205 protein-coding genes, 1 tRNA gene and 2 pseudogenes (1 of these 208 cut by a window edge) are annotated in these 224,255 nt (G+C 72.0%); 77 read left to right on the plus strand and 131 right to left on the minus strand.

The window, feature by feature from the left end:
• Window positions 1-189: 189 nt before the first annotated feature.
• Window positions 190-387 carry a hypothetical protein gene (locus tag ACFYW3_RS17180; protein WP_389386664.1) on the minus strand — a complete coding sequence of 66 codons (198 nt, stop codon included), beginning with the start codon at window positions 385-387 and terminating at the stop codon, window positions 190-192.
• A 204-nt stretch (window positions 388-591) separates the two neighbouring features.
• Between ACFYW3_RS17180 and ACFYW3_RS17185 the strand changes: the two genes are divergently transcribed.
• Window positions 592-960 carry a hypothetical protein gene (locus ACFYW3_RS17185; RefSeq protein WP_351760842.1) on the plus strand — a complete coding sequence of 123 codons (369 nt, stop codon included), beginning with the start codon at window positions 592-594 and terminating at the stop codon, window positions 958-960.
• A gap of 1 nt (window position 961) precedes the next feature.
• Window positions 962-1,393 (plus strand): hypothetical protein, encoded by a 432-nt coding sequence (locus ACFYW3_RS17190; RefSeq protein WP_351760839.1) that lies wholly within the window; start codon window positions 962-964, stop codon window positions 1,391-1,393.
• Window positions 1,394-1,465: 72 nt separating this feature from the next.
• On the opposite strand, the gene ACFYW3_RS17195 is transcribed toward ACFYW3_RS17190, so the two are convergent.
• The 3 genes from ACFYW3_RS17195 to ACFYW3_RS17205 form a co-directional block, all read right to left on the minus strand.
• The gene (locus ACFYW3_RS17195; RefSeq protein ID WP_389386665.1) at window positions 1,466-1,972 is read right to left on the minus strand and encodes a GNAT family N-acetyltransferase; all 507 of its coding nucleotides are present in this window, start codon (window positions 1,970-1,972) and stop codon (window positions 1,466-1,468) included.
• Window positions 1,973-2,009: 37 nt separating this feature from the next.
• Window positions 2,010-2,531, minus strand: a complete 522-nt coding sequence (locus tag ACFYW3_RS17200; protein WP_389386666.1) for a sigma-70 family RNA polymerase sigma factor — start codon at window positions 2,529-2,531, stop codon at window positions 2,010-2,012.
• Window positions 2,532-2,652: 121 nt separating this feature from the next.
• On the minus strand, window positions 2,653-3,813 hold the full coding sequence (locus tag ACFYW3_RS17205) for a glycerophosphodiester phosphodiesterase (RefSeq protein WP_389386667.1): 1,161 nt from the start codon (window positions 3,811-3,813) through the stop codon (window positions 2,653-2,655).
• A gap of 309 nt (window positions 3,814-4,122) precedes the next feature.
• Between ACFYW3_RS17205 and ACFYW3_RS17210 the strand changes: the two genes are divergently transcribed.
• Entirely contained in the window at window positions 4,123-4,752 is a 630-nt protein-coding gene (locus ACFYW3_RS17210; protein ID WP_351763380.1) for a lysophospholipid acyltransferase family protein, read from the plus strand.
• Between the two features lie 17 nt (window positions 4,753-4,769).
• Here ACFYW3_RS17210 and ACFYW3_RS17215 read toward each other — a convergent pair whose 3' ends face one another.
• The 3 genes from ACFYW3_RS17215 to ACFYW3_RS17225 form a co-directional block, all read right to left on the minus strand.
• On the minus strand, window positions 4,770-6,254 hold the full coding sequence (locus tag ACFYW3_RS17215; RefSeq protein WP_351763374.1) for a membrane-associated oxidoreductase: 1,485 nt from the start codon (window positions 6,252-6,254) through the stop codon (window positions 4,770-4,772).
• A gap of 81 nt (window positions 6,255-6,335) precedes the next feature.
• Window positions 6,336-7,880, minus strand: a complete 1,545-nt coding sequence (locus ACFYW3_RS17220) for an MFS transporter (RefSeq protein WP_351763372.1) — start codon at window positions 7,878-7,880, stop codon at window positions 6,336-6,338.
• A complete protein-coding gene (locus ACFYW3_RS17225; RefSeq protein WP_351763370.1) occupies window positions 7,877-8,428 on the minus strand; it encodes a helix-turn-helix domain-containing protein in 552 nt (183 codons plus the stop codon). The genes ACFYW3_RS17220 and ACFYW3_RS17225 overlap by 4 nt, the downstream gene beginning before the upstream one ends.
• 92 nt (window positions 8,429-8,520) lie before the next feature.
• On the opposite strand from ACFYW3_RS17225, the gene ACFYW3_RS17230 reads away from it, so the two are divergent.
• The gene (locus tag ACFYW3_RS17230; protein WP_389386668.1) at window positions 8,521-9,042 is read left to right on the plus strand and encodes an HAD domain-containing protein; all 522 of its coding nucleotides are present in this window, start codon (window positions 8,521-8,523) and stop codon (window positions 9,040-9,042) included.
• Window positions 9,043-9,262: 220 nt separating this feature from the next.
• Here ACFYW3_RS17230 and argH read toward each other — a convergent pair whose 3' ends face one another.
• Window positions 9,263-10,693: an argininosuccinate lyase gene (gene argH, locus ACFYW3_RS17235; RefSeq protein ID WP_389386669.1), complete on the minus strand. Its 1,431-nt coding sequence runs from the start codon at window positions 10,691-10,693 to the stop codon at window positions 9,263-9,265.
• Between the two features lie 185 nt (window positions 10,694-10,878).
• Window positions 10,879-11,049, minus strand: a pseudogene (locus ACFYW3_RS17240) (argininosuccinate synthase domain-containing protein); the annotation flags it as partial.
• A 256-nt stretch (window positions 11,050-11,305) separates the two neighbouring features.
• Here ACFYW3_RS17240 and ACFYW3_RS17245 point away from each other — a divergent pair.
• The gene (locus ACFYW3_RS17245; RefSeq protein ID WP_351763364.1) at window positions 11,306-11,887 is read left to right on the plus strand and encodes a pyridoxamine 5'-phosphate oxidase family protein; all 582 of its coding nucleotides are present in this window, start codon (window positions 11,306-11,308) and stop codon (window positions 11,885-11,887) included.
• A 3-nt stretch (window positions 11,888-11,890) separates the two neighbouring features.
• Window positions 11,891-12,586: a L,D-transpeptidase gene (locus tag ACFYW3_RS17250; RefSeq protein WP_389386670.1), complete on the plus strand. Its 696-nt coding sequence runs from the start codon at window positions 11,891-11,893 to the stop codon at window positions 12,584-12,586.
• Here ACFYW3_RS17250 and ACFYW3_RS17255 read toward each other — a convergent pair.
• From ACFYW3_RS17255 to argC, 6 genes are all read right to left on the minus strand, one after another.
• Complete coding sequence (locus tag ACFYW3_RS17255) at window positions 12,583-13,542, minus strand: hypothetical protein (RefSeq protein ID WP_389386671.1); 960 nt, start codon at window positions 13,540-13,542, stop codon at window positions 12,583-12,585. The two genes, ACFYW3_RS17250 and ACFYW3_RS17255, sit on opposite strands and share 4 nt — an antisense overlap.
• 241 nt (window positions 13,543-13,783) lie before the next feature.
• Window positions 13,784-14,320, minus strand: coding sequence for an arginine repressor (locus tag ACFYW3_RS17260; protein WP_053681932.1), 537 nt, complete (start codon window positions 14,318-14,320; stop codon window positions 13,784-13,786).
• 7 nt (window positions 14,321-14,327) lie between these two features.
• Complete coding sequence (locus ACFYW3_RS17265; RefSeq protein WP_389386672.1) at window positions 14,328-15,554, minus strand: acetylornithine transaminase; 1,227 nt, start codon at window positions 15,552-15,554, stop codon at window positions 14,328-14,330.
• Window positions 15,551-16,459: an acetylglutamate kinase gene (gene argB, locus ACFYW3_RS17270; RefSeq protein ID WP_267797522.1), complete on the minus strand. Its 909-nt coding sequence runs from the start codon at window positions 16,457-16,459 to the stop codon at window positions 15,551-15,553. The genes ACFYW3_RS17265 and argB overlap by 4 nt, the downstream gene beginning before the upstream one ends.
• Window positions 16,456-17,613, minus strand: a complete 1,158-nt coding sequence (gene argJ, locus ACFYW3_RS17275) for a bifunctional glutamate N-acetyltransferase/amino-acid acetyltransferase ArgJ (RefSeq protein ID WP_389386673.1) — start codon at window positions 17,611-17,613, stop codon at window positions 16,456-16,458. Before argJ ends, argB begins: the two co-directional genes overlap by 4 nt.
• Entirely contained in the window at window positions 17,610-18,638 is a 1,029-nt protein-coding gene (argC, locus tag ACFYW3_RS17280; RefSeq protein WP_351763222.1) for an N-acetyl-gamma-glutamyl-phosphate reductase, read from the minus strand. Before argC ends, argJ begins: the two co-directional genes overlap by 4 nt.
• A 200-nt stretch (window positions 18,639-18,838) precedes the next feature.
• Between argC and ACFYW3_RS17285 the strand changes: the two genes are divergently transcribed.
• Window positions 18,839-19,264, plus strand: a complete 426-nt coding sequence (locus ACFYW3_RS17285) for a VOC family protein (protein WP_351763224.1) — start codon at window positions 18,839-18,841, stop codon at window positions 19,262-19,264.
• 69 nt (window positions 19,265-19,333) lie between these two features.
• Here the strand turns inward: ACFYW3_RS17285 and ACFYW3_RS17290 are convergent, their stop codons facing one another.
• Together ACFYW3_RS17290 and ACFYW3_RS17295 are read right to left on the minus strand one after the other, a co-directional pair.
• On the minus strand, window positions 19,334-20,086 hold the full coding sequence (locus ACFYW3_RS17290) for an N-acetyltransferase (protein WP_389386674.1): 753 nt from the start codon (window positions 20,084-20,086) through the stop codon (window positions 19,334-19,336).
• Window positions 20,087-20,139: 53 nt separating this feature from the next.
• Window positions 20,140-21,573, minus strand: coding sequence for a PLP-dependent aminotransferase family protein (locus ACFYW3_RS17295; RefSeq protein ID WP_389386675.1), 1,434 nt, complete (start codon window positions 21,571-21,573; stop codon window positions 20,140-20,142).
• On the opposite strand from ACFYW3_RS17295, the gene ACFYW3_RS17300 reads away from it, so the two are divergent.
• Both ACFYW3_RS17300 and ACFYW3_RS17305 read left to right on the plus strand, forming a co-directional pair.
• Window positions 21,572-22,477 carry a DMT family transporter gene (locus ACFYW3_RS17300; protein WP_351375457.1) on the plus strand — a complete coding sequence of 302 codons (906 nt, stop codon included), beginning with the start codon at window positions 21,572-21,574 and terminating at the stop codon, window positions 22,475-22,477. The two genes, ACFYW3_RS17295 and ACFYW3_RS17300, sit on opposite strands and share 2 nt — an antisense overlap.
• Before the next feature lie 59 nt (window positions 22,478-22,536).
• Complete coding sequence (locus ACFYW3_RS17305; RefSeq protein WP_053681924.1) at window positions 22,537-22,734, plus strand: DUF1918 domain-containing protein; 198 nt, start codon at window positions 22,537-22,539, stop codon at window positions 22,732-22,734.
• Window positions 22,735-22,825: 91 nt separating this feature from the next.
• Here ACFYW3_RS17305 and ACFYW3_RS17310 read toward each other — a convergent pair whose 3' ends face one another.
• Window positions 22,826-24,085, minus strand: a complete 1,260-nt coding sequence (locus ACFYW3_RS17310) for a glycoside hydrolase family 10 protein (RefSeq protein WP_389386676.1) — start codon at window positions 24,083-24,085, stop codon at window positions 22,826-22,828.
• A gap of 154 nt (window positions 24,086-24,239) precedes the next feature.
• Between ACFYW3_RS17310 and ACFYW3_RS17315 the strand changes: the two genes are divergently transcribed.
• Window positions 24,240-25,142: a 3-hydroxybutyryl-CoA dehydrogenase gene (locus ACFYW3_RS17315; RefSeq protein WP_266972306.1), complete on the plus strand. Its 903-nt coding sequence runs from the start codon at window positions 24,240-24,242 to the stop codon at window positions 25,140-25,142.
• A 29-nt stretch (window positions 25,143-25,171) separates the two neighbouring features.
• On the opposite strand, the gene ACFYW3_RS17320 is transcribed toward ACFYW3_RS17315, so the two are convergent.
• The 9 genes from ACFYW3_RS17320 to infC all read right to left on the minus strand — a co-directional run bounded on the left by ACFYW3_RS17320 (window position 25,172) and on the right by infC (window position 35,200).
• Window positions 25,172-25,693, minus strand: coding sequence for an NUDIX hydrolase (locus ACFYW3_RS17320; protein WP_384615821.1), 522 nt, complete (start codon window positions 25,691-25,693; stop codon window positions 25,172-25,174).
• Between the two features lie 61 nt (window positions 25,694-25,754).
• A complete protein-coding gene (locus ACFYW3_RS17325; protein WP_351763234.1) occupies window positions 25,755-27,092 on the minus strand; it encodes a transcriptional regulator in 1,338 nt (445 codons plus the stop codon).
• A 437-nt stretch (window positions 27,093-27,529) separates the two neighbouring features.
• Window positions 27,530-30,058 (minus strand): phenylalanine--tRNA ligase subunit beta, encoded by a 2,529-nt coding sequence (pheT, locus tag ACFYW3_RS17330; RefSeq protein ID WP_351762663.1) that lies wholly within the window; start codon window positions 30,056-30,058, stop codon window positions 27,530-27,532.
• On the minus strand, window positions 30,058-31,185 hold the full coding sequence (gene pheS / locus ACFYW3_RS17335; RefSeq protein WP_053681918.1) for a phenylalanine--tRNA ligase subunit alpha: 1,128 nt from the start codon (window positions 31,183-31,185) through the stop codon (window positions 30,058-30,060). The genes pheT and pheS overlap by 1 nt, the downstream gene beginning before the upstream one ends.
• A 164-nt stretch (window positions 31,186-31,349) precedes the next feature.
• Window positions 31,350-32,567, minus strand: a complete 1,218-nt coding sequence (locus tag ACFYW3_RS17340; protein WP_351762660.1) for an ATP-binding protein — start codon at window positions 32,565-32,567, stop codon at window positions 31,350-31,352.
• A 56-nt stretch (window positions 32,568-32,623) separates the two neighbouring features.
• The gene (locus tag ACFYW3_RS17345; RefSeq protein WP_329446480.1) at window positions 32,624-33,481 is read right to left on the minus strand and encodes an RNA methyltransferase; all 858 of its coding nucleotides are present in this window, start codon (window positions 33,479-33,481) and stop codon (window positions 32,624-32,626) included.
• A gap of 199 nt (window positions 33,482-33,680) precedes the next feature.
• Complete coding sequence (rplT, locus tag ACFYW3_RS17350) at window positions 33,681-34,067, minus strand: 50S ribosomal protein L20 (RefSeq protein WP_007263143.1); 387 nt, start codon at window positions 34,065-34,067, stop codon at window positions 33,681-33,683.
• 101 nt (window positions 34,068-34,168) lie between these two features.
• On the minus strand, window positions 34,169-34,363 hold the full coding sequence (gene rpmI / locus ACFYW3_RS17355; protein WP_030387121.1) for a 50S ribosomal protein L35: 195 nt from the start codon (window positions 34,361-34,363) through the stop codon (window positions 34,169-34,171).
• Window positions 34,364-34,468: 105 nt separating this feature from the next.
• Window positions 34,469-35,200 (minus strand): translation initiation factor IF-3, encoded by a 732-nt coding sequence (gene infC / locus ACFYW3_RS17360; RefSeq protein ID WP_351375476.1) that lies wholly within the window; start codon window positions 35,198-35,200, stop codon window positions 34,469-34,471.
• 350 nt (window positions 35,201-35,550) lie between these two features.
• Here infC and ACFYW3_RS17365 point away from each other — a divergent pair, with 350 nt between their 5' ends.
• A complete protein-coding gene (locus ACFYW3_RS17365) occupies window positions 35,551-35,928 on the plus strand; it encodes a DUF1844 domain-containing protein (protein ID WP_351762656.1) in 378 nt (125 codons plus the stop codon).
• A gap of 85 nt (window positions 35,929-36,013) precedes the next feature.
• On the opposite strand, the gene ACFYW3_RS17370 is transcribed toward ACFYW3_RS17365, so the two are convergent.
• The 3 genes from ACFYW3_RS17370 to ACFYW3_RS17380 are packed head-to-tail and all read right to left on the minus strand — an operon-like array spanning window position 36,014 to window position 38,741.
• Window positions 36,014-36,754, minus strand: a complete 741-nt coding sequence (locus tag ACFYW3_RS17370) for an SseB family protein (RefSeq protein WP_389386677.1) — start codon at window positions 36,752-36,754, stop codon at window positions 36,014-36,016.
• Window positions 36,755-36,756: 2 nt separating this feature from the next.
• Entirely contained in the window at window positions 36,757-37,965 is a 1,209-nt protein-coding gene (gene mycP / locus ACFYW3_RS17375; protein ID WP_351762650.1) for a type VII secretion-associated serine protease mycosin, read from the minus strand.
• Window positions 37,962-38,741, minus strand: a complete 780-nt coding sequence (locus tag ACFYW3_RS17380) for a hypothetical protein (RefSeq protein ID WP_351762647.1) — start codon at window positions 38,739-38,741, stop codon at window positions 37,962-37,964. The genes mycP and ACFYW3_RS17380 overlap by 4 nt, the downstream gene beginning before the upstream one ends.
• Before the next feature lie 210 nt (window positions 38,742-38,951).
• Here ACFYW3_RS17380 and ACFYW3_RS17385 point away from each other — a divergent pair, with 210 nt between their 5' ends.
• Window positions 38,952-40,145 (plus strand): amino acid deaminase/aldolase, encoded by a 1,194-nt coding sequence (locus ACFYW3_RS17385; protein WP_351762644.1) that lies wholly within the window; start codon window positions 38,952-38,954, stop codon window positions 40,143-40,145.
• A 29-nt stretch (window positions 40,146-40,174) separates the two neighbouring features.
• On the opposite strand, the gene ACFYW3_RS17390 is transcribed toward ACFYW3_RS17385, so the two are convergent.
• The 4 genes from ACFYW3_RS17390 to ACFYW3_RS17405 form a co-directional block, all read right to left on the minus strand.
• Window positions 40,175-41,476, minus strand: coding sequence for a haloacid dehalogenase-like hydrolase (locus ACFYW3_RS17390; RefSeq protein WP_389386678.1), 1,302 nt, complete (start codon window positions 41,474-41,476; stop codon window positions 40,175-40,177).
• A gap of 131 nt (window positions 41,477-41,607) precedes the next feature.
• Window positions 41,608-42,399, minus strand: a complete 792-nt coding sequence (locus ACFYW3_RS17395; protein WP_053681911.1) for a 3-oxoacyl-ACP reductase — start codon at window positions 42,397-42,399, stop codon at window positions 41,608-41,610.
• Window positions 42,400-42,406: 7 nt separating this feature from the next.
• Window positions 42,407-43,786 (minus strand): aldehyde dehydrogenase family protein, encoded by a 1,380-nt coding sequence (locus tag ACFYW3_RS17400; RefSeq protein ID WP_351762639.1) that lies wholly within the window; start codon window positions 43,784-43,786, stop codon window positions 42,407-42,409.
• 48 nt (window positions 43,787-43,834) lie between these two features.
• Complete coding sequence (locus ACFYW3_RS17405) at window positions 43,835-45,205, minus strand: glutamine synthetase family protein (RefSeq protein ID WP_351762637.1); 1,371 nt, start codon at window positions 45,203-45,205, stop codon at window positions 43,835-43,837.
• Between the two features lie 77 nt (window positions 45,206-45,282).
• On the opposite strand from ACFYW3_RS17405, the gene ACFYW3_RS17410 reads away from it, so the two are divergent.
• The 3 genes from ACFYW3_RS17410 to ACFYW3_RS17420 all read left to right on the plus strand — a co-directional run bounded on the left by ACFYW3_RS17410 (window position 45,283) and on the right by ACFYW3_RS17420 (window position 48,434).
• Complete coding sequence (locus ACFYW3_RS17410; protein WP_351762634.1) at window positions 45,283-46,029, plus strand: FCD domain-containing protein; 747 nt, start codon at window positions 45,283-45,285, stop codon at window positions 46,027-46,029.
• A 140-nt stretch (window positions 46,030-46,169) separates the two neighbouring features.
• Window positions 46,170-47,639: an ethanolamine permease gene (eat, locus tag ACFYW3_RS17415; protein ID WP_389386679.1), complete on the plus strand. Its 1,470-nt coding sequence runs from the start codon at window positions 46,170-46,172 to the stop codon at window positions 47,637-47,639.
• A gap of 75 nt (window positions 47,640-47,714) precedes the next feature.
• Window positions 47,715-48,434, plus strand: coding sequence for a gamma-glutamyl-gamma-aminobutyrate hydrolase family protein (locus ACFYW3_RS17420; RefSeq protein WP_389386680.1), 720 nt, complete (start codon window positions 47,715-47,717; stop codon window positions 48,432-48,434).
• 268 nt (window positions 48,435-48,702) lie between these two features.
• Here ACFYW3_RS17420 and ACFYW3_RS17425 read toward each other — a convergent pair whose 3' ends face one another.
• Window positions 48,703-49,620, minus strand: a complete 918-nt coding sequence (locus tag ACFYW3_RS17425) for a LysR family transcriptional regulator (RefSeq protein ID WP_351375503.1) — start codon at window positions 49,618-49,620, stop codon at window positions 48,703-48,705.
• 70 nt (window positions 49,621-49,690) lie between these two features.
• On the opposite strand from ACFYW3_RS17425, the gene ACFYW3_RS17430 reads away from it, so the two are divergent.
• Window positions 49,691-50,815: a TDT family transporter gene (locus ACFYW3_RS17430; RefSeq protein ID WP_389386681.1), complete on the plus strand. Its 1,125-nt coding sequence runs from the start codon at window positions 49,691-49,693 to the stop codon at window positions 50,813-50,815.
• 76 nt (window positions 50,816-50,891) lie between these two features.
• Here the strand turns inward: ACFYW3_RS17430 and ACFYW3_RS17435 are convergent, their stop codons facing one another.
• Window positions 50,892-51,629 carry a helical backbone metal receptor gene (locus tag ACFYW3_RS17435; protein WP_389386682.1) on the minus strand — a complete coding sequence of 246 codons (738 nt, stop codon included), beginning with the start codon at window positions 51,627-51,629 and terminating at the stop codon, window positions 50,892-50,894.
• A gap of 11 nt (window positions 51,630-51,640) precedes the next feature.
• The gene (locus ACFYW3_RS17440; RefSeq protein WP_389386683.1) at window positions 51,641-52,282 is read right to left on the minus strand and encodes a helix-turn-helix domain-containing protein; all 642 of its coding nucleotides are present in this window, start codon (window positions 52,280-52,282) and stop codon (window positions 51,641-51,643) included.
• A 161-nt stretch (window positions 52,283-52,443) separates the two neighbouring features.
• Between ACFYW3_RS17440 and ACFYW3_RS17445 the strand changes: the two genes are divergently transcribed.
• From ACFYW3_RS17445 to ACFYW3_RS17460, 4 genes are all read left to right on the plus strand, one after another.
• Window positions 52,444-53,349, plus strand: a complete 906-nt coding sequence (locus tag ACFYW3_RS17445) for a 5'-3' exonuclease H3TH domain-containing protein (RefSeq protein WP_389386759.1) — start codon at window positions 52,444-52,446, stop codon at window positions 53,347-53,349.
• A 49-nt stretch (window positions 53,350-53,398) separates the two neighbouring features.
• Complete coding sequence (locus ACFYW3_RS17450; protein WP_389386684.1) at window positions 53,399-54,244, plus strand: siderophore-interacting protein; 846 nt, start codon at window positions 53,399-53,401, stop codon at window positions 54,242-54,244.
• A gap of 510 nt (window positions 54,245-54,754) precedes the next feature.
• Window positions 54,755-56,308 carry a serine hydrolase gene (locus ACFYW3_RS17455; protein ID WP_389386685.1) on the plus strand — a complete coding sequence of 518 codons (1,554 nt, stop codon included), beginning with the start codon at window positions 54,755-54,757 and terminating at the stop codon, window positions 56,306-56,308.
• 30 nt (window positions 56,309-56,338) lie between these two features.
• Window positions 56,339-57,304, plus strand: a complete 966-nt coding sequence (locus tag ACFYW3_RS17460) for a pseudouridine synthase (protein WP_389386686.1) — start codon at window positions 56,339-56,341, stop codon at window positions 57,302-57,304.
• A gap of 101 nt (window positions 57,305-57,405) precedes the next feature.
• On the opposite strand, the gene ACFYW3_RS17465 is transcribed toward ACFYW3_RS17460, so the two are convergent.
• From ACFYW3_RS17465 to ACFYW3_RS17525, 13 genes and pseudogenes are all read right to left on the minus strand, one after another.
• A complete protein-coding gene (locus tag ACFYW3_RS17465) occupies window positions 57,406-58,056 on the minus strand; it encodes a helix-turn-helix domain-containing protein (RefSeq protein ID WP_389386687.1) in 651 nt (216 codons plus the stop codon).
• 91 nt (window positions 58,057-58,147) lie between these two features.
• Entirely contained in the window at window positions 58,148-60,985 is a 2,838-nt protein-coding gene (locus tag ACFYW3_RS17470) for a DEAD/DEAH box helicase (protein ID WP_351752037.1), read from the minus strand.
• Between the two features lie 99 nt (window positions 60,986-61,084).
• Window positions 61,085-61,972 (minus strand): diacylglycerol kinase, encoded by an 888-nt coding sequence (locus ACFYW3_RS17475; protein ID WP_351752035.1) that lies wholly within the window; start codon window positions 61,970-61,972, stop codon window positions 61,085-61,087.
• A 165-nt stretch (window positions 61,973-62,137) separates the two neighbouring features.
• Window positions 62,138-63,094: a twin-arginine translocase subunit TatC gene (gene tatC / locus ACFYW3_RS17480; protein ID WP_351752033.1), complete on the minus strand. Its 957-nt coding sequence runs from the start codon at window positions 63,092-63,094 to the stop codon at window positions 62,138-62,140.
• 56 nt (window positions 63,095-63,150) lie between these two features.
• On the minus strand, window positions 63,151-63,447 hold the full coding sequence (gene tatA / locus ACFYW3_RS17485) for a Sec-independent protein translocase subunit TatA (protein WP_351752032.1): 297 nt from the start codon (window positions 63,445-63,447) through the stop codon (window positions 63,151-63,153).
• Window positions 63,448-63,644: 197 nt separating this feature from the next.
• On the minus strand, window positions 63,645-63,845 hold the full coding sequence (locus ACFYW3_RS17490) for a hypothetical protein (RefSeq protein WP_266972279.1): 201 nt from the start codon (window positions 63,843-63,845) through the stop codon (window positions 63,645-63,647).
• Between the two features lie 25 nt (window positions 63,846-63,870).
• A complete protein-coding gene (locus tag ACFYW3_RS17495; RefSeq protein ID WP_078998915.1) occupies window positions 63,871-64,143 on the minus strand; it encodes a hypothetical protein in 273 nt (90 codons plus the stop codon).
• Between the two features lie 15 nt (window positions 64,144-64,158).
• Window positions 64,159-65,127, minus strand: a complete 969-nt coding sequence (locus tag ACFYW3_RS17500; protein WP_053678736.1) for a YafY family protein — start codon at window positions 65,125-65,127, stop codon at window positions 64,159-64,161.
• 45 nt (window positions 65,128-65,172) lie between these two features.
• Window positions 65,173-66,132, minus strand: coding sequence for a WYL domain-containing protein (locus tag ACFYW3_RS17505; RefSeq protein ID WP_351752029.1), 960 nt, complete (start codon window positions 66,130-66,132; stop codon window positions 65,173-65,175).
• A gap of 150 nt (window positions 66,133-66,282) precedes the next feature.
• Window positions 66,283-66,663 carry an FKBP-type peptidyl-prolyl cis-trans isomerase gene (locus tag ACFYW3_RS17510; protein ID WP_351375537.1) on the minus strand — a complete coding sequence of 127 codons (381 nt, stop codon included), beginning with the start codon at window positions 66,661-66,663 and terminating at the stop codon, window positions 66,283-66,285.
• A 69-nt stretch (window positions 66,664-66,732) separates the two neighbouring features.
• The gene (locus ACFYW3_RS17515; protein ID WP_351375540.1) at window positions 66,733-67,737 is read right to left on the minus strand and encodes an FKBP-type peptidyl-prolyl cis-trans isomerase; all 1,005 of its coding nucleotides are present in this window, start codon (window positions 67,735-67,737) and stop codon (window positions 66,733-66,735) included.
• A 129-nt stretch (window positions 67,738-67,866) separates the two neighbouring features.
• Window positions 67,867-69,228, minus strand: a complete 1,362-nt coding sequence (gene pafA, locus ACFYW3_RS17520) for a Pup--protein ligase (RefSeq protein ID WP_053678744.1) — start codon at window positions 69,226-69,228, stop codon at window positions 67,867-67,869.
• A gap of 9 nt (window positions 69,229-69,237) precedes the next feature.
• Window positions 69,238-70,549: pseudogene (locus tag ACFYW3_RS17525) on the minus strand (MFS transporter).
• A gap of 137 nt (window positions 70,550-70,686) precedes the next feature.
• Between ACFYW3_RS17525 and ACFYW3_RS17530 the strand changes: the two are divergent.
• On the plus strand, window positions 70,687-71,682 hold the full coding sequence (locus ACFYW3_RS17530) for a LacI family DNA-binding transcriptional regulator (protein ID WP_351752028.1): 996 nt from the start codon (window positions 70,687-70,689) through the stop codon (window positions 71,680-71,682).
• Between the two features lie 59 nt (window positions 71,683-71,741).
• On the opposite strand, the gene prcA is transcribed toward ACFYW3_RS17530, so the two are convergent.
• The 6 genes from prcA to arc all read right to left on the minus strand — a co-directional run bounded on the left by prcA (window position 71,742) and on the right by arc (window position 77,775).
• The gene (prcA, locus tag ACFYW3_RS17535; protein ID WP_078998917.1) at window positions 71,742-72,506 is read right to left on the minus strand and encodes a proteasome subunit alpha; all 765 of its coding nucleotides are present in this window, start codon (window positions 72,504-72,506) and stop codon (window positions 71,742-71,744) included.
• A 46-nt stretch (window positions 72,507-72,552) separates the two neighbouring features.
• Window positions 72,553-73,392, minus strand: a complete 840-nt coding sequence (gene prcB / locus ACFYW3_RS17540; protein WP_351752026.1) for a proteasome subunit beta — start codon at window positions 73,390-73,392, stop codon at window positions 72,553-72,555.
• Complete coding sequence (locus ACFYW3_RS17545) at window positions 73,344-73,763, minus strand: endonuclease VII domain-containing protein (protein ID WP_389386688.1); 420 nt, start codon at window positions 73,761-73,763, stop codon at window positions 73,344-73,346. The genes prcB and ACFYW3_RS17545 overlap by 49 nt, the downstream gene beginning before the upstream one ends.
• 76 nt (window positions 73,764-73,839) lie before the next feature.
• Window positions 73,840-74,052, minus strand: coding sequence for a ubiquitin-like protein Pup (locus tag ACFYW3_RS17550; RefSeq protein ID WP_030016348.1), 213 nt, complete (start codon window positions 74,050-74,052; stop codon window positions 73,840-73,842).
• Window positions 74,053-74,244: 192 nt separating this feature from the next.
• The gene (gene dop, locus ACFYW3_RS17555; protein ID WP_389386689.1) at window positions 74,245-75,756 is read right to left on the minus strand and encodes a depupylase/deamidase Dop; all 1,512 of its coding nucleotides are present in this window, start codon (window positions 75,754-75,756) and stop codon (window positions 74,245-74,247) included.
• 252 nt (window positions 75,757-76,008) lie between these two features.
• Complete coding sequence (gene arc / locus ACFYW3_RS17560; protein WP_351752020.1) at window positions 76,009-77,775, minus strand: proteasome ATPase; 1,767 nt, start codon at window positions 77,773-77,775, stop codon at window positions 76,009-76,011.
• A gap of 264 nt (window positions 77,776-78,039) precedes the next feature.
• On the opposite strand from arc, the gene ACFYW3_RS17565 reads away from it, so the two are divergent.
• On the plus strand, window positions 78,040-78,360 hold the full coding sequence (locus ACFYW3_RS17565) for a ferredoxin (RefSeq protein ID WP_351752019.1): 321 nt from the start codon (window positions 78,040-78,042) through the stop codon (window positions 78,358-78,360).
• Between the two features lie 4 nt (window positions 78,361-78,364).
• Here ACFYW3_RS17565 and ACFYW3_RS17570 read toward each other — a convergent pair whose 3' ends face one another.
• The 3 genes from ACFYW3_RS17570 to ACFYW3_RS17580 form a co-directional block, all read right to left on the minus strand.
• Window positions 78,365-78,979, minus strand: coding sequence for a hypothetical protein (locus tag ACFYW3_RS17570; protein ID WP_389386690.1), 615 nt, complete (start codon window positions 78,977-78,979; stop codon window positions 78,365-78,367).
• 192 nt (window positions 78,980-79,171) lie between these two features.
• Window positions 79,172-80,086, minus strand: a complete 915-nt coding sequence (locus tag ACFYW3_RS17575) for a tRNA (adenine-N1)-methyltransferase (protein WP_351375560.1) — start codon at window positions 80,084-80,086, stop codon at window positions 79,172-79,174.
• An 18-nt stretch (window positions 80,087-80,104) separates the two neighbouring features.
• The gene (locus ACFYW3_RS17580) at window positions 80,105-81,403 is read right to left on the minus strand and encodes a site-2 protease family protein (protein ID WP_389386691.1); all 1,299 of its coding nucleotides are present in this window, start codon (window positions 81,401-81,403) and stop codon (window positions 80,105-80,107) included.
• Between the two features lie 182 nt (window positions 81,404-81,585).
• Here ACFYW3_RS17580 and ACFYW3_RS17585 point away from each other — a divergent pair, with 182 nt between their 5' ends.
• Both ACFYW3_RS17585 and ACFYW3_RS17590 read left to right on the plus strand, forming a co-directional pair.
• On the plus strand, window positions 81,586-82,416 hold the full coding sequence (locus ACFYW3_RS17585) for a RecB family exonuclease (protein ID WP_389386760.1): 831 nt from the start codon (window positions 81,586-81,588) through the stop codon (window positions 82,414-82,416).
• A gap of 65 nt (window positions 82,417-82,481) precedes the next feature.
• Complete coding sequence (locus ACFYW3_RS17590; protein ID WP_351752013.1) at window positions 82,482-83,156, plus strand: response regulator transcription factor; 675 nt, start codon at window positions 82,482-82,484, stop codon at window positions 83,154-83,156.
• A gap of 79 nt (window positions 83,157-83,235) precedes the next feature.
• Here ACFYW3_RS17590 and ACFYW3_RS17595 read toward each other — a convergent pair whose 3' ends face one another.
• From ACFYW3_RS17595 to metH, 4 genes are all read right to left on the minus strand, one after another.
• Complete coding sequence (locus tag ACFYW3_RS17595; RefSeq protein WP_389386692.1) at window positions 83,236-84,813, minus strand: ABC transporter substrate-binding protein; 1,578 nt, start codon at window positions 84,811-84,813, stop codon at window positions 83,236-83,238.
• A 74-nt stretch (window positions 84,814-84,887) separates the two neighbouring features.
• The gene (locus ACFYW3_RS17600; RefSeq protein WP_389386693.1) at window positions 84,888-86,492 is read right to left on the minus strand and encodes an ABC transporter substrate-binding protein; all 1,605 of its coding nucleotides are present in this window, start codon (window positions 86,490-86,492) and stop codon (window positions 84,888-84,890) included.
• A gap of 481 nt (window positions 86,493-86,973) precedes the next feature.
• Window positions 86,974-87,675 (minus strand): HAD family phosphatase, encoded by a 702-nt coding sequence (locus tag ACFYW3_RS17605; protein WP_266951236.1) that lies wholly within the window; start codon window positions 87,673-87,675, stop codon window positions 86,974-86,976.
• Window positions 87,676-87,786: 111 nt separating this feature from the next.
• Window positions 87,787-91,299: a methionine synthase gene (gene metH, locus ACFYW3_RS17610; protein ID WP_351752007.1), complete on the minus strand. Its 3,513-nt coding sequence runs from the start codon at window positions 91,297-91,299 to the stop codon at window positions 87,787-87,789.
• A 252-nt stretch (window positions 91,300-91,551) separates the two neighbouring features.
• On the opposite strand from metH, the gene ACFYW3_RS17615 reads away from it, so the two are divergent.
• The 5 genes from ACFYW3_RS17615 (at window position 91,552) to ACFYW3_RS17635 (ending at window position 97,801) form a co-directional block, all read left to right on the plus strand.
• Window positions 91,552-92,319, plus strand: coding sequence for an IclR family transcriptional regulator (locus ACFYW3_RS17615; RefSeq protein ID WP_351752005.1), 768 nt, complete (start codon window positions 91,552-91,554; stop codon window positions 92,317-92,319).
• Window positions 92,320-92,633: 314 nt separating this feature from the next.
• Window positions 92,634-93,416 (plus strand): MIP/aquaporin family protein, encoded by a 783-nt coding sequence (locus ACFYW3_RS17620; RefSeq protein WP_389386694.1) that lies wholly within the window; start codon window positions 92,634-92,636, stop codon window positions 93,414-93,416.
• A gap of 77 nt (window positions 93,417-93,493) precedes the next feature.
• Entirely contained in the window at window positions 93,494-95,020 is a 1,527-nt protein-coding gene (gene glpK / locus ACFYW3_RS17625; RefSeq protein WP_351375586.1) for a glycerol kinase GlpK, read from the plus strand.
• A 44-nt stretch (window positions 95,021-95,064) separates the two neighbouring features.
• Window positions 95,065-96,672: a glycerol-3-phosphate dehydrogenase/oxidase gene (locus tag ACFYW3_RS17630; protein ID WP_351752001.1), complete on the plus strand. Its 1,608-nt coding sequence runs from the start codon at window positions 95,065-95,067 to the stop codon at window positions 96,670-96,672.
• 127 nt (window positions 96,673-96,799) lie between these two features.
• Entirely contained in the window at window positions 96,800-97,801 is a 1,002-nt protein-coding gene (locus ACFYW3_RS17635; protein ID WP_351751999.1) for a PAC2 family protein, read from the plus strand.
• A gap of 54 nt (window positions 97,802-97,855) precedes the next feature.
• Here the strand turns inward: ACFYW3_RS17635 and mshC are convergent, their stop codons facing one another.
• The 4 genes from mshC to ACFYW3_RS17655 all read right to left on the minus strand — a co-directional run bounded on the left by mshC (window position 97,856) and on the right by ACFYW3_RS17655 (window position 101,376).
• Window positions 97,856-99,085, minus strand: coding sequence for a cysteine--1-D-myo-inosityl 2-amino-2-deoxy-alpha-D-glucopyranoside ligase (gene mshC, locus ACFYW3_RS17640; RefSeq protein ID WP_351751997.1), 1,230 nt, complete (start codon window positions 99,083-99,085; stop codon window positions 97,856-97,858).
• A gap of 109 nt (window positions 99,086-99,194) precedes the next feature.
• The gene (locus tag ACFYW3_RS17645; RefSeq protein ID WP_351751995.1) at window positions 99,195-99,989 is read right to left on the minus strand and encodes an SCO1664 family protein; all 795 of its coding nucleotides are present in this window, start codon (window positions 99,987-99,989) and stop codon (window positions 99,195-99,197) included.
• A 5-nt stretch (window positions 99,990-99,994) separates the two neighbouring features.
• Window positions 99,995-100,585, minus strand: coding sequence for a DUF3090 domain-containing protein (locus tag ACFYW3_RS17650; RefSeq protein WP_351751994.1), 591 nt, complete (start codon window positions 100,583-100,585; stop codon window positions 99,995-99,997).
• A gap of 83 nt (window positions 100,586-100,668) precedes the next feature.
• Window positions 100,669-101,376 carry a histidine phosphatase family protein gene (locus ACFYW3_RS17655; protein WP_351751992.1) on the minus strand — a complete coding sequence of 236 codons (708 nt, stop codon included), beginning with the start codon at window positions 101,374-101,376 and terminating at the stop codon, window positions 100,669-100,671.
• Window positions 101,377-101,430: 54 nt separating this feature from the next.
• Here ACFYW3_RS17655 and corA point away from each other — a divergent pair, with 54 nt between their 5' ends.
• Window positions 101,431-102,423, plus strand: coding sequence for a magnesium/cobalt transporter CorA (corA, locus tag ACFYW3_RS17660; RefSeq protein ID WP_351751991.1), 993 nt, complete (start codon window positions 101,431-101,433; stop codon window positions 102,421-102,423).
• Window positions 102,424-102,454: 31 nt separating this feature from the next.
• Here corA and ACFYW3_RS17665 read toward each other — a convergent pair whose 3' ends face one another.
• Together ACFYW3_RS17665 and ACFYW3_RS17670 are read right to left on the minus strand one after the other, a co-directional pair.
• Window positions 102,455-103,243, minus strand: a complete 789-nt coding sequence (locus ACFYW3_RS17665) for a ferritin-like domain-containing protein (RefSeq protein ID WP_351751989.1) — start codon at window positions 103,241-103,243, stop codon at window positions 102,455-102,457.
• Between the two features lie 191 nt (window positions 103,244-103,434).
• Entirely contained in the window at window positions 103,435-104,484 is a 1,050-nt protein-coding gene (locus ACFYW3_RS17670) for an LLM class F420-dependent oxidoreductase (protein ID WP_389386695.1), read from the minus strand.
• A 101-nt stretch (window positions 104,485-104,585) separates the two neighbouring features.
• Between ACFYW3_RS17670 and ACFYW3_RS17675 the strand changes: the two genes are divergently transcribed.
• Together ACFYW3_RS17675 and ACFYW3_RS17680 are read left to right on the plus strand one after the other, a co-directional pair.
• Window positions 104,586-105,578, plus strand: a complete 993-nt coding sequence (locus ACFYW3_RS17675; RefSeq protein WP_351751985.1) for an aldo/keto reductase — start codon at window positions 104,586-104,588, stop codon at window positions 105,576-105,578.
• Window positions 105,579-105,619: 41 nt separating this feature from the next.
• On the plus strand, window positions 105,620-107,911 hold the full coding sequence (locus tag ACFYW3_RS17680) for an ATP-binding domain-containing protein (protein WP_389386761.1): 2,292 nt from the start codon (window positions 105,620-105,622) through the stop codon (window positions 107,909-107,911).
• A 67-nt stretch (window positions 107,912-107,978) separates the two neighbouring features.
• Here ACFYW3_RS17680 and ACFYW3_RS17685 read toward each other — a convergent pair whose 3' ends face one another.
• On the minus strand, window positions 107,979-108,638 hold the full coding sequence (locus tag ACFYW3_RS17685; RefSeq protein WP_053678798.1) for a hypothetical protein: 660 nt from the start codon (window positions 108,636-108,638) through the stop codon (window positions 107,979-107,981).
• A 47-nt stretch (window positions 108,639-108,685) separates the two neighbouring features.
• Between ACFYW3_RS17685 and ACFYW3_RS17690 the strand changes: the two genes are divergently transcribed.
• Window positions 108,686-108,874: a DUF5703 family protein gene (locus ACFYW3_RS17690; RefSeq protein WP_053678800.1), complete on the plus strand. Its 189-nt coding sequence runs from the start codon at window positions 108,686-108,688 to the stop codon at window positions 108,872-108,874.
• 38 nt (window positions 108,875-108,912) lie between these two features.
• On the opposite strand, the gene ACFYW3_RS17695 is transcribed toward ACFYW3_RS17690, so the two are convergent.
• From ACFYW3_RS17695 to ACFYW3_RS17705, 3 genes are all read right to left on the minus strand, one after another.
• Window positions 108,913-109,683, minus strand: a complete 771-nt coding sequence (locus tag ACFYW3_RS17695; RefSeq protein WP_389386696.1) for a chaplin family protein — start codon at window positions 109,681-109,683, stop codon at window positions 108,913-108,915.
• Between the two features lie 172 nt (window positions 109,684-109,855).
• On the minus strand, window positions 109,856-110,089 hold the full coding sequence (gene chpH, locus ACFYW3_RS17700; protein WP_053678804.1) for a chaplin ChpH: 234 nt from the start codon (window positions 110,087-110,089) through the stop codon (window positions 109,856-109,858).
• A 137-nt stretch (window positions 110,090-110,226) separates the two neighbouring features.
• Window positions 110,227-111,552 (minus strand): M20/M25/M40 family metallo-hydrolase, encoded by a 1,326-nt coding sequence (locus ACFYW3_RS17705; RefSeq protein ID WP_351751979.1) that lies wholly within the window; start codon window positions 111,550-111,552, stop codon window positions 110,227-110,229.
• 171 nt (window positions 111,553-111,723) lie between these two features.
• Here ACFYW3_RS17705 and ACFYW3_RS17710 point away from each other — a divergent pair.
• Window positions 111,724-111,811, plus strand: a tRNA-Leu gene (locus tag ACFYW3_RS17710).
• 174 nt (window positions 111,812-111,985) lie between these two features.
• Here the strand turns inward: ACFYW3_RS17710 and ACFYW3_RS17715 are convergent.
• The 6 genes from ACFYW3_RS17715 to ACFYW3_RS17740 all read right to left on the minus strand — a co-directional run bounded on the left by ACFYW3_RS17715 (window position 111,986) and on the right by ACFYW3_RS17740 (window position 118,609).
• The gene (locus ACFYW3_RS17715; RefSeq protein ID WP_351751977.1) at window positions 111,986-112,138 is read right to left on the minus strand and encodes a hypothetical protein; all 153 of its coding nucleotides are present in this window, start codon (window positions 112,136-112,138) and stop codon (window positions 111,986-111,988) included.
• Window positions 112,139-112,282: 144 nt separating this feature from the next.
• Window positions 112,283-113,548, minus strand: coding sequence for a CynX/NimT family MFS transporter (locus ACFYW3_RS17720; RefSeq protein ID WP_389386697.1), 1,266 nt, complete (start codon window positions 113,546-113,548; stop codon window positions 112,283-112,285).
• A complete protein-coding gene (locus ACFYW3_RS17725) occupies window positions 113,541-114,278 on the minus strand; it encodes a FadR/GntR family transcriptional regulator (RefSeq protein WP_389386698.1) in 738 nt (245 codons plus the stop codon). The genes ACFYW3_RS17720 and ACFYW3_RS17725 overlap by 8 nt, the downstream gene beginning before the upstream one ends.
• 151 nt (window positions 114,279-114,429) lie before the next feature.
• Entirely contained in the window at window positions 114,430-115,869 is a 1,440-nt protein-coding gene (locus ACFYW3_RS17730; RefSeq protein WP_389386699.1) for an amino acid permease, read from the minus strand.
• Between the two features lie 217 nt (window positions 115,870-116,086).
• On the minus strand, window positions 116,087-117,631 hold the full coding sequence (locus ACFYW3_RS17735; RefSeq protein WP_389386700.1) for an APC family permease: 1,545 nt from the start codon (window positions 117,629-117,631) through the stop codon (window positions 116,087-116,089).
• A gap of 39 nt (window positions 117,632-117,670) precedes the next feature.
• Complete coding sequence (locus tag ACFYW3_RS17740; RefSeq protein WP_389386701.1) at window positions 117,671-118,609, minus strand: hypothetical protein; 939 nt, start codon at window positions 118,607-118,609, stop codon at window positions 117,671-117,673.
• Window positions 118,610-118,819: 210 nt separating this feature from the next.
• On the opposite strand from ACFYW3_RS17740, the gene ACFYW3_RS17745 reads away from it, so the two are divergent.
• A complete protein-coding gene (locus ACFYW3_RS17745; protein ID WP_351751967.1) occupies window positions 118,820-119,251 on the plus strand; it encodes an ASCH domain-containing protein in 432 nt (143 codons plus the stop codon).
• 145 nt (window positions 119,252-119,396) lie between these two features.
• Here the strand turns inward: ACFYW3_RS17745 and ACFYW3_RS17750 are convergent, their stop codons facing one another.
• On the minus strand, window positions 119,397-121,052 hold the full coding sequence (locus tag ACFYW3_RS17750) for an FAD-binding dehydrogenase (protein ID WP_389386702.1): 1,656 nt from the start codon (window positions 121,050-121,052) through the stop codon (window positions 119,397-119,399).
• 84 nt (window positions 121,053-121,136) lie between these two features.
• Here ACFYW3_RS17750 and ACFYW3_RS17755 point away from each other — a divergent pair, with 84 nt between their 5' ends.
• The 8 genes from ACFYW3_RS17755 (at window position 121,137) to ACFYW3_RS17790 (ending at window position 127,749) form a co-directional block, all read left to right on the plus strand.
• Window positions 121,137-121,658, plus strand: coding sequence for an NUDIX domain-containing protein (locus ACFYW3_RS17755; RefSeq protein ID WP_351751965.1), 522 nt, complete (start codon window positions 121,137-121,139; stop codon window positions 121,656-121,658).
• A gap of 9 nt (window positions 121,659-121,667) precedes the next feature.
• Window positions 121,668-122,066, plus strand: a complete 399-nt coding sequence (locus tag ACFYW3_RS17760) for a DUF202 domain-containing protein (protein WP_351751964.1) — start codon at window positions 121,668-121,670, stop codon at window positions 122,064-122,066.
• Window positions 122,063-122,392 carry a DUF202 domain-containing protein gene (locus ACFYW3_RS17765; protein WP_351751962.1) on the plus strand — a complete coding sequence of 110 codons (330 nt, stop codon included), beginning with the start codon at window positions 122,063-122,065 and terminating at the stop codon, window positions 122,390-122,392. The genes ACFYW3_RS17760 and ACFYW3_RS17765 overlap by 4 nt, the downstream gene beginning before the upstream one ends.
• 105 nt (window positions 122,393-122,497) lie before the next feature.
• Complete coding sequence (locus tag ACFYW3_RS17770; protein ID WP_351751961.1) at window positions 122,498-122,794, plus strand: hypothetical protein; 297 nt, start codon at window positions 122,498-122,500, stop codon at window positions 122,792-122,794.
• Between the two features lie 187 nt (window positions 122,795-122,981).
• Complete coding sequence (locus ACFYW3_RS17775) at window positions 122,982-123,893, plus strand: MBL fold metallo-hydrolase (protein WP_351751959.1); 912 nt, start codon at window positions 122,982-122,984, stop codon at window positions 123,891-123,893.
• 182 nt (window positions 123,894-124,075) lie between these two features.
• Entirely contained in the window at window positions 124,076-125,119 is a 1,044-nt protein-coding gene (locus ACFYW3_RS17780) for a phosphotransferase family protein (protein WP_389386703.1), read from the plus strand.
• 11 nt (window positions 125,120-125,130) lie between these two features.
• The gene (locus tag ACFYW3_RS17785) at window positions 125,131-126,360 is read left to right on the plus strand and encodes an acyl-CoA dehydrogenase family protein (RefSeq protein ID WP_389386704.1); all 1,230 of its coding nucleotides are present in this window, start codon (window positions 125,131-125,133) and stop codon (window positions 126,358-126,360) included.
• Between the two features lie 189 nt (window positions 126,361-126,549).
• Window positions 126,550-127,749 (plus strand): S8 family serine peptidase, encoded by a 1,200-nt coding sequence (locus ACFYW3_RS17790; protein WP_389386705.1) that lies wholly within the window; start codon window positions 126,550-126,552, stop codon window positions 127,747-127,749.
• Between the two features lie 114 nt (window positions 127,750-127,863).
• Here ACFYW3_RS17790 and ACFYW3_RS17795 read toward each other — a convergent pair whose 3' ends face one another.
• From ACFYW3_RS17795 to ACFYW3_RS17805, 3 genes are all read right to left on the minus strand, one after another.
• Window positions 127,864-128,472 (minus strand): TetR/AcrR family transcriptional regulator, encoded by a 609-nt coding sequence (locus ACFYW3_RS17795; RefSeq protein ID WP_351751953.1) that lies wholly within the window; start codon window positions 128,470-128,472, stop codon window positions 127,864-127,866.
• 67 nt (window positions 128,473-128,539) lie between these two features.
• Window positions 128,540-130,363, minus strand: a complete 1,824-nt coding sequence (locus tag ACFYW3_RS17800) for an AMP-binding protein (protein WP_389386706.1) — start codon at window positions 130,361-130,363, stop codon at window positions 128,540-128,542.
• Window positions 130,360-131,133: an SDR family oxidoreductase gene (locus ACFYW3_RS17805; RefSeq protein WP_351751951.1), complete on the minus strand. Its 774-nt coding sequence runs from the start codon at window positions 131,131-131,133 to the stop codon at window positions 130,360-130,362. Before ACFYW3_RS17805 ends, ACFYW3_RS17800 begins: the two co-directional genes overlap by 4 nt.
• Before the next feature lie 124 nt (window positions 131,134-131,257).
• Here ACFYW3_RS17805 and ACFYW3_RS17810 point away from each other — a divergent pair, with 124 nt between their 5' ends.
• From ACFYW3_RS17810 to ACFYW3_RS17825, 4 genes are all read left to right on the plus strand, one after another.
• Window positions 131,258-132,514 (plus strand): exo-beta-N-acetylmuramidase NamZ domain-containing protein, encoded by a 1,257-nt coding sequence (locus ACFYW3_RS17810; RefSeq protein ID WP_389386707.1) that lies wholly within the window; start codon window positions 131,258-131,260, stop codon window positions 132,512-132,514.
• Window positions 132,515-132,592: 78 nt separating this feature from the next.
• Window positions 132,593-134,071, plus strand: coding sequence for a serine-threonine protein kinase (locus ACFYW3_RS17815; RefSeq protein ID WP_389386708.1), 1,479 nt, complete (start codon window positions 132,593-132,595; stop codon window positions 134,069-134,071).
• Between the two features lie 149 nt (window positions 134,072-134,220).
• Window positions 134,221-134,820: a hypothetical protein gene (locus tag ACFYW3_RS17820; RefSeq protein ID WP_351751945.1), complete on the plus strand. Its 600-nt coding sequence runs from the start codon at window positions 134,221-134,223 to the stop codon at window positions 134,818-134,820.
• The gene (locus ACFYW3_RS17825) at window positions 134,817-135,707 is read left to right on the plus strand and encodes a 3-keto-5-aminohexanoate cleavage protein (protein ID WP_389386709.1); all 891 of its coding nucleotides are present in this window, start codon (window positions 134,817-134,819) and stop codon (window positions 135,705-135,707) included. Before ACFYW3_RS17820 ends, ACFYW3_RS17825 begins: the two co-directional genes overlap by 4 nt.
• On the opposite strand, the gene soxR is transcribed toward ACFYW3_RS17825, so the two are convergent.
• A complete protein-coding gene (gene soxR / locus ACFYW3_RS17830) occupies window positions 135,682-136,131 on the minus strand; it encodes a redox-sensitive transcriptional activator SoxR (protein WP_053679310.1) in 450 nt (149 codons plus the stop codon). The genes ACFYW3_RS17825 and soxR overlap by 26 nt on opposite strands.
• Window positions 136,132-136,237: 106 nt before the next feature.
• Here soxR and ACFYW3_RS17835 point away from each other — a divergent pair, with 106 nt between their 5' ends.
• Window positions 136,238-136,699 (plus strand): MaoC family dehydratase, encoded by a 462-nt coding sequence (locus ACFYW3_RS17835; protein ID WP_053679308.1) that lies wholly within the window; start codon window positions 136,238-136,240, stop codon window positions 136,697-136,699.
• A gap of 152 nt (window positions 136,700-136,851) precedes the next feature.
• Here ACFYW3_RS17835 and ACFYW3_RS17840 read toward each other — a convergent pair whose 3' ends face one another.
• The 3 genes from ACFYW3_RS17840 to ACFYW3_RS17850 form a co-directional block, all read right to left on the minus strand.
• A complete protein-coding gene (locus tag ACFYW3_RS17840; RefSeq protein ID WP_351751941.1) occupies window positions 136,852-137,490 on the minus strand; it encodes a TetR/AcrR family transcriptional regulator in 639 nt (212 codons plus the stop codon).
• An 89-nt stretch (window positions 137,491-137,579) separates the two neighbouring features.
• Complete coding sequence (locus tag ACFYW3_RS17845) at window positions 137,580-137,897, minus strand: YiaA/YiaB family inner membrane protein (protein WP_267803742.1); 318 nt, start codon at window positions 137,895-137,897, stop codon at window positions 137,580-137,582.
• 125 nt (window positions 137,898-138,022) lie between these two features.
• A complete protein-coding gene (locus ACFYW3_RS17850; protein ID WP_389386710.1) occupies window positions 138,023-139,174 on the minus strand; it encodes an acyl-CoA dehydrogenase family protein in 1,152 nt (383 codons plus the stop codon).
• A 68-nt stretch (window positions 139,175-139,242) separates the two neighbouring features.
• On the opposite strand from ACFYW3_RS17850, the gene ACFYW3_RS17855 reads away from it, so the two are divergent.
• A complete protein-coding gene (locus ACFYW3_RS17855; protein WP_351751937.1) occupies window positions 139,243-139,899 on the plus strand; it encodes a TetR/AcrR family transcriptional regulator in 657 nt (218 codons plus the stop codon).
• Window positions 139,900-140,044: 145 nt separating this feature from the next.
• On the opposite strand, the gene ACFYW3_RS17860 is transcribed toward ACFYW3_RS17855, so the two are convergent.
• The 8 genes from ACFYW3_RS17860 to ACFYW3_RS17895 form a co-directional block, all read right to left on the minus strand.
• Window positions 140,045-141,124, minus strand: coding sequence for a Zn-dependent alcohol dehydrogenase (locus ACFYW3_RS17860; RefSeq protein ID WP_351751936.1), 1,080 nt, complete (start codon window positions 141,122-141,124; stop codon window positions 140,045-140,047).
• 26 nt (window positions 141,125-141,150) lie between these two features.
• Window positions 141,151-142,563 carry an aldehyde dehydrogenase family protein gene (locus ACFYW3_RS17865; RefSeq protein ID WP_389386711.1) on the minus strand — a complete coding sequence of 471 codons (1,413 nt, stop codon included), beginning with the start codon at window positions 142,561-142,563 and terminating at the stop codon, window positions 141,151-141,153.
• 98 nt (window positions 142,564-142,661) lie between these two features.
• Window positions 142,662-144,209: a CitMHS family transporter gene (locus tag ACFYW3_RS17870; RefSeq protein WP_389386712.1), complete on the minus strand. Its 1,548-nt coding sequence runs from the start codon at window positions 144,207-144,209 to the stop codon at window positions 142,662-142,664.
• 73 nt (window positions 144,210-144,282) lie between these two features.
• Window positions 144,283-146,481, minus strand: a complete 2,199-nt coding sequence (locus tag ACFYW3_RS17875; RefSeq protein WP_389386713.1) for a molybdopterin oxidoreductase family protein — start codon at window positions 146,479-146,481, stop codon at window positions 144,283-144,285.
• 113 nt (window positions 146,482-146,594) lie between these two features.
• Window positions 146,595-147,215 (minus strand): TetR/AcrR family transcriptional regulator, encoded by a 621-nt coding sequence (locus tag ACFYW3_RS17880; RefSeq protein ID WP_351752056.1) that lies wholly within the window; start codon window positions 147,213-147,215, stop codon window positions 146,595-146,597.
• Between the two features lie 35 nt (window positions 147,216-147,250).
• On the minus strand, window positions 147,251-148,666 hold the full coding sequence (locus ACFYW3_RS17885; RefSeq protein WP_389386714.1) for a hypothetical protein: 1,416 nt from the start codon (window positions 148,664-148,666) through the stop codon (window positions 147,251-147,253).
• Window positions 148,663-149,703: a hypothetical protein gene (locus tag ACFYW3_RS17890; RefSeq protein WP_389386715.1), complete on the minus strand. Its 1,041-nt coding sequence runs from the start codon at window positions 149,701-149,703 to the stop codon at window positions 148,663-148,665. The genes ACFYW3_RS17885 and ACFYW3_RS17890 overlap by 4 nt, the downstream gene beginning before the upstream one ends.
• Window positions 149,700-151,931 carry a right-handed parallel beta-helix repeat-containing protein gene (locus ACFYW3_RS17895; RefSeq protein WP_389386716.1) on the minus strand — a complete coding sequence of 744 codons (2,232 nt, stop codon included), beginning with the start codon at window positions 151,929-151,931 and terminating at the stop codon, window positions 149,700-149,702. Before ACFYW3_RS17895 ends, ACFYW3_RS17890 begins: the two co-directional genes overlap by 4 nt.
• Before the next feature lie 229 nt (window positions 151,932-152,160).
• Between ACFYW3_RS17895 and hmgA the strand changes: the two genes are divergently transcribed.
• Both hmgA and ACFYW3_RS17905 read left to right on the plus strand, forming a co-directional pair.
• Window positions 152,161-153,489: a homogentisate 1,2-dioxygenase gene (gene hmgA, locus ACFYW3_RS17900; RefSeq protein WP_351751923.1), complete on the plus strand. Its 1,329-nt coding sequence runs from the start codon at window positions 152,161-152,163 to the stop codon at window positions 153,487-153,489.
• 49 nt (window positions 153,490-153,538) lie between these two features.
• Window positions 153,539-154,288, plus strand: coding sequence for a GntR family transcriptional regulator (locus tag ACFYW3_RS17905; RefSeq protein WP_351751921.1), 750 nt, complete (start codon window positions 153,539-153,541; stop codon window positions 154,286-154,288).
• Between the two features lie 138 nt (window positions 154,289-154,426).
• Here the strand turns inward: ACFYW3_RS17905 and ACFYW3_RS17910 are convergent, their stop codons facing one another.
• The gene (locus ACFYW3_RS17910; RefSeq protein WP_351751920.1) at window positions 154,427-154,603 is read right to left on the minus strand and encodes a hypothetical protein; all 177 of its coding nucleotides are present in this window, start codon (window positions 154,601-154,603) and stop codon (window positions 154,427-154,429) included.
• 289 nt (window positions 154,604-154,892) lie between these two features.
• On the opposite strand from ACFYW3_RS17910, the gene ACFYW3_RS17915 reads away from it, so the two are divergent.
• Together ACFYW3_RS17915 and ACFYW3_RS17920 are read left to right on the plus strand one after the other, a co-directional pair.
• A complete protein-coding gene (locus tag ACFYW3_RS17915) occupies window positions 154,893-156,020 on the plus strand; it encodes a type ISP restriction/modification enzyme (RefSeq protein ID WP_389386762.1) in 1,128 nt (375 codons plus the stop codon).
• 178 nt (window positions 156,021-156,198) lie between these two features.
• Window positions 156,199-157,410: a CaiB/BaiF CoA transferase family protein gene (locus tag ACFYW3_RS17920; protein WP_389386717.1), complete on the plus strand. Its 1,212-nt coding sequence runs from the start codon at window positions 156,199-156,201 to the stop codon at window positions 157,408-157,410.
• 129 nt (window positions 157,411-157,539) lie between these two features.
• On the opposite strand, the gene ACFYW3_RS17925 is transcribed toward ACFYW3_RS17920, so the two are convergent.
• Complete coding sequence (locus ACFYW3_RS17925; protein ID WP_078998975.1) at window positions 157,540-157,809, minus strand: hypothetical protein; 270 nt, start codon at window positions 157,807-157,809, stop codon at window positions 157,540-157,542.
• Between the two features lie 282 nt (window positions 157,810-158,091).
• Here ACFYW3_RS17925 and ACFYW3_RS17930 point away from each other — a divergent pair, with 282 nt between their 5' ends.
• Complete coding sequence (locus ACFYW3_RS17930; RefSeq protein ID WP_389386718.1) at window positions 158,092-159,777, plus strand: serine/threonine-protein kinase; 1,686 nt, start codon at window positions 158,092-158,094, stop codon at window positions 159,775-159,777.
• Between the two features lie 12 nt (window positions 159,778-159,789).
• Here ACFYW3_RS17930 and ACFYW3_RS17935 read toward each other — a convergent pair whose 3' ends face one another.
• On the minus strand, window positions 159,790-160,596 hold the full coding sequence (locus tag ACFYW3_RS17935) for an SGNH/GDSL hydrolase family protein (protein WP_351752050.1): 807 nt from the start codon (window positions 160,594-160,596) through the stop codon (window positions 159,790-159,792).
• Between the two features lie 205 nt (window positions 160,597-160,801).
• On the opposite strand from ACFYW3_RS17935, the gene ACFYW3_RS17940 reads away from it, so the two are divergent.
• Together ACFYW3_RS17940 and ACFYW3_RS17945 are read left to right on the plus strand one after the other, a co-directional pair.
• Window positions 160,802-161,899 (plus strand): DUF5925 domain-containing protein, encoded by a 1,098-nt coding sequence (locus ACFYW3_RS17940; RefSeq protein ID WP_389386719.1) that lies wholly within the window; start codon window positions 160,802-160,804, stop codon window positions 161,897-161,899.
• Window positions 161,900-162,024: 125 nt separating this feature from the next.
• Window positions 162,025-162,567, plus strand: a complete 543-nt coding sequence (locus ACFYW3_RS17945) for an FABP family protein (RefSeq protein WP_389386720.1) — start codon at window positions 162,025-162,027, stop codon at window positions 162,565-162,567.
• Between the two features lie 9 nt (window positions 162,568-162,576).
• Here the strand turns inward: ACFYW3_RS17945 and ACFYW3_RS17950 are convergent, their stop codons facing one another.
• The gene (locus ACFYW3_RS17950; RefSeq protein WP_351751913.1) at window positions 162,577-162,969 is read right to left on the minus strand and encodes a GntR family transcriptional regulator; all 393 of its coding nucleotides are present in this window, start codon (window positions 162,967-162,969) and stop codon (window positions 162,577-162,579) included.
• 71 nt (window positions 162,970-163,040) lie between these two features.
• Between ACFYW3_RS17950 and ACFYW3_RS17955 the strand changes: the two genes are divergently transcribed.
• The 3 genes from ACFYW3_RS17955 (at window position 163,041) to ACFYW3_RS17965 (ending at window position 165,891) form a co-directional block, all read left to right on the plus strand.
• Window positions 163,041-163,988 (plus strand): GNAT family N-acetyltransferase, encoded by a 948-nt coding sequence (locus ACFYW3_RS17955; protein WP_389386721.1) that lies wholly within the window; start codon window positions 163,041-163,043, stop codon window positions 163,986-163,988.
• Window positions 163,985-164,467 carry a DUF402 domain-containing protein gene (locus tag ACFYW3_RS17960; protein ID WP_389386722.1) on the plus strand — a complete coding sequence of 161 codons (483 nt, stop codon included), beginning with the start codon at window positions 163,985-163,987 and terminating at the stop codon, window positions 164,465-164,467. Before ACFYW3_RS17955 ends, ACFYW3_RS17960 begins: the two co-directional genes overlap by 4 nt.
• Window positions 164,468-164,757: 290 nt before the next feature.
• Complete coding sequence (locus ACFYW3_RS17965) at window positions 164,758-165,891, plus strand: lytic polysaccharide monooxygenase (protein ID WP_389386723.1); 1,134 nt, start codon at window positions 164,758-164,760, stop codon at window positions 165,889-165,891.
• A gap of 58 nt (window positions 165,892-165,949) precedes the next feature.
• On the opposite strand, the gene ACFYW3_RS17970 is transcribed toward ACFYW3_RS17965, so the two are convergent.
• Window positions 165,950-166,813, minus strand: coding sequence for an alpha/beta fold hydrolase (locus tag ACFYW3_RS17970; protein WP_351752682.1), 864 nt, complete (start codon window positions 166,811-166,813; stop codon window positions 165,950-165,952).
• A 178-nt stretch (window positions 166,814-166,991) separates the two neighbouring features.
• Here ACFYW3_RS17970 and ACFYW3_RS17975 point away from each other — a divergent pair, with 178 nt between their 5' ends.
• Window positions 166,992-168,089, plus strand: a complete 1,098-nt coding sequence (locus ACFYW3_RS17975) for an acyl-CoA dehydrogenase family protein (RefSeq protein WP_389386724.1) — start codon at window positions 166,992-166,994, stop codon at window positions 168,087-168,089.
• A gap of 30 nt (window positions 168,090-168,119) precedes the next feature.
• Here ACFYW3_RS17975 and ACFYW3_RS17980 read toward each other — a convergent pair whose 3' ends face one another.
• Together ACFYW3_RS17980 and ACFYW3_RS17985 are read right to left on the minus strand one after the other, a co-directional pair.
• On the minus strand, window positions 168,120-169,139 hold the full coding sequence (locus ACFYW3_RS17980) for a hypothetical protein (RefSeq protein WP_389386725.1): 1,020 nt from the start codon (window positions 169,137-169,139) through the stop codon (window positions 168,120-168,122).
• On the minus strand, window positions 169,136-172,666 hold the full coding sequence (locus ACFYW3_RS17985) for a DNA polymerase III subunit alpha (protein ID WP_389386726.1): 3,531 nt from the start codon (window positions 172,664-172,666) through the stop codon (window positions 169,136-169,138). Before ACFYW3_RS17985 ends, ACFYW3_RS17980 begins: the two co-directional genes overlap by 4 nt.
• Before the next feature lie 203 nt (window positions 172,667-172,869).
• Between ACFYW3_RS17985 and ACFYW3_RS17990 the strand changes: the two genes are divergently transcribed.
• Entirely contained in the window at window positions 172,870-173,973 is a 1,104-nt protein-coding gene (locus ACFYW3_RS17990) for a DUF3533 domain-containing protein (protein WP_351752670.1), read from the plus strand.
• Between the two features lie 36 nt (window positions 173,974-174,009).
• Here ACFYW3_RS17990 and ACFYW3_RS17995 read toward each other — a convergent pair whose 3' ends face one another.
• From ACFYW3_RS17995 to ACFYW3_RS18005, 3 genes are all read right to left on the minus strand, one after another.
• On the minus strand, window positions 174,010-174,420 hold the full coding sequence (locus ACFYW3_RS17995) for a hypothetical protein (RefSeq protein ID WP_351752669.1): 411 nt from the start codon (window positions 174,418-174,420) through the stop codon (window positions 174,010-174,012).
• 202 nt (window positions 174,421-174,622) lie between these two features.
• The gene (locus ACFYW3_RS18000; protein ID WP_389386727.1) at window positions 174,623-176,377 is read right to left on the minus strand and encodes an amidohydrolase; all 1,755 of its coding nucleotides are present in this window, start codon (window positions 176,375-176,377) and stop codon (window positions 174,623-174,625) included.
• A 43-nt stretch (window positions 176,378-176,420) separates the two neighbouring features.
• A complete protein-coding gene (locus ACFYW3_RS18005) occupies window positions 176,421-177,887 on the minus strand; it encodes a purine-cytosine permease family protein (protein WP_389386728.1) in 1,467 nt (488 codons plus the stop codon).
• Between the two features lie 157 nt (window positions 177,888-178,044).
• Here ACFYW3_RS18005 and ACFYW3_RS18010 point away from each other — a divergent pair, with 157 nt between their 5' ends.
• Window positions 178,045-178,650, plus strand: coding sequence for a TetR/AcrR family transcriptional regulator (locus ACFYW3_RS18010; protein WP_389386729.1), 606 nt, complete (start codon window positions 178,045-178,047; stop codon window positions 178,648-178,650).
• Window positions 178,651-179,095: 445 nt separating this feature from the next.
• Window positions 179,096-179,998, plus strand: coding sequence for an alpha/beta hydrolase (locus tag ACFYW3_RS18015; protein WP_351752659.1), 903 nt, complete (start codon window positions 179,096-179,098; stop codon window positions 179,996-179,998).
• A 119-nt stretch (window positions 179,999-180,117) separates the two neighbouring features.
• Here the strand turns inward: ACFYW3_RS18015 and ACFYW3_RS18020 are convergent, their stop codons facing one another.
• On the minus strand, window positions 180,118-181,305 hold the full coding sequence (locus ACFYW3_RS18020; protein WP_389386730.1) for a hypothetical protein: 1,188 nt from the start codon (window positions 181,303-181,305) through the stop codon (window positions 180,118-180,120).
• A 306-nt stretch (window positions 181,306-181,611) separates the two neighbouring features.
• Between ACFYW3_RS18020 and fxsA the strand changes: the two genes are divergently transcribed.
• The 6 genes from fxsA to ACFYW3_RS18050 all read left to right on the plus strand — a co-directional run bounded on the left by fxsA (window position 181,612) and on the right by ACFYW3_RS18050 (window position 191,311).
• Window positions 181,612-181,776 (plus strand): FxSxx-COOH cyclophane-containing RiPP peptide, encoded by a 165-nt coding sequence (gene fxsA, locus ACFYW3_RS18025; protein ID WP_159041409.1) that lies wholly within the window; start codon window positions 181,612-181,614, stop codon window positions 181,774-181,776.
• 29 nt (window positions 181,777-181,805) lie between these two features.
• A complete protein-coding gene (gene fxsBH, locus ACFYW3_RS18030) occupies window positions 181,806-184,070 on the plus strand; it encodes a radical SAM/SPASM protein FxsBH, inactivated beta-hydroxylase extension form (protein ID WP_389386731.1) in 2,265 nt (754 codons plus the stop codon).
• Complete coding sequence (locus ACFYW3_RS18035) at window positions 184,067-184,846, plus strand: aminoglycoside N(3)-acetyltransferase (protein ID WP_389386732.1); 780 nt, start codon at window positions 184,067-184,069, stop codon at window positions 184,844-184,846. Before fxsBH ends, ACFYW3_RS18035 begins: the two co-directional genes overlap by 4 nt.
• A 43-nt stretch (window positions 184,847-184,889) precedes the next feature.
• Window positions 184,890-186,371, plus strand: a complete 1,482-nt coding sequence (locus tag ACFYW3_RS18040; protein WP_389386763.1) for a TIR-like protein FxsC — start codon at window positions 184,890-184,892, stop codon at window positions 186,369-186,371.
• Window positions 186,355-190,338, plus strand: a complete 3,984-nt coding sequence (fxsT, locus tag ACFYW3_RS18045; protein WP_351752648.1) for an FxSxx-COOH system tetratricopeptide repeat protein — start codon at window positions 186,355-186,357, stop codon at window positions 190,336-190,338. Before ACFYW3_RS18040 ends, fxsT begins: the two co-directional genes overlap by 17 nt.
• A 76-nt stretch (window positions 190,339-190,414) precedes the next feature.
• Complete coding sequence (locus tag ACFYW3_RS18050; protein WP_351752646.1) at window positions 190,415-191,311, plus strand: DUF4231 domain-containing protein; 897 nt, start codon at window positions 190,415-190,417, stop codon at window positions 191,309-191,311.
• Window positions 191,312-191,334: 23 nt separating this feature from the next.
• Here ACFYW3_RS18050 and ACFYW3_RS18055 read toward each other — a convergent pair whose 3' ends face one another.
• The 4 genes from ACFYW3_RS18055 to ACFYW3_RS18070 form a co-directional block, all read right to left on the minus strand.
• On the minus strand, window positions 191,335-191,814 hold the full coding sequence (locus ACFYW3_RS18055) for a hypothetical protein (protein ID WP_389386733.1): 480 nt from the start codon (window positions 191,812-191,814) through the stop codon (window positions 191,335-191,337).
• 80 nt (window positions 191,815-191,894) lie between these two features.
• The gene (locus tag ACFYW3_RS18060) at window positions 191,895-192,770 is read right to left on the minus strand and encodes a S1 family peptidase (RefSeq protein ID WP_351752644.1); all 876 of its coding nucleotides are present in this window, start codon (window positions 192,768-192,770) and stop codon (window positions 191,895-191,897) included.
• A 150-nt stretch (window positions 192,771-192,920) separates the two neighbouring features.
• Window positions 192,921-193,739, minus strand: a complete 819-nt coding sequence (locus ACFYW3_RS18065) for a DUF1684 domain-containing protein (RefSeq protein ID WP_351752641.1) — start codon at window positions 193,737-193,739, stop codon at window positions 192,921-192,923.
• A 79-nt stretch (window positions 193,740-193,818) separates the two neighbouring features.
• Window positions 193,819-195,093: a DUF5685 family protein gene (locus ACFYW3_RS18070; RefSeq protein WP_389386734.1), complete on the minus strand. Its 1,275-nt coding sequence runs from the start codon at window positions 195,091-195,093 to the stop codon at window positions 193,819-193,821.
• Between the two features lie 284 nt (window positions 195,094-195,377).
• Between ACFYW3_RS18070 and ACFYW3_RS18075 the strand changes: the two genes are divergently transcribed.
• A complete protein-coding gene (locus ACFYW3_RS18075; RefSeq protein ID WP_053679229.1) occupies window positions 195,378-195,839 on the plus strand; it encodes a cell division protein SepF in 462 nt (153 codons plus the stop codon).
• Between the two features lie 9 nt (window positions 195,840-195,848).
• Here the strand turns inward: ACFYW3_RS18075 and ACFYW3_RS18080 are convergent, their stop codons facing one another.
• A complete protein-coding gene (locus ACFYW3_RS18080) occupies window positions 195,849-197,018 on the minus strand; it encodes an acyl-CoA dehydrogenase family protein (RefSeq protein ID WP_389386735.1) in 1,170 nt (389 codons plus the stop codon).
• Between the two features lie 109 nt (window positions 197,019-197,127).
• Window positions 197,128-198,816, minus strand: a complete 1,689-nt coding sequence (locus ACFYW3_RS18085) for an MFS transporter (protein ID WP_389386736.1) — start codon at window positions 198,814-198,816, stop codon at window positions 197,128-197,130.
• A gap of 278 nt (window positions 198,817-199,094) precedes the next feature.
• Between ACFYW3_RS18085 and ACFYW3_RS18090 the strand changes: the two genes are divergently transcribed.
• Complete coding sequence (locus ACFYW3_RS18090; protein WP_389386764.1) at window positions 199,095-200,210, plus strand: glycosyltransferase family 39 protein; 1,116 nt, start codon at window positions 199,095-199,097, stop codon at window positions 200,208-200,210.
• 235 nt (window positions 200,211-200,445) lie between these two features.
• The gene (locus ACFYW3_RS18095; RefSeq protein ID WP_389386737.1) at window positions 200,446-201,537 is read left to right on the plus strand and encodes a phosphatase PAP2 family protein; all 1,092 of its coding nucleotides are present in this window, start codon (window positions 200,446-200,448) and stop codon (window positions 201,535-201,537) included.
• Window positions 201,538-201,888: 351 nt separating this feature from the next.
• Here the strand turns inward: ACFYW3_RS18095 and ACFYW3_RS18100 are convergent, their stop codons facing one another.
• The 3 genes from ACFYW3_RS18100 to ACFYW3_RS18110 all read right to left on the minus strand — a co-directional run bounded on the left by ACFYW3_RS18100 (window position 201,889) and on the right by ACFYW3_RS18110 (window position 204,258).
• A complete protein-coding gene (locus ACFYW3_RS18100) occupies window positions 201,889-202,863 on the minus strand; it encodes a helix-turn-helix transcriptional regulator (protein ID WP_389386738.1) in 975 nt (324 codons plus the stop codon).
• 83 nt (window positions 202,864-202,946) lie between these two features.
• Window positions 202,947-203,459 (minus strand): hypothetical protein, encoded by a 513-nt coding sequence (locus tag ACFYW3_RS18105; RefSeq protein WP_389386739.1) that lies wholly within the window; start codon window positions 203,457-203,459, stop codon window positions 202,947-202,949.
• Between the two features lie 76 nt (window positions 203,460-203,535).
• On the minus strand, window positions 203,536-204,258 hold the full coding sequence (locus tag ACFYW3_RS18110; RefSeq protein WP_389386740.1) for a transglycosylase family protein: 723 nt from the start codon (window positions 204,256-204,258) through the stop codon (window positions 203,536-203,538).
• Window positions 204,259-204,553: 295 nt separating this feature from the next.
• Here ACFYW3_RS18110 and ACFYW3_RS18115 point away from each other — a divergent pair, with 295 nt between their 5' ends.
• Both ACFYW3_RS18115 and ACFYW3_RS18120 read left to right on the plus strand, forming a co-directional pair.
• The gene (locus ACFYW3_RS18115) at window positions 204,554-205,372 is read left to right on the plus strand and encodes a hypothetical protein (protein ID WP_351752618.1); all 819 of its coding nucleotides are present in this window, start codon (window positions 204,554-204,556) and stop codon (window positions 205,370-205,372) included.
• Window positions 205,373-205,601: 229 nt separating this feature from the next.
• Window positions 205,602-205,985 carry a hypothetical protein gene (locus ACFYW3_RS18120; protein WP_351752615.1) on the plus strand — a complete coding sequence of 128 codons (384 nt, stop codon included), beginning with the start codon at window positions 205,602-205,604 and terminating at the stop codon, window positions 205,983-205,985.
• Between the two features lie 26 nt (window positions 205,986-206,011).
• Here ACFYW3_RS18120 and der read toward each other — a convergent pair whose 3' ends face one another.
• The 5 genes from der to ACFYW3_RS18145 all read right to left on the minus strand — a co-directional run bounded on the left by der (window position 206,012) and on the right by ACFYW3_RS18145 (window position 211,083).
• Window positions 206,012-207,472, minus strand: coding sequence for a ribosome biogenesis GTPase Der (gene der / locus ACFYW3_RS18125; protein WP_351752612.1), 1,461 nt, complete (start codon window positions 207,470-207,472; stop codon window positions 206,012-206,014).
• Window positions 207,473-207,547: 75 nt separating this feature from the next.
• Complete coding sequence (locus tag ACFYW3_RS18130; protein ID WP_267800369.1) at window positions 207,548-208,135, minus strand: 1-acyl-sn-glycerol-3-phosphate acyltransferase; 588 nt, start codon at window positions 208,133-208,135, stop codon at window positions 207,548-207,550.
• Window positions 208,136-208,191: 56 nt separating this feature from the next.
• Window positions 208,192-208,926, minus strand: coding sequence for a (d)CMP kinase (cmk, locus tag ACFYW3_RS18135; protein ID WP_351752609.1), 735 nt, complete (start codon window positions 208,924-208,926; stop codon window positions 208,192-208,194).
• 368 nt (window positions 208,927-209,294) lie between these two features.
• Window positions 209,295-210,383: a prephenate dehydrogenase gene (locus tag ACFYW3_RS18140; protein ID WP_389386741.1), complete on the minus strand. Its 1,089-nt coding sequence runs from the start codon at window positions 210,381-210,383 to the stop codon at window positions 209,295-209,297.
• 172 nt (window positions 210,384-210,555) lie between these two features.
• Window positions 210,556-211,083 carry a YidB family protein gene (locus tag ACFYW3_RS18145; RefSeq protein WP_389386765.1) on the minus strand — a complete coding sequence of 176 codons (528 nt, stop codon included), beginning with the start codon at window positions 211,081-211,083 and terminating at the stop codon, window positions 210,556-210,558.
• A gap of 81 nt (window positions 211,084-211,164) precedes the next feature.
• Here ACFYW3_RS18145 and ACFYW3_RS18150 point away from each other — a divergent pair, with 81 nt between their 5' ends.
• The 3 genes from ACFYW3_RS18150 to ACFYW3_RS18160 are packed head-to-tail and all read left to right on the plus strand — an operon-like array spanning window position 211,165 to window position 212,796.
• Complete coding sequence (locus ACFYW3_RS18150; protein WP_351752603.1) at window positions 211,165-211,554, plus strand: DUF952 domain-containing protein; 390 nt, start codon at window positions 211,165-211,167, stop codon at window positions 211,552-211,554.
• Between the two features lie 59 nt (window positions 211,555-211,613).
• Complete coding sequence (locus ACFYW3_RS18155; RefSeq protein WP_351382048.1) at window positions 211,614-212,078, plus strand: Rieske (2Fe-2S) protein; 465 nt, start codon at window positions 211,614-211,616, stop codon at window positions 212,076-212,078.
• A 28-nt stretch (window positions 212,079-212,106) separates the two neighbouring features.
• Window positions 212,107-212,796, plus strand: a complete 690-nt coding sequence (locus tag ACFYW3_RS18160) for a DNA polymerase beta superfamily protein (protein WP_351752600.1) — start codon at window positions 212,107-212,109, stop codon at window positions 212,794-212,796.
• A 27-nt stretch (window positions 212,797-212,823) separates the two neighbouring features.
• On the opposite strand, the gene ACFYW3_RS18165 is transcribed toward ACFYW3_RS18160, so the two are convergent.
• From ACFYW3_RS18165 to ACFYW3_RS18215, 11 genes are all read right to left on the minus strand, one after another.
• The gene (locus ACFYW3_RS18165; RefSeq protein ID WP_389386742.1) at window positions 212,824-213,846 is read right to left on the minus strand and encodes an ADP-ribosylglycohydrolase family protein; all 1,023 of its coding nucleotides are present in this window, start codon (window positions 213,844-213,846) and stop codon (window positions 212,824-212,826) included.
• Window positions 213,843-214,574, minus strand: a complete 732-nt coding sequence (locus ACFYW3_RS18170) for an NUDIX domain-containing protein (protein WP_266951084.1) — start codon at window positions 214,572-214,574, stop codon at window positions 213,843-213,845. Before ACFYW3_RS18170 ends, ACFYW3_RS18165 begins: the two co-directional genes overlap by 4 nt.
• Entirely contained in the window at window positions 214,571-215,665 is a 1,095-nt protein-coding gene (locus ACFYW3_RS18175) for an AAA family ATPase (protein ID WP_389386743.1), read from the minus strand. The genes ACFYW3_RS18170 and ACFYW3_RS18175 overlap by 4 nt, the downstream gene beginning before the upstream one ends.
• Window positions 215,662-216,336, minus strand: coding sequence for a nicotinamide riboside transporter PnuC (gene pnuC, locus ACFYW3_RS18180; RefSeq protein ID WP_389386744.1), 675 nt, complete (start codon window positions 216,334-216,336; stop codon window positions 215,662-215,664). The genes ACFYW3_RS18175 and pnuC overlap by 4 nt, the downstream gene beginning before the upstream one ends.
• 116 nt (window positions 216,337-216,452) lie before the next feature.
• Complete coding sequence (locus ACFYW3_RS18185) at window positions 216,453-217,907, minus strand: pseudouridine synthase (RefSeq protein ID WP_389386745.1); 1,455 nt, start codon at window positions 217,905-217,907, stop codon at window positions 216,453-216,455.
• On the minus strand, window positions 217,907-218,536 hold the full coding sequence (scpB, locus tag ACFYW3_RS18190) for an SMC-Scp complex subunit ScpB (RefSeq protein ID WP_351382066.1): 630 nt from the start codon (window positions 218,534-218,536) through the stop codon (window positions 217,907-217,909). The genes ACFYW3_RS18185 and scpB overlap by 1 nt, the downstream gene beginning before the upstream one ends.
• Window positions 218,533-219,693: a segregation/condensation protein A gene (locus ACFYW3_RS18195; protein WP_389386746.1), complete on the minus strand. Its 1,161-nt coding sequence runs from the start codon at window positions 219,691-219,693 to the stop codon at window positions 218,533-218,535. The genes scpB and ACFYW3_RS18195 overlap by 4 nt, the downstream gene beginning before the upstream one ends.
• A gap of 101 nt (window positions 219,694-219,794) precedes the next feature.
• Window positions 219,795-220,301 (minus strand): hypothetical protein, encoded by a 507-nt coding sequence (locus ACFYW3_RS18200; RefSeq protein ID WP_078998965.1) that lies wholly within the window; start codon window positions 220,299-220,301, stop codon window positions 219,795-219,797.
• Complete coding sequence (locus ACFYW3_RS18205) at window positions 220,286-221,404, minus strand: ParA family protein (RefSeq protein ID WP_078998964.1); 1,119 nt, start codon at window positions 221,402-221,404, stop codon at window positions 220,286-220,288. The genes ACFYW3_RS18200 and ACFYW3_RS18205 overlap by 16 nt, the downstream gene beginning before the upstream one ends.
• Window positions 221,405-221,772: 368 nt before the next feature.
• Entirely contained in the window at window positions 221,773-222,888 is a 1,116-nt protein-coding gene (gene ald, locus ACFYW3_RS18210) for an alanine dehydrogenase (RefSeq protein WP_351752583.1), read from the minus strand.
• Between the two features lie 152 nt (window positions 222,889-223,040).
• Window positions 223,041-224,255, minus strand: partial view of a tetratricopeptide repeat protein gene (locus tag ACFYW3_RS18215; protein ID WP_389386747.1) — the 3' portion only. The gene runs 750 nt beyond the window's last position; 1,215 of the gene's 1,965 nt are visible here — the last part of the coding sequence; its start codon lies beyond the right edge, outside the window; its stop codon occupies window positions 223,041-223,043.

Genomic DNA, 224,255 nt, shown 5'->3' on the forward strand with positions numbered 1-224,255 from the left:
TGCTGGGAGGGGGCCCTCAGAAGGCGCGCATTCGACACATACAACGAGCACCGGGCGTCGTGGTCGCCTCGGTCGCAAGGGTGCGGCTGCTCGTCGTGGTCATGGCCCCAGTAAAGCAGACCTGTCACGTGACCGATCAATGCCGTCCGAATAGCGGACGAATATCGACCACATTCCGGACAGCGTCGATCAGTCCCGGCCGGCCGTCCGGATCGTCACACCGGCGGCCTCGACCTGCGCCGACACGGCCGAGAGGCCCCGCACGACCATGTCCGCAGCGAGCTCCGCGGTGGTGTGCGTTGTGGTCAAGGCCACGATCCGCATGCCGGCCGCCCGACCGGCGGCGGGGCCGGGCCGGGCCGGCGGCGGGGCCGGCTCGAAACCCACGCGGCGGGCCGATTCCATGGACGGGACCGGGGCCCCGTCGTTGTCGAACAGCGGGGCGTCGACGCGCGTGACGCAGGCACCCGCGGGTGTGACGCAGGCGCCTGCGGGTGTTGTCGTGCGCGTCTCCGGGCTTCGCGCCCTCCGGGAAGGCCCGCGCCGAGGGGTGAGCGCATCGGGTCTTTCGGCCCGTAATACCCTCGCTGCATGCTCGACGCCCTGACGGTCGCCATCGGTGTGGCCGCACTCGCCCTCGCCGCCTGGTGCGGTCACGCCGCACTGCGGGACCAGCCGACCAAGGACTGGCACTTCATCGGCATGGCCGTGGTGACCGTGCTGGTCCTGGCCCAGCTGGTGATCGGCCTGGTGCTGTTGGGTCGGGGCGAGAAGGCCGACGAGGGCACGGTGATCTTCGTGGCCTACCTGCTGGGCGCCTTCGCGGCGGTCCCGGCCGCCGGGATGCTCTCGCTCACCGAGCGGACCAAGTGGGGTTCGGTGACGGTGGCCGCGGGCGCGGTCGTCCTGGCCGTGCTCGAAGTACGCCTCTACGACATCTGGGGAACCGCCGGTGCCTGACATGCCCGACACCGATTCCGCCGCGGCCCCGCCGACCGGGGCGCGCGAGCGGCTGGTCTCCGGGCCGGGCCTGCTGCTGGTCTGGCTGTACGGGGTGATCACGGTCGGCGCGGTCTCGCGTTCGGCCTACCAAATCTCCACCGAGTTCGACCGGGCCCCGCTGCCGTACGCCCTGTCGGCGGTGGCCGCGCTGGTCTACGCCTTCATCACGTACTCACTGGTGCGCGGCGGGGAAACGGCCCGCAAGGCGGCGCGGATCTGCTGCGCCGCCGAGCTGACCGGCGTACTCGTCGTGGGCACCTGGACGCTGGTGGAACCGGATGCCTTCCCCGACGCGACCGTGTGGTCGAACTTCGGCATGGGCTACCTGTTCATCCCGGTGATCCTGCCGATCACCGGAATGCTCTGGCTGCGCCGGCGCCGACAGGGCTGAGCGGAAGGCCCCGACCGACGGTGACGGTCGACCGACCCGGGCGAGGGGCGGCCGACCGGCGGTGACGGGAGGTCAGGCGCTGACGGCGAAGTCCGAGGCGTCCTTCGCGTCCTTCTCCAGGATCACCAGGTGCACGCCGTCGGAGGCGGTGCGGTCGCCGACCCGGGTGTAGCCCGCCTTGCGGTACAGCCGCAGGTTGGCCTCGCTCTTGTGGCCGGTGTGCAGCCGGAAGCGGCTGGTCTCGCCGTCGCCCGTGAGCGCCGCCTCGACCGCGCGCAGCAGGCGGGCGCCGAGGCCGTGGCCCTGGAGGCGGGGGTGGACGCAGAGCTTGGCGATCCGGCCCGTGCCGTCCTCGTCCACATTGCCGCGGACGGTGCCGACGACCTCGTCGCCGAGGCGGGCGACCAGAACGGTGTCCGTCTCCAGCTCCGACTTGAGGGAGTCGAGCGACTGGGTGAGCGGTTGGATGAGGTAGTTGCCGTACAGCTCGGCCTCGCTCTGGAACGCCAGGTATTGGAGCTTGAAGATCTGCTCCGCATCCTCGGCGGCCGCCGCCGAAATGGTCACACTCATACCCATGTGCGCATGCCTCCCGCTCACCTGGTGGCCCGTTGGTCTATCGCTCCCTTCCCCGCAGGTCAGGAGCCGCAACCTCTGCAGCCAGCATTCTGCGCAGACATCCCAGGCAACGGGAACGTACGGGTCCCAAACTTCCTTGTGAGATACCCAACTCTCCTGCGATTTCACGGTAGGTGAGATCCCTGGGCGAAAGAAGTGCCCCTATGAGTTCCGGACAGCGTCCGGGCAACCGGGCGACAGCCGATCGGAGGACGCGGTTGACCTCCCCGTGCAGGGCGGCGTCCTCCGGTTCGGCGCCGGCGCTGCCGGGGCGGGCCCTGTAGGGGACTTCGCGCCGTGCCCGGCGGCGCGCCCCGCGCGCCTCGGCGCGCACCGCCCGGCGCAGCCAGCTCGCGCGGTCGGCGGGCTCCGGGGCGGGTCCGCCCTCCAGCAGCCGCACCCAGACGGCTTGTTCCAGGTCGGCCGCGTCCACCCCGGCGGCCGGGGCCTCCGCGGCCGCCTCGGCGGAGAGCAGCGGTCCCAGTTCGTTCAGGAGGTCGGCGTCCTTCAGCAGGTCCATGCCGGGCGGGACGCGGGGGTCCCGCCCGGCGGTTTCCGGACCGGACCCGGAACACTCGTACGAGAAACTCCGCGTGCCCGTTGACGCGTTCGGCCGGAGTTCCCTCGGGAGCGGGCCCGGGCTACCGCTGTCCGCCGCGGCCCGGGCGGAAGTCCTCGGCCGCGAGCAGCCCGGTGTCCGGGTTGTCGGTGAAGATCCCGTCGATGCCCAGTTCGAAGTACTTCCGGAAGGCGCCGAAGGCGTCGCCGTACTCGGCCGGGTCGGTGCCCTTGCGGTATTCGGTCGGCAGGAAGCCGTTCTCGTTCCGCGCGGTGTAGGGGTGCAGCACCAGTCCGCGCGCGTGGGCGTCGCGCACCAGTGTGGTGGGGGTGCCGAGGCTGCCGTCCGCGGTGCGCGGCACGATCAGGTCGAGGGTCGGGCCGATCCCCTGGGCGAAGCCAGCGATCCACTTAAGACCTTCGGGCGTGACCAGGTCGGCGACCGTGCGCGGGTCGCCGGCGACCTCGAAGTCCCACGGGCGGGTGTTCGCGGCCGACAGCAGCACCACGCGGGGCGCCGAGACCAGTCGGGCGAGCCGCCGGATGCTGGACGGTTCGAACGACTGGAGGAAGAGGGGCGCGTCGCGGCCGTCGCGGCCGTACCGGCGCAGCAGACGGGCCAGCGGCTCCTCCAGGCCGAGGCCCAGCCCCCGGAAGTAGGTGGGGTGCTTGGTCTCGACGTGCAGCCAGATCCGCCTGCCGCGCCGTTCGCCCTCGCGGTCCGCCCAGCGCAGTACTTCCTCGAAGGTGGGCACGGTCCACCGGCCGTCGTAGAGGGTGTTGCGCCGGCGGACGGCGGGGATGCGTTCCTTGGCGCGCAGCGTCTTCAGTTCGGCGAGGGTGAAGTCCTCGGTGAACCAGCCCGTGACGGAGACCCCGTCGACGGTTTTGGTGGCGCGCCGGGACGCGAAGGCGGGGTGGTCGGCGACGTCGGTGGTGCCGCCGATCTCGTTCTCGTGACGGCACACGAGGTGGCCGTCCTTGGTGGGGACGAGGTCCTGCTCGATGACGTCGGCGCCCAGGTCGAGGGCCAGCCGGTACGAGCCCAGGGTGTGCTCGGGCCGGTAGCCCGAGGCGCCCCGGTGGCCGATGACCGTCGGGACGGGGAGGTCCCGGTAGCCGCCGCGCCCCGTGCCCGCGGTCGCCGCCGCCGCGGTCGGCGCCTGGAGTCCGACGAGTCCGCCTCCCGCCGCCAGGACCGCCGCTCCCAGTACCGCGCGCCGCGCCGTCCCACCCTGCGTCATGACCGCCACTCCCCGTTCGGACAAGGGCCGGTGGTCCCGGGGCCTCGGTTGGCCCGGTGTCAGACGGCCCGAATCGGCGTGCCGATGGTAGGCAGCGGTCGATGGCCCGGAGGGGCCGACTGGCCGAATTTGGCGCGAACGCGCGTCAACACTGCGTATCCGACACGTGAACCCGATGTGCGATCAGTGATGACCCGCGAGTATCGTCCTCACCTGCACTACCACTGTGTGGTGCGAAACCCGCGTTTCGATGCCGGAGGGCTCACGTTGTTCCGTACCGCGCTCATCAAGGCCACCGTCGGACCCGTCATGCGGCTGATGTTCCGCACCAAGGTGGAGGGCATCGAGAACATTCCGGGCACCGGTGCGGTGATCCTCGCGGGCAACCACCTCACCTTCATCGACTCGATGATCCTTCCCCTGGTGTGCGACCGGACGGTGCACTTCATCGGCAAGGACGAGTACGTGACGGGCAAGGGCCTCAAGGGTCGCGTGATGGCCTGGTTCTTCACCGGATCCGGCATGATCCCGGTGGACCGCGACGGCGCCAACGGCGGGGTCGCGGCCCTGATGACCGGTCGCCGGATCCTCGAAGAGGGCAAGATCTTCGGCATCTACCCCGAGGGCACCCGCTCCCCCGACGGCCGGCTCTACCGCGGTCGCACCGGCATCGCCCGTCTGACCCTGATGACGGGCGCGCCCGTGGTCCCGTTCGCGATGATCGGCACCGACAAGCTCCAGCCCGGCGGCAAGGGCATGCCCCGCCCGGGGCGGGTCACCCTGCGCTTCGGCGAGCCGATGGAGTTCTCCCGGTACGAGGGCATGGACCGCGACCGCTACGTCCTGCGCGCCGTCACCGACTCGGTGATGGCCGAGGTCATGCGCCTGTCCGGCCAGGAGTACGTGGACATGTACGCCACCAAGGCGAAGGCCGCCTGATCGGCTCCGCGCCGCCGCTACTGGCGGCGCAGTGACCGGCTGACGCCCGCCGCGGTGGTCGTGGCGAGGATCCAGCCGGTCACGATCAGCAGGTACGACAGCCACTGGTACCAGCCTCGTGGTGCGAAGGCGCCCTCCTGCCCGAATCCGATGATCGGCAGCATCAGGTCGATCGTGTAGAACGCGGCGTTGAACGGCGGGGTCTCGTCCGGCTTCAGGGCGGGCGGCGGCTCCAGCCCGTACGCGATCCACCCGGTGAGCAGCAGGGCCGTCAGCCAGCCCGCCGCCCGTATCGGCCGGTATCCGTAGCCGACGGTGACGTCCTGGAGCAGTCCCCAGAGCCGGGCGTGCCTCGGCTGGGTGCGTCGGTGTCGGCGGAGCTTGGCGAGTTGGACGGTCCGGGCCGCGAGTTCGTCGCCGACCGTGCGGTAGGCCGCGCAGAGCTGCTCGTAGGCGTACGGGAGGTACCCGGACTCCTCGCGTTCCAGGGCGGGCAGTCGTTGCTCGGCGGGCAGGTGCGGGGCGAGGGTGCGGTAGGTCAGGCCGTCGACGCGGATCCGCTCCGGCCAGGTGTCGGGCTCGATGTGGAGCAGGTCGAATGTGGAGCGGCGCAGGTTGACCTCGCCCTGGACCCTCGGGCAGGACCGCAGCCAGACCTCCCCGATCGCGCAGCTCGACGCGCGCAGGGCGACGCCGCCGGGGTTGACCAACCGGGCGTAGGCGAAATTGAGCTGGCCGGGGATGCGGGCTCCGGTGAGGTTGACCCGGCCCCGGGCCTCCATGCCCCTGGCCCGCAGGTCGGTTCCGACGGTGAGGTTCTCGGCGTGCAGGGCGGTGTCGCCGGGGGCGAACAGGCGGGCACCGTCGAGGTTCACCTGGCCGCCGACGACGGCGCCGTTGGCGCGGGTCTGGCCGTGGACGGTGAGGTCCATGGCGATGACGTCGGTGCCGATCTGGGCGTGGTTGATCTGGAGCGGCGGTTCCTCGTCCGGGTCCTGTCCGCCCGGCGCGTCCGGGTTCCCGAGGACCGCCCGCCGGATGAAGAGGCCGCCGGATATGCGGGCGCCCTGGAGGCGGACGGGCCCGGTGATCCGGCAGCAGGACAGTCGCAGCGCGATGTCGACGCTCACGGTGGCGCCGGTCAGGCCGGGCAGTGTCGAGTCGGACAGGACGAGGGCGCGCAGTTGGGCCCCGTGGACGAGGGGCTTGCGTTCGAACCAGCAGCCCCGCAGGCGGATCCCGTACGGCACGATCGCGTACTTGAGGTCCAGCTTGCCGGTGATCCGGGCGCCCCTGACGTTGAGCCCGGGCACCTGGCCGGCGGCCGGGGTCCCGCTCAGCACCAGGGCGGTGATCACCTCGGCGCGCAGGGTCCGCTCGGGCCCCCAGGAGTCACCCTCCGAGGAGTCCTCGTCGGGTGACGGCCTGAAGTCGACGCCTTCGCCGCGCGGGAAGGCGTCCCATACGCGGCGCTCGGCCGGCGTCAACTCGTTGATCTCCATCGCCGGGATGGTGTCCCGCGCGTCGACGGACTGTCAACCATGCGCGGGACACCGCTCCTTGAGGAGATCAAGGCGCCGTGGTCAGTGCTCGATCCCGTCCTGGAGCTTCTGCCCCTTGAGCAGGAACCAGGCGGCCACGGCGGTGGCCAGCAGGACGGCCGCGCCGACGCCGGAGGCGAGTCGCAGCCCGTCCACGAAGGCGACCTGTGCCGCGTCGACCATCGTCCGGGCGGTCTCCGGGTCCAGCGACTTGGCCGCTTCGACGGCGCCGCCGAGCGATTCGTGCGCCGCGTCGGCGACCGGGCCGGAGACGGACGCCGGGGCGGTGAAGCTCTGGTAGACGCCGGTGACGATGGAGCCGAGCAGGGCGATGCCGAGGGCGGCGCCGAGTTCGTACGCGGTCTCGGAGACGGCCGAGGCGGAACCGGCCTGCTCCTTGGGGACGCTGGAGAGGATGACGTCGGCGGTGACCGTGAAGGAGAAGCCGGCGCCGAGGCCGACGACGAGCAGGGCCGCGCCGAGCAGCGGGTAACCGGTCTCCTTGTGGATCACGGTCAGGACGGCGAGGGCCGCGCCGATGGCGGCGAGGCCACCGCTGACCAGCACCCGTACCGAGTACTTGCGGGCGTACCGGCCGGCGAGCAGACCCGTGGCCACCGCGCCGATCGCGGCGGGCAGCTCCGCCAGGCCCGCCTCCAGCGGCTCGCGCCCCTGGACGAGCTGGAGGAACTGGGACAGGAAGAAGACCAGGCCGGACAGTCCGAAGACGGTGAGCAGGTCGGCGAGGACCGCGCCGGAGAAGCCGCGGTGCTTGAACAGCCGCATGTCGAGCAGCGGCGCGGTCAGCGTGAACTGGCGGCGCACGAAGGCGTAGAGCGTGCCGATGCCGAGGACGGCGATGCCGGCGGCCTCCCACGAGGGCCCGTGGGTGGCGGCTTCCTTGACGGCGTAGACGACGGCGATGATGCCGACGAGGGAGAGGCCGACACTGATCAGGTCCCAGGGCCCGGCGACCGGGTTCTTGGACTCGGGCAGCAGCTTGATGCCGACGATGACCAGGACGATCATCACGGGGAGGTTGATGAGGAAGACCGAGCCCCACCAGAAGTGCTGGAGCAGCGCTCCGCCGACGACGGGGCCGACGGCCGCGCCGGCCGAGGCGGTGGCGCCCCAGATGCCGATGGCGAGGCTGCGCTCCCTGGGGTCGTGGAAGATGTTGCGGATCAGCGCGAGGGTGGACGGCATCAGGGTGGCGCCGGCCACGCCGAGGAGCGCGCGGGCCACGATCATCATCTCGGGGCTGCTCGCGTAAGCGTTGAGCACGGAGACGGCGCCGAAGGCCGTGGCGCCGATGAGCAGCAGCTTCTTGCGGCCGATGCGGTCGCCGAGGGAGCCCATGGAGACGAGCAGACCGGCGATGACGAAGGAGTAGATGTCGCCGATCCACAGCAGTTGGGTGCCGGACGGCTTGAGATCCTCGCTGAGGGCGGGGGTGGCGAGGCCGAGCACGGTGGCGTCGACCGCGACCAGCAGCACGGCCAGGACGAGCACGGAGAGCGCCAGCCAGCGTCCTCGGCTCTGTCCCTCCGTCCCCGTCCGCCTGCTCAGCTCTTCGGTACGACTCATTTCTCCACGCTCCGTCGTGCGCCACCGAGCAGCAGCTCGATGATCATGTACTGAAAGTCCTTGGCCGCGACCCGGCCGTCCATGACGGCCCAGGCGCAGGTGCCGACCAGCCCGTAGAGGGCCTCGGTGAGCCACGCGGGGCTCAGGTCGATCCTGATGTGTCCCTCTTCCTGGCCGCGCCGGAAGAGGGCGCTCACGCGGGCGTCGAGGCGGGCCCAGCCCTCGTTGACCTCGTCGCCCTCGAACAGTTGGTTCTCGGTGACGAGGAAGGCCAGCAGTTGGGCGTTGGGCTCCACCTCGGCGACGAGTCGCTTGAGCGCGTCGACGGCCGTGTCCTCTCCGAGGCGGGCGTTGTCGAACGCCACCTCGAACTCGCGGATCCCCAGATCCTCCAGGGCCCGTACGAGGGCGTCGCGCCCGGCGAAGTGTCGGTGGAGGGTCGCGCGGCCGATTCCGGCGGCGCGGGCGACCTCGTCCATCGTCGCGGTCGATTTGCGGGAGAGCAGGGCCGCCGCGTCGCGGAGCACCTGGTCACGATCCATGGCCATGAGACAACCATAACCCGAATGAGACAACTTTGTCTCATCGAGTGATCCAAAAATGGGCTGCCCCTTGGGGCGGCGAAAGGAATCCTGTCGAGATGAACCCGCGACACCGCCCCCTGCTGCTGATCGACGTCGACGGCCCGCTGAACCCGTACGCGGCCAAACCGCAGAGCCGCCCCGAGGGCTACGGCACCCACCGCATGCGCCCCACCGGCTGGACCGAGGCCGAGAGCCGCAAGCCCCTGCGGGTCTGGCTGAACCCCGACCACGGCACGGAGCTGCTCGCCCTGGCGGAGTCCTACGAGCTGGTCTGGGCGACGACCTGGAAGGACGAGGCCAACGACTGGATAGGCCCCCACCTGGGGCTCCCCCGGCTGCCGTACATCGACTGGCCACAGATGCACGGCCGGGCGCCGCGCGGCACCTTCTGGAAGACGCAGTACATCCTGGAGTACGCCCGGGAGCGCCCCTTCGCGTGGATCGACGACGACATCACCACGATGGACCGGGAGTACGTGGACCTGCACCATCCGGCGCGCACCCTGCTGATGCGGATCGACGAGCGGATCGGGCTGACCCCGGCCGACTTCGACGCGCTGGCGCGCTGGGCCGCGTAGGGCGCCCGGGCGACCGGCGGACCGGGCCGACCGGGCGGCATGGCACGCCGATGGGGGCGGCCGGAGCGGGTGCTCCGGCCGCCCCCATGGGGTCATGCGGCCACCGCTGTCGTTGCGGCTACTGCTGTCGTGCGGCTGCCGCTGTCGTGCGGCCACCGCCTTCGTGCGGCTACTACTGCCATGCGGCTACTACTGCCATGCGGCTGCCGCTGTCGTGCGGCTACTGCTTGTGGATCGCCCAGGCGTGCTGGATGACCAGGTCGGCCTTGAGCTCGGTGAGCTGGGTGGCCACCGCCGAGGGGGCGGTGCCGCCCCGGCCGTTGCGGGAGGCCAGGGCCCCGGCGACGTTCAGGACGGTACGGACCTCGGGGGTGAGGTGCTCCGAGATCTTCGCGAACTGCTCGTCGGTGAGCTCGTCGAGCTCGATGTCGAGCGCCTCGCACTCCTTGACGCACTCGCCGGCCACCTCGTGCGCCACCCGGAACGGCACGCCCTGCTTGACCAGCCACTCCGCGATGTCGGTGGCGAGGGAGAAGCCCGCCGGGGCCAACTCCTCCATCCGCTGCCGGTTGATCGTGAGGGTGGCCATCATGCCGGTGAAGGCGGGGAGCAGGACTTCGAGGGTGTCGCAGGAGTCGAAGACGGGCTCCTTGTCCTCCTGCAGGTCCCGGTTGTAGGCGAGCGGGAGGGCCTTCAGGGTGGCGAGCAGGCCGGTCAGGTTGCCGATGAGCCGACCCGACTTGCCCCGCGCGAGCTCGGCGATGTCCGGGTTCTTCTTCTGCGGCATGATCGACGAGCCGGTGGAGAAGGCGTCGTGCAGGGTCACGAAGGAGAACTCCTTCGTGTTCCAGATGATGATCTCCTCCGCGATCCGGGACAGGTTGATCCCGATCATCGCGGTGATGAAGGCGAACTCGGCGACGAAGTCCCGGGAGGCGGTGCCGTCGATCGAGTTGCCGACCGAGCCGCGCTCGAAGCCCAGGTCGGCGGCGACCGCCTCCGGGTCCAGGCCCAGCGAGGAGCCCGCGAGGGCGCCCGAGCCGTACGGGGAGACCGCGGTCCGGGTGTCCCACTGGCGCAGCCGCTCGGCGTCCCGGGACAGGGACTGCACGTGGGCCAGCACGTGGTGGGCGAAGAGCACCGGCTGCGCGTGCTGGAGGTGGGTCCGGCCCGGCATGGCCACGTCGGGGTGCGTCTCGGCGAGACCGACCAGCGCGTCCTGGAGGTCCGCGATCAGGCCGCCGACGATCCGGGCGTGGTCGCGCAGGTACATCCGGAAGAGGGTGGCCACCTGGTCGTTGCGGGACCGGCCGGCGCGCAGCTTGCCGCCGAGGTCGGCGCCGAGCCGCTCCAGGAGACCCCGCTCCAGGGCGGTGTGGACGTCCTCGTCGGCGATCGTGCCGACGAAGGAGCCGTCGGCCACGTCGGCCTCCAGCCGGTCCAGACCGTCGGTCATCCGGTCCAGTTCCTCGGCCGTCAGGAGACCCGCCTTGTGCAGGACGCGGGCGTGGGCCCGGGAACCGGCGATGTCGTACGGCGCGAGGCGCCAGTCGAAGTGGACCGACGCGGACAGTTTCGCGAGGGCCTCGGCGGGGCCGTCGGCGAACCGGCCGCCCCAGAGCCGGACGTCACCACCGTTGTTGCTGCTCACAGCTACTGCTCCTCAGGACTGCATGCTCGGATGTGCGCGGACTCCCCGCCGCGGAGGTGTCGGGGAGGCCGACGTCGTACTGCGCAACGACCCAACGACTGGACTCAGACGAGGTCGCGGCGTGCGGCGATCTTCGACGACAGGCCGAAGATCTCGATGAAACCCCGGGCCTCGGACTGGTCGAAGATGTCGCCCGAGCCGTAGGTGGCCGGGCGGATGACGTCCAGGTCCCCGCCGCCCTGGCCGACGTCCACGGCGACGGCGACGACCTCGGCGCCCGTCTCCTCGGCGAGCCGGCCGATGGCGACGGAGGCGTCCGGACCGCCCGAGTAGGCGAGTACGACTCGCTCGGTCACGGGAGCGCCTCCTCACGGTGCGTTCGGCACGATGCGTTCAACGATGGGCATAACTATGCACTGCTCCGTATGTTTCGTCAATCGACCGACCTCGTACACCCCTGGCCTGCGGTTATTCAATGGCCCGTGCCGTATGAACGTCTGCGGTATCGGCGCATCGAGGGCGCGGAGGACCGCGCCGGCGTGGGTGGACACCCGGGGTCTCACGCCGTGAAACGTGCGGCGGTCGTCCCTCGCGGCGGGAGATGATCAGGTCATGGGAAAACTGCATGAACGGATCGACGGCCGCCTGCGGAAGTTCATCGAGGACCAGCCGGTCTTCTTCACCGCGACCGCCCCGCTCGCCGGGGACGGTCATGTCAACCTCTCCCCCAAGGGCCGCGCCGGGACGCTCGTCGTCATCGACGAGCAGACCCTCGCCTATCTCGACTTCGGCGGGAGCGGCGCCGAGACCGTCGCCCACGTCCGCGAGAACGGCCGCATCACGCTGATGTGGTGCGCGTTCTCCGGTCCGCCGAACATCGTGCGCATCCACGGCGAGGGCGAGGCGGTCTTCCGTGACGATCCGCGCTGGGGCGAGCTGATCGCCCTGTTCGGGGAGGCCGACGGGCCCTCGGCGCGGGCGATCGTCGTGGTCCACGCCCGGCGGATCGCGGACGTCTGCGGTTACGCAGTCCCCCTCATGGACTACCAGGGCGAGCGCACCCTGCACGCGGAGTACTTCGGCCGCAAGACGGACGAGGAGTTCGCCGAGTACTGCGAGAAGAAGGACCACATCGGAACGAGTCTCGACGGCCTGCCTGCGCTGCCTCTGCCCCTCCCTGCCCGTACCGTCTGACGGGTGCTGCGTACCGCTCTCCTCGCCGGCTCACTGTTCGTCACAAGCCTGCTGTGGCCCGGCCCCACGCCCCTGCCCGCGCGCCTCGCCGACACCGGGGGCGGCAGTCAGTTGATCGTCGCCGTCGCCCCCTCCGCCGGCTCCACGACCGGTCGGCTCACCTGGTGGGACCGTCGCGCGGGACGCTGGTACAAGGCGGGCAGCGCCCCCGCGCGGTTCGGGGCGAACGGCCTGGCCGAGGGCACCACCCGGGTCCAGGGCACCAGCACCACCCCGGCGGGCCTGTACGGACTGCCGTACGCGTTCGGCATCGCGGCCCCGCCCGCGGGCACGAAGTACCGCACCCGGTACCGACGGGTGACCGAGCGTTCCTGGTGGTGCCAGGACAACGCGTCGAGCAGCTACAACCGCTGGGTGGAGCCGCTGCCCGCCGACTGCGCGCCGGGCGAGGCCGAGCACCTGGTCACCTACCGGCAGCAGTACGCGCACGCGCTGGTGATGGACTTCAACTACGACCGGCCGGTGCGCGGCCGGGGTGCGGGCATCTTCCTGCACGTCGACGGCAAGGGTGCGACGGCGGGCTGTGTGTCCGTGCCGGAGCGGTCGATGCGCGCGATCCTGCGCTGGGCGGACCCCCGGCGCCGGCCGCACATCGCGGTCGGCACGCAGGACGGCCCGCTCGCCGTGACCCGGTACTAGGGGCTCTCCCGGCGCGGGCGCGGTCGGCGGACACGCGGGCGTGCGGGGCGTGCGGGGCGGGGCGCTGCGGGGTGGCGGACGGGAGGCCTTCGCCGGTCCGCCCGGCGGCCCGGCGCGCCGGTTCCGCACCGCCCGCCGGCGCCCCGCCTCCTGTGGGCCCGGACGCGCGGGCCCCGGGCGACGGGGCCGCGCGGCCGGTCCCGGTCTTCGAGACCGCGGTGCACCAGGGCGGTGCGCCGGGCGTCCAGCGCCGTCAACGCCGGGTGCGGGAGAGCCCGGTGGCGCTCCGCCGGCAGGTCGGGAACGGCCGTGGCGGCGAGCATCCTGCGGTGGACGGGTTCCGCGCACCACAGGGCCACGAGCGCCGCCGCGGTCGCCAGGGTCGAGGCCCACTGGGCGACCGTGTGCGGGCGTGACTCCAGTACCGCCATGGCGGACGCCGCCATCAGGGCGAGCAGCGGAAGCAGCAGCAGACATCCGCAGGCCGACAGACACGGCCGGTCGGCGCCGGGCGCGCCGCCCGGTGGCCGGGGCAGTCGCGGCCAGGTCGCCTCCCGGTCCCGGCGGTACGCGGCGAGCCGCTCCAGGTACACCGCGTCGTGCCGGTGGATCCGGCCCGGGGAGACGAGCCGGGGGTGGCTGCGGCGGACGGCTTCCAGCAGCGCGGCGGGTACCGGGTGCGCGGGCGTTCGCCCCTTGGTGCGGCCCGCCTTCGTCAGCCGGACCAGGCCGCGGTGGTCGAGGTACGCGTACCGGTCGAGGAGCAGCTCGGCGGCGGCCGCCTCGGTCGCGTGGCCGGTGACGACGGCGGAGTGGTACGGATCCACGTCCAGGCCGGCGACGGCCTCGGCCAGGGCCCGACCGGCGGCGGCCCGGTGCCACCACCGCACGCCGACGGCCCCGTACAGGAGGCAGACCACGACGGTCAGCGAGGCGGGGAGGGCGAAGGAGTGCACCCTCCGAGGCTAGGGGGCGAACAGGCGTTCCCGACAGCCGATTTCGGTGCCCGCCCCCGGGGCTCCCGCCCCCAAGACTCCCGCCCCCGAGGCACCTGTCCCCGAGGCTCCCGTCACCAAGGCTCCCGCCCCCAAGACTCCCGCCCCCGAGGCATCCGTCCTCAAGGCTCCCGTCCCCAAGGCATCCGCCCGAGGCTGGGCGCCCGGGGCGGGTCGCCCGGGGCGGGTCGCCTCGCGGGGCTCAGCCCTCCTTCTGCGCCAACCGCAGCAGGTGGTCGGCGAGGGCCTGACCGCCCGCCGGATCACGGCTGATGAGCATCAGGGTGTCGTCACCGGCGATGGTGCCGAGGATCTCCCGGAGTTCGGCCTGGTCGATCGCGGACGCGAGGAACTGGGCCGCACCCGGCGGGGTGCGCAGGACCACGAGGTTCGCGGAGGCCTCGGCGGAGATCAGCAGTTCCCCGGAGAGGCGCCGCATGCGCTCCTCCTTCGCCGACTCGCCGAGGGGGGCCTGCGGGGTGCGGAAACCGCCCTCGCTGGGCACCGCGTAGATCAGCTCGCCGCCGGTGTTGCGGATCTTCACCGCGCCCAGCTCGTCGAGGTCCCGGGAGAGCGTGGCCTGGGTGACGCTCAGCCCGTCGTCGGCGAGCAGCTTGGCCAACTGGCTCTGCGAGCGCACCGGTTGCCGATTGAGGATGTCCACGATCCGGCGGTGGCGTGCCGTGCGGGTCTGGGGGACGGACTGGCCGTTCTGCTCGTGTTCCTGCGCCTGACTCATCGTCGTCTCATTCCCCGGTTCGTCCGTCCCCGTTGGCTGCGTCCTTGGCTGCGTCGAGCACGCCGGGCAGGGCCCCGAGGAACGCGTCCGCCTCGGCCTCGGTCAGTACGTACGGGGGCATCAGCCGTACGACGTCGGGGGCGGGCGCGTTCACCAGGAAGCCGGCGTCCTGGGCCGCCTGCTGCACCAGGGCGGCGAGCGGCTCGGTCAGCACGATACCCAGCAGGAGGCCGGCGCCGCGGACGTGGGAGACCAGGCCGTGGCCCAGGCCCTCGATCCCGGAGCGCAGCCGTTCGCCGCGTGCCTTGACCCGGTCGAGCAGGCCGTCGGCGGCGATGGTGTCGATCACGGCGAGGCCGGCGGCGCAGGCGACCGGGTTCCCGCCGAAGGTGGTGCCGTGCTGGCCGGGCCGGAGCAGCTCGGCGGCCGGGCCGAAGGCGGCGACGGCGCCGATCGGCAGGCCACCGCCCAGGCCCTTGGCGAGCGTGACGAGATCGGGTTCGACGCCCTCGTGGGCCTGGTGCTCGAACCACTGGCCGCACCGCCCGACGCCGGTCTGCACCTCGTCGAGCACGAGCAGGGTCCCGGTGGCCCGGGTGATCTCACGGGCGGCCGTCAGATAGCCGGCGGGCGGGACGACGACGCCGTTCTCGCCCTGGATCGGTTCGATGATCACCAGCGCGGTCTCCTCGGTGACGGCGGCCCGCAGGGCCTCCACATCGCCGTAGGGCACGTGCGTGACCTCGCCGGGCAGGGGCAGGAAGGGCTCCTGCTTCGCGGGCTGGCCGGTGAGCGCGAGGGCGCCCATGGTCCGGCCGTGGAAGCCGCCGTCGGTGGCCACCATGTGGGTCCGGCCGGTCAACCGGCCGATCTTGAAGGCGCCCTCGACGGCCTCGGCGCCGGAGTTGCAGAAGAAGATCCGCCCGGGCCGGTCGAAGAGCTGGAGCAGCCGCTCGGCGAGTGCCAACACCGGCCCGGAGGCGTACAGGTTGGAGACGTGGCCGAGGGTGGAGATCTGCGAGGTGACGGCCGACACGATCGCCGGGTGCGCGTGGCCCAGGGCGTTGACCGCGATGCCGCCGACGAAGTCGGTGTACTGCCTGCCGTCCGCGTCCCAGACCTGGGCGCCTTCGCCGCGCACGAGGGCCAGCGCCGGGGTGCCGTAGTTGTCGGTCAGCGCCTCCCGCCAGCGGGCGCCGTAGCGCTGGTTGCCGGTCTCCTGGTTGCCGGTCATGCGGGTTCCCCTCCCTGTGCGTCGGGCACGACCATCGTGCCGATTCCCTCGTCGGTGAAGATCTCCAACAGGATCGAGTGCTGGACCCGTCCGTCGATCACGCGGGCGGTGTTCACCCCGTTGCGCACGGCGTGCAGGCAGCCCTCCATCTTGGGCACCATGCCGCTGGACAGCTCGGGCAGCAGTTTCTCCAGCTCGCCGACGGTGAGCCGGCTGATCACCTCGTCGCTGTTCGGCCAGTCCGCGTACAGGCCCTCGACGTCGGTGAGGACCATCAGCGTCTCGGCGCCCAGCGCGGCGGCGAGGGCCGCGGCCGCCGTGTCGGCGTTGACGTTGTAGACGTGGTGGTCGTCGGCGCTGCGCGCGATGGAGGAGATGACGGGGATCCGGCCGTCGGCCAGCAGCGCCTCGATCGCGCCCGTCTCGATGGCGGTGATCACCCCGACCCGGCCGATGTCGACGAGTTCGCCGCCGATCTGCGGGCTGTGCTTGGTCGCGGTGATGGTGTGGGCGTCCTCGCCGGTCATGCCGACGGCGAGCGGCCCGTGCTGGTTGAGCAGCCCGACCAGCTCGCGCTGGACCTGTCCCGCGAGCACCATGCGTACGACGTCCATGGCCTCCGGCGTGGTGACGCGCAGGCCCGCCTTGAACTCGCTGACCAGGCCCTGCTTGTCCAACTGGGCGTTGATCTGCGGTCCGCCGCCGTGCACGACGACGGGCCGCAGGCCGGCCTGGCGCAGGAAGACCACGTCCTGGGCGAAGGCCGCCTTGAGGTTCTCGTCGATCATGGCGTTGCCGCCGAACTTGATCACGACGATCTTGCCGTTGTGGCGGGTCAGCCAGGGCAGGGCCTCGATGAGGATCTCGGCCTTGGGGAGCGCGGTGTGCTTCCTCGCGGTGCTCATGAGCTGTACGCGCTGTTCTCGTGGACGTACTCGGCGGTCAGGTCGTTGGTCCAGATCACCGCGGACGCGGAGCCGTTCGCGAGGTCGGCGGTGATGCGGACCTCGCGGTCCTTCATGGAGACCAGCTCGCGGTCCTCGCCGACCGAGCCGTTGCGGCACACCCAGACGCCGTTGATGGCGACGTTCAGCCGGTCCGGGTCGAAGGCGGCCCGGGTGGTGCCGATGGCGGAGAGCACCCGGCCCCAGTTGGGGTCCTCGCCGTGGAGGGCGCACTTGAGGAGGTTGTTCCGGGCGATGGACCGGCCGACCTCGACCGCGTCGTCCTCGCCGAGCGCGCCGACGACCTCGACGCGGATGTCCTTGCTCGCGCCCTCGGCGTCGCCGATCAACTGTCGGGCGAGGTCGTCGCAGACCGTCCGTACGGCCTCCGCGAAGTCCTCGTACACGGGCACCCGGCCGGACGCGCCCGAGGCGAGCAGCAGCACGGTGTCGTTGGTGGACATGCAGCCGTCGGAGTCGACCCGGTCGAAGGTGGTGCGGGTGGCGGCGCGGAGCGCCTTGTCGAGGGTGGGGGCGTCCAGGTCGGCGTCGGTGGTGAGGACGACGAGCATGGTGGCCAGTCCCGGGGCGAGCATGCCCGCGCCCTTGGCCATGCCGCCGACGGTCCAGCCGTCCCGGGTGACGGTGGCCGTCTTGTGCACGCTGTCGGTGGTCTTGATGGCGATGGCCGCGTCCTCGCCGCCGTCGGCGGAGAGGGCGGTGACCGCGGTCTCGACGCCGGCGAGCAGCTTGTCCATGGGGAGCAGGACGCCGATCAGGCCGGTGGAGGCGACGGCGATCTCGCCGGCGTTGTGTTCGCCGCCGAGCGCCTCGGCGACCTTCTCCGCCGTGGCGTGGGTGTCCTGGAACCCCTTGGGGCCGGTACAGGCGTTGGCGCCGCCGGAGTTGAGGATCACCGCGCTGACGGCGGCGCCGCGCAGGACCTGCTCGGACCAGTGCACGGGCGCGGCCTTGACGCGGTTGGAGGTGAAGACGCCCGCGGCCGCCAGTCGCGGCCCGTTGTTGACCACGAGGGCCAGGTCCGGGCTGCCGTTCGCCTTGATTCCGGCGGCGATGCCCGCCGCCGTGAATCCCTGTGCTGCCGTGACGCTCACGGTGCGACTCCGATCGTGGAAAGACCCAGGCCCTCGTCGAAGCCGAGGGCGATGTTCATGCTCTGCACCGCGCCGCCGGCGGTGCCCTTGGTCAGGTTGTCGATGGCGCTGATCGCGATGATCCGCCCGGCGGACTCGTCGTACGCCACCTGAACCTGGGCGGCGTTGGAGCCGTGGACGGACTTGGTGACGGGCCACCGCCCCTCGGGGAGGAGGTGTACGAAGGGCTCGTCGGCGTACGCCTTCTCGTACGCGGCGCGGACCGCTTCGGCGGTGGTGCCGGGGAGGGCCTTGGCGGAGCAGGTGGCGAGGATGCCCCGGGCCATGGGCACCAGGGTGGGCGTGAAGGACACCGAGACCCGCCGGCCCGCGAGGGGGCTGAGGTTCTGCACCATCTCGGGCGTGTGGCGGTGGCCGCCGCCCACCCCGTACGGGGTGACCGCGCCCATCACCTCGGAGCCGAGCAGGTGGGGCTTGAGGGCCTTGCCGGCGCCGGAGGTGCCGGTGGCGGCCACGATCACGGCCTCCGGCTCGGCGAGTCCCGCCGCGTACGCCGGGAACAGCGCGAGCGAGACGGCGGTGGGGAAGCAGCCGGGAACGGCGATACGCTTGGCCCGCTCCAACGCGGCGCGGGCGCCGGGGAGCTCGGGAAGTCCGTAGGGCCAGGTTCCGGCGTGCGGAGCGCCGTAGAACCTGTCCCAGTCGGCGGAGTCCTTGAGCCGGTGGTCGGCGCCCATGTCGACGACGAGGACGTCTTCGCCGAGCCGCGCGGCGACGGCTGCGGACTGGCCGTGCGGCAGGGCGAGGAAGACGACGTCGTGTCCGGCGAGGACCTCGGGCGTGGTCGCCTCCAGGGTCCGGTCGGCGAGTGGCACGAGGTGCGGTTGCAGGGCGCCGAGGGACTGGCCCGCGTTGGAGTTGCCGGTCAGCGCGCCGATCTCCACCTCGGGGTGCGAGAGCAGCAGGCGCAGGACTTCACCGCCCGCGTATCCGCTCGCTCCGGCCACCGCTACACGTACCGCCATCGGACCCTCCTCATCGATGGCATGACTATACGTATCTATGCACGTTTATGCAAAGCCCCGCAGGGCACGCACCGCATCGCCTCGCGTCACCCCGCCTCGCCTCGCGTCACCTCGCGTCACCTCGCATGGCGCCGCGCCGTCCGATCGCGGCCCGCGCATGTCGCCCCCGGTTCGGTCGCGGTGCGCGGCACAGTGGTGTCGTGAACGCTGACGACGGCAACATTCTGGCCCGGGGACACGTCGCGACCCGGCTGCCCGCGCAGGATCTGGAGCGGGCGAGGCGTTTCTACGCCGAGAGGCTGGGTCTGGAGCCCGTGGACGAACGGCCGGGTGGGCTGTTGTACCGGTGCGGGGGCACGGAGTTCGTGCTGTTCGCGTCGACGGGGGCGTCCCCCGGCACGTTCACCCAGATGGGCTGGGTGGTCGACGACCTGACCTCGGTCGTGGCGGAGCTGCGGCGACGCGGGGTGCGGTTCGAGGAGGTCGACGCGCCCGGGTTGCACACCGAGGGCGGGATCGCCGAGATCGAGGGGAACTACCCGAGCAAGGGGGCGCGGGGTGAGCGCGCCGCCTGGTTCCGTGACAGCGAGGGGAACCTGGTGGGGATCGGCGAGCCGATCCTCTGACCGGCCCGCCGAGACCGGACCCGGCCCGCCGAGACCGGGACCGGCCGGCCCCGGTCCCGACCGTTCGCCTCAGCCGAGCGGGTGCCGCACCCACACGTTCGGTTCCACGTACACGGCGTACCCCTGCTCCGCCTCGCACCGGACGGGGACGAGCGCGCCCGGCACCCGTACCGGGCCGGTCGTGTCGAAGGGCAGCCCGGTCCACTCCCGCCAGTCGGCCAGGGACCCGCTGACCATCATGGACAGCGGGGCCACGGAGTCGATGACGGCCCCCGCGCGGACGTGGACCCGCAGCCACGGGTCGTGGGGCAGACCGTCCTCGCGGGTGCGGTGCGCGTACTCGTCCATCGGGGTGTCCGGCTCGGCGTGCTTGCCGTTCGGCCGTACGGGGGCCACGACCTCGGCGAAGCCGCGGGCGCGGGCGTTGTCCCGCATGGTCGCGAGCATCAGCCCCGACAGCCCCTCGCCCTGCCGGTCGGCGGCGACGGTGATCTCGATGGCGCTGACCGTGTCGGGCGCGACCCCGCGCCGCAGGTCGGAGAAGGCCCACAGCAGGACCTGGTCCCAGCCGCGGGCGGGCAGCCCGCCGGCGCCGCGGCCTTCCGCACGCAGGGCGAAGGGCAGGCTGAACGCCCTGGCGACCACCGCGTCGCCGTCCGTGCCGACCAGTACGTGGTCGGGGAACTCGGCCACCATGCGCGGGTACAGCAACCAGGCCAGCGAGTCGTGGCCCGCGAACGGGGGCCACGGGTCCTTCATGTCCCAGAGCCGGGCGGCCAGTTCGGGACGGCGGGCCAGGGTGGTGATCTCGATGCCGGTCATGGGCGCAGGCTAGGCGTGGCTCGCGCGCCCCTCAACCGAATTGCGGGGCGGCGTCACGCGTGGGGGTCGAGGCCGGATCGCAGCCGTTGGGCGGCCTCGGTCAGCTCGCCCGCGCCGGCGACGCCGGCGAAGCTGAGCCGTACGTAGGGCCCCGGCGGTTCCGCGCCGAAGTACGGGCGGCCGGGCGCGACCGCGACCCCGGCCCGGAGGGCCGACGCGACGAAGGCGGACTCGTCCGCGCCGTCCGCGAGCCGGAGCCACAACTGGTATCCACCGGCGGGCGGATGGGGGATGGTCAGGGCGGGCAGTTCCCGGCGCAGGGCGCCCGCGAGGACGTCCCGGCGGTGCCGCAGCTCGGCGGCGACGGCCCGCAGGTGCCGGGGCCAGGCGGGCGCGCCGACCAGTTCGAGGGCGGCCTCCTGGAGCGGGCGGGAGACGAAGAAGCTGTCCACGACCTGGATGGCGCGCAGCCGGTCGAGGACCGGCCCCCGGGCGGCCAGCGCTCCCACGCGCAGGCTGGGCGAGGTCGCCTTGGTGAGCGAGCGGACGTGGACGACGACCCCGTCGGCATCGTCGGCGGCGAGGGTGGCGGGCAGCGGGCCGGCGTCCTCGTGGGCCAGGTTCCGCGCGTAGTCGTCCTCGACCACGAAGGCCCCCGCCGCGCGCGCGATCCGTACGACCTCGGCGCGGCGCGCGGTCGCGAGGACGGAGCCGGTCGGGTTCTGGAACAGCGGCTGGCAGACGAAGACGCGGGCGCCCGTCGCCTCGAAGGCGGCCGCCAGCAGCTCCGGGCGGACCCCCTCGGCGTCCACGGGGACCGGCACGGGGCGACAGCCGGAGGCGCGGGCGATGGCGAGCAGCCCGGGGTAGGTGGGCGACTCCACGAGGATCGGCGCGCCTGGCGGGGCCAGTGCCCGCAGCGCGGTCGTCAGGGCGCTCTGCCCGCCCGCGGTGACCAGCACGTCGGCAGCCGACACCGCGCCGCCGATCTCCCGGGCGAACCAGTCGCGCAGCTCGGGCAGCCCCTCCACCGGGGGCCTGCTCCACGCGCCGGGCCGGCGGCCGGCGCGGGCGAGGGCGGCCGCCATGGCCCGCTCGGGCTGGAGCGAGGGGTGCAGGTATCCGCTGTTCAGCTCGATCACCCCGGACGGCGGGGCGGCCAGCGAGACCAGCACCCCGGAGGCGTCCACGGAGCGCGGGACCACGTCGCCGGCGCCCTCCCCGCTGAGGGTGACCTCCTGCCAGGAGGTGTCCCCGGACGCCGATTCCGCGGAGCGCGGTCGGGCCCGGAACACCCCGGCGCCGGGTCGGGTGACGACCAGCCCCTCGGCCGCGAGCAGGGCCAGGGCCCGCGACACGGTGACCGGACTGACCCGGTAGTGCTCCACCAGGGCCCGACTCGACGGCAGCTTTCCACCCACCGAGTAGCGGTTCAGTTCCGACTTGAGGGATTCGGCCAGCTCCGCCGCACTGCTACGCTCGTACATGACAGCACAGAATAGCGCTACTCGTCCCATCCCGATAGCGGTTCAGCGCGGGGCCAGAAGCGGATCCGCTCTCGCCGGGCTCGGGGTCGTCGCCTTCTCGCTGACCTTCCCCGCCACCGCCTGGGGCCTGGAGAGCTTCGGCCCCTGGTCCCTCGTCGCCGTGCGCAGCGTCCTCGCCGCGGCGATCGCGGGCGCCTTCCTGCTGGCCCGCCGGGTGCCGCTGCCCGACCGCGCGCACTGGGCGGGGCTGGCCGTCGTCGCCGCGGGGGTCGTCGTCGGCTTCCCCCTGCTCACCACCCTCGCGCTCCAGACCTCCACCACCTCGCACGCCGCCGTCGTGGTCGGCCTGCTCCCGCTGACCACCGCCGTGGTGTCCTCGCTGCGCACGGGGGCCCGCCCGTCGAGGCCGTTCTGGGCCGCGGCCGTCGCGGGGGCGGTGATCGTGCTCGGCTTCACCCTGGGCCAGAGCGGCGGCTCCCTCTCGGCCGGCGACGGCTACCTCTTCGGGGCGCTGCTCGTGTGCGCCGCCGGTTACACCGAGGGCGGGCGGCTCGCCCGCCTGCTGCCGGGCTGGCAGGTGATCGGCTGGGCGTTGGTGCTGTGCCTGCCGCTCAGCCTCGCCGGTTCGGTGCTGGGGTTGGCGTACGAGCCCGTGCACCTGACCGCGCACGGGGTGATCGGGCTGGTCTGGGTGGCGGCGGGCTCGACCTTCCTGGGGCTGTACGTCTGGTACCGGGGCATGGCGGAGATCGGCGCGGCCCGGGCCAGTCAGCTCCAGCTCGCGCAGCCCCTGCTGACGCTGGTCTGGTCGGTGGCGCTGCTCGGCGAGCACATGTCCCCGGCCGCACCGGTGGCGGCCGGTGCGGTACTCGTCTGCATCGCGGTGACACAGCGGGTCAAATAGTGCTGGAACGACCTAAACTGCTAGCACCGGATCAGACCGCCTTGTGAGGGAGGCCGGCTATGCGCGCGACCGAGGGCGACCAGTTGGTGCAGCACGGCAGGATCGTGGGCCAGCACGACAAGGTGGGTGAGATCACCCAGGTCCTGGGAGAGAACGGAACCCCTCCCTACCGGGTCCGCTTCCAGGACGGGCACGAGGCCGTGATGTCCCCGGGCCCCGACTGCGTCGTCAAGCACCCGCCCGAGCCCACCCACTGAACCCACACCCGACACACGGAGCGACACACGGACCGATGCGCGCCCGTCTCGACACCGAGGCCGACACCGAGGCCGACGCCGACGCCGGGGCTCAACGCGGCGGCACGCGCGTCGGATAGTGATCGGCCACCACCCTGGCCATCGCCCCGTTGGGGTCCGCGACCACCTGCTTCGCCGAGAAGTAGCAGTGGCCGCGGACCTGCGAGTGATCCCGGGCGAAGCGCACGTGACGCGACAACTCTCCCGGGTCGCGCCACGCGGCGGTGGGGCTCGCGGCGTCGCAGCGGTAGAGCGCCTCCCCCACGTACAGGTCCACGCCCGTGCCCTCGACGGTGCGCGCCCACCACGGCACGAGTGAGGCGTAGTCGGCGGTGGGGTGGCCGATCTGCCAGTAGACCTGCGGCGCGATGTAGTCGATCCAGCGTTCCTTGACCCACTTGCGGGTGTCCGCGTACAGGTCGTCGTAAGTGCCGATGCCCGCCCGGGTCGGGGAGCCGAGCGGATCCGACTCCTCGTTGCGCCAGACCGCGAACGGGCTGATCCCGAACCTCGTCCCCGGGCGGACCCCGCGGAGCTGCTCGGACATCTCCTTCACCAGGGTGTCGGTGTTGTGCCGCCGCCAGTCGGCGCGGGAGGCGAAGGAGCCGCCGTACTCCTCGTAGGCCTCGTCGTCGTCGAAGTCCACGCCGTCCACGGGGTACGGGTAGAAGTAGTCGTCCCAGTGCACGGCGTCGACCGGGTAGCGGGCGACCGCGTCGAGCATGGCCCGCTGCACGAAGGCCCGCACCTCGGGCAGTCCCGGGTTGTAGTAGAGCTTGCCGCCGTACGGAACCGTCCAGTCGGGGTTGCGGCGCGCCGGGTGCGCGGGGGCGAGCCGGGTCGGGTCGGTGTGGTTGGCCACCCGGTACGGATTGAACCAGGCGTGCAGTTCCAGCCCCCGCGCGTGGGCCTCGGTGACCGCCGTGCCCAGCGGGTCCCAGCCGGGGTCGACCCCCTGGGTCCCGGTCAGCCACTGGGACCAGGGCTCCAGCGCGGAGGGCCACATCGCGTCGGCGGTGGGCCGGACCTGGAGGACCACCGCGTTCAGCCGGCGCTCGACGGCGGTGTCGAGGAGCGCGAGGAGTTCCGCGCGCTGCGCGGCGGCGGACAGCCCCGTCTCCGAGGGCCAGTCGACGTTCTGTACGGAGGCGATCCACATCCCCCGGAGCTCGGCGGCCGGCGCCCCCGTCGGCACCGGCCTTCGCTCCTCGGGTCGCGTCCTGCCCGCCGCGCCGGCGGGTCCCGCCCCCGTGGCCGAGGCCAGCAGCCCCGCGCCCGCCACCAGCAGTCCCCGCCGCCCGATGTACGCCATGTGACGACTCCGTTCCGTTCCGTGACAATGCGTTGTGTGCGCCCAGCATGCCCGCCCCGGCCCGCCGGCCGGGGCAAGGTCGGGGGTAACGTCGGGGGGCGTGGCGGGCGCCGGAACGCAGTTACCACTGCCCAGTACGGGGGACCCGCGATGGATGAGCAGCGAAAGGCACGATGTGACGGACCTCTCTACCCTCCCGACCGACATCGCACGCGTCGGCGTGGTGGGCTGTGGCCAGATGGGCGCGGGCATCGCTGAGGTGTGCGCCCGCAGCGGTCTTGAGGTGATGGTCGCCGAGACCACCGGCGAGGCCCTGGAGATCGGGCGCACCCGGCTGCACAACTCCCTGATGAAGGCCGCCGAACGCGGCAAGATCAGCGAGGAGGAGCGGGACGCCACCCTGGCCCGCCTCACCTTCACCACCGACCTCGGCGAGTTCGCCGACCGCGACCTCGTCATCGAGGCCGTCGTCGAGAACGAGCAGGTCAAGACGGAGATCTTCCAGGTCCTCGACCAGGTGATCACCCGTCCGGACGCGATCCTCGCCTCCAACACCTCCTCGATCCCGCTGGTCAAGCTGGCCGTCGCCACCTCGCGGCCCGACCAGGTCATCGGCATCCACTTCTTCAACCCGGCCCCGGTGCAGCAGCTCGTGGAGCTGATCCCGGCGCTGACCACGGGCGAGGAGACCATCAAGCGGGCCGAGGCCCTGGTGCGGGACGTGCTGGGCAAGCACGCGATCCGCGCCCAGGACCGATCCGGTTTCGTGGTCAACGCGCTGCTCATCCCGTACCTGCTGTCGGCGATCCGGATGTTCGAGTCCGGCATCGCGAGCCGCGAGGACATCGACAACGGCATGGAGCTGGGCTGCGCCCACCCGATGGGTCCGTTGAAGCTCGCTGACCTGATCGGCCTGGACACGGTGGCCTCGGTGGCGGACTCGATGTACGCGGAGTTCAAGGAGCCGCTGTACGCCGCTCCCCCGCTGCTCCAGCGCATGGTCGACGCGGGCCGTCTCGGCCGCAAGACGGGTTCGGGCTTCTACCCGTACGCCTGATCGTCCGGGGCCGGGCCGAAGGAGACCGATCAGCCCAGCCGCAGATGGTGCAGGAGCAGCAACCCGGCCGCCATGTTGGCGGCCGGGATCTCGCCGCGCGCGATCATGTCCGGCACCAGCTTCAGCGGGACCCACTCGCGGCGCGAGGACTCGAAGTCGTCCTCGGGGTGACCGATGTACGTGGCCCCGTCCGCCCAGTAGAGGTGGTGGCGGGCGTCGGTCAGCCCGTTGGAGGGCTCCACGGTCATCAGGTGGTGGAGCGGGCCGGGCCGCCAGCCCGACTCCTCCTCCATCTCCCGGGCGGCCGCGACGGCCACGTCCTCACCGTCCTCGACCACGCCGGCGGGCAGTTCCCAACCCCAGCTGTCGGTGATGAAACGGTGCCGCCACAGCAGCAGCACCTCGTTGGCCGCGTTGACGGCCGTGGCGACCGCCACCGGACGCAGCCGGATCACGAAGTGGTCCAGGTGCCGGCCGTCGGGGAGTTCCACATCCGCGAGGTTCACATCGAACCACCGGTTCTTGTACACCGTCTGCTCACTCAGGTTCATCCACTGCACGGTTGTGCCACCTTCCGAATCGTCGGTGGCAACATGGCAGCAGTTCGACCCCTTACAGGGGAACGCGCAGCGCCCCGTCGATGAGCCCGGCGGTCTCCTCCGCGCTGGCACAACCGCTGGTCAGGAACCTCTCCCTGACCGTCCGCAGCCGATCCCGCAGCCGCCGCGACTCCATGCCCCGGGCCCGCTCGGCCATCTCCACCGCGGCCGGCACCGCCCGGTCCGGTTCCCCCTGCCGCAACTGCACCTCGCACAGGATCGCCAGCCGGTGGACCCTGCCGCGGTCGTGCGCGGGCGTCCCGACGGCCGCCTCCGCCTGGGTGTGGGCCGCCTCCAGGTCGCCGAGGCTGAGCAGCGCCTCCGCCACCTGTACGTTGACCAGCCCGGGCTGCACGTATCCGGTCTCCGCCGGCTCGGTACCCGGTCGGATCCGCTCCGCGTCCGCCTCCGCCTGCCGGATGCACGCCAACGCGGCCGCCCCGTCGCCGAGTCGGGCATAGGCCTTGGCCTGCATCGCGTGCAGGTCGGCGGCCAGCGCCGGGGTCGTGTGCCGGCCGGCGGCCCGCAGCGCGGCCTCGGCGAAGGCCACGGCCTGCCGGTGGTCCCCCAGGTACAGCGACTGGTTGACGAGCAGCGCGATCACGTACGCCCCGAGCCCCCGGTCCCCGCTGGCCTTCGCCATCCGCAGGGCCTGGTGGAAGTACCGCTGGGCCGCTCCGTGGGCGTCGGAGTCGTACGCGCAGATGCCCGCGACCGCCACCAACGAGCCGGTGGCCCGGTGCAGTTGCCGGCCGAGCGCGTCGGGGTAGCTCCCGCGCAGCATGGGCGCGGTCTCGTTGCCCAGGAAGCGGACGATCCGCGCCCGGGTGGCCATCCCGCCGGCCCTGCGGTACATCAACTCGTAGTGCGCGCGGGCGGCCCTGAGGACCTCGATGTGCTCGGGCCCGATCCGCAGCGGGCCGTCCCGGGACACGTCGCAGTCCTCGGGCGGGTTCTCCCACTCCCAGACCGGCATGACGGCCGACGTGCCGGTGACCGCCTCGTCGGACCCGAGCGCGGACCGGCCCTGTTCGTCGGAGCGCCACAGGGCGGCGGCCCGGTCCACGAACCCGTTCAGCGGGGTCGCGTGGGGCGCGGGCCGGCCGCTCGCGCCGAGCCCGGCGTCGTCGAGCGTGACGGGCCTGCGCAGCCTCCCGCCGAGCACCTCGCAGATCAGCACGGGCACCTGGCCGCGCGGTCGCTGCCCCTTCAACCATCGGGAGACCGCGGTGTGTTCGTAGCGCAGGGCGAGTCCGAGGCCGCGGCCCGCCTGGTTGACGTGCGCGGCGAGTCCGGCATGGGACATGCCCGCCTCTGCGAGGAGGGCATCGAGCAGGGCATTGGGCTGCATGGGGCCCTCCAAGGGCTCGTCCGCATCAGGCTAATGGGTGCGAGGTTCACACGGGGTGTGAAACGAGTACGCGCATAAATGCGATACGCACCCTGCCGCGAAGCCGTCCCGGAGCGCTTCACTTAAGGGCCTCGTGAAGAGGCCGCTCGGGTCGTCGGCTCCCCCTCGTACAGTGCGACGACCCGGCACCGCGCCGCCCGTCCTGTTGTCTGCCCGACACTCCACGGCAGGACGGGCGGTGCGCCACGGTTCCGCCGGCGCCCGGTTGGTCGCCGGGGACCGGCCGGAACCGGGCCGAACGCGCACCGGGCCCATCCACCGGGCCCGGTGCGCGCGGCCGGCGCACCCCACACCGCGTCCACCCCCGTACCGAACGACCGAGGGGCGCGTCCGGTGATCCGGACGCGCCCCTCGGCAGGCCTGTGTCGGCGGTGCGGTCACGCGCCCCGCAGCACCGCGCCCGTCCGCTCGCCGGCCAGGGCCACCGCCGCGTCGCGCGCGGCCGTGGACTCCTCGGCCGTCAGCGTGCGGTCGGTCGCCCGGAAGCGCAGCGCGTACGCGAGGGACTTCTTGCCCTCGCCCACCTGCTCACCGGTGAACACGTCGAACAGCCGCAGGGACTCCAGCAGTTCGCCCGCGCCGCCGCGCAGCGCGTCCTCGACCGCCGCGGCGGGTACCGCGGTGTCGACGATCAGCGCCACGTCCTGGGTCGCCACCGGGAAGGAGGAGATCCGGGGCGCGCGCAGGGCCTCGCCGCCGGCCGCCGCGAGGCGGTCCAGGTCGAGTTCCATGGCGCTGGTGCGGGCCGGCAGGCCCATCGCCTTGACCACGCGCGGGTGCAGCTCACCGGCGTGGCCGATGACCGTCTCCACCCCGTCGAGGGTGACGAGCAGTTCGGCGCACCGGCCCGGGTGCCAGGGGCCGTACCGGCCCTGGCGCACGGTGAGTTCGGCACCGGCCTCGACGGCCAGCGAGCGCGCCGCCTGGACCGCGTCGGCCCAGCCGGCCGGGTAGCCCTTGCCCCACCAGCCGGCCTGCTCGCGCGCTCCGGCCAGCACGACCGCGGCGTACCGCGGCTGCGCCGGAAGGGCCGCGTCGAGGGTGGCGATCTCCTCGTCCGTGGGACGCCGGTCGACGGGCAGTCGTACGGCGACACCCGGCTGCGGGCCGGCGAGGAAGACCGAACCGGTCTCGAAGAGCGCCAGGTCGTGGCTGCCCCGGCTGTCGTTGCGCCGCAGCGCGCCGAGCAGCCCCGGCAGCAGCGTGGTGCGCAGCGCCGGCTCCTCGTCGGAGATCGGGTTGACGAGCTTGACGACCCGGCGGGCTGCGTCGTCCGCGGCCAGCTGGAGCTGGTCGAAGACGCCCTCGCCCAGGAACGGGTAGCTGAGCGCCTCGACGTAGCCCGCGCCGGCCAGCGCGCGGCCCACCCGGCGGTGCAGCCGCTGCCGGGCGGTCAGACCGCGACCGGAGGGCACCTGCGGCAGGGTCGACGGCAGGTTGCCGTAGCCCTCCAGCCGGATGACCTCTTCGGCGAGGTCGTTGGGCTCGGCGAGGTCGGGGCGCCACGACGGGACGGTGACGACGAGCTCGTCCTGCCCGTAGACGTCGCAGCCGATCTCCTGGAGGCGGCGGACGACGGTCTCGCGACCGTAGTCCATGCCCGCGACCCGGTCCGGGTGGTCGGCGCGCATGGCGATGGTGCGCGGGGCCCCCGGGGCGACGAGCTCGGTGACCCCGGCCTCGGCGGTGCCGCCGGCGACCAGCACGAGCAGGTCCACGGTGCGCTGCGCGGCCGCGGCGGCGGCCTGCGGGTCCACCCCGCGCTCGAAGCGCTTGGAGGCCTCGGAGGACAGCTTGAGGCGGCGTGCGGTGCGCGAGATCGACACGGCGTCGAAGTGCGCCGCCTCGATGACCACGTCGGTGGTGCCCGTGACCCGGCCGGTCTCGGGGTCGGTGACGGAGTCGGCGATCTCGGTGTTGGCGCCGCCCATGACGCCCGCGAGCCCGATCGGGCCGCTGTTGTCGGTGATCACCAGGTCCTCGGCGTCGAGCGTGCGCTTGACCCCGTCGAGAGTGGTGAACTCCTCGCCCTGTTCGGCACGGCGGACGCCGATGGCGCCGTCGATGCGCGAGCGGTCGTAGGCGTGCAGCGGCTGACCGAGTTCGAGCATCACGTAGTTGGTGATGTCGACGGCGAGCGAGATCGGGCGCATGCCGGCCTTCTGCAGGCGGCGGCTGAGCCAGATCGGGGAGCGCGCCTCGGGGTCGAGACCGGTCACGGTGCGCGCGGTGAAGCGGTCACAGCCGGCCGGGTCGTCGATCTTGACGAGGTAGCCGTACGAGTTCGGCGCGGGCACGTCGAGCAGCGCCGGGTCGCGCAGCGGCAGGCCGTAGGCGGTGGCGGCCTCGCGGGCCACACCGCGCATCGACATGCAGTAGCCGCGGTCCGGGGTGATGTCGATGTCGAGGACCTCGTCGACGAGCTGGAGCAGCTCGATCGCGTCGGTGCCGACCTCGTGCTCGTGCGGCAGCACGATGATGCCGTGCGTGCCGTCGTCGCCCATGCCCAGCTCGTCGCCGGAGCAGATCATGCCGTGCGAGGTCTTGCCGTACGTCTTGCGCGAGGCGATCGCGAAGTCGCCGGGCAGCACCGCGCCGGGCAGGACCACGACGACCTTGTCGCCGACGGCGAAGTTCCGGGCGCCGCAGACGATCTCCTGCGGCTCGCCGGTGCCGTTGGCCTGACCGACGTCGACCGTGCAGAAGCGGATGGGCTTGCGGAAGCCCTCCAGCTCCTCGATGGTCAGGACCTGACCGACGACGAGGGGGCCCTTGAGCCCGGCGCCGAGCTGCTCGACGGTCTCGACCTCGAGGCCGGCGTCGACGAGCTTGGCGGCCACGTCGCGGCCGGTCTCACCTGCGGGGAGGTCTACGTACTCCCGCAGCCAGGAAAGCGGGACGCGCATCAGATCTCACTCCCGAACGGCCGGGTGAAACGGACGTCACCCTCGACCATGTCTCGCATGTCTTCCACGTTGTGACGGAACATCAGCATCCGCTCGATGCCGAATCCGAAGGCGAAGCCGCTGTACTTCTCCGGGTCCACACCACAGGCGACGAGCACCTTGGGGTTGACCATGCCGCAGCCGCCGAGCTCGATCCAGCCCTCGCTGGAGCAGGTGCGGCACGGGCGGTCGGGGTTGCCCACCGACGCGCCGCGACACACGTAGCACTGCATGTCCATCTCGGCGGACGGCTCGGTGAACGGGAAGAAGTGCGGGCGCAGGCGCGTGGTGGTGCCCTCGCCGAACAGCTCCTGGACCATGTGGTCCATGGTGCCCTTGAGGTCCGCCATGGTCAGGCCCTCGTCCACGGCGAGCAGCTCGACCTGGTGGAAGACGGGCGTGTGCGTCGCGTCGAGCTCGTCGGTGCGGTACACCCGGCCCGGGCAGACGATGTAGACGGGGGGCTTGCGTTCCAGCAGCGAGCGCGCCTGCACCGGGGAGGTGTGGGTGCGCAGCACGACACCGGACTCGTCGCCCTCGGTGCCCTCGGGCCCCTGGACGAAGAAGGTGTCCTGCATCTGGCGCGCGGGGTGGTCGGGGGTGAAGTTGAGGGCGTCGAAGTTGAACCACTCCGCCTCGACCTCGGGCCCTTCCGCGACCTCGTACCCCATGGCCGTGAAGATGTCCGCGATGCGGTCCATCAGCGTGGTCAGGGGGTGCCGGGCGCCGGCCGGGATCCGGTCGTGGGGCAGCGTGACGTCCACGGCCTCCTCGACCAGCACCCGCTCGTCGCGCTCGGCCTCCAGCGCGACCGTGCGGGCCCCGAAGGCCTTGTTCACGGCGCCGCGGGCCTGCCCGACGCGCTTGCCCGCCTCGGCCTTGGCCTGGGGCGGCAGGGCGCCGATCTCGCGGTTGGCGAGCGCCAGGGGCGAGCGGTCGCCCATGTGCGCGGTCTTCGCCTCGCGAAGTTCGTCGAGGTCGCCGGCGGACGCGAAGGCGGCGAGCGCCTCGTCCCGCATGCGCTCGATCTCTTCCGGTTTCAGTGCCTCGACCTCGACAGGGTCGTACGACTTGTTCGGTGCCGACATCTCTTCCCGTACTTCCGATGGCTGGCTGGTGGATCCCCGCGCGACCCGCTCGAAGTCTCGACCGACCCGTTGCTGCACAAGGACACAAAGGTGCCAAAGGTCGAGTCTAAAGGTCGCCGGGGGTGAAGGAGCCCGTGGGCCGCCCGGCGAGACCCTCCGCAGGGTTACTGCGTGAGATAGGCCGGGGCGGCGACGGGCAGGATAAATCGGAACTCGGCGCCGCCGTCGGGACCGCGGCCGACCGTGATGGTCCCGCCGTGGGCCTCCACGATGCCCTTGACGATGTACAGGCCCAGCCCGGTGCCGCCGCGCTTGCTGCCGCGCCAGAAGCGGGTGAAGACGCGTCCCATCGACTCTTCGGGGATCCCGGGGCCTTCGTCGGTCACGGTGACGGCGGTTCCCTTCTCGGTCTTCCCCGCGGCGTTCGCGAAGGTGGTCGGCGACACGTCGATGGTGACGGTTCCCTCGCCGTGGCGCACCGCATTTTCGAGGAGGTTGCCGAGGATCTGGTCGATCTTGTCCGGGTCTGCCCAGAGATCGGGCAGGGGACGGCTGACGCGTACGAAGAACCGCTCGGGGGCCTGGCCGTTCGCGGTGAGCGCCTGGACGTGCCGGCCCACGGCGGTGGCGATGTCCACGGGCTGCCGGCGGACCTCCAGCCTCCCGGAGTCGATCCGGGAGATGTCGAGGAGTTCGGCGATGAGGCGGGTGACGCGGTTCGCGTCGGCGTCGACGGTCTCCAGCATCAGCCGCTTCTGGTCGTCGGTGAACCGCTCCCACTTGGCGAGCAGGGTCGCCGTGAACCCCTTCACGGAGGTGAGCGGCGACCTGAGCTCGTGCGCGACGGTCGCGATCAGTTCGGCGTGGCTGCGCTCGGTGCGCCGCCTGGCCTCGGTTCCCCGCAGGGTGACCACCAGGCGGGCCAGCGGGCCCTTGGGGTGGGTGCGCACGTAGCGCGCGGAGACCAGGACCTCCCGCCCGCCGGGGAGGAGCAGGTTCCGTTCGGGCTGGCCGCGCCGGGTGGCCAGGCCCCCGTACGGGTCGGTCAGCGCCCACCAGCGGCGGCCTTCGAGGTCTTCCAGCGGCAGCGCGCGGTCGATCCGCGCCCCGATCGCCTCGCCCGCCGGGAGGGCGGTGATGCGGGCGGCGGCGGAGTTGAAGCAGACGACGCGGCCCGTGTGGTCGGCGACGACCAGGCCGTCGGGCAGGTCGTCGGGGTCGATCCCGAGACCGGCGAACTCCGACGCGGGTGGTTGCCGGTCGGCGGCGCGGGCGGGCGTGACCTGCGTGGGCACGCCCCGGGCGGCCCGGGCGGGGACGGCCGGGGGCGGCGGTCCGGCCGCCTCGGCGGCCGCCGGCGTGCTGTTCGTACCGACGCTCATGTCCCCGTACCCCACATCTCCGAGTAGCGCGGTGGGCCCCCCGGGCCGCCACATTACTAGCTGGGGGTCACGGAGCGGCACCCTCCGGGCGCCCGCTGTGCACGCGCGGAGGCGTAGAGGCACACGGCGGCGGCCGTGGCGAGGTTCAGGCTCTCGGCCTTGCCGTGGATCGGGACCCGTACGACGGCGTCCGCCAGGGCCCTGGTCTCCTCCGGCAGGCCCCAGGCCTCGTTGCCGAACACCCAGGCCGAGGGGCCGCCCATGGTGCCGGCGTCGAGTTCGGCGTCCAGGTCGTCCTCGCCGGCGCCGTCGGCCGCGAGGATCCGCACGCCCGCGGCCCGCAGCCCTTCGACGGCCTGCTCCACCGGCACGCCGACCGCGACCGGGAGGTGGAAGAGGGAGCCGACCGAGGCCCGTACGGACTTCGGGTTGTACAGGTCCACGGAGGCGTCGGTCAGCACCACGGCGTCGGCTCCGGCGGCGTCCGCGCAGCGCAGCACGGTGCCCGCGTTCCCCGGGTCGCGGACGTGGGCGAGGACGGCGACGAGCTTCGGGCCGGCCTTGAGGATGTCCTCGAAGGGCGAGTCCAGGAAGTGGCAGACGCCGACCAGGCCCTGGGGGGTGACGGTCTGCGAGACCTCCGCGAGCACCTCGTCGTCGGCGTAGTGCACGCGCGCACCGGCCAGCAGCGCGGCCTCGACGATGTCGGCGTAGCGTTCGGCCGCCTCGACGGTGGCGAACAGCTCGATCAGGGTCGACGCGCCTTCGGGGCCGCGGTGCTCGACGGCCTCGCGGACCGCCTGCGGGCCCTCGGCGATGAACCGGCGCTCCTTGGTGCGGAAGTTGCGCCGCGCCAGGCGCCTGGCGGCGGCCACCCGGGTGGATCGGGGGGAGATCAGCTCGGGGGTGCCCATGTGTCTGCGGTTCTCTCTCGGGGTCCGGGGCGTGGCTCCGCGGGGTTCGCCGACGGACGGAGCCCTGCGGTCGCGGGAGCCAACGTGGTGGCGGGGTGCGAGGTCCCGCCCCGGCGGTGCGGGGCGAAAGCACACGGACCCGCAGGCGTGAAGCCTGCGGGTCCGTGGGTGCCGGTCGCGTGATGCGGCCGGCTACGCCTTAGGCAGCGGCCTTCGGGGCGTTGACGTCGGCCGGAAGCGCCTTCTGCGCGACCTCGACGAGCGCGGCGAACGCGTTGGCGTCGTTGACGGCCAGCTCCGCGAGGATCTTGCGGTCCACCTCGATGTTGGCGGCCTTCAGACCCTGGATGAGGCGGTTGTACGTCATGCCGTTCTGGCGGGCAGCGGCGTTGATGCGCTGGATCCACAGCTGACGGAAGTCGCCCTTGCGCTTCTTGCGGTCGTTGAAGTTGTAGACCAGCGAGTGGGTGACCTGCTCCTTGGCCTTGCGGTACAGGCGCGAACGCTGACCGCGGTAGCCGGAGGCCGCCTCGAGGATCGCCCGGCGCTTCTTGTGGGCGTTTACTGCCCGCTTGACGCGTGCCACTTTTTAACTCCTTGTAGCGGGGCCGTGGTTGTCTTCACACGACCCGAATTCGATGGGGTCCCGGTCTTGACGTCCCGCTCCCGTGGTGGGAGCGGCGAGCGTCACTTGCCGAGAAGCTTCTTGATCTTCGCGGCGTCGCCGGGGGCCATCTCCGCGGTGCCGGTCAGGCGGCGGGTGACACGGGACGACTTGTGCTCGAGCAGGTGGCGCTTGCCGGCGCGCTCACGGAGCACCTTGCCGGAGCCGGTGATCTTGAAGCGCTTCTTGGAACCGCTGTGCGTCTTGTTCTTCGGCATAGCGCCGTTATCTCCTCGTCGGTGGCGCCCCCCACCGGTCCTTTTCGGGACCGGCTCACGGGAGCGTCATGTTGTGTCGGTGATCCGAGACGGGCTGCCCCGGAATCAGGCCTCGGCAGGTGCCTCGTGAGAGGTGTCCGCCTCGTCGGAGGCTGCCTCGGCGGAGGCGACCGCGCCGTCGGCGTCCTCCGTCACCTCGACGACGTCCTCGGAAGGAGCCTCGTCGTCGGTGAGGGCGACACCCTGGCGCTCGGCCTTGCGGGCGGCCTGCGCCTCGCGGGCTTCGGCCATCGCCTCGGTCTTCTTCTTGTGCGGACCGAGAACCATGATCATGTTTCGGCCGTCCTGCTTCGGGTTCGACTCGATGAACCCGAGGTCCTCGACGTCCGAGGCGAGACGCTGCAGCAGTCGGTAACCGAGTTCCGGTCGGGACTGCTCGCGGCCACGGAACATGATCGTGATCTTGACCTTGTCGCCCTGCTTGAGGAACCGAACGACGTGACCCTTCTTGGTGTCATAGTCGTGCGGGTCGATCTTCGGCCGGAGCTTCATTTCCTTGATGACCGTGTGCGCCTGGTTCTTGCGCGCCTCACGGGCCTTCATGGCCGACTCGTACTTGAACTTGCCGTAGTCCATGAGCTTGCAGACCGGCGGGCGTGCGGACGCCGCGACCTCGACCAGGTCGAGGTCGTACTCCTGCGCGAGCTCAAGCGCCTTCGCAAGCGGCACGATGCCGACCTGCTCGCCGCTGGGACCGACGAGTCGTACCTCGGGAACGCGAATCCGGTCGTTGATGCGGGGCTCGGTGCTGATGGATCCTCCTCGGTAGCACCACACGACTGCCTGGCAGACAGCCGCTGACGTTATTGTCGTCAGACCAACCGCGGCGGGGAATGAAAAAAGCCCCGCCGGGCACAGGCAGGGGCTCCAAAAGACCGGAGCACCGCCGCATGCGAACGCGGGGCGCAACTCGGGCAGCTTTCCATCGTCCGTACGGAACGATGGATACCGCCTGACCGGTGACCCGCCACCCCGGAGGGCGGTCAGGTGGGAGATCGGAGCCTCCACTTGTGGGCCGGGGACATGCGTCTCCGGCCGGTCGTTAACCCAATATAGCACTGCGCGCCAGACCCGCTCGCCCCGAGCACCGGTCGGCGGGGCGAGCGGCCCGGCTTATCGTGTGGGACATGACTGACGCGACCCCCACTCCCGCCACCGACGGCGACCAGGCCCCCGACTACGACTCCATGACCCGCGACATCGCGGACGTGCCCGCCGTCGAGGTGATCACCACGGTGGCCGTGCACCTGCTGAGCGCCGCGGCGGTCAACCTGGGCCTGGACAAGCCGGATTCCGAGCACAAGGACCTCGACGAGGCCCGCAAGCTGATCACCGCCCTGGCCGGGCTGGTCACCGCGAGCGCCACCGAGATCAGCTCCTTCCACGCGGCTCCGCTGCGCGACGGCCTGAAGTCGCTCCAACTGGCCTTCCGCGAGGCCTCCCTGGTGCCGGACGAGCCGGGCCAGGGGCCGGGCGAGAAGTTCACCGGTCCCGTCTTCTCCTGACCGGGAGGCGTGCCGCGTCCGCCCCGGACGCGCCAACGGCGCCGGCCCCCTCGAATCGTCCGAGGGGGCCGGCGCCGTTCGCGTCTCAGCGGACGTACAGCGGCTCGCCGGGCGGGGCCGGCGCGTCGGGCGGCAGCAGCGCCAGGTCCAGCCCGCGCACCAGCCGGCCGCGCAGGGTCTCGTCGGCCGCGATGGCCTCGGCCACCCGGCGCGCGGTCGCGGCCGGTCGGCCGTCGGCGGCCGGCACGATCGCGAGCGTCCCGTCGGCGTCCCCCCGACCCGCGACCAGGTGCGCCCGGAGCACGGCGGGCTCGGCGGCCACGGCCGCCCGTACGGCCTCGCGCACGACGGGGTCGTCCACCGGGCTCGCACCCGTGCGGCCCTCCGCGAGAGCGAGCAGCGCCGGACCGGTCAGCTGGTACGTCACCGGCCCGGCCAGGTCGAGGACGATCGTGTCGGCCTTCTCGTGCGCCGCCGCGGCCAGTGCCTGGTGCAGCGGCACCGCGACCGGGCGGGCGGCCGGGTCCCAGAGCGCCAGCGAGGCGATCGAGGTGAAGGCGGGCAGCGCCCGCCGGTCCCCCGCCGTGAGGGTGGGGACGGCCATGTCGCTGGTCTTCTCCCGCTTGAGCCCGGTCTCCGGGTCGGTCTCGACCTCGCCGAGGACCGCGACCACGGGGACCAGCAGGCGGGCGCCCTCGAGGGCGGCCCACACCTCCGGTTCCCGCGCCTTGTCCAGGGACCAGGCGGCCAGGGCCGCGCTCAGGACGGGATCGGCGGAGCCGTCGTCGTCGGAGAAACCGGGGTCGGGAATGTTCTTGTTCGCCACAATCAACCGACCCTATCCCGCCGGGAAACCCTCGGGCGCCGGGCCAGTACGCCGGCCAGTGCGAGCAGCACCACACCCGCGGCCGCTGCCGCCGGCGCCCCCAGGCGTGCCGTGCGTTGCGGCGGGCGGACGGGCTCGGGGCCGGGGCCGAAGTACTCCCGGCCGGCCGGGACGGGGGTGGGCAGCGGTCCTTCGGGGCGGAGCGCGTCCGCGGCCTGGAGGGCGGCGACCGCGTCCACCGTGCCGTGGCCCCGGGCGTCGTCGCGGCCCCCGGCCGGGGCGTCGGAGGCGGTGTTCTCCAGCAGCTTCTTGATCTGCGCCGGGGACAGGTCCGGGTGCGCGGCCTTGACGAGGGCCACGGTGCCGGAGACGAAGGCGGCCGCGGCGCTGGTGCCCCACGCCTCGTAGTAGGAGCGGTCGGGGTCCGCGATGACCACGTCCACGCCGGGGGCGCTGACGGTCGCGTACCAGTGGCGGGTGGAGAAGTCGGCCTTGCGGCCCTCGCGGTCGACGGCGGTGACGGCGATGACCCCCGGGTAGGCGGCCGGGTAGGAGGTGGGATCGCCGCGCTCGCCGCCGTTGCCCGCGGAGGCGACGACGACCACGCCCTTGCCGAGCGCGTACCGGACCGCCTCGTCCTCGGCGCCCTCGTGGTGGGCGGACTCGCTGTCGTCGCCGAGCGAGAGGTTGATGACGTCGGCGCCGTGGTCGACGGCCCAGCGGATGCCCTCGGAGAGGGCCCCGGACTTGCTTCCGCGTGCCTTCGCCCGGCCCGGGTCGGCCTCTTCCAGGATCACCCGTACCGGCAGGATCCTGGCCTGCGGGGCGATGCCGAGGACGCCTTGGCCGCGGCTGGGGCCGTGGCCGCGGCCGGCGATGATGCTCGCCATCGCGGTGCCGTGCCGGGCCCAGGCCCGGTCGCCGCGGCCGGCGCCCATGCCGACGAGGTCGGTGCCGTCGAGCACCTGGCCGGCGAGGTCGGGGTGGGTGGCGTCCACGCCGGTGTCGAGGACGGCCACCGTGACCCCGTCGCCCTGGGTGGTTCCCCACGCCTCTTCCGCGCGCAGGGCCAGCAGGCCCCACTGGCGGTCCCGGATGGCGTCGGCGGAGGCGGGGTGCGCGCCGGCTCCGGCGAGGAGGACGGCGAGGGCGAGCGCGGCGGCGGCGCGGGAGCGACTCGCTCCCGGGCGGCTCAGGGGCGGGCGGCTCACGGTCGGGCCTTCCGGTCCGGGGCGGGTGACGCGGGCGGGGCGGCCAGGGCGGCGACCGCGCGTCCCACCTCCGACGCGACGGCCTTGGCGTCGTGACCGAGACCGGACTCGGCCACGACTCCGGTCGCGTCCTGCCGGACGGCCTCCTCGGCGGGCCGGGGGGCGTCCGGTGCGCGGCCGTCGGCGAAGGCGGAGACGGTGTAGACGATCGCGGGGGCGCCCGCGATCGGGGTGGCGGTCCAGGCGGCGCGCCGGGAGTCGGCGAACCCGAAGGCGGAGGGAAGGGTCATGCGGTCGCGGAAGCCGGCCATGGTGGTGGAGTCCGCGGTGGTGAAGACCAGGCCGACGGCGATCAGGGAGCTGCGGGTGGAGTCGATGTAGGTGGCGCGGAGCACGCGGGTGCAGCCGGTGTCGGCCAGGGTCGCGCGCCAGGTGGCGTCGAGGGCGGCCGGGCAGTCGGCGTCGGGGGCGAGCGCGATCCGGGTCCAGGACCGGTCGGCGCCGTCGGGGCCCTTGTCGCGGCCGTCGAGGGAGGGCGGGAAGAGGCGGTCGACGGGGGCGTCGCGCCAGAGCGTGGCCGCTTTGCGGTAGGCGGCGTCGGGGGCCACGGGGCGGTGTGCTTCCCGGTGTTCGTTCCAGGCGGTGAACGCGGCTCCGCCGACGAGGCCGGTTCCCAACACCCCGAAGAGGACCGCGGCCGTCACGCGTGCGGGGCGCCGGCGCGGGGGCGGGTCGGTCTCGGCCAGGACCGGCGATTGCGGTGTGGACGTCGTCATCCGGCTGCTCCGCCCCCCGTTCTTACGCTGCGGCCTTCCCCGTACTGTACGGGGGCCCCGGCAGGGGGGTGGAAGGGGAGCGCGGTCGACCCCGGGTCCCCCGGCTCCGGTCGCCGGGGCCGCGGGCGGTCGGCGGTGGTCCTCGGCGCCGCGCGGGGTGGTGACACGCACCCCCTACCCACCGGTACACGGGCATGGCAGGCTGCCGCCATGACTTCCGACCGTGCCCGGTACGACAAGGCCACCGCCCACCTCGACGCGCCGCTGGCCATCGTGGATCTGGCCGCGTTCGACGCCAACGCCGACGACCTCGTCCGTCGTGCGGCCGGCAAGCCGATCCGGGTGGCCAGCAAGTCCGTGCGGTGTCGTGTGTTGCTCGAACGGGTGCTGGCCCGGCCCGGGTTCGCGGGAATCATGTCGTACACCCTCGCCGAGAGCATCTGGCTGGCCCGTTCCGGGTTCGAGGACGTGCTCCTCGCCTATCCCTCCGCCGACCTCGCCGGTTTCGCGGAACTCGCCGACGATCCCAAACTGGCCGGGGCGATCACCGTGATGGTGGACGACCTCGCCCAGGTGGAACTCATCGACCGGGCCAGGGACGGGGGTTCCCAGGAGATCCGGGTCTGTCTGGAGTTGGACACCGCGCTGCACCTCCTCGGCGGCAGGGTCCGGGTGGGCGCCCGCCGTTCGCCGCTGCGCGAGCCGCGGCAGCTCGCGGACCTGGCCCGCGCGGTCTCGGCCCGTCCGGGGTTCCGGGTGGTGGGGCTGATGGGCTACGAGGGTCATGTCGCCGGTGTCGGGGACTCGTTGGCCGGGCGTCCGTTGCGGTCCCGGGCGATCCGTCTGATGCAGGGCGCGGCCCGCAGGGAGTTGGCGGCCCGTCGCGCCGAGACGGTTCGGGCCGTCCGTGCGGTGGTGCCCGACCTGGAGTTCGTCAACGGGGGCGGCACCGGCAGCGTGCAGCAGACCGCCGCCGAGGACGCGGTGACTGAGATCGCCGCCGGTTCGGGGCTCTACGTGCCAAGGCTGTTCGACAACTACACGTCCTTCCGGGGGCGTCCGGCCGCCCTGTTCGCCCAGCCCGTGGTCCGCAGGCCCGGTGTGGGGGTCGTGACCGTGCTCGGCGGCGGGTATCCGGCCTCGGGTGCGCCCGGCCCGGACCGGCTGCCCGTTCCGTACCTCCCGGCGGGTCTGCGCTACGACCCGCAGGAGGGTGCCGGTGAGGTCCAGACTCCGCTGCTCGGCGGCCCGGCCGACGATCTGCTGATCGGCGACCGGGTGTGGTTCCGGCACGCGAAGGCCGGTGAACTGTGCGAGCGCTTCGATACGTTGCACCTCGTCGAGGGTGATCGGGTGACGGCCACCGCCCCGACGTACCGGGGCGAGGGCCGCACGTTCCTCTAGCACCAGGCCTGTCGGGGGTGCCGTGCCGCTCAGTACACGGTGTCCTGTTGGTCGGGGATGACACTCGTGTCGCCCCGGCGGACGGGTCCGGGGGTGCCGTCGCGCTCGACGTAACCCGTCGTCGCGCACGGGTACGGGGCGGCCTTGTGGCCCTTCGGCTCGATGAACATCGGGTTCACGATCCACTTGCCGTCGCTGTTGTCGTAGGCGCGGCACATGAGTTCGTTCTTGTTGCGGTTGAGGACGAGCCGCAGCGCGGTGGCGTCGCGCAGGAACGAGATGTCGGTGTCGGAGTCGCCGGCGGCGAAGACCTGGCGGCGGGCGGCCGGTTGGACCTTCTCGGCGGCGGCGCCCCGTACCCCGAAGACCTCCTTGTTGATCCAGCAGCGCTTGCCGTCGATGTACGTGATCATCGTGTCGTCGCCGTCCTTGACGGAGCCGCAGCCCTGGAGGTGGGCGGTGTGGCGGCCGTCGCGCGTCGTGGTGTTGCGGATGCCGATGACGTGGTCGGCGGCGATGCCGACGCCCCGGGCCCACACCTCGACGACCGGCTGCGGCGAGGCCGAGCTGATCCAGACGTCGAAGCCGGCTTTCCGCAGGGCACCGATGAGGTCCTTCTGCTGGTCGTAGTAGCGGACCCAGCCGGTGGCGGTCGTCGTGGTGCCGACCCGCTGTTTCGCGCCGACGGGCGCGGCCAGGTTCTCGGCCCGTGCGGCGGCGGCGAAGCCGCGGACCTCGCGGGCGGTCCAGCCGCGTGTGAGCTGGGACAGCCAGGCGTAACCGGGTTCGGTCGTGCGGTGGTCCCAGCCCGCGAAGGCGGCGGCGCCGGACCGGGTGGCGGCGGTGCCGTAGACGGCGTTGACCTCGTCGGCGCAGTCGGCGCCGGCGGGGGTGCCGGTGGGCAGTGGGGCGCCGGGGCGGGCGAGCCGGTCGCAGGCGTCCGTCAGGGCCGCGGCGGCGGCCGGGGTGAGGTGGCGGCTGGTGCCGGCCCAGCCGCCGTCGGCGGGTCGGCGGATCTTGCCGTTGCGCAGCAGCCAGAACATGGTGGCGTCGCCGACGTCGTTCTTGACGACGGTGTTGTCCCAGTCGAAGACGGCGACGGGCTTGTCGCGGTTCGGTCGGTACGGGGCGCAGGCGCCGTACGTGTCGAGGAGCCGCTGGAGCCGAGCCTGGTTGTTCCCGTACCAGCCGGCCTTGAGCGTGGGGGTGGTGCAGTGGCCGCCGGGGTGGGCGGCCTGGGCGGCGGGCGCGGTGGCCGCGAGGGAGCCGGCGGCCATCGCCGCGACGGCCAGGGCGGCCCGGAGGCGTCGCGCGGAACCGGATCGGGTCATCGGGGTGGGCACTCCTGTTTCCTGCGGGGGGGGCGTCGCGGGCGGTGGAGCACGACAGCCGGGCGTCGTGCGACGCCCGGCTGTCGGGGGGAGGTGTGGTCGGGGGGCGTTCGGCGCACCCGGCGGGTCGGTTAGAGGGGGGTGACGTACGCGCCGGCGATGCCGCCGTCGACGAGGAAGTCGGTGGCGTTGATGAAGGAGGAGTCGTCGCTGGCGAGGAAGGCCACGGCCGCGGCGATCTCGGTGGGTTCGGCGAACCGGCCCAGCGGGATGTGCACGAGGCGACGGGCGGCGCGCTCGGGGTCCTTGGCGAACAGCTCCTGGAGGAGCGGGGTGTTGACCGGTCCCGGGCAGAGCGCGTTGACGCGGATGCCCTCGCGGGCGAACTGCACGCCGAGTTCGCGGGACATGGCGAGCACGCCGCCCTTGGAGGCGGTGTAGGAGATCTGGGAGGTGGCGGCGCCCATGATCGCGACGAAGGAGGCGGTGTTGATGATGGAGCCGCGGCCCTGGCGCTGCATGTAGGGCAGGGCGGCCTTGCAGCAGAGGTAGACGGAGGTCAGGTTGACGTCCTGGACCCGCTTCCAGGCCTCCAGGCCCGTGGTGAGGATCGAGTCGTCGTCGGGGGGTGAGATGCCCGCGTTGTTGAAGGCGATGTCGACGGAGCCGTAGGTGTCGAAGGCGGTCTTGAAGAGGGCCTCGACCTCCTCGGGGCTGGTGACGTCGACCTTGACAAAGGTTCCGCCGACTTCCTCGGCGGCGGCCTTGCCGGCGGTCTCGTCGATGTCCCCGCAGACGATGTTGGCGCCCTCGGAGGCGAGGCGGCGCGCGGTGGCGAGACCGATGCCGCTGCCGGCTCCGGTGATGACGGCGGTACGGCCGACCAGGCGGCGGCAGACGATCTCGTTGTCGGAAGTGGTCATGGTGGGTTCAGGCCTCCGTGCTGATGAAGACGTTCTTGGTCTCGGTGAAAGCGGTGAGGGCGTCGGGTCCGAGCTCCCGGCCGAGGCCGGACTGCTTGTAGCCGCCGAAGGGCGTCCAGTAGCGGACGCTGCTGTGGGAGTTGACGGACAGGTTGCCCGCGGCGACGGCGCGCGAGACGCGCAGGGCGCGGCCGATGTCGCGGGTCCACAGGGAGCCGGAGAGCCCGTACGTGGTGGCGTTGGCCAGGCGCACGGCGTCCTCCTCGTCCTCGAAGGGCAGGACGACGGCGACCGGGCCGAAGACCTCCTCGACGGCGACGGGCGCGGCGGGGTCGACGTCGACGACGAGGGTCGGGGGGTACCAGAAGCCGGGGCCGTCGGGGGCGGTGCCGCGGATCGCGGTGAGGTCGTCGGTGACGTGGGACCGTACGCGCTCCCGCTGCACCTGCGAGATCAACGGCCCCATCTGGGTCTTCTCGTCGGACGGGTCGCCGACGACCACGCCTTGGATGCCCGGGGTGACGAGTTCGAGGAACCGGTCGTACACGGAGCGCTGTACGAGGATCCGGGTGCGGGCGCAGCAGTCCTGGCCGGTGTTGTCGAGGAAGGACATCGGGGCCGCCGCGGCGGCGGCCTCCAGGTCGGCGTCGGCGAAGACGATGTTGGGGCTCTTGCCGCCGAGTTCGAGGGTGAGCCGCTTCACCCGGTCGGCGCACTTGGCCATGATCCGCTTGCCGACGGGGGTGGAACCGGTGAAGACGATCTTCGCGACGCCGGGGTGTTCGACCAGCGCGTCGCCGGTGATCGCTCCCCGGCCGGGGAGCACCTGGAAGAGGTGTTCGGGGATCCCGGCCTGGAGGGCGAGTTCGGCGAGGCGCAGGGCGGTGAGGGGGGTGGTCTCGGCGGGCTTGAGGATGACGGCGTTGCCGGCGGCGAGGGCGGGTGCCACGCCCCAGGCGGCGATCGGCATGGGGAAGTTCCAGGGGGCGATCACGCCGATGACGCCGAGGGGTTCGAGGAAGGTGACGTCGATGCCGCCCGCGACGGGGATCTGCCGACCGGAGAGTCGTTCCACTCCCCCGGCGGCGAAGTCGAGCAGGTCGCGTACGTTCCCGGCTTCCCAGCGGGCGTTGCCGATGGTGTGTCCGGCTTCCCGGACCTCCAGGGCGGCGAGTTCCTCGACGTGTCCGTCGACCACCGCGGCGAAGCGGCGCAGCAGTCGGGCGCGGTCGGCGGGTGAGGCCGCGGCCCAGGCCCGTTGGGCCGCGGCGGCCCTGGTGACGGCGGCGTCGACGTCGTCCCGTGTGGCGGTCGGGACGGTGGCGACGATCTCCTCGGTGGCCGGGTTCAGCACTCTCAGATCGAGGGGGGCCAGCTCATCGGACACGTGGTGCCTCTCAGACGTTCGGGTGCGGTGGGTGCGGGGTGGGTGCGGTCAGAGGCGTTCGAAGGAGCGGCGCAGTTCCCAGTCGGTCACCGCGGAGTCGTAGGCGTCGAGTTCCACGCGCGCCATGTTGCGGTAGTGGGCGACGACTTCGGGGCCGAACGCGGCCTTGGCGATCTCGCTGTTCTCCCAGAGTTCCGCGGCCTCGCGCAGGGAGGTGGGGACGTGGGCGAAGTCGGCGGTGTACGCGTTGCCGGCGCAGGCCTCGGGCAGTTCCAGGCCGTGCTCGATGCCGTACAAGCCCGCGGCGATGAGACCGGAGACGGCGAGGTACGGGTTGACGTCGCCGCCGGGCAGGCGGTTCTCGAAGCGCATGGAGCGGCCGTGGCCGACCACGCGGAGGGCGCAGGTCCGGTTGTCCACGCCCCAGGCGACGGCGGTCGGTGCGAAGGATCCGGGGCGAAAACGCTTGTACGAGTTGATGTTCGGGGCGTAGAGAAGGGAGAAGTCCCGCAGCGCGGCCAGTTGGCCGGCCAGGAAGTGGCGCATCACCGGCGACATGCCGTCGGGGTCGTCGGGTCCGCCGGCCATCGCGTTGTGTCCGTCGGCGTCACCCAGCGAGAGGTGGATGTGACAGGAGTTGCCCTCGCGCTCGTCGTACTTGGCCATGAAGGTGAGCGAGACGCCTTCCTGGGCCGCGATCTCCTTGGCTCCCGTCTTGTAGACGGAGTGCTGGTCGCAGGTGGTGAGCGCCTCGTCGTAGCGGAACACGATCTCGTGCTGCCCGAGGTTGCACTCGCCCTTGGCGGATTCGACGACGAGGCCGGCGGCCTGCATCTCGTTGCGGATGCGGCGCAGCAGGGGCTCGACGCGGCCGGTGCCGAGGACGGAGTAGTCGATGTTGTACTGGTTGGCCGGTGTCAGGTCACGGTAGTTGGCGTTCCAGGCCTGTTCGTAGGTGTCCTGGAAGACCATGAACTCCAGTTCGGTGCCGACCATGGCGGTGTACCCGAGGTCGGCGAGGCGCTCCAGTTGGCGGCGCAGGATCTGGCGCGGCGCGGCGACCACCGGCGATCCGTCGTTCCAGGCCAGGTCGGCGAGGAGGAAGACGCTGCCGGGGTTCCAGGGGAGGCGGCGCAGGGTGGCCGGGTCGGGGTGCATGGCGAAGTCGCCGTAGCCGCGGTCCCAGGAGGACATCTCGTATCCGTCGACGGTGTTCATGTCGGTGTCGACGGCGAGGAGGTAGTTGCAGCCCTCGGTGCCGTGGGCGAGTACCTCGTCGAGGAAGAACTGTGCGGCGAACCGCTTGCCCTGGAGGCGCCCCTGCATGTCGGGGAAGGCCAGGACGACTGTGTCGATCTCACCGCTGGCGACGAGGGAGCGGAGCTCCTCGATCGCGAGCGGCGGCTTGCGGTCTACCACTGGAATCTCTCCTTCGGTGAGCCGAGTGCGCCTAAGGTATTGAATAGAACCATTGCTTGGGAAGGGGAGGGGCCGAGATGACCGACACGGCGAGCGAAGGCGACGCGATCGCACGGCTTAATCCGGTGCTGAGACAGGTGCGGGCGGGCAACGGTTTCGAGGAGGCGTTGGAGCAGATCCTGCAGGTCGTCCGACTGGGTCTGGTGCCCGGCGGGGAGCGGCTTCCGGCCGAGCGCGAGCTGGCCGAGCGGATGGGCATCAGCCGGGTGACCCTTCGGGAGGTGTTGAAGGTGCTCCAGGACCAGGGCCTGGTGGAGGCCCGCCGGGGCCGGTACGGCGGAACGTTCGTACTGAACCGCCCCGACACCCCCGCCGGCGGCGCCGAGCGGGAGCTGCGGCGACGGGTGGCGGGCGTGGACATCGAGGACGCGCTGCGCTTCCGCGAGGTGTTGGAGGTGGGCGCGGCCGGACTGTGCGCCTCGCAGGGACTGACCGAGGAGGGCGCCGAGCGGCTGCTCGGCGCGCTGACCGCCACCCACGACGCCCCGCTCGCGGACTACCGCCGCCAGGACACCCTGTTCCACCTCACCCTGTGCGAACTCGCCGGATCGGCCACGCTGACGGCCCAGTACGCGGCCGTCCGCGCCACCGTCAACGACCTGCTGGACTGCATTCCGCTGCTGGTGCGCAACCTGGAGCACTCGCAACAGCAGCATTCGACCGTGGTGGAGGCGGTCCTGGAGGGGAACGCGGACGCGGCGCGGGAGACGATGCGCGAACACTGCTGCGGGACGGCGGCGCTCCTGCGGGGATTTCTGGCCTGAAATCTGCCCTTCCTGGCTGATTCGGCCAGGTTTCGGACCGAGAGCGTTTCGTAACCCCTGTTTAACGCAGGGGTCTTGCGCGCTCCACTCCCATGACGCAAAGGTACGCCTCACAACCATTGCCCTAGGCAGGAGCGCACATGGCCGACGACACCGAGGCCCGGCTGACAGCCGCGGCCGATCCCACCACGTCCCCCGAGGGCGGCGACGGCTACCTGGAACGCCGCACGCTCCGCCGCGGCAGCGCCGGCTGGCTGCTGCTCACCGGTCTCGGCGTCGCGTACGTCGTCTCCGGGGACTTCTCCGGCTGGAACATAGGCCTGGCGCAGGGCGGCTTCGGCGGTCTGGCCATCGCCACCGTCCTGATGGGCACCATGTACGCCTGTCTGGTCTTCTCCCTCGCGGAACTCTCCGCGATCCTGCCCACGGCGGGCGGCGGGTACGGCTTCGCCCGCCGGGCGCTGGGCACCTGGGGCGGCTTCCTCACCGGCACGGCGATCCTCATCGAGTACATCCTGGCCCCCGCCGCGATCTCCATCTTCATCGGCGACTACGTCGAGTCCCTGAACCTCTTCGGCCTGACCTCCGGCTGGCCGGTCTACCTCGCCTGCTTCGCCATCTTCATCGGGATCCACCTGTGGGGCGTCGGCGAGGCCCTGCGCTTCTCCCTCGTCGTCACCGCCGTCGCCGTGATCGCGCTGATCGTCTTCGCGCTCGGCGCGTTCACCGAGTTCGACGCGTCGAACCTGAACGACATCGCCGTCGACAGCAGCGCCTTCGGCGCGGGCTCCTGGCTTCCGCTGGGCGTCCTCGGCATCTGGGCCGCCTTCCCCTTCGGCATGTGGTTCTTCCTGGGCGTGGAGGGCGTCCCCCTCGCGGCGGAGGAGGCCAAGGACCCGGTCCGCTCGATGCCGAGGGCCCTGTCGATCTCCATGGGCATCCTCGTCCTGCTCGCCCTGATCACCTTCCTCGCCTCGACGGGCGCCCGCGGCGCCGACGCCCTCAAGGACGCCGGCAACCCGCTGGTCGTCGCCCTGGAGGGCAACCCGGGGCTCTCCTGGCTGAAGACGTTCGTCAACTACGCGGGACTCGCGGGCCTCGTGGCGTCGTTCTTCTCCCTCATCTACGCCGGCTCGCGCCAGCTGTTCGCCCTCTCCCGGGCGGGCTACCTGCCGCGCTTCCTGTCCCTGACCTCGAAGCGCAAGGCCCCGTACCTGGGCCTGCTGATCCCCGGCGCGATCGGCTTCGCCCTGGCCGCCGCCACCGGCAACGGTCCGCGCATGCTCAACATCGCCGTGTTCGGCGCGACCATCTCGTACGCCCTGATGGCCCTCTCGCACATCGTGCTCCGCCGGCGGGAGCCCGGTCTGGAGCGGCCGTACCGCACCCCGGGCGGCATCGTCACCTCCTCGGTGGCCTTCGTCCTGGCCCTCTCGGCGCTCGTCGCGACCTTCCTCGTGGACAAGGACGCGGCCTTCATCGCGCTGGCCGTGTACGCCGTCGCCCTCGCCTACTTCGCGCTCTACAGCCGCCACCACCTGGTGGCCTCCGCGCCCGAGGAGGAGTTCGCGGCGCTGGCGGCCGCCGAGGCGGAATTGACCCGCGACTGAAATCCTGGGCCCGTACCGGTTCGCCGGTACGGGCCCCCGTCGGAACACCCCGGAACCACCCTGGAGGTAGCACCCGTGCCCAGGCCGCTCATCGGCATCACCACCTACGTCGAGGAATCCACCCGCTACAACGTGTGGGACCTCCCGACCGCCCTCGTCCCCTCCGGGTACTACGAACTCGTCCAGGCGGCGGGCGGCGCAGCGGTACTGCTGCCGCCGGACGAGCCGGGACGCGCCGCGGAGGTGCTGAGCCGGGTGGACGGCCTGGTCGTCGCGGGCGGCCCGGACGTCGACCCCGTCCACTACGGCGCCCCCCGCGACCCCCGTACGGGCGCACCCGCCACGGTCCGCGACGAATGGGAGCTGGCCCTCATCAGGGCCGCCCTGGCCGCGGACCTCCCGCTGCTCGGCATCTGCCGGGGCATGCAGGCGCTGAACGTGGTCCTGGGCGGCAGCCTGATCCAGCACCTCGACGGCCACGTCCACACCCCGGGCACCATCTCCTCGCACCCGGTCCGCCCGGTCGCGGGCACCCGGTACGCGGCGCTGGTGCCGGAGGAGGCGGACGTGCCGACGTACCACCACCAGGCCGTCGACCGCCTGGGCCAGGGCCTGATCGTCTCGGCCCACGCCCTGGACGGCACGGTGGAGGCCATCGAACTCCCCGACCCGGACCGTTGGGTCGTGGGCGTCCAGTGGCACCCGGAACGCGACAAGGACACCCGGGTCATGTCCGCCCTGATCACGGCGGCCACCGCCGCCACGAACCTCACCACCACCCTGGCCCGCGTCTGACCCCTACCGTTCCGCCCCCGCCCCCGCCCATCCAGCCCCAGGCCGCGGACCCACCCCATCCAGCCCCGCGGGCGTTTGAGGCGCGGGGGTCCGGGGGCGGAGCCCCCGCAACGGCGCCGCACCCGACAGCGCACCCCGGGGCCGGAGTGCCGGGGCCGGAGTGCCGGGGCCTGGGGGCCAGGGCCCGGGGGCCGGGGGCCCGGGGGCCGGGCCCCGGGGAGGCCAACCGCCCCGGCCCCACCCCCGCACCCCCCGGCCAGGGGTCACGTCACGTCCGGGTCAGCGCCAGCAGATCCCGCGCGGGCCCCGCCGGCCGCGCCCCCGTCGGCCACACGGCCCGCAGCGCCCGATCCAGCGCCGCCCCGGCAACCGGCACCTCCACCAGCCGCCGCGCCCCCAGTTCGTCCCCGACCGCCAGCTCCGACAGCACGCACGGCCCGGCCCCGCTGAGCGCCGCCGCCTTCACGGCGGTCGTGGACGCGAGTTCCAGCAGGGGCGCGGCCAGTCCTCCGCACCCGGCCAGCGCCGCGTCCAGCACCTGCCGCGTCCCCGAGCCCCGTTCCCGCAGGATCAGCGGGGTCGCGGCCAGTTCCTCCGCCGGCACCGGCCTGGTGCGCCGCGCCCAGGGGTGTCCCGGAGCCACCGCCACCACCAGCCGGTCCTGGGCGATGGCCACCGAGTCCAGTCCGTCCGGTACGGAGAGTCCTTCCACGAACCCGAGGTCGGCCTCGTGCGCGAGGACCCGTTCGGCGACGTCGGCCGAGTTCCCGGCGTGCAGTGACACGGCCGTGCCGGGACGTTGCCCGCGCAGGGCGATCAACCAGCCGGGCAGCAGGTACTCCGCGATGGTCATGCTCGCCGCCACCCGCAGCCGCGAGTCCCGCCGCCCGCGCAGCGCCTGCGCGCCCGCGTCGAAGGCCTCGGCGGCCTCCACGACCCGCCGCGCCCAGTCGGTGACCAGCGCGCCCTCGGCCGTGAGCGTGGACCCGCGCGGGGACCGGTCGACGAGCGCCACGCCCAGGCGGGTCTCCATGGCTCGAATGCGGCTGCTGGCGGCGGGTTGGGTGATGCCCAGCCGCCGGGCGGCCCCGCTCAGGCTGCCGACGCGGGCGACCGCGAGCAGCAGTTCCAGCGCGCCCAGATCCGGTACGCGGTGCGCCAGCGGAACCCACTCCTCATTACCCATAAGGTCAGTTTATGACCTCATAGGACAGTGACCTCTGCCGGTCGGTGCCGCCCGGCACGACGCTGGACCCATGGTCACCACCCTCGTACGTCCCCGCACCACCGCCGCTCCCGCACCCCGGGCCCACAAGGCCCCCGCGCTCCGGCGCCTCGGCCCGAACTGGTACGCCTCGGTCATGGGGACGGCGATCGTCGCCAACGCCGGCGCGACCCTGCCCTACCAGCTCCCCGGCCAACGCGTGGCCTGCCAACTCCTCTGGGCGCTCTCCGCCGCCGCCCTCGCCGTGTTGCTCACGGCCCGGGCCGGGCACTGGCTGTACCACCGCGACCAGGCCCGCGCCCATCTCCTGGACCCGGCCGTCGCACCGTTCTACGGCTGTCTCTCGATGGCGCTGCTGGCCGTGGGCGGCGGCACCCTGATCGTCGGCAAGGACCTGATCGGCACGGAGGCGGCCGTCGCCGTGGACGCCGTGCTGTTCACCGCCGGCACGGCGATCGGCCTGCTGATGACGGTGCTCGTCCCGTACCTGATGGTGGTGCGTCACAGGGTCGACGCGCGGCAGGCCACCCCCGTGTGGCTGCTCCCCCTGGTCGCCCCGATGGTCTCCGCCGCGCTGGGCCCCCTGCTGATACCCCACCTGCCCGCCGGCCAGGCCCGCGAGGCCATGCTGCTGGGCTGCTACGCGCTCTTCGGCCTCAGTCTGCTGGCCACTCTGCTGATGCTCCCGCTGATCCTCGGCCGACTGATCACGAGCGGTCCGCTGCCGCTGCTGCTGACCCCGACCCTGTTCCTGGTCCTGGGTCCCCTCGGCCAGTCCACCACCGCCGTCAACCAGCTCGCGGACGTGGCCCCCGGGGCGATCGGCGCCCCGTACGCGGGCGCCCTCGGAGCCTTCGCCGTCGTCTACGGGGTCCCCGTCATGGGCTTCGCCCTGCTGTGGCTGGCGCTGGCCGCGGCGATGCTGGTCCGGGCCGCCCGGGGCGGCATGGGCTTCGCGATGACCTGGTGGGCCCTGACCTTCCCCGTCGGCACCTGTGTCACCGGCGCCGCCGGCCTGGCCCGCCACACCGGGCTGACCGCCTTCGCCTGGCTGGCCGCGGCCCTGTTCCTGGTCCTGCTGACCGCCTGGGGCACGGCCGCGGTCCACACACTGCGCGGCCTGTACTCCGGCCGCCTGCTCCGCGCCCCGCGCTGAGCCCGAACCGCCCCGGCCCCCGCCGGCCCCCCGGGGAGGACCGACCCCGGCCGGGGTCGGTCAGCGCGCGGCCCGGTCAGCGCGCGGCGCGCAGGGCCCGCGCCAGTACGGCCGGCGCCTCGGCCAGGGAGGGCCCGTACCAGGTCAGGTGCCGTCCGCTGACCAGCGCGGCGGGCAGACCGGGGAAGGCCTCGGGCCCGTCGGACGCGGTGAAGCGGTACGGCTCGTCGGGCAGCACCACCAGATCGCAGCCGGCCCCGGCGAGTTCCTCGACCGGCACCCTCGGATAGCGCTCCGAGTGTCCGGCGTACGCGTTGCGGATCCCGAGCCGGGCCAGCAGGTCACCGGCGAAGGTGTCCCGTCCCAGCACCATCCAGGGCTTTCGCCACACCGGCACGAAGGCCACCCGTTCCTCCCCGGGTTCCACCCGCGCCCACGCGGCCTCCGCGTCCGTCAACCACCGCGGCCGGGCCAGACCCAGCGTCCCGACCAGCAGCCGGTCCAGTTCGCGCAGCGCCTGCGGGAGGTCGCGGATCTCGGTGACCGCCACCGGCACCCCGGCGGCCCGCAGCGCGGCCAGGTCCGGCGCCCGGTTCTCCTCCTCGTTGGCGATCACCAGGTCCGGGCGCAGCGCGACGATCCTCGCCACGTCGGGGTTCTTGGTCCCCCCGATCCGCACCACGCCCGCCCCGTCGAGGTCCGTGGGGTGCGTGCACCAGTCGGTGACCCCCACCAGGCGTCCGGGCGCGCTCACCGCCACGGCCTCGGTCAGCGAGGGCACGAGCGAGACGACACGCGAGATCCCGCGGGACACGCCCACCGGCCTCAGCGCCCCGGGGACGGCGGCTCGGAGGTGGCGTGGATGTGCTCGCCCACCGCCACGACCAGGATCCGGGTGTCCTCGGTGACGGCCCGCCAGCGGTGGCGCACCCCGCCGGACAGGAACAGCGCGTCGCCGCTCTCCAGCCGGTACGCCCGCCCCTCGGCCTCCACCTGGCAGGCGCCCGCGACCACGTACATCAGTTCGTCGTTGCGGTGCTGGTACTCGCGGCCCGCGTCCTGGTCCCCGGTGAACTCCAGAGCGTGCAGTTGGTGGTGCCCGCGCACGAGCGGACGGACGCCCCGGATCGGGGTGAGGGCGGAGTCGTCACCGGCCCGTACGAGGTCCACCGTGCGCGCGGTGTCGGAGGCGGCCAGCAGCTCCACGGCCGTGGTCTCCAGCGCGTCGGCGACCCGTTCCAGGGAGCGCATGCTGGGTCGGGCGCGCTCGTTCTCTATCTGGCTGAGGAAGGGGACGGACAGGCCACTGCGCCCCGACACCGCGGCGAGGGTGAGCTGGAGCGCGCGGCGCCGCTTGCGCACGGCCACGCCCACCCGGAGCGGTTGGTCCTTGGAGTCCTTGTCCTTGTCCCTGTCGTCCTTCTCGTCCTTGCCGTCCGTGTCGACCTTGCCGTCCTTGTCGTTCATGGCGGGGCTGCCCTCCCCTTGTCCGTCGGACGCACATCGGTGTGCTGTAAGCACCTTACGCAGCAACCGGCCCCGGATTCGCGTGCACGGCTCGACCCGTCCTCGGCCGCGGGCCGTCGGACGGCTGCGGCATCATCGTCAGCGTGACGACACGACGCCTGATGCTCCTGGACACCGCCTCCCTCTACTACCGCGCCTACTTCGGTGTGCCGGACTCCGTGAAGGCCCCCGACGGCACCCCGGTCAACGCCGTGCGCGGGCTGCTCGACTTCATCGGCCGGCTGGTCCAGGACCACCGCCCCGACGACCTGGTGGCCTGCATGGATGCCGATTGGCGACCGCACTGGCGGGTGGAACTGATCCCGTCCTACAAGGCCCACCGGGTCGCGGAGGAGACCGACACCGGACCGGACGTCGAGGAGACCCCGGACACCCTCGCCCCGCAGGTCCCGATCATCGAGGCGGCGCTGGACGCGTTCGGGATCGCCCGGGTGGGGGTCGCCGACTACGAGGCCGACGACATCATCGGCACCTTGACGGCGCGGGCGACCGGCCCGGTGGACATCGTCACCGGCGACCGGGACCTCTACCAGCTGGTGGACGACGCGAAACGGCGCCGCGTGCTGTACCCGCTCAAGGGCGTCGGCACCCTCCAGGTCACGGACGAGGCCTGGCTGCGCGAGAAGTACGGGGTGGACGGCCCCGGGTACGCGGACCTGGCGCTGCTGCGCGGCGACCCGAGCGACGGCCTGCCGGGCGTGCCGGGGATCGGCGAGAAGACGGCGGCCAAGCTGTTGGACGCGTACGGAAACCTCGCGGGGATCATCGCCGCGATCGACGACCCGAAGTCGCGGCTCACCCCCACGCAGCGCCGGCGGCTGGATGAATCCCGGCCCTATCTGGCGGTGGCGCCGAAGGTGGTCCAGGTCGCCTCGGACGTACCGCTGCCCGCCTTCGACCCCGCCCTCCCGGCGGCTGCGGCGGATCCGGAGATGGTCGACGCGTTGGCCCGCCGGTGGGGTCTTGGTGGAGCCGTATCGCGCCTGGGAGGCGCGCTGCGCCCCTGAGGTGCTAACTTAGGTAATCCTAAGTTTCTGGGGAGTCAGGGGAGACGCCGTGGCAGAAGGACGCGCCCGCACAGTCGGCACCGCCGTCGTCGTACACACCGAGCGGCTCACGCCGCACATGGTGCGCATCGTGCTGGGCGGTGCGGGTCTGGCCGGTTTCGGCGCGGGCGAGTTCACCGACCACTACGTCAAACTCCTGTTCGCACCGGACGGGGTCACGTACACGGTGCCGTGGGACCTGAACCAGATCCGCTCGGCGCACCCCAGCGAGGAGTGGCCGCGCCAGCGCGCGTACACGGTGCGCTGCTGGGACCCGACGCACCGCGAGCTGACCCTCGACTTCGTCGTCCACGGCGACGAGGGTCTGGCCGGCCCCTGGGCCGCCCGGGTCCAGCCGGGCGAACTCGTCCGCTTCCTCGGGCCGGGCGGCGCCTACGCCCCGGCCGAGGACGCGGGCTGGCACCTCCTCGCGGGCGACGAGAGCGCCCTGCCGGCCATCGCCGCGACGATGGAGCGGATGCCGGCCGGGGCCCGGGTACACGCCTTCATCGAGATCGACGGCCCGGACGACGAACAGAAGATCGCCACCCCCGACGGCGTCGTCCCCGTCTGGCTGCACCGCGGGAACCGTCCCGTCGGCCAGGCCCTGGTCGAGGCGGTCACCTCCCTGGAGTTCCCCTCGGCCGACGTCCACGCCTTCGTCCACGGCGAAGCCGGCTTCGTGAAGGAACTCCGCCGCCACCTGCGCGTCGAACGCGGCATCCCGAGGGAACGTCTCTCCATCTCCGGTTACTGGCGCCTGGGCGAGACCGACGAGGGCTGGCGCGCGATCAAGCGCGACTGGAACGCCAAGGTCGAAGCCGAACAGGAACTGCCCACCCCCGCCACGGTCTGACCCAAGCACCCGCCCCGGCACCCCAGCCCCACCGGGGCCACTCCACCCCCGCCGGCCTGTCAGGCGCGGGGCCCGGCACATCCACGCCGGGCCCGGCCAAATCCAGCCCGCCGGCGTTTGAGGCGCGAGGCCCGGCACATCCCCACCGGGCCCGGCCAAGTCCACCCCCGCCGGCGTGTCAGGCGCGGGGGCCCGGCCCATCCCCACCAGGCCCGGCCAAATCCAGCCCCGCCGGCGTGTGAGGCGCGAGGCCCGGCACATCGCTACCGGGCCCGGCCAAATCCAGCCCCGCCGGCGTTTGAGGCGCGGGGTCCGGGGCGGAGCCCCGTAAGCCCGGCTCGGCCGGGGCCGCTCCGCGCAACGGCCCCGCGCCCGAACCCGGCACCCACTCAACGGCACCTCACGCAACGGCCCCGCCCGCCCCGGCACGGTACGGCCAGACCGGCCCACCCCCACGCCCGGCCGCCAGGCCACCGCGCGCCCCCGCCCGTCCGGCGGGACAATGACCCCATGCGTACGCTCCGCGTGCTCGGCGCGGCAGGGGCTGCCATGATGCTGGCCACCGCCGCCACCGCCACCGCCGCGGGAGCGACCGCCGCACCGGGCCCCCCGACGCCGAAGCCCCAACTCACCGACGCCGCCGTCGGCAAGGCGGTGGACCGCCTCGACGCCACCATCACGGACATGATGAAACGCACCGGCGTCCCGGGGGTGTCCGTGGCCGTGGTCCACAACGACGAGGTCATCCACCTCAAGGGCTTCGGACTGCGCCGGACCGGCGAGGGCGCGAAGGTCGACCCCGACACGGTCTTCCAGATCGCCTCCCTCTCCAAGCCCGTCTCCTCGACGGTGGTGGCCGGCACCCTGACCAGCCCCGAGGAGTGGGACCGGCACGTCCCGCTGCCCGGCTTCTCCCTCAAGGACCCCTGGGTCACCGACCACGTCACCACGGCCGACCTGTTCTCGCACCGCAGCGGCCTCCCCGACCACGCGGGCGATCTCCTCGAAGACCTCGGCTACGACCAGGCGTACATCCTCGACCACCTGCGTCTGCTGCCTCTCGCCCCCTTCCGCTCGAGCTACGCGTACACCAACTTCGGGTTGACGGCCGCCGCCGAGGCCATCGCCCGGGCCCACGGCACCAGTTGGCAGAAGCTCGCCCAGGACACCCTCTTCAAGCCGGCCGGCATGACGCGCACCAGCACGGAGTTCGCCGCCTTCGAACGGGCGAGGGACAAGGCCGCCACCCACGTGAGGAACCCCGACGGCACCTGGAGTCCGCGCTTCGTCCGCGACCCGGACGCCCAGTCCCCGGCGGGCGGGGTCAGCTCGACGGCCCGTGACATGTCCCGCTGGCTGCGCCTCCAACTGGCCGAAGGCACCCTGGACGGTCGACGCATCGTCGCGCAGGACACCCTGGCCCGCACCCATGTCCCCGAGGTCGTCTCGCAGCCGCCCGCCACGCCCACCGCGACGACCGGTTTCTACGGTCTCGGCTGGAACGTCTCCTACGACCAGGCCGGTCGACTGCGCCTGAGTCATTCCGGCGCCTTCGAGCTCGGCGCCAACACCAACGTGACGATGCTTCCCTTGGAGCGGCTCGGGATCGTCGTCCTGACCAACGGCGCACCGGTCGGCCTCGCCGACGCCGTCGCCCTGGACTTCTTCGACTTCGCCGAGCACGGCAAGGCCACCACCGACTGGCTGGGCCTCACCGGGGCCCTGTACGCGCAATTGAACGACGCGGGCCGCTCCCCCACCGACTACGCCCACCCGCCCGCCGGCGCGAAACCGGCCCAGGAGAACGGCGCGTACACCGGGACCTACGACAACCCCTACTACGGCAAGGCCACCGTCACCGCGAACCCGGAAGGCGACGGACTGACCCTCGCCCTCGGGCCGAAGCCGCTGCGCTTCCCGCTCACCCACCACGACGGTGACGTGTTCAGCTTCGAGACCGTCGGCGAGAACGCCGTGGGCCGTACCGGGGTCACCTTCTCCGACGGCACGCTCCGCGTCGAGTACCTGGACGCCGACCACCTGGGCACCTTCACCAAGCAGTAGCGGCAGCGGCAGCGCCTAGGCTGGAGCCCGATGAAACGGAACATCCCGCCCGCGCCCCTGCCCCAGGTCTCCGGCATCGATCCGGTACGACTGCGGCTTCCCCCCGACCCGGAGGGGATGTGGCCGGATCTCGGCACCTACCTCACCGCGCGGTACGCGGGGACCCGCGGCGCGGAGTCGATGGCGCGGCTCCTGCGCGACGGCCGGGTGCTCGGCGTCGGCGGGCGGGTGCTGCGCCCCGAGGACCCGTACGAGGCGGGCGGCTTCCTGTGGTTCCACCGGGACATGCCGAGCGAGCCGGTGGTGCCCTTCCCGATCCGAGTGGTGCACCGGGACGCGCACCTGCTGGTCGTGGACAAGCCGCACTTCCTGGCGACCACCCCGCGCGGCAGTCACGTCACCCAGACCGCACTGGCACGGTTGCGCGAGGAACTGGACCTGCCGACGCTGAGCCCGGCGCACCGGCTGGACCGGATGACCGCCGGGCTGGTGATGTTCAGCATCCGCCCCGAGGACCGCGGCGCGTACCAGTCGCTCTTCGAGCAGCGGAAGGTCTTCAAGGAGTACGAGGCGCTCGCCCCGCACGATCCCGCGGTGGAACTGCCCCGGACCGTGCGCAGTCACATCGAGAAGGTCCGCGGAGTGATGGCGGCCGTGGAGCTCCCGGACGTCGAACCCAACGCCGAGAGCCGGGTCGAGCTCGTCGCCGTCCGCGGCGACCTGGGCCGCTACCGACTGACCCCGCACACCGGTCGGACCCACCAGCTACGGGTGCACATGAACGGCCTGGGCCTGCCGATTCTCGGGGACCCGGTCTATCCGGTGGTCGCCGCCGCGGCGGATCCGGCCGACTACCGTCGCCCGCTCCAACTCCTCGCCCGGAAGCTGGAGTTCACCGATCCCGTCACCGGTACGGCCCATCACCTGGAGAGCGGGCTGCGCCTGCGCGCCTGGGACGACCGGGCGGGCTGGGAGTCCGACCCCAACACCGTCTGACCCCATACCGCCTGACCCGCCCGGCGCCCGCGACTCCGATCGACCCCCGCGGGCGCTCGGCTCGGCCTCCCGCGGGCGCTCGGCTCGGCCCGCGCGAGCGCTCAGCGCGCCACCCCCGCGATCCGCAGGGCGGCATCGGCCGCGGCCTCCGCGAAGGTCACCATCGGGCGCGCCGGATCGGAGCGGCGGACGAGCATGACGCCCTCGATCAGCCCGAAGACGAGGTCGTTGCGCAGGGTCAACCCGTCCCTGTCGTCGACGAGTTCGGTGTCCGCCGACGCGGCGAACAGCAACTCCAGGTAGATGTCGCGCAGTTCACCGCGCATCCGGTGGAACCTGGCGAACCGGCCCCCGGCGACCTCGGGCAGCAGGTACAGCGCGCCCAGGTTGTACGGCGCCCCGCACAGCAGCATCACGTCCGAGCGGCACAGCTCCCACAGTCGGTGCGCCGCGGGCCGGCCGCTCTCGGCCGAGAGTCGGCGGGCCAGCGCCAGTGAGAGCGCCACCGTGGTTTCCAGGAGTTCGGCGAGGAGTTCCTCCTTGCCGCCGAAGTAGTGGTACATCGTGGCCTGACGCATTCCGGCCCGCTCGGCCACCGCCCGCGTGGTGGTGGCCCCGTACCCTCGCGCGGTGAACAGCTCGGCCGCCGCGCGCAGGAGTTCCTCGCGCGGCGGCCGGCCGCTTTCCGGTCTCAGCTGATCGGCGCGAGGCCGACCGACCCGTCTCGGCCCTTCGCCCGTTCCCCCACTCATGCGACCGATCGTCGCACAGGACACGTCGAATCGATCATGGCAAGAGATGAGATCCGGCCATCCCGACTCTCGGAGGAAGCCCCAAAAGCGTCTAGCTGATGGAGCTGTACGCCACTACACCCCGAAGGAGTGCGTCCACGGCCTTACGGGCGTTTCGCGCCACCGAGCTCCCGCTGTCCGAGGACGACGGGGCCGCGGCGGCGATCTGCCCCAGCACGTCGATGACCTGCTTGCACCAGCGCACGAAGTCACCGGCCGGCATCTCCGCCTCGCGCAGCACCTCGTCCAGGCTCTTGTCGGAGGCCCACTGGTAGGCCGCCCACGCGAAGCCGAGATCCGGCTCGCGCTGACCGACCCCCTCCGCCTGGTTGATGCGGTGCTCCTCTTCCAGCGCGTCGAGCCGACCCCAGATCCGGACCATCTCGCCGAGCGCCGCCTTCGCCGCGCCGCCGGGCACCTTGGGCGCCACCGCGTCGTCGGCCTGCCGCGACTCGAACACCAACGCCGAGACGCAGGACGCGAGTTCGGCCGGGGAGAGACCTTCCCAGACCCCCTCGCGCAGGCATTCCGACGCCAGCAGGTCAAGCTCCCCGTACAGCCGGGCGAGCCGCTTGCCGTGCACGGTGACCTCGTCCTCGCGCAGGTAGTCCAACTCGGTGAGCAGGGCGTGGATCCGGTCGAAGGTGCGGGCGATGGTGTTCGTCCGGCCCTCGATCCGCCGCTCCAACTGCTGGGTGTCCCGCTGGAGTCGGTGGTAGCGCTCGGCCCACCGGGCGTGGTCCTCGCGCTCGTCGCAGCCGTGGCAGGGGTGCGCCCGCAGTTCGGTGCGCAGCCGGGCGATCTCGCGGTCGTCGGCCGCGGCGGCGCGGCCTCGGCGCTGACGCTCCGGGCTGACGTGCCCGGCCTTGCTGCGCAGCGCGGTCGCCAGGTCCCGACGGGACTGCGGCGAACGGGGGTTGAAGGTCTTCGGGATCCGCATCCGGTCGATCGCCTCGACGGGCACCGGGAAGTCGATGGCGGCGAGCCGCTTGACCTGGCGTTCGGCGGTGAGCACCAGCGGGCGCGGGCCCTCGGTGTACTCGTGTCCGCGGTGCCCGTTGGAGCGGCCGGCCGGGACGCCCGGGTCGAGGACCAGCGCCAGCCCGGCGAACTTGCCGGTCGGCACGTGGATGATGTCGCCCGGCTTGAGCTTCTCCAGCGATCCGGCGGCCTGCGCCCGGCGCTGGGCCGCGCCCTGCTTGGCAAGTTCCGTCTCGCGGTCCTTGAGGTCGCGGCGCAGCCGCGCGTACTCCTCGAAGTTCCCCAGGTGGCAGGTCATGCCCTCCTGGTAGCCCTGGAGTCCCTCCTCGTTGCGCTGGACCTGCTTGGAGATGCCGACGACCGAGCGGTCCGCCTGGAACTGCGCGAAGGAGGTCTCCAGGAGTTCGCGCGAGCGGTGCCGCCCGAACTGCTGGACCAGGTTCACGGCCATGTTGTACGAGGGCTTGAAGCTGGAGCGCAGCGGATAGGTGCGGGTGCCGGCGAGTCCGGCGAGGGCCGCCGGGTCCATGCCCCGCTGCCAGAGCACCACCGCGTGACCCTCGACGTCGATGCCGCGCCGGCCGGCGCGTCCGGTGAGCTGCGTGTACTCACCCGGGGTGATGTCGGCGTGCTGTTCGCCGTTCCACTTGACCAGCTTCTCCAGGATGACCGTGCGGGCGGGCATGTTGATGCCCAGCGCGAGGGTCTCGGTGGCGAAGACGGCCTTCACGAGGCCGCGGACGAAGAGTTCCTCGACGACCTCCTTGAACTTCGGCAGCATGCCCGCGTGGTGCGCGGCGATGCCCCGCTCCAGGCCTTCGAGCCACTCGTAGTAGCCGAGGACGTGCAGGTCCTCGCTGGGGATGGTCGCGGTCCGCGCCTCGACGATCTCGCGCACCCGCAGGCGCCCGGCCTCGTCGTTGAGCCGCAGCCCGGCGTAGAGGCACTGCTGGACGGCGGCCTCGCAGCCGGCCCGGCTGAAGATGAAGTTGATGGCGGGGAGCAGGTCGTCGTTGTCGAGCCGGCCGATGACCTCGGGCCGGCTCGGGGTCCAGATCCGGCTGCGGGATCGTCGCTCGCGCTCGCGGTCGGCCTCGCGGACCATCTTGCCGCGCCGCCGGTCCTTCGGGTTGTACGTGCGGCTGTTCTCCTCGCGCGCCATGCGCAGCAGGTCCGGGTTGACCTCGCGGCGGGTGGAGCCGCGACCCCCGTGGTCGGACTCCTCCTCGAAGAGGTCGTAGACCCGGCGGCCGGCCATGACGTGCTGCCACAGCGGTACGGGCCGCTCCTCGGAGACGATCACCTCGGTGTCGCCGCGCACGGTGTCGAGCCAGTCGCCGAACTCCTCGGCGTTGGACACGGTCGCGGAGAGGGAGACCAGGGTCACCGACTCGGGGAGGTGGATGATGACCTCCTCCCAGACGGCTCCGCGGAACCGGTCGGAGAGGTAGTGCACTTCGTCCATCACGACGTGGCCGAGGCCGCGCAGCGACTGGGAGCCCGCGTAGAGCATGTTGCGGAGCACCTCGGTGGTCATGACGACCACGGGTGCCTCGGAGTTGACGCTGTTGTCGCCGGTCAGCAGGCCCACCTTGTCGGCGCCGTAGCGCTTGACGAGGTCGGCGTACTTCTGGTTCGACAGGGCCTTGATGGGCGTGGTGTAGAAGCACTTGCGGCCCTGCCGCAGGGCGAGGTGCACGGCGAACTCGCCGACGATCGTCTTGCCCGAGCCGGTCGGCGCGGCGACGAGGACGCCCTTTCCGGCCTCCAGTGCCCGGCATGCCTCGACCTGGTACGGGTCCAGGCCGAATTCGTACATCTCGCGGAAGGGTGCCAGGGCGGTGGCCTCTTCGGCGGCGCGGATCCGGGCAGCGGCGTAGCGCTCCGCGGGTGAGAGTTCTTCGGTCATCTTGTCGTCGAGCCTACCCGCCGGCCCTGACAACAGTCGCGATCTTTACGACGAGTACGGGTGGCCGGAACGGCCCCGTTCGGATCGGCGGGACGCCCCCTACACGAGGAGCCGCAAGGCCGCCGGTACGCACTCGGCCGTCACCGGCAGCGGCCCCAGCGGCTCGCCGTCCGCGTAGGCGGTGATGTCGGCGGCCTCCAGGGTGACCTTGGAGGCCCGGTGGACGGACACCTTCGGGTGGCCGAGATGCGTTCCCTTGTAGACCTGCGGGAACACCTTGAGCAGGGTGCCCCGACCGCAGTCGCCGACCACGGTCACGTCGAACAGTCCGTCGTCGGGCTGCGCGTCCGCGCAAATGCGCATGCCGCCGCCGTAGGAGGAGCTGTTGCCGACGGCCACCAGCGTGGCCTCGGTCTCGATGACGGGCCCGCCGTCGAGGGTGATCCGGTACGGGAAGGGGCGGAAGGACGCCAGTTCCGCGAGCATCGCCAGGTCGTACTTGAAGCGGCCCAGCGGCAGCCGCATCCGGTTGCCCCGGTCGTTGACCCGCGAGTCGAAGCCGGAGCACAGCACGGTCCCGTACCAGGTGTCGGCGGCGCGCCCGAGGTCGATCTCCCTGATCCGGCCCTCCTTGAGGGCCTCGGCGGCCAGCCGGCCCGCCCGCGCGGGTTCCCGTACGGGCAGGCCCAGGGAGCGCGCGAAGTCGTTGCCGGTCCCCACCGCGACCACGCCCAGCGGTACCGCGGTGCCGGCCAGCGCCTGGAGGGCGAGGGAGACCAGCCCGTCGCCACCGACCGCGATCACCGCACCGGTGCCCTCGCGCACCGCGGTCCGCAGTCGGGCCAGGGCGTCGGGTCCGTCCGTGCCGACGACGGTACGGACGGAGAAGCCCGCCGCCCGGAGCGCGGAAGCGGCCGGCTGCGCGGCGTGCGCGCCCCGGCCGCGTCCTGCGGTGGGATTGACGAAGAGGGTGATCTCAGAAGTCACCCGCACATGATCTCAAGCACTCGCCCGCGCCGGGAGGGGCGTGCCCCGGCCGGTGGTCCGCGGCGGGCCCGTCAGGTCCCGTACCCGTCAGGTCCCGTGCCCGTCAGGTCCCGTGCCCGTCAGGTCCCGTGCCGTCGGGCCGCAGGCCGACGGGCCGCGGGCCCGTCAGGTCGCGTCGTCGTATCCGTTGATCTGCCGGCGTCCGCCGTCGGCCTGCTCCGGCAGTGCGGAGGGGGCGGGCGCGGAGCCCACCGCGCCGATCGGGGCGGGGGTCAGGTCCAGCTCGGCGGCCTCGTCGTCGTCGAGACCCGCGTCGGGGTTGTTGCGCCGGCGCCTGCGGTCGTTGATCAGGCAGATGCCGAGCGCGATGAAGTAGAGGGCGACGATCGGGGCGGCCAGCGACAGCATGGTCAGCGGGTCACCGGTGGGCGTCGCGAAGGCGGAGAAGACCGTGATGCCGAGGACCATCACCCGCCACCAGCTCGCCAGTCGCTTCGCGGTGAGGACCCCGGTGACGTTCAGCAGGATCAGCAGCAGCGGCAGTTCGAAGGCGAGGCCGAAGACGACGACCATCCGCGTGACCAGGTCGAGGTAGTCGTCGACCGGCAGCAGGTTGCGCGCGTGCTCGGGGGTGAATTCGAGGAGGATCGTCGCGGTCTGCGGAAGGATCTTGTACGCGAGGACCGCGCCGGCGCCGAAGAGCGGCGCGCCGACCGCCACGAAGCTGATCGCGTACTTCTTCTCGTGGCCGTGCAGGCCGGGGGCCACGAAGGCCCACAGCTGGTAGAGCCAGACCGGGGCGGAGAGCACGATGCCCGCGGTGAGGGAGACCTTGAGGGCGATCGAGAACGGCGCGATGAGGCCGTTCACGGTCATGTCGGCGCAGGGGCGGCCGTTGCGCTGCGACACCACCCCGTCGGTGCAGCCGACGGAGTCCAGCATCGGCTTCAGCATGAAGTCGATGAGGTCCTTGTAGAAGAAGGCCGCGACGCTGGTGATCAGGATGATCGCCAGGACCGACTTCAGCAGGCGGTTTCTCAGCTCACGCAGGTGCTCGACAAGAGGCATGCGCCCTTCGGCGTCCTTGTCCGCTTTCTCCTGCTTGCGGGCAGACTTGAGCAACCCACGTCCCTCGTCTCGATGCAGATGACTGGCGTGACCGGTGTGGCCGTCGGCCGTCAGCCCTGGGTGGTGCGGTTCGGCTCGTTGACCGGACGCGAGCTGGTGACGTCACCGGGCGCGGCCTGGATGGTGCGCGGCGCGACCGGCTGGGCGCCGGCCTGGTCGGCGACCGTGGCCGCGGTACCCGCGTCTTCGGGCTCGCCGTCCTTCTTCATGGCCTTCGCCTCGCTCTTGAGGATGCGGGCCGACTTGCCGAGGGAGCGAGCCATCTCGGGGAGCTTCTTGGCACCGAACAGCAACACGATGACAGCGATGATCAGAAGGATCTCAAGGGGCTTCAGATTGCCGATCATGTGTGTCTTCCTTACTCACCGAAACGGCTGGTTGTGGTGGCGGGTCCCGCCGGACGAAGATCCGGCACGCCCTCCTGCAACGATCGTAACCCCCGGGGGTTAACGCCCGGCAATCCCCCGGCGTCTCCCCGCATCCGTGCGCGGGGCCGACGGGACCGACGGTACGGGTCCCGACCCGCGGTTTCCATGGGCAGGGGTTACGGGAGTGTGGCGCGTCCCGTGCGGGCCAGGTCGCTCGCGGCCCGTTCGAGGTCGCCCGAGGCCTCGGTGATCCGGCGGCTGGCGTCGGCCACCTGGCCGGACAACCGCCGGACCTGCACGAAGACTCGTACGGCCAGCACGCCGAGAACGGCGACACCGAGGAAACCCAGGGCAATTGCGAGCATCGGCCACAGCATGGGACGAGCCTAGGCCACGACCGGCTCAGACACTGCGCAGGGTGCTCACTCCGCCGCCCGTCAGCAGCTCCACGATCCGCTCACCGGCGGGTTTGCGCACCGAAGCGCCGCACTCGGGGCACGTGAACGAGTAGAAGGTGGTCCGCCGACTGCCCCCGATGGCCAGTCTCAGCGCGCCCGCCCCCAGCTCGAACCTGGCCCGGCACTGCGGACAGCCCGCCTTGAAGGTGACCGCGGCGGGCGCCGCCGCCGAATCCGCCGGGCCGGACCCCGGCACCGGCCCCGATGATGGCGACATCGCTCCCCGCTCCCCCTAGCCCTGTTCCCCGTACCCCGCGAGCGCCTCTCCAGCCGCCTTCCGCGCGCTGTCCGCCAGCTCCGGCGGCGACACGATGCGCCCCTCACGGCCCAGCCGCAGCGCCAGCCGGCGCAGCGAGGCCGGGTCCGGGCTGCGCAGGGTGATCCGCAGACCGCCCTCCGCCAGCTCCTCGGCGCTGTCGTGCGGGTAGTACTCGGCGACCCAGCGCCCGCCCGGGCCCACCTCGACCACGACCTCCGGGTCCTCGGCGGCCGGCTGGACCAGCCCCTCGGACAGGTCGCGCGGCTCGATCGCGGGCGGGTCGGACCGCTCGTCCAGGAGCGTGATCTCGGCGACCCGGTCCAGACGGAAGGTCCGCCGGGCCTCCGAGAGGTGACACCACCCCTCCATGTACGTGTGACCCACCGCGAACAGCCGGATCGGGTCCACCGTGCGCTCGGTCAGCTCGTCCCGCGCGGGCGAGTAGTACCGCAGCCGTACCCGGCGCCGCTCGGCGATCGCCCGGTCGACGTCCGCGAAGACCCCGCCCTCCGACTCGAAGGTCACCGACAGCCGGGAGCTCGCCCCGGCCACCTCGCCCGCCGCGGCCTCCAGCTTGGCGGTGGCGCGCAGCAACGCGTCCCGGTCGCTCTCGCGCAGCCCCGGCAGGGTGGCCACCGCGCGGGCGGCGACCAGCAGCGCGGTCGCCTCGTCGGCGGCCAGCCGCAGCGGCTCCGCGGTGGACTCCCCCGACGCGTCGGGGTTGCGCCACCAGATGCGCTCCCCGTCGGTGTCGATGTCGAGCAGGTCCCCGCCCCGGAAGCTGGTGCCGCACATGGGCAGCACGTCGAGGTCCGAGATCAGCTCGTCCTCGGTGATCCCGAAGGCGCGCGCGACGTCGGCGACGTGGGCTCCGGGGCGTTCGCGCAGATACGTCACCAGGGACAGCATCCGGCGGGTCTGGTCAATGGCGTTCGCAGCCATGCTGGTACGTCTCCCCCTCAGGGCGGTTCTGGCGAATGTTGCGGTTCAGCCCTTGGCGACGGCGCGCAGCCGGTCCACCACGTCGGCCCGCAGGTCCGCGGGTCCCAGCACCACGACGTCCGGGCCGAACTCGACCAGCCAGGCGTCCAGCCCGTGCCCGTACGGGATCTCCAGCTCGTCCCAGCCCTCGGCCACGCCCTCGCGCACCCCGGTGGCCTTGGCCCTCAGCGGATACCCCGCCCCGGTGCGCAGCCGGATCAGCGCGGAACGGTCGGCGCTCTCGCCGGCCCAGCTCGCGACGGTCTCCCGCACGGTCACCACGTCCGGTACCTCCGCGGTGTACTTCGCCGCCCGGGAGCGGACCTTGCCGGTGATCCGGGAGAGCCGGAACACCCGCTCCGCACCGCGGTCCCGGTCGAAGCCGGCCAGGTACCAGTGACCGCGCCAGCACTCCAACGCCCACGGCTCGACCTGACGGGTCTCGGGCCTGGCCGCTGTGGACTTGCGGTAGTCGAAGACCACCGGCCGCCGGTCGCGGCACGCCAACATCAGCGGCTCGAACGCCGCCTCGTGCACCGGGATCCGCGGCTCGATCGCACTGTGTTGACCCTCGTACGGGTCGCCCGCCTCGGGCATCCCGCCCGCGCGCAGCTTCTGCAGGGCGCCGCTGGCCGCGCCCGCCAGACGGGCCTGCTGCCAGACCTTCGCCGCCAACCCGAGGGCGGCGGCCTCCTCGGCGTCCAGGGAGACGGGCGGCAGCCGGTTGCTGTCCCGACGGGCCAGGTAGCCCGTGTCACCGTCCAGGTTCTCCACCGTCTCGATGACCAGGCCGAGTTCCCGCAGGTCGTCCTTGTCCCGTTCGAACATCCGGTTGAAGGATTCGTCGTTGCCGGCTTCCATGTAGGCCTCGATCGAACCGCGCAGCTCGCGCTTGCTGAGGGGCCGTCGGGTCCCCAGCAGACACAGCGCCAGATTCATCAGCCGCTCGGCCTTGGCAATCGCCATCGACGCCCTTCCGCCCTTCTCGACGCACACCCCCGGCGTACGCGTACGCGCACGGCCTCGTGACCGTTGACCGTACCGTCCCGGCGGTCCCCCGCAAAAGCGAGGGCCCCCGCCGTCCGGCGGGGGCCCACAGCTGTCACGACCGAGGGATCAGGCGTCCATCAGGTCACAGACGAAGATCAGCGTCTCGCCCGGGGCGATCAGGCCGCCACCCGCGCCGCTGTCCCCGTACGCGAGGTGCGCGGGAATGGTGATCTTGCGACGGCCACCGACCCTCATGCCCTGCACACCCTGGTCCCAGCCCTTGATGACCTGGCCGACACCGAGCTGGAACGCCAGCGCGGAACCGCGGTTCCAGGAGGCGTCGAACTCCTCGCCGGTGGAGAACGCCACGCCCACGTAGTGGACCTTGATGAACGCGCCGACCTTGGCCTCGGCGCCGTCGCCCACCCAGATGTCCTCGATCACGAGATCGGCGGGGGCAGCGCCCTCGGGGAAGTCGATCTCGGGCTTCTCAAGCTGGTCACTCACGGAACTGCTCCTCAAATCTACGAACCGGGGCCCCTCCCGGCCTGAGCCGGGAAGAGGACCGCCCCAGTCTTACACTGCTCCGACGATGTCCACGACGAAGGCGAGGGTGGAGTTGGCCGGCAGGTCCTCACCCTTGGCCTGGTCCTTGTAGGCCATCTCCGGCGGAATCACCAGCAGGACACGGCTGCCGACCTTCTTGCCGACCAGACCCTTGTCCCAGCCCTCGATGACCTGCCCCTTGCCGATCGCCGTGGAGAACGGCGAGCCGGTCTTCCACGAGGTGTCGAACAGCTTCGCGGCGTCCTTGCCCTGGTTCGGCGCCCACGCGGCACCGCTGTACTGCATGTAGACCGTCTGGCCGTTCTTGACCTCGGGACCCTTGCCCTCGATCAGGACCTTGTCGACCAGCTCCTTCGGAGGGTCGTTCTTCGGGATCGTGATCGTGGCGGCCTCGTCCTTGTCCGCCTTGACCTGGGGCAGGTCCGACGGGATCGGCGCCTGCGTGCCCTCGGCCTTCTTCGGCAGGGTCGAGTCGATGTCCATCACGAAGACCAGGTTGTCGGTCGGACCGACCCCCAACTGCGGCTGACCCTTGTCACCGAACGCGGCCGCCGGAGGCGCGACGACCAGCACACGGCTGCCCACCTTCTTGCCCACCACGGACTCGCTGAACAACGGCAGGATCTCCGGGGAACCGGCGGTGACGACGATCGGCGCGCCGCCCTCGTCGTAGGACCCGTTCAGGTCCTTGCCGCCCTTCCATACCTTGCCCGTGTACTTCGTGACGACGAGATCGCCCTTCTTGATCTCCGCGCCCGACCCCTCCTTCACCGTGCTCACCACGAACTTGCCGCTCGGGTCGCCCTTGGGAACGGTGATCTCCGCCTTCTTCCCGGCCTCACCGGCGACGGTGGGCATCGGGTCCGCGGACGCGACCGCCTTCGGTACCGAGGGCTGCGAGGCATCGGCCGACGGGGACGCGGAATCCTTCTTGTCCTTGTCGTCGCCCCCTCCACAGGCCGCGGTGAGCATCAGAGCCGGCACGATGAGCGCGGCAGCAAGTCGGCGTCGCACAGTGGTCCTCAGGGTCGCTGGAATGGTCCGTCGTAGCGGCCACTCTACGGCCAAGCACCTCGCCGACAAGGTGGCGCCGTGCGAAGGGCCCCGCACGCCACTGCGCACGGGGCCCTCCCCAGCCGGACATCACATCCCGGCGATCAACTTCTCCACCCGGTCGTCCACCGACCGGAACGGGTCCTTGCACAGCACCGTCCGCTGCGCCTGGTCGTTCAGCTTCAGGTGCACCCAGTCGACGGTGAAGTCCCGCCTCTGCTCCTGCGCCCGGCGGATGAAGTCACCGCGCAGCCGGGCCCTGGTCGTCTGCGGGGGCACCGACTTGCCCTCGAAGATCTTGAGGTCGTTGCAGATCCGCGCCGCCTGCCCCTTGCGCTCCAGCAGGTAGTACAGACCGCGCCGACGGTGGATGTCGTGGTACGCGAGGTCTATCTGGGCGACCCGCGGGTTCGACATGGTCATGTTGTGCTTGGCCCGGTACCGCTCGATCAGCTGGTACTTCATGACCCAGTCGATCTCGGTCCCGATCCGGTCCAGGTCCTCCGCGTCGATCGCGTCGAGCGTGCGACCCCACAGCTCCAGGACCTGGTCGACGACACCGGTGCGGATGCCCCGACGCTCGGCGAAGTCCACGGCCTTGTCGTAGTACTCGCGCTGGATCTCCAGGGCGGAGGCCTCACGACCGCTCGCCAGGCGCACCTTGCGCTGCCCCGTGATGTCGTGACTGACCTCACGGATCGCCCGGATCGGGTTCTCCAGGGTCAGGTCCCGCATCACGGTGCCCGCCTCGATCATGCGCAGCACCAGATCGGTGGCCCCGACCTTGAGCAGCATGGTCGTCTCGGACATGTTCGAGTCACCGACGATCACGTGCAGCCGCCGGTACCGCTCGGCGTCCGCGTGCGGCTCGTCCCTGGTGTTGATGATCGGCCGGGAACGCGTCGTGGCGGAGCTGACGCCCTCCCAGATGTGCTCGGCCCGCTGGCTGACGCAGTAGACCGCGCCCCGAGGCGTCTGCAGCACCTTGCCCGCGCCACAGATCAGCTGGCGCGTGACGAGGAAGGGAATGAGGATGTCCGCCAGACGGGAGAATTCTCCGTGCCGCGCCACGAGATAGTTCTCGTGGCAGCCGTAAGAATTACCCGCCGAGTCGGTGTTGTTCTTGAACAGGTAGACGTCGCCCGCGATTCCCTCCTCGTGCAGGCGGCGTTCGGCGTCGACGAGCAGGCCTTCGAGAATGCGCTCGCCGGCCTTGTCGTGGGTGACCAGTTCGATCAGGTTGTCGCATTCGGGTGTTGCATATTCCGGATGCGAACCCACGTCGAGGTAGAGGCGGGCGCCGTTCCGCAGGAAGACATTGCTGCTGCGGCCCCATGACACAACACGGCGGAAGAGGTAGCGCGCCACTTCGTCAGGAGACAGTCGGCGCTGTCCCCTGAACGTGCACGTGACGCCGTACTCGTTCTCCAGCCCGAAAATGCGGCGGTCCATGACTGAACATTACGCCTTCTGCCCTCTTCTGAAACCGGGTTCGCCGGCGCCGTTCCGATCAGTTTCTGATCAGAGGGTCCGCGGAGCCCTCCTCCGAGCCCTCCGCGGCAGCCCCGCCGGCGCCCGCCACGACCCCACCGCGCACCGGGGCGGCGAGCACCCGCTGAGTGGCCATCAGGACCACCAACGCCGCCGCGCCGGCCACACTCGCCACCGCGAAACCGGCCCTCGTGTCACCCAGTTCCACCGCCGGCCCGGCCACCGCCGTACCGATCGCCGCACCCACCCCGAAGAAGGTCACCAGCCACGAGAACGCCTCCGTCACCGTGCCCCGCGGAGCGTGCCGGTCCACCACGATGAACGCGCACGCGATCGCGGGCGCCAGGAACACACCCGCCAACGCCGCCAGCGCCGTCATGCCCACCGGCCCGGGCGTGGACATCAACGGCAGGTAACAGACCGCGAGCAGCGCCACCAGCATCCGCAGCCGCCGCTCCGCGGCCCCCGCCCACTGCCGGGCCCCGTAGACCACACCGCCCACCAGCGCGCCCAGACCCAAGGCCGCCATCAACCAGCCGTAGACCGCCTGGCCCCCGTGATCATCGGCATACGCCACACCGGCCACCGTGATCGAACCCAACGCCGTGCCCACGAAGAAGAACGCGCCCAACAACGCCAGCAACCCCCGCGAGCGCAGCGCGCCCAGCCAGTGGGCCTCGCGCGGAGCGGAACGCCACGTACGGGAGGGCTCCGACACCACCACCGACAGCGCGCCCAACACACCGATGCCATTGATCACCAGCAGCGCCACCGCCGGATCCCACAGCGCGACGAAGAGCGTCACCAACAGCGGACCGACCGTGAACATGACCTCCTGCGCCACCGCGTCCATGGCGTACGCGACGTGGACCCGCTCCTCCTTGCCGCCGAGCACCCCCGGCCACAGCGCGCGCAGCCCACCCTCCAGCGGAGGCGTGAACAACCCCGCCACGACCACGGCCGCGTAGGCCACCGCCACCGACCCCGTCCCGGCGAGCGCCAACCAGACCATGCCCAGCGCGGAGACCACCGCGGACGGCAACTGCACGCGCGGCTGCCCGTACAGGTCCACGGCCCGCCCCAGCAGCGGCTGCCCCACCGCGTTCGCCACCCCGTACGCCGCCGCCAGGGCGCCCGCCAGGCTGTAGCTGCCGCCCTCCGCCCGCGTGAACAGCACGATCGCGATGGCTGCGGTGCCGTTGGGCAACCGCCCTATGAGCGTGCCCACCAACAGCCTCGCGGCGTGCCTGGTCTTGAGCAGCTCCGCGTATCCCGCGGCCATGTCCGCCCCCTCCTGCCCGGAACCAGCCCGGGGTAATACGTATAACTTGACGAGTCATACGTACCATGTCCCCAGTCCGCGGGTCCACCCGCCGAACCACCCCCCACCCCCATGACCTGCGACATCGGGAGCCCCCTGTGACGAGACCCACCAGCCGGGACGTCGCCGCCGCCGCCGGAGTCTCCCAGGCCACCGTCTCCCTCGTCCTCGGCGACAAATGGCGCGGCCGCGTCTCCCCCCGCACCGCCGACCTCGTCCGCGAAACCGCCGCCACCCTCGGCTACCGCCCCAACCTCGCCGCCCGCAACCTGCGCCTCGGCTCCACCCGCACCGCCCTCCTCGTCGTCCCCGCCCTCACCAACGAGTTCTTCGCCCGCGTCTACACCGGCGCCGCCCGCGTCGCCGCCGAACACGGCTTCGGCGTCGTCCTCTACCCCTCCCCCGACGGCACCGGACCCGCCCGCGACCCCTTCGCCTCCGCCCGCGCCGCCCTCGACGGAGTCATCGCCTCCTCCATGGCCGCCGACGCCCTCGACGCCCTCGGCCGCGAAGGCCTCCCCCTCGTCATGCTCGACAGCGACCCCGCCTCCGACACCGCGGCCGCCCACGTCAACCTCGCCATGGCCGACGGCATGCGCCAAGCCGCCACCCACCTCCTCGACCACGGCCACCGCCGCTTCCTCCACCTCGCCTCCGCAGTCGACTCCTGGACCTTCGACATCCGCGCCAAGGCCCTGCCGGCCCTCCTGGGCCCCTCCACCGAACTGCGCACCATCCGGGCCCCCCTCACCGTGCACGGCGCCCGCACGGCCATGGAAGCCCTCCTGAGGGCACCCGGGCCCCGACCCACCGCCGTCATCTGCGACGACGACATCCTCGCCGCCGGCGCCTGCAAGGCCGCCCGCCGCCTCGGCCTGCGCGTCCCCGACGACCTCTCCGTCACCGGCTTCGACGACCTCGCCCTCGCCACCGCCGTCGAACCCGAACTCACCACCGTCCGCCTGCCCGCCGAACGCGTCGGCGAGCAGGGCATGAGCGCCCTCCTCGCCGTCCTCGACGGCACCCCCTGGTCCGCCCCCGACATCCCCGTCGAACTCGTCGTCCGCGACTCCACCGGCCCCGCCCCCGCCTGAACGCGAAAGAGCCCCGACCCACCGCGAACGGCAGACCGGGGCCCCTCCACACACACGACCTACTCGGCGTCGTCCTCCGGCACCTCGTCGTTCGACACGGCATCGGCCTGCGCCGCCGCCGGCACGTCCGCCTCCAACAACCGCGCCAACTGCCGACCGCGGATCCGCTTGAACTTCCGCTGCTGCGCCCGCGTACGGTCCAGCACCGCGACCTCCAGCCGCTCGGCCGGAATCGCCTTGTCGGCGCCGTTCGCCTGACTCGACAGCGCCTGCACCGCCAACTTCAACGCCTCGGACAGGGTCATCCCGTCCCGGTGGCGCTGATCCAGGAACGTGCTGATCTGCTCGGCGTTGCCGCCGACCGCGACCGAGCCGTGCTCGTCCACGATCGAACCGTCGTGCGGCAGCCGATAGATCTGGTCACCCGCGGCCGTCGGCCCGACCTCGGCCACGACCAGCTCCACCTCGTAGGGCTTCTCGCCCGCGCTGGAGAAGATGGTGCCCAGCGTCTGCGCGTAGACGTTGGCGAGCCCACGGGCCGTCACGTCGTCGCGGTCGTAGGTGTATCCGCGCAGATCCGCGTAGCGCACGCCACCGATCCGCAGGTTCTCGTACTCGTTGTACTTGCCGGCGGCCGCGAAGCCGATCCGGTCGTAGATCTCGCTGAACTTGTGCAGCGCGCGGGACGGGTTCTCCCCCACGAACACGATGCCGTCGGCGTACTGCAGCACGACCAGGCTGCGACCGCGGGCGATGCCCTTCCGGGCGTATTCCGCCCGGTCGGCCATGGCCTGTTGAGGTGAAACATAGAACGGAGTCGACACCGGCTGACCGTCCCTTTCTTCTGGGCTCCTACGAGGCGACGGATGGTCAGAGCAGGGCGGCGCGCGGGCCGTCGGGCTGCTCCAGCCGACGGTCGGTCACCGAACGGGCCAGCGCCTGCGACTCGTCGTCGCTCAGCCTGCGGAAGCCCTCGTCGGTGATGACGGTGACAATGGGATAGATGTGACGGTAGAGATCCGGACCACCCGTCGCCGAGTCGTCGTCGGCCGCGTCGTACAGCGCCTGGACGACCAGCGTGGTGGCCTGCTCCTCCGTCAGGTCGGGACGGTACAGCTTCTTCATGGACCCGCGGGCGAAGATCGAACCGGACCCGGTGGCGGCGAACCCGTGTTCCTCGGACCGACCGCCGGTCACGTCGTAGGAGAAGATCCGACCCTTCTCCTTGGCCTCGTCGTAGCCCGCGAAGAGCGGCACCACGGCCAAGCCCTGCATCGCCATGCCGAGGTTGCCGCGGATCATGGTGGACAGGCGGTTCGCCTTGCCCTCCAGCGAGAGGGTCGCCCCCTCCACCTTCTCGAAGTGCTCCAGCTCCAACTGGAACAACTTCACCATCTCGACGGCGAGGCCGGCCGTACCCGCGATGCCCACCGCGGAGTACTCGTCGGCCGGGAACACCTTCTCGATGTCCCGCTGGGCGATCATGTTCCCCATGGTCGCCCGCCGGTCACCGGCGAGCACCACACCGCCGGGGAACGTCGTCGCGACGATCGTCGTCCCGTGCGGCGCCTCGACGACACCGTCGGGGAGCTTGCGGTTCCCCGGCAGCATCTCGGGCTGGTGCGCCCCGAGGAAGTCCATGAAGGACGAGGACCCCGGCGTCAGGAAGGCTGCCGGTAGACGCCCTGTGCTACGAGTGTTGGGTTCCACAGGTTTCCTTCCACGTAAGCGGCTGCACGCCTTGTGACGTCCGGCCGATCCTTGAACTGCCCCAAGGCCGCGTTGCAGCTGAAGCACAGCACGCCTCGGACCTTACCCGTCTGATGATCGTGATCCACATGCTCGGCCGGACCGGTTCGGCACAGCGGACACGAACCGCCCTGCGCCTCGATCATCGCGTCACGCTCGGCCTCGGTAATGCCGTATTTGCGTTTGAAGTAGCTCGCCCGGTTGCGCTGCGTCCTGCAAACGCGGCAGTAACTGGACCAACCGTCCGAGATGGTCTTGTTCCGCTCCCATTCCGAGTGCGGCTTGGCCTCCCGACACTGGGGGCACCACTTGTGGCCGGACGGTACGGTCACCTTCTCCCGTACCGTCCTCCCCTGATCTCCGCCAACTACCGCACGCCCCCGCCTGCGATGCGAAGGTCAGACGGCCTTACTGGCCACCTTTCTGAACGAACGACCGCACGAAATCCTCGGCATTCTCCTCGAGGACATCGTCAATCTCGTCAAGTACCGAGTCGACGTCGTCGGAGAGCTTTTCCTGGCGCTCCTTGAGGTCGGTCGATTCCTCGACCGCCGCCTCCTCGACCTCCTCGGTCGAGCGCGTCGCCTTCTGCTGTCCGCCGCCGGTGTCCTTGGTCGCCATGTCTACCTCACCCCGCTCGGTTCGCACGCTCATGTCGAGAGACCCCGGATTCGGGATCTCTCAAGATCAGACCCTACGTCGGACCCTACAAGGAGGTCCCGACATTCGTCCCGGTACTTTCACAACGTCCGGGTGGCTTCATGATTCCCTCGGCGGGGCCTTTTCAGGCCCCTTCCCGGCACCGGAATTGCCTCAGCGGCCCGAGAGCACCCGCACCAGTTCCTCCGCCGTCCGGCAGCGGTCCAGGAGCTCCTTCACGTGGGCCCTGGTGCCCCGCAGCGGTTCCAGGGTGGGGACCCGCTGGAGCGAGTCGTGGCCCGGCAGGTCGAAGATCACCGAGTCCCAGGAGGCCGCGGCCACGTCGTCGGCGTACTGCTCCAGACAGCGGCCCCGGAAGTAGGCCCGGGTGTCCTCCGGAGGCTTGACCTCGGCCCGTTCCACTGCCGTCTCGTCCACCAGGCGCTTCATCTTGCCGCGGGCCACCAGACGGTTGTACAGGCCCTTCTCCGGCCGTACGTCCGCGTACTGGAGGTCCACCAGGTGCAGCCGGGCGGCGTCCCAGTCGAGGCCGTCCCGGCGGCGGTAGCCCTCCAGGATCTCCCGCTTCGCGATCCAGTCCAGCTCGCCCGACAGGCTCATCGGGTCCGTCTCCAGCCGGCCCAGCACGTCCTCCCACCGAGCGAGGACGTCCTTGGTCTGCTCGTCCGCGTCGGACCCGAAACGCTCGTCCACGTACTTCCTGGCCAGCTCGAAGTACTCCATCTGGAGTTGTACGGCGGTCAGTGTCCGCCCGCTGCGCAGGGTGATCAGGTGGCCGAGGTCGGGGTCGTGGGAGACCTGGTGCAGGGTGCGTACCGGCTGGTCCACGGCCAGGTCCACGTTGATGAACCCGTCCTCGATCATCGACAGCACCAGGGCGGTGGTGCCGAGCTTGAGGTAGGTGGAGATCTCCGACAGGTTCGCGTCGCCGATGATCACGTGGAGCCGGCGGTACTTCTCGGCGTCGGAGTGCGGTTCGTCCCGGGTGTTGATGATGGGCCGCTTGAGGGTGGTTTCCAGGCCCACCTCGACTTCGAAGTAGTCCGCGCGCTGGCTGATCTGGAAGCCGTGCTCGCGGCCGTCCTGGCCGATGCCGACGCGTCCCGCGCCCGTGACGACCTGCCGGGAGACGAAGAAGGGGGTCAGGTGGCGCACGATGTCCGAGAAGGGGGTCTCCCGCTTCATGAGGTAGTTCTCGTGCGTGCCGTAGGAGGCGCCCTTGTTGTCGGTGTTGTTCTTGTAGAGGTGGATCGGCTGGGCTCCGGGGAGCTGGGCGGCCCGTTCGGCGGCCTCGGCCATGATCCGTTCGCCGGCCTTGTCCCAGAGGACGGCGTCGAGCGGGTGGGTGATCTCGGGCGAGCTGTACTCGGGGTGCGCGTGGTCGACGTAGAGCCGGGCGCCGTTGGTGAGGATGACGTTGGCGAGGCCGATGTCCTCGTCGGTCAGCTGGCTGTTGTCGGCGGCCTCGCGGGCGAGGTCGAAGCCGCGGGCGTCCCGCAGCGGATTCTCCTCCTCGAAGTCCCAGCGGGCGCGGCGCGCCCGGTGCATCGCCGCCGCGTAGGCGTTGACGATCTGGGACGAGGTGAGCATGGCATTGGCGTTCGGGTGCCCCGGGACGGAGATCCCGTACTCCGTCTCGATCCCCATTACTCGCCGTACGGTCATGCGGCCCTCCTTGCCCGGCGGCGCTCCCGTTCGGGAGCGGCGCTCAAGTACCGCTGGTGCTCCGGTGCGTTTGGTGCGGTGCCCGTCCCCGCACTGCGCGACCGGCGGTACGGAAGAGCCTAGAACCACTGCGCGCTGGTGGGGAGATCATTTCAGTCATTGAATTTGCCTTGTCACCGGCTGAAAAGCAGTCGGCATAAAGCAGTCGGCTGCGGGTGCCCTTGGCCGGGCACCCGCAGCCGCCCCGCTTTGTCAGAGGTACTGACCGGTGTTTGCCACCGTGTCGATGGAGCGTCCTGTGTCCGCGCCTTGCTTTCCGGTGACGAGTGTGCGGATGAATACGATCCGCTCGCCCTTCTTTCCGGAGATGCGGGCCCAGTCGTCCGGGTTGGTGGTGTTCGGGAGGTCCTCGTTCTCCTTGAACTCGTCCACGCACGCCTGGAGGAGGTGGGAGACGCGGAGGCCCTTCTGCTTGTGCTCGAGGAAGGCCTTGATGGCCATCTTCTTCGCACGGTCCACGATGTTCTGGATCATCGCGCCCGAGTTGAAGTCCTTGAAGTAGAGGACTTCCTTGTCGCCGTTGGCGTACGTGACCTCGAGGAAGCGGTTTTCCTCGGTTTCGGCGTACATCTGCTCGACGACGGTCTGGATCATGCTGTGGACGGTGCCGGCCCTGGAGTCCTGGTGTTCGGACAGGTCGTCCGTGTGCAGGGGCAGGGTCGCCTTGAGGTACTTCGCGAAGATGTCCTTCGCCGCCTCGGCGTCGGGGCGCTCGATCTTGATCTTCACGTCGAGACGGCCGGGGCGCAGGATGGCCGGGTCGATCATGTCCTCGCGGTTGGAGGCGCCGATGACAATGACGTTCTCCAGGCCTTCCACGCCGTCGATCTCGGCGAGCAGCTGGGGGACGATGGTGTTCTCCACGTCCGAGCTGACGCCGGATCCGCGGGTGCGGAAGAGGGATTCCATCTCGTCGAAGAAGACGATGACGGGGGTGCCCTCGCTGGCCTTCTCCCGGGCACGTTGGAAGACGAGGCGGATGTGCCGCTCGGTCTCGCCGACGTACTTGTTGAGGAGTTCGGGGCCCTTGATGTTGAGGAAGTAGGACTTTCCGGCGGGCTGGCCGGTGACCTCGGCGACCTTCTTGGCAAGGGAGTTGGCGACGGCTTTGGCGATGAGCGTCTTGCCGCAGCCGGGAGGACCGTAGAGCAGGATGCCCTTGGGGGGCCGGAGTTCGTGTTCCTTGAAGAGGTCGGGGTGGAGGTACGGGAGCTCGACCGCGTCGCGGATCAGTTCGATCTGGTCGCCCAGGCCGCCGATCTTGTCGTAGTCGATGTCGGGGACCTCTTCGAGGACGAGTTCCTCGACCTCGCTCTTCGGCACCACTTCGTAGACGTAGCCGGAGCGGGGTTCGAGCAGGAGGGCGTCGCCGGGGCGGATGGTGATGTCCAGGAGCGGCTCGGCGAGCCTCACCACCCTTTCCTCGTCGGTGTGCCCGACCACCAGGGCGCGCTCGCCGTCCTCGAGGATTTCCTTGAGGGTGACGATGTCCCCGGCCCGTTCGAACTCCATGGCCTCGACCACGTTGAGTGCTTCGTTGAGCATGACCTCCTGGCCGCGCCGGAGGTCTTCCGGTTCGACGCTGGGGCTCACGTTCACGCGAAGCTTTCGACCTCCGGTGAAGATGTCGACGGTGCCGTCCTCGTTCGCCTGAAGGAAGACACCGAATCCGGCCGGCGGCTGGGCGAGCCGGTCGACTTCTTCTTTGAGGGCCACGATCTGGTCGCGGGCCTCACGGAGGGTATTCGCCAGTCGTTCGTTCTGCGTGGATACGCCGGCCAGATTCGTCTGGAGCTCGACGATCCGCTCTTCGAGAATCCTCGCGTGCCGCGGGGAGTCGGCGAGCTTGCGTCGCAGGACGGCGATTTCCTGCTCGAGATAGGCAACCTGGCCGGCGGGGTCATCAGACCCTCGCCCGGGCCGGATGCCGCGGTTGATGTCGTCGTCGTGGGCTGCCACGGTCCTCACCTCCTCCAAGGGGAGCTGGACGCTTCCTGACCCTACCTGGGCTGGTGGTGATTGAAACCCCTAGATCACAAAGACGGTAGAGGTGTGTCCGATCTTCACCCTTGCGTACTCCCTCACGCCTAGGAAATACCCACCCAGCGACATCGGAAAGCAGCCGGTTGTAAGGTCGATGTGTTCAACACCCGTCAGGGCTCGCGCGACTTGCTGCGAGTTGCGACCGGGATGGATCACTCAGTGCAGGGAACGGCAGGAGATATGACCGTGCAGCAGGAGGCTCCCGCGGGCGGTACCGGCGAGACGGATGCGTCGCTTGAGGTCTGGATCGATCAGGACCTCTGCACCGGGGACGGCATCTGCGTGCAGTACGCCCCGGAGGTGTTCGAGCTGGACATCGATGGTCTGGCGTATGTGAAGAGCCCCGAGGACGAGCTCCTGCAGGACGTGGGGGCGACCACTCCGGTTCCTCTGACGCTGCTGCGGGACGTGGTCGACTCCGCGAAGGAATGTCCGGGTGACTGCATCCACGTAAGGCGCGTTTCGGACAGGGTCGAGGTCTACGGTCCCGACGCCGAGTGACGGTTCAAACACTTCTGGCGGTCGAGTCCGTCAGCTCCTGGCGGAATTTTCCGCCCACCCAGCGCCACTTGGAGACCTGCTTCACATCGGGGTCGGAGCGCGGTACCTCGCGTGAGGAGTAGCCGAGGAGCGTGGCGGTGACCTGCCCGTCGCTCACGGTGAGATCGGTGGCGTTCTGCCGGCGAGCGGGGTCGAGCAGGGTGGCGACCACGCGGGGGGCGGAACCGGCGGCGGGGTCCCGGGTGAGCACGTAGACGGCGTGGGGCGGGGTGCCGGAGCCGGCGTCGCAGCGTACGGCGGCGACGGTCTCGGGGCGTCCGTCCCCGTCGAGATCGCCCTCGGCGGTGGCCGTGACGACCTGTGCGAGGCTCCGGCAGTCCAGTGGGTACGTGAGCGCGTGCGCGTCGGGGGCGGGCTCCCGGGGCGCGCTGCGGGTTCCGGGGTTGGCGGCGGCGGACGACGCCGCGGGGGCCCCGTTGGCGGGGTCGGGTTGCAGGAGGCCCGCTCCGGCGATGACGGCGGCCATGGCCGAGGCCGTGGCGATCCAGTGGAGGGGCCCGGCGCGGTGGTGCGCCGGGAGTTCCAGCGTGGGGGCCGGCTCGGTGGGGCTGTGCAGCACGCGGGGTGTCTCCTGTGCGAAGGGTGACGGGGAGCCAGCATCGTGCCACACCTCACACCGGGGTGGAACGGGTGGGTGCGGGCGGGTTCGCGCGATGTGCCGGTACAACAAAAAGGCGCCGTGGCGTAGTTCCCGAGTCGGTTCGGGAACTACGCCACGGCGCCTTGCTGTTGGGTCGGCGGTGGGCCGGGGTCAGTCGCGGTCGGCGGAGCCGCCGCGCGACTGGCTGCCGGGGCCGTCGTAGTCCTCGCCGTAGGCGCCCTTGGAGGGGCGGCGGCGGCGCATCGGGGGTTCGACTCCGTCCGCGAGGCGGCGGGCGGTGACGAGGAAGCCGGTGTGGCCGATCATCCGGTGGTCCGGGCGGACGGCCAGGCCCTCGACGTGCCAGTTGCGGATCATCGATTCCCACGGCTGCGGTTCGGCGTAGCAGCCGAATTCGCGGATGGACTCGACGGTGCGCGAGAGCTGGGTGGTGGTGGCGACGTAGCAGCACAGGATGCCGCCGGGGACGAGAGCCTTGGAGACGGCCTCCAGGCATTCCCAGGGGGCGAGCATGTCGAGGATCACGCGGTCGACGTCGGTGTCGGACAGGTTGTCCTGGAGGTCGCCCACGGTCAGCTGCCACGCGGGGTGCGGGCCGCCGAAGTAGCGCTCGACGTTGGCGGTCGCGATCTCGGCGAAGTCCGCGCGGCGCTCGTAGCTGTGGAGCATGCCCTGGTCGCCGATGGCGCGCAGCAGGAAGCTGCTCAGGGAGCCGGATCCGACGCCTGCCTCGACGACGCGGGCGCCGGGGAAGATGTCGGCGAAGGCCAGGATCTGGCCGGCGTCCTTGGGGTAGACCACGGCGGCACCGCGGGGCATGGACAGGACATAGTCGGGGAGCAGGGGACGCAGCGCGAGGTACGCGACGTTGCCCGTGGTACGGACAACACTGCCCTCGGGAGCACCGATCAGCTCGTCGTGCGGGAAGGAACCCTTGTGGGTGTGGAAATTCTTCCCGGCTTCGAGCGTGAACGTGTAGTGGCGGCCCTTGGGGTCGGTGAGCTGAACCTGGTCCCCGACCTCGAAGGGCCCGCGTCGGCGGGCGGCACCGGTCGGTTCGGACATGTGACCAGTGTATTGGCTCTAGGACTGGGGCCGCGCCATGGCCTTCACGAAGGCCTTCTCGACGTCCAGGGCGGAGAGCACGCCGTAGATCGCGCCGCCGGTTTCGACGACGAGGTATTCGGTGGCGGGGGTGGTGCGCAGGTGGTCGAGGAGTTCTTCGCCGACGAGGTCCGCGGAAACCTTCATGCCGTCGGTGAGGTCCTGGGCGAGGGTGCTGACGGCGACCCAGGGTCGGCGGTGTTCGGGGACGGAGGCGATGGCGCTCTCGCGGACGAGGGCGATGGGGTCGCCGTGGCCGTCGACGACGACGAGGGCGCGGGCGCCGGCTTCGTTGGCGCGGCGCAGGGCCTCGGAGAGGGGGGTTGCGTTCTCGACGGGGATGGCGCGGCGGGTGAGGGTGCGGGCCTGGAGTTCGGGGAGGTGTTCGCGCAGTCGGGCCATGCGGAGGCTGTTGCCGGCGCCGGTCCAGATGATGGCGGCGAGGATCGCGGCGAGCAGGGCGTCCATGACGGTGTTCATGCCGCCGATTTCCTGGGGGCGGTTGCCGATGACGCCGGTGTGGGTGATCAGGGGCAGTCCGATGAGGACGGCGACGGCGAGGCCGCGGCCGACCCAGGCGGCGGCGATGGTGCCGGTCATGGGTTTGCCGGTGATGCCCCAGATGAGGGCGCGGAGCATGCGGCCGCCGTCGAGGGGGAGGCCGGGGAGGAGGTTGAAGGCGGCGACGAGGAGGTTGGAGATCATCAGGCCGCCGAGGAGGACGCCGGGGACGGTGGCCGGGTCGACGGCGTTCATGCCGAGGTAGAAGGCGCCGGCGAGGACGAGGGAGAGGAGGGGGCCGACGAAGGCGAGGACGAATTCGCGGCCGGGGGTCTCGGTTTCCTTCTCGATCTCGGAGACTCCGCCGAAGAACTGGAGCTGGATGCGGCGCACGGGGAGTTTGAAGCGGAGTGCGGCGATGGTGTGCGCGAGTTCGTGGACCAGGACGGAGGCGTAGAAGGCCACGGCGAAGAAGAGGGAGACGAGGTAGCGGGCGGGTCCGAGGTCGGGGAGTACGTGGTCCAGCTGGTCGCCGAAGACCCAGGTGATGAGGGCGGCGACGAGGAACCAGCTGGGCGAGACGTAGACGGGTACGCCGAAGGGGCGGCCCATGAGGAGTCCGCCGCCCGGGTCGGAGCGCTTGGCTGCGCGCTCGCCGGTTTCGTCGGTGTCTGCCACGGCTGTCCTTCGTTCGGTGCTGTCCGGCGTGGTGGGGGGGTGCCGGCGGTTCGTGGGGGTTCGTCGCGGTGTGGTGGCGCGGTGTGATGCTCCGATCATGCAGTGCGAGGGGGCTCGGCGTCGATGGTATGCGTGTGCTGTCGGCGGCGGGTCGTAGGGTTTCACGCATGACGACGAGCCCTGCCCCCGGTCCGGACGCGGCCGCTGCCGGTGTGACGCCCTCTGCGGGTGGTGGCGCGGTGCGGCCCGCTTCGCTGTCGCCTTCGCGGGCGAGCGATTTCATGCAGTGCCCGTTGCTGTACCGGTTTCGGGTGATCGACAAGTTGCCGGAGAAGCCGAGTGCGGCGGCGACGCGGGGCACGTTGGTGCACGCGGTGTTGGAGCGGCTCTTCGATCATCCGGCGGCGGAGCGGACGGCGCCGCGGGCGAAGGCGTTGATTCCGGGGCAGTGGGACCGGTTGCTGGAGGCCAGGCCGGAGCTGACCGAGCTGTTTCCGGAGGGGGACGACGGGGCGGGGTTGGCCGGCTGGTTGACGGAGGCCGAGGCGCTGGTGGAGCGCTGGTTCACGTTGGAGGACCCGACGCGGCTGGAGCCGGTGGAGCGGGAGTTCTTCGTGGAGACGGAGCTGGAGTCGGGGCTGCGGTTGCGGGGGATCATCGACCGGGTGGACGTGGCACCGTCGGGTGAGGTCCGGATCGTGGACTACAAGACGGGCAAGGCGCCTCGGCCTCAGTACGCCGAGGGCGCGTTGTTCCAGATGAAGTTCTACGCGTTGGTGGTGTGGCGGTTGAAGGGTGTGGTGCCGCGCCGGTTGCAGTTGGTGTACCTGGGCAGTGGGGACGTGGTGACGTACGACCCGGTGATCGCGGATCTGGAGCGGGTGGAGCGCAAGCTGCTGGCGCTGTGGGAGGCGATCAGGGAGGCGACGGAGACGGGTGACTGGCGGCCGCGACCGACGAAGCTGTGCGGCTGGTGTGATCATCAGGCGGTGTGTCCGGAGTTCGGGGGTACTCCCCCGGTCTATCCGTTGGTGATCGGGCCGAGGGCCGAGGTCCGGGTCGAGGGCCAGGTCGATGGCCAGGTCGAGGCGGTACGCCCGGAGGGATCCTGATCGGTGGATCAGGGCAGAATGGGCGGCGTCCGTCGAAGCCGTCGTACGAATTCGAGGTAGACCCCGTGGCGATCCGCGTACTGCTGGTCGATGACCAACCGCTGCTGCGCACCGGTTTCCGGATGATCCTGGAGGCGGAGCCGGACCTGGCGGTGGTCGGTGAGGCCGGGGACGGTCTGCAGGCGCTGGATCAGGTGCGGGCCTTGCAGCCCGATGTGGTGTTGATGGACATCCGGATGCCGCGGATGGACGGGGTGGAGGCGACGCGTCAGATCACGGGTCCGGGGCGGGACGGGCCGGCGAAGGTGCTGGTGTTGACCACGTTCGATCTGGACGAGTACGTGGTGGAGGCGTTGCGGGCGGGGGCGAGCGGGTTCCTGTTGAAGGACGCGCCGGCCGTCGAGCTGGTGCAGGCGATCCGGGTGGTCGCGGCGGGTGAGGCGATGTTGGCGCCGAGCATCACGCGGCGGTTGTTGGACAAGTACGCGGGGCATCTGCCGTCGGGTGAGGACAACGTGCCGGACGCGTTGGGGACGTTGACGGAGCGTGAGGTCGAGGTGTTGAAGCTGGTGGCCCGGGGGCTGTCGAACGCGGAGATCGCGGCGGACCTGTTCGTGAGCGAGACCACGGTCAAGACGCACGTGGGGCACGTGTTGACGAAGTTGGGTCTGCGCGACCGTGTGCAGGCGGCGGTGTACGCGTACGAGAGCGGTCTGGTGCGTCCGGGGGCTGGTCAGTAGTCTCCGCCGGGACGCGCGACGGCCCCCCGCCCGTGAGGGTGGGGGGCCGTCGCGCGTCCGGGGTGTCCCGGAGTGGGGTCTAGCCCTTGGCGATCTCCCAGAAGCGGAAGACGGTCGAGGCGTCGAGGGACCACTGGAGGCCGGTCACGTTGGGGCGGGTGACGGCGTACTGCTTGCTCTGCCAGAGCGGGAGGATCGGGACCTCGTCGGCGACGATGTCCTGGAGGCGGGTGAAGTCGGTGGTGGCCGCGGTGCGGTCGGACTTCGCGGAGGTCGACGGGATGATGGTCCCGTTGATCTCCTTGTTGTCGTAGTTGTTGCGCAGGACGTTGTCCGGGCCGAAGAAGGGCTGCGTGAAGTTGTCGGCGTCCGGGTAGTCGGGCACCCAGCCCTTCACGTAGACGCCGTACTTGCCGGCCTGGATGTCCTTGTCGTACTGCTCGAACTCGACGGACTTGACGTCGGCGTCGAAGAGGCCGCTGTCGTTGAGCTGCTTGGCGATCAGCTGGAATTCCTGGTCGGTGGACGGGCCGAACCGGGAGGGCGTCGAGTACAGGGTGATCTTCACCTTGTCCTTGATGTTGGCCGCGCGCAGGACGGCCTTCGCCTTGTCGACCTGGGGGCTGCCGCCGTAGCGGTCGAAGAACGGGGTGGTGTGGGATCCGATGCCGGCCGGGACGATCGAGTACAGCGGGACGGCGGTCCCGTTGTAGACCTCCTTGACGAGCGCTTCGCGGTCGACGAGGTAGGCGATGGCCTTGCGGATGGGGAGCTTGCCGGCGACGGGGTCGTTCATGTTGAAGACGAGGTGCTCGACCTCGGCGCCGGTGCCCTGGACGACCTCGACCTTCTGGTTGCCGGTGTTGCCGGCGAGGCCCGCGATGTCCTTGGCGGCGAGGCCGCGGAAGGCGAAGTCGACGTCGCCGCTTTCGAGGACCTTCTTGAGGGCGGCCTGGTCCTCGTTGAAGAACTTCATGGTGACGCCGGTGTTCTTCGGCTTGGCCTTGCCGCTGTAGGACTCGTTGACGGAGAAGTTGGCCGCCTTCTCGTTGATGGAGTCCAGTTTGTAGACGCCGGAGCCGAAGGCCTTGCCGTCGGTGCGGAGCTTGTCGGCGGGGTACTCGGTGTGGTCGACGATGGAGCCCGCGCCGGCCGCGATCTTGCTGGGGAAGGTCGCGTCGGGGGTCTTCAGGCGGAAGACGACGGTCCGCTCGTCGGGGGCGTCGATGCCGGCGATCGACGCGAGCATGACGGCCGGGCCGTTCTCGTCATTGATCCTCAGGGTGCGCTCGAAGGAGTACTTGACGTCCTGGGAGGTCAGCTTGTTGCCGTTGCTGAACTTCAGGCCGGCGCGCAGGACGCACTTGTAGACCTTGCTGTCGCTGCCCTGGAAGTCGCAGTTCTGCGCGGCGTCGGGCTCCGGGGTCGTGCCGCCCTTGGGGAAGGTCAGCAGCGACTGGAAGACGTTGTTGAAGAGCAGCCAGGAGCCCGGGTCGTAGCCCGAGGCGGGGTCGGTGGCCTTGACCTTGTCGGATATGCCCATGACCACGCCCTTGCCGTCTCCGGCGGCGGATCCATCCTGCGCACCGCAACCGCTGAGCAGCGCGGCGGCGGTGGCGGCGCCGAGCGGGGCTGCCAGCCACTGGTTACGTCTCATCACGCGAACGTCCTTCACAGTCGAACTGTTTCGTTGCGCCGGCCTGCGACTCCCGCTGCCGGTTCCTGCCTTGCTCAGCCGCTGACGCCCCGGCCGAGTTCCCACAGCTGGAGGTCGGAGATGGCGTTGACGGACCACTCCACTCCGGTGATGCCGTCGCGTGCGGCGACGTACTGCTTGCCCTGCCACAGGGGCAGGACGGGTACGTCCTCGGCGACGATTTCCTGCATCTCCGTGATCGCGGGGGCGGCGACGTTGCGGTCGGCGGCCCGTCGGGACTCGGGGATGAGACGGGTGCGTACGGCGGCGTTGGCGTACGGCGTGCCCAGGAAGTTGTCCTGCTCCAGGAACGGGGCGAGGAAGTTGTCGGCGTCGGGGTAGTCGGGGAACCAGCCGAGCCCGTAGGCGGCGTAGTCGCCCTTCTTCTGCGCGGGCCGGAAGTCGTTCCACTCGTTGCCCTGGACGGTGATGTCGAACAGTCGCGTGGAGTCGAGCTGGGTCTTGAGGGTCTCGAACTCGGCGGCCGTGCCGTCGCCGTAGTGGTCGGCGGTGTAGTTCAGGGTGAGCTTGACGGGGGTCTTGATGCCGGCGGCCTTCAGGATGTCGGCGGCCTTGGCGGTGTTGGCCTCGCCGTACTTGTTGAAGAACGAGTTGACGTGGCCGGTGACGGTGGTGGGGACCAGGGAGTACAGGGGCTGCGCTGCCTTGCCGTAGACCTTGGAGATGAGCTGGTTGCGGTCGACGGCGGCGGCGAGGGCCTGGCGTACGGCCTTGTCCTTGACGACCGGGGCCTCGGTGTTGAACCCGAGGTAGCGGATCTCGAGGCCGGGCATCGGGACGAGCTTGACGCCCTTGGGGGGCTTGGCGGAGAGCTCGGTGATCTGGGTGGGCGACAGGGTGCGGGAGACCATGTGGATGGCCCCGTCGGTGAGGGCCTTGCCCATGCTCTCGGAGTCGGCGAAGGTGCGCAGTTCGACCTTGTCGTTGCGGAGCTTGATGTCGCCCTGGTAGTTCGGGTTCTTGGTGAAGACGGCGCGGACGAGGTGGTCGTCCTTGACTTCGGCCTTCATGGTGTACGGGCCGGAGCCGTCGACGGCGAAGCCGGTGCGGAGCTTCCCGGCATCGTAGTTCTTCTCGCTGACGATGCCCGCGGCGGGGGTGGAGAGCTTGTACGGGAAGGTCGCGTCGGCGGTCTTCAGGTGGAAGACGACGGTGTCCTCGCCCTTGGTCTCGACGGTGTCGAGGGTGGAGAGCAGCGAGGAGGGGCCGTTCTCGTCCTTGATCGCCCGGACGCGGTCGATGGAGAACTTGACGTCCTGGGCGGTGAGGGGGTCGCCGCTCGCGAACTTCAGTCCGGGGCGCAGGGTGCAGCGGTAGCTCTCGTTGCCGGTGTCGGTGAAGCGGCAGTCGGAGGCCGCTTCGGGGACGGGCTGTCCGCCGCCGCGCGGGGTGTGCATCAGCGTCTGGATGGTCTGGCGCAGTACGTTCCAGGCGCCGGCGTCGTAGGCGTAGGCGGGGTCGAAGGGGGCGGGGGCGTAGTCGGCGGCCTCGAACCGGTCGGTGGTTCCGACGACGATCGCCCCGGTTCCTGCTCCTTCGCCGCTCGCGCTGCCGCATGCGGACAGCGCGGGGGCGAGCAGGCCTGCGACGGCCGTCAGCACCATGGTCTTGCGGTTCATGCTGGAAGTACTCCCTCGACCCGGCACTTGTTCGAAGCGGCGTGAAAGGCACTTCGCGACGGTCGCCCGTTCAGGGCGGAACGATCGGGCCGGTGGTGTGACGATCGGTCCACGCGGTACCGGCACAGGGGTGTGTGTCCGGTACGGCTGAGGTGCGGCGCGGTGCCCGGATCGACATTAGTGGCCTGGGACGGGATGGCTGGAACTGGCAGGAGTTGGGGCGTAATCGGACGGTGATCGGTGCGGACTGACCGCATCTGCCGGAGTCTCCGCAGATGCGGTCAGGAGCTGATCAATCCGGACACAAGGGAAGCCCCCGGAGAGCCCGTGGGGGCTTCTCGGGGGCTTCGTGGGTGACCAACGTCACCTGGCACAACTACGCCAGGGGGGATGGAATTTCGGCCTCCGGTCCAGGACGCGAGAGATCCTCTTGTGGGACCTGAGTCACACCCGCGTTCTGTTCGGTACGCAGCGTATGCGATCAGTTCATCGGAGTGATGAGGGACCGCAGGAACGGAAGGTCGACTTCCTCCAGGGAGCGGACGATCGTGCGGCCGGGGGCCGGTGCGATCACGCCGACGGAGGGGATGGCCACGACCCGGCAGCCGGCGGCCTCGGCGGCTGCGACGCCCGTGGCGGTGTCCTCGATGACCGCGCAGCGCGAGGGGTGCGCGCCCAGGGATCGGGCGGCGAACAGGTACGGGTCGGGGTGCGGCTTGGTACGGGGCACCTCGTCACCGGCGACCGTCATCGTGAAGCGGTCCCGGCCCAGGGTGAGCAGCACCTGGTCGATGACCCGGCGGTGGGAGGCGGACACGAGGGCGGTGGGCACGTTGTGCCGGGCCAGCTCGGCCAACAGCCGCTCGGCTCCGGGCATCATGGGCACCTGGTCGGCGATCCGGGCCTCGAAGCGCTCGTTGAGCAGGACGCTCAGCTCGGCGATTCCGATGGCCGCGCCGGTGGACTCGATGAGGAAGGCCGCGCTGCGGCTCATGGGGCCGCCGACGACGATGTCGCGCCACGAGTCCTCCAGCAGGTGGCCGAGCTCGCGGAAGATCTCCGCCTCGATCTCCCACCAGAAGCCCTCGGTGTCGACCAGCGTGCCGTCCATGTCGAGCAGCACCGCCTGGAGGGCCGAGTCGTCGGCCGTACGGGCGACGGGGGCGGGGACGGTACTCGTCATGCGCACACCTCTCTGAAGGGACGACAAGGCCGGCCACCTCTCTCCTCGGGGCGTACCCCGGGGAGCAGGCGACCGGCCTGTATGGGACCGACAAGTGTACGTCGATCCGCGTCAGCGTGCGTTGAAATACTTCGCTTCGGGGTGGTGAATCACGATCGCGTCGGTGGATTGCTCCGGGTGGAGCTGGAACTCCTCGGAAAGGTGGACCCCGATGCGCTCGGGCCGCAGGAGGTCGGCGATCTTGGCGCGGTCCTCCAGGTCGGGGCAGGCTCCGTAGCCCAGCGAGAAGCGGGCGCCCCGGTACTTGAGGTCGAACATGTCCTCGACCTTCGCCGGGTCCTCGCCGCCGAAGCCGAGCTCGGCGCGGACGCGGGCGTGCCAGTACTCGGCCATGGCCTCGGCGAGCTGGACGGACAGTCCGTGCAGCTCCAGGTACTCCCGGTAGGAGTCGGACTCGAACAGCTTGGCGGTGGCCTCGCCGATCCTCGATCCGACGGTGACCACCTGGAGGCCGACGACGTCGGTCTCCCCGGACTCCTCCGGGCGGAAGAAGTCCGCGAGGCACAGGCGGCGGCCGCGGCGCTGGCGCGGGAAGGTGAAACGGGTCCGTTCGTTGCCCTGCTCGTCGAGGATGATCAGGTCCTCGCCCTTGGAGACGCAGGGGAAGTAGCCGTAGACGACGGCGGCTTCCAGCAGGTTCTCGGTGTGCAGCTTGTCGAGGAGGCCGCGCAGCCGCGGCCGGCCCTCGGACTCCACGAGCTCCTCGTACGTCGCCCCGCCGGCGCGGGCCTGCTTGAGGCCCCACTGGCCCTTGAACAGGGCGCCCTCGTCCAGCCAGGAGGCGTAGTCCTTGAGCGGGATGCCCTTGACCACGCGGGTGCCCCAGAACGGCGGGGTGGGGATCGGGTTGTCGGTGGAGGTGTCGGAGCGGCCGCCCGGCTCCTCGGCCTCCGCCGGCTCGGGCAGGGGCGCGGTGCGCTTGGCGACCCGGCGCTGCTTGAGTTCGGGCAGGGTGGCTCCGGGGACGCCGCGCTTGACGGCGATGAGGGCGTCCATGAGGCGCAGGCCCTCGAAGGCGTCGCGGGCGTAGCGGACCTCGCCCTCGTAGATCTCGTGGAGGTCCTGCTCGACGTAGGCGCGGGTGAGGGCGGCGCCGCCGAGGATCACCGGGTAGTCGGCCGCCAGCTTGCGCTGGTTGAGCTCCTCCAGGTTCTCCTTCATGATCACGGTCGACTTCACGAGGAGACCGGACATGCCGATGACGTCGGCCTTGTGTTCCTGCGCGGCTTCGAGGATCGCGGAGACCGGCTGCTTGATGCCGATGTTCACGACGTTGTAGCCGTTGTTGGACAGGATGATGTCCACGAGGTTCTTGCCGATGTCGTGGACGTCGCCGCGGACGGTGGCGAGCACGATGGTGCCCTTGCCCTCGGCGTCGGTCTTCTCCATGTGCGGTTCCAGGAAGGCCACGGCGGTCTTCATGACCTCCGCCGACTGGAGGACGAACGGCAGCTGCATCTGGCCGGAGCCGAAGAGTTCGCCGACGACCTTCATGCCCTCCAGGAGGGTGTCGTTGACGATGTCGAGGGCCGGGCGGGTCTGAAGGGCCTCGTCGAGGTCGGCTTCCAGGCCGTTCTTCTCGCCGTCGATGATGCGGCGCTGGAGCCGCTCGTCGAGCGGGAGCGCCATGAGTTCCTCGGCGCGGCCGGCCTTGAGGGACTTGGTGTTGACGCCCTCGAACAGTGCCATCAGCTTCTGCAGCGGGTCGTAGCCCTCGGCGCGCCGGTCGTAGATGAGGTCGAGGGCGGTGCCGACCTGCTCGTCGTCGAACCGGGCGATGGGCAGGATCTTGCTGGCGTGGACGATGGCGGAGTCCAGGCCGGCCTTGACGCACTCGTCGAGGAAGACGGAGTTGAGCAGGACGCGGGCGGCCGGGTTGAGGCCGAAGGAGATGTTCGACAGGCCCAGCGTGGTCTGTACGTCCGGGTGACGGCGCTTCAGTTCGCGGATCGCCTCGATGGTGGCGATGCCGTCCTTGCGGGACTCCTCCTGGCCGGTGCAGATGGTGAAGGTGAGGGTGTCGATGAGGATGTCCGACTCGTGGATCCCCCAGTTGCCCGTGAGGTCCGCGATGAGTCGCTGTGCGATGGCGACCTTGTGTTCGACGGTGCGGGCCTGGCCCTCCTCGTCGATGGTCAGCGCGATCAGCGCGGCGCCGTGCTCCCGGGCGAGGGCGGTGACCTTCGCGAAGCGGGACTGGGGTCCGTCGCCGTCCTCGTAGTTGACCGAGTTGATGACGGCGCGGCCGCCGAGCTTCTCCAGGCCGGCCTGGATGACGGGGACCTCGGTGGAGTCCAGCACGATCGGCAGCGTGGAGGCGGTGGCGAAGCGGCCGGCCAGTTCCTTCATGTCGGCGACGCCGTCACGGCCCACGTAGTCGATGCACAGGTCCAGCATGTGCGCGCCTTCGCGGATCTGATCGCGTGCCATCTCCACGCAGTCGTCCCAGCGCGCCTCCAGCATGGCGTCGCGGAACTTCTTCGAGCCGTTGGCGTTGGTGCGCTCCCCGATCGCCATGTACGAGGTGTCCTGGCGGAACGGGACGGTCTGGTAGAGCGAGGAGGCGCCGGCCTCGGGCCGCGGCTCGCGGGCGGCGGGGCTGAGGCCGTGGACCCGCTCGACGACCTGGCGCAGGTGTTCGGGGGTGGTGCCGCAGCAGCCGCCGACGAGGGAGAGCCCGTACTCGCGGACGAAGGTCTCCTGGGCGTCGGCGAGCTCGCTCGCGGAGAGCGGGTAGTGCGCCCCGTTCTTGCCCAGGACGGGCAGGCCGGCGTTGGGCATGCAGGAGAGGGGGATGCGGGAGTTGCGCGCGAGGTGGCGCAGGTGCTCGCTCATCTCGGCGGGGCCGGTGGCGCAGTTCAGGCCGATCATGTCGATGCCCAGGGGCTCCAGCGCGGTGAGCGCGGCGCCGATCTCCGAGCCGAGCAGCATCGTGCCGGTGGTCTCCACGGTCACGGAGCAGATCAGCGGCACGGACACGCCGAGGGCCTCCATGGCGCGGCGGGCGCCGATGACGGAGGACTTGGTCTGGAGGAGGTCCTGGGTGGTCTCGACGAGGAGGGCGTCGGCGCCGCCGGTGATCAGGCCCTCGGCGTTGATCTGATAGGCGTCGCGGATCGTCGCGTAGTCGATGTGGCCCAGCGTGGGCAGCTTGGTGCCGGGGCCCATGGAGCCCAGGACCCAGCGCTGACGTCCCGTGGAGGCGGTGAACTCGTCGGCGACCTCGCGGGCGATGCGGGCGCCGGATTCGGACAGCTCGTGGTTGCGTTCGGCGATGTCGTACTCGGCGAGGGCGGCGAAGTTCGCGCCGAAGGTGTTCGTCTCGACGCAGTCCACGCCGACGGCGAAGTACTCCTGGTGCACGTTGCGCACGATGTCGGGGCGCGTGATGTTCAGGACCTCGTTGCAGCCTTCGAGCTGCTGGAAGTCCTCCAGGGAGGGGTCTTGCGCCTGGAGCATCGTTCCCATGGCTCCGTCGGCGACGACCACACGGGTGGCGAGTGCCTCCCGAAGGGCGTCGGCCCGGGTCTGGGTGTCTGCGGGCGGGTTCGGCAACGAGGCCATGGATGTGCTCCCTGGGATGCGACGGCTGTCGGCTTTGCACCCCCTCTGTGTCAAGGGTGCACGCGGTCAGGGTAACCGCGCGGTGGCGACCCCGGTGGGGCTGTCCCACGTGGCGGACTGCATTCTGTGCGCGGGGGTCTGGCCGGGCTGTCCGGATCGATGCTGTCCTGAAGATTCCCCCGGCCATGCGCGAGGTCGGCATCGACCGATACTGTTCAGCATTGTCGAACTACGTCAGCAGGAGGCTGCGCGATGGCACGGAACATCCAGTCGCTCGAACGAGCCGCTGCGATGCTGCGGCTCCTGGCGGGCGGCGAGCGCCGGCTGGGTCTGTCGGACGTGGCGACCTCCCTCGGCCTGGCCAAGGGGACCGCGCACGGGATCCTGCGCACTCTGCAGGCCGAGGGTTTCGTGGAGCAGGACCCCGCCTCGGGCCGCTACCAGTTGGGCGCCGAGCTGCTCCGTCTGGGGAACAGCTATCTGGACGTGCACGAACTGCGCGCCCGCGCGCTGGTCTGGACGGACGACCTGGCCCGCGCCAGCGGCGAGAGCGTGTACGTGGGCGTGCTCCACAAGAGCGGGGTGCTGATCATGCACCACGTGTTCCGCCCGGACGACAGCCGTCAAGTGCTGGAGGTGGGGGCCATGCAGCCGCTGCACTCCACGGCCCTGGGCAAGGTGCTGTCCGCGTACGACCCGGTGGCGCACACGCAGGTCGTGGAGGTCGAGCGGGAGGCGTTCACGCCCCGTACGGTCACGGACGGCGCGGGTTTCGAGGAGATCCTGGACCTGACGCGGGCCCGCGGCTGGGCATCGGACGTCGAGGAGACCTGGGAGGGTCTGGCCTCGGTGGCGGCGCCGATCCACGACCGGCGCAGGATGCCGGTGGGCGCGGTGGCGGTCGTGGGTGCCGTGGAGCGGGTCTGCACGGAGTCCGGGGAGCCCCACGCGACGCTGGTCGCGTCGGTCCGGGACTGCGCGAGGTCGGTTTCGCGCGACCTTGGCGCGGGCCGGTTCTGACCTTGCATTGATCGCATCCGGAGGCGCTTTCTCCGCTATCCGGATGCCTTGCGCCATTTTTTGATCATCAGATGGCTGGATTTGGTCGATCGCACCGACTGGTAACGATCCGACTCTTGACCTGGTCAACCCTTGACGCCTTCTTCACCCGGGCGGAAAACTGCCGTTCATCGGTCGGCATTGTCGAACACCTACCGGCAATACGCGTTAGGGTGTGACAAGGCCAAGGACCGGTGCAGCACTCACCGAGTGCGTGGGCCACCGGAGGGACCCGGTGTCCACGTACCCCTGGACGTAAGACAAAGGAGTCGCGGGTGTCCAGCTCCGACATCTTCATCGGCGAGACCATCGGTACCGCCCTGCTCACACTGCTCGGTGGCGGCGTCTGCGCCGCCGTCACGCTGAAGAGCTCCAAGGCCCGCAACGCGGGTTGGCTCGCCATCACGTTCGGCTGGGGTTTCGCCGTACTGATCGCCGCCTACGTCTCCGCGCCCCTCTCCGGCGCCCACCTCAACCCGGCGGTCACCGTCGGCCTCGCGATCAAGAACGGCGACTGGGGCAACGTCCCGGTGTACTTCGCCGGACAGCTCCTGGGCGCGATGCTCGGCGCGGTGCTGATGTGGGTCACGTACTACGGCCAGTTCCGTGTGCACCTGGCGGACCCGGAGCACATCCGCGACGCGAAGCTCGGCCCGGAGGACCCGCACCCGCACGACGTGGCGGGCCCGGTCCTCGGGATCTTCTCCACCGGTCCGGAGATCCGCAACACCGTCCAGAACCTGGCGACCGAGATAATCGGCACCGCCGTCCTGGTCCTGGCGATCCTGACCCAGGGTCTCCAGGACGACGGCAAGGGCCTCGGCGTCATCGGCGTCCTGATCACCTCGTTCGTGGTCGTCGGCATCGGCCTCTCGCTCGGCGGTCCGACCGGCTACGCCATCAACCCGGTCCGCGACCTCGGTCCGCGCATCGTCCACGCCCTGCTGCCGCTTCCCAACAAGGGCGGCTCCGACTGGGCATACTCCTGGATCCCGGTCGTCGGCCCGCTCGTCGGTGCCGCCGCCGCCGGTGGTCTGTACAACATCGCGTTCGCCTGATCAGCATCGGCACGTATCGCAAGATCCGCACCGCCCCCTGATTCCGCCAACCCAGAGACCTGCCAGGAGCACCCACCATGACCAGCAGCACCGGCCCCTTCATCGCCGCGATCGACCAGGGCACCACCTCCTCCCGCTGCATCGTGTTCGACCGCGACGGCCGCATCGTCGCCGTCGACCAGAAGGAGCACGAGCAGATCTTCCCGAAGCCGGGCTGGGTCGAGCACGACGCCGCCGAGATCTGGACCAACGTCCAGGAGGTCGTCGCCGGAGCCATCGCCAAGGCCGAGATCACCGCCGCGGACGTCAAGGCCGTCGGCATCACCAACCAGCGCGAGACCACCCTGCTGTGGGACAAGAACACCGGCGAGCCGGTGCACAACGCGCTGGTCTGGCAGGACACCCGCACCGACGCCCTGTGCAAGGAGCTCGGCCGCAACGTCGGCCAGGACCGCTTCCGCCGCGAGACGGGCCTCCCGCTCGCCTCGTACTTCGCCGGCCCCAAGGTCCGCTGGCTGCTCGACAACGTCGAGGGCCTGCGCGAGCGCGCCGAGGCCGGCGACATCCTCTTCGGCACCATGGACTCGTGGGTCATCTGGAACCTCACGGGCGGCGCCCAGGGCGGCGTGCACGTCACCGACGTCACCAACGCCTCGCGCACCATGCTGATGAACCTGCACTCCCTGGAATGGGACCCGAAGATCGCGGAGTCGATGGGGGTCCCGACCAACGTCCTCCCCGAGATCAAGTCCTCCGCCGAGGTCTACGGCCACGTCAAGGAGGGCGTCCTCGCCGGCGTCCCGGTCGCCTCGGCGCTCGGCGACCAGCAGGCCGCCCTGTTCGGGCAGACCTGTTTCGCCGAGGGCGAGGCCAAGTCCACCTACGGCACCGGCACGTTCATGCTGATGAACACCGGCGACCAGATCATCAACTCCTACAGCGGCCTGCTGACCACGGTCGGCTACCGGATCGGCGACCAGAAGCCGGTCTACGCGCTGGAGGGCTCCATCGCCGTCACCGGCTCGCTCGTCCAGTGGATGCGCGACCAGATGGGCCTGATCAAGTCCGCCGCCGAGATCGAGACCCTGGCCTCCTCCGTCGAGGACAACGGCGGCGCCTACTTCGTGCCCGCCTTCTCCGGTCTCTTCGCCCCGTACTGGCGCTCCGACGCCCGCGGTGTGATCGCCGGCCTCACCCGGTACGTCACCAAGGCGCACATCGCCCGTGCCGTCCTGGAGGCCACCGCCTGGCAGACCCGTGAGATCACCGACGCCATGACCAAGGACTCGGGCGTCGAGCTCGCCGCCCTCAAGGTCGACGGCGGCATGACCTCCAACAACCTGCTGATGCAGACGCTCTCGGACTTCCTGGACGCACCGGTGGTGCGCCCCATGGTCGCCGAGACCACCTGCCTCGGCGCCGCCTACGCCGCCGGCCTGGCCGTCGGCTTCTGGCCCGACACCGACGCCCTGCGCGCCAACTGGCGCCGCGCGGCGGAGTGGACCCCGCGGATGCCCGCCGAACAGCGGGACCGCGAGTACAAGAGCTGGCTCAAGGCCGTCGAGCGGTCCATGGGCTGGGTCGACGACGAAGACGCCAGCTGACCGCTCAGCCGGCGCAATCGACGAGTAAGTAGGAGTCAAGCGATATGAGCAGCCCGCAGAGCGTTCCCGCCCTGGGTACGCACCCGACCGCCGGTTCGAACCCGAGCCGCGCCGAGACCCGCGAGCAGTTGGCCAAGGCCACGTACGACCTGCTGGTCATCGGCGGTGGAATCCTGGGCACCTCGGTGGCCTGGCACGCCGCGCAGTCGGGTCTGCGGGTCGCCATGGTGGACGCCGGCGACTTCGCCGGCGCCACCTCCTCCGCCTCGTCCAAGCTGGTGCACGGCGGCCTGCGCTACCTGCAGACCGGTGCGGTCAAGCTGGTCGCCGAGAACCACCACGAGCGCCGGGTGCTGGCCAAGGACGTGGCCCCGCACCTGGTCAACCCGCTCACGTTCTACCTCCCGGTCTACAAGGGCGGCCCGGTCGGCGCCGCGAAGCTGGGCGCGGGCGTGTTCGCGTACTCGGCGCTCTCCGCCTTCGGTGACGGCATCGGCAAGGTCATATCCCCGGCCCGTGCCGTCGCCGACAACCCGGGTCTGAAGACGGACAACCTGAAGGCCGTCGCCGTCTACTACGACCACCAGATGAACGACTCCCGCGTGGCCGTCATGACGGTCCGCGCGGCCGTCGAGTCGGGCGCGGTCGTCCTGAACCACGCCGAGGTCACCGGTCTGCGCATGACGCGCGGCCGGGTCAGCGGCGCCGAGCTCAAGGACCGTCTCGACGGCACCGAGTTCGGGGTCGACGCGCGCGTCGTGCTCAACGCCACCGGCCCGTGGGTGGACCACCTGCGGCGCATGGAAGACAAGCACTCGATGCCGTCGATCCGTCTGTCCAAGGGCGCGCACATCGTGATGAAGCGCAAGTCGCCCTGGAAGGCCGCCATGGCCACCCCGATCGACAAGTACCGCATCACCTTCGCCCTGCCGTGGGAGGACCAGCTGCTGCTCGGCACCACCGACGAGGTGTACGAGGGCGACCCGGCGGACGTGCGCGCCACCGAGGCCGACATCCAGCAGATCCTCGACGAGGCGGCGTTCTCGGTGAAGGACGCGGACCTCGACCGTTCCCTGATGACGTACGCCTTCGCGGGCCTGCGGGTGCTGCCCGGCGGCCCCGGCGGGGTGGAGAAGGCCAAGCGGGAGACCGTGGTCTCCGAGGGCGCGGGCGGCATGCTGTCGGTGGCCGGCGGCAAGTGGACCACCTACCGCCACATCGGCCGCGTGGTGATGGAGAAGCTGGCGAAGCTCCCGGGCAGCCCGCTGACCGAGGACATGGAGCCGCTGAAGTCGCTGGTGCGCCGGATCGCCCTGCCCGGTGTCGCCAACCCGAACGCGGTGGCGCACCGGCTGCTGGTGGACCGGGAGCCCGGGGCGCGCATGGACCCGCTGACCGCCCGGCACCTGGCCTCGCACTACGGTTCGCTGGCCTTCGACATCGCGCGGCTGGCGAACGAGGACGCGGCGCTCGCCGAGCGCATCCACCCGGACGGTCCGGAGATCTGGGCGCAGGTCGCGTACGCCCGTGACAACGAGTGGGCCGAGACGGTCGACGACGTGCTGCGTCGCCGTACCACGGTGACGGTCCGCGGCCTGGACGACGACGCGGTGCGCGCCCGTGTCCAGGAGATGCTGGGCGACAAGGCTTAGCCTGCTCGGCAGGTGGGCAGAGGGGCGGTTCCGAGGGGAACCGCCCCTCTGTCGTGGGCTGTGGTTGGTGTCGTTTCAAGGCTTAGGCTGACCCACGTACGCAAGGGAACTTCGGAAGGAGACCTGGGTGATCGAGCTTGAGGGCGTGCCCGAGCTGATCGACCCGGTCATGGTGGCCGCGTTCGAGGGCTGGAACGACGCGGGTGACGCCGCCTCCGGTGCGGTGACGCACCTGGACCGGGAGTGGAAGGGCGAGGTCTTCGCGGCTCTGGACGCCGAGGACTACTACGACTTCCAGGTCAACCGGCCGACGGTCTGGCTGGACAACGGGGTACGGAAGATCACCTGGCCGACGACGCGTCTGTCGGTGGTCAGGATCGGTGGCGCCAAGCCGCGCGACCTGGTGTTGGTGCGGGGCATCGAACCGTCCATGCGCTGGCGGTCGTTCTGCAACGAGATCCTCGGCTTCGCCCACGAGTTGGGCGTGGAGATGGTCGTCATCCTGGGGGCGCTGCTCGGGGACACACCGCACACCCGGCCGGTCCCGGTGAGCGGTGTGACGTCCGACGCCGACCTGGCGCGCACGATGGACCTGGAGGAGACCAAGTACGAGGGTCCGACCGGGATCGTGGGCGTGCTCCAGGAGGCCTGTACGCACGCGGGCGTGCCGGCGGTGTCGCTGTGGGCGGCGGTGCCGCACTACGTGTCGCAGCCGCCGAACCCGAAGGCGACGCTGGCGTTGCTGAACCGGCTGGAGGATCTGATCGACATTCGGATCCCGCTCGGCGAACTCCCCGAGGACGCGCGGGCCTGGCAGTTGGGCGTGGACCAACTGGCCGCCGAGGACAGCGAGGTGGCCGAGTACGTGCAGACGCTGGAGGAGGCGCGGGACACCGCGGACCTGCCGGAGGCCTCGGGGGACGCGATCGCCCGGGAGTTCGAGCGGTACCTGCGTCGCCGTGATCCGGCGGCCGATCCGGGCACGGCCGGGGACGGCGGCTCGTACTTCCGCGACCTCTCGGGCGGCGGTCGTCCGCAGCCGAGGCCGCGGCCCGGACCGGAGGAGTCGGCGGGCTCGCCCGAGGCGCCCGACACACCGGACACGGACGAGGACACCCCCGAGGCCTGACCGGCCGGTCGCCGGGGCGCGCTTCGTTGTCGGGGAGCGGTGCTCCCCCGCGTTCTACAGGGCCACGCCCAGCAGGGCGTCGACCGTACGGGAGACCAGGCCGGGGGCCGACTCGTCGTCGCCGGACGCGGCGATCTGGAGTTCGACCCAGCGGTCCACCGCGGCCAGCGCGGCGGGGGCGTCCAGGTCGTCGGCGAGGGCCTCGCGGACCTCCTCGACCAGAGTGTCGGCGGGGATGCCGTCGGGTCGTGACACGGCCGCACGCCAGCGTTCGAGGCGGGCGACCGCCTCGGCGAGGACCTCGTCCGTCCACTCCCAGTCGGCCCGGTAGTGGTGGGCCAGCAGCGCGAGTCGGATGGCCGCCGGGTCGACGCCGGCGCGGCGCAGCGCGGAGACGAAGACCAGGTTGCCCTTCGACTTCGACATCTTCTCGCCGCGCAGGGCGACCATGCCGGCGTGGACGTACGCCTTGGCCATCGGGAACTCGCCCGTCAGGGCCTGTGCGTGCGAGGCGCCCATCTCGTGGTGCGGGAAGGCCAGGTCGGAGCCGCCACCCTGGATGTCGAAGCCCATGCCGAGGTGGTCGAGGGCGATGGCGACGCACTCGATGTGCCAGCCGGGCCGGCCGCGGCCCAGCGAGCCGCCGTCCCAGCTCGGCTCGCCCGGGCGGGCGGCCATCCACAGCATCGGGTCGAGAGGGTTCTTCTTGCCGGGGCGCTCGGGGTCGCCGCCGCGTTCGGCGGACAACAGCCGCATCGCCTCGGCGTCGAGGTGGGAGACCTGCCCGAAGTGGGGGTCGGACTCCACGGAGAAGTAGATGTCGCCGTCGAGCTCGTAGGCGGCGCCCGCCTCCCGGAGCCGTTCGACCAGCGGCACGATGCCGGGTATGGCCTCGACGGCGCCGATGTAGTGCCGGGGCGGCAGCATCCGCAGGGCGGTCATGTCCTCGCGGAAGAGCGCCGTCTCGCGTTCGGCGAGCTCGGTCCAGTCCTGGCCGTCGCGCAGCGCCCGCTCCAGCAGCGGGTCGTCCACGTCGGTGACGTTCTGGACGTAGTGAACCTGCCGCTTGTTGTCGAGCCACACGCGCTGGACGAGGTCGAACGCGTTGTAGGTCGCCGCGTGACCGATGTGGGTCGCGTCGTACGGGGTGATGCCGCAGACGTAGATACGGGCGACGGGACCGGGGTCGAGGGTGATCGTCCCTTGGGTCGCGGTGTCGTGGATCTGGAGGTCGCGGCCCTTGCCAGGAAGGGCGGGGACCTCAGAAGCGGGCCAGGCATGCATGCTTCGAGACTAACCGGACTGGTGTTCCGGAATCGAACCGGACCTGCACTGTTGGCTTGATCGACACTCTTGCGATCTGGCCGGTTCCATGCATGTCGCGCCGGCCTGTTCAGACCGGCGGCCAGGGGATCGCGGGCCACTGCCCGGACGGCTTCGGATGGGCCCCCGTGCGCACCAGATGGGCCACACGGGCCCGTACGGCGTCCAACTCGACGGCGGTGATCAGTTCGGCCAGCCGGGTGGCGAGCGGGCCTCCGTCGGCCAGCTGCTCGGCCAGGGAGGTCAGCGCCGACCGGGCCTCGTCCGTCAGCGACTCCCCCGCCCACCCCCAGAGCAGGGTGCGCAGCTTGTCCTCCGTGTGGAAGGTCACTCCGTGGTCGATGCCGTAGAGCCGCCCGTCGGGGGCGGGCAGCAGGTGGCCGCCCTTGCGGTCGCCGTTGTTGATCACGGCGTCGAGGACGGAGAGCCGGCGCAGCCGGGGGTCGTCGGCGTGGACGAGCAGCGCCGTGCGGCCCTCGCCCACCTCGGCGAAGGCCACCGGCTTCCAGCCCTCCCCCGCCTCCTCGCCCTCGACCAGCGCGAGGAGCTCGGCCTCCGGTGATTCCCCGGCGTCGATCCAGTGCTGGACCATGCCCTCGCCGTACGGGCCGTCGCGCAGCACGGTCGTCGGCACGAGTCCCCAACCGGTGGCCTCGGAGACCAGGTAGGCGGCGCGCTCGCGTTGGGCGAGGTTGCCGTCGGGGAAGTCCCACAGCGGCCGCTCGCCCTTGATCGGCTTGTAGACGCAGTCGACGCTCTCGCCCTCGTGCGTCACCGTGCAGAACAGGACGGCGTTGGAGGCCTCGGCGATGCGGGCGCGGACGGTCAGCTCACCTCGGGTGAGCAGCTCCTCGATCGGGGTCACGGGGCTCACGCCTGGCGCCGGTAGCCGTTCTGGCGCGGACACACGTGCCCTTCGGGGTCGAGCGGCAGGCTGCACAGCGGGCACGGCGGACGGCCCGCGTTGACGACGTCCAGGGCGCGTTTGGCGAAGGCCCGCGCCTGGCTGCCGGAGAGGCGGACGCGGAGCATCGGTGGCCCGTTCTCCTCGTCCTGGAGCAGGCGCTCCTCCGCCTCGGCGAGATCCTCTTCCGAGTCCGCGTCGAGTTCGACGAGCGCCTGGGCCTCGACGATCATGCGCTGCTCCTCGCCGTCCCAGGCGAGCGCCATGGTCCCGACGCGGAACTCCTCCTCGACGGGGACGTCGAGCGGTGCGGTGTCGGGCGCCTCGGTGGGGGCGACGGCGGGGACGGGCGCGTTGCCGCCGGTGCGCCGCACGACCTCGTCCAGCAGCTCGTCCATCCGCTCGGCCAAGGCCGCGACCTGCGTCTTCTCCAGGGACACGCTCGTGACCCGGGGGCCCGAGGAGGCCTGCAGGAAGAACGTACGACGTCCAGGCAGACCGACCGTGCCGGCCACGAAGCGGTCCGGCGGGTCGTAAAGGAAAACCTGACGGGGCACGTCCAGTCTCCAAGTTTCGGCGGCGGGGGGAGGGGCGGTGCTGTGCAGTTGTGTTGGCCCGTCCACCCTACTGCGCCGTTCGATCAGGCCGCGCCCGCACCGCCCCCCACGACGGCGTTCCCGTCGGCTTCGGGATCGCGCGGGGTCTCGGGGGACGCGCGCGGGATCAGCGACCCGAAGTCCCCGGTGTCGCCGAGCCGGAACACGAAGGGGCGGGTCGCGGTGTAGCGGATCGCGGTGATCGAGCAGGGGTCGACGTGGATGCGCTGGAAGAGGTCGAGGTGCATGCCGAGGGCGTCCGCCACAAGGGACTTGATGATGTCCCCGTGCGAGCACATGAGGAAGACGGCGTCGCCGCCGTGCTCTTCCTCGATCCGCGCGTCCCACTCGCGCACGGAGTCCACGGCGCGGGCCTGCATGGTCCGCATGGACTCTCCGCCGGGGAAGGACGCCGCCGAGGGGTGCTGCTGGACGATCTTCATCAGGGGTTCGTCGGCGAGTTCGGAGAGCTTGCGGCCGGACCAGTCGCCGTAATGGCACTCGCCGATCCGGTCGTCGGTGTGCTCGGTCAGCTCGGGCCGGGCGGCGAGCAGCGGGGCCAGCGTTTCCCGGCAGCGCTGGAGCGGGCTGCTGACGACGGCCGCGAGGGGCACCCCGGCGAGTCGCCCGGGCAGCGCGGCGGCCTGTTCGGCGCCGCGTTCGTCGAGGGCCACTCCCGGGGTCCATCCGGCGAGCAAGCCTGCGGTGTTGGCGGTGGACCGCCCGTGTCGTACGAGGATCAGCGTGGCCATGCGCCCAGCCTAAGCGGTGCCGCCTGTGTGCGGGCGGGGTGGGCGCAGGGAAGAATGCCCCGGGTGATTGTCGACTGCGCGATGTACCGGGACGGCCGCCGTTCCCAGGCCCCGAAGGACTTCTCGGACGCCCTGGACGAGGCCCGGGCCAGTGGTGACGCCTTCGTCTGGGTCGGCATGCACGAGCCCACCGCGAAGGAATTCGAGCACGTCAGCCAGGAGTTCGGCCTGCATCCCCTGGCGGTGGAGGACGCGCTGGGGGCGCACCAGCGGCCGAAGCTGGAGGTGTACGACGACTCGCTCTTCGTGGTCCTCAAGCCGGTGATGTACGACGATGCGACGGACACCGTGACCACCGGCGAGCTGATGGTCTTCATCGGGGATTCGTTCGTGGTCACCGTCCGGCACGGCGAGGGGGCCGCCCTGACCGCCGTCCGGCACCGTCTGGAGCACGAGCCGGAGGTGCTCAGGCACGGGCCGACGGCGGTGTTGTACGCGGTGTCCGACGCCGTGGTGGACCACTACATCGAGGTGGCGGCCGAGCTCCAGTCGGACCTGGAGGAGTTGGAGGCCGAGGTGTTCGCGCCGAACGTGACGGACACGAAGAACACCGCCGCCCGGATCTACGGCTTCAAGCGGCAGGTGTTGGAGTTCCGTCGGGCGACGAGTCCGCTGCTCCAGCCGATGGACCGCCTCGCCTTCGGCAGCGTGCCGTTCGTGCACGATCACGCGCAGCCCTTCTTCCGCGACGTCGCCGACCACCTGACGAAGGCGAACGAGTACATCGAGGGCCTGGACCGGCTGCTGTCGGACGCGCTGGCGGCGCATCTGGCGCAGATGGGTGTCCGGCAGAACGACGACATGCGCAAGATCTCCGCCTGGGCGGCGATGGCGGCCGTCCCGACGATGGTCGCGGGGATCTACGGCATGAACTTCGACCACATGTGGGAGCTCCACCAGCGCTGGGGCTATCCGGTACTGCTGGTGGTCATGGTGGTGCTGTGTCTGGGTCTGCACCGGATGTTCAAGCGCCGCGGCTGGCTCTAGGCCGTCTCCTTCGACCCTGCCGTCCGGCCGCTCAGGCGAACTCGGGTGCGGTGACGGGTTCACCGCCCAGCGCGTCGCGCCGTTCGGGCAGGCGCAGGTCGATCATGCGGTGCCAGCCGCTGAAGCGCTCGTACGCGTACATGCCGCGGATGCCGGCGGCGAGCGCGGCGGACTTGGGGGCGGGCCAGCGCAGGATGCGCCCCATGCGCGCCATCACGGCGAGGCTCACGTCCCGGTAGACGCCGATCTCGGCGAGCGCGCTGGTGCGCAGGGTCCGCTGGATGGTCCGGGCGTGGCCCTCGCGGGCAAGGCGCAGGAGTTCCTCGTGGCAGTAGGCGAGGTGGTTGTCCTCGTCGTGGCTGATCATGCGGATGGCCTTGCCGATCTCGGGGTGGTCCCCGAAGCACCTGACCAACATCACCATCTGGTCCGCGGCGCGCTGCTCGGTGACCCGGCTGTGCGCGAGGTAGACGACGATGTCCTCCTCGGTCAGCGGTTCGTCGCCGCGCAGCCTGTCGTGGGCGAGCCCGATGCCGCGCCGCTCCAGCAGCATCGTGTAGTCGGTCTCGGGAGGGACGGGGACCTCCGGCAGTCCGCGTTTGCGGAGCAGGGCCCGGAAGATCCGGCCGTGCTTGTCCTCGTCGGCGCCGTGGCGGGTGATCTTGGGTGCGAGATCGCGCATGCCGACCGGCACGAGGGCCGCGATCCGGGCGTTCTCCCAGCCGCCCTGGGACTCCCCGCCGGCAGCGATGGAGCAGAACAGCTGGAAGGACTCGTCGTGGTCGACGATCTCCTGGAACAGGCTGCGGGCAGAGAGCATGTAACGAGTCAAATGCGGATGGAGCGGACGGGCAACCGATACGTCGCACCGCTCGGCCGAATGAACGAACCGAAGGCGATGCCCGCAGGGCGTAACCCGGGGGCCGCCGATCGCGTTGTTGGCGGTGTCGGCCGTGGCGGGGAAGACCCCCCGAGCCCCCACCACGGCCGCAGAACTTCCGACTCCTCGCCTCAGGCGAGACCCGCCAGTTCCATCGCCTCGGTCCCGGCGCGCAGGGCGGTGATCCGCTCTTCCAGCGTGAATCCGGCCGGGGCCAGCGTCAGGGTCGTGACCCCGGCCTCCGCGTAGGCCCGCATCCCGTCCGCGATCCGCTCCACCGAGCCGAGCAGGGTGGTCGAGTCGATCAGCGAGTGCGGGACGGCGGCCGCCGCGCCCGCCTTGTCGCCGGCCAGGTACTTCTCCTGGATCTCGGCCGCTTCCTTCTCGTAGCCCATCCGCTGGGCCAACTGGTTGTAGAAGTTCTGCTTGGCGCTGCCCATGCCTCCGACGTACAGCGCGGTGTACGGGCGGAACATGTCCGCGAGCCCGCCCACGTCGGCGCCCACGGCCAGCGGCACGGTCGGACAGACGTCGAAGCCGTCCATCGTCAGGCCCGCCTTCTCGCGGCCCGCGCGGATGTGCCGCAGGGCCGTCTCCTCCAGGTGCTCCGCCGCCGGGAAGATCAGCAGGGCGCCGTCGGCGATCTCGCCCGTCTGCTCCAGGTTCTTCGGACCGATCGCGGCGATGTAGAGCGGGATGTGCTCGCGCTCGGGATGCACGGTGAGCTTGATCGGCTTGCCGGGGCCGCCGGGCAGCGGGAGGGTCCAGTGCTGCCCTTCGTAGCTCAGCCGCTCGCGGCTCATCGCCTTGCGGACGATCTCCACGTACTCGCGGGTCCGGGCGAGCGGCTTGTCGAACTTCACGCCGTACCAGCCCTCCGAGACCTGCGGTCCGGAGACCCCGAGGCCGAGCCGGAAGCGGCCCTTGGTGAGCGAGTCCAGGGTGGCGGCCGTCATGGCCGTCATGGCGGGCTGGCGGGCCGGGATCTGGAAGATGGCCGAGCCGACGTCGATCCGCTCGGTCTGGGCCGCGACCCAGGCCAGGACCGTGGCCGCGTCCGAGCCGTAGGCCTCGGCCGCCCAGCAGACGTCGTACCCGAGGCGGTCGGCCTCCTGGGCGACGGCGAGGTTGTCGGCGTCCATGCCCGCACCCCAGTAACCGAGATTGATGCCGAGCCGCATGTGTCGTCCCCTTACCGGTTTACCGATCAGTAACGTTGGTCTGCGGGGGACTGTAGCGCGCCACGGTGCCCCGCGTCAGTGCCCCAGTAGTCTCAGCGCTCATGGAGCAGAGGCATCTCGGCCGCACCGGACTGCGCGTCTCCCGGATCGGCCTCGGCACCCTGACCTGGGGACGGTCCGCCGAAGGACCCGACGAGGCGGGCACGGCCGAGCAGTTGAAGACCTTCTGGGATGCGGGCGGCACCTTCGTCGACACCGCCGACGTGTACGGGGGCGGGGAGGCGGAGTACCTCCTGGGGCGGTTGATCGGCGGAGCCGCGCCGCGGCGGGAACTGGTGATCGCCACCAAGTCGGGGTCCGTACGGGACCCGGATCGGCGCTTCGACTGTTCGCGCGGCCACCTGCTGGCCGCGCTGGACGATTCGCTGGCCCGCCTGGGCACCGACTACGTGGACCTGTGGCAGGTGCACGCCTTCGACCCGGGCACCCCGCTGGAGGAGACCCTCCAGGCCCTGGACCTGGCCGTGAGCAGCGGACGGGCGCGGTACGCGGGGGTGGCCGGCTTCAGCGGCTGGCAGTTGGCGAAGGCGGCGACCTGGCAGTTGGCGGCGCCGGGGCTGCGGACCCGCCTGGCGTCGACGCAGATGGAGTACTCGCTCCTCCAGCGGGGCGTGGAGCGCGAGGTGCTGCCGGCGGCGCTGGACCTGGGTGTGGGGCTGCTGCCCTCGTCTCCGCTGGGGCGCGGGGTCCTGACGGGCAAGTACCGGGACGGGACGCCCGCGGACTCACGGGCCGCGTCGGAGACCCTGGCGGGGTTCGTGGACCCGTACCTGGACGATCCCGCGAGCCGGATCGTGGACGCGGTGGCGACGGCGGCGCAGGGGCTGGCGGTGACCCCGCTCCAGGTGGCGCTGGCGTGGATCCGCGACCGGCCGGGAGTCGTCGCGCCGATCGTCGGCGCGCGGACGGCGGCGCAGCTCGGCGCGGCGCTGTCGGTGGAGGCCCTTAGTCTTCCCGAGGAGATCTGCCGTGCGCTGGACGACGTGTCGGCGCCCGTGCACCGCTACCCCGATCAGGACTGGAGCACGCTGTGAGTACGGACCGTCAGGCCCCCGAGCCCGCCGCCGCGGATGAACTGGCCGCCCCCGGCCCGGAGGGCGAGCCCACGGACGGCTCCGACGGCGTCGCTCCGCCGGAGGCGGATCCGGCCGCCGAAGCACCGTCCGAGCCCCCGTCGACCCCGGAGGTCGCCCCGGAGGCCGAGCAGGATGCCGCGCCGGATTCCGGATCGGACGCCGACGGGCCCGAGGGCGACGCCCCGGTGCCGTCGGTGACGGACACGACCGCGGACGCGGACGCGGACGCGACAGCGGAGGAAGACGGCTCCGATCCGCGGGCCGCGTCCGACGCCGACGATGCCGAGGGCGGTGACGCCGAGCCGGGCGCCACGCCCACCGGGGACGCGGCCGGGGCCGACGCCGAGGCCGCCAAGCCCGCGCCCAGCGAGGCGGCGGCGGAGTTGGCCGCGCAGAAGGTCGAGCGGGAGCGGATCGCCCGGCGCAAGGCGGAGCGCGAGGCGCCGATCGAGGCCGGCGCGAAGCTCAGCGGGACGGCCGCCGACCTGCTGGCCGCCGTACGGGCGGTGGAGAGCGGCGCCAAGCCCGCTCCCGTGTACTTCGACGACGCCCCGGCCGCACCGCGCCCGGCTCCGGCCGCCGCTCCCCCGCAGCCCCGCACCCCCGCACCCGTCGCGGCGGTCGCCGTCGGCGACGTCGACGCCGTACGCGCCGTCCTGCTGCGCGGTGGCGCTCCCGAGGCCCTGGCGGCCCAGGCCGCCGGCGTGCTCGGCGAGGGCGCGGCCGAGCGGCTCGCCGAGGACCCCTGGCTGCTGTTGGCGGTGGCCGGGGTGCGTCCCACCCAGGCGGACGGATTCGCCCGGGCCCTGCTGGGCCCCGAGGCGGGCCCGGCCGACGAGCGCCGCAGCGCCGCACTGGTGGGCTGGCTGCTGGACCAGGCCGCCCTGAAGGGACACACCGCGCTGGAGGCCCCGATCCTGGAGAAGGCGCTGGCCCAGTACGGCGTCCCGGACGCCGGGGAGGCGCTGGAGCAGGCCATCGGGGACGGCACGGTGCTGGTGTTCAACGAGCCGTTGGACCCGCCGGGCACGGAGTACGCCGAGGGCGAGGAGCCCCCGGTGCGCGTCCTCGTCGGTCTGGAGGGCTGCGCCCTGGCCGAGGAGAGCCTGGCCGACGGGCTGGCCCGGCTCGCCAACACCTTCGGCGGGGCGGCCGATTGGGAGAAGGCCGCCACCGGACCGGGCGCCGATCTGATCCGGGCGGTCTCCGGCCACGGCCTGGTCACCCATACCGGTGGCGAGGCGGCCCGCGCCGAACCGACGGCCCTGCTCGCGGCCGCCCGGGAGTTCGGGCTGCGGGCGTGCCTGGCCGCCCACGCGCCGCACGAGGGATCCGTGACCGTGGCGGGCCTGCTCGCCGGCGCCGAGGGGCCCGGGCGCGACGCCGACGGACAGTTCGTTCTGGACCTGCTCATCGTCCTGGACGCCCCCCAGTTGGACGTGGAGACCGCCGCCGCGCTGGTGGAGTCGGTGCCGGACGGTGCCCGACTGGTGCTGTCCGGGGACCCCGGCGTCCTCGGTTCGGCCGGGCCGGGGCGGGTGTTCGCGGATGTGTTGGCGGCCCGCGCCTGCCCGCAGTCGGTCTCCCGCGTCCCGGACCCCGGTCCGCTCGGCGAGCTGGTCTCGGGCATCGGGATCGGGGAGCTGAACCAGGTCGAGGCTCCCGGCAAGGAGGTCGTCATCGTCCCGGTGCGCGACGCCGGGGAGGCCGTGCACCGGACCGTTCAGCTGGTGGCCGAGTCGGTGCCCCGCGCGTTCGGCGTCCCGGCGGACGGCGTACAGGTCATCACTCCCGGCCACGGCGGCTCGGCGGGCACCCGGGCGCTGAACACCGCCCTCAAGGAGCGGCTGAACCCCGGCCCCGGCCGGTTCCACGGCTTCGACCCCGGTGACCGGGTGGTCCACGTGCCCTCGCCGGGGCGGGCGCTGCCCGCGCGGGTGGTGTCGGCCGACGCCGAGGGGCTGCACCTGGACGCCTCGGGCGAGCGGATCGTCGTACCTCGGGAGCAGGTGGAGGCGCGGGTCCGGCACGGCTGGGCGGTGACCGCGCACCAGGCCGTGGGCACGCGCTGGCCCGCGGTGGTCGTGGTCCTGCCGGGGGACGCGGCGGAGGCCCTGTCGCGGGACTGGGTGTACACGGCGTTCGGGCGGGCCGAGCGTCACCTGTCCGTGGTGCACGGCGTGGACCAGGCGCTGCCGGTCGCGGTGGCCCAGGGGCTGCCCAAGCCGCGCACGACCCGCCTGACGGGCCTGCTGCGGGCCCTGGTGGCCTCGGCGGAACAGCCCCGCTAGCGGAGGTGACGACGGTGTGCCCCCGCCCGGGTCCGGGCGGGGGCACACCGTCGTACGGGGCGAGGGGTCAGGCCGGGGTCAGGCCCGGCGCGGTGGCCTCCTCGGCCTCGTCGTCCTCGAAGTCGTCCGGCTCCTCGTCGAAGACCGCGCTCACGTCGAACCGGTGCAGGACGTCCTGCGGGTCGGTGTGCCCGAAGGGGGTGTCCAGCCACTCACCCGGTTCGGCGATCTCCTCCGAGGCGGCGAGCCACAGCGTGGAGTCCCCTTCCTCCAGGCCGAACTCCTTGTAGCGGGAGGCGATCTCGTCGGGCTCGTACTCCCCGAAGAGCACGCCGAGGGCACCCGCGGTGCCCCCGTCGTCGACCAGCTCGGCGTCCCGGTCGTGCGCGGCGACACGCTCGGCCTGGGCGATCAGTCGCTGGGGTTCCACGACGGCGTAGTCGCGGCGGATGAGCACGCTGAAGGCGGCGGGCTCGGCGGGGCCGGTGTACGGGACACCGTCCTCGGGCGTCGGGATCTCGAAGGGGGTGACCTCGTCGTAGCGGTCGTACAGGAGCTCGTCGTACTCCTCGGCGGCTGCGGCGAGTTCGTTGAAGGCGGCGTAGACGGCCGGGTCCTCGTCCCCGATCCTGCTCTCGACCGCGGCGAGGTGACGGTCGAGCGCGGCCTTGACCGCCTCGGCGGCGGCACGTACCTCGGCAACAGTGGGCAGAGCGGCATCAGACATAGTGCAGACGCTATCCGTAGCAGGGCTCTGCCCGCACAATAGATGCGATGCCGGAATACGAATTTGTCGACGTGTACGTGCCCCGCGGGGTTCCTCGCCACGAGGCCACCCGCCTGTTGACCGACCATGCCGAGTACGGGCACTGGGAGCTGGACCGACTGACATTGCACCGGGACGGCAGTCGCCGCGTGCGGTTGCGCCGCCGGATCATCCGCCAGGTCCGCGCCACGTGGTGACGCGGGTCCCGGGGGCGGGACCCGCGTCCTGAGGGCGGTCAGGCGGCGTTGCGGGCGCGCCGGTAGAGCAGGGCGCCGGCCAGCAACAGCCCGCCCGCGAGCGGAACGCCGGCGCTGAGGACGTCACCGGCGCCGGTGGCGGCAAGCGCTTGGCCCGGTCCGGGCTTCACGGGAGTACCGGGGTTGCCGGGCGTGCCCGGGGTCCCGGGGTTGCCGGGCGTACCCGGGTTGCTCGGGGTGCCGGGGGTGCCGGGGTTGCCCGGGGTGCCAGGGTTACCGGGCATACCGGGGTTGCCCGGGGTGCCGGGGCTACCGGGCGTACCCGGATTGCCGGGGGTGCCCGGGTTGCCAGGCGTACCGGGGTTGCCAGGCGTACCCGGGTTACCGGGAGTACCCGGGTTGCCCGGCGTACCGGGGTTGCCCGGCTCGTCGTCGTCGCACGGCTCGTCCGGGTGGCCCGGGTGACCGGGGTTTCCGGGGTGACCGGGGTGCCCGGGGTGGCCCGGGTTTCCGGGGTGACCCGGCTGGCTCGGCTGGCTCGGCCGTGTCGGCTTGCCGGCGTTGTCGCAGCGGTTGCCGAAGGCGGGGTTCAGACCTCCCACCACGTTCACGGTGTTCCCGCAGGCGTTCACCGGTACGTCCACGGGCGCCTGGAGGTTGTTCCCGGACAACAGTCCCGGGGAGTTCGCGGCATGGCCGGACGCTCCGGCGTCCGCCTGGGCGACACCGCCACCCAGCGCGAGAACACCTCCCGCGGCCGCCATGGTGATCAGGGTCTTCCTGGTGACCTGTACTACCGGTCGTCGCATCTGTACTCGTCCCCTGTTGTGCACGTTTCGGTCGACGCGCGGGCCCTGCAGGCTCCCCCGCCTGCCACGCCGAGATGTCGGAAGCCGGGCCGCGTGATCGAGATCGGGCCCGGAAAAGCCCCGTGGCCCCGGAGCGCTGGAACGCGCTCCGGGGCCCGGGACTTCAGATACGTCAGGCGTTGACGCAGGTGTTGCCGAAGGCCGGGTTCAGCAGACCGATCACGTTGATCGTGTTGCCGCAGACGTTGACCGGCACGTGGACCGGAACCTGGACGACGTTGCCGGACAGGACACCGGGCGAACCGATGGCCGCACCCTGGGCACCCGCGTCGGCGGCAGCCATGCCCGCACCCGCGAGAATGAGACCACCAGTGGCAGCCGCAGCGGCGACAACCTTCTTGAGCATTGTTCCTCCTAGTAGGCAAGTGCGGCCCCAGCCGCGGACCGCACCACCTGTAACGAGGAAGGATCACCGGGGCTACGAGCGTATGAGTGCATTCACTCTTCTCGGTGACGTCCGCACACCCTCCCGAATCTCGCGCCTCAGGCGTTGTCGATGAATCGGTCGAGCACCCGAACACCGAACTTCAGCCCGTCCACCGGCACCCGCTCGTCCACGCCGTGGAACATGCCGGCGAAGTCCAGCTCCGGGGGCAACTGGAGCGGGGCGAAGCCGAAGCAGCGGATGCCGAGGTCGTCGAAGGACTTGGCGTCCGTGCCGCCGGAGAGCATGTACGGGACCGCGCGCGCGATCGGGTCCTCCGCCTTCAGCGCGGTCTGCATGGCGTCGACGAGCTTCCCGTCGAAGTCCGTCTCCAGGGCCTTGTCCGCGTGGACGTCCTCCCGCTTCACGCGCGGGCCGAGGATCCGGTCGAGGTCCGCGAAGAACTCGTCCTCGTGACCGGGCAGGAAGCGACCGTCCACGTGCGCGGTGGCCTGGCCGGGGATGACGTTGACCTTGTAGCCGGCGCCCAGCATCGTCGGGGCCGCCGAGTTGCGCAGGGTGGCCCCGACCATCTTGGCGATGCCGCCGAGCTTGGCGAGCGTCGCGTCCATGTTGTCGGGGTCGAGGGGGGTTCCGAGCGCGTCCGAGAGTTCGTCCAGGAAGGACCGCACGGTCTTGGTCACGCGCACCGGCCACTGGTGGCGGCCCAGCCGGCCCACGGCCTCGCACAGCTCCGTGATGGCGTTGTCGTTGTTGGTCATGGAGCCGTGGCCCGCGGTGCCCTCCACCGTGAGCCGCATCCAGTGCATGCCCTTCTGGGCGGTCTCCACCAGGTACAGGCGCAGGTTCTCGTTGACGGTGAACGAGAAGCCGCCGACCTCGCCGATGGCCTCGGTGACCCCCTCGAAGAGGCCGGGGTGCTTGTCGACGAGGTGCCGGGCCCCGTAGACGCCGCCCGCCTCCTCGTCGGCGAGGAAGGCGAGCACGATGTCGCGCGGGGGCTTGCGGCCGCTGCGCATCCGGTCGCGCACGACGGCCAGCGTCATCGCGTCCATGTCCTTCATGTCGACGGCGCCGCGCCCCCACAGGCACCCGTCCGCGATCTCTCCCGCGAACGGGTCGTACGTCCAGTCCGCGGCGTTGGCGGGGACGACGTCGGTGTGGCCGTGGATCAGCAGCGCCGGCCGGGAGGGGTCCTCGCCCTCGATGCGCGCGACGGTGGAGGCACGTCCCTTGTGCGATTCGAAGATCTGCGGCTCCAGCCCGACCTCGGCCAGCTGCTCCGCGACCCACTCGGCCGCTTTCCGCTCACCGGGGCCGGAGTGGTCCCCGTAGTTGCTGGTGTCGATCCGGATGAGGTCACGGCAGAGGTCGACGACCTCGTCCTCACCGGAGACGGTCCTGCCCGCGCTCGATTCGCTCACGCTGCTTCCTCCCACTGATCAGTGCCGACTTCCTCCCCCCATCCTCGCCCCACGGGCCGCCGTCCCCAAGGGTGATCCCCGGTCACCGGGGGGTGTGATCGAGGACCCCGGAATGTTTGGTAATGTTTTCCACGTCGGAACGGCCCGCGAGGGACGCGAGACAGACACCTTGTCCGGGTGGCGGAATGGCAGACGCGCTAGCTTGAGGTGCTAGTGCCCTTTATCGGGCGTGGGGGTTCAAGTCCCCCCTCGGACACCAATCAGCAAGAGACCCCACTTCGTGTGGGGTCTTTTGCGTGTCCGGGCCGCGGCGTCGGAGGCCGCCGGTCGGCGCGTTCCGTGTCGCCGCCGGGCAGCCGGATGCCGGCTCGGGCACCGCCGCTCCCGGGGCGGCCCGGGTTTCGCGCCCACGGCACCGGCCACTCCGTGCGGCCTAGGCCCCGCGCGGTCGCTGGGTCCTTCGACGACGCTTCGCGGGGTGGTCCGAGTCGTCCTCGGCCGTGGGCAGGGCGGCGTCGCTGTCCGCGTGGTCGTTCACCCAACCGCAGAGCGGGCAGGCGTACCGGCCGTTGAGCCCCGCGATCAAGGTCCCGCACCTGCTGCATTCGGTCTCTGTGATCTCCAGCGCGGACAAAGGGGGTTGCTCGTCCCGTGGAGGGGGCGCCGGTAGCCATCGCGTCATGGGAGCACGCTACCGCCGTGGTGTCCGGCGGGGTCGCCCGAGTCCCGTTCAGGGGCGGCCGGCCACGTGCAGGGGGCGGGAGGCGCCGAGGCCCGCGGCGACCTGCGGGATCAGCAGGACCAGGAGCACGATCAGCGGGAGCGTCCAGGTGTGGGAGGCGTCGTGGATCGCGCCCAGGACGGCGGGGCCGGTGGCGGCCAGGGTGTAGCCGAGGCACTGGGCCATGCTGGAGAGCTGCGCGGTGTGCCGGGCGTCGGGCGCGCGGTGCAGGATGAACAGGAGCGCGAGGCTGATCGCCACGCCCTGGCCGAGGCCGAGCAGGACCATCCAGAGGTACGCGCCGGCGACCGGGGCGACGAGGAGCCCGGTGAAGCCGAGGGCGCACAGGACGGCGCCGAGGGCGGCGAGGGTTCCCGTACCGATCCTGCGGCCGGCGACGACCGGTGCGAGGAAGGAACCCGTGATGCCGAGCAGCGAGGAGAAGGAGAGCATCCACCCGGCGTTGGCGGGGCTCGTCCCGGCGTCCGTGAGCAGGGTGGGCAGCCAGGCGGCGGCCGCGTAGTAGCCGAGGGACTGCAGTCCCATGTAGGCGGTGACCTGCCAGGCGAGCGGGGAGCGCCACAGGCCGCGTACGGGATGGGCCGCGGCGCGGGCGGTGGCCGCGGCGGTCCGGGTGCGGGAGCGGGTCTGCGGGAGCCAGACGAGGAGCGCGACCAGGGCGAGCGCGCCCCAGCAGGCGAGGGTGGTCCGCCAGGTCATGTCGCCGGCCTGCCGGACGGGCAGGGTGACGCCGGCGGCGAGGGCGGCGCCGCCGAAGAGGGACATGGAGTACAGGCCGGTCATCAGGCCGGTGCGGGTGGGGAAGTCGCGCTTGATCAGTCCGGGGAGCAGGACGTTGGCGACGGCTATGCCCGCGCCGATGACGACCGTGCCGGCGAACAGGGCGGCCACGCCGTCGAGCGTGCGCAGGGCCGTGCCCGCGCAGACCAGGGCCATGGTGGCGAGGAGGGCGCGTTCCGTGCCGAGGCGGCGGCCGATGCGGGGGGCGAGGGGCGCGAGCAGGCCGAAGCAGAGCAACGGGAGCGCGGTGAGCAGGCTGACGGAGGCGGCCGACATCCCGCTGTCCACCCGGATGGTGTCGGCGAGGGGTGAGACGGCGACCAGCGCGGGGCGCAGGTTGAGCGCCAGCAGGACGACCCCGGCGGCGAGGAGGAAGGCCCTGCGGCCTCCGATGCCCGGCGGGGTCCCGGGTCCCGGCGGCGGGGGTGCGGGGGCCGCGGGTCGACCGGTGCGGGTGGTGGCGCTGTCAATCACGTGGTGCTCCTGAGGTGTGCCGCGCGTCCGGCCGCGCGTCCGGCCGCCCGGTCAGGGCGGCCACGCCTTCGGCGAGGTGGGCGGAGACCGCCGCTTCCGCGGCGTCGGGGTCCCGGGCCTCGATGGCGTCGGCGATCGCCTGGTGGGCGTCGAGCTGGTGGCGTACGGAATCGGGGACCGGGGCGCTGACGACGGAGTGGACGCCGGCCCGCAGCGCGCTGCCGAAGTGCTCGTAGAGGTCGGTCAGCACGCTGTTGTGGGCGGCGGCGACGACGGCGCGGTGGAAGGCGAGGTCCGCGTCGACGAAGGCGTCCATGTCGCCGCTCTCCCAGCCTCGGGTGCGCTCCGCCATGGCCTCGCGCAGGGCGGCGACATCCTCGGGGGTGCGGCGGAGCGCGGCGTGGCGGACGGCGTCGCGTTCCAGCGCGGAGCGGACCTCGTAGGCCTCCAGTTCGCCGGAGCGGCGCAGGCGGCGCTGGACGGCCGCTCCGAAGTCGCTGCTGGCGCGGACGTAGGTGCCGTCGCCGCGCAGGGGTTCGAGGAGTCCGGTGTGGACGAGGGCGCGGACGGCCTCGCGGACGGTGTTGCGGCCGACGCCGAGCTGTTCGATCAGTACGGGCTCGGCGGGGATCCGGGTCCCGACCGGCCACTCGCCGTCGGCGATCAGGGTCTCCAACTGCGCGATGACCTGGTCGACGAGGGTGGCGCGGGGGGTGCTGCGCAGCGGCATGGTCCGGTCCTCTCGATTCCGTGGCTGGGAACATGGGAACATCCCATGTTTGAGGAAGCAAGTCGGCCGTTGTTGGCCCCGGGAAGCACGCGGGCCCCCCGCGCCGGGTCGGAACTCCGGTGCGGGGGGCCTCGCGGGCGGGTCGGGCGGGTCAGCCGCGGGCGGCGGCGATCTCCGCCACGCGGCGGCGGACCAGGAACCAGCCGCCGACCAGGGCCGCGCCGATGACGGGCACGAACATGACCGTGGTGCGGCCCACGCCGCCGTCGGACCACATCAGGACCAGGACGGTGGCGAGGAAGACGAGGGTGACGATCTGGGTGTAGGGGGCCCAGGGAAGTCGGTAGGCGGGGCGCTCCACGCGGCCCTGCCGGGAGCGGCGCCAGAAATGCAGCGAGCAGAGCATGACCATGGCCCACGTGCCCAGGATGCCGAGCGAGGCGAAGTTCAGGACGATCTCGAAGGCGTCCTTGGGCATGAAGTAGTTCAGACCGACGCCCGCGACGCCGAAGGCCGCGGTGAACAGGACGCCGCCGTAGGGGACCTTGCCCTTGTTCATGACGCCGGTGAACTTCGGCGCGGAGCCGGACATCGCCATGGAGCGCAGGATCCGGCCGGTGGAATAGAGGCCGGAGTTCAGGCTGGAGAGGGCGGCGGTCAGCACGACCAGGTTCATGATGCCCGCGGCGCCGGGGATGCCGAGCTTGTCGAAGACCGTGACGAAGGGGCTCTGACCCTCGGAGTACGAGGTGTAGGGGAGCAGCAGGGCGAGCAGGACGACCGAGCCGACGTAGAAGATGCCCACGCGCCACATGATCGAGTTGATCGCCTTCGGCATGATCTTCTCGGGGTTCTCGGTCTCGCCGGCGGCGACGCCGCACAGCTCGACGGAGGCGTACGCGAAGACGACGCCCTGGATCACCAGGAGCATCGGGAGCATGCCGACGGGGAACAGGCCGCCGTTGTCGGTGATCGAGGACAGACCCGGGGTGTGGCCGTCGATCTCGTGGCTGGTGGCGACGAGGTAGATGCCGACGAGCAGGAAGATCGTCAGGGCGGCGACCTTGACCAGGGAGAACCAGAACTCCATCTCGCCGAAGTACTTCACCGAGATCAGGTTCGCGGTGAGGACGACGGCGAGGGCGACGAAGGCGAGGACCCACTGGGGGACGTCGGTGAACATCGCCCAGAAGTGCGCGTAGGTCGCGGCGGCGGTGATGTCGGCGACGGTGGTCGTGGACCAGTTGAGGAAGTAGAGCCAGCCCGCGGTGTAGGCGCCCTTCTCCCCCATGAACTCACGCGCGTACGAGACGAAGGCGCCGGAGGAAGGGCGGTACAGGACGAGCTCGCCGAGGGCGCGCACCACGAAGAAGGCGAAGACTCCGCACACCGCGTAGGCGATCGCGAGGGAGGGCCCGGCGCCGGCGAGCCGGCCACCCGCACCGAGGAACAGGCCGGTGCCTATCGCCCCGCCGATGGCGATCATGTTGATGTGGCGGGACTTGAGGTCCTTGCTGTAGCCCTCGTCACCGGCGTCGACATGCGGGGAGGGCGCCGTGGCGGGAGCCTCGGCCAAGGTGCGGTCACTCATGTACTGACTTCGCCTTCGTGGGTGGGACAGGCAGGTCAGAACCGCCGCGCGGGAACGTTCTGTGGTGTCTCCGGCGCCGCGGTCCGTGTGTGGTCGCCCCAGGAGACCATGAGGCTCCGCTACCCGCCAAAACCCGGTCCATGTGCGCGGAAGCCCCCGACGACCTTGGAAAGGGGTGTCGGGGGCCTCTTCGGAGCTCGATTGCGTGGCGGCGAGATCAGTCCCCGGGGGTGGGGTCCGCGGCCTGGTCGAGCCGGAACGCCTCGTTGCCCAGACCGATCCGGGCGTGCGCGTCGGGGCGTCGGGACTTGAGCACCAGCCCGTGCGCGAGGCCGCCCGCGGCGGCCAGTGCGATGATGCCGGGCAGCACCCAGGTGAGCACGGAACCGTCCTCGGCGCCGACGAGGACGGCGAAGTCCTTGACCGTGTAGACGGCGATGAACAGGAGCGCCAGACCGGCCGCGCCGGCCGCGACGAGCCGCCAGACCTGGGCGCCGGCGGTGCCGCGGCGGACGAAGAAGGCGATCACGGCGAAGGAGGCGGCGGCCATGAGGAGCGTCACACCGAGGGCGCCCACGCTGCCCATCCAGGTGAACAGGTGCAGCACGGGGGCCGTGGGGTCGCCGGCGGGCCCGTCGTCGGTGACGGCGAAGGCGAGGACCACGACCGCGGCGATGGCGGTCTGCAGGAGCGAGCCGGTGCCGGGGGCGCCGGTGCCGGCGTTGGTGCGGCCGAAGGCGGCCGGGAGGAGTCCCTCGCGGCCCATGGCGAAGGCGTAGCGGGCGACCACGTTGTGGAAGCTGAGCATCGCCGCGAACATGCCGGTGACGAAGAGGACGTGCAGGACGTCGGTGAAGCCGGCGCCCAGGCGGCTCCCGGTGAGCTCGAAGAGCAGGCCGGGGCCTGCGGCGGCGGCGGTCTTGACGACGTCGGCGGGTCCGGTGGCGACGGTGAGCGCCCACGCGCTGAAGGCGAAGAACAGCGCGCCGAACCCGACGGCGAGGAACATCACCCGGGAGACGACGATGTGCGGCTTGCTGGTCTCCTCGGCGTAGACCGGGGACTGCTCGAAGCCGACGAAGGCGGCGATGCAGAAGCACAGGGCGGTGCCGAGGCCGGCGCCCGTGAGGGTCTCGGGGTTGAAGGCGTGCAGCGAGAGGCCTTCGGGGCCCGGCTTGCCGAGGGCGGCGACGTCGAAGACGACGACGAGCGCGCATTCGATGAGGAGCAGGACGCCGAGCACCTTGGCGTTGAGGTCGATCTTGAGCCAGCCGAGCGCGCCGGTGGCCGCGACCGCGATCAGGGCCGGTATCCACCAGGCGAGTTCGACCTCGAGGTAGGTGGCGAAGAGGCCGGAGATCTCGAAGCCGAGGATGCCGAAGACGCCGACCTGCATGGCGCTGTAGGCGATGAGGGCGACGAAGGAGGCGGAGGCGCCGGCGGTGGGGCCGAGGCCGCGCGCGATGTAGGCGTAGAAGGCGCCGGCGTTGTGGACGTGTCGGCTCATCTCGGCGTAGCCGATGCTGAACAGCGCGAGGACGGCGCCGAGCACGACGAACAGCAGCGGCTGACCGACGATGCCCATGACGCCGAAGATGGTGGGCATGACACCGGCGACCACCATCAGGGGGGCGCTGGCGGCGAGCACGGAGAGCAGCAGGCCGGCGGTGCCGAGGCGGCCGGCGCGCAGGGCCCGGTCCTGCCCCTTGTACGTGCGTATCTCGGCGGGGTCGGTGAGCGTGGCGGATCTGCCCGTCGCCATGGTGGCGTCCTTTCGGGGGTGGGGACTGGGGTCGTGCTGCTAAGCGGTGCCCAGCGCCGCACTGCGCGCGGCGAGGAACGCCTTGTGCGGATCGAGGTCCGGATACGACCAGGGCGCGGGGGTCGCGTGGCGGCCGATCCGGTGGAAGAGGGCGGCGGCCTCGGCGGAGCGCCCCTCGGCGAGCTTGGCGTGGGCGAGGAAGTTGAGGTCCACGCGGTTGCGGGGGTGGTCGTCCCGCTCCCATTCGAGCCACCAGTCGAAGGCGGAGCGCAGCACTTGGCGGGCGCGGCGGCCGGACCAGTGGGAGACGGCCCCGTCGGGTCCGCCGTGGGCGGCGAGCACCCGGTAGCGCTCCGCGTGGGCGATGACGGGGAGCACGGCGAGCGGGGAGTCGGCCGGGGACTCCTCGGCCGCCCAGGCGGCGAAGTCGTACACCTCGTGGAGCGGGTCGAGGCCGCCGCCGGGCGTGCGCTCGGCGAGCTGGGCGACCATCAGGTGGTGGGCGTGGTGGTGCTCCCGGTGGCGGGCCCGGACCTGGTCGAAGTGGCGGCTGAACTCCTCTTCGGTGCCGAAGGCACGGGTGAGCAGGAGCAGCCCCAGCCAGGGGGTGGGGTCGGCGGGGAGCAGCGCGGCCGCGCGTCGGCAGGATTCCTCCGCCGCCTCGGGTGTCCCTTTGCGGCGCAGGGCGGTGAAGACGGTGGCGCAGGCGAGGAGGGTGGCCGCGTCCGCGCTGTGGGGTTCGGCGAGCAGCCATTCGCGGGCCCAGGCGGTGGCCGTCGGGGTCTCGGCGAGGACGACGACGCGGTGGCCCCGGCGGTCCCAGTCGTCGGCGGTGTCGACCAGGAGGGTGCGCGCCTTGGCCCATCGACCCTGACCGAACTGGCTTCGTACTTCCACGAGTTCGGCGTCACAGAGCGCGGGGTCGAAGAGTTGGGCGTCCCGTTTGCGGGCGCGGCCGAGGGGCGGCGGAGGGGACATCCGCGGGTTCCCTCCAGGACACGGGAGCGGGTGGGTGAAGGGATCGGACCGGTGCGTTGCCGGATGATCACGCACAGCAAAGCGGTACGCACAGCTCCGCGTCAAGGTCCGAGCCGGCGGGTGGCGGGTTTCAACTGGTTTGACGGCGCGTGGAGTTGAGGGGACCGTTCCGGTTCGGGGGTCGGCGGCGCCGTGCATAGGGTGGGACGCATGACGACGTACGACGATCTCCCTCCGTACCTCCTGGGCTTCCCGGGGCCGCTGCGGGACAGTCTGGTGGCCGCGGTGCTCAGCGGGGCGAAGACCACGACCACCGGGCTGCTGCCCGAGTACGAGGCCGAGGGGGAACCGTTGCCGGTGCCGGGCGACCGCTCGGTGTTGGTGGATTCGCTGGAGCGCCCGGTCGCGTTGGTGGAGGTGACCGAGGTGCGGGTGGTGGCCCTCGCCGAGGTGGACCTGGGGCACGCGCTGGACGAGGGCGAGGGGTACGCGACGGTGGCCGAATGGCGCTCCTCGCACGAGGATTTCTGGCACAGCGCGCCGATCCGGGAGGCGATCGGCGACCCGGGGTTCACGGTGGACGACGACACCCGTGTGGTGTTGGAGCGATTCCGGGTGCTGGAGTTGTTGCCGACGGCGTAGGGCGGCCCTTTCACGCCTGCCCGGGTCCGTCGGGCGGGTCGGCCGATCGGCCCGCCCGACGGTGGTCCCGCCGTCCCGGTCGACTCGCCGCCTCGCCCCGGTCGACTCACCGCCGCGTCCCGGTCAGCTCACCGCCGCGTCCCGGTCAGCTCACCGCCGCGGCGGCGGCGCGGCCCGCCGCGCGGCCGGAGAAGATGCAGCCGCCGAGGAAGGTGCCCTCCAGGGCGCGGTAGCCGTGCACCCCGCCGCCGCCGAACCCGGCGGCCTCGCCGGCCGCGTACACGCCGGGAAGCGGATCGCCGGAGGCGCCCAGGACGCGGGAGGAGAGGTCGGTCTCCAGGCCTCCGAGGGACTTGCGGGTCAGGATGGAGAGCCGGACGGCGACCAGCGGGCCCGCCTTGGGGTCCAGGATCCGGTGCGGGGCCGCGGTGCGGATCAGTTTGTCGCCGAGGTACTTGCGCGCCCCGTGGAGGGACATCACCTGGAGGTCCTTGGTGAACGGATTGAGGATCTCGCGGTCCCGGGCCACGACCTCGCGGCGCACGGTCGCCTCGTCGAGCAGGTCCTGTCCGGTCACGGCGTTCATGCCGCGCACCAGGGCGGCCAGGTCGCGCTCGACCACGAAGTCGGCGCCGTTGTCCATGAAGGCCTTGACCGGGCCGGGCACGGCCTGTCGGGCGCGGTCGATGACCTGGCGGATGGACTTGCCGGTCAGGTCGGGGTTCTGTTCGGATCCGGAGAGGCCGAACTCCTTGCCGATGATGCGCTGGTTGAGGACGAACCAGGTGTGGTCGTGCCCCGTCCTCATGATGTGGTCGAGGGTGCCGAGCGTGTCGAAGCCGGGGAAGAGCGGTACGGGGAGCCGCCTGCCCGTCGCGTCCAGCCACAGCGAGGACGGCCCGGGCAGGATGCGGATGCCGTGCTTGTTCCAGATGGGGTCCCAGTTCCCGATGCCCTCGGTGTAGTGCCACATCCGGTCCTTGTTGATGTGGCGGGCGCCCGCGTCCTCGGCGATGCCGAGCATCAGACCGTCCACGTGCGCCGGCACCCCGGACAGCAGCCGCTCGGGAGGGGTGCCGAGGCGGGCCGGCCACTGCTTGCGCACGAGGTCGTGGTTGCCGCCGATCCCACCGCTGGTGACGATGACCGCCTGGGCCCGCAGGGAGAACTCGCCGACGCTCTCGCGGCCGCTCGCGGCGCCCCGTACCGCGTCGGAGGGTTCCAGGATCTCGCCCGTGACGGTGTCCAGGACCCCGCCGGTGCGGGAGAGCCCGGTGACCTTGTGGCGGAACGCCAACCGGACCAGACCGCGGGCGACGCCGGCGCGGACCCGCCGCTCGAAGGGCTCGACCAGGCCGGGGCCGGTGCCCCAGGTGATGTGGAAGCGGGGGACGGAGTTGCCGTGGCCGTTGGCGTCGTAGCCGCCGCGTTCCGCCCAGCCGACGACGGGGAAGAAGCGGACCCCCTGGGCGTGCAGCCAGGGCCGCTTCTCGCCGGCCGCGAAGTCGACGTAGGCCTCGGCCCAGCGGCGCGGCCAGGCGTCCTCCTCCCGGTCGAAGCTGGCCGTGCCGTGCCAGTCCTGGAGGGCGAGGTCGCGGTGGTCCTTGATCCGCATCCGGCGCTGCTCGGGCGAGTCGACGAAGAAGAGGCCGCCGAAGGACCAGTGCGCCTGCCCTCCGATGGACTGCTCCGGCTCCTGGTCCAGCAGGATGACCTTGCGGCCCGCGTCGACGAGCTCGGCGGTGGCGACGAGGCCCGCGAGCCCCGCTCCGATCACGATCACGTCTGCGTCGTACGTCATGCGCTGCCCGTCCTCCGGTCGGTGGTGGGGCAGATCCTTTGCTACGGAGCGGTAACCAGTCAACAGCGAAGAAGGGACGAAACCGTGAGTGCCTCCGATGAAGTACTGGACGTGGTGGACCGGGACGACCGGGTGACGGGCCGCGCCCCGCGCGGGGAGGTGTACGCCCGGGGGCTCCTCCACCGGTGCGTGTTCGTGCAGGTCAGGGATGAGCGGGGGCGGATCTTCGTGCACCGCAGGACCGACTCGAAGCTGGTGTTCCCCTCCCACCACGACATGTTCGTGGGCGGGGTGCTGGGCACCGGGGAGAGCTATCCGCACGCGGCGCTGCGCGAGGCCGGGGAGGAGTTGGGGGTGACCTCGTTGGCGCAGCCGACGCCGCTGTTCAAGTTCCTGTACGAGGGTCCGGGCGGGGCATGGTGGTCGTACGTGCACGAGGTGCGGTGCGAGGCGCCGGTACGTCCGCAGGAGTCGGAGGTGGCCTGGCACACCTGGCTGTCCGAGGAGGAACTGGCGGAGCGGGTGGCTGACGGCGGCTGGTCGTGGGTGCCGGACGGACTGGAGGCGTACCGGCGGCTGCGCGCGCACCGGGAGTCCCGCCAGTAGATTGATCAGGTGATCGACTTCGTCAAGGACGTGCGCCTCTGGTTCGCACCCGAGAGGCTGAGGGACGAGGGCGAGACCCCCGACTACCGGTTCTCGCTCGCCAACGAGCGGACCTTCCTGGCCTGGATCCGCACCGCTCTGGCGCTGGTGGGCGGCGGGTTCGCGGTGGACCAGTTCCTGCCGGACCTGCGGTGGGGCGTACGGGTCGGGATGGCCCTCGCGCTCCTCGCGGTGGGCGCGGCCTGCGCCCTGCGGGCGGTGAACCACTGGGCGCGGTGCGAGCGGGCGATGCGGCGGGGCGAGGACCTGCCGCTGTCTCGTTTCCCGGTCGTGCTCAGCCTGGGGGTCGGGCTGGTGGCCGTGGTGATGATGGCGATCGTGCTGTTGGGCTGGACGGCACCGCGGTGAGCGGCCCGGGTCCGGGCCCGGCCGGGGGCCGCGACGCCGGGCTCCAGCCGGAGCGGACCCGGCTCGCGTGGCGGCGTACGACGCTGGCGTGCTCGGTGACGGCGGTCCTGGCGCTGCGCCAGGCGCTGCGCGGATCCGGATCCCCGGTGGAGGTGGCCGGGGTGGCGGTGATCGCGCTGTTGTGGCTGGTGTTCCTGGGGGTGGCGCACCGACGGATCCGCGCGTTGGCGGCGCACCGTCCGGCGCCGTTGGCGCCGCGTGCGGCGGTGGGGGCGGCACTGTGCACGCTGGCGCTGGCGGCCTTCGCGGTGGCGGTGATCCTCTGAACCGACGAAGGGATGATCGGCCCGGTGCGCTCCCGCGCGGACACGCGAGGGACACAAGCGGCATAAAAGGGGCGATCGGGGATGATCCGCACTAGCCTCGGCGCCATGACGACCCTGCACCACGAGCACCCCACGCACGCGCACGCGCACGGCCCCGGCTGCGGTCACACCGAGGTCGAGCACGGCGATCACGTCGACTACGCGCACGACGGCCATCTGCACCGGGAGCACTCCGGTCACTGGGACGAGTGCGAGACGGACGAGCACACCACCCACGAGGCCCACCCGCACGCGCACGGCGCGGACTGCGGGCACCCGAGCGTCCGGCACGGCAACCACGTCGACTACCTGCACGACGGGCACCGGCACGCCGAGCACGACGGCCACTACGACGACCACTGACCGACGCGTTCCGCGGCCCGTCTCCCCACACCGCCGCCGGGCGACCGCCGGTCCCCCCGCCCCCGACCCGAGTCCCGGGCGGGGGCGGGTCCGTCGTCGGCCCGTCTCCCCCGCCCCGCCCTCCCCGCGCACCGCCGCGGCCGGCAGGATGCCCAGCGCCTGTCAACGCGACCCGGGGAGCACGCAGATGACCGTCGAAGAGCCGTACCTCGTCCAGCCCGCCGCCGGCGTGCACGCCTACGTCCAACCGGACGGGGGCTGGTGCCTGAACAACGCCGGCTTCGTGAGCGACGGCGGCCGGACCCTCCTCGTCGACACCGCGGCCACCCGACGCCGGGCCCTGGCCCTGCGGGATGCCGTCGCCGCGACCGGGGTCCCGATGCCGCGCACGGTCGTGAACACCCACCACCACGGCGACCACACCTACGGCAACGAGGTCTTCGCCCCGGAGGCGCTGATCCTCGGGCACGAGAACGCGCGGGCCGAGCAGCTCGCCGCCGGGCACCAGTTGGAGATGATCTGGCCGACGACCGACTTCGGGGACGTCGAGATCATCCCTCCCGACCTCACGTACAACGACCGGACGACCCTGCACGTGGGCGACATCGAGGTACGGGTCATCCACCCGGGCGTCGCCCACACCACCGGGGACTCGCTCGTGTGGCTGCCGGGGCAGCGGGTGGTGTTCACCGGCGATCTGGTCTTCTCGGGCGGCACGCCGTTCCTCGCGATGGGCTCGCTCTCCGGCTCGTTGCGGGCCATGGAACTGCTGCGCTCCCTCGACGCGGAGACCGTCGTCCCGGGGCACGGGCCGCTGACCGACCCCTCGGCGTACGAGGCCACCGAACGGTACCTGCGCCACGTCGCCGAACTCGCGCTGGAGGGACGCGCGAAGGGGCTGACCCCGCTGGAGACCGCGCTCGGGGCCGATCAGGGCGAGTTCGCGGCCTGGCGGGAGAGCGAGCGGCTGGTGGCGAACCTGCACCGGGCGTACGCGGAACTGTCCGGGGAGCCCGAGGGCGCCCCGCTGGACATCGTGGCCGTGCTCCGGGACATGACGGTGATGAACGGCGGCACCCCGATCCTCTGCCACGCCTGATCCGAGCGGGCCGGCCGCCCCGACGCGGCTCACCCCCCGCCCCGACGCGGCTCGCCCCCGCCCCGACGCGCCCCGGCGTGTCGGGGCTTGTTTCGGCGTACCCTCTGGACGGCATACCGACTGGTCGGCATGATGACTCTCGTCCGTTCCGTCACCGTCCATCCCGTACGGAGGTGCGCACCATGACCCCAGCGCCAGAACCGACCCCGACCGGCCCGCCGGGCCTCGATCCGGAGCGGCTGCGCGGCCGTCTCGACGCCGCGCTCCCCGGCCTCGTGGCCGGGCCGCTCACCGGCCGCCTCATCGAGGGAGGCCGCTCGAACCTCACGTACGCGGTCACCGACGGGTCCGCCCGCTGGGTGGTGCGCCGGCCGCCGCTCGGCCACGTGCTGGCGACCGCCCACGACATGCGGCGCGAGTACCGCGTCATCGCGGCCCTGCACGGCACGGCCGTACCGGTGCCCGAGCCGGTGCTCCTGTGCGAGGACGAGTCGGTGCTGGGTGCGCCGTTCTACGTGATGGAGCACGTGGACGGGGTCCCCTACCGGACGGCCGAGCAGTTGTCCGCCCTCGGCCCCGACCGCACCCGACGGGCCGTGCTCGGCCTGGTGGACACCCTCGTCGACCTGCACGCCGTGGACCCGGACGCCGTGGGGCTGGGTGACTTCGGCCGCCCCGCGGGCTTCCTCGACCGGCAGTTGCGCCGGTGGGGCAAGCAGCTCGCGGCCTCCCGCGGCCGGGAACTCGCCGGCATCGACGAACTGCACGGCGCGCTCGGCCGGTCCCTGCCCGACTCCCCCGCCCCCACCGTGGTGCACGGCGACTTCCGGCTCGACAACGTCCTGATCGGCGGTCCGGACGACACGATCCGGGCGGTGCTGGACTGGGAGATGTCCACGCTCGGCGATCCGCTGACCGACCTCGGGCTGCTGGTGATGTACAGCTCGGACCTGGGCCTGACCGCCTCCCCCGTCAGCACGACCAGCGGGGCGCCCGGCCACCCCTCCCCCGCGGAACTGGTCGAGCGGTACGCCTCCCGTTCGGGTCGGGACACCTCCGCGATCGCCTGGTACACCGCCTTCGCCTGGTTCAAGCTCGCGGTGATCCTCGAAGGCATCCACTACCGCTTCACGCTCGGACAGACCGTCGGAGCGGGCTTCGACCGGATCGGCGAGCTGGTCCCGGTCTTCATCGAGCACGGTCTGCACACCCTCCAGGAAGGCTGAGGAACCCCCGCATGGACTTCGCATTCGACTCCCGGACCGAGGAACTCCGCCAACGGCTGCACGCGTTCATGGAGGAGTACGTGTACCCGGCGGAGGCCGTCGCCGCCGAGCAGCGCGCGCGGCTGGCCTCGCCCTGGGACACCCCGGCCGTCTTCGGTGAACTGAAGGCCGAGGCGCGTCGCCAAGGCCTGTGGAACCTCTTCTTCCCCGGCGAGCGGTACGGCGCCGGGCTGACCAACCTCCAGTACGCCCCGCTCGCCGAGATCACCGGCCGCAGCCCGCACCTGGCGCCGATGGCGACGAACTGCGCCGCCCCGGACACCGGGAACATGGAACTGCTCGCCCAGTTCGCCGACGAGGAGCAGCGCAAGCGCTGGCTGGAACCGCTGCTGGACGGGGAGATCCGTTCGGCGTTCGCCATGACCGAGCCCGACGTGGCCTCCTCGGACGCCACGAACATCGAGACCCGCATCGAGCGTTCCGCCGGCGGCGACGAGTACGTGGTCACGGGCCGCAAGTGGTACATCTCCGGCGCCATGAACCCGGACTGCAAGATCTTCATCGTCATGGGCAAGACCGACCCCGACGGCGCCGACCCCCGCCGCCAGCAGTCGATGATCCTGGTCCCGCGCGACACCCCGGGCGTGGAGGTCCGCCGCGCCATGACGGTGTACGGGTACGCCGACCACGACCACGGCGGTCACGCGGAGGTGGTCTTCCACGGAGCGCGGGTCCCGGCCGCGAACCTGATCGGCGAGGAGGGTTCGGGGTTCGCCATCGCCCAGGCCCGGCTCGGTCCGGGGCGGATCCACCACTGCATGCGGCTGATCGGGATGGCGGAGCGGGCCATCGAGTTGATGTGCGAGCGCGCGAGCGGACGCACCGCCTTCGGCAAGGAGCTGGCCTCGCAGGGCGTCGTGCAGAACTGGATCGCGGACGCCCGGGTCACCGTCGAGCAGTTGCGGCTGCTGGTGTTGAAGACGGCCTGGCTGATGGACACGGTCGGCAACCGGGGCGCGCACACCGAGATCCAGGCCATCAAGATCGCGACGCCGAGGGCGGTCGTGGGGATCCTCGACCAGGCGGTGCAACTGCACGGCGCGGGCGGGGTCAGCCAGGACTTCCCGTTGGCCGAGTTGTGGGCGGCCGCGCGGACGCTGCGGTTGGCGGACGGTCCGGACGAGGTCCATCAGCGCTCCCTGGCCCAGCGGGAGTTGAGGAAGTACGCGGGGCGGACGTGAACGTGACGTGTTCGTGCGGGAGTTCTGACGAACATGTGTGCACGGTGAAGGCGATGCGGGGGGCCTATTGAGAAACCTTGTTGAATAAGCCCTGAAGGCGGGTGCGATCTTGATTTGCGCCTGTCAATCGGAACAGGGTTCTCCAGAAGGTTTGACGCCCCACACGTCAACACGAGGAGAACCCTCCACATGGCAACTCACAAGCGTTCGCGCGGTTTCCGGTACGCGGCAGTCGCCACGGGAGCCGCGACAGCGGCAGCCGTGACCCTGCTCGCGACCCCCTTCGCGGGGGCCGCGACACCGGCCGAGGGCACGGTCTACGGACTGGGCGCGCCCGGCGCGATCAGCGGAAGTTACGTGGTCATTCTCGACGAGGCCGCGGACAAGGGACAGCTCGCCGACAAGTACGGCGGCGAACTGCAACGCACCTACACCTCCGGGGTCAACGGTTTCTCGGCCTCCGGCCTCAGCGAGACCGAGGCCAAGCGGCTCGCGGCGGATCCCGCCGTCGGCAAGGTCGTGCAGAACAAGAAGTTCCACATCAACGCCACGCAGGACAACCCGCCTTCATGGGGGCTCGACCGGATCGACCAGGCCAAGACGGCGGGAGACAAGAAGTACGACTACCCCGACACCGCCGGTGAGGGGGTGACCGCGTACGTCATCGACACGGGCATACGCGTCAGCCACAAGGACTTCGGCGGCCGCGCCACGCACGGCTTCGACGCGGTGGACAACGACGACAGCGCCGACGACGGCAACGGTCACGGTACGCACGTGGCCGGCACCATCGCCGGTACGGAGCACGGTGTCGCCAAGAAGGCGAAGCTGGTCGCGGTGCGGGTGCTCGACGACAACGGTTCCGGTTCCACGGAACAGGTCGTCGCGGGCATCGACTGGGTCACCAAGAACCACAAGGGTCCGTCCGTGGCCAACATGAGCCTCGGCGGCGGTGCGGACGAGGCGCTCGACGAGGCGGTGAAGCGCTCGATCGCCTCGGGCGTCACGTTCGCCGTCGCGGCGGGCAACGAGTCGACGGACGCCGGGCAGGGCTCCCCCGCCCGTGTCCCGGAGGCGATCACCGTGGCGTCGAGCACCATCGACGACGCGCAGTCGGACTTCTCCAACTTCGGTTCCGTGGTGGACCTGTACGCGCCGGGCTCGGACATCACGTCCGACTGGAACGACAGTGACAGCGGCACCAAGACGATCTCCGGCACCTCCATGGCCACCCCGCACGTGGTCGGTGCCGCGGCCGTCTACCTGTCGGGACACTCGTCGGCGACGCCGGCCGAGGTGGCCACCGCGCTGACCGGTGCGGCCACCGCGGACGCGGTGACCAACCCGTCGGCGGGTACCGCGAACAAGCTGCTCAAGGTGTCCCCGTAACGGGTGACCGGCAGACCTGAACCGGTCCGCCCCTCGACCGCCCCCTCCAGGGGCGGCTCGGGGGGCGGGCCGGTTCGTCGTGCGAGGTCCTCCCGCCGGCCGGGTCCGCCCGTCTCAGGGGCGCAGCGCGCGCAGCAGCAGGTCGGCGAGGTGATCGGCGACCTGCTGGGGCGTGAGCGGGCCGTCCTCCCGGTACCAGGTGGACAGGTGGTGCACGGAGCCGAAGTGGTAGTCCACCACCAGGTCCGCGGGTGTGGCGGTGGAGAACACCCCGGTGCGCTGCCCCTCCTCGACCAGTGCCCGGAAGCGCTCGTGATAGCGCCGGCGCTCGGCCCGCACCTGCTTGAACTTCTCGGGACTGAGCTGGTGCATCGACCGGAAGAAGATCATCGCGTCGTCGAGGTTCTCGATGGTGGTGACCACCACGTCGGCGGCGGCGGCGCGCAGTCGCTCCTCCACGGGCGCGTCGGAACCGGCCACCGCGTCCAGTCGCTGCTGCTGGAGGCGCAGCATCCGCGCGTACACCTCGTGCAGCAGGTCGTCCTTGGAACCGAAGTAGTGGTAGAGCGCGCCCTTGGTGACCCCGGCCGCCTCGACGATCTCCTGTACGGAGGTGCGGTCGTAGCCGCGTTCGGCGAACAGCCGGGTGGCGACGGCCAGCAGTCGCTGCGGCACCGGCGCGTCGCCGGTGCCCTCGGACTCCGTGGTGGTCTTGGCGGCCATGGCTCTCGCCTTCCTTCCTGATCCCTCGCCCGTTGCGGGGCGACGTCGTGCGTCCGTCCGACTGTTTTCAGCCGCGTTCGCGCAGTTCCCGTCGCAGGATCTTGCCACTGCTCGTCTTGGGAAGGACAGGCAGGATCTCCACCTGCCTCGGGTACTTGTACGCGGCGATGCGCTCGGCGCAGTACGCGGACAGCTCGGCGGGCTCGACGCGGGCGCCGGGGCGCAGGCTCACGTAGGCCTTCACGCTTTCCCCCCGGTACGGGTCGGGGACCCCGACCACGGCCGCCTCGCGTACGTCGGGATGGGTGTACAGCACGTCCTCGACCTCGCGGGGCCAGACCTTGAAGCCGGACGCGTTGATCATGTCCTTCTTCCGGTCGACGACGTACAGCCAACCGTCGGCGTCCATGAACCCGACGTCGCCGGTGCGTAGTTCGCCGTCCGGGAAGGCCTTCGCGCTCTCCTCGGGCAGCCCCCAGTAGCCGGGGACGACCTGGGGGCCGCGGACGGCGATCTCCCCCGTCCCGCCGATCGGTACCTCGGCGCCCCGCTCGTCGAGGATGCGTACGAGGGTGTCCGCGCCCGGGAGGCCGACCGAGAGGGTACCGGAGACCGGGTCCACGGGGGCTTCGAGGTGGACGGGGACGGAGGCGCAGGGCGCGGTGCACTCGGTGAGCCCGTAGCCGTTGCGCAGGTAGAAGCCGAAGCGGGCGCGCAGCCGCTCGACCAGGGCCGGCGGGAGCGGGGCGCCGCCGGAGGAGACCACCCGGAACGAGGCGAAGTGCTCGGGGGTCGCGGCGGGGTGGGCCGCCAGGGCCATGAAGGCGGTGGCGGGGCCGACGGTGTAGGCGGGGCGGTGTTCGAGGAAGGCGTCGAGGACGGCGCCGGGTTCGAAGCGGTGGGCGAGGACGAGGGTGCCGGCGTTGACGAAGCAGGCGGCGAGCTCGCACACCAGGCCGGTGATGTGGAAGAGCGGGGCGAGGGCGAAGTAGCCCGCGCCCTCGGGGAGGGGGTGGCCGGTGACCTGGCGGGTCGCGTTGTGGGTGAGGGCCCCGTGTGGGTTGAGGGCGCCCTTGGGGGTGCCGGAGGTCCCGGAGGTGTAGCTGATGAGCGCCGTGTCGGAAGCGGTGAAGCGCGGGTCGGGCGGGGCGGGCCGGCCCTGGCGGGCCACGGTGGTGAGGTCGGCGGCCTCCAGGGGCGGCGCGTCCTCGTACGGGCCGAGGGTCGGGTCCGCGTCAGGGACGGGGGCCAGGACGCGTGGGTCGTCGCGCGTCTGGAAGTCCCGGTCTCGGGCGGTGAGCGCGAGGCGGACGCCGGTGTCGCGGACGCCCTCGCGGAGGTACCCGGTCCAGGCGCGGGCGTCGCAGGCCAGGGCGACGGCGCCGGAGTCGCGCAGGATGTGGCCGACCTCGCCGGACTTGTACATGGGGTTGAGCGGGACGACGATCGCGCCGGCCTTCCAGGCGGCCAGCACGGCGAGCACGAAGTGCGGGGTGTTCTGCAACATCACGGCGACCCGGTCGCCGCGCTCCACGCCCCGCGCGGCGAGGTGGCCGGCGACCGAGTCGGAGAGCGCGTCGACCTCGGCGTAGTCCAGCCGGCCGTCGAAGTAGGCGAGGGCGGTGCGTCCGGGGGCGCGGGCCACGGCCGCCCGGAAGGCGGCGGGCACGCTGACCGGGGGCGTGATGGGCGCGCGTTGGGCGGCGCTGAGGCGGGCCAGCCAGGGCCTGTCGGCATAGCGCACGGGCCGGGGCGTCGCGCCTTCGGTGGCGGGCGCGGGCGACGCGTCGGCAACGGTTTCGAGCTCGGGAACGGGCGCGGGTGCGGGCACGGACGGCGTCTCGGGGGCGGGTGCGGGCACGGACGGCGTCTCGGGGGCGGGCCCGGTCATCGCGTCTCCCACTTCTGCTGGAGGTGGTTCATGTTCGTCAGCCAGCGGTCCGGGTCGGTGGCCCGGGCGGCGTGGTAGTCGGCCACCTCGGGGTGCGGGAGGATCAAGAACCGGCCCTTCTCCATGCCGTCGAACAGGGCGTTCGCGACCGCTTCCGGCTCGATCGCGGTCGGCGCCAGGACGAGTTCGCCCGCCGAGCCCGCGGCGGTCAGCATGTCGGTGCGAACCCCCTGCGGGCAGACGGCGTGGACCTGGACGCCTCGGTGGCGGTAGGTCAACGACAGCCATTCCGCGAAGGCGAGGGCACCGTGCTTGGTGACACTGTACGGCGCGGCCCCGATCATCGTGAGGAGTCCGGCGGCGGAGACGGTGGACACGAACCGACCGCTCCCCCGCTCCAGCCACTCCGGCAACAGGGCGCGAGCGGCGCGGACGTGCGCCATGACGTTGACGTCCCATGCCGCTTCCCAGACGGCTTCGTCCACGAAGGCGTCGCCGCCCGAGGCGAGGCCGGCGTTGGCACAGTAGACGTCCACGGTCCCGCCGAGGGCCTCGCGGGCCCGGTCCACGATCGTCGAGGCGTCGCCGGGGACCGCGATCGCGCGGGCGCCGATCCCCTCGGCGACGGATGCGGCCTTCACCGGGTCGAGGTCGTTGACCACGACCGTGGCGCCCTCGGCGGCGAAGCGCTGCGCGAGGGCGGCTCCGATGCCGCCGCCGGCTCCGGTGACGACGACTCGCTGGTCCTGGTACGCGCTCACGTGGATCACCTTTCGACGCTGACGACGGATGCGGGCGGACCCGGGCGGGGTCCGATCCGATCCGGACGGATCGGGGGCAGACTAACCAGTCGGTATGTCGGGGCGGAAGGGGTCTGCGGCCTAGCGTGTCCGGATGACGCTGTCGCGACGCGGGGTACTGGGACTGGCCGGAGCCGTGGGGGCCATGGGGAGTCTGGGCGCGGCGGCGCCGGCCTCCCCGAAGGCGATCGGCGCGAGCGCGCGGGTGCGGACGGGGTGCGACCAGCTCGCCGCCGACGGGTACGCGGCGCTGGCCGGGCAGCGGGTCGGGGTGGTCACCAACCCGACCGGGATCACCGCCGACGCGCGCCACCTGGTGGATGTCCTGCACGCGGACGAACGGGTCGACCTGGTGGCGGTGTTCGGGCCGGAGCACGGGTTCCGGGGCACCGCTCAGGCGGGTGGTTCGGAGGGCGCGGGCCGGGATCCGGCGACGGGGCTGCCCGTGTACGACACGTACGACAAGAGCGGTCGGCAGCTCGCGGACGTGTTCACGACGGCCGGTGTCGACACGGTGGTCTTCGACATCCAGGACGTCGGGGCGCGCTTCTACACCTACATCTGGACCCTCTACGACTGCATGCGCGCGGCCGCCCTGGCGGGCAAGGCGGTGGTGGTGCTGGACCGGCCCAATCCGGTGGGCGGGGTGCGGGCGGCCGGACCGGTCCTCCAGCGGCCGTACGCGAGCTTCGTGGGACGGGAGCCGATCGCACTCGCGCACGGGATGACCGCGGCGGAGCTGGCCCTGCTGTTCAACGGCGAGTTCCTGAAGGACAAGCCCGTCGCGCTCAGGACGGTACGGATGACGGGATGGCGCCGGGAGTCGTTCTTCGGGGCGACAGGGCTGCCCTGGGTGCCGCCGAGCCCGAACATGCCGACTCCGGACACGGCTCTCGCGTACGCCGGCACCTGCCTGTTCGAGGGGACGAACCTGTCCGAGGGGCGAGGTACGACGACCCCCTTCGAGGTGGTCGGCGCCGAGGGCGTCGACCGGCGGTGGGCGGAGGCGGCGAACGCGCTGGGGCTGCCCGGGGTCTGGTTCCGGGAGACGTACTTCACCCCGTCCCTCTCCAAGCACGCCGGGAAGGTGTGCGGCGGGGTCCGGCTGATCGTGCACGACCGCGAGGCCTTCGACCCGGTACGGGCCGGAATCGGGCTGCTGGTCACCGCTCGGCGGACGTGGAGCGGCTTCGGCTGGCGGGCCGACCACTGGATCGACCGGCTGACGGGATCGGACCGGGTGCGCGCGCTGGTGGACGCGGGCGCCGGCGTGGAGGAGATCGTGGGCGACTGGGCGGCCGGGCTGGCGCGCTTCGCGGCCCTGCGGGAGGGGTACCTCCTCTACCGGTGACCCGGCCGGCCGCGGGGCCGGCGGGCGGACGCGGCAGCGGAATGCCGGGTCCGCCGGGGCGGCGTGGAGGGGGGCGTCATGGCGGACGTCGACAGGGTGGTCGGCAGCGGTGAAGGCGGCTGGGGCGGGGGCGCGATCACGGCGGGCGTCGCGGTCGGGGCCGGCTCGGGGGTCGGGGTCGGCTCTGGGGTCGCGGTCGGCTCTGGGGTCGCGGTCGGGGTCGGCTCGGGGGTCGGGGCCGGGGTCGGGGTCGGGCCGTACGCGGAACTCACCTTTGACGCCGACGGCGACGTGGATCGGAGCACCCGGGAGGCCGTGGCCCGGATCGAGGCCACCGATCTGCTGGTCTTCGCCCACGGCTGGAACAGCGACCGATCCACCTCGACCCGCCTGTACGACCGCTTCTTCGCCCCGTTCCCGAACCTCGTGGGGTCAGGGGTGCGGCTGGGGTACGTGGGGGTGGTCTGGCCCTCGATCCGGTTCTCCGACGAGCCGATACCGGACTTCGACCCGCCCGGCGCGCTCGCGGAACCCGGTCTCGGCACGGCACTGGGTCCCGTCACCCGGCGGGCGCTCGGGGAGTTCTGGCCGGACCGCGACGCGGAGCTGGACCGGATCGCCGAACTGCTGGAGGAACGGCCCGATTCGGCGGCGGCGTTCGTCGAGTTCGGCGCGCTGCTGCGGGAGCTCGTCGGAGTGGACGCGGTGGCCACGCCGGCCGCCCTGGACGTGCCGGCCATGTTCGCCCGGGACGTCCTGGAGGTGTGCCGGGCGTTCACCGACGCGCTCGCGGAGGCGGGCGCGACGCCGAGGCATGACGATGTCGATGTCGAGGGCGGGGGCGGGGGCGGCGGGGACGGGGACGGGGGCGCGAATTCGGCACTCGGCGGCGGGCTGCGCGCCCTGTGGAGCGGCGCGAAAGAGGTGCTGCGCCAGGCTACCTACTATCAGATGAAGAAGCGGGCGGGAGTCGTCGGCGAACACGGGCTGGGGCCGGTGCTCGCGGAGCTCGCGCACCGCCGGCCGGCGCTGCGGATCCACCTCATCGGTCACAGCTTCGGGGCGCGGGTGGCGGCCTTCTCGCTGCGCGCGGTGCCGAACGGATCCCGGTACGTGAAGTCCCTCACCCTGCTCCAAGGGGCCTTCTCCCACTACGCCTTCACCGATCGCCTCCCCCACGACGGGGACCGCGGGGGCGCCCTGCGGGGGCTCCAGCGGCGGGTGGACGGTCCGGTGGTCGCCTGCCATTCCCCGTACGACACCTCGCTCAAGGTGTTCTATCCGCTGGCCTCCCGGATGGCCGGGGATTCGGCCGGACTGCTCGGTTTCGACGAGCGCTGGGGCGCGATCGGGCACGACGGGGTACGGGCCGTGCCGGACACGCCCCGGCTGAGCCTCGACACGGTGCTGCGCGGCGGGCTGCCGGGGGCGGGTTGCGTCAGCGTGGACGCGGGCTCCGTGGTCCGGCGGGGCGGGGCACCGTCGGGGGCGCACAGTGACATCTGCCACGAGGAACTGGCCCGGGTCGTGGTTGCCGCGGGGCGCATGGGGCGTTGAGTTCCGGCCATGTGCCACCCGCACGCCTCGACCGCCCCCGCATGCGCCCACATTCCGCCGGGCATGTTGGGCACGTCGGGACGTACGACGACGTTCGACTAGTACGACGCCTCGACGTGGGCGCGGGGCGCGGCGGAGGTGAAGGTGCGATGGCGGGATTTCGAAGTCTGGCCTACCAGGTGCGCGATGCACGCAATGACCGGGCGTTGCGGCGTCATTCTCTGCGCCGTTGTCTGGAGAGATTCGCGCCCTACGGACATAGGGCGACATGGTGGCATTTGTGCGATCGACACGGGATCGCCCCCGAGGACCGGGGCGCCGATCCGCAGCGGCTGGTCGCCGCGTTGGAGGAGCTGGAGGAGGCCCGCGCCGTCTGGCTGGAGTACGAGCGCCAGTTCGCGGAGCGGCGCCGGCGTGAGAAGCACCACGGACTGCGCCGGCCGGACTGGGCGTGGGGCGGGAGCGGGGACGCGGTCGTGCGGTGCGCGGACCCGGGGATCCGGCCGGACGGCACGCTCGGTGAGGTGTTGAGACGGTTGGTGCGGGCGTTGGAGTCGGAGCCGGGCACGGGGTGCCCGATCTGTGGTGAGCGGGAGCTGAGCTGGCCGCCCATCGGGGTGGGCCACGAGGCGTGGGCCGGCGCCTGGTCCTGGGACGGGCCGGTGTGCGGGGGCTGCGGAATCGTGGTTCCCAGACCGGCCCTCGCCGACGCGGGTTCGGTGGACCCGGCGTCGGCGGGAGCGGCATGAGCGGGATGAGCGGGACGGACACGACGGGCCGGGGGCCGAACGGCTCGGACGGCTCGGACGGGGGCGGGAGCGGGAGCGCGGGGGCGCGGATTCCGCTCCAGGTCGCGTTGAACGGCGGTCGGGAGGCCGCCGAGGGGGCCGCGGTACCGATGTCCCCGGAGGACCTGGCGCGGTCTGCGGTGGCCTCGGTCGCCGCCGGGGCCCGTGAGGTGTTGGTGCATCCGCGGAGCCCGTGCGGCCGGGAGAGCCTCTCCCCCCGGGTGGTCGGGCCGCTGCTGGAGGCGCTGCGGGGTGCGGGGGTCTCCGTACCGCTGTCCGTGCCGGCGTGCGTCGCGGCGGAGCCGGATCCCGCCGCGCGGCAGGCACGGGTCCTTTCCTGGGATGTGCTGCCGGACCGCGCCGTGGTGCGTTTCACGGATCCCGGGGCCGAGGAGTTGGGCTTGGCCCTGCTGGAGCGCGGGGTGGCGGTGGACGCGGTGGTTCCGCTGGGCGGCACGGCCGGGGCCGGACCGTTGGGCCGGTTCCTGGCGTGGGCAGTGCCCGATCACGGCCGGGTCCGCCTCGTGCTCGAGCTGTCGGAGGCCGACCCGGCCTTGGTGGCGGGGTTGTGCTGGTTGCCGCCCGTGGAGGTGGTGCTGTTCGGGCGCGAGGCCGCCGCCTGGCCGGTGCTGAGGCTCGCCGCGCGGTGTGGTGCGGGGGCGCGGATCGGCGTGGGCGATGTGCTCGTCCTTCCGGACGGACGGCCGGCGCGGTCCAATGCCGAGCTGGTCACGGCGGCCTTGGCCGAGGCGGAGACGTCCCGCGTGACCAAAGCGACCGGAGCGACCGGAGCGACCGGAGCGACCGGAGCGACTACAACGACTAGAGCGACAGCCGGGAGCCGGTGAGGCGCTCGCCGAAGACGTCGTCCGGGTTGGACAGCGCGCAGTTCTCCAGGGACAGACAGCCGCAGCCGATACAGTCCGTCAAGTGGTCGCGCAACCGGCCGAGTTGTTTGATCCGGTGGTCGAGTTCGGCGCGCCAGGCCTCGGACAGGCCGGCCCAGTCCTCGCGGGTCGGCGTACGGCCTTCCGGGAGTTGGGACAGTGCCTCGCGGATGCTGGCGAGCGGGATTCCCACGCGTTGGGCGGCGCGTACGAAGGCGACCCGGCGCAGTGCGTCACGGGTGTAGCGGCGCTGGTTGCCGGAGGTGCGACGGCTGCTGATCAGGCCCTTGGCCTCGTAGAAGTGCAGCGCCGAAACGGCCGCGCCGCTGCGCGCGGACAGCTGACCGACGGTGAGTTCATGGACTTTCTCGGGAATCTGCGGCACTCGGCCGAGCGTAGTCGGCCGGACCGGAATCCGTTGACAGATACATGTGACCCCAGCATGCTGAGCAAGCGCTTATTCGCTGGTCAGTGAGAGGCAGGGGCAAGGCATGGCCGAACCGAGGATCTTCACGTCCGCCGAGGAGCTGCGCGCCGGGGTCGGCGCCCCGCTCGGCCCGAGCGAGTGGCTGGAGGTGGATCAGAAGCGGATCGACCTCTTCGCCGACGCGACGGGCGATCACCAGTGGATCCACGTCGATCCCGAGCGGGCGGCCTCCGGTCCCTTCGGAACGACCATCGCGCACGGCTACCTCACGCTGTCGCTGCTGCCGAGCCTGGTGCCGCAGATCATGCGGGTCGAGGGCATGCGGATGGGCATCAACTACGGCACGAACAAGGTGCGGTTCCCGGCCACGGTGCCGGTCGGCTCGCGGTTGCGCGCCACGGCCGTGATCACGGAGGTCACCGAGGCGGGTGGTGGCGTACAGGTCGCGGCGACCGTGACGGTCGAGCGCGAGGGCGGCGACAAGCCGGTGTGCGTCGCGGAGTCGGTGTCCCGGTACTACTTCTGAGCCGAGGGTCGGGGCGCGGGGCGGGGCCGGGGTCGGGGCGCGAGCCGGGGTCGGGCCGGGTCCGGTCGGGTCGGGTCGGGGTCGGCAACCGGATCCCGGGGCGGTTTCACTGGGTGCTTCACCGGTTCACCGGGTGCGTCACCGGGCGGACGTCACCGCGCCGCCCCGTGGCCGGGGCGCGTGCCGACCATGCGGAGCACGAGGTCGGAGTACAGCGCGCCGACCTCGTCGGGCGTGCGCGAGCCGGTCACGTTGAACCAGCGGGCCACGTCGATGCACAGGGACAGGACGGCGAGGGTGGTGCCGGGCACGTCGGGGACCTCGAACTCGCCCGCCGCGACCCCGTCGGCGATGATCCGGCGCACGGCCGCGTCGCTCTGCCGGCGCAGTGCCACGATTTCGGAGCGATGCTCCACGGCGAGAGCATCGAGCTCGTACTGGACCACGCGCGCGGTGGTGTGGTGCGCGGCGTGCCAGCCCACGAAGGACCGCACGGCCTCGTCGAGCCGGTCGGCGGCGGTCCCCGGGCCGGACGCGGCCGTCTCCAGGATCTCCAGCGCCTTGTCGTGGCCGATCCGGCTGATCCGGTGGAGCAGTTCTTCCTTGGTCTTGTAGTGGATGTAGAGCGCGGCCGGGCTCATGCCGGCCCGTCCGGCGATGTCCCGGGTGGTGGTGGCGTGGTAGCCGCGCTCCGCGAAGGCCTCCACGGCGGCGACGAGCAGCCGCCGCGCGGCGTCGGGGGTGACCTCCGACCACGGCTGGTAGCCACCGGTGTCCGCCTGGCTTTCCATCGCTCGCTCACCCTCTTCGCCTCGCGGGACCCGTGTCGCGGGACCCGTCACATGGGAATGGACACCCTACCGGAGGGGTGAGCAAGCGCTTAGCGATCCTGGGCCGCCGGGCCGGAGGCGGGCTTCGGCGCGAAGGGGTCGTAGCCGGTCATGAGCTTCTCCATCCGGGCCTGGTCGACCCGGGTGACGATCTGGGTGACTTCCTGCCGGTCCCGGATCACCTTGGCGAGGGTGAAGGCCGAGGTGGTCAGGTAGAGGACGGCGATGCCGAGGAAAGCGCGCACCCAGCCGTTCGCGTCCAGGTTGTAGATCCCCAGGGCCACGGCCGCCATGGCGACGCCGAAGGAGGCGACGGCCTGGCCGTAGTAGGCCCCCGTGTTCTGCTGCTTGACCGGTGTCTCGTTCATGGGTCCAGCTTCGGCGACCTGTGGCCCGCGCCACATCCGTGCGCGTACTCACGTACGTACTCAGCCGGCGGGGCGGCGGGGCGGCGGGGCGGCGGGGCGGCGGGGCGGCGGGGCGGCGGGGCGGCTCAGAACGCCGAGACCCCTGTACGGGCACGGCCGATGAGCAGCTTCTGGATCTGACTGGTGCCCTCGTACAGGGTCATCACGCGGGCGTCGCGCAGCAGTTTCCCGGCCGGGTACTCGTCGATGTAGCCGTAGCCGCCGTGGACTTGGAGGGCGTTGCTCGCGGCGCGCACGGCGGCCTCGGAGGCGAAGAGCTTGGCGGTCGAGGACTCGGTGGCGAAGGGCTTCCCGCGGTCGATCAGGTCGGCCACCCGCCAGGTCAACAGCCGGGCCGCGTCCACGTCGACCGAGATGTCGGCGATCAGCTCCTGGACCAGTTGGTGGTGGGCGATGGGCTTGCCGAACTGTTCGCGCTGGGCGGCGTACGAGACGGCCGCGTCCAGCGCCGCCTGGGCGATGCCGACGCAGCCGGCGGCGACCGACATCCGCCCCTTGGCGAGGGCGGACATGGCCACGGAGAAGCCCTTGCCCTCCGGTCCGAGCATCGCGGAGGCCGGCACGCGGACACCGTCGAGGACGAGTTCGGCGGTGGCCTGGCCGCGCAAGCCGAGCTTGCCGTGGATCTCGCGACGGGTCAGGCCGGGGCTGTCGGTGGGCACGAGGAAGGCGGAGATCCCTCGGTGGCCGGGCTCGTCGTTGGTGCGGGCGAAGAGCAGGACCACGTCGGCCCAGGTGCCGTTGGTGATGAACATCTTGCTGCCGCTGACGACGTACGTGTCGCCTTCGCGCCGAGCAAGGGTGTCCAGGTTGCCGGCGTCGGAGCCGGTGCCGGGTTCGGTGAGGCCGAAGCAGCCGAGCGATGCGCCCGAGCACAGGCGTGGGAGCCAGGCCTGCTTCTGCTCCTCGGTGCCCCAGGCGGCGACGGTCTTGGCCACCAGGCCGAGGGAGACGGAGACGATGCCGCGCACGGCGGAGTCGCCGCGGCCGAGTTCCTCGGTGACGAGCACGTAGGCGAGGTGGTCGCCGCCGGAACCGCCGTACTCCTCGGGCACGGTCAGCCCGAGGAAGCCCAGGTCACCGAGCTTCTTGACCAGCGACCGGTCGACGCTCTCGGCGCGGTCCCATGCGGCGGCGTACGGGGTGATCTCCCGCTCGGTGAACTCGCGGGCGAGCCGCCGAACGGCCTCCTGCTCCTCGCTCAGCTCCAGGTCCACCGGTGCACCTCCGGGCGGTCCGGCGCGGATTAACTAGCACCGGTAGTTTAATGTGGGCAGGCCCTACTATGTGGCGCATGGCCAGACCGCGCAAGCCCCTCCTCAGTAGAGACCGCATCGTCGAGGCGGCGGGCGCGCTGGTGGACTCGGAGGGCCTTGAGGCGGTGTCCACGCGCCGACTGGCGGCCGCGCTCGGGGTCAGCGGGCCTTCGCTCTACAACCACTTCCGCACCAAGGACGAGATCCTGGACGCGGTGGCGGACGCGGTGAGCGCCCGAGTCGACTTGTCGATGTTCGACGGCGAGGACGGCCGGAGTTGGCGGCTCGCGCTGCACGACTGGGCCCACTCGTACCGGGACGCCTTGTCCGACCACCCGAACATCGTTCCGGTGCTGGCGCGGGGACCGGGTCGTCGCCCGGCGGGGCTCCGGGTGGCGGACGCCGTCTTCGGCGCGATGACGGAGGCCGGGTGGCCGCCGGCCCACGCGACGCGGATCGGCGCGCTGATGCGGTACTTCATCCTGGGCTCGGCGGTGGGTTCCTTCGCCGGGGGTTTCGTGGACGATCGCGCCGCGTACGACCCGTCGGACTACCCGCACCTGGGCCAGGCCCACCTGCTGGCCGAGCGGCAGCACGAGGTGGACGAGGGCGCGTTCGAGACGGGGCTGGCGGCACTGCTGGACGGACTGGCGATCCAGTACGAGGCGCTGAAGGGGACGACCTGACGGACGTCCGGGGCGGCGGGGGCCCTGCGGGGACGGGGACGGGTCGGGAGCAGGCCATGGCCCGCTCCCGGCCCGTCCCCGTCCGCGTCCGCTCCGACTCCGGCTCCGGCTCCGGCTCCGGCTCCGGCTCCGGCTCCGGCTCCGGCTAGAAGATGACCAGCGAGCGGCCGCCCTTGCCCGCCAGCATCGCGTCGAAGGCGGCCGGGATGCCGTCGAGGGTGATCCGGTCGGTGACGAGCGCGCCGAGGTCCAGCCGGCCGGCCCGGACGTGGTCGGCGATCACCGGGAGGTCACGGGCCGGGTCACTGTTGCCGTAGACGCAGCCGGTGAGGGTCCGGGCGAAGTGGAAGATCTCCAACGCGTGGAAGGTGACCTGCTGCTCCTTGCCACCGATGCCGACGACCGTGGTGCGACCGCCGCGACGCGTCGAATCCCACGCGCCGCGAATGGTCTCCGCCCGGCCGACGCACTCGATCGCCACGTCCGCGCCCCGGCCCCCGGTCAGCGCCCGGATCTGCTTGGCCGTGGTCTCCGACGCGAGGACGAATTCCGTGGCACCGGCGGCGCGCGCCAGTTCCTCCTTCGCCGGGGAGACGTCGACGGCCACGATCGGGCCCGCCTGCGCGACGCGGGCCGCCTGGAGGGCGGCCAGACCGACCCCGCCGACACCGAAGACGGCCACCGACTCCCCGGGGCGGACCTGGGCGCTGTGGTGGACGGCTCCGTAGCCGGTGAGGACGGCGCAGCCGAGCAGGGCGGCCTCGGCGAGCGGGATCCCGGCGGGTGCGGGCAACACGCAGTTCGCCGCGACCACGGTCTCCTCCGCGAAGGCGGCCACGTTCAGCCCGGGGTGCAGTTCGGTGCCGTCGGCGTCGTGGGCGTGGACCGCGCCGACCCCGGCCAGCGCCTGGGTGCAGAGCCAGACCTCGCCGATCAGGCAGTGGTGACACGCCCCGCACGACGGGGCCCAGTTGAGCACCACCCCGTCACCGGGGGCGACGTGGGTGACACCCTCCCCGACGGCGAGGACCGTACCCGCGCCCTCATGACCGAGGACGGCGGGGACCGGGACCCGCATGGTGCCGTTGCTGAGGGAGAGGTCGGAATGGCAGACCCCGGCTGCGGCGAGCCGCACCCGGACCTGACCGGGGCCGGTTTCGGGCAGCACGATCTCCCGGATCTCCAGCGGGGCTCCGACGGCGGGCAGGATGGCGGCGCGGACCATGGTCGTCGTCTCCGTACTTCCGGGGTTCAGAACTGCAGTGACTTGGTCTGGAGGTACTCGCCCAGGCCGTGCGGACCCAACTCTCGCCCCACGCCCGACTGCTTGTAGCCACCGAAGGGCGCGAGCACGTTGAAGCGACCGCCGTTGATGTCCACCTGGCCGGTGTCCATGCGGCGGGCGAAGGCCGTCGCGGTCTGCGCGTCCGCCGCCCAGACGGCTCCGCCGAGGCCGTACACGGTGCCGTTGGCGATGCGCAGGGCGTCGTCCTCGTCCTCGTACCGGAGGATCGACAGCACGGGGCCGAAGATCTCCTCTTGGGCGATGGTCATGTCGGGGGTGACGTCCGCGAAGAGGGTCGGGGCGATGAAGTATCCCTGGTCGTGGGGCGCGTCGGGCCCGCCCGCGACGAGGCGTGCCCCCTCCTCGACCCCCTTGACGATGTACGCGCGAACGCGGTCGCGCTGCTTGGCGTTGATCACCGGGCCGAGGCGGGTGCCCTGCTCGCGGGGGTCGCCGGTGGGGTACTTGGCGATGGCGTCGGCCGCGAGCGCGACGGCCTCCTCGTACTGGTCCCGGTGGACGAGCATGCGGGTGAGCGCATTGCAGCTCTGGCCGGAGTTGTTCATGACGTGGCCGACGCCCACGGCGACGGCCTTGGCCAGATCGGCGCCGGGCAGGATGACGTTGGCCGACTTGCCGCCCAGTTCGAGGGCGACGCGCTTGATCGCGGCGCCGGCGGTGGCGCCGATCTGCCGGCCGACCGCGGTCGAGCCGGTGAAGGAGACGAGGTCGACTCCCTCGTGCGCGGCCAGCTCCTGGCCGGCGACCGGGCCGGTGCCGGTCACCAGGTTGAAGACCCCGGCCGGGATGCCCGCCTCGTGGACGGCTTCGGCGAAGAGCTGTGCGGTCAGCGGGGTGTCTTCCGCCGGCTTGAGGACGAGGGTGCAGCCGGCGGCGAGAGCGGGTGCCACCTTGGCAACGACCTGGTGCAGCGGGTAGTTCCAGGGCGTGATCGCCCCGACCACGCCGACCGGTTCCATCAGCACCGTGGAGTTCCCGAGCCGCTCCTCGAAGGCGTACGAGGCACCGAGTTCGGCGAACGAGCCCGCGACGGCGATCGGCGACCCCACGTGCACGGCCTCCGCGAAGCCGAGCGGAGCGCCGAGCTCCGCGGAAATGGTCTCCGCGATCTCCTTCTTGCGGCGAACCAGCACATCGCGCAGGGCCCCCACGAGGGCCGCCCGCTCGGCCGGCGGCGTGGCCGCCCAGCCGGGGAAGGCCGCGCGTGCCGCGCGTACGGCCGCGTCCACGTCCTCGGCGGTACCGGCCGGAACCGAGGCGAGGACCTGTTCGTCGGCGGGATTGACGACCTCGATCCGCTCACGTCCGACGGCCGGCCGCCAGGCGCCGCCTATGTACATCCCGTCCTGGGCCTTCATGGCTCTCCTCCCGAACACGCGCGAGCGCGCAGACCTGACCTCGCCAACACCCTACAAACTAGCGCCGGTAGTTTTGCGGGCGCCAGAGGCGGCCGGGATCAGATGATGCCGAAAAGCATCCCCGCCGCCAGGACCACCAGGGAGGTCAGGGCCGCCCACTTCACGGTGAATCGGGTGTGATCGCCGAACTCGACCTTGGCCATGCCGACGAGGACGTAGACGGCCGGAACCAGTGGGCTTGACATGTGCAGGGCCTGGCCGACGAGGGATGCGCGGGCGATCTCCAGCGGCGAGACGCCGTGCGCGGCGCCGGCCTCGGCCAGTACCGGCAGGACCCCGAAGTAGAAGCCGTCGTTCGACATGAAGTAGGTCAGGGGCAGGCTGAGCAGGCCCGTGACCAGGGCCATGTGCGGTCCCATCCCCTCGGGGATCGCGCCGACGAGCCAGTCGGCCATGTGCTTGACCATGCCGGTGCCGGTGAGGACACCGGTGAAGACCGCAGCGGCGAAGACCATGCCCGCGACGTTGAGGACGTTGTCGGCGTGGGCGGCGATCCGGGCCTTCTGGTCGGGCATGTGGGGGAAGTTGATCGTGAGGGCGAGGGCCGCACCGAGAAGGAAGAGCACCGGGATGGGCAGCAACTCCATGATCATCGCGGTGAGGAGGGTGACGGTCAGCCCGGCGTTGAACCAGTAGAGGCGGGGACGGAGCGTCGCACGGTTCGGATCGAGCCCCTGGAAACCGTCACCGTCACCGTCGGGGGCGGTGGCCGTGGCCGTGGGTGCGTCCGGAGCGGTGGGGGCGGGCACGGGTGCGGGTGCGGGTGCGGGCACGGGTGCGGGTGCGGGTGTCCTGCCGGAGCCGTCCGGGCCCGAGGCGGAGACGGGGGCGGCGGGGGCGGCGACCGAGGTGCCCACCCCCGCCGTGACCGTGGCGGGCTCCCCTTCGACCAGTTCGACCTGCGACTCCGCGTCCCGCTTCTCCGTGGCCTTCTCCTGCGCGTACTCACCCTGTGCGCCGGGCATGACCAGCAGCCCGACCCGGCGTCGCTCCTTCACGCCGAGGACGTACGCGAGGACGAACACGAAGAGCAGCCCGGCCGCCAGCGCGGGGATCATCGGGACGAAGACGTCGGCGGCGTCGAGCTTGAGGGCGGTGGCGGCGCGGGCCGTGGGACCGCCCCAGGGGAGGGTGTTCATGACGCCGTTGGCGGTGGCCGCGACGCCGGTCATGACCACCAGGCTCATGCCGAGGCGCTTGTAGAGCGGGTACATGGCCGAGACCGTGATCATGAAGGTGGTGGAGCCGTCGCCGTCGAGCGACACGATCGCGGCGAGCACCGCCGTACCGACCACGACCCGCATCGGGTCCGCCTTGCAGAAGCGCAGGATGCCGCGCACGATCGGGTCGAAGAGGCCTACGTCGATCATCACGCCGAAGTAGACGATGGCGAACATCAGCATCGCGGCCGTCGGCGCGAGTTTGCCGACCCCGTCGATGACGTAGTCGCCCAACTGCGCACCCTGTCCGGCGAAGACGCAGAAGAGCGCGGGGATGAGCACGAGCGCCGCGATGGGCGACATTTTCTTCAGCATGATCAGAACCAGGAAGGTCGCGATCATGGCGAAGCCGAGGAAGGTCAGCATGCTGGGAACGTAGGTGGCTCCCCGAGGCGCCAACAAGACGTCGACGCGTGAGCAATACGAGCAAAACCCCAGCTCAGGGCAGAGGAGCCAGTTCGACCGGGAATCCGTTGAGCACGGCGGTACCGGACAGCGGGTCGAGTCGGCTGCCGTCGAGCAACTGGTTCACATTGGCTCCGGGCACGGCCCTGGCCACCGAGAGTCGGGAGCCGGCCCGGTCGTGGCCCCAACCGTGCGGAAGGCTGACGACCCCGGTGCGGACGGCGTCGGTGATCTCGACCGGGACCTCCAGACTGCCGCCGTCGGCGGTGATCCGGGCCCGCCCGCCGTCGGTGAGGCCCAGTCGGTCCGCGTCCTGCGGATGGACCTGGAGGGTGCACCGGTTGGAACCTCCGACCAGGGCCGGGACGTTGTGCAACCAGCTGTTGTTCGACCGCAGATGGCGGCGGCCCACGAGCACCAGGGCGGCGGGGCGTTCGGCGAGCGCCGCGCGGAGCCTGGGGAGTTCGGCCGCGATCGGGTCCGGGAGCAGTTCGATCCGGCCGGTGCGGGTCTTCAGCACGCCCGGGAGCCTGGGACTCAAGGGGCCCAGGTCGATGCCGTGCGGCCGCTTCCGCAGCTCGTCGAGGGTGAGGTCGTACGGTCCGAGTCGCAGCATCATGTCGAGCCGCCGCTCGGGGCCGGTGCTGCCCGTCAGTGCCCGCGCCTCCCGCTGCGGGTCTCCGCCGAAGAGCGGCGAGTGGGGGTCGGCGACCTCTCGGGCGAGGGTGTCGGCGATGACGCGGTCGTCGAGGACGTCCGGCGATGCCCCGTGCATCCCGGACACCGCGAGGATCAAGCGCGCGTGGACCTCGCACTCGTCCATGCGGCCTTCTTCGAGGGGCACGGCGGGTGGCGAGTAGCGGGCCTGGTTGCGCACGGCGAACGCGTTGAACGCGAAGTCGAAGTGGGCGGACTGTGAGGGCGGCGGCGGGGGCAGGACGACGTGGGCGTGGCGCGAGGTCTCGTTGAGGTACGGATCGACGCTGATCATGAAGTCGAGTCCGGCCAGGGCCGCGTCGAGGCGCCGGCCGTCGGGGGCGGACAGCACGGGGTTGGCGGCGATGGCGATCAGGGCCCGGATCCGTCCCTCGCCCGGCGTCTCGATCTCCTCGGCCATGGCAGCGGTGGGCAGTTCACCCTTGGCTTCCGGGTGGCCGCTGACCCTGCTGTGCCAGCGGCCGAGGTCGAACCCCTTGCCGGGACGGGCGGGTCGGGGTGCGCGGTCGGTCGCCGAGAGAGGGAAGAGCGCCCCGCCCGGACGGTCGAGATTGCCCGTGAGGATGTTCAGGACGTCGACCAGCCAACTGGCGAGGGTGCCGTACTCGGCCGTGCAGCTACCGATGCGCCCGTAGACGGCGGCGGTGGGTGCGTCCGCCAGCTCCCGGGCGAGGGAACGGATCTCACCGGCGGTCAGGTCGCAGGCCGGGGCGACGGCCTCGGGAGTGAAACGGGCGAGGGCGTCGGCGAGTTCCCCGAGGTCTTCGGCCCATTCCTCCGGCGTCCCGGGGGTCGCGATTCCCTCCGCGAGCAGGGTGTGCGCGAGCGCGGCCAGCAGCAGGGCGTCGCTGCCGGGGCGGGGTGCGAGGTGCCGGTCGGCCAGCGCGGCGGTGCGCGTGCGCCGCGGATCGACGACGACCAGGGTTCCGCCGCGGGCCCGCAGAGCCTTGAGCCGACCGGGGAAGTCCGGGGCGGTGCAGAGGGAGCCGTTGGACTCGACCGGGTTCGCGCCGAGGAGCAGGAGGAAGTCGGTGCGGTCGAGATCGGGGACCGGGATGGCGAAGGGGTCGCCGAAGAGCAGCCCGCTGGACACGTGCTTGGGCATCTGGTCCAGGGTGCTGGCGGTGAAGAGGTTCCGGGTGCCGAGGGCCTTGAGGAGGAGCGGCGGGTAGAGGGCTCCGGCCATGGTGTGGACGTTCGGGTTGCCGAGGACGACGCCGACGGACTGGGCTCCGTGTTCCCGTACGAGGGCGGGCACGGCCGCGGCGATCGCCTCGTAGGCCTCGTCCCAACCCGCTTCGCGCAGCCGGCCGTCGCGGCGCACGAGGGGGGTCCGCAGCCGGTCCGGATCGGCGTCGAGGGCCCCGAAGGCCGCGCCCTTGGGGCAGATGAAGCCGTGGCTGAACACATCGTCCCGGTCGCCGCGGGCGCCGGTGACGGTGGTGCCCTCGATGGTCAGCGTGAGGCCGCAGGTGGCTTCACAGAGGGGGCAGACGCGCAGGGCGGTGCGGGGCATGGTCGCTCCTGGGGACGGCAGGCTGCGGTGCGGGCACACGGGCGGGTCGAGCATACCGACCAGTAGGGAGGTTGGGGAGGGGTGCGTTCGGGGCGACTGCGGGCCTCGGGGGTTCAATCGAGTACGCGGGCCAGGTAGGCCTGCATCATCGCCCGGGTTTCGGCGACGATCCCGGGGTCCCCCGCGGGGTCGACGCGGAAGGCCAACTGGATGAGCGCGTCGGTGGCCTCGACCGCCACCAGCACGGCCCGTTCGAGGGTGGCGTCGCGGGTGCGGCCGAGGTGGCGGGAGAGCAGTTCGGTGAGCCGTACGGCGACCAGGTGATTGGGGTCGGCGGCCGGACCCTCGGGAGGCGGCGCGGGCACGCCGAAGTCGACCAGCGCGAATCCGGGCACGCTGCGCTTCATCGCCAGGTATTCGTCCAGGACGGCGTCGACGACGGGCCGCCAATGGGTGGCCGGAAGGGCGGCCAGCCGTTCCTCGATGCCGTCGGCGTAGCGGTCGAGATTGCGGTGGGCCAGGGCAATGGCCATGGCTCGCTTGTTCCCGAAGAAGCGGTAGACGGAGCCGATGGGCACTCCGGCGCGCAGGGCGACGGCACGGGTGCTGAGGTTCTCGTACCCGGTCTCGTCCAGGAGTTCCGCGCAGGCGTCGAGGATCCGGGCGAGCCGGTCGGCGCTGCGCTGCTGGACAGGGGTCCGGCGCATGGGGTGGGCGGGGGGCACGGGGTCCATCATGCCGTTCCTGGCTTCCGCTCGGGCCGGTGGCCTCAGTTCAGCAGGAGACTGAGGCCACCGATGGTGTACGTGATCATCAGGGCGAGCAGGGGCAGTTGGCCGGCCACGGCCTTGGCGGGCGGGAAGAGGCGTACGGACCGGTCGTGTGCGGCGATCACTCCGAGTACGTGTCCGGTGACGACGGCGATCACCTGGAGGGCCGCGAGGCCGCCGGGGCCCAGTGGTGGCAAGGATTCCGAGGCATTGTCAGTGCCCGCTGCCATGATTACCGTGCGTGGTCCTTCGGTGACGAGGAGGGAGAAGTAGTGGGCGACGAGATAGCCGAGCGCGATCGGCACGAGTGAGTGCGCGAAGGCGGTCAGCGGGCGGGGGTGCGGGCCGCTGACGAGGCGGGTGGCCGCCGCGCACAGGCAGTACAGGGCGGCGACGAGGGCGATGGAACCGAGGAGTCCGAGGGTGGCCGTGGGGGTGCGGCCGAGAGGGGAGGTCTGAATGGCGTTGATCCAGGAGGGGTTGTCGGAGTAGCCGTCGTAGGCGGTGGAGCCGAGCAGGACGCAGACGACGGCGACGAGTCCGGGCCGCTCGGGCGTCGCGTCGAGTCCGTGGAACGGGTTGCGCAGGACCAGCCGGCCGTCGGTGCGACGGCCCAGGGGGGAGAGTCTGGCCAGGAGATCGGAGTAGGCCTCGAAGGGGTCTCCATCGGCGAACCAGTTCTCGCCGAAGCGGGCGGCGAGGGCCAGTTGACCGACGACGAAGCAGCAGAGAGCGATCAGGAGGGTGGTGGTGGATGCGGGATCCGGGGAGACGAGCTCCAGCCAGGTGAAGCCGAACAGCCCGACCGCGGCGGGCCATTGGCCGAGCCGGGCGGGCAGTGGTCGGTCGGGGGCGCGGCGGCGCAGGGCGGCGGCCAGGAGCCGGTGAAGGGTGCGGAGCGGGTTGAACAGGCGCCATACGGGGCCCAGGAGAAGGGAGGCCGGGACGAGTCCGACCCAGAGCAGGACGTAGACGGCGCCGGGAGCGGGGTTCCGGGCGGGATCGTCGGGACCGAGGAGGAGGTGGAGCAACACGGCGAGGACGGCGGCGAGACCGAGCCCGCGCAGGGTGGTGCGGGTGGCCGGCGCGTCGGCCACCCGTTGGAACCGGGCGGGCAGGGCGAGGCCCGAGCGGCCACCCCGGAAGCGGGACGTGGACCAGAGCAGACCGAGCGCGAGAAAGGAGACGAACAGCGCGGCGAAGGCACCGGCGAAGGCGTAGAAGGGAGAGATCGGCAGATCGTGCTGGGACCCGATCCCGTGTGCGAGCAGGGTGGTCGACGGATCGGCCGGGTACGGGACCACGTCCTGGCCGGAGCGACCGCCCCCCGCGCACGGAGCCGGGCAGCCGCCGCCACCCGGGCCCAGGGGCAGGCTCGCGGCGAGTCGGAGTGGGGCGAGTCGGAGTGGGGTCATCGGACGAGGAGCTGGGTGAGGACGAGGTCGCTCTCGTGGGTCTCGACCTCGAAGAGCCCGGTGCGGTCGGCCGTCAGGATCAGGGTGGCCTCCTGGCCTGCGGGCAGGGCCAGTTCCTTGTCGTAGCCGTGGACGTGCAGGGTGTCCGCGCGGTCGCTGGTGACCCGCAGGGCCACCCGTTCGCCGCGCCCCACCTCGACGCGGCCGGGGGCGGGGACGACCTTGCCGTCCCGGACGGTGACGGTGACCGTGCGGTCGACGTCCGGGGTCTCGGAGCTCCGGGGGGTCTGGGCCGGCTGGGGTGTCCGGGTTGCCTGGGGTGGCGCCGTCGGCGTGGGGGTGGCGTGGCTGTGGGATCCCTGGCCCGGGGGGCCTCCGGTCAGCTCGGCGGTGGCCTCGACCGCCTTGCCGCCGACGGCCCAGGCGGTGTGGTCGTCGGCGTACAGGCGGACGGTCAGGGTGTGCGCGCCCTCGGGCACCTGCGCCGCGGACAGGTGGTACCAGGGGCCGTACGCCCGGGCCAGCTTGCGCCCGTCCAGTTCCAGGTGGGCGTGGCCGGCGCCGGGAAGGGCCGCGCCGCCGACGCTGTCGGGGGTGAAGCGGAAGTTCTTCACGCCGAGTTGGAGGTTCCAGCCGTCCTCCGAGTCGGGCCGGGTGGTGAGCCGTACCTCGGGCGCGCCTTGGGCCGGGACCTGCCGGAGGCGGTGGCCGGCGCCGTCCTGGGCGTCGAGCAGGGTGCCCACGTCACCCGAGGCCTGTTCGTGGCTGGTGCCGGGTTTGTGGTGGGTGGTGGCCCTGCCTCCGCATCCCGTCGCCGTGCCGCCGGCGAGCAGCAGGAGCAGGGCGACCAGGGCCGCGGTGCGGACGCTGCGGCGGCGAGGACGGTCAGCGCTGGGCAGTCGGGCCGTGATGGGCGATCGGGTCACGCTGGGCGGTGGGGGCACGCTGGGCGATCGGGTCACGCTGGGCGGTCGGGCCGTGCTGGGCGGCGCGGCGCAGGTGGCGCAGCCGATGCGGTCGGCGTGGTCTCGGTTCATCGCGGGCCTCCGTTCCCGGCCGGGGGTTCGGTGTCGGCCTGGGGGTGGGTGTCGGCCTGGGGGTGGGTGGGGGCCTGGGGGTGGGTGGGGGCCGGGGAGTGGGTGGTGGCCGGGGAGTGGGTGGTGGCCGCCGCGCTCAGGGCCGGGGGCGGGCCGTCGGGGGTCGGGGCGCGGTCTCCGTCGGGGTCGCCGCCGGGGCCGGTCGGGCGGGCCGGCGTGCCCGGACGGGCCGAGGCGACGACCGCCCAGAGCACCCACACCACCGCGACGAGCGCCCGCACCCAGGCGGGGCCGAGCGGGATCCAGGGGATCATGAGGACGGCCCTGTCGAAAGCGTCGAGCAGGGTCAGGGCGGCCAGCAGCAGGGTGAGCCGGGCGAGCCACGGCCGGTCGGCGCGCAGGACCAGCCCGACGCCCGTCCACCACAGCCCCAGGAGGAGCAGGGCCAGGGCCGGCACGAAGGTGGGGGTGAGGGCCGTGGTGGACCCGGCCACGTCCAGGCACAGCCCGGCCAGGCCCAGGAGCGAGGCGATCGTCCCCGTTCGGGAGCCGCGCAGCCGGCGCCACCACAGGACTCCGCCGACCAGCAGCAGCACGGCCGCGACGGCCAGCGCGATCTGGGTCTCGACCCGCTCCAGGCCGCGGGCGCCGTACCAGTCGCAGCCCGCCGGCAGTTTGCGGGCCTGGACGTTGTAGTCGGCGCAGACCAGCAGTTGGACGAGCTTGACCGGTTCGCCGGCCAGACGCGCGGAGCCGCCGGAGACGGCGCCGCGGCGCTCGCCGCACTCGGGCAGGGTGGCGGGGGTGGAACCGTCGGGGCCGTCCTGCCAGCAGTTGCCCCTGCCCTGTCCGTCCCACCAGACGTCCATGCCGTTGGGGCGGGAGGCCCCGGCCTTGTCCTTGCCGAGGATGTTGGCGGCGTAGCGGTTGTGGTGGGAGGTGTCGGCCTGCTTGGCCCACGCCTCCTCGCCCCGGATGAAGGCGGGGACGGCGCTCAGGAAGAATCCGGCGCGCTGGTGCCCGTACACCCAGTTGCCCTCGTACAGGTTCCAGTTCCCGCCGGCGGTGATGATGCCGGTGCCGGGGGGCATGGAGATCTGTGGGCAGACCACGCCCTGCTCGTAGCCCCGTTCGATGGGCGGTTTGGCGCAGGTGCCGTCGGCGACGTGACGGTAGTAGTCCTGGTTGTTGTCGTGGATCAGGTTCCGCTCGAACCTGGCGTGGTTCTGCGGGAGTCCGGGGTGGCCGGGGAAGGCGCTGTCCATCGACGCGCCGCCCATGTTCTGGTCGAACTCGTTGTCGTGGACCCAGACGGAGTCCCCGGCCGTGCCCGAGTAGCCGACCATGTTGTGGTGGCTGCGGCAGCCGGTGATCTCGATGGAGTAGCGGGGGACGTCGTAGCCCCGGCCGTCGTTGATGTCGGAGGCGCTGCCGGGGTAGATGCCGGAGTCCCCGTTGCCGTAGGACTCGCAGTTCTTGTAGAGCCCGTGGTCGCTCGCGAAGGTCAGGAAGCCGTACTCGTCGTTCCAGCGGGTCAGTACGTCGTCGATGACGAAGCCGTCGCCGGCGAGCACGTACAGCGAGTTGAAGGTGGTGCGCTGGGCGGTGAAGTTGCGGAAGTAGATGCCGTTGGACTTGTCGGCCCGGATGGCGTTCAGCTTCTGGTACTTGGCGTCGATGACCACGTCCTGGCGGGACGCCCCGGTGCCCTCGATCTGGAGGTTCGTCTTGCCGAGGATCGCGACGAGGTTCTGGTTGTGCCGGCACCGCTCCTGCTGCTCGTAGGACAGGATCTGGTAGCCGAGCGAGGAGTTGGGTGCCTTGAGCGTGGCGCACTCGCCGGTGGGCTTGGGGAGCGAGGGCTCCTCCTCGTACAGGCCGGGCAGGATCGCGATGTTCATCCCCGGCCGGTCCACCGCGTCCACGGCCTCCTGGAGGTGGCGGAAGCCGGTCTTCTCGCATCGCGCGTAGAGAGCGAGGTTGCGCTGCCTGAGTTCCTGCGGGAAGCCCGATATCCGGCGCTCGAAGGCGGGTCGGTCGGTCTTGCACACCAGGAGGTCGGGCTCGGCCTTGCGGTACTCGGGTACGGAGCCGCTGCCGTCGGGGAGGGTGACGGGGCGCTCCTCGTGCGCGCGGGCGGCGGGCGCGGCGGCGAGGAGGGACAGGAACGCGAGGAGGGCGGCGAGGAGCGCCGCCGGCACGGCAGGAAACCTGCGGGTCCACGACATGCGCGAGAGAGTAGAGCAATGTTCATCTTTTGGGACCCCCCTCGACCCGAATCGGTCCGCCGCCCAGCGAAGCCCGCCCGAAACCGCCGCCCGGATCCGCCGCCCGGCACGGCCGAACGGAGAGTCTTCGGACGGGCCGCGCGGGCCGGCCGGAAGGTCACCGTTGACGCGGGGACCCCTGAATCCTACTGTCACCCATAGGATTCCTACGGCAGACCGGGAGCGTTCCATGAGTGACGGCGACACCAGCGAGCAGGCCAGGAAGACCGCGGAGGCGCTGGAGTACCTCTCCGGATTCGGCAACGAGCACAGCTCGGAGGCCGTTCCGGGCGCACTCCCCCACGGCCGGAACTCGCCCCAGCGCGCCCCCCTCGGCCTCTACGCCGAGCAGCTCAGCGGCAGCGCGTTCACCGAGCCCCGCACCCACAACCGTCGCTCGTGGCTCTACCGGATCCGCCCCTCGGCGGCGCACCCGCCGTTCACCCGCGTCGACAACGGCGGCCTGCGCAGCGCGCCCTTCACCGAGACCGTGCCGGATCCGAACCGACTCCGCTGGAACCCGCTGCCCGACCCGGCGCCCGGCACCGACTTCCTGGCCGGCCTGTGGACCCTCGGCGGGAACGGCGACGCCGCCCAGCGCGCCGGCATGGCGATCCACCTGTACTCCGCCAACGCCGCCATGACGGACCGGGTGTTCAGCAGCTCGGACGGCGAGCTGCTGATCGTTCCCGAACGCGGCGGTCTGCTGCTGCGCACCGAGTTCGGCCTGCTCAGCGCCCGCCCCGGCGAGATGGCACTGATCCCGCGCGGGGTCCGCTTCCGCGTCGAGCTGCTCGACGCGAACGCCCGCGGCTATGTCTGCGAGAACTACGGGCAGCCCTTCGAGCTGCCGAACCTCGGCCCGATCGGCGCCAACGGCCTGGCCGCCGCGCGGGACTTCCGGGCGCCCGTGGCCGCGTACGAGGACGTCGACCGCCCGACCGAGGTGGTCAACAAGTACTGCGGCAACCTCTGGACGGCCACGTACGACCACTCGCCGCTCGATGTGGTCGCCTGGCACGGCACCCACGTCCCGTACGTGTACGACCTGCGCCGTTTCAACGTGATCGGCTCGATCAGTTACGACCACCCCGACCCGTCGATCTTCACCGTGCTGACCTCGCCCTCGGACACCCCGGGGCTGGCCGGGGTGGACTTCGTGGTGTTCGCCCCCCGCTGGCTGGTGGGAGAGGACACCTTCCGTCCGCCGTACTTCCACCGCAACGTGATGAGCGAGTACATGGGCCTGATCGAGGGCGCGTACGACGCGAAGGCCGAGGGCTTCGTGCCCGGTGGCGGCTCGCTGCACAACATGATGTCCGCGCACGGCCCGGACCGGGAGACCTTCGACCGGGCGAGCGCCGCCGAGCTGAAGCCGCAGAAGATCGACGACGGGCTGGCCTTCATGTTCGAGACCCGCTGGCCCATCGTCGCCACCGACCAGGCGGCCGGCGCCGAACACCTCCAGCGCGCGTACGACGACGTCTGGCAGGGTCTGGAACGCCACTTCCGCGCCTAGCATGCGCTGCACGCCCGCCCCAGACGTCCAGCCGTACGGAGAACCACCCGTGACCGCCTTCGCCCCCGACTCCCTGGTGCTGAACCGGAAGTTGCCGCTCTGGTACCAGGTGTCCCAGTCGTTGCGCGCCTCGATATTGGGGCGCGCCCCGGACGCCTCGCTGCGCCTGCCCACCGAGGAGCAGTTGGCCGGGCACTACGGGGTGAGCGTGCTGACGATGCGGCAGGCCCTCAAGGAGTTGGAGGGCGAGGGCCTGATCAGTCGGCACCGGCGGCGCGGAACGTTCATCGAGCCGGGGGCGCGGCGCGGGGCCCCGGTGCGGTTGTTGGGTTCGGTCGACGCGATCGTGGCCCAGCAGTCGGGTGAGCGTACGACGATTCTCGGACACGAGCGGACGGCGGTGTCCGGGGAGCTGCTGGAGCACTTCCCGGACACGTCGGAGCTGGTCACTTACCGGCGGCTGCGCCACGACAGCGTGAGCGGCGAGCCGACGAACTGGGCGGAGAACGCGGTCCGCACGGAGCTGGCCGACTCCATCGACCTGAGCGACCTGGAGCGGTACCCGATGACCAAGGTCCTCCGCGACCTGGTCGGGGTGAGGATCAGCCGGATCACGGACACCGTCGAGGCGCGGCTCGCCGACCCGGAGACGGCCGCGCTGCTCCAGGTCCCGCTGCTGAGCCCGATCCTGCACTACACGGGCGTGACGTACGACGACGAGGGACGGGTGGTGGACGTGGCGCGCATCCGCTACCGGGGCGACCGGTTCTCCTTCACGGTGACGGTCGACGCACACTGAGAGCGGCCACCACGGAGCGCAGACCGAGACCGCAGGCCGAGACCCCAGAACGAGCCCGCAGGCCGAAACCGCAGGCCGAGACCGCGGAACGAGGCCGGCCTACGCACACCCGAGCCGGTCGAGGCGCGGGAAGCCCGCCTACGCGCCCGGCGGCTGCTTCGCGTCGTCCTCGGCGCCCCGCTCGCCCTCGGCCTGTGACGGGGTGGTGCGCGTGGTCTGCGGGTGCCGTTGGCGCTTCTCCCGCTCGTCCATGTCCTCGTCGAGGCGTTCACCCTCGGCCTGGGAAGGAGTCGAGTATTCGTCGTACTGACTCATCAGCCGTCTCCTCGGTCCACACGGGTTCGGTCCACGGGGTGGGCCCGCAGGTGGGTCGGTCCACACAGGAGTCCCGTACAGGAGTCCCACACGGGAGTCACACGCAGCAGCCCCGCGCAGGAGCCGCGCACAGGAGCCCCGCACAGGCCCCGCATCGGGCTCGGCCCACGCACCGGCACAGATACGCCCATAAGGAGCGTAACGCTTCGGCCTGGACACGGCCCGGGCGTCGCCTCCCCTCGCTACCATCTGCCGGGTGAGCGACGACGTACCCCTGCTGGACGATCTGATGCCCTGGGCCGTGGGTTCCCTGCGGCTGGGGCGGGACTGGGTGACGGCCCCCGAGCCGGCGACCCTGCGGGCCCGATGGGCGGCCCTGGCCGGTGCCGAAGGGGCCGAGCGCGAGAGGTTGTTCCGTCCGACCCGGGCCCGTACGCCTTCCTCCGGGGCTGCCGCGCTGCCCGGGCAGCGGTCCGCGTCCACGGCCCGTTTCGCCGAGGCGCCGGGCCCGTTCCCGGAGCCCGTACGGGTGCTGACCGCACCCTTCGACGAGCAGTGGTTGCTGCCCGACCAGCGGCTCATCGACCGGGCCCGCCCCGAGCTGTGGCGGGTCCACGACGCTCACCAGCTGTTCGTCGTGGAGGCGCCGGAACCGCTGGTCACCGCCCATCTCCCGGCCGGCCGGCTCGGCCGGATCCGCCCGCTGCACCGGCGCCCCGGCGGCGCGGAGCCCAACCTGGCGCCGGGCCTGCTGCACCTGCTGGGCGAGCGACTCGGTGGTTGGGTCACTCCCGAGGACGTGCTGTGCTGGGTCCTCGCGGCGGCCCGTCCCGGGGTCCGGGGCGCGTACGAGGTCCCGCTGGCGGCCGACCCGGAACGCTGGCGGGCCGGGCTGGAGCTCGGGCAGCGCCTGCTCACCATCCAATTGCGCGGGGCGCGCGGCGGTGAACCGCCCCGCCTGCCGGGCGGGCGGCGGCCGTACGTCCGTTCGGCGGTCACGGCGTGGCCGCGGGAGCTCTCCTACGACCCGGACACCGAGACCCTGGGCCTCGGGGACGGAACCATCTCCCCCGTGCCGTCGGGAGCGTGGGACCAGGAGTCCCAGGGCGAGCGGGTGTTGGAGTCCTGGTTCGCCGCCCGGACCGCGCACCGCTCGGACGGTGTCGACGGGCTGGAGGCGCTGGGGCCCTCGCAGTGGCCGCAGTCATGGACCTCGGAGCTGTTGGCGCTGGTCACGAGCCTGACCCTGCTGGCCGATCTGGCACCGGAGCGGGCCGCGTTCGAGCCCGGCCCGTCGATCACGGCCACCGAACTCGAAGCCCTCGGCGTGCTGCCGCCGCCGCGTGGGTCCCGGCGGCCGGCCTCGGTGCTGGACCACCGGGAGGAGGGCCCGGGCGGTCAGTTCGCACTGCTCTGAGCCCGGGCGCGCGGTCGACACCGGCGCCCTGACGACCGGGCGCCCCGCCCGGCCCGGCCCGGGCGAATCCCGATCGCCGCGCGCGGTCAGGCCCTGGACACCGTCAGGACCGGGAGCGGGGGCGGAGCGGTCGGGCGGGGGGTGACAGATCCGGGTCGGACCGGGTAGGCAGGCTGCCATGACACCCGACTCGCGTGCCCACGATCCGCTGCCCCTCGACGGTGTCACCGTCGTCGCCGTCGAACAGGCCGTCTCGGCCCCCTTCGCCACCCGCCAGCTCGCCGACCTCGGCGCCCGGGTGATCAAGGTCGAGCGTCCCGACGGCGGCGACTTCGCGCGTGCCTACGACACCGCCGCGAAGGGCCTGGCCTCACACTTCGTGTGGGCCAACCGGGGCAAGGAGTCCCTGGCGCTCGACCTGAAGGACGCGCGCGGACGGGAGGTCCTGCACGAGCTGCTGGCCGACGCCGACGTCTTCGTCCAGAACCTCGCCCAGGGGGCCGCCGCCCGGCTCGGGCTGGACTCGGCGGCACTGTGCGCCCGGTACCCGCGACTGGTCGCCGTGGACATCTCCGGCTACGGGGCCGAGGGGCCCTACGCGCACAAGCGTGCCTACGACATGCTCGTGCAGTGCGAGGCGGGGCTGGTGTCGGTGACCGGGACGCCGGAGCGGCCGGTCAAGGCGGGGATCCCGGCCGCGGACATCGCGGCGGCCATGTACGCGTTCTCGGGGGTGCTCGCCGCGCTCCTGCGCCGTGGGATCACCGGGCGCGGGGGCCGGGTGGAGGTGTCGATGCTGGACGCGCTCGCCGAGTGGATGGGGCACCCGCTACACCACACGATGCACGGCGGGGAGCAGCCCGCGCGGACCGGCCTCGCGCATGCCGTGATCGCACCCTACGACGCCTACCCGACGGCGGAGGGGGACCGGGTGCTGCTGTCGGTGCAGAACGACCGGGAGTGGCGGCGACTGGCGGAACAGGTGCTGGAGAAGCCGGAGTTGGCGGATGATCCGGCGTTCGCGACGAACGCGGCACGCACCCTGGGGCGGGAGCGGACCGACGCGGTGGTGGCCGGGGCGCTGGCCGCGCTGGACGCGGACGAGGCGATCCGAAGGCTGGAGGCGGCGGGCATCGCCTGTGCGCGGCTGAACTCGGTGGCGCGGGTGGCGGCGCATCCGCAGTTGGCGGCTCGCGACCGCTGGCGGGAGATCGGGTCGCCCGTGGGTCCGCTGCGCGCGCTGCTGCCGCCCATCGGGCTGCCGGACGGCGCGCCGGCGCGGATGGGAGCGGTACCCGCGCTCGGCGAACACACCGATGCCCTGCTGCGCGCCCTGGGGATGACGGGCGCGCAGATCACGACTCTGCGCCAGGACGGCGTGGTCGCCTGAGGCGGGTCCACGCCGGAGAACACCGATGACGCCGATGACGCCGACGAGAGCGACGACACCGGTGGCACCGCGAACACGTACTGGGCCGGGTGGGCGCAGCCGGGTCAACCGGCCGCGTTCTGCGGGCAGTTACGAGCGGCGGCTGCCGAAGAGCGTACGACGCAGGCGGCGCAGCGGCGCGAACAGCGCGACGCGCGCGCTCCGGCTCCGCTGGACGTGCGTGTGATCGCGGGCGGTGAGCTCGCGCATCAGCAGCGTCGCCTCGGCGGTCTCGTGGTGCGGGACGGCGGGACCGCCCAACACGGCGAGATGGCGGTCGAGGCGCGAGCTGGTCGCGCTGCTCCCGCAGGTGATGGCAGGCACGCGAGGCGGCCTGCTGCGCATTGCTATCTGTTCCATGTCTCTCCCCACCCGTACGAGGGCACCCGGCCCGGGCAGGTTAACCCTATCGCCCCCGCGTCGCGCCCGGGTATCCCGGTGGTGTGAATTACCCCTATACCTACGGGGAGTTGACGATTACTCACCGGAGTCAATCGTCACTCTCCGCATGGATTGGGTGGAATTGACGCCCCTTCGGGAGTCGTGGCGATTCATACGGGGAGTCCTGTCGTGACAGGGGCCACACGACGCACACTGCGCTAACTTGGAGTGATCGGCCGGTAACACGTTCGGGGGGCTCGGTTGAGTGGGAACACGGGTGAGGACGGGCGTGTCATCGCCGGCCGGTACCGACTGCTGGGTCCCCTGGGGCGCGGCGGCATGGGCATCGTCTGGCGGGCGCGCGACGAGGTGCTGGGGCGCGAGGTCGCCGTCAAGGAGGTGCGGGCTCCCGCCGGACTGGACACGGCCGAGGTGGAACGGTTGTACCGGCGCCTGGAGCGCGAGGCCTGGGCGGCGGCCCGGGTCTCCCACCGCGGGGTCGTCACCGTGTACGACGTGGCGAGCGAGGGCGGCCGCCCCTGGATCGTGATGGAGCTGATCCGCGGGCTGTCCCTGGCGGAGGTGCTGGAGGGCGAGGGGCCCATGGCCCCGCAGCGGGCTGCGCACATCGGCGAGCAGGTACTGGCCGCGCTGCGCTCCGCGCACGAGTCGGGGGTCCTGCACCGGGACGTCAAGCCCGCCAACGTGCTGATCGCCAATGACGGGCGGGTGGTGCTGGGCGACTTCGGCATCGCGAGCCTGGAGGGTTCCTCGGCCATCACCATGACCGGCGAGGTGGTGGGTTCTCCCGAGTTCCTGGCCCCGGAGCGGGCGCTGGGGCGCGAGCCGGGTCCCGCGTCGGACCTGTGGTCGCTCGGCGTGCTGCTGTACACGGCCGTCGAGGGGACCTCGCCCTTCCGGCGAGACACCCCGTTGTCCACGCTTCAGGCGGTGGTGGACGAGGAGTTGACCCCGGCGCGCCGGGCCGGGTCGCTGGAGCCCGTGCTGGAGGGGCTGCTGCGGAAGGACCCCGCCGAGCGGCTGTCCGCGGCGGAGGCGTCCCGGATGCTGCGGATCATCGGCGCGGGCGGCACGGCACGGGTCTCCGGCGGACCGGTGTCGGGGCCGACGTCGGTGGCGACGGCCGCGCACGGGCACGATCGGGACGCGGGCTCCCGGGCCGCGACGCCGCCGATGCCCCTGTCGGTGCCGCCGGGGCCGGGCACGGCGCCGACCGTGGTGTCCTCATCGGGACCGACGCCGCCGCAGGGGCGGGCCGGGACGGTGCTGACGGTGGGCATCGTGGTGCTGCTCCTGGCTCTGGTCCTGCTGGGTTGGTTGTTGTGGAAGGACGACGGGGACACGGTCGGGGCGCCCGCGGGCGGGACCGACGGGTCGGGTTCCGCGGCCACGCGGTCGACGCCGTCACCGTCCGCCCCGGCCTCTCCCTCCCCTTCGGCTTCCGCGTCGGCGTCGGCATCGGCGAGCGCCGGCGCGCCCGCGCGGAAGGTCACCGTGTACGTCCACACCCTGCGCGGTCGCTACGCGGGGAGTTGCCCGCCGGCTCCGGTCGACGCGCCCGCTTTCACCGGCACCGTGGAGGTGGCGCGCGTTCCCGCCGAGTTGGAGTACCGCTGGGTGACCCGGGGCGGGTCGGCGGACGGGGCGGAGCCCCGCTGGCAGGGCCTCACGTACGAGGCGAACGGTGCCACGACCCGGCAGGTGGACCACGTCGAGCCGGGCCACCGCGCCGGTGCGACCCTCGACGACGCGGTCCGGTTGGAGGTGCGGGGCCCCGCGCGGGTGACCTCGCCGTGGCTGGAGTTCTCCGTGACCTGCGAGAAGGAGACCCCGACGGGCGGGGCCTCCTCCCCCGGCCCTTCCGGTTCACCGGGCTCCCCGGACCCGACGCCGACGCCGGCGCCGAGCCCGGGGGTCACGCTCTGAACAGGGCCCGGGTCAGGCCTTGGAGGCGAAGGACGGCAGGTAGCCGCCCGACTGGCCGGACGCGGTCGGGTGGTAGGACTCCCCGATGTTGGTCCAGTTGACGCTGTGCAGCCACGGGCTGCCGGAGCAGATCTCGTGGCCCGTGAAGGCGCCGGCGACCGAGGCGTAGGTGAAGCCGTGGTCGGCGGCGCGCTTGGCGACGGCGGCGTTCAGGTAGTCGGCCGCGCCGTTGATGGCGGCGCGTTCGCCCTCGGTCAGGCCGGTGACGCAGGATCCGTTCAGCTTGTAGAAGCGGGGATAGCCGAGGACGACCACGTGGGCGCCCGGGGATCGGCCGGAGACGGCGTCGTAGACCTGATCGAGCTTGCCCGGCAGGGTGGAGTCGACGTAGGCCTTGGCCTGGTTGACGCGGTTGACGCAGGTGGATTCCGACTGGAGCACACAGGTCGTCATGACGTCGGAGAAGCCGGCGTCGTTGCCACCGATGGTGATGCTGACGAGGTCGGTGCCGGAGTTCAGCGGGGCGAGTTGGTTGGCGAGGACATCACCCGTTCGGGCACCGGAGCAGGCGACGAAGGAGAAGGTCTGCGGGGAGTGGGCGGCGGCCCAGAGGGCGGGATAGGCACGGTTGGTGCGCTTGCAGTTGCCGCTCGAACCGTCGTAGTTGCCGGCGCCGACGCCGGACGAGTACGAGTCGCCGAGCGCGACGTAGCCGAAGTCGGCCCGGGCGGAGGCGGCCGCCTGGCCGGCGCCGAACAGGGCGGCGCCCGCGGCGAGTAACAGGGAGGAGGTGAGGGCGGCGAAGCGCGACATTCTCATGCTCATGTGTGCGGCTCCTTGTGGGGGTTACTCCTGAGTCCGTGGTACAAGCAGCCGCGCACTTCTGGAAGTGGCCATGCCAAGAATGTTCGGGGCAGGCTTGCGCCGGAATCTTCACTCCCCATGCGTTTGAAGAGGGAACTTGGGCACCCGTTCCGGCGAAACACGGGTGCACGGGGCCAGATCGTGCCGGATCATGGGCGCCATGCCAGCCAACCCGCACGAGGCCCTGCCGATCAGGCTCAACGTAGACGACAGCGACTCGCCGTCCGACGTCGTCGACGCCCTGTTCCTCGGCCGGTTCGCCTCCGGCGAGCAGCCTTTCTCCCAGAGCGTTTCCATCGAACGAGTGAAGGCCGAAGCGACCCTCCTGCCGGCCGGGGCGAGGGTGCTGCGCTCGGCGCGCGACACCGACCGCAGCGCCATCCTCGCGGAGGGCGAGGGGTGGACCCTGCTCGTGTCCCGTTGGAGCCGCGGCGCGGACGTGACGGTGACGGCCGTCAGCGACGAACTCGCCACCAGAGTGCTCGGGGAGGCCACGGACGGGGCGCAGGACGAGCCCGAACCCCAGCCGGAGAACGTCACGATGGGGTTCTGGTACGTCTCCCCGCGCCGCGGGCCGTACCGCACGACCCGGCAGATCGCCGCCGGCACCTGGCCCGAGGTGCGCGCCAACTACACGGCACCGGTGGCCGGGGCGATGGACCGGTTGATGAAGGTCACCCCCGACGACATCGCGGGCCGACTGCTGTTGCTGCACGGGCCGCCGGGTACCGGGAAGACCTCGGCGCTGCGGACGCTGGCGCGGTCGTGGCGGGACTGGTGCCAGGTCGACTGCGTCCTGGACCCGGAGCGGCTGTTCAACGACGTGGGCTACCTGATGGACATCGCGATCGGCGAGGACGAGGGCACGGCGAAGGGTCGTTGGCGGCTGCTGTTGCTGGAGGACTGCGACGAGCTGATCCGCGGCGAGGCCCGGCACCAGGCCGGACAGGCGTTGTCCCGGCTGCTGAACCTGACGGACGGTCTGCTGGGCCAGGGCCGCAACGTCCTGGTCGGCGTCACGACCAACGAGGACCTGGAGCGGCTCCACCCGGCGGTGGTACGGCCGGGCCGTTGCCTGGCCCGCATCGAGGTCGGCCGGCTGACGCACCGCGAGGCCGTGGACTGGCTCGGCACGGACGAGGGGGTCTCCCGCGAGGGCGCCACCCTGGCCGAACTGTTCGCCCTCCGGCGGGGCGCCGGGCCGGCCGCGCTGCTGCCCCCGCAGGGGCACGGGACCGAGGCGGGGCTGTACCTGTAGCCCGACCCGCGTCGGGGCGGTGCCGCTCCGGTAACGGCGGGCCGGGAACAATGGCCCCGTAGTCGCAACCCCGCCGGTCGATCGAGCCCGCCGCGGGGAGGACCCACCGAACAGGAGAACGCCCCGTGCCCGAGCCGGCGCAGGAGAATCCGTATCCCGACAGCCTCACGCCGGGCGAGGGCCCCGAACCGCACCCTCAGCTCGCGCCGGTACTGGCCCTGCTGGGGCGCTGGCACGGCCGGGGGCGGGGCGAGTACCCGACCCTGGAGCAGGGATTCCGGTACGAGCAGGAGATCACTTTCAGCCATGACGGCAGGCCCTTCCTGCGGTACGAGTCGCGGGCCTGGCTGATCGACGAGTCCGGTACGCCCCTGCGCCCCTCGGGCCGGGAGAGCGGCTGGTGGCGGATCATGCCGGACGCCTCGTTGGAGGTCACGCTGGCCCACCCGACCGGGATCGTGGAGACGTACGTGGGCCGCGTGTCCGGTACGGAGATCGAGATCGAGACCGATCACGTGGAGCGGACCCCGCGGGCGAAGGAGGTGACCGGGATGAGGCGCCGGTACTCCTTCGCCGAAGGGGAGTTGACGATCACGCAGGAGATGGCGGCGATGGGGCAGCCCATGCGGCACCACCTCCGGGCGGAACTGGGACGCCACAAGGCCTGAGGCCGGGGCCTACTTGCCGTACCGGGCCCGCAGGGCGTCCAGGGCGGCGGCCGTGGCCTCGTCGAAGGTCAGCCCCAGCCGGTGGGCCCGCTCCGCGTACGCCTGCGCGGCGGTGGCCGATTCCCGGGAGGCCGAGTCGTCCGCGGCCGCGACGAGGGTTCCGCCCCGGCCCCGGGTCTCGACGACACCGTCCGCCTCCAGTGCCCGGTAGGCCTTCGCGACGGTGTTCGCCGCCAACCCCAGTTCCTCCGCGAGGGCCCGGACCGTGGGCAGTCGGAACCCCACGGGCAGCCGCCCCGCCCGGGCTCCTTCCGAGATCTGCGCGCGCAGTTGCTCGTAGGGAGCGGCGGCGCCGGCCGAGCCGTCGATCTTGATCTTCAGGTGCGTGGAAGTCGGGGTCACGCGGCCGATTGTCTCCCATCGCCCGCGTAATTCGCAGGCGTCCCCGCTCTGATCGTCCTAGCGTCGGCGCCATGACCCTCACCATCCGTGACCTGCGCCCGGGCGACCCCCGCGATGCCGAGGCCGTCGCCGCGGTGCGCCGCGCCACGCTCCCGTTCATGATCGCCAGCAGGGCCGGGGTGGCCCACGAACTCGCCTCCTCCCACCCCGCCGGGCACTACCGGCTGCTCCTCGCGGAGACCGGGGACGGCCGGGTCGTCGGCACTGCCCAGGTCGGCATTGCGCACGACAGCGCCGAGCCGGGCGCGTCCTTCGTCAACACGCACGTCCATCCCGACCACCGGGGGCTCGGGGCCGGGACCGCCCTGCTGCGCGCGGCCGAGGAGCACCTGCTCGCGCGGGGCGCGGTGGACACGTACGCCTGGGTCATGGACGAGCCCGGCCACCGGGCCTTCGCCGAGCGGCACGGCTACCGTCCCGGCCGCTCCGCCCACTTCCTGCGGCTGGACCTCACCACCGCCGTCCTTCCCCCGTACCCGGCCGAGCTGCCGCCGGGGGTGGAGCTGCGCCCCGGTTCCGCCTTCGTCGACGATCCGCGGCCGCTGTACGAGGTCGACGCGGCGGTGAGCCGGGACGAGCCGGGCGACCTGCCGGTGGAACTGGACGACTACGAGGACTGGCTGAGCGGTGTCTGGCACGATCCCACGCTCGACAAGGAGCTGACCGCGGTCGTCCTCGTCGGCGGCGAGCCGGCCGCGTTCACCGCCGCCCGGACCGACGGCACCGGGCGGTACGCCTCGGGGATGACCGGGACCCTGGCGGCCCACCGGGGCCGCGGCCTGGCCAGGCTCGCCAAGATCGATTCCCTGCGCCGGGCCGTCGCGGCCGGCTGCACGGAGGCCTTCACGGGCAACGACGCCGGCAACGGCCCGATGCTCGCGATCAACTCCTGGTTCGGATACGAGATCCGCGCCACCGAGACCCGGTTCACCAAACGTCTGGAGCCCACAGCGCGATGAGCGAGCGAGTCGACGTCACCCTCACCAAGGCGGGCCGCACCAAGATCCGCTATCCGGCCGGGCTCCTCGCCGACACCGGCGACCGGATCTCCGTGCGCGCTCCCTGGGCGGCCGCGACCGTGCGCGACTTCGGGTTCGTGCGCTTCGAGCCGGGCGACGTGTTCACCGAGCACTTCTGGCGCGGCCGCTGGTACGCGGTCAAGGAGGTCCGGACGGGCGACGGCGTCCTGAAGGGCTGGTACTGCGACATCACCCGCCCGGCCGTGGTCAGGGACGGCGAGGTCCTGGTCGAGGACCTGGACCTGGACCTGTGGGTCTCGGCGGACGGGGCCCTCGTCCTGCGCCTGGACGAGGAGGAGTTCGAGGCGAGCGGACTCGCCACGACCGACCCGGAGGCCGCCGGCGAGGCGGTCCGCGCGCTCGACGCCCTGGAGCGCCAGGCCCGCACACCGGCCGGTCTGGCCGCGCTCCTCGACTGAGCCGACGCGGTCCCGGGGCTGAGCCGGGGCGCTGTGGGCGCCTTCCCGGGGCGGTGCGGAAGCGTTCCTGAGGTGGTGCTTGTCCCTGCCTTAAGTGCGCCCTAAGGATCCGCGATCGACGGTGGATCCGGGCCGGACGGGGGTTTCGGGGGGCTAGCTTGGCCGAGCCAGGGAGGGCCCGAGGCGGCGCCGGAACCCGTGAGGGACGGCGTCCGGCCCGGCCGACTCGCACCGGCCCGCCCCTGACGTGTTCAGCCCGTTCCGCCGCCTTGCCCAGAGGAGTTCCATCCATGCGCCACGCACGCCGTACCGCCGCCCGAATCGCCGCCGTCGGCCTGGCCCCGCTCGCGGTGGCCGCGTACGCCACCGTGCCCGCGGCCGCCCACGGTTCGATGACGGACCCGGTCAGCCGGGTGGCGGCGTGCTACGCGGAGGGCCCGGAGTCCCCGAAGTCGGCCGCCTGCAAGGCGGCGGTGGCGGCGAGCGGGGCGCAGGCGTTCTACGACTGGAACGCGGTGAACATCGCCAACGCGGCCGGGAAGAGCAAGTCCCTCATTCCGGACGGGCAGTTGTGCTCGGCGGGCAACGCCAAGTACAAGGGCCTGGACCTGCCCCGCGCCGACTGGCCGGCCGGTTCGATGACCGCGGGCGCGCACACCTTCCGCTACAAGGGCACCGCCCCGCACAAGGGGTCCTTCGAGCTGTACGTGACGAAGGACGGCTACGACCCGACGAAGCCGCTCAAGTGGTCCGACCTGGAGTCGAAGCCGTTCGTGAAGGTCACCGACCCGGGCATGCGCAACGGTGACTACGTCTTCTCCGGCACCGTCCCGAAGAAGACGGGCCGCCACCTCGTCTACAGCGTGTGGCAGCGCTCGGACAGCCCGGAGGCCTTCTACAGCTGCTCGGACGTGGTCTTCGGCAAGGACAACGGCGCGGGTGCCGGCACCGGCGGCGGCGCGCAGCCCACCGGCAAGCCGAGCACCGGTACGGGCACGGGCACGGGCACCGGTACCGGTACCGGTCCGAGCGCGAAGCCGGGCACCGGTGGGGGCGGCAAGCCGTCGAAGGCGCCCGGCAAGCCGGGCGCCAAGCCCGGTACGGGCGTGCCCGGCACCGACGAGGACTGCCCCCTGGCCAAGGCACCCACGGACCGGCAGATCGCCGCCGGCGCGGTCAAGTCCTCCGTGGAGCACCACGGTCACGGTGACGACGACCCGAAGACCAACGCCGGGAACGCCGCCGCTCCGCTCCTCGCCTCGGAGGCGCCCGTGACCCCGAAGGGCGGCAACCTCGCGGAGACGGGTGGCAACAGCGCCACTCCGGCGATCGCGATGGCCGGGGCCGGCGCCCTGGCCGTCGGCGCGGCCGCGCTGTTCGTGGCGGCCCGCCGCCGGAGCGCCGCGGGCCGCCACGGCCGCTAAGCCGTCTCCCGCGGATCCCGCCGGGTCTGGTCCGGCCGGACGGACCGCCCGCGCCCCGTCACTGGAAGACCGAGGCGCAGGTGGTCCGTTCGGCGTGTGCCGGGTCGAGGGCGTTGAGGGCCTCGTGCCAGGCGATGCGGTCGGTCAGGCCGATGGTCACATGCTCGGAGAGGTCCAGGGCGCAGAGGTCCTGGAGTACGACGTTGCGTACGTTCGGCCCGTCGAGGAAGCCGCTGCGGTAGGGGGTGACCACCTCGTCGTAGCGGGTCGCGATCACGGTGTACTTCACGCCCGGGACGGTGTCCCCGCCCTCGTTGAGGCGGGTGATGAAGGCCGAGCCGGCGATCTGGTCGGCCAGGCCGGGGGTCGCGGAGCTGATCAGGTCCTCGGCGCCGGGGAAGTACGGGAGCAGTCGCGTCAGCCCGCTCAGGGTGGTGCCGTGGTTGTCGGGGGCGAGTCCGACGAGGGCGTTGACCTTGGCGGCGCCGCCCAGGAACTTCAGGTAGTGGCGCGGCATCATGCCGCCCTGTGAGTGGCCGACGATGTCGGTCTTGGCGGCTCCGGTGGCGGCGAGCACCTTGTCGACGAACACGTCGAGTTGGGCGGCGGACTCCTCGATGGGTCCGAGGCCGTGGAAGAAGGGGACGCCGGGGAGCTGCCCGTAGTCGAGGGAGTAGACGCAGTAGCCGCGGTTCACGAGGTACGGGGCGAAGCCGAGCCAGTTGTCGACGGAGTTCCCGAGGGTGCCGTGGACGAGGACGACGGGGCGGGGGTGTGCGGCCGTCGGCCGACAGGACCAGTTGTTCCAGCCGCTGCGGGGCGCCGACGCGGCCTGTGCGGCGGGGATGGTGGGGGCGACGAGCGCGGCGGTGGTGAGGGCGAGGACGGCCAGCGGGCGGAGCAGTCGTCTCCAGGGCAGCATCGTGTGATCTCCTTGCGGGTCAAGGGGAAAGGGCGTGGGGGTTCGTCCCGTGATCCGGATCACAAGGGGGGGCTGCTGCCGTTAAATTACGGGCGAGTAGCAAGACTTGGAAGTTACGCGTCGGTAAAAACTCGCGTGTCGAGGCTCCCGCCGGCCGCGCACCAGAAGAATGAGCCGCATGCACAGGGTCCCCGGCGCCGGAACCGCACTGGCCACCCCGCCCGACCTGGCGGTCGAACCGTTGGTCGCGGCCGTCACCGAGACCGCGGTGCGCGTGTTGCGCCCGTGCGTGGAGGAGACCGCCGAGGCTGGGGTGCCGCGTTCGCACCTCGACGCGCTCGCGGCGTGTGGCGCGTACGGGCTGATCGCATACGAACCGGATCCCGCGAGCGGGGTCGCCGCGCGGCGGGTGACGCGGGAGGTGCACGAGCTGCTGGCCGCCGCCGATCCGTCGACGTGGTTCGTGTGGACGCAGCACCACGCCCTGGCCAAGGGGCTGTTGCGCGGTGGTGACGCCGCGCTCGGGGAGGCCTGGTTGCCGGCCCTGGCGCGCGGCGACCGGCGGGCCACGGCCGGTTTCGCCTTCCTGCGCCATCCGCGACCGCCCGTCACCGCGGAGCGGGAGTCGGGCGGGTGGCGGTTGTCGGGGCGGGTGCCGTGGATGACGGGCTGGGGGCTGGCCGACGTGGTGTACCTGGGCGCCCTCACGCCGTCGGACGAGGTGCTGTTCGCGCCGGTGGACTGCGCCCCGGGAGCCGGGCTGGCGTCGGCGCCGTCGGCTCCGCTGTGGGCGATGCGGGGGACGCGCACGGCGGCCGTCGAGGTCCGGGGCGTCTTCGTGCCGGACGCCGAGGTGGTGGTCCGGGAGCCGCGGGCCGACTGGGTGCGGGCGTACGACCTGGAGAACGCCGACGCCCAGCCCGCCGTCTTCGGGCAGTTGCGCGCCACCGCGGACTTCCTGCTCGACTCCGAGGGCCACGAGGACCTCGGGCTGCGGATCGCGGACCGGGCGGCCCGGCTGCGCGCCGAGGCGTACGCGCTGCGGGACGAACTCCCGCCCGGGGAACGGCCCGCGGACCGGCTGCGGCTGCGGGCCGAGAGCCTGGACCTGGCCGTACGGGCCGCCTCGGCCTGTGTGGCGGTGGCCGGCGGGCGCGCGATCCAGTACGGCAACACGGCGGGTCGGCTCTCGCGGGAGGCACAGTTCCACCTGGTCCAGGCCCAGACCGGCGGGCTCAAGCGCGAGGTGGCCCGGCTGATGGTGGACGGGCCCTGATCCACCGGCTCGGGCCCGGGGCCCGTCGGGTCACGAGGCCCTGCCGAGGCCGGCGGGATCCCGGACCGCGCCCGCCCCGAAGGTGGCCGCCGGGCGGACCGTGCCCGCGCCGAAGCGGGCGTTGGCCCGGTCGACGGCCGCCTCCACCGTCAGCCGGGATTCCCGTACCGGGTCCAGGGAGATCTGCCGGGCCACGCGCTCGGCGCCGGTCAGGTCCTCGGCCCGCAGCACCATCCCGGTCAGTCGGGCCCGTTGCAGGCCCGCCGCGTCCATCAGCCGGTACGCCGCGGTGCGCAGGTCCTCGTCGTGCGCGGAGGGTTCCGCGAGCCGCCGGGTCTTCTCCCAGCGGGTGCCGCCCGCGAAGCGCAGGGTCAGGGACAGGGAGCGGGCCGCCTGGCGGCGCCCGCGCAGGAGCGCGCCGAGCCGGACGACGAGCGCGAGCAGGGTGGCCCGGGCGTGCGGGCCGTCCAGTTCCTCGCGGGTGAACCCGCTCCTGACGGCGGCCGAGGAGGGCAGGTCCCTGGGGGTCACCGGGCGCGGGTCGATGCCCCGGGCGCGCTCGGCGACCAGCCGGCCGGTCCGCTTGCCCAGGATCCGTTCGACGACGCCGGGCGGTACCCGGGTGAGGGCTTCCACGGTGTGCAGTCCGTACCCGCGCAGCGCCTCGGCCTGTCGGGAGCCGAGCCCGTACAGCGCCTCCACCGGCAGCGGCCCGAGGAAGCCGGCCACCGCGTCCGGGTCGTCGGGGACGGCCAGGATCCCGCCGGGGCCCGGGATCCTGGCGGAGGCCATGGCCGCGAGGGCCCAGGTCGCGGCGATCCCGATCCGTACGTCCGTGCCCAGCCGGGCCACCGCGCGCAGTCGGACCACCTCGGCGATCCCGGCGGCCTCGATGCCGAAGTACCGCTGGGCTCCCCGCGCCTGGACCAGGGCGGCGCGGGGCGGCAGGGCCTGGACGAGCGGGGAGAACTCCCGCAGCAGTTCCAGGACCTCCCGGTAGCCCTCGCCGGTGAGGGTGGGGGCGCACCGTACGTGCAGGATCGCGCTCATCCCGCGCTCCCCGGGCTGGAGTGCCACAGCTTGCGGCCGGTCGCGGCGCCCTCGCCGGGCGGTCGGAGGTCGGCCCACGGGTTCATCTCGTAGCCGTTCGCCAGGTGGATGCGACGGTCGGCCGGTTCGCCGTCCGACTCGGGGGCGCGCTCGCGGGCCGGTTCGGACAGTCGGGCGGTGACCGCCTCCAGGCCGTTCTCCCCGCGCAGTTCGACCAGTTCGGACAGGTTCCAGGCGGCCGCTCCGACGATGCTCAGGCTCTGGGGGCCGCGGCGCTGCACGACGCCTCGCACCAGCAGCAGGAAGGAGTGGAAGACGGTGTGGGCGCAGGCCTCGTGGCTGTCGTCGAAGAAGGCCAGGTCGACCAGGCCGGTGCCGTCGTCGAGGGTGGTGAAGATGACCCGCTTCCCGGATCGGATCGGCGGGGTCTGGGTGGCCGCCTTGGCGCCGGCGACGAGCACCGTCCGCCCGTGTTCGACGTCGCGGAGCCGGGCGGCCGGGACCACGCCGAGTTCGGTCAGGAAGGCCTGGTGGTCGCCCATGAGGTGGCGGGAGGCGTCCATGCCGAGGACGCCGAGCTCGGCGCTGAGGCGTTCGCCGTCGGTCAGGTCGGGCAGGCCGACGGATGCGGTGGACCGGCCTCCTTCCAGGGGCAGTTGGGTGTTCGCGCGAGCGCCGGCGGCTCGCTGCGCCCCGTGCAGTTCGGTCAAGTGCAGCAGCAGGTCACGGCGGTTCGCGCCGAAGGCGTCCAACGCGCCGACCTGGGCGAGTCGTTCGGCGACGGGGCGGCCCGGGTGGGCGCGGTCCCAGAAGTCGCGCAGGGAGGCGTAGGGCTGTCCGGCCTCGATCCGGGCCGCCTCGGCCTCGCCGATGCCGTGGACGTCGGCCAGGGCCAGCCGGAGCCCCCACACTTCCTCGGACACCAGTTCGATACGGTGGGCGACCGCCGACCGGTTCACGTCCAACGGCAGCACCGGCACGCCCCGCCGGCGGGCGTCGGCCAGCAGCAACCGCTTCGGGTACATCCCCGGGTCGTGGGTGAGCAGCCCGGCGTAGAAGGCCGCCGGGTGGTGGGCCTTGAGCCAGGCCGACTGGTAGGTGGGCACGGCGAAGGCCACCGCGTGCGCCTTGCAGAACCCGTACGAGCCGAAGGCCTCCACGATCTCCCAGGTCCGGGCGATCACCTCGGCCGAGTAGCCGCGCGCGCTCGCCGTCGCCGCGAACCAGACCTTGATCCGGCCCTGCGACAGCGGGTCGGACAGTCCGCGCCGCACCCGGTCCGCCTCGTCCCGACCGCAGTCGGTCATGACGTGCACGATCTCGATGATCTGCTCGTGGAAGACCACCACCCCGTACGTCTCGCGGAGCGCGTCCGCCAGGGCCGGGTGCGGGTATCGCGCCGGGGCGCGGCCGTGCCGGGCCTCGATGAAGGGCCGCACCATGTCGGCGGCCACCGGCCCCGGGCGGAAGAGGGAGATGTCGACGACCAGGTCCTGGAAGGTGGCCGGCTGGAGCCGTCCCACCAGGTCCCGCTGGCCCGGGGACTCGATCTGGAAGCAGCCCAGCGTCTCGGCCGAGCGGATCAGTTCGTACGTGGCCGGGTCGCCCGGCGGGACCTGCGCGGGGTCGTCCAGGTCGAGTTCCTCGCCGGTGGCGCGCCGGAGTTCGGCGACGGCGTGGGCCATCGCGGACTGCATCCGCACGCCGAGCACGTCCAGCTTGAGCAGCCCCAGTTCCTCCACGTCGTCCTTGTCGAACTGGGACATCGGGAAGCCCTCGCCGCCGCTCGGGACGACCGGGGTGCGGGAGAGCAGCGAGGCGTCGGACAGCAGCACCCCGCACGGGTGCATGGCGACCCCGCGCGGCAGTGCGTCCAGCGCCTCGACCAGCTCCCAGAGCCGCCCGTACGACTCCCCCCGCACGTCGCGCAGTTCGGGGAGTTCGGCGAGGGCCGTGCGGGCGTCGCGGGCCCGGATGTGCGGGAAGGCCTTGGCGAGCCGGTCTACGGCGGCCGGGTCCATGGACAGGGCGGCGCCGACGTCGCGGATGGCGTGCCGGACCCGGTAGGTCTCGGGCATGGACACGGTGGCGACGCGTTCGGCGCCGAACCGGTCGATGATCCGCCGGTAGACGTCCAGCCGGCGGGCGGACTCCACGTCGATGTCGATGTCGGGCAGGACGTGGCGGCGCTTGGACAGGAAGCGCTCCATCAGCAGGCCGTTCGCGACGGGGTCGGCGTGCGCGATGCCCAGGAGGTGGTTGACGAGGGACCCGGCGCCGGAGCCCCGGGCGGCCACCCGGATGCCCATGTCCCGTACATCGTCGACGACTTGCGCGACCGTCAGGAAGTACGAGGCGAAACCGTGGTAGGCGATGACGTCGAGTTCCCGGTGCATCCGGTCCCAGTACGCGTGGTCGTCCGCGTACCCGCGGAGCACCATGCCGGCGGAGGCCCGGGAGGCCAGCACCCGCTGGGCGGTACGGTGGCCGGCGCCGACGAGCCGGGCCTCGGGGAAGTGCACGGAGCCGATGCCCAGGTCGTCCTCGGGGTCCACGGCGCAGGCGTCGGCGGTGCGCCGGGTCTCGCCGAGCAGTCGGCGCGCGTCGGTGGGGCGCAGGCCGGCCGCCCGGGCGATCCGGTCGGCGACCTCGGCCATGGCGGCGGGGTCCTTGAGCCAGCGTTCGCCGCTGTCCAGGCGTTTGCGGGGGTCCACGGGGACCAGCCGGCGGGCCGCGTCGAGGACGTCGGCGACCGGGCCCTGGCCGGGGTCGGCGTAGCGGACGGCGTTGGTGACCACGGCCGGGACGCCCTGCTCGACGGCGAAGCCGACCGTGCGCGCGGCGAGGCGCAGCGAGCCGGGGCCCGTGTCGACGTCGGCGCCGGCGCGGCCGTGGTGGACGGCCTCCAGGCGCAGCGCGTCCCCGTACAGCTCCCGCCAGGGGGCGAGCAGCCGCGCGGCCCGGTCGGGGCGGCCCGCGGCCAGCGCCCGGCCGACCTCGGAGTCGGGGCCGAGCAGGACGAACACGCCGCTCAGCCCGAAGGAGCCGAGCGCCTCGCGCAGGGCGTCCCAGGTCACCAGCGGGACCTCGGGGGCGCCGGTGTGGGCGGCGGTGACCAGCCGGCAGAGTTCGGCCCAGCCGGCGGCGCCGTCCCGGGCGAGGAAGACGGCCCGGGCGGCGGACTCGTCGACGAAGGCGCCGCCCCTGACGGGGGTGCGTCGGCGGAAGGAGGCCTCGGCGTGGGAGGTCCCGCCCCCGCCGGACCCCGCGCCACCCGAGGACCCGGCGCCCGACGGCGAGGAGTCCGCGGCGGGGGCGACCGCGAGGTTCACTCCGAACAGGGGCCGGACCCCGGCCCCCGCGGCGGCCTTCGCGAAGCGCACCGCGCCCGCGAGGGTGTCGCGGTCGGTGAGGGCGAGGGCGTCCATGCCCCGCTCGGCGGCGCGTTCCGCGAGTCGTTCCGGGTGCGAGCCTCCGTAGCGTGCGGAGAACCCCGAAACGGTGTGCAGATGCGTAAAACCAGGCACCCGCGGCCTCCTGCTTCGCTCGATACTCGACCTCCCCTCTCCACCATAGAGCAATTCGAATACGCGTGCGAAACACTTGTTCGATCAACTGATGGAGGGCCTGCCCCCAGGCGGCCCGGACAAGCCCTCGGGACCGGCCCCCTCGTCATCCGTTCGGCCCGCCCCTGCTGCGCCCCTCCCCCGATACGCCGAGCGTGTGAGGCATGACCCAGACCACCTCCACAGGTCCGCCCGGCGGCTTCCTCGCCGAGGTCAAGGACGCCGTGACCACCCGGGCCGCCCTGCTGGTCCTGGGGGTGCTGGCCCTCCAACTCGCCTTCGTCACCTCGTACATCGGGGCCTTCCACCACCCCGTGCCCAGTGAGATCCCCTTCGCCGTGGCCGCCCCCGCGCGAGGGGTCGCCGAGCAGTACGCCGAGCAGCTCGACACCCTGCCCGGCACACCGCTCGACGCCCACGCGGTCAAGGACGCGGACGCGGCGCTCGCGCAGGTCCGGGACCGCGAGGTGGACGGCGCGCTGATCGTCGACCCGAACGGCAAGACCGACGAGTCGCTGGTCGCGAGCGGCGCCGGAGCCTCCCTCTCCCAGGCCGTCGAGGAGGTCGTCGGCCGCGCCGAGACGGCCGCGGGGCGCAGCGTGCGGTTCCGTGACGTGGCCCCGGCCGCCCGGGGCGACGCCCGCGGCCTGAGCTCCTTCTACCTGGTCGTCGGCTGGTGCGTGGGCGGCTACCTGTGCGCCGCGATCCTCGCGATCAGCGCCGGCGCCCGGCCCGCGAACTCCGCCCGCGCCGTCATCCGGCTGGGTGCCCTGCTCGTGTACTCGATCGTCGCCGGGCTGCTGGGCGCGGTCATCGCCGGTCCCGTCCTGGGAGCGCTGTCGGGAAACATCGTGGCCCTCTGGGGCCTGGGCACCCTGGTCGTCTTCGCCGTCGGCGCGCTCACCCTGGCCCTCCAGGGGCTGGCGGGCGTGGTCGGCATCGGCCTGGCCATCCTCGTGGTGGTGGTCCTCGGCAACCCGAGCGCGGGCGGCGCCTACCCGTACCCGCTGCTGCCGCCGTTCTGGGGGACCATCGGACCGGCCCTGCCGCCGGGCGCCGGCACGTACGCCGCCCGCTCGATCGCGTACTTCCGGGGCAACGACGCGGGCGGCCCGATGCTGGTGCTGGCCGGCTGGGCACTGCTCGGCTCGGCCGTGACCCTGGCCTGCGCGATGTTCCACAAGGGGAAGGCCGGGCCCGCGGTGGGCAGCGGGATCGACGACGCCCCGCAGGACCCCGCGCCCGCCGGGAGCGGCTCCGAGCGGTGACCGGCCCGACGGCCCGCACGCGCCCGACGGCGGCGCTCAGAAGTAGTCGGCCGGGTCCGGGACGCGCAGGAAACGGGCCGCGAGATCGACGTCGGTGTCGTGGACGAGGAACCCGAGCCGGTCCCCGTCGGGCGCCCGGTACTCGACCATCCGCATGCCGGGCCGCCAGGAGGGCCGGCGGGTCGCACGGCCGCCGCCGGGCAGCTCCACCGCCCGGCGGGCGGGCCGCTTGAAGACCGGGCCGCCGGTCGGGCCCGTGCTCAGCGTCCCGTACACGAAGCCCGTGCGGCCCAGCCCCTCGCGCCATTCGACCCGGCAGGAGAGGGCGGTCCGCACTCCCGCGGCCACCCCGGCGGCCCGGTGCGCGGCCAGCCGGCGACGCGCCAGGTGCACCACCCCCAGACCCGCCGCCGCGCCGACGGCCGACCCCACCAGATCGACGAACATGCCCGCGCCCCCGATTCCCGACCGACTCCGATCGGCACAGCCTAGTGCTGTGACCGGAAAGGTTCACCGTGTCACGGCGCCCGGCACGGCACCTCGCCGCGTTGTCGGACCGCTCAGGTACGTCCAGTACAAGAGGCAGTCCTCCGCCTTGCGATGCACCGCACCGGACACCGCGACCCGGCAAGCCATTCCGGCCACAGCACTAGGCGTCGAGCGACACGTCCCGATCTTCGGGCGACACGGTCCGACCCTCGGATCCCACGCCCTGACCCTCGAACGACACGGGCCCGCCCTCGGCCGGCACCTCCTGTGCGGTGTGGACGATCTCCCCCGCCACCACGACGGTCCGCGCGACGGTGCCGGGGATGGATTCCGCCGGGATCTCCAGGATGTTCCGGGACAGCACCACGAAGTCCGCCGCCTTGCCCACCGTCAGGGAGCCGCGCTCGGTGTCGAGGAAGTTGGCGTACGCGGAGCCCATCGTGTAGCCGTGCACGGCGGTGGCCACGTCCACCGTCTCGCCCGGCTGCCACGGGTCGCCGCCGTCCAGCGGCCGGCGCGTCACCGCCGTGTAGATGCCGATCATCGGGTCCATCTCGGCGACGTTCCAGTCGCTGGAGAAGGCCAGCACCGCGCCCGCGTCGTGCAGGCTGCGCATGGGCCACGCCTTGTGCCAGCGGCCCTCGCCCACGTTCTCCGCCCAGTCCTGGCCCGGTCCGGCGATCTCCGGCGCGCAGTGCCGGGGCTGCATGCAGGCCACCACGCCGAGTTCGGCGAAGCGCGGCACGTCCTGGGGGTCCAGGCATTCCACGTGCACCACCTGGTGGCGGGCGTCGCGCGGCCCGTTGACCGCCCGGGCGTGCTCGACGGCGTCCAGGACGGTACGGATGCCCCGGTCGCCCGTGGCGTGCACGAAGCACTGGAAGCCGCGGGCGTCCAGCCCGGCCAGCAGCTCCGCGAACTCCTCGGCCGGGTAGAAGGTCTCGCCCCGGTGGGCCCCGCATCCGGTGTACGGCTCCAGCAGCGCGGCCGTGCGCGGCTCCACGACGTCGTCGATGTACAGCTTCAGCGGGCCCACGCGCAGGCGGTCCCCGGAGTACATCCGGGCGCAGGCGGCGAAGAGGTCGAGTTCCTCGTCGCCCGTGCCGCGGGGGTGGAAGAGGGCCGCGACGATCCGGGACCTCAACCGCCCTTCCGCCCGGGCCCGTTCGAAGAGTTCCAGGTCGTCCAGGGAGTTCTGCGGCTCCACCACCGTGGTGATGCCGAAGCGGATCGCGTCGTCGAGGCTCTTGGCGAGCCGCCCGTACTGGCGGTCCGGGGAGGCCCACGGCACGCCCAGTTCGCGCAGCGCCCGGTGTCCGTCGCGGGAGAGTCCCTTGATGGCGAAGTCCTTGACGAAACCGGTGGGTTCGCCCGTGGCGGGGTCGACGGCGGCGGTGCCGAAGGGCAGGTCGACGCGGTCGCGGGAGACGCCGAGGCGACGCATGGCGGCGGTGTTCAGCCAGGCCGTGTGGACGTCGTAGGAGAGCACGATCGCGGGGGTGTCGCCGGTGACCGGGTCCAGGTCGGCGGCGGTCGGCATCCGGCCGCCGGGGATGGCGGAATAGTCGAAGGCCTCGGCCTCGATCCACTGCGCGTCCGGGTGGGCCTCGCGCCACTCCCCGATCCTGTCGAGGATCGCGTCGAGCGTGCGGACCCCGGCGAGTTGCACGCACGCGTCGTCGGAGCCGAGCCGTACGTGGTTGTGGGCGTCGATGAAGCCGGGCAGCACCAGCCGCCCGCCCGCGTCGACGCGCTCGGTGTCGGGTCCGGCCCAGGCCTCGGCCTCGGCGTCCGGACCCACCCAGACGATGGTGCCGTCGTGGACGGCGAGGGCCTCGGCCTCGGGCAGGTCCGGGTCCACGGTGTGGATCCGGGCCCCGGTGAGCAGCAGGTCGGCGGCGATGGGGTGTGACATGGGGTGGTGCTCCTGTGGCAGCTGGGGGGATGTGTACGGAGGGTCAGGCGGCCGGGGTGTGGGCGGGTGCGCGCCGGACGAGGGCCCAGTAGGCGAGCCCCGAGACGACCGAGCCGAGGAGGGTGAGGTCGGCGCCGCCGAGGGGGGCCACGAGGGGGCCGGTCCACAGCTCGGAGTCGCAGGTCAGGGCGGCGAAGAGCATGCCGGCGAGCAGGGCGGTCATGCCCGCGGGGTGGTAGCCGGCCCGGTACCAGTAGGCGCCCGCGTTCCCGGCGTGCAGGGCGTCGGAGTCGTACCGACAGCGGCGCAGCAGCATGTCGGCGAGGAACACCCCGCCCCAGGGCGCGAACACGATGATCAGCAGGGAGAGGAAGGAGAGCAGGGAGGTGGTGAAGTCGGTGAGGAAGAGCGCGGCGAGCGAGCCGACGGCGGTCACGGCGGCGCTGATCACGATGGCCCGGGAGCGGCTCCACGGGATGCCGAGGACCTGGAGGTTCAGGCTGGAGGAGTAGAGGGTGATGATCGAGTTGGTGACGGAGCCGCCGAGCACGAGCGCCAGGAACACGGTCTGGAACCAGCCCGGCAGCAGGCTCTCGGCGCCCGCGACGGCGTCGGTCATGTCGGTCTGGGTGGCGGCCGCCACGCCCGCGACGCCGAGGGCCACTGAGGAGATGAACCCGCCCGACGCCCCCATCCAGGTGATCGACCTCAGCGAGGTGGTCCGGGGCAGGTAGCGGGTGTAGTCGGCGGGCATCGGCAGGTACGAGAAGGGGCCGGCCAGCATGACGACGAAGGCCAGGCTCCAGCCGGACAGCCCGGCGCCGGCGGCGGGCGCGGAGGTGTCGGCGCCGGGCAGCACGAAGACGAGCAGCGCGCCGAAGCCGACGGCGAGGACGTACGCCATCCAGCGCTCGGCGAACTGCACGGTGGCATGGCCCCACATGGCGACGGCGAAGGTCAGCGCGAGGGTGACGCCGAGGGCGAGGGCCCGGACCGCCGTGCCCCCGCCGAGGCCGATCTCGTCGAGGAACACCTCCAGCGCGAGGGTGCCGACCACGGTGTTGACGATGGTGTAGCCGATGCTCACCACCCAGTTGAGGACGCCGGCGGGGAAGTTGCCGCGTACCCCGAAGGCGGCGCGGGAGATCACCAGGGTGGCGGTGCCGGTGCGGATGCCGCTGAGTCCGGCGGCGCTGACGGCGAAGAAGGAGAGTCCGCTGAGCACGACCACCAGGGTGGCCTGCCAGAAGGAGAGGCCGAAGGCCACGGCGAGGGCGCCGTTGATCACGTAGGTGAAGGTCAGGTTCGATCCGAACCAGAGCCAGAAGAGGTCCTTGGCGCCGCCGTGGCGCTCGGCGTCCGGGATGGGGTCGATGCCGTGCGTCTCGACCTTGAAGACCTCGTCCTTGAAGACCTCGCCCTTGAAGTCTTCGTCGACGTCGGCCGCCGTCTCCGGCCGGCTCGGCTCCTGCAGTCTCGGCTCCTGCTGCGTCGTCTCCTGCTGTGTCATCCGCCGCACCTCTGACCTTGGCACCCTCGGCCCTCCAGGGACCTTGAATGGCGTTCTAAGTTCTTGAATGACATTCAAGATGCGCCGCCTCCGGGGGCCGCGTCAAGACCCTGTCCGGGATAAGGTCCGACCAGGCAAGATCAGGAAGGCGGGACCGGTGGCGGGAGCGGCGCGGCGGCGCGACGGGCAGATCGCCCAGGAGCGGATGCTGGAAGAGGCCATGTCGGCGATCGCCGAGGACGGGCTGGCGACGCTCACCATGTCGGCGCTGGCCGAGCGGCTCGGCACCAGCGGAGGCCACATCCTGTACTACTTCGGCAGCAAGGACCGGTTGCTGCTGGAGGCGCTGCGCTGGAGCGAGACGCAGCTGACCGCCGAGCGCACCGAACTGCTGGGCCGCCGGCTCACCGCCCACCGCAAACTCGCCCTGTTCGTGGAGCTGTACCTGCCCCGCGGCCCCAGGGATCCGCGCTGGACGCTGTGGATCGAACTGTGGGCCCGTACGCCCTCCAACGAGCCCCTCCAGGTCGCCCAGCAGGAGATCGACGACGGCTGGCAGCGGGACCTGGAAACCCTGCTGGACAAGGGCGTGCGACAGGGCCGGTTCGCCGCGGACCTGGACGTCCCGGCCCGGGCCTCGGAGCTGCTCGCACTACTGGACGGACTGAGCACCCGCGTGGTCCTGGGCCAGCGCGGGGCCGAGCGGGACGTGGCCCTGAAGCGGGCCCGCTCGGCGGCGGCGCTGCTGATCCCGCACCTCTGAGATCCCGGGCGCCGCACGCGCGACGGAGGCCGCCCGGGTCCCGGACGGCCTCCGCTTCCCCGGCGCGGGTGTCCTCGTCCCCGGCGTGGGTGTCCTCGTCCCCGGCGTGGGTGTCCTCGTCCGCGGCGACGGGAACTCCTTCATTTCGACCCGGTTCGAAGCGGCGGCCCGTTTTCCCCGTGTCTCAATTCGACACCCGAAAGCGGAAGACGGGGTGCCGAAAAGGCCCTCTCCGAGGGGACAGAAGGGCCATTCGCGTCCGCCCACGCCCGTTCACGCCCCTGTGACCACCCTTGTTGACCTGGGCATATGCAAGAGGACCAAAGACCTCCACCTGCTTGCGAAAGCATTCACAAGAATTCCCGCGAAGTGCGCCCTACCGCACCCCTCTTCCGGCGAGCACAATCACCGTGACGACTCGCGTCGACCGTGAGGGAGGGAGCGCGTGCGCCATCAGGTGCGTACCGCCGACGGACGCGCTCTGGCCGTGGAGAGCTGGGGCGACCCCGACGGCAAACCGGTCTTCCTGCTCCACGGCATGCCCGGCAGCAGACTCGGACCAGCCCCGCGGGGCATGGTCCTCTACCAGCGCCGGATGCGGCTCATCGCCTACGACCGGCCCGGCTACGGCGGCTCCGACCGCCATCCGGGCCGCACCGTCGCCGACGTGGCCCAGGAGGTGGCCACCGTCGCGGACGCCCTGGGCCTGGACACCTTCGCCGTGGCGGGCCGCTCCGGCGGCTCCGCCGGAGCCCTGGCCTGCGCCGCCCTGCTCCCGGACCGGGTCACCCGGACGGCCGCCATGGTGGGCCTCGCCCCCCGGGACGCGGAGGACCTGGACTGGTTCGCCGGGATGGCGGACTCGAACGTCCGGGAGTACACCACCGCCGCCGACGACCCCGAGGAACTCGCGGCCCGGCTGACCCCCCGCGCCGCCGGCATCCGCGCGGACCCCGGCCGGCTCCTGGACGAACTGCGCCGGGACCTCACCGACAACGACCGCATGATCGTCTCGGACGCCGGCCTGCGGTCCATGTTGCTGCGCAACTACCGCGAGGGCCTGCGGACCTCCGCGGACGGCTGGATCGACGACGTGCTCGCCTTCAGCCGCCCATGGGGCTTCGACCCGGCCGACATCCGGACCCCGGTGATGATCTGGCACGGGGAACTGGACGTCTTCTCCCCCGTCGGGCACTCCCGCTGGCTGGCCCGCCGGATCCCCGGCGCCACCACCACCATCGACCCGGCCGCGGCCCACTTCGCGGCCCTGCGCGCCCTGCCCGACGTACTGAACTGGCTGCTGCGGGACGTGCCCGCACCCCCGGTCAGCGAGCAACAGCCGGCCTGAGGCGCACGGCGCACGGGGCCTCGGCCCCCATTGACCGCCGCACGGGGCCTCGACCCCGATTGACTGCCGCACGGGGCCTCCGTCCCGATTGACCGCCGCACGGGGTGCCTCCGTCCCGGTCAGTTGCCCCCGACGACCGGGTTCTCGGGGTCGTAGTTGGTCAGGACGCAGCCCTCGACCCGGGCGCGCTCCATGCGGTAGCCGGTCGGGGCGGAGAAGCCGGGGACGCAGTTCAGGTAGAGGAACTGCTGCTGGTAGAGGCCGAACCGGACGGCCGGGTCGTTGCTCTCGACCGCGACGTTCTCGCCGACCAGCAGCCGGCTCGCCGTGCGCCTGAGCTTCCCGTCGTCCTTGAGGTCCGCCTGCTGGGCGACCTTCGCCCTGGTCTGGAGCTTCTTCATGTCGCCCACGGTGTCGAGCCAGTTGAGGTGGTGGGCGCGCTGCTCGCCGCCCGGTTCCCCGCACAGGGCCCGTCCGGTGACACCCCATTCGAGGGCGTTCCCCTCGACCACGGGCGCGTAGTCGATGGACTCGATCGCCACCGTGTCGGGGTCGGTGGAGAACCGCGTGCAGTCCACGCTGGGCGCCACCAGCTTGCGCAGTTCGGCCACGCTGCCGGCGCGCGCCAACCCGAGGCTGCCCTTGGCCGGTTGGCCCGGCTTCTGCCCGCCCGGGTCCTGTGGGGTCTCGAAGTTCGGGCTGCCCGTGCCGTCCTCCGCGTTGACGAAGTCGCTGACGCCGCACCCTTCGACGAGCGCCTTGTCCATCTTGTAGCCCTTGGGCGCCCAGAAGCTCGGGTTGCAGTACAGGACGCGCAGTTCGGACCGGGCCAGGGCGAGGGCCGACTCGGTCGAGGTCGGGGTGACGACGAAGCCCTTCCCCACGAAGACCCGGCTGAACAGCCCCCGGGAGCCGTCGGAGGACTCCATGACGCTCCGCTTGTACCGCTCCTGGAACTCCTTCATGTCCGACGGTATGTAGAAGACGAGTTGCCCGTCCTTGGCGGCGTCGCTGCACACGCCCCGTTGCGTCACCGACCACTCGCCGACACCGACGAACTCGGTCAACGGCAGTCGGGGGTCGCCGGGTTGGTCGCTCAGGTCGTCACAGTTGGTGAACTGCCGTACGTACTGCTGCGCACCGGCGAGGGTGACCGCCGCCGGGCTCTCGCCGCCGGCCGGCGTCGCCGTGGCGCCGGCCGGCCGTGTGGCGCCGGACGTGGGCGGGGCCGGGTCCCCCTCACAGGCGGGGAGCACGGCGAGGCAGGCGAGGGCGGCGGTCATGGCGAGGATCCGCTGGGTGCGCATGGGGTGCTTCCGTCCGAAACAGCAGGTGGCAAGGGTGGCGTGCACATGCTAGGCGGATTCGCACACCATGATCCATTTCCCCGACGGGAGAGAGGAGGCGCACCCGGGAAGAAATGGATCTTGCCGTACGGCAAACGGCCGAATGCGACACCGCGAGAATTGCGTCACGCTTTCCATAGAACGCTTGACCAGGCGTCATGTCTCGGTTGCCAATGGGGCGTGGACGAGTAAAGTCCACGCTTGACACTGGCGCGCGCCGCTGTCAACCCCCTGCCCATTCCACCCGGCTTCCCCAAGGACGGTGTCGTGAACACTTCCGCAACCCCCCCGACCACCACGGTCAAGACCTCCCGGGTCCCGCTCGACCGCATCGACGTGCACAGCACCTCGGCGGCGACGACACTCGGCCGCGTGTTGCGGACGGAATCCGGTCGTCACGTTCAGGCACCGATCTTCAACTCTGCGCTCTGACAATGAAGTACGCGCTCTAGACTGGTGGAATGACCGGCCTGATCGCATTTCGCGAGATCGTCCTGAAAGTTCACAGCAGATGCGATCTCGCTTGTGATCATTGCTACGTCTACGAACACGCAGATCAGAGCTGGCGAGCCCGACCGAAGGTGATCTCCCCCGAGGTGATCGCGCACACCGCGTCGCGGCTCGCCGAACATGCCCGTGACCATGCTCTCCCCTCTGTCACGGTGATTCTCCACGGAGGGGAACCCCTGCTGGCGGGCACCGCCCGACTCCGCCTCGTGTGCGAGGAGTTCACCCGCGCCCTCGACGGAATCGCCGCCCTGGATCTGCGCATCCACACCAACGGGCTCCAGCTCGGCCACCGCCATCTGGACCTCTTCGCCGAGTACGACGTCCGGGTCGGCATCTCCCTCGACGGGGACCGCGCCGCGAACGACCGCCACCGCCGGTTCGCGGACGGCCGCAGCAGCCACCCCCTGGTCCTCGCCGCCGTCGCCCTGCTCCGCTCCGAGCCCTACCGCCACCTCTACCAGGGGCTGCTCTGCACCGTGGACGTGGCCAACGACCCCGTCGCCGTGCTCGACGCCCTCGTCGAGCTGGAGCCACCCCGGGTGGACTTCCTGCTCCCCCACGCCACCTGGGAGACCCCTCCGGTCCGCCCGGACGGCGCCCCCGACGCGTACGCGCGCTGGCTGCTGCGGGTCTTCGACCACTGGGAGCGCCGGGAACGCCCCGTCCCCGTACGGCTCTTCGAGTCGCTGCTGTCCACCCTGCGCGGCGGACCCAGCCTGACGGAGTCCCTGGGCCTGGCCCCGACCGACCTCGTCGTCGTCGAGACCGACGGACAACTGGAGCAGGTCGACTCCCTCAAGACCGCCTTCGAGGGGGCCGCGGCCACCGGCTTCAACGTCTTCGACCACGCGTTCGACCAGGTGGCGGCGCACCCCGGAGTCCGCGCCCGGCAACAGGGGTTGGCCGGTGTCAGCGAGGCGTGCCGGCGCTGCCCCGTCGTACGCTCGTGCGGCGGCGGACTCTACGCCCACCGCTACCGGCCCGACCCCGCCACCGGCGGGAGCTTCGACCACCCCTCCGTGTACTGTGCCGACCTGCGCGAACTGGTGGACGGCGTGGAGGGGCGCACCGCGCGGCGCGAGACCGCCCCGGAACTCACCGACCCGACCGAACTCGCCCGTTCCCAGCAGGAGCTGACCCGGGTGCTGCTGGCCCGGTTGAACGCCGACCAAACGGGTGACACCGACTGGGCCCGGGCCTGGGAACTGCTGGCGGCCGTGGAGCGGTCCGGGGACGCCGGCGCGGACGCCCTGGACGCCGTACTGGACCACCCGTTCACCCGGACGTGGGTACTGGCGGCCCTGGACCCGGAGCACGGGGGCCCCCGGGAGGACACCGGCCCGGCCCGCCGGCTGGCCGCGCTGGCCGCCTCGGCCGTGCTGCGCGGCGGGTTGGACCTGCCGGCCGAGGTGGCCTACCGGGACGGCGAGGTGTACCTGCCGACCCTGGGACTGCTGCGGCTCGGTGAGCCGGGCACGCGGGGGCGGGCCGCGCTCCGCGCCGTCGACGACGGGTACGCCGTACGGGACGGCCGCGCCGAACACCGCTTCGGCCCGACGGCGGGGGACGCGCGCTGGCAGCCCGTACGGACCTGGTCGCCCGGGCCCGACGCGGCGCCGGTGGCCCTGGAGGACCTGGACCCGTACCGCAACTGCTTCGCCCGCCCGCCCCGGCTGCGGCTCGGGGCGGGCGAGGCCGAGGAGTGGCGGGGTCTCCTGGACCGGGCCTGGGCCCTGCTGCACGACACGGTCCCGGAGTTCGCCCGGGCGGCCGCCGCCGGGCTGACCACGCTGACCCCGCTGGCGGGCGGACCCCGGGAGCACGGCTGGGGAGAGGCCGGACGGCACGCCCCCGGGGCGCTCGGCGTCCCGTACGGGGCGGGGGTGCGGGAGACGGCGCTCGCCCTGCTGACCGGCCGCAGGCGGGCCCGCCTGCGCGCGCTGACCGAGGTGGCCGACCTGTACGCCCTGGACGGGGAGTGGCAGCACCCGTCGCCCTGGCGGGAGCGGCGCGTCCCGGTGTCCCGACTGCTCGCCGACGTACACGAGCGGGTGGCGATGGAGGCGTACCGGCGAGCCGTCGCGGGCCCCGAGCCCGGCGCCGCCGACCCCATCCACCGGGCCCTGGACCGGCTGTCCGGAGCGGCCGAACTGACCGTCACGGGCAAACGCCTGGTGGAGGAACTGCGCTGGGAACTGAAGGCGGTCGACGCGTGAGCGCCCTCGCCCTCGCCGTCCACCTGCGCCTGCTCGGCGTCCGACCCCGGACCCGGCTCCTGGTGCACGCCGCGCTCGGCGGGACCGGCCTGCGCGCCGAGGTGCTGCGCGACGCCCTGACCGGGGTGCTCGGCCCGCACGGCACGCTGGTGGTACCGACCTTCACCCCGGAGAACTCCCTCACCTCCAACGCCCACCTGGCCGGGATCGCCGGGCTGAGCCCGTCCGAGACGGCAACCTTCCGCGCCCGGATGCCGGCCTTCGACCCGGCGACCACACCGAGTCAGGGCATGGGCGCCCTGGCCGAGGCCGTGCGCACCGCGCCGGGAGCCGTGCGCAGCGCCCACCCGCAGACCTCCTTCGCCGCGCTCGGCAAGGACGCGGAGGGGCTGTGCGCGGGGCATCGGATCGAAAGCCACATGGGCGAGGAGTCGCCTCTGGGAAAGCTGTGCTGGGAGGGAGGGCAGGTACTCATGATCAATGTGGGGTTTTCAGTTTGCACTGCTTTCCATCTCGCGGAGTATCGAATTCCGAAGCCCCCCTTGCGCATGTACGACTGTGTGGTGAAGGTGAACCTTCCGGGGGGCCGACAAGGGGGGGAATGGACGACGTACGAGGACGTGGCACTGGACGACGGCGACTTCGCGGAGATCGGCGCGACGTTCCCGGATTCACAGGTGCGCAGGGGGCGGGTGGGCGGAGTCTCGGCCCTGCTCTTCTCGATTCCGGATGCCGTCGATCACGCCCTTGACTGGATGACCGAAAACAGATGCTGATTGACTGAACGATGAGGGGATGTCGCGAAGCAGCTCCGGAATGATGTTTCTTCGCTCGCATCTTCGGGACGGGGGGCGTGTGCCCGCATCAGTGCAGCCGTACTTCTTTCTCAGCTATGCGCATACACCGAGATTCGGGGCCGGGGGGCCCGACCCGGACATGTGGGTCGAGCGTCTCTTCCGTGATCTCTGCAGTCACGTCATGGCGCTGACCGATCTGCCCGCCGGGTCCGAGGCGGGTTTCATGGACCGGGAGATACGCAGCGGCGAGGGATGGTCGGAGCGGCTCGGGACGGCGCTCGCCACCTGCCGGGTCTTCGTCCCGCTGTTCTCGCCGCGCTACTTCGCCAGCGAGATGTGCGGGAAGGAGTGGTTCGCCTTCGCGCAGCGCGCCATCCAGCACGGAGCGGCGAGCAACGAGCCGGCCGAGGCCATCGTCCCCGCCCTGTGGGTACCGGTGCCACCGTCCCAACTGCCCGGCCCCGCCGAGCGGTTGCAGTTCAACCACAACACCTTCGGCGAGCGCTACGTCACCGACGGGCTGTACGGGCTGATCAAACTGCGGGGGTATGCCGAGCAGTACGAGCGGGCCGTCTACGAACTCGCCAAGCGCATCGTCCGGGTCGCGGAGACCGTCCGTCTCGACCCCGTCCGCCCGGTGGACTACCGGGTGGTGCCCAGCGCCTTCGGCAGCTCCGACAATCCGGCCCGCTCCCTCCACGTCACCGTCGCCGCCGCCTCCCGCCACGACCTGCCGGAGGGGCGCAGCCCCGAGTACTACGGGGACAGCGCGCTGGACTGGAACCCGTACCACCCGGCGTCCCAGCGGCCCGTCGCCCTGATCGCGGAGGACCTGGTCAGGAACCTCAACTACCAGACCAGCATCGGTTCCTTCGACGACGAGGCCGGACACTTCGACAGCAAGCAGCCGCCGACCCGCCCCGAGATCCTGATCGTCGACCGTTGGGCGGTCGAGGACGAGCAGCGCCGCCGGCGGCTCGCCGCCTTCGACCAGGAGTCCCGGCCGTGGATCAACGTGGTCGTGCCGTGGAACCGGTACGACCACCAGAGCCGGGCGAAGGAGAACGAGCTGGCGCACCGGCTGGAGGACACCATGCCCGTCAAGATGAGCCAGGGTCGGGCCGCGTGCCGGGCCGCCGCGAACGGCGTGGCCAACATGGAGACGCTCGGGCAGATCCTGCCGCAGGTCGTGGAGGCCGCCGCGCAGCAGTTCCTCAGACACGCCCAGGTCTATCCGCCGGCCGGCGGCACCCACACCGAACGCCCTCGGCTGATCGGGCCGATGGGGATGAACGGGCCGCCCGTGCCGCTGCCGCCGCCCGCCCCCTTCCCGCCCGACAGCGAATCCGGGGACGGCGAATCCAGGGACGGCGAACACCGCGGCGGTGCGGGTCGCGACCACGAGCACCGGAACGGAGAAGACCGGAACAGCGAGCCGCGCGGCCGGGACGCCGCCGACCACAACGAATCAGACCGGGGGGACGCGGATGACAGCGAGTCGTGACAGCCGTGGGGGACGCATCGTCACCTTCTATTCGTACAAGGGCGGTACCGGCCGCACGATGGCGCTCGCCAACACCGCCTGGATACTCGCGGCCAACGGCAAGCGCGTGCTCGCCGTGGACTGGGACCTGGAAGCCCCGGGGCTGCACCGTTTCTTCCATCCCTTCCTGGACCCCTCCACCCTGGGTGCCACCACCGGGGTCATCGACCTGATCAGCGAGTACGCCTGGGCCGCCACCAGCCCGGTGCAGCGCGCCGACGACTGGCACAAGGACTACGCGCGGATCCAGCCGCACGCCGTCTCGCTCACCCCGGAGACCCTGGGCTGGGAGTTCCCCGACGGCGGCACGCTCGACTTCGTCTCGGCGGGCCGACAGAACCGCGAGTACTCGGCGACCGTCTCCACCTTCGACTGGGACAACTTCTACGACCGGCTCGGCGGTGGTCTCTTCTTCGACGCCTTACGCGCCGACATGAAGCGCAACTACGACTACGTCCTGATCGACAGCCGGACCGGTCTGTCCGACATCGCGGACATCTGCACCGTGCACCTGCCGGACGTCCTGGTCGACTGCTTCACCCTCTCCGACCAGTCGATCGACGGCGCCGCCTCGGTGGCGCGCCAGATCGACGAGCGGTTCAACGACCGGGGCATCAAGATCTACCCGGTTCCGATGCGCATCGACGAGGGCGAGAAGGAGAAGGCCGACGCGGGCCGGGCCCTGGCCCGGATCAGGTTCGACCGCTTCCCCAACGGTCTCGTCGGGGACGAACTCACCTCGTACTGGGGTGCGGTGGAGATCCCCTACCGGCCCTACTACGCCTACGAGGAGACCCTGGCCACCTTCGGTGACGAGGCCGGCCTCACCAACTCCCTCCTCTCCGCGTTCGAGCGGTTGACGGCGGTGGTCACCGAGGGCGAGATCGTCTCGATGCCCGCCATCGCCGAGGACGTCCGGATGCGGATCCGGGACGCCTTCACCCGGCGGCGCCCGGCCCTGCCCGCCGACCTGTTCCTCTCCTACGTCGCCGAGAACCGCATGTGGGCCGACTGGATCGAGTCGGTCCTCACCCGGGCCGGGTTCCGGGTGGTGCCGCAGGACGTCTCCGCCGAACGCGCGCCGGTCGACGGGGGCGGGAGCGGGGACACCCTCGGCGGGGCCGGCATCAGCGTCGACAACGCGGCCCGGACCGTGGTGCTGCTCTCCAGCGCCTACCTGAAGTCCGCCCGGGCCGTGGACGTCTGGAACCGGGCGGCGGCGGAGGACCCGACCGGGGGCCGGCGCCAACTGGTGCCGCTGCGCGTGGGCGACGTGCGCCTGGCGACCCCGTACATCGACCGCAATCCGGTGGACCTGTTCCGCCTCGACGAGGTGCACGCCACCACGGCGCTGCTCCGCGCGGTGGAGCGGCCGATGGCCCTGCCGGACTCCGTCAACAGCACCACCCAGCCCGGGCCCCGCTTCCCGGGGACGGTCCCGAAGATCTGGAACGCGCCGCCCCGCAACCCCGGGTTCACGGGGCGCAGCATCGTGCTGGAGCGGATGCGCGACCAGCTCGGCGGCGGCATGGCCGTGGTGCTGCCGCAGCCGCAGACCCTGTACGGGCTCGGCGGCGTCGGCAAGACGCAGGTGGCGCTGGAGTACGTGCACCGGTTCATGGCCGACTACGACCTGGTCTGGTGGATCTCCTCGGAGCAGACCGACGACGTGGTGGCGGCCCTCGCGGAGCTGGCCGTACGTCTCGGCGCGCAGACCGGCGAGGACATGTCGGCCGCCTCCCAGGAGGCCATCGACCTGCTCCGGCGCGGGGTGCCGACCTCGCGGTGGCTGCTGGTCTTCGACAACGCCGACGATCCCGAGACCCTGAAGCGGTTCTTCCCGCCGGGCGGCCCGGGGCACGTGCTGGTGACCTCGCGCAACCAGTCCTGGTCGCAGTACGGCGACGCGCTCCCGGTGGACGTGTTCCTGCGCGAGGAGTCCATCGAGCACCTCCAGCGCCGGGCGCCGGGCCTGACCAAGGAGGACGCCGAGCAGGTGGCCGTGGCGGTGGGCGACCTGCCGTTGGCGGTCGAGCAGGCGGGCGCCTGGATCGCGGAGACGGCGACGCCGGTGTCCGCGTACCTGGAGCAGTTGGCGGAGCAGGCGGCCCGGGTACTGGGGCTGAACCAGCCGCCCGGGTACCCGGAGCCGGTGGCCGCCACCTGGAACGTGTCCATCGAGCGGCTCCAGTCCCGCTCCCCCGCCGCCGTGCGGCTGCTCCAGCTCTGCGCGTTCTTCGCGCCCGAGCCGATCTCCGCGAACCTCCTCTACAGCAAGGAGATGATCAACGCGCTCAAGCCGTACGACTCCTCGCTCCAGGAGAAGCTGATGCTGGGCCGGGTGATCCGGGAGATCGGCCGGTTCGCGATGGCCAAGGTCGACCAGGTCGGCAACAGCATCCAGGTGCACCGGCTGGTCCAGGCCGTGATCCGGGCCCAGCTCTCGGAGGAGGAGCAGCGCGAGGCCCGGCACGCGGTGCACCGGATCCTGGCGGGGGCGAGGCCGGACGACGACGAGCCGATAGACAACCCGGAGACCTGGCCGCGGTTCAACACCATCTGGCCGCACCTGACCCCCTCCGAGGCCCGCAACTGCAAGGAGCCGGAGACCCGCCGGCTGTTGATCGACCGGGTCCGCTACCTCTGGAAGCGCGGCGACTTCAAGGCCGCGTACCAACTCGGCGAGGAGCTGAGGGAGATCTGGAAGGACACCCTCGGCAACGACGACCTCCAGTACCTGTACCTGCGCTTCCACCTGTCCAACATCCTGCGCTCGCAGGGCCGGTTCGTGGAGGCGCAGGAGCTGGGCGAGGTCACGCTGGAGCGGCAGCGGACGGTGCTCGGCCCCTCGCACCCGCACACGTACATGACCACCAGTGGTCTGGCGATGGACCTGGGGGCGTTGGGTCGGTACGCGGAGGCGATGGAGCTGGCGACGGCCGCCCACGAGGGCTTCAGCCAGATATTCCACGAGGCGCACCCCCGCACCCTGGCCGCGGCCAACAACCTGGCGCTGAACCTGCGCATGGTAGGCCAGTACGCCCGGGCCCGGGAGATCGACCAGGAGGTCTTCGACCGGCGTACCGAGGTGCTGGGCACGGACCACCCGTACACGCTCTCGTCGGCCCAGAACCTGGCCCGTGACCTGCGCGAGGTCGGCCGGTACGACGACTCGGTGCAGCTCCTGGCACGGACGTACGAGATCTACAAGCGGACGCTGGGCCGGGCCTTCCCGGGCACCCTGTCGGCCGCGAAGAACCTGGCGGTGTCGTTGCGCAGGGCGGGCGAGTTGGAGGACGCGCTGCGGCTGACGACGGCGACCCGCAACCGGTACCGGGCCAAGTACACCTCGGTCAACCCCGACCTGTTGGCCTGCGAACTCAACCTCGCCTCCGACCTGTTCGCGACGGGCGATCCGGGTGCGGCGCGGGACCTGGCGCAGGAGGTGGTGGACGAGTTCATGAAGGTGCCGGGCGAGCGGCACCCGTACACCCTGGCCGCGGTCAACAACCTCGCGGTGTTCCACTGGGGCACGGGAGCGGCGGACACGGCGGAGCCGATGTTGCGGCAGACGATCCGACACATGCGCGAGGTGTTGGGCGACAACCACCCGCACACGATCTTCACCCATCTGAACCTGGCCAACGCCCGGGCGGACCTCGGTGATCCGGAGGGCGCGCTGGAACTGGAGCGGCTGTCGGTGATGCGGCTGCGCGAGGCACTGGGAGTGCATCACCCCGAGACCCTGGCGAGCGCCTCCAACATGGCGGTCAGCCTGGACATGATGGGGCGCAAGGAGGAGGCCGCCCGGGTACGGGCGGAGGCGGTGGCCGAACTGACGCGGCTGCTGGGCGAGGACCACGGTCTGACCCGCTACGCCCGCGACGAGCGGCGGGTGCACCGCGATCTGGAGCCCCTCGCCGTGTGATCCGACGGAGGGCGGCCCCCGCACGGGTCGCCCTCCACCCCGACAGCAGCCTGGGGGGTTCGCTGTGAGCGACAGCATGACCTTTCGAAACGAGGACCTGCCGGCCCTCTTCCACCACACCGATCAGGCGGCGATCTCCCGACAGCGGGAGTCCACCCAGGCCACGCGCGCCCAGCTGGTGCTGCTCGTCGTCGCGGCGGGAGCCGCCGCCCTGCCCGCGGGACCGACCGTGGGATCGCTGCGACTGTTCGGGGCGATCAGCGCGCTGGCGTACGCCGGCGTCCTGGGGGTGGGCATCCGGGCGACCCGGCGCCGGGCCCGGCCCCAGTGGCAGTTGAACCGGAGCGCGGCCGAGTTCATCAAGTCCCTGGCCTGGCGGTACGCCGTGCACGGGGCGCCGTTCGGCAGTGACGTCGCCGGGCCGGAGGCGACGTACCGGACCCGTTTGGAGAAGGGCCTGGACGAGCTGCGCAAGATGGGCTGGGAGGATCCCCGGGTCTCGGGCGAGGTGCCGGAGGGCGGGGAGATCACCGGGGCGATGCACCGGTTGCGCGGTCTGGGCTACCACGTGCGCCGGGAGACGTACGTCCGGGACCGGCTGATCGAGCAGCGCAACTGGTACCAGCGCAAGACGGAGGTGTCGCGTCGGGCGACCGCCCTGTGGTCGTGGACCATCGTGCTGTTGACGTGCCTGGGCCTGTTGTTCGCCCTGTTGGCGGCCTTCGGTTCGGGTCCCGGGCCGCGACTGACGGGGCTGCTGAGCGCGGCGGCGGCGGCCGGCATCGCCTGGAACGAGGTCCGCCGGCACCATCCGCTGATCGAGGCGCACACCCTGATCGAGCAGGACCTGTCGGCGATGATGGTCGTGATGCAGACGACGATCACCGAGGCCCAGTGGCCCTCCTCGGTGTACGAGACGGAACGCTACGTGTCTCCGCAGCACACGGACTGGCTCGCGCGACACAGCAGTTGACGTCCGTGGCGGGAGGGTGTGGCTCAGACCCGGGTCACGCCCTCGCGCCAGAGGACGGTGACGGGCTTGCCGAGCGCCCGCGCGTAGGCGACGATCTCGCCGGTGCCGCCGTGCCCGCGGGCGGGCAGGCCGTCCCAGACGGCGACGAGCCGGTCGCAGGAGTCCGCGATGAAGGTGCCGGCCGCGTAGTAGGCCTCGTCCGTGGACCGGTCGAAGGCCATCCGGATCTCCTGGGCCGCCCGGTGCTTGAGCCGTCGGTAGTGGGCCAGGGACTCGGCGCCCTCGAAGGTCTCCTCGTAGTCGCCGCTGGGGATCACCACGGTGAGGTCCGCGCCGCATTCCAGCGCGATGTCGGCGAACAGTTGGTCCGCTCCCTCGGCGAGGCTGGAGAAGGCCTCCAGCGGTCCGTCGTGGCCGTCGAGGACGGCCCGCAGGCCGTCCCTCACGTGGTCGAGCACCTCGATGGGAATCGACCGGTGTCCGGTCACGCCGATACGTTTCATGCTCAATCCTCCCCCGTGGACGCCTGGACATCCTCCCAGAAGGCGGGAGGACGTCCAGGGGTCGAGCGGGGGCGCGCGGGTCAGTAGACGCTGACGCCGTAGGCGTTCAGGGCTTCCACGACGGGCTGGAAGAAGGTCGTTCCGCCGGAGGAGCAGTTGCCGCTGCCGCCGGAGGTGAGACCCACGGCTCGGCTGCCGGAGTAGAGCGGGCCGCCGCTGTCGCCGGGTTCGGCGCAGACGTTGGTGCGGATCATGCCGTAGACGATGTCGCCGCCGCCGTAGTTGACGGTGGCGTTGAGGCCGGTGACGGAGCCGCTGTGGATGCCGGTGGTGGAGCCGCGCCGGGTGACGGACATGCCGGTGGTGGCGTTGACGGCGCTGGTGATGTCCTGGCTGCCGACGGTGCCCGGCGGGATCGGGGTGCTGCTGTTGTACTTGATCAGGCCGTAGTCATTGGTCGGGAAGCTGGAGCCGACGGTGGGTCCGATGACGCTGGTGTGGGCGGAGTTGCTCCACCAGGTACCGGCTCCGTCGGTGCAGTGGCCGGCGGTCAGGATGTAGTACGTGCTGCCGCTGCGCACGTTGAAGCCGAGCGAACAGCGCCAGCTCGACGCGTAGATGGCGTCGCCGCCGGACAGGAGTTTCGTCAGTCTGCCCGGGGTGCGTTCGATGCGCAGGGCTCCGGCGTCGGCGCCGGCCTCGCGGCGGATCCTGGCGATGTCGGCGGCCGACACCCTGGAGTCCGCGGTGACCACGAGGGTTCCGTTGGCGGGGTCGGTGTGCCAGGCCGTGCCCGCCACGTCGGCGCGCAGGACGGATGCCCCGGCCGAGGCGAGGCGATCGGCGCTGAAGCCGCTGTCGGCGCTCGCCGTGGCGGGTGCGCCGAGCGCGGCGACGGCGGCCAGCCCGGTGGCCGCCGCGAGAAGCTTGATTCGGGTGATGCTCTGGATTCTCACTGACTCGTCCTCCCGGAGGGGATGGGGGGCCCGGCTGGGGTGGGGGTGCCGGAGCCCGGGAGAGAGGCGGTCGGGGGCACGACGGGCGCATGCCCGTTCGTCGTGCCCCTGACAAGCCTCGTGAGAGAAGCTTTCGGGAGTGTCCTGGCGTCAGATTCCCGCGACAAGAGCGGCTTTCAGCCTCCGCTCGCCCGCCGGAACCTCGAACGGCAGCGTGTTCCCGGGTGGCGGGAACGGACAGATGAAGTGGTCCGCGAAGGCGCAGGGCGGCAACTGGGCCCGGTTGAAGTCCACGGTGATCGAGCCGTCCTCGCCGGGGACCCCGGGCTTGAGGAAGCGGAACCGGTAGCTGGACACCCCGCCGGTGGCATCGCCGAAGACGGCCCACAGGCTCCCGTCCTCCTCGTCCACGGCCACCTTGAGGGCGTGTTCCACACCGTCGCGGGTGAAGAGCAGCTCCCCGCCGAGGCCGAGCCCGCGGTCCCGCCCGTCGGCGTTCTCGACCTGGACCGTCCGGTCCCGGTCGTACGGTCGAAAGCGCCCCGGGAGGGCGAGATCCGGGCGGTACGGGCCGGCCTCGATGCCGGTGAAGTCCCGCCGGGCCTCGGAGGCCGGGTCGAAGACGCGCACCGCCCACTCCCCCTCCCGCCGGATCACCACGATCCGGAGGTCGCCCGCGGAGATCCGGGAGTGCGAGGGCGGTGCCTCGTCGGCCGCGAGCACGGCGTCGCCGGTGAAGGGGGCACCGTCGAGACGCAGCCCGTCCTCGGGGTCGGCGCGCAGGGCGACCCCCGCGTCGGTGGTGCGCCATTCCCCGGGAACGGCCGGAATTCGACCTTCCGGGTAGTCGGCGAGCCAGTGGGTACCGGTCAGCGCGAGCGGCCCGTGCGGGGCGGACACGGTCGCCACCCGGTGCTCGTGCCAGTGCCGCCAGGCGGTCTCGGGGTCGGTGTCGTCGTCATGGTTCATGCCGCTCAACCCTTCCACGCCGGTCCGGACGGGAACCGCGGGGTACCCCGTCCGGACCTGGGAAATATCTGAGGGGAACTCAGCAGCCGTCGCAAGGACAGCAGCAGCACCCGTCGCCGCAGCTGTCACAGCAGTCGCACCCGTCACAGCAATCGCAGCCGTCGCACCACGGGTCCCGCTTCTGTCGGGACCACGGCCCCTCGTGCTCCGTGCAGCAGATTTGGCAGGTACAGAAGAGCCCGACGGCCACCGCGCAGCCCGCGAGCAGCCCGCGGCGCGGTCGCTGCGGGGGCAGCCCGCCGCCACCGCCGCCGCCCGGCCCGCCCGGCCCCATCGGCGGAGGAGTCCCGGGACCCCCGGGGGCGTACGGGGTGCCCGGCGCGTACGGGTTCCCGCCGCCGTACGGGTTCCCCGCGCCCGGGGCGTCGTAGCCCTGCGGGGCCGGACCGAAGCCCCCGCCGGAGTTCACTGCGGCGTGGCCGCCCGTGTGACCGCAGGCGGTCGTGCCGAAGGCCCGGTCGACCGAGGTGCGCAGCTCGTGCACCAGCAGCCGGTGGACGAGACCGGCGTCCACGAACTCCACCTCGCGCAGCGCCGGCCGGATGCCGCGCAGGGCGTCGTCGCAGAGCCTGCGCGCCTCGGTGAGGGAGGTGCCGGTGGCGGTGAGCGGGTTCCAGGCACCGGCGGCGGCGTCCGCCCGCTGGTCCTCCACGGCGTCCAGCAGGTGCGCGAGCCGGCCGAAGTACCGGCCCGCCTCGGCGAGCGGGGCGGCGTTGCCTGGCCGTCCCGCGAGGACCGCGGTATGCGCGAAGGCGGCGGCGGTCGCGGTCTCCGTCGGTTCCGTCACCACCAGCACGGATGTGCCGATTCCGGCCAGCGCCTCGATGCCGCCCTGCCGGTCCACGGCGTCGACGAGCACGGCCGTGTCGAAGCCGAGCGAGGCCCCGGTGCGGGCGCCGGCCCGGTCCCAGCCCCGGGCCACCTTGCGCGCGGCGGCGGCGATCGGCGCCCGGGCCAACAGCCCGTCCCGGTCGGCGACGTGGTCGCGCACCTTCGCGGAGGCCAGCACGAGCGAGACGGCCGCCGCGAGACGGGCGCCCTCCCCCTTGGCGACGGCGGCGGTGCGCATGCCGCGCAGCGGGCAGGGACCGGCGGTGCGTCGCGCCCGCGGATCCGGACCGGACTGAGCCTCCGTCAGAACGGATACCAGCAGGCCGTCGTAGTTGGTCACGATCCTGGCGAACTGTCCGTGGTCACCGCGAAGTGCCAGGCAGAGACCGCAGAGATGAGCCATCCACTCGGTCTTGAAGCGCTCTCCCAGCCGGTGCGTGCAAGGCCTGACGATGCCGAACAATCTGCTTCCCCCGTGTGTCATGCGCGTGCTTTCCGGGCATGGTATCCAGCCATCCCCGTCACCCGTACGCATCAGCGCATCACCCGAAAGGAGGTGGCGGTCGTATTTTCACTCAGTCAGCAGCGGTAGGCCGTCGCGCACCTTAGTCGTGCAACGAATGTTCTGCACCAGTACCGTCACGAAAAGCCGGCGCGGCGGCTATCCACTTGGCGCGTTGTCAGCATCATGGACGACCATAGGGGCAGCGGAGAGAAGACAACTGACCGCGGTGAAAGGAGGCGTCCATGGGTTCGGTGCGCAAGGCGAGTGCCTGGTTGGGTCTCGTGGAAGACAACGACGACGAGCGGTACTACGACGACGACTACGCGGAGGCGGTGGAGCGCCAGCAGGGCGGGTCCGTCTCGGGCCCCGGTGACCAGTGGGTCACCGACCCGCGTGTCAAGGTGGCCTCGGAGTCCGCGGTCGAGCAGGGTCGGCGGATCGCGACGGTGACGCCCGACGGCTTCCGTGACGCCCGCGGCATCGGCGAGCTGTTCCGCGAGGGCGTCCCGGTCATCGTGAACCTGTCGTCGATGGACCCGGGCGACGCGAAGCGCGTGGTCGACTTCGCCGCCGGTCTGACCTTCGGTCTGCGCGGATCGATCGAGCGGGTGGCGACCAGGGTCTTCCTCCTGACCCCGGCCGACACCCAGATCGTCAGCGGCGAGCCCGGTGGGCGCTCGCGCGACTTCTTCAACCAGAGCTGAGCCGGGCCCTCACCGGAAGGCGTCGAGCCCGGTGAGTGCCTTGCCCAGCACCAATTGGTGCATCTCGACGGTGCCCTCGTAGGTGAGGACCGATTCGAGGTTGGTGGCGTGCCGCATCACGGGATATTCCAGGGAGATCCCGTTCGCGCCGAGGATGGTCCGCGCGGTGCGGCAGATGTCGATGGCCTCGCGGACGTTGTTGAGTTTGCCGAAACTGATCTGCTCCGGCCGCAGGGTTCCCGCGTCCATGCGGCGACCCAGGTGGTGGGCGAGCAGGATGCCCTTGTGGAGTTCCAGCGCCATGTCCGCGAGCTTGGCCTGGGTGAGCTGGAAGCCGCCGATCGGCCTTCCGAACTGCTCCCGCGTCTTCGCGTAGTCGAGCGCGGACTCGAAGGAGGCGCGCGCCGCCCCCATGGAGCCCCAGACGATCCCGTACCGCGCGTGGCTGAGACAGCCCAGCGGCCCCTTGAGCCCGGTGACGCCCGGAAGCACCGCGTCCGCGGGCAGGCGTACGTCGTCCATCACCAGCTCGCTGGTCACCGAGGCGCGCAGGGACCACTTGTGCTTGATCTCGGGCGCGGAGAACCCGGCACTGTCGGTGGGCACGGCGAAACCGCGGATGCCCTCGTCGGTCTGCGCCCACACGACGGCGACGGCGGACACCGAGCCGTTGGTGATCCACATCTTGCGGCCGGTCAACACCCAGTCGGTGCCGTCACGCTTGGCGTACGTGCGCATCGCGGCGGGGTCCGAACCGACGTCGGGTTCGGTCAGGCCGAAGCAGCCGATGAGCTCGCCGGCGGCCATGCCGGGCAGCCAGCGCTCCTTCTGCTCCTCGGAGCCGTACTTCCAGATCGCGTACATGGCCAGCGAACCCTGTACGGAGACCAGCGAGCGGATGCCGGAGTCGGCGGCCTCCAGCTCCAGGCAGGCCAGGCCGTACTGCACGGCGGAGGCGCCGGCGCACCCGTATCCGGTCAACGACATCCCGAGCGCGCCGATCGAGCCGAGTTCCCGGGCGAGTTCCCGGATCCCGGGCAGCTCGCCGTTCTCGTACCACTCGGCGATGTGCGGCAGCACCCGGTCGGCGGCCCAGTCCCGGACGGTGTCGCGGACCGCGAGGTCCTCGGGGCTGAGCAGCTCGTCGATCCCGAGCGGATCGGTGGGTACGAAGGACACGTGGCCTCCCGGCGGCCTGAGGGACGGAAACCTGGCGGTGTCAGTGTGTCCGCGACCCCGCCCCCGGTCCACCCCCCCACCTGCGAGGGTCCGGGTCGGACGCGGGGTGTCAGGCCGAGCGGGCGGCCGGGTCGCACTCGGCGTGCGCCTGGCCGGGGATCCGCGCGAGGGGTTCGCCGGCGGGGTCCGCGGCGTTCGCCTGCGCGGGCAGCCGCATCGGTTCGCCGGTGTCCGTGTCGGCGGCGCAGTCCATCGTGCGCGGCAGTTTCAGTGCCATGACCGCGCCGGCGAACAGCAGCCCGGCGCTGACCACCAGCGTCACGTGCAGTCCGTGGACGAACGAGTGCCGGGCGGCGGCGTGCAGCGCGGCCCCCGCGGGACCGCCGAGGTGCGCCGCGATCTGGTAGGCCTCGCCCAGCGAGTTGGCGGCGTCGGCGGAGTCGGCCGCCGAGACCCCCGGAACGTGCGCGAGGCCCGGCGCGTAGGCCGCGTTCATGACGCTGCCGAGCAGCGCGATGCCCATGCCCGCGCCGAGCTGGTACGAGGTCTCGCCGATGGAGGCCGCGCCGCCGGCGGTGGCCGCCGGGGCCTCGCTCAGCATCGACTCGTAGGCGGCGAACAGCGTGGTCTGGAGGCCGAAGCCGAGCAGGATGAACCCGACGGTGAGCAGGACGGGCCGGTCCTGCTGTCCCATGAGCGTCAGCAGGAGCACGGCGCAGGCGGTGAGCAGGAAGCCCAGCGACACCATCGTGCGCGGGCCGACCCGTTGCAGGGTGTACGAGCCGGTGGCGCCGGCGGCCATCGCCGCGAAGGTCAGCGGCAGCAGCCGCAGGCCGGTCTCCAGCGGGCTCAGGCGCAGCACCAGTTGGAGGTACTGGACGGCGATCAGCTCCAGGCCGACCAGGGCCAGCATGGCGAGCACGATGCAGCCCACGGAGGTGGTGAAGGCCGCGCGGGAGAACAGCCGCATGTCTATCAGCGGGTGGGTGCGGCGTCGCTGGCGGCGCACGAAGAGGACCAGCAGCGCCACGCCGAGGAGCAGCGGGACCAGCGCCTCGGGGTCGAGGAGCTGCCGTTCGGCACCGAGCCGCTTGACCCCGAGGACCGCCCCGAGCACGCCGCCGGCGGCCATCAGCGCGCCGAGCACGTCCCAGGGCCCCTCGGTGGACCCCTTGGACTCGGGCAGCAGCCACCGGCCGAGGGGCAGGATCAGCGCCATCAGCGGAATGTTGATCAGGAAGACGGAACCCCACCAGTAGTGCTGGACGAGGAATCCACCGAGGACGGGGCCGCTGGCCGCGCCGATCGCGGCGACGGCGGTCCAGATGCCGATGGCGAGGGCCCGCTCGCGCCGGTCGGGGAAGACCTGCCGCAGGATCGACAGGGTGGCCGGCATGATCATCGCTCCGCCGATGCCGAGCAGGGCGCGGGCGGCGATGAGGACCTGTGCGTTGTCGGCGAGGGCGGCGATCGCGGAGGCGATGCCGAAGAGGCCGTAGCCGAGGAGCAGGATCCGGCGGCGGCCGACCCGGTCCCCGAGGGTGCCGAAGAGGATCAGCAGCGCGGCGCAGACCAGCGGGTAGGCGTCGACGATCCAGAGGAGCTCGATCGAGCCGGGGCGCAGGTCCTCGGTGACGGCGGGAACGGCGACGTGCAGGATCGTCGCGTCGAGCGCGACGAGCACGAGGCTGACGCAGAGGACGGCGAGGACGACCCAACGGTTCGCCCCGCCGGAGGCGGCGCTGATTCGCTGCCAGGGGGAAGGGTTCCGGTCGCCGGTCACGTTCGTCCCCGACATGCATGTACCTCCCAGGTGATCCCTCGCACTCGGCGGACCAGCGTCGTGTGGAGCCACGGGGTGGGGGTGCGGCGTCCTGCGGGGTCCGGCATCGACAAGCGAGTGAACGGTCAGCGTACGCGAGTTCGTTTGACCCACACGTGGTCAAGCTCTCATCCCGACGGCGGCCGTCGTGTGGTGTGTGCCACTCGCTCCGGCCCCACTCCCTTCCCTCGTGTACACGCCTGGTCACGGCCCGTGGTTCTGGTCCGGCGCCCGGTGGGCCGGCGTCGATAATCATTCCCGTGAAGGATCTTGGATTTCGTCGGGCCGCGCCCGCCCTGGCCGCGTTCGCGGCGGTCAGGCTGCTCGGGCTGAGCGTGCTCGCCCTGTGGGGGGCGGCGGTCGACAGCAGCCCGCACACACTGCTGTCGGCGCGCTGGGACTCCCTCTGGTACGCCCGGATCGCCGCCGAGGGCTACGGGTACGAGGTGCTCCTGCCGAACGGCGACGTCCACTCCAACCTGGCGTTCTTTCCCCTGCTGCCCTGGCTTGAGCGCCTGGTGGCGGCGGTGACCGGCTTCTCTTTCGGCTCGGCCGGCCTGGTGGTCTCCGCGGTCGCGGGGCTCGCGGCGGCCTGGGGGATCTTCGCGGTCGCCGACTCGCTGTACGGCCGCCGGGTCGGGGTCCTGGCCGTCGCCGCCTGGGCGGCGTTGCCGGTCGCGATCGTGCAGTCCATGGCGTACAGCGAGTCGTTGTTCACCGCCCTCGCGGCCTGGTCCCTGTACGGGGTCCTGCGCGGCCGCTGGGTCACGGCGGGCCTGCTCGCGGCGGCGGCCGGACTGACCCGACCGGTCGGCGCCGCCGTGGTCGCGGCGGTGTGGGTGGCGGCGGTACTGGCCCTGCGGCGCGGGGAGCGGTCGTGGCGGATGGCGGCGGGGGCGCTGCTGGCCCCGCTCGGCGCGGCGGCGTACGTGCTGTGGGTCGGGGCGCGCACCGGCGAGGGCCTGCTGGGCTACCTCGACGTGCAGGGCGGCTGGGGCAACGGCTTCGACGGGGGCTGGGCCTTCGCCCGGTTCATCGGGGCCCGGCTGGCCTCGCCGGCGTTCCCGGCGGGGATCGGGCTGATCGCGGGGGTGGCGCTGGTGCTGTGGCTGTACCGGCTGTGCGTACGGCAACGCCAGCCCGCGCCCCTGCTCGTCTACTGCGGGATCGTGGTGGCGCTGGCGCTGTGCGCGTCCGGGTACTTCGGGTCCAAGCCCCGGCTGCTGCTGCCCGCCTTCCCGCTGATGCTGCCGGTGGCCGCGGCGCTGGCCCGGCTGCGGACGGGGCGGGCGGTCGCGGTGCTGGGCGCGGTGGCCTCGGTCTCCGCGGTGTACGGGGCGTTCTGGCTCAACGGGTCGGGGCCCCCGTGAGCCCGGCCGGGGCCCCGGTCACGGAAGGGATCATTCCGATCCATGCTTGGGTAAAGCAATTGAGCTGGAGTGATAAACCTTCGGTAAGTGTGTCGATAATCGCCCTGCGGGCGTTTCAATCGGCAGTGGAATAACGAGAATTAAGTACCGCGTGAGACCAAGTCCACATCACATGGTCATCACAAAGCCGGCGATTCGACCGGGCCGAGCTTCGACGCGCGGTAACGTCGATTGAGTGCGTACCGACCATATGCTGACCCGTCTCGAGCGGGTCTTCGCCCGGCTCGACCGGGAACCAGAGCGACCGGCTCATCTGCAAACTCCGCGGATGAGCCGGCACCGCGTCGTGCTCCTCGGTTCCACGCTCGCGTTCTATCTCGCGATCGTGGTAGCCGTGTTGACCACATCCTGGCTCGTCCGGTTGGACTGGCAGATCATGTTCTTCCGGCCCTACGAGCAGTGGCCGCAGCTGCACGCCTTCCTCGACTACCTCGTCGTGCTCGGTCAGCGCGGGCCCACCGCGGTCATGGTCGCGGCCTGGCTCGGCTGGCGCTCCTGGCGGCAGCACACCCTCCGCCCGCTGATCACCCTCGGCGTGGCGCTGCTCCTGCTGAACGTCACCGTCGGCGCCGTGAAGATCGGCCTCGGCCGGCTCGGCCCGCACTACGCGACCGAGATCGGCTCCGCCGAGCTCTTCGCGGGCGGCGATATATTTCCTTCCGGTCACACCGCCAACGCCGTCGTGACCTGGGGAATCCTGGCCTACCTGGCTTCCACCGTGGTCACCCGGCGCGTGCTGTCGGTGGTGTCCGCGGTCGTCTCGCTGAGCGTCGGCGCCACCACCGTGTACCTCGGCACCCACTGGGTGAGCGACGTACTGCTGGGGTGGACCGCCGGCCTGCTGATCCTGCTGGCGCTGCCCTGGTTCGAGCCGCTGGTCGCCCGGGCCGAGGCCTACGTCTTCGAGCTGCGCGAGCTGCTGCGCCGCCGGCTGGAGGAGGGCCGGGTGTCCGAGCCGGTCGCCGCCGCGCTCACCCCGCTGCTCTCCGCGGGCGGCAAGTGGCAGCTCCGGCGGAACGCGGAGGCCCCGGCGCCCGTCCCGGCCACCGCTCCGGCCAACCCGCAGGCGCAGGCCGCCGGCCAGCCCGCCGCCAACACCGCGACGGGCCACGGCCCGACGCCCAGGCCGGCCGCGCACCTGACCACCCGCCCGCACGTGATCCGGTCCGAGCGGACCCCGGTCACCCCGGTCGGCAGCCGCCGGCCGCCGCACACCGAGCGGACCACCGCCCGGGGCACGCCGGCCCGGCCGATCGCGGGCGGCTGAGCCGCCCCGACCACCGCGCGGAGCGGTACGCACGACCCCTCCCGCGACATGGCCCCGACAACGGCGGGCCGGTTCATCGAACCGGCCCGCCGTTGTCGTTCACGTGCCCGGTCCGTCAGCATCGCGCCCTGATGTTCCTCCGTACCGGGTCACGCTTGTGTCACGGATTGTCGACAGTGCTTTGCCCTGGCCCCCTTACCCGGAAGTGGTCGACAAGAGGCCCGGGAGTCTTTGTTTTCCGACCCGCGACACGCCCGCCGTGAAGGCTGTTTTCCCATTCCGTTCCATGGCCACCGAATTCCTGCCCGAGGATTGCCGGAGAGCCGCCGAAGGCGCGGGACTGAACCCTCGTCAGCTTCCTTGCGGGTTCTTCACCGATCGGTCGAGAAGGTCACGCAGGGCCCGGATCCTCCCGGTAAGCTCCACCGGCTCGACGACTTCGAACTCACACCCGAGCATCATGATGTGAATCACCAGCACGTCCAGGTTCACCGCCCCGGTGCGCAGCAGACAGCTCTGTCCGTCCACCGGTTCCAGGGTGCCGTCGCTCGGCCCGACGATCGCGGCGGCCTCCTCGGCGGGGACGGCGAGCCGCACCAGCGCCCGGGCCGCGTAGGCCCGTCCGGACACGCCTTCGGAGACGTACGCGGCCAGGTCCTCGGCGGGCGCCGGGCGCGGCGGGAAACGCGGACCGTGCGGGGGCCGGGGCTCGATCCGGTCGGCCCGGAAGGTGCGCCAGTCCTCCCGGTCGACGTCCCAGGCGACGAGGTACCAGCGCCGCTCGGTGCACACCAGCCGGTGGGGCTCCACCGTGCGGCGGGTGACGTTGCCCTCGTGGTCCCGGTATCCGAAGCGCAGTCTCTCGCCGTCCCGGCACACGGTCGCGAGCTCGGTCAGCACGGCCGGGTCGACGGTGGACCGCTGCGGCCCCCTCAACATCGGCACGGTGAACTCGTTCAGCGCGGAGACCCGTCGGCGCAGCCGCGACGGCAGGACCTGCTCCAGCTTGGCGAGGGCTCGTACCGAGGCCTCGCCGATCCCCTCGACCCCGTTGCCGGCGGCCGTCCGCAGCCCCACGGCGACGGCCACGGCCTCGTCGTCGTCGAGCAGCAGCGGCGGCAGCTCCGCCCCCGCGCCCAGTTGGTACCCGCCCCCGGTACCGGGGCTGGCGTTCACCGGGTAGCCGAGTTCGCGCAACCGGTCCACGTCCCGTCGCACGGTGCGCGGGGTGACCCCGAGCCGGCCGGCGAGATCGGCGCCGGTCCATTCGCGGTGGGCCTGCAACAGGGACAACAGGCGCAGCAGTCGGGCGGAGGTCTCCAGCATGACCGGAAGTCTGCCGGCGCGGGACGCGGGCGCCACGCGCGGCCGTGCGGGGCCTGGAGGTTGGGGGCCGGGGGGCCGGGGTGTCAGCAGCCCGGGACGGCGAGGTCGCCGCCCCGTTTCACCAAGGCGCAGAGCGACGTGAGGGAGACCTTCCAGACGCCGTCCTCCAGGACGGCGCCCCCCTTGGCGTCGGACAGCACCGGGAATCCGCTGACGAGCAGGTCGTACGTGACCTCCGCCTCGGTGGGCGAGGTGAACGTGACGCCGGTGACCTCGGAGGACACCGCGGCGGCCCTGGGGTGGCCCGCGACGGCGGCGATCAGGGGTTTGAGCAGGTCGCCGTTCTGCACGAGCTCGACCTTCCGGTCGGCGGAGACCGAGGGGTCGAAGAACGCGGCCCAGTTCTTCTCGATCCGCGCCGTGGCCGCCGCCGGGTCCGCGGGGCCGTCCGCCCGGGTGGCCGTGGTGAGGGTGGACGAGGCGCTCGCGGCCCCGTTCTCGGTCGCCCCGGCGGTGCAGGCGGCGGTGGCGGGTACCAGCAGGAGCACCGCTGCCGCCGCCCAGGCGACGCTGCGGGAGTGTCCGTGTCCGCTCATGTCTCCAGGGTCGGCGCGTTCGGGACCGCCCGCAAGAAATGCCCCCGGAGCCGGTCGGACGGGGCCCGGGAGCCGGTCAGCGGGGCCGGGGCGCCGGCCCCCGGGTCCTGCCCGGCGCGGGCGCGCCGACCGCGGGAGCCGTCCCGGCGGGCGGAGCCGGCGGCTTGATCGCGGGGCCGGGCCGTGCGGGGAGCGGCGCCGCGTGCGCCGGTTCCGAGGGCGGGAGGGTGAGCCGCGTGCCGACCACCAGCGCCTCGGGCGTCGGACCGATCAGGGCCCGGTTCGCCTCGTACAGCGCCTGCCAACCGCCCCGCACCCGGTGCTCGCGCGCGATGGTGTACAGCGACTCCCCCGCCCGCACCACGTGCGTCCGCCCGGTCAGCCCGTACCGCTTCGCGCACACCGGCCAGGCCTCCCACCCCTGGGTGTCCAGCACGTCCTCGGCGACCCGGATCTGCTGTTCCCTGGTCGCCAGGTCCGCCCTCGGTGCGAACAGCGGCCCCCCGTGTTCCTCCCAGGTCGGCTGCCGGAACTGGAGCCCGCCGTAGAACCCGTTGCCCGTGTTGACCGCCCAACGCCCGCCGCTCTCGCAGTCGGCCACGCAGTCCCAGGGCCACTCGCCACCCGGCCCGCAGTCCCCCGGACCGTTCCCCAGCACCCCGGGGGAACCGGGATGCGCCCCGCCCGCGGGGCCGGGGGCCGGTGGCGGTGGAGCGGCGGCGCGGGACGGGGGGACGAACACCAGCGCGGCGGCGACCGCGGTCGCCGAAGCGACCCACCGGATCCGGAGGTTGGGCATCGGGTCACGCTACGCGGCCCTCCCCCGACCTCTCGGACCGCCACGCGTGCGCCCCGGCGCCCACCCGGACGGCCGACCTGCGGCCTCCCGCGAACCAGCCGGCAGCGGCCGACAACTGAGCACAAACAGAAAAGAGTTGGCACGAAAACAAAGCCCCGGTCGGGCCGTTCACCCTCCCGGGTGGCCGGTTCGATTCCGTTCCCTCAAACGGCGTGACCCAGCCCGCCGCTGCTGCGTTGTGCCCGGCGAGCCGGGACCCCCCGGCCCCCGCTCGCCTAGTCCGAGGAGTCACCCCGTGCCGCGCATGCTCGACGTCAGTGATGAGGTACGTGCCGAGATCGGTGACGAAGAAGCCGACAGGCTGCTCGTCGGCGACGACGCGCCGGGCAGTTACGACTGCACTTCCTGCCGCACCCCCGGCAACCCCGAGAGCGACCGCACCAGCACCGTGCTGTTCGTCGGCGAGGAGACCGCGGTCCTCGCCTTCGCCCACGCCACCTGCATCCCCTCGCAGGTGGTCTCCGTGCCCGAGGCGCAGCTCCAGGGCGCCGTCGCCAGCATCACCGGCGACAGCCCGGCGCCCGCCCCCTCCCCGGTCGCCGCCGACGGCGCACCCCAGTCCGTGCCCGGCGGTCAGGCCGTCCTCGGCATCACCAGCGGCCTGGTCCTGATCGACAACGAGCTGCACCCCGCGCTGGTCGTCGAGCCCACCGCCCCGATCGCCCGTCCCGGCACCACCGGCCCCGGCGACGACTTCCTGCCGCTCCTCATCGAGCAGGGCTTCATCCCGGTCACCGACACCAAGCAGCTCCCCTCGCCGCTGGCCGGCTGGTCGGTCCTCCTCGCCGCCGGACAACTGCACGCCGTGCTCCAGCCCGGTCCGGCCGGCGGCAGCCCCATCCACTGGTGGCAGGCGCACCAGGCCCTGTCCGTGACCGACGGCTGGCGAGCCGCCGTCAACAAGACCCAGCGCGTGCTCATCTACGCGGCTCCGGTCGGCTCCATCGGCCAGCAGCCCCGCGAGGACCTGCTCCGCGACGCCCTCGACAAGGCCGCCGCCAACGGGCAGTTGGTGGCCGCCTCGATGCCGCTGGCCGGTACCCCGGGCGCCTGATCCCCGCCCTTCCCGCTCGTCCCTCATCTCCCCGCCGAAACGGTCTCCCGCCCCCGCCGAAGGGGCCGGACCGCATGCGCCGGGGGTGCGCGGTCCGTCCCGCGCACCCCCGGCGATCTGCGTTTTCTCCCCGTTCACCCCGCATCCGCAGGGCCCCGGTTTCGTTGGCTGATACGTGCATTCACACGACGTCTCCCGCGCCCCGTCCCATCCGAGCACCGTCCCCCCGATGCGTCCGTCCCGGGATCGGGACATCGCCCCGGTCGCCTCGCACACCCCGATCTACGACACGTTGTACTCGGAGTACCTGCGCGCCTTCCGGACCCTGCCGGGTGACCGTACGGGCGAGGAGGACCTCGGCTTCACGGCCTTCACCTACGGGGGCGGCCACGGCGGGTCCGGGGCGGGGGGCGGTTCGTACGCGGCTGCCTGGAGCGCGCCCTCCTGGCAGCCGGTGGACGCCTGGCAGCCCGCCCCGTACGTCCCGGCCCCGCTGCCCTCGTACGCGCACTCCGCCGGATCCGGTCAGGGATACGCCAACGGGCGGCAGCACCAGACCGGGATGCAACACGTCCCGGCGGCCCTGCCGCCCGCTCCGCGCCGGGGCTACTGACCCCGGCGGCACGTCGGCTCGTACGCCTACTTCTTCTTCTTGTACTGCGCGCCGCGCTTCTCGCGCACCCGCACCGAAAGGTGGATCGGGGTGCCCTCGAAACCGAACTCCTCGCGCAGCCGGCGCTCGATGAAGCGGCGGTAGCCGTGCTCCAGGAAGCCGGAGGCGAAGAGGACGAAGCGCGGCGGCTTGCTTCCCGCCTGGGTCCCGAACAGGATGCGGGGCTGCTTGCCGCCGCGGATCGGGTGCGGGTGGGCGGCGACGACCTCGCCGAGGAACGCGTTCAGCCGACCGGTGGGGACGCGCGTCTCCCAGCCCGCCAGCGCGGTCTCGATCGCCGGGACCAGCTTCTCCATGTGGCGGCCGGTGAGCGCCGAGACGTTGACGCGGGGCGCCCAGGCGACCTGCTGCATCTCGGTCTCGATCTCGCGCTCGAGGTAGTAGCGGCGCTCCTCGTCGAGCTCGTCCCACTTGTTGTACGCGATCACGACCGCGCGGCCCGCCTCGACGGCCATGGTGATGATGCGCTGGTCCTGGACGCTGATGGTCTCGGTCGAGTCGATCAGGATGACCGCGACCTCCGCCTTCTCGACGGCGGCGGCCGTGCGCAGCGAGGCGTAGTAGTCGGCGCCCTGCTGGAGGTGGACCTTCTTGCGGATGCCCGCGGTGTCCACGAACTTCCAGGTGACCCCGCCGAGTTGGATCAGCTCGTCGACCGGGTCGCGGGTGGTGCCGGCCAGTTCGTTGACGACGACGCGGTCCTCCTTCGCGACCTTGTTCAGGAGCGAGGACTTGCCGACGTTGGGGCGGCCGATCAGCGCGATGCGGCGGGGGCCGCCGATGGCGGTGCCGAAGGTCTGCGCGGGAGCCTCGGGGAGGGCCTCCAGTACGGCGTCGAGCATGTCGCCCGTGCCGCGGCCGTGCAGGGAGGAGACCGGGTGCGGCAGTCCGAGGCCCAGCGACCACAGGGACGCCGCGTCGGATTCGCCGCTCTGGCCGTCGACCTTGTTGGCGCAGAGCACGACGGGCTTGCCGGCCCGGCGCAGCAGCCTGACGACGGCCTCGTCGGTGTCGGTGGCGCCGACCTTGGCGTCCACGACGAAGACGACCGCGTCGGCGCTCTCGATGGCGTACTCGGCCTGGGCGGCGACGGCGGCGTCGATGCCGAGGACGTCCTGTTCCCAGCCGCCGGTGTCGACGACCTTGAAGCGGCGGCCGGCCCATTCGGCCTCGTAGGTGACGCGGTCGCGGGTGACGCCGGGCTTGTCTTCGACGACGGCCTCGCGGCGGCCGATGATGCGGTTCACCAGGGTCGACTTGCCGACGTTCGGCCGGCCGACGACGGCGAGGACGGGCAGCGGGCCGTGGCCCGCCTCCTCCAGGGCGCCTTCGACGTCCTCTACGTCGAAGCCTTCTTCCGCGGCGAGCTCCATGAACTCCGCGTACTCGGCGTCGCCAAGTGCTCCGTGGTCGTGCTGGTCGTTCATGAAGTCCGTTCCTCGTCGTTCGTGGTGATCGGTGGTGCCCGCGCGGCGCGGTTCCACTACTGGGTCAAGTCTCGCTCAGCGCCCGGTGAGGCGCTTGGCGTCGGCCAGGTGGGCGGTCAGCCGGTCCTGGATGCGTACGGTGGCCTCGTCCAAGGCGGTGCGCGTGCGACGGCCCGTGCCGTCCCCGGCGTCGAAGGCGGAGCCGAAGACCACGTCGACCCGGCTCTTGAGGGCCGGCAGGCCCTTCACGAGCCGGCCGCGGCTCTCGGTGCTGCCGAGCACGGCGACGGGTACGACGGGGGCGCCGCTGCGCACCGCGAAGTAGGCGAGGCCGGCGCGGAGCGAGGCGAAGTCGCCCTCGCCCCGGGTGCCCTCGGGGAAGATCCCCAGGGCGCCGCCGTTGTCGAGCACGTCGAGGGCGCGGCCGATGGCGGTGCGGTCGGCGCCGGTGCGGTCGACCTTCACCTGCCCGATGCCGTCGAGGAACGGGCCGAGGGGACCCACGTACGCTTCCTTCTTGATCAGGAAGTGCAGCGGTCTCGGCGCGGTCCCCATCACCATGGGCCCGTCTATGTTGTGGGAGTGGTTCACGGCGAGGATGACGGGGCCCTTCGCGGGCACCTTCCAGGCTCCCAGTACGCGCGGCTTCCACAGCCCGTACATCAGCCCGATGCCGATCCTCCGGCCGACCGCCGCACCCTTGGGGGAGGGCGCTGCGCTCACTGGCGACCCGCCCGCTCCCCGGTGTCCTCGGCCGCGCTCTGCCGCTCCGCGACCAGCGTCACCACGCATTCGATGACCTGGTCGAGCGTGAGCTCGGTGGTGTCCACCTCGACCGCGTCGTCGGCCTTGGCCAGCGGGGAGGTCTTCCGGCCGGAGTCGGCCGCGTCCCGCTTGATCAGGGCTTCCCTGGTGGCCGCGAGGTCCGCGGCCTCCTTGCCGCGCAGCTCGCCGCTTCGGCGTGCGGCACGGGCCTCGGCCGAGGCGGTCAGGAAGACCTTGAGGTCGGCGTCGGGCAGGACCGTGGTGCCGATGTCCCGGCCCTCCACGACGATGCCCTCGGCGCTCTCGGCGGCCTCGGCCGCGATCGAGCGCTGGAGTCGGGTGATCAGGGCGCGCACCTCGGGGACGGCGCTGACGGCGCTGACCTTGGAGGTGACGTCCCGGGTGCGGATGGGGCCGGAGGCGTCCAGTCCGTCGACGGTGATGGTGGGCGCGGACGGGTCGGTGCCGGACACGATGGCGGGCTTGTCCGCGGCGAGGGCGATGGCCTGCGGGTCGTCGATGTCGACGCCGTTGGTGATCATCCACCAGGTGATGGCCCGGTACTGGGCACCGGTGTCCAGGTAGCGCAGCCCGAGCTTGGCGGCCACGGCCTTGGAGGTGCTGGACTTGCCCGTGCCGGAGGGACCGTCGATGGCGACGATCACGGCGGACGGAGCTGCGGATTCCACGGTGCGGGCACCTTCCTGGTTGCGCGTACGTGTCCGGGCGCGCCAATAGCGCCCCTCCCCAGGTTACCGGGCCCCGGCCGCTCCCCGTCCCGCCCGGGAGGGACGGGCCCGCGTGGACGCCCGGGAAGGGCGGTGACCGGCGGGGATACGGGGTCGGGGGGGGGGGGGGGGCCCCCCCCCCGCCCCCCCCCCCCCGGGGGGGGGGGGGGGGCGGCCGCCCCCCCCCCCCCCCCGGGCGCCCCCCCCCCCCCCCCCCCCCCCCCGCCGGGGGGGGCGGGCCCGGGGGGCCCCCCGGGGGGGGGGGGGCCGGGGGGGGGGGCGGGGGGGGGGGGGGGCCCCCCCCCGGCCCCCCCCCCCCGGCCCGGGGGTTACTGCTGGCGCAGTGACCAGCCGCGCTCGCGCAGTTCGGCCTCCAGGGGCGCCACCGCGCGGGGTTCCACCATCAGCTGGACGAGACCGGCCTGCTGTCCCGTCGCGTGCTCGATCCGTACGTCCTCGATGTTCACGCCGGCCCGGCCGGCGTCGGCGAAGATCCGTGCCAGTTCGCCCGGCTTGTCGCTGATGAACACCCCGACCGTCTCGTACGCCATCGGCGCCGCGCCGTGCTTGCCCGGGACCCGGACCCGGCCCGCGTTGCCCCGCCTCAGCACGTCCTCGATCCCGGCGGCCCCGCCCCTGCGCTTGGCCTCGTCGGCCGACTGGAGCCCGCGCAGGGCCTCCACCGTCTCCTCCAGGTCGGCGGCGATCCCGGCCAGGACGTCGGCGACCGGCCCCGGGTTCGCGGAGAGGATCTCCACCCACATCCGCGGGTCCGACGCCGCGATCCGCGTCACGTCCCGGATGCCCTGCCCGCACAGTCGCACGGCCGTCTCGTCGGCCTCCTCCAGTCGGGCCGCCACCATGCTCGACACCAGTTGAGGGGTGTGCGAGACCAGGGCCACCGCGCGGTCGTGGGCGTCCGCGTCCATGACCACCGGGACGGCCCGGCACAGCGCCACGAGTTCCAGCGCGAGGTTCAGCACCTCGTGGTCGGTGTCCCGGGTCGGCGTCAGCACCCACGGGCGACCCTCGAACAGGTCGGCCGTCGCCGCGAGCGGCCCGGACCGCTCCTTGCCGGCCATCGGGTGCGTGCCGATGTAGGTGCCCGCGTCCACGCCCATCGCCGCGAGTTCCCGTCGCGGGCCGCCCTTGACGCTGGCCACGTCCACGTAGGCGCGGGCCAGGTCCCGGCCGATCGCGTCGGCCAGCGCCGTCGCGACATGGGCGGGCGGGACGGCCACGATCGCCAGGTCCACCTTGTGTTCCGGGGCCTCGTCCGTGCCGGCGCCCAGGGCGGCGGCCGTACGCGCCTGCGCCGGGTCGTGGTCGACGAGGTGCACGGTGATGCCGCGGGCGGTCAGGGCGAGCGCCGCGGAGGTGCCGATCAGTCCGGTTCCGATGACGACGGCGGTTCTCACGAGCTGCTCCAGGATGATCGCGTGACGGCGGGCCTGACTCAGGGTAGCCGGCGCGCGCGGCGCGAGGGCCCGGTGGTCGCCCCGTGGGACGACCGCCGGGCCTCGCGAACCGGGCCGTCTCTTCCGGATCTTGCCTGACCCGCGTCGCCCGGCAAGACCCGAAGGAGACGGCCTAGAGCTTCTGCTGCCTGATGATGTCCTCCAGCGATCCGGAGGGCAGCGATCCGTCGGGGGTCAGCTTGTCCACGGCCTGGGGCAGCGACCGCGCGATCTGGTCGGCGGCGTGCTCGGGGCTGACGCCCGTCTGCTCGGCCACCTTCTGCAGGGTCTCGTTCGGCAGGGCCTCGGCGATCTGCGCGCCGGTGACGGCCTTGTTCTCGCCGGTGCCGACCCACGACTGGGCCTGGTCGACGAGGCCGGACTTGGTCAGCATGTCCATCAGCCCGCCGAGCGGGTTGCCGCCGCCTCCGGCCGCCTGGGCTCCACCACCTCCACCGCCACCGCCGGTGAGGGCGCCGAGCAGGGCGCCGAGGATGTTGCCGCCACCACCGCCACCCGCCTGGCCGCCGCTGCCACTGCCACTGCCGCCGAGGAGCGAGCCCAGGAGAGAGCCGAGGTCGTTACCCGCCATCGTCATGCCTTTCGGAGAGGGACCGGTTCCGCGCCCGTACGGCGCCTCCGGCTTCGAGATAGGGACAATCTCACCCGGATCACCCCATAACGCCACTTGGCGCACGGCCCCCGAACCCGCCCCCGAGTCACCTGGGGTAGAACGATCGGCATGATCTTCCACATCGTCGCGCTCACCGACTGGACGGCCGCGCCCGAGCTCCCGTACGCCCCCGCCTCCCTCGATTCCGAGGGGTTCGTGCACTGCTCGGCGGACCGCGCGACGGCTCTCGCGATCACCGAGGCGTACTACCGGGACACCCCCGGCACCCTGCTGACCGTGGAGCTGGACGAGGGGGCGTTGACCGCCGAGGTCCGCCGGGAGGGTGAATCCGGGGGCCTCTACCCCCACGTCCACGGCCCGTTGAACCGGGACGCGGTGGTACGCGTGTGGGAGGTGGTGCGCACACCCGGCACTCCTGCCACATGGGAACCGTGGCAGTCGGGCGACCGACGCGCGCCGCACGGCAGCGAAGAGCCTGGCGCGGCGGACTTCTCCTGAGGCCCGCCGCAGACCAGGATGCTGCTGGCCCAGCCTGGCCACACAGCGAGGAGACAGTCATGAGCGACCCCACACGGACCGCCCGGCGCACCGTACTGGCGGCAGGGGCGGTGGCCCTGACGGGCGGTGCCCTCGCGGCGTGCGGCTCGTCCTCCGAGAAGCCCGCGAGCGAGGCGGGCACCGGATCGACCCCACAGGACGGCGGGTCCTCGCCCGCCGGGTCCTCGGCCGGGGGCGCCGCGCTGGTGAAGTCCTCGGCCGTACCGGTCGGCGGCGGCACCGTCCTCAAGGAGCAGAAACTCGTGGTGACCCAGCCGACGGCCGGGTCGTTCCGCTGCTTCACCGCCGTCTGCCCCCACCAGGGGTGCCTGGTGAACAAGGTGGAGAACGGCAGCATCGACTGCCCCTGTCACGGCAGCAAGTTCGAGATCACGGACGGCGCGGTGACCAAGGGGCCGGCCACCACCGGGCTCGCCGAGAAGAAGATCACCGTGTCCCCGGGCGGCGAAATCTCCCTCGCGTAGCGCGGGGGCGTCCGCCTACCCTCCCGGGATGAACGACCTCACCCTCGTCCGGGACCACACCGTCTACTCCTGCGTGATGGGCTCCCGCGCGTTCGGGCTGGCGACGGAGGCGAGCGACACCGACGTGCGCGGTGTCTACCTCGCCCCCACGCCGCTGTTCTGGCGCTTCGAGAAGCCGCCCACGCACGTGGAGGGGCCGCGGGACGAGGAGTTCTCCTGGGAGCTGGAACGCTTCTGCGAACTGGCGGTGCGCGCCAACCCCAACATCCTGGAGTGCCTGCACTCCCCGCTGGTGGAGCGGATCACCCCGGTCGGCGAGGAACTGCTCTCCCTGCGGGGGGCCTTCCTCTCCCGCCGGGCCCACCTCACGTTCACCCGCTACGCGGCCGGCCAGCACGGCAGGCTCCTCACGGACGTGCGCAACCACGGCGCGCCGCGCTGGAAGCACGCCATGCACCTGCTGCGCCTGCTCGTGTCCTGCCGGGACCTGCTGCGCACGGGCCGCCTGGAGATCGACGCCGGCGCCGACCGGGAGCGCCTGTTGGCGGTGCGGCGCGGTGAGCTGGGCTGGGCGGAGGTGGATTCCTGGATGTCCCGCCTCACCGGGGAGGCGGAGGCGGCCCTCGCCGGCAGTCCCCTGCCGGCAGAGCCGGACCACGCCCGGGTGGAGGACTTCCTGATCCGTGCCCGCCGGCGCTCGGCGGCCGGGACCCCCTGAGGCCGGCTCGGGTCACAGTCGCAGGGGTCAGGAGTCCCAGAGGGCTCCGAGGGCCAGGAGTTCGTCGCGGTACTCGATGCGGCCCTCCCAGTCCCGGGGCCAGACGTCCGCGCCGAGGTGGGCGCCCGCGAAGGCGCCGGCCAGGCAGGCGATGGAGTCGGAGTCGCCCTTGGTGCAGGCGGCCCGGCGCAGGACGGTCAGCGGCTCCTCGGGGAAGAGCAGGAAGCAGTGCAGGGCCGTGGCGAAGGCCTCCTCCGCGATCCAGCCGTCACCCGTGGTCAGGCAGGGGTCGGTTTCCGGGGAGGGCGACTTCAGCGCGGCCGCGAGCCGGTCCAGGACGCCCAGGCACTCGTCCCAGCCCCGGGCGATGAAGGTCCGTTCCGTGGCGTCGGAGGTGCCGCGCATCCACAGGTCGCCCAGCCAGTGCTCGTGGTAGCGGGTGCGGTTCTCCAGGGCGTACGAGCGCAACTGCCCGACCAGGCCCGTCACCTCGGTGCCCCGTGCGAGCAGGTACACGGCCCTGGCCGTCAGGTCGGAGGCGGCGAGGGCCGTCGGGTGGCCGTGCGTCAGGGCGGACTGGAGCTGGGCCGCGCCGGCCCGCTCCTCCTCGGTCCAGCCGGGCACCAGGCCCACGGGGGCCACCCGCATGTTCGCGCCGCAGCCCTTGGAGCCGATCTGGCTGGCGTCGCGCCAGTCCCGCTCGGGCTGGTCGAGGAGCCGGCAGGCGCGCAGGCAGGTGTTGCCCGGGGCCCGGTTGTTCTCCGGCGAGTGGTACCACTCGACGAACTCCTCCCGGACGGGTCGGGTCAGCCGCAGCGGTCCCGTGCGACCCCGCTCCCCCGCGGTGCGCATGCCCCGGGCCAGCGCGAGCGTCATCTGGGTGTCGTCGGTGACGATCGCCGGGCGGGGCAGGGGCATCTGCCGCCAGGGTCCGGTCCTGGCGAGGATCGACGGGACGTCGTGGAACTCCGTCGGGAAGCCGAGGGCGTCGCCCAGGGCGAGGCCGAGCAGGGCCCCGGTCGCCGCGCGCTTCTTCGTCGTCACGGTCATCGTGCGTGTCCTTCCGAGGGGCGGAGCAGGGGCGGGTGCAGGGCCGTCGCGGGCCCGGAGCGGTAGAGCGCGGCCGGTTTGCCGCGGCCGCCGGTCAGTCGGGCGGCTCCTGCCACGGCCTCGACGAAGCCGGGTGTGGCGAGGACCTTGCGGCGGAAGTTGGGGCGGTCCAGGGCGGTGTCCCAGACGGTCTCGTAGACGGCCTGGAGCTCGCCGAGGGTGAACTCGGGCGGGCAGAAGGCGGTGGCCAGGCAGCTGTACTCCAGCTTCGAACCGATCCGCTCGCGCGCGTCGTCGAGGATGACCGCGTGGTCGAAGGCCAGTCCGGCGGCCTCGCCCACGGGCACCCAGCGGGCCCGGTCTGCGTCGCCGCCGCCTTCCGCCGCCGGCTCCGGCATGTCCGGGACCAGCGCGGTGAAGGCGACCGAGACCACCCGCATGCGGGGGTCGCGGTCGGGTTCGCTGTAGGTCCGCAGTTGTTCCAGGTGCAGGGCGGCGACCACCGCGTCGGACAGGCCGGTCTCCTCGGCGAGTTCGCGGCGTGCGGCGCTCTCGGCGGACTCGCGGGGCAGGATGAACCCGCCGGGCAGGGCCCAGGCGCCCGCGTACGGCTCCTGTCCGCGCCGGATCAGCAGTACGTGCAGGTCGCCGGCGCGGACGGTGAAGACGGCGAGGTCGACGGTCACGGCGAACGGTTCGAAGGCGTGGGGGTCGTATCCGGTGGTCATCCGTTCTCCACCCGTACGTTCTCGGGCAGCGGGTCCGTGAACCGCCATCCCTCGGCGAGCATGTCGTCGACGGCGGCCACGGCCGCGGTCAGCCGTGCCTCCCGGTCCCCGCCCATGAGCAGGAAGCGCTTCCCGGTGGCGGTGAGTTCCTCCCGGAAGCGTCCGGTCATCCACGGTCTGAGGTGCGGTCCGTCGCGCAGGCCGTCGTCCTCGAAGGGCACGCCGACGTCGTCGGTCAGCAGGTACAGGTCACGGCGGGTGCGGGAGGCGATCTCCTCGACCTCCTCGTTGCGGCCGCCCATGTACCGCTCGTGCCAGATGCCGGTCGCGAAGGAGTCCGTGTCGCAGAAGAGCACCGGCGAGCCGAGTCGGGCCGCCTGTTCCTCCTCGGCGTCCTGGCGGCGCGCGATCAGCGGGAACTCATCCGAGGCGAAGGTCACCTCGGACCAGGAGGCCGTCGGGTCGGTCGCCCGCGCCGCCGCCAGCTTCTCCTCGCTGTACCGGCGCCCGTACTCGGCGACCCAGCCCGTCTTGGACCAGACGCCGCCGCGGCGGCGGTAGTGGGCCGCCAGGTCGCGCGAGAGCGTGGTCGTGCCGGTGGACTCGGCGCCGAGGACGACCACGCGCCGGGTCAGGGCGGCCCGTACGGCGGGGCCCAGGAACTCCCAGCAGGCTGCCGGGTCGGCGCGGACGGCCGTCCCCGACACCGGGAAGAGCGCGCGGTTCGGGTCCACGCAGACCTCCTCGGCGCCGAAGCGGCGCGCGAGTTCCGTTCCGTACGCCTCCGAGGTGAAGACGGCGTCGACCCGGCCGGGCACGGCGGCGCGGAAGATCGCCATGTGCGCGTCCCAGATCGCCGGGTCGTGCAGGTCGACCGGGATGTCGTCGATCGCGCCGACGACGTGGGCGCCGGGGTGGGCCTCGCGCATCCAGGAGACCCGGTCGGCGAGCGGCACCGATTCGACGGAGGCCGCGCACACCAGCACGGTCAGGCGTTCGCACTGGTCCTGGGCGGTGCGCACCAGGTGGTGGTGGCCGGCGTGGGGCGGGTAGAACTTGCCGAGCACCAGCCCGTGGCGGTGGCGCCTCATGCCGTCGCCGCCGTCTTCAGCCCGCGGGTGCCCTCGGTCCCGCCGGTCCCCTCGGTCGCGGCGAGGGCGCGGCGCCAGCCGATCAGTCCGGCCACGCACAGGGCCAGGAAGACGACGTACAGCACGGCCGTCACGTACAGGTCCTTGTGGACGTACAGCGGGATGGAGACGAGGTCGGTGGCGATCCACAACCACCAGGACTCCAGGAGTTTGCGGCACTGCCCGTAGGTGGCCATGAGGGAGAGCCCGACGGCCAGCGCGTCCCAGAGGGGGACGGTGGAGTCGGTGGCGCGGTCCAGCAGGAGGGTGAGGGCGAGCACCCCCACCGCCCCCGCCGCGGCCAGGGCGGCCCATTCGGTGCCCGTGGTCCGGCGCACCGGCAGGGTCTCGGCGGTTCCTGGTCCACCCCCGTGGGTCCAGGACCACCACCCGTACGCGGCGAGGGCGATGAAGACGATCTGGAGCCCGGCGTCGGCGTAGAGGCCGGCCCGGGCGAACAGCACGATGAAGAAGACGTTGTTCGCGATCCCGACGGGCCAGTTGGCGATGTGCTGACGCGCCACCAGCCAGACGCACAGGGCTCCGGTGGCGGCCGCCAGGATCTCGGTCCAACTCGTCTGCCAGCCCATGGAGGCTCCCGTCTCTTTAATAGTCAGGTTGACTATAAACATGATCGGGCGTGCGGGCAAGCAAAAAAGCCCGCGGTGCCGAAGGGCACCGCGGGCTTTTCGGCCCCGGCGGACGGGGCGCGGTCGTGCGAGGGGTCGGGTGACCCCGCGCGAGGGTCCTACAGACCGACCTCGCGCATGAGCATGCCGACCTCGGTGTTGGTCAGGCGGCGCAGCCAGCCGGACTTCTGGTCACCGAGCTCGATCGGGCCGAAGGAGGTCCGGACGAGCTTCTCGACGGGGAAGCCGGCCTCCGCCATCATGCGGCGGACGATGTGCTTGCGGCCCTCGTGGAGAGTCACCTCGACCAGATAGTTCTTGCCGAGCTGGTCGATGACGCGGAAGTGGTCGGCGCGGGCGTAGCCGTCCTCCAGCTCGATGCCGTCCTTGAGGCGCTTGCCGATCTCGCGGGGCAGCGGGCCGGTGATGGCCGCGACGTAGGTCTTCTTCACGCCGTACTTCGGGTGCGTGAGGCGGTGCGCCAGCTCGCCGTGGTTGGTGAGCAGGATGATGCCCTCGGTCTCGGTGTCGAGCCGACCGACGTGGAAGAGACGGGTCTCGCGGTTGGTGACGTAGTCGCCGAGGCACTGGCGGCCGTCGGGGTCCTCCATGGTGGAGACGACGCCGGCCGGCTTGTTCAGCGCGAAGAACAGGTACGACTGGGTGGCGACGGTCAGGCCGTCCACCTTGATCTCGTCCTTCGGCTGGACGCGCTTGCCCTGCTCCAGCACGATCTCGCCGTTGACCTCGACGCGGGCCTGCTCGATGAGCTCCTCGCACGCACGGCGCGAACCCATGCCGGCGCGGGCGAGCACCTTCTGCAGTCGCTCCCCCTCCTCCTCGGCACCCGGGAAGGTCTTCGGGGTCTTGATCACGGGCTTGTCGGCGTACCGGTCGCGCACGCGCTCCTCGATCCGCGCGTCCAGCTCGCGGGGGCGCGACTGGCCGCTGCGGCTGCCGGGGCCGCTGCGCGGGCCGCCGGCTCCACCGATGCCGGGGGTCCGGGAGGTACGGGGGCCGCCCTTGGCGCCGCCGCGCGCGGAGTCACCGCGAGCACCGCCGCGGTTGCCGTCGGCCGCGCCGCGGGCACCGCCGCCGCCCGCCTTGGCGCCACCGCGGCCGTTGCGCTCGCCCTCGGGGCCCACGTCGTAGCGACGCTCCTCGGGGCGCGGGTTGCGGGGACGCTGGGGAGCCTGGTCGCGGTCACGGTCGCGCGAGGCGCCCGCGCCGGAGCCGGCGCCGCGGTACCCGCCGCCGGAGCCGCTGCCACCGCCGGAGCCGCCGCCCCGGTAGCCGCCGCCACCGGACGAACCGCCGGAGCCGCCGCCTCGGTAGCCGCCGCCACCGGAGCCGCCGGACGAACCGCCGGAGCCACCGCCCCGGTAACCGCCGCCACCGCCGGAGGAGGAGCCGCCGCGAGAGCCGCCGCCGGAGCCGCTGCCACCGCCGGAGCCGCCACCGCGGTAGCCACCGCCGCCGGAGGAGGAGCCGCCGCGGGCGTTGCCACGCCCGCCGCCACCGCCGCCGCCGCCGCTGTTCCTGTTGCCGCCACCGTTGCCGTTACTGCTTCGCATCAAAGTTCCGTCGTCTTGTCGTCTTCAAAGTAGTCCGGTGCATCAGGTGCGTCCGGATCGAACGACGGAACACCCTCTTGCGTCTCGGCTTCGATCGCGTCCGCCTCGGGGAGGAAGGGCGCGAGCTCCGGGAGCTCGTCCAGGCCACGCAGGCCCATCCGCTCCAGAAAGTAGTTCGTCGTCCTGTACAGGATCGCACCTGTTTCGGGTTCCGTCCCCGCCTCGGCCACCAGACCCCGTTGCAGGAGGGTCCGCATGACCCCGTCGCAGTTGACTCCGCGGACCGCCGAGACCCTTGATCGGCTGACCGGCTGGCGGTACGCGACGACCGCGAGGGTCTCCAGTGCCGCCTGGGTGAGCCGGGCCTGCCGGCCGTCCAGGACGAAGGCCTCCACCGCCGTCGCGAAGGCCGCGCGACTGTAGAACCGCCATCCGCCGGCGACCAGGCGCAGCTCGAAACCCCGCTCCTGGGCGGTGTACTCGTCGGCCAGTTCCCGCAGGGCGACGGCGACCTCGCGCGGGGTCCGGTCCAACACCTTGGCCAGGTGTTCCTCGGTCGCGGGTTCGTCGACGACCATGAGGACGGCCTCCAGGGCGCCCTTGAGGGCGAGCTCCGCCGGCTCGGTCATTCCTTGGCCTCCACGATCTGATCGAACTCGTCCGTCACCGTCGGCATCCCGTCGCCGTCCCCGCCGATCCAGCGCACGGTGAGCGTGCGCAGGGCCTCCTCCTGGTCGAGGACCACGGCCTTCTCGCGGTACAGCTCCAACAGGGCCAGGAAGCGCGCCACGACGGTCAGGGTGTCCGGGGCGTCCCGCGTGAGTTCCGCGAAGGTGGCCTCCCCGCAGGCCTTGAGCCGCGCGACGACCAGGGCGGCCTGTTCGCGGACGCTGACGAGCGGGGCGTGGATGTGGTCCACGTAGACCTGGGGCGCCGCCCTGGGCCGCATGGCCAGCACGGCCAGCCGGGCGAACCCCTCCGCGCCGATGCCGATCACCACGTCGGGCAGCAGTTCCGCGATGTGCGGCTCCAGTGCGACGGTGCGCGGGTACCGCAGGCCCTCGTCCTCGGCCCGGTGCTCGAAGATCTCCGCGATCCGCTTGTACGCCCGGTACTGCAGGAGTCGGGCGAAGAGCAGGTCCCGGGCTTCCAACAGCGCCAGGTCCGCCTCGTCCTCCACCTCGGCGGCGGGCAGCAGCCGGGCGGCCTTGAGGTCGAGGAGGGTGGCGGCCACGACGAGGAACTCGGTGGTCTGGTCCAGGTCCCAGTCGGGCCCCATGGCGCGGATGTGCGCCATGAACTCGTCGGTGACCCGCGACAGCGCGACCTCGGTCACATCGAGTTTGTGCCGCGAGATCAACTGGAGCAGCAGGTCGAAGGGTCCCTCGAAGTTCTCGAGCCGGAGCGTGAACCGCCCGTCGCCCGCCTCGGCGGGTGCGCCGGCGGGAACCCCGCCCACCCCCTGGAGGGCCTCGGGGGGCCCTGTGGGCGCCTCTGCCGCCTCGGGGGCCTCCCCGGCCACCGAAGGGGCTCCGGGGACCTCCGGGGGCCCCGTGGGCGTCTCGGAGGGCATCCGGGTCGGCGTCTCGGACGGGATCCGGTCCGATGTCCGGGCCGGTGTCCGGGCCGGTGTCTGCGCCGGGGTCCGCGGGCTCGCCTCCGGCGGTACGGGGGCCGGCTCCCGGCCTCCCGGCTCCCGCGTCCCCTGCTCCCCCGCGACGGGGGAGCCCGGACCGCGGCCCAGCCGGCGGCGGGCGGGTGGGTCGGGTTCGGCGGGAGGGTGCATCGAGGTCCTGGGTGGTGCGAGGGCGGTACGGACGGGCCGGCACGGCGGTGCCGCCGAGGCGACGTTAGCGGGCCGGCCCTCGCCCTGGCGTCAGGCGCCGGTCAGCGCCCGCGCAGTCTTCGTACGAGGATGCTCGCGTCGCCCCGGGACTCCAGGTCCGCGAGGACCACGGCGACCGCCTCGCGGACGATGCGGCCGCGGTCCACGGCGAGGCCGTGCTCCCCGCGCAGCACCAGTCGCGCGTGCTCCAGGTCCATGAGCTCCTCCGCGGAGACGTAGACCGTGATCTTCTCGTCGTGCCGCTCGCGCCCGCTCGGCCGCCGGTTCGCGCCCCGGCCCTGCCCCTTGCCGCGCCGGGGCGCGGACGCCCCGGCGGCGGTGGTGGCAGAACCTTCCTGCGGCCGGCGCTGCGCGCCCACCGCCGGCTCGCCGGTCTCCCGGCCGCGCCCCTCCGTCGTGCCCTCCGCCGGGTTAGCCGAGTGTTCCGACTGCGCCGAGCCGCCCGCGGACTCCTCGACGCCCCGCCGCGGCGAGGACGACTGCAGCGCCATCCCCCCGGTCGTGCGGAACAGTTCGTCGGCTCCGGGCAGACTCACTCGGCGGGACACCGGGCGAGCACCTCCCTGGCCAGCTGGCGGTAGGCGGCGGCGCCCACGGAGTTGGAGGCGTACGTGGTGATCGGTTCACCGGCGACCGTGGTCTCCGGGAAGCGCACCGTCCGGCCGATGACCGTGTGGTAGACGTGGTCGTCGAAAGCCTCGACGACGCGCGCCAGCACCTCACGGCTGTGCACCGTACGGGAGTCGTACATCGTGGCGAGGATGCCGTCGAGTTCCAGCTCCGGGTTGAGCCGCTCCTGCACCTTCTCGATGGTCTCGGTCAGCAGCGCCACACCGCGCAGCGCGAAGAACTCGCACTCCAGGGGGACGATCACCTTGTGAGCCGCCGTCAGGGCGTTCACGGTCAGCAGACCGAGCGAGGGCTGACAGTCGATCACGATGTAGTCGTAGTCGGCCATCAGGGGCTTGAGGGCCCGCTGCAGGGTGGACTCGCGCGCGACCTCACTGACCAGTTGCACCTCGGCGGCGGACAGGTCGATGTTGCTCGGCAGCAGGTCCATGTTGGGGACCGCCGTCTTCAGCAGCACCTCGTCGGCCGACATGCCCCGCTCCATGAGCAGGTTGTAGACCGTCAGGTCGAGTTCCATCGGGTTCACGCCGAGACCCACGGACAGCGCGCCCTGGGGGTCGAAGTCGACGAGCAGCACGCGGCGCCCGTACTCGGCGAGCGCGGCACCCAGGTTGATGGTCGACGTGGTCTTTCCCACGCCGCCCTTCTGGTTGCACATCGCGATGATCTTCGCCGGACCGTGGTCGGTCAGTGGACCGGGGATCGGGAAGTACGGCAGCGGCCGTCCGGTCGGGCCGATCCGCTCACGGCGCTGACGGGCAGCGTCGGGGGCGAGGGTGGCCGCGTACTCGGGGTCGGGCTCGTACTCCGCGTCGGGGTCGTAGAAGTGCCCTTCGGGCACGTTTTCGTAGTCGGCGAAACCCACGGGCTTTTCGCCGCTCAGGTCGCCGGCCCTGGAGTTCACGTCTAGGCCGTCCATGCTGTTTCGGGGCGTCGTCATGTGCTGGTGGTTTGCGAAGGTGCGGACTGCGACGGAGCCGACAGCTTCGATTCCGGCAGGGCCCTGGCCCCGCGCAGGCATTCCTGCTCGACCACCCCCAGGAGCAAATGTCGACTCATTCACAAGTCGTCTTACCTCCTCGGACGTGACCAGGACACTTATCGATAGGTCAGCGTGGCACCATGCCGACGGTTGGCGACTCTATGGCGTGTCACCACCCAGCGGCAACACAATCCACCGGACCCGACGCGTTGTGTCGGCAACCGAACACCACTCTGTCAAGGGCGTACGGGCTGTCGCCGCGAAGTTTCGCAGGTGTGCGAAAGGGTTAAAGGGTTACGTTCGAGGCGAGTTGAGCGCCCTCGACGCGCGCCCCGAAAACGCGTCCGGCCGGACCTCGCGAGCAAGGTCCGGCCGGAGACGTGAGATTGACGTCAGTCGTTGACGGTTCAGCCGAGCAGCGTGCTCAGCGGGAGCGTCGGGAGACCGTGGGCCTCGGCGACGGGACCGTAAACGACCTGCCCGTCATGGGTGTTGAGGCCCAGACCGAGGGCCGCGTCGCGGCGCAGCGCCTCGACCCAGCCGAGGTTCGCGAGCTGCACGATGTACGGCAGGGTCGCGTTCGTCAGGGCGTAGGTGGAGGTGTTCGGAACCGCGCCCGGCATGTTGGCGACGCAGTAGAAGACCGAGTTGTGGACCTGGAAGGTCGGCTCGGCGTGGGTGGTCGGACGGGAGTCCTCGAAGCAGCCGCCCTGGTCGATCGCGATGTCGACAAGGACACTTCCGGGCTTCATCTTGGCGACGAGCTCGTTGGTGACCAGCTTCGGCGCCTTCGCACCCGGGATCAGCACCGCGCCGATGACCAGGTCGGCCTCGGTGACGGCCTTCTCCAGCTCGAAGGCGTTGGAGACGATCGTCTTGATCTTCGTACCGAAGACCTTGTCGGCCTCGCGGAGCTTGTTGATGTCCTTGTCGAGCAGGGTCACGTGGAAGCCCATGCCGATGGCGATCTGAGCCGCGTTCCAGCCGGAGACGCCGCCGCCGATGACCACGCACTCGCCGGCGTGGGTGCCGGGGACGCCGCCGGGCAGGACGCCGCGGCCGCCGGCCGAGCGCATCAGGTGGTAGGCGCCGACCTGCGGGGCCAGCCGGCCCGCGACCTCGGACATCGGGGCGAGCAGCGGGAGCGCGCGGTTGGCGAGCTCGACCGTCTCGTACGCGATGGCGGTGGTGCCGGACTCCAGGAGGGCGTCCGTGCACTCGCGGGAGGCCGCCAGGTGCAGGTAGGTGAAGAGCGTCTGGTCCTTGCGGAGGCGGTGGTACTCCTCCGCGATCGGCTCCTTGACCTTCAGCAGGAGGTCCGCGGTCGCCCAGACCTCGTCGGCCGTGCCGAGGATCTCGGCACCGGCGGAGACGTACTCCGCGTCCGTGATCGAGGAGCCGACACCGGCGTTCTGCTCGACGAAGACCTGGTGGCCGTTGCGGACCAGCTCATGCACGCCGGCGGGCGTGATGGCGACCCGGAACTCGTTGTTCTTGACCTCGCGGGGGATGCCGACCTTCATCGTCGATCACGGTCCTTGGCTCAGGGGATTTTTCGGGTCACTTCCATACATACCCGCTCACAAGAACGCGCAACGGGATGCACCACGAGATGACGTGGTGGAGCCAGTCTAATGAAGGATGAGTCGCTGTCTAGCCTTGCAAACAAATAATCTCAGTCGGAATCACTACGGATTTCGCAGGCTGCAGGGTCATCTCCCAGCAATCTGTCGGCTGCGGACCGGTGCAGCCTGGCGGCCGCGGGGTCGCCCAGCCTGTCGAGCGTGTCGGCCAGCCGCACCTGCAGCGCGGCCTGAAGTCGCAGGTCCCCGGCCCTGCGCGCCAACTCGATCGCCTCACGGCAGGTGTGCAGGGACTCCTCGGGTCGTCCGGCGTACTCCTGGATCCGGGCCATCTCGCTCAACGCCTTCGCCTGGCCCGGGACATCGGCCAGCCGGCGGTAGCCGGCGGCGGCGGCCCGCCAACTGCGCAGCGCCTCCCCGTACCGGCCCGCGTACGTGTGCACGTTGCCGAGCCGGCCGTACAACCTGGCCTCGTCCGCGCGCTCCCCCCGGGCCAGCGCCTGGGTCAGGGCCCGGCCGAACCAGTCGGAGGCCCGGTACCAGTCCGCCAGCTCCTGGTACGCGCCGCCTACGGATTCCATCGCGCGACCCGTCGCGTACGGGTCGTTCGCCGCCTTTCCCGCGACCAGGGCCGCCCGGTAGCGCTCCAGCGCCTCGTGGGTGCGGCCCGTCTCGGCGTCCAGGTCGGCCAGGTTCAGCAGCGCGGCGGCCTGCTCCCGGTACAGGTCGCGCCGCTCGGCCACGTCCAGGACCAGCCGGTGCAGCCCGTACAGCTCGGGGGCCGCCGCCTCGGTCCCCCGGTGCTCCGCGAGTGCCCGCACGAGGGCCGAGACCAGGCGGCGGGCCAGGGTGTCCAGGTCGCCGTCGGCCACCGCCAGGGCGGCCGACGCGGACAGGGCGGGCAGCCGGGTGTCCAGCCAGCAGGCGGCGGCCCGCCGGTCGGCGAAGCGGAGTGCTCGGGGCAACCCGTCCAGCCGCTCCCGCACGAGCTCCTCGTCCTCCTCGGCCATGGCCCGGCAGGAGGTCAGCAGCCGTACGGTCCGCTCCAGCATCCGGGCCCGGGCCAGCTGCACCTCGGCCGGCCGCTCCTTGGCCTCCAGCAGCGCCTGGAGCAGGGGCGCGAGGCAGCCGGGCAACAGGAACAGGCCGTCGGAGGCGTGCCGGACGAGACCCAGCCCGGCGAAGTCCTCCAGGGTGGATTGCGCGGCGGCCACGGAGCAGCCGGCCAGGGCGGAGGCGGTGTGCGCGTCGATGAACCCGGCGGGCGCGAGCGGAAGCAGCCGCAGGGTCCGCTGGGCGGGCTGCGG

This window comes from Streptomyces sp. NPDC002602, from assembly GCF_042889445.1.
In the GTDB taxonomy this organism is placed as follows: domain Bacteria; phylum Actinomycetota; class Actinomycetes; order Streptomycetales; family Streptomycetaceae; genus Streptomyces.

What these genes read in the sequence shown, in the direction of transcription:
- der (WP_351752612.1), bottom strand. Translation starts at nt 207,472, where the DNA reads ATGAACGACCAGCACGACCACGGAGCACTTGGCGACGCCGAGTACGCG.
- ACFYW3_RS17695 (WP_389386696.1), bottom strand. Translation starts at nt 109,683, where the DNA reads ATGCGACGACCGGTAGTACAGGTCACCAGGAAGACCCTGATCACCATG.
- ACFYW3_RS18205 (WP_078998964.1), bottom strand. Translation starts at nt 221,404, where the DNA reads ATGCCTGCGCGGGGCCAGGGCCCTGCCGGAATCGAAGCTGTCGGCTCC.
- ACFYW3_RS17500 (WP_053678736.1), bottom strand. Translation starts at nt 65,127, where the DNA reads ATGGCTGCGAACGCCATTGACCAGACCCGCCGGATGCTGTCCCTGGTG.
- ACFYW3_RS17315 (WP_266972306.1), top strand. Translation starts at nt 24,240, where the DNA reads ATGAGCAGCGAAAGGCACGATGTGACGGACCTCTCTACCCTCCCGACC.
- ACFYW3_RS17990 (WP_351752670.1), top strand. Translation starts at nt 172,870, where the DNA reads ATGACCCAGACCACCTCCACAGGTCCGCCCGGCGGCTTCCTCGCCGAG.
- ACFYW3_RS17310 (WP_389386676.1), bottom strand. Translation starts at nt 24,085, where the DNA reads ATGGCGTACATCGGGCGGCGGGGACTGCTGGTGGCGGGCGCGGGGCTG.
- ACFYW3_RS17380 (WP_351762647.1), bottom strand. Translation starts at nt 38,741, where the DNA reads ATGACGACGTCCACACCGCAATCGCCGGTCCTGGCCGAGACCGACCCG.
- ACFYW3_RS17365 (WP_351762656.1), top strand. Translation starts at nt 35,551, where the DNA reads ATGACTGACGCGACCCCCACTCCCGCCACCGACGGCGACCAGGCCCCC.
- ACFYW3_RS17975 (WP_389386724.1), top strand. Translation starts at nt 166,992, where the DNA reads ATGCACAGGGTCCCCGGCGCCGGAACCGCACTGGCCACCCCGCCCGAC.
- ACFYW3_RS18185 (WP_389386745.1), bottom strand. Translation starts at nt 217,907, where the DNA reads ATGCGAAGCAGTAACGGCAACGGTGGCGGCAACAGGAACAGCGGCGGC.
- ACFYW3_RS17880 (WP_351752056.1), bottom strand. Translation starts at nt 147,215, where the DNA reads ATGGACCCCGTGCCCCCCGCCCACCCCATGCGCCGGACCCCTGTCCAG.
- ACFYW3_RS17820 (WP_351751945.1), top strand. Translation starts at nt 134,221, where the DNA reads ATGGCGGGATTTCGAAGTCTGGCCTACCAGGTGCGCGATGCACGCAAT.
- ACFYW3_RS18105 (WP_389386739.1), bottom strand. Translation starts at nt 203,459, where the DNA reads ATGAGCGGACACGGACACTCCCGCAGCGTCGCCTGGGCGGCGGCAGCG.
- ACFYW3_RS17855 (WP_351751937.1), top strand. Translation starts at nt 139,243, where the DNA reads ATGTGGCGCATGGCCAGACCGCGCAAGCCCCTCCTCAGTAGAGACCGC.
- ACFYW3_RS17730 (WP_389386699.1), bottom strand. Translation starts at nt 115,869, where the DNA reads ATGAGTGACCGCACCTTGGCCGAGGCTCCCGCCACGGCGCCCTCCCCG.
- ald (WP_351752583.1), bottom strand. Translation starts at nt 222,888, where the DNA reads ATGAAGGTCGGCATCCCCCGCGAGGTCAAGAACAACGAGTTCCGGGTC.
- ACFYW3_RS17325 (WP_351763234.1), bottom strand. Translation starts at nt 27,092, where the DNA reads ATGCAGCCCAATGCCCTGCTCGATGCCCTCCTCGCAGAGGCGGGCATG.
- eat (WP_389386679.1), top strand. Translation starts at nt 46,170, where the DNA reads ATGGCCGACGACACCGAGGCCCGGCTGACAGCCGCGGCCGATCCCACC.
- ACFYW3_RS18085 (WP_389386736.1), bottom strand. Translation starts at nt 198,816, where the DNA reads ATGTCGGGGACGAACGTGACCGGCGACCGGAACCCTTCCCCCTGGCAG.
- ACFYW3_RS17875 (WP_389386713.1), bottom strand. Translation starts at nt 146,481, where the DNA reads ATGCCCCGCACCGCCCTGCGCGTCTGCCCCCTCTGTGAAGCCACCTGC.
- ACFYW3_RS17345 (WP_329446480.1), bottom strand. Translation starts at nt 33,481, where the DNA reads ATGGGCACCCCCGAGCTGATCTCCCCCCGATCCACCCGGGTGGCCGCC.
- ACFYW3_RS17585 (WP_389386760.1), top strand. Translation starts at nt 81,586, where the DNA reads ATGCAGTGCCCGTTGCTGTACCGGTTTCGGGTGATCGACAAGTTGCCG.
- ACFYW3_RS17745 (WP_351751967.1), top strand. Translation starts at nt 118,820, where the DNA reads ATGACGACGTACGACGATCTCCCTCCGTACCTCCTGGGCTTCCCGGGG.
- ACFYW3_RS17815 (WP_389386708.1), top strand. Translation starts at nt 132,593, where the DNA reads ATGGCGGACGTCGACAGGGTGGTCGGCAGCGGTGAAGGCGGCTGGGGC.
- ACFYW3_RS17440 (WP_389386683.1), bottom strand. Translation starts at nt 52,282, where the DNA reads ATGAACGACAAGGACGGCAAGGTCGACACGGACGGCAAGGACGAGAAG.
- ACFYW3_RS17810 (WP_389386707.1), top strand. Translation starts at nt 131,258, where the DNA reads ATGACGCTGTCGCGACGCGGGGTACTGGGACTGGCCGGAGCCGTGGGG.
- ACFYW3_RS18000 (WP_389386727.1), bottom strand. Translation starts at nt 176,377, where the DNA reads ATGTCACACCCCATCGCCGCCGACCTGCTGCTCACCGGGGCCCGGATC.
- ACFYW3_RS18005 (WP_389386728.1), bottom strand. Translation starts at nt 177,887, where the DNA reads ATGACACAGCAGGAGACGACGCAGCAGGAGCCGAGACTGCAGGAGCCG.
- ACFYW3_RS17770 (WP_351751961.1), top strand. Translation starts at nt 122,498, where the DNA reads ATGACGACCCTGCACCACGAGCACCCCACGCACGCGCACGCGCACGGC.
- ACFYW3_RS17685 (WP_053678798.1), bottom strand. Translation starts at nt 108,638, where the DNA reads ATGTCTGATGCCGCTCTGCCCACTGTTGCCGAGGTACGTGCCGCCGCC.
- ACFYW3_RS18120 (WP_351752615.1), top strand. Translation starts at nt 205,602, where the DNA reads ATGCGTCCGTCCCGGGATCGGGACATCGCCCCGGTCGCCTCGCACACC.
- ACFYW3_RS17780 (WP_389386703.1), top strand. Translation starts at nt 124,076, where the DNA reads ATGACCCCAGCGCCAGAACCGACCCCGACCGGCCCGCCGGGCCTCGAT.
- ACFYW3_RS17565 (WP_351752019.1), top strand. Translation starts at nt 78,040, where the DNA reads ATGACCGTGCAGCAGGAGGCTCCCGCGGGCGGTACCGGCGAGACGGAT.
- ACFYW3_RS17665 (WP_351751989.1), bottom strand. Translation starts at nt 103,243, where the DNA reads ATGCTCTCTGCCCGCAGCCTGTTCCAGGAGATCGTCGACCACGACGAG.
- mshC (WP_351751997.1), bottom strand. Translation starts at nt 99,085, where the DNA reads ATGCATGCCTGGCCCGCTTCTGAGGTCCCCGCCCTTCCTGGCAAGGGC.
- ACFYW3_RS17845 (WP_267803742.1), bottom strand. Translation starts at nt 137,897, where the DNA reads ATGAACGAGACACCGGTCAAGCAGCAGAACACGGGGGCCTACTACGGC.
- ACFYW3_RS18040 (WP_389386763.1), top strand. Translation starts at nt 184,890, where the DNA reads ATGTTTCTTCGCTCGCATCTTCGGGACGGGGGGCGTGTGCCCGCATCA.
- pheT (WP_351762663.1), bottom strand. Translation starts at nt 30,058, where the DNA reads ATGCGCGTCCCGCTTTCCTGGCTGCGGGAGTACGTAGACCTCCCCGCA.
- ACFYW3_RS18165 (WP_389386742.1), bottom strand. Translation starts at nt 213,846, where the DNA reads ATGACCGTGACGACGAAGAAGCGCGCGGCGACCGGGGCCCTGCTCGGC.
- ACFYW3_RS17890 (WP_389386715.1), bottom strand. Translation starts at nt 149,703, where the DNA reads ATGAACCGAGACCACGCCGACCGCATCGGCTGCGCCACCTGCGCCGCG.
- ACFYW3_RS17295 (WP_389386675.1), bottom strand. Translation starts at nt 21,573, where the DNA reads ATGTACGAGCGTAGCAGTGCGGCGGAGCTGGCCGAATCCCTCAAGTCG.
- ACFYW3_RS17410 (WP_351762634.1), top strand. Translation starts at nt 45,283, where the DNA reads ATGACCGACACGGCGAGCGAAGGCGACGCGATCGCACGGCTTAATCCG.
- ACFYW3_RS17675 (WP_351751985.1), top strand. Translation starts at nt 104,586, where the DNA reads ATGGAGCAGAGGCATCTCGGCCGCACCGGACTGCGCGTCTCCCGGATC.
- glpK (WP_351375586.1), top strand. Translation starts at nt 93,494, where the DNA reads ATGACCAGCAGCACCGGCCCCTTCATCGCCGCGATCGACCAGGGCACC.
- ACFYW3_RS17965 (WP_389386723.1), top strand. Translation starts at nt 164,758, where the DNA reads ATGCGCCACGCACGCCGTACCGCCGCCCGAATCGCCGCCGTCGGCCTG.
- ACFYW3_RS17385 (WP_351762644.1), top strand. Translation starts at nt 38,952, where the DNA reads ATGACTTCCGACCGTGCCCGGTACGACAAGGCCACCGCCCACCTCGAC.
- ACFYW3_RS17290 (WP_389386674.1), bottom strand. Translation starts at nt 20,086, where the DNA reads ATGACCGGCATCGAGATCACCACCCTGGCCCGCCGTCCCGAACTGGCC.
- ACFYW3_RS18075 (WP_053679229.1), top strand. Translation starts at nt 195,378, where the DNA reads ATGGGTTCGGTGCGCAAGGCGAGTGCCTGGTTGGGTCTCGTGGAAGAC.
- ACFYW3_RS17785 (WP_389386704.1), top strand. Translation starts at nt 125,131, where the DNA reads ATGGACTTCGCATTCGACTCCCGGACCGAGGAACTCCGCCAACGGCTG.
- ACFYW3_RS17835 (WP_053679308.1), top strand. Translation starts at nt 136,238, where the DNA reads ATGGCCGAACCGAGGATCTTCACGTCCGCCGAGGAGCTGCGCGCCGGG.
- ACFYW3_RS17190 (WP_351760839.1), top strand. Translation starts at nt 962, where the DNA reads ATGCCCGACACCGATTCCGCCGCGGCCCCGCCGACCGGGGCGCGCGAG.
- ACFYW3_RS17425 (WP_351375503.1), bottom strand. Translation starts at nt 49,620, where the DNA reads ATGGGTAATGAGGAGTGGGTTCCGCTGGCGCACCGCGTACCGGATCTG.
- ACFYW3_RS17265 (WP_389386672.1), bottom strand. Translation starts at nt 15,554, where the DNA reads ATGACCGGCAACCAGGAGACCGGCAACCAGCGCTACGGCGCCCGCTGG.
- ACFYW3_RS17320 (WP_384615821.1), bottom strand. Translation starts at nt 25,693, where the DNA reads ATGAACCTGAGTGAGCAGACGGTGTACAAGAACCGGTGGTTCGATGTG.
- ACFYW3_RS17445 (WP_389386759.1), top strand. Translation starts at nt 52,444, where the DNA reads ATGCTCCTGGACACCGCCTCCCTCTACTACCGCGCCTACTTCGGTGTG.
- pafA (WP_053678744.1), bottom strand. Translation starts at nt 69,228, where the DNA reads ATGGACCGCCGCATTTTCGGGCTGGAGAACGAGTACGGCGTCACGTGC.
- ACFYW3_RS18170 (WP_266951084.1), bottom strand. Translation starts at nt 214,574, where the DNA reads ATGACCACCGGATACGACCCCCACGCCTTCGAACCGTTCGCCGTGACC.
- ACFYW3_RS17460 (WP_389386686.1), top strand. Translation starts at nt 56,339, where the DNA reads ATGAAACGGAACATCCCGCCCGCGCCCCTGCCCCAGGTCTCCGGCATC.
- ACFYW3_RS17490 (WP_266972279.1), bottom strand. Translation starts at nt 63,845, where the DNA reads ATGCTGTGGCCGATGCTCGCAATTGCCCTGGGTTTCCTCGGTGTCGCC.
- ACFYW3_RS17305 (WP_053681924.1), top strand. Translation starts at nt 22,537, where the DNA reads ATGCGCGCGACCGAGGGCGACCAGTTGGTGCAGCACGGCAGGATCGTG.
- ACFYW3_RS17505 (WP_351752029.1), bottom strand. Translation starts at nt 66,132, where the DNA reads ATGGCGATTGCCAAGGCCGAGCGGCTGATGAATCTGGCGCTGTGTCTG.
- ACFYW3_RS17300 (WP_351375457.1), top strand. Translation starts at nt 21,572, where the DNA reads ATGACAGCACAGAATAGCGCTACTCGTCCCATCCCGATAGCGGTTCAG.
- ACFYW3_RS18160 (WP_351752600.1), top strand. Translation starts at nt 212,107, where the DNA reads ATGAACGACCTCACCCTCGTCCGGGACCACACCGTCTACTCCTGCGTG.
- ACFYW3_RS17185 (WP_351760842.1), top strand. Translation starts at nt 592, where the DNA reads ATGCTCGACGCCCTGACGGTCGCCATCGGTGTGGCCGCACTCGCCCTC.
- chpH (WP_053678804.1), bottom strand. Translation starts at nt 110,089, where the DNA reads ATGCTCAAGAAGGTTGTCGCCGCTGCGGCTGCCACTGGTGGTCTCATT.
- ACFYW3_RS17195 (WP_389386665.1), bottom strand. Translation starts at nt 1,972, where the DNA reads ATGGGTATGAGTGTGACCATTTCGGCGGCGGCCGCCGAGGATGCGGAG.
- ACFYW3_RS17245 (WP_351763364.1), top strand. Translation starts at nt 11,306, where the DNA reads ATGGGAAAACTGCATGAACGGATCGACGGCCGCCTGCGGAAGTTCATC.
- ACFYW3_RS17955 (WP_389386721.1), top strand. Translation starts at nt 163,041, where the DNA reads ATGACCCTCACCATCCGTGACCTGCGCCCGGGCGACCCCCGCGATGCC.
- ACFYW3_RS17800 (WP_389386706.1), bottom strand. Translation starts at nt 130,363, where the DNA reads ATGACCGGGCCCGCCCCCGAGACGCCGTCCGTGCCCGCACCCGCCCCC.
- ACFYW3_RS18020 (WP_389386730.1), bottom strand. Translation starts at nt 181,305, where the DNA reads ATGCGCACCCAGCGGATCCTCGCCATGACCGCCGCCCTCGCCTGCCTC.
- ACFYW3_RS17860 (WP_351751936.1), bottom strand. Translation starts at nt 141,124, where the DNA reads ATGGTCCGCGCCGCCATCCTGCCCGCCGTCGGAGCCCCGCTGGAGATC.
- ACFYW3_RS17220 (WP_351763372.1), bottom strand. Translation starts at nt 7,880, where the DNA reads ATGAGTCGTACCGAAGAGCTGAGCAGGCGGACGGGGACGGAGGGACAG.
- ACFYW3_RS17605 (WP_266951236.1), bottom strand. Translation starts at nt 87,675, where the DNA reads ATGACGAGTACCGTCCCCGCCCCCGTCGCCCGTACGGCCGACGACTCG.
- ACFYW3_RS17580 (WP_389386691.1), bottom strand. Translation starts at nt 81,403, where the DNA reads ATGATCGGAGCATCACACCGCGCCACCACACCGCGACGAACCCCCACG.
- hmgA (WP_351751923.1), top strand. Translation starts at nt 152,161, where the DNA reads ATGAGTGACGGCGACACCAGCGAGCAGGCCAGGAAGACCGCGGAGGCG.
- ACFYW3_RS17465 (WP_389386687.1), bottom strand. Translation starts at nt 58,056, where the DNA reads ATGAGTGGGGGAACGGGCGAAGGGCCGAGACGGGTCGGTCGGCCTCGC.
- ACFYW3_RS17340 (WP_351762660.1), bottom strand. Translation starts at nt 32,567, where the DNA reads ATGAGCGTCGGTACGAACAGCACGCCGGCGGCCGCCGAGGCGGCCGGA.
- ACFYW3_RS17550 (WP_030016348.1), bottom strand. Translation starts at nt 74,052, where the DNA reads ATGGCGACCAAGGACACCGGCGGCGGACAGCAGAAGGCGACGCGCTCG.
- ACFYW3_RS18055 (WP_389386733.1), bottom strand. Translation starts at nt 191,814, where the DNA reads ATGAAACGTATCGGCGTGACCGGACACCGGTCGATTCCCATCGAGGTG.
- ACFYW3_RS17970 (WP_351752682.1), bottom strand. Translation starts at nt 166,813, where the DNA reads ATGCTGCCCTGGAGACGACTGCTCCGCCCGCTGGCCGTCCTCGCCCTC.
- ACFYW3_RS17630 (WP_351752001.1), top strand. Translation starts at nt 95,065, where the DNA reads ATGAGCAGCCCGCAGAGCGTTCCCGCCCTGGGTACGCACCCGACCGCC.
- ACFYW3_RS17225 (WP_351763370.1), bottom strand. Translation starts at nt 8,428, where the DNA reads ATGGCCATGGATCGTGACCAGGTGCTCCGCGACGCGGCGGCCCTGCTC.
- ACFYW3_RS18175 (WP_389386743.1), bottom strand. Translation starts at nt 215,665, where the DNA reads ATGAGGCGCCACCGCCACGGGCTGGTGCTCGGCAAGTTCTACCCGCCC.
- ACFYW3_RS17840 (WP_351751941.1), bottom strand. Translation starts at nt 137,490, where the DNA reads ATGGAAAGCCAGGCGGACACCGGTGGCTACCAGCCGTGGTCGGAGGTC.
- ACFYW3_RS17230 (WP_389386668.1), top strand. Translation starts at nt 8,521, where the DNA reads ATGAACCCGCGACACCGCCCCCTGCTGCTGATCGACGTCGACGGCCCG.
- ACFYW3_RS17430 (WP_389386681.1), top strand. Translation starts at nt 49,691, where the DNA reads ATGGTCACCACCCTCGTACGTCCCCGCACCACCGCCGCTCCCGCACCC.
- ACFYW3_RS17390 (WP_389386678.1), bottom strand. Translation starts at nt 41,476, where the DNA reads ATGACCCGATCCGGTTCCGCGCGACGCCTCCGGGCCGCCCTGGCCGTC.
- ACFYW3_RS18100 (WP_389386738.1), bottom strand. Translation starts at nt 202,863, where the DNA reads ATGCTGGAGACCTCCGCCCGACTGCTGCGCCTGTTGTCCCTGTTGCAG.
- ACFYW3_RS17615 (WP_351752005.1), top strand. Translation starts at nt 91,552, where the DNA reads ATGGCACGGAACATCCAGTCGCTCGAACGAGCCGCTGCGATGCTGCGG.
- ACFYW3_RS17670 (WP_389386695.1), bottom strand. Translation starts at nt 104,484, where the DNA reads ATGCGGCTCGGCATCAATCTCGGTTACTGGGGTGCGGGCATGGACGCC.
- corA (WP_351751991.1), top strand. Translation starts at nt 101,431, where the DNA reads ATGCCCCGGGTGATTGTCGACTGCGCGATGTACCGGGACGGCCGCCGT.
- ACFYW3_RS18150 (WP_351752603.1), top strand. Translation starts at nt 211,165, where the DNA reads ATGATCTTCCACATCGTCGCGCTCACCGACTGGACGGCCGCGCCCGAG.
- pheS (WP_053681918.1), bottom strand. Translation starts at nt 31,185, where the DNA reads ATGTCGGCACCGAACAAGTCGTACGACCCTGTCGAGGTCGAGGCACTG.
- ACFYW3_RS17790 (WP_389386705.1), top strand. Translation starts at nt 126,550, where the DNA reads ATGGCAACTCACAAGCGTTCGCGCGGTTTCCGGTACGCGGCAGTCGCC.
- ACFYW3_RS17470 (WP_351752037.1), bottom strand. Translation starts at nt 60,985, where the DNA reads ATGACCGAAGAACTCTCACCCGCGGAGCGCTACGCCGCTGCCCGGATC.
- scpB (WP_351382066.1), bottom strand. Translation starts at nt 218,536, where the DNA reads ATGACCGAGCCGGCGGAGCTCGCCCTCAAGGGCGCCCTGGAGGCCGTC.
- ACFYW3_RS17575 (WP_351375560.1), bottom strand. Translation starts at nt 80,086, where the DNA reads ATGTCCGAACCGACCGGTGCCGCCCGCCGACGCGGGCCCTTCGAGGTC.
- rpmI (WP_030387121.1), bottom strand. Translation starts at nt 34,363, where the DNA reads ATGCCGAAGAACAAGACGCACAGCGGTTCCAAGAAGCGCTTCAAGATC.
- argC (WP_351763222.1), bottom strand. Translation starts at nt 18,638, where the DNA reads ATGGCGGTACGTGTAGCGGTGGCCGGAGCGAGCGGATACGCGGGCGGT.
- ACFYW3_RS17980 (WP_389386725.1), bottom strand. Translation starts at nt 169,139, where the DNA reads ATGAGCGCGATCCTGCACGTACGGTGCGCCCCCACCCTCACCGGCGAG.
- ACFYW3_RS18050 (WP_351752646.1), top strand. Translation starts at nt 190,415, where the DNA reads ATGACCTTTCGAAACGAGGACCTGCCGGCCCTCTTCCACCACACCGAT.
- ACFYW3_RS17750 (WP_389386702.1), bottom strand. Translation starts at nt 121,052, where the DNA reads ATGACGTACGACGCAGACGTGATCGTGATCGGAGCGGGGCTCGCGGGC.
- ACFYW3_RS17395 (WP_053681911.1), bottom strand. Translation starts at nt 42,399, where the DNA reads ATGACCACTTCCGACAACGAGATCGTCTGCCGCCGCCTGGTCGGCCGT.
- ACFYW3_RS17740 (WP_389386701.1), bottom strand. Translation starts at nt 118,609, where the DNA reads ATGTCCCCTCCGCCGCCCCTCGGCCGCGCCCGCAAACGGGACGCCCAA.
- ACFYW3_RS17940 (WP_389386719.1), top strand. Translation starts at nt 160,802, where the DNA reads ATGCCAGCCAACCCGCACGAGGCCCTGCCGATCAGGCTCAACGTAGAC.
- ACFYW3_RS17690 (WP_053678800.1), top strand. Translation starts at nt 108,686, where the DNA reads ATGCCGGAATACGAATTTGTCGACGTGTACGTGCCCCGCGGGGTTCCT.
- ACFYW3_RS17895 (WP_389386716.1), bottom strand. Translation starts at nt 151,931, where the DNA reads ATGTCGTGGACCCGCAGGTTTCCTGCCGTGCCGGCGGCGCTCCTCGCC.
- ACFYW3_RS18110 (WP_389386740.1), bottom strand. Translation starts at nt 204,258, where the DNA reads ATGCCCAACCTCCGGATCCGGTGGGTCGCTTCGGCGACCGCGGTCGCC.
- ACFYW3_RS17925 (WP_078998975.1), bottom strand. Translation starts at nt 157,809, where the DNA reads ATGGAACAGATAGCAATGCGCAGCAGGCCGCCTCGCGTGCCTGCCATC.
- ACFYW3_RS17865 (WP_389386711.1), bottom strand. Translation starts at nt 142,563, where the DNA reads ATGAAGGCCCAGGACGGGATGTACATAGGCGGCGCCTGGCGGCCGGCC.
- ACFYW3_RS17595 (WP_389386692.1), bottom strand. Translation starts at nt 84,813, where the DNA reads ATGAGACGTAACCAGTGGCTGGCAGCCCCGCTCGGCGCCGCCACCGCC.
- dop (WP_389386689.1), bottom strand. Translation starts at nt 75,756, where the DNA reads ATGACCGTACGGCGAGTAATGGGGATCGAGACGGAGTACGGGATCTCC.
- tatA (WP_351752032.1), bottom strand. Translation starts at nt 63,447, where the DNA reads ATGATCGGCAATCTGAAGCCCCTTGAGATCCTTCTGATCATCGCTGTC.
- ACFYW3_RS17795 (WP_351751953.1), bottom strand. Translation starts at nt 128,472, where the DNA reads ATGGCCGCCAAGACCACCACGGAGTCCGAGGGCACCGGCGACGCGCCG.
- ACFYW3_RS17200 (WP_389386666.1), bottom strand. Translation starts at nt 2,531, where the DNA reads ATGGACCTGCTGAAGGACGCCGACCTCCTGAACGAACTGGGACCGCTG.
- ACFYW3_RS17935 (WP_351752050.1), bottom strand. Translation starts at nt 160,596, where the DNA reads ATGAGAATGTCGCGCTTCGCCGCCCTCACCTCCTCCCTGTTACTCGCC.
- ACFYW3_RS17995 (WP_351752669.1), bottom strand. Translation starts at nt 174,420, where the DNA reads ATGTTCGTCGATCTGGTGGGGTCGGCCGTCGGCGCGGCGGCGGGTCTG.
- ACFYW3_RS17210 (WP_351763380.1), top strand. Translation starts at nt 4,123, where the DNA reads ATGCGGCTGATGTTCCGCACCAAGGTGGAGGGCATCGAGAACATTCCG.
- ACFYW3_RS17735 (WP_389386700.1), bottom strand. Translation starts at nt 117,631, where the DNA reads ATGGCGACGGGCAGATCCGCCACGCTCACCGACCCCGCCGAGATACGC.
- fxsT (WP_351752648.1), top strand. Translation starts at nt 186,355, where the DNA reads ATGACAGCGAGTCGTGACAGCCGTGGGGGACGCATCGTCACCTTCTAT.
- ACFYW3_RS17920 (WP_389386717.1), top strand. Translation starts at nt 156,199, where the DNA reads ATGACACCCGACTCGCGTGCCCACGATCCGCTGCCCCTCGACGGTGTC.
- ACFYW3_RS17915 (WP_389386762.1), top strand. Translation starts at nt 154,893, where the DNA reads ATGCCCTGGGCCGTGGGTTCCCTGCGGCTGGGGCGGGACTGGGTGACG.
- fxsBH (WP_389386731.1), top strand. Translation starts at nt 181,806, where the DNA reads ATGACCGGCCTGATCGCATTTCGCGAGATCGTCCTGAAAGTTCACAGC.
- ACFYW3_RS17725 (WP_389386698.1), bottom strand. Translation starts at nt 114,278, where the DNA reads ATGCCGCTGCGCAGCACCCCCCGCGCCACCCTCGTCGACCAGGTCATC.
- ACFYW3_RS17655 (WP_351751992.1), bottom strand. Translation starts at nt 101,376, where the DNA reads ATGGCCACGCTGATCCTCGTACGACACGGGCGGTCCACCGCCAACACC.
- ACFYW3_RS17775 (WP_351751959.1), top strand. Translation starts at nt 122,982, where the DNA reads ATGACCGTCGAAGAGCCGTACCTCGTCCAGCCCGCCGCCGGCGTGCAC.
- pnuC (WP_389386744.1), bottom strand. Translation starts at nt 216,336, where the DNA reads ATGTTTATAGTCAACCTGACTATTAAAGAGACGGGAGCCTCCATGGGC.
- metH (WP_351752007.1), bottom strand. Translation starts at nt 91,299, where the DNA reads ATGGCCTCGTTGCCGAACCCGCCCGCAGACACCCAGACCCGGGCCGAC.
- ACFYW3_RS17215 (WP_351763374.1), bottom strand. Translation starts at nt 6,254, where the DNA reads ATGGAGATCAACGAGTTGACGCCGGCCGAGCGCCGCGTATGGGACGCC.
- ACFYW3_RS17960 (WP_389386722.1), top strand. Translation starts at nt 163,985, where the DNA reads ATGAGCGAGCGAGTCGACGTCACCCTCACCAAGGCGGGCCGCACCAAG.
- ACFYW3_RS17495 (WP_078998915.1), bottom strand. Translation starts at nt 64,143, where the DNA reads ATGTCGCCATCATCGGGGCCGGTGCCGGGGTCCGGCCCGGCGGATTCG.
- ACFYW3_RS18130 (WP_267800369.1), bottom strand. Translation starts at nt 208,135, where the DNA reads ATGTACGGGCTGTGGAAGCCGCGCGTACTGGGAGCCTGGAAGGTGCCC.
- ACFYW3_RS18155 (WP_351382048.1), top strand. Translation starts at nt 211,614, where the DNA reads ATGAGCGACCCCACACGGACCGCCCGGCGCACCGTACTGGCGGCAGGG.
- ACFYW3_RS17205 (WP_389386667.1), bottom strand. Translation starts at nt 3,813, where the DNA reads ATGACGCAGGGTGGGACGGCGCGGCGCGCGGTACTGGGAGCGGCGGTC.
- ACFYW3_RS17870 (WP_389386712.1), bottom strand. Translation starts at nt 144,209, where the DNA reads ATGCTGACCTTCCTCGGCTTCGCCATGATCGCGACCTTCCTGGTTCTG.
- ACFYW3_RS17455 (WP_389386685.1), top strand. Translation starts at nt 54,755, where the DNA reads ATGCGTACGCTCCGCGTGCTCGGCGCGGCAGGGGCTGCCATGATGCTG.
- ACFYW3_RS17825 (WP_389386709.1), top strand. Translation starts at nt 134,817, where the DNA reads ATGAGCGGGATGAGCGGGACGGACACGACGGGCCGGGGGCCGAACGGC.
- ACFYW3_RS18065 (WP_351752641.1), bottom strand. Translation starts at nt 193,739, where the DNA reads ATGAACCATGACGACGACACCGACCCCGAGACCGCCTGGCGGCACTGG.
- ACFYW3_RS17910 (WP_351751920.1), bottom strand. Translation starts at nt 154,603, where the DNA reads ATGAGTCAGTACGACGAATACTCGACTCCTTCCCAGGCCGAGGGTGAA.
- argB (WP_267797522.1), bottom strand. Translation starts at nt 16,459, where the DNA reads ATGAGCACCGCGAGGAAGCACACCGCGCTCCCCAAGGCCGAGATCCTC.
- ACFYW3_RS17885 (WP_389386714.1), bottom strand. Translation starts at nt 148,666, where the DNA reads ATGACCCCACTCCGACTCGCCCCACTCCGACTCGCCGCGAGCCTGCCC.
- ACFYW3_RS17260 (WP_053681932.1), bottom strand. Translation starts at nt 14,320, where the DNA reads ATGAGTCAGGCGCAGGAACACGAGCAGAACGGCCAGTCCGTCCCCCAG.
- ACFYW3_RS18195 (WP_389386746.1), bottom strand. Translation starts at nt 219,693, where the DNA reads ATGCACCCTCCCGCCGAACCCGACCCACCCGCCCGCCGCCGGCTGGGC.
- ACFYW3_RS17600 (WP_389386693.1), bottom strand. Translation starts at nt 86,492, where the DNA reads ATGAACCGCAAGACCATGGTGCTGACGGCCGTCGCAGGCCTGCTCGCC.